This is a genomic window from Streptomyces sp. NPDC048637, from assembly GCF_040650675.1.
Classification (GTDB): domain Bacteria; phylum Actinomycetota; class Actinomycetes; order Streptomycetales; family Streptomycetaceae; genus Streptomyces.
On the sequence record NZ_JBEZHQ010000003.1, the window covers coordinates 1 to 230686 of the forward strand.

Here is a 230686-nt window from a genome sequence, read left to right on the forward strand (position 1 = left end):
GCAACCGCCATCTGGCACAACTGGACCACCGGAGCCCCAGCCAAACGATCCCTGACCGCCTACGACCACTGAGAACATCGGACTCATTCATCTAGGAGCTAGCCTCTTCATGGGCTGCTATCGTCGGCCACCCGCACTGCCTGCCTCGCAGGACGAGGAACCGTCGGACCCGCTCGCGGCGCAGCTCCGCGCCCGGCTACGCATGCTCCGTGACCCGTCCACGGTGAAGATCATGCTGTCGGGGACCAGCCTGATCTCGGTGCAGTGCGGCGTGGGCATCTTGACGGTGCTCCACCTCCACCAGGCGTCATCAGTCGGCACCGGGCAGGCGGCCCTGATTCTGGTGGCATCCCAGGGTGCGGGAGTTGCGGGCCGGATATGCCTGGCGGCCTGGAGCGACCGGAGCATTTCCGGGCGCTATGTCATCGTGCTGGTCTGCATGGTCGCTGTAATCGCCGGGCTGGCCGTGCTGATGACACCGGCCGGGCGAGCACCGGTCGTCGCTTCCGGCGTCTTCATCTGGCTCGGCTTCTTCGGATTCGGCTGGTACGGCGCATGGGTCGCCTACGTCACCGAAGCGGCCCCACCGGGCAAGACGGGCTTCGCCTTGGGTCTGGCCATGTCCGTCAACCAGATCGCCATCGTCACGGTGCCGCCCGTGCTCGGCCTGCTGGTCGACCTCACCAGCAGCTTCACCCCGGCCTGGGCACTGCTGTCCCTGCTGACCGTCGTCGCCTTGGCGGTCACGGCCGAGGCCGAACGCCGCACCCGCTGATGCGCCTCCACGGGCGCGAGCCTGGCCGTGCGACAGCCGGACAAGGCCGGTATCCGGGCAGGCTCGCGCGAGCTGGCGACCATCCCGGGCCCCAAGCGGCGGTGGGGACGAACATGGCGCCGCTTGTGCGGCCTTGCTGGGGCTTCTTCAACTCGCCTGCAGTATTACGTACCAAATGAGATGACCTATTAGCTGTCTGATCTGGTAGCTCCGTGACGGTCCGCCTCGGCTTGGTGCCTCTCTTGTGGTGAGCGGGCCGACTGTATGCCTCTCCGGTGGCGAGGGCGCGGCCCACGTCATGCCGGGTGGCCGGGCGGCGGTTCTTCGAACCCGGCGGCCGGCCAGGTCCGGGACGAGACGGTTTCGGTGCACTGGCCGGAGATCCGGTCTTCGCGCGCAGGTTCCTGAACCCCCTGCGGACCCGGGCGGGCGTGAGCTTGTTCGGCGGAGCCGGTTTCTCCCAGGGCCGCCGGAGATCGGTGGCCAGCGGACGGGCGAGCCGAAGCTGGGCATAGGCGGCGATCACCAGCCACGTCCAACGGTCGGCCGCCTCCGAGCTGGGAAGCCGGGGCTTGGTCCACCCGAGCGTCTGCTTGAACAGGCGGAAAGTGTGCTCCAGGTCGAAGCGGCGGAGGAAGGACTGCCAGCAGCGGTCGGCGTCGGCGTCGGCGTCGGTGGCGGCGGTGCCCGACCACCACAGCCAGACCGGCTTGTTCACCCCGCCGCTGGGCAGCCTGTCCACGGTCAAGCGGATGACGGTGCCTTCGATGATGGGCAGCGGTCCGTCGTAGTCGATCCAGGCCGCCCGCCGGGTCAGCCTCGGGTTCAGTCGGTCCCATGCCTGCGCAGTCGCCTTCCCATAGAGGCGGGTGTCGGTGACCGTCACGGCCTGCTCGGTGCCCCAGGTGGAGGGGTCGCCGAAGACGAACTCGCCTCCGTGCTTGGGTGGTCAGCCGCCCTTGGGGTCGTAGACCCGCGGCGGTGTCGGCCGGCGCATGACGCGGTCGGAGCGGAGTCGGCCGAGGATTTCGACGGGCAGGTCGTTCAACAGGTGGGCGATGCGGGGTGCGTCGTATCCGGCGTCCAGCACGACCAGGACTTCGGGGTCGCCCGGCTTCCACTGGCCAGCGGCGACGAGCCGCTCGACCAGCTCGCGGATCTGGACCCTGGTCACCGCGGCGACATCGGCGCCGGGCTCCAGGCGGACCGCGTCCAGCACCGCTGTCCACGACGTCCGGCCGGTCTCCAGCGCGGCCACGATCGAGTACGGCCAGCCCAGGACCATCTGGTGCTTGCCCTCACCTCGGCCGAAGGTGTGGCAAAAGGAACGGTCAGCGCAGGTGTTGGCGTCCGGCCGCAGCCATGGTGAGACGTCCGCGGCCAGCACGATCCGACCGTCCGCCGCCCTCGGCAAAGGCATCCCTGCCAGGGCCCGACGCAGCCGGGCGATATCGATCCGCCCTTGGGTGAGGCCACCGTAGAGAGCCCCGTGGCCGCGACGGTGTTCCGGCGCGAGCGCCAGGTCAACCACCGTCTGCACCGGCCCGTCCGTGCACAGCAAACGCATCGCATAACTCGAACAGCACGTCACTCCGCGCGGTCAGACACGCGTACAACTCCGTCCGGAAGCATGACACTTCCTTGAACGCATCTCGCAGGACGCCCTGATACCCCAAACTCACGACCACGGCCTTCGTACTGGTTCCTCTGCCTCTGTGACGGAGCACAGGATCAGACGAAGGCCGCCCTCACGTCCGCTGAACTGCGAAAACGCTGATCAAGTTCGAGTCGCGTTCGACACCGGACCTTAAATGCCAAGTTTAGGCCGTGTCCTATGTGGGGCTCGTGCGCTGGTCTGTTCATGGGGCGGGGTACGTGGAGTTGGATTGTTCCGGAGGGGCTGTGGGAGATCGCGGAGCCGCTGATCCCGCCGTCGAGTGTGCGGCCGCAGGGCGGTGGGACGCAGGACACGCCGGTGAGACGCTGTTCGCGGCCATCATCTACGTCCTGGTCAGCGGGTGCGCCTGGCGGGCTCTGCCGCCGTGCTTCGGATATCGAAGTCGACGGCTCACCGCAGATTCCTGATCTGGTCAAGGGCCGGCGTCTGGGGCCGACTGCACGAAGAGATCCTGCACCGTCTGGACGACGCCGGCTTGCTCGATCTCTCCCGTGCCGTCCTCGATTCCGCCCACGTACGCGCGAAAAAAGGGGCGGACTCACAGGCCCGAGCCCTGTGGACCGGAGCAAGCCGGGTTCCAAGATGCACGTCGTGTCGGACGCGAACGGACTGCCCCTACTCGTCGGCATCTCGGCAGCCAACACCCACGACAGCCTCGCACTGAAGCCCATGATCCAGGGCCACCGAACGAGACACGACCCTCACCGCGGCCGGAACTTCAAGCCTCGGCGTCTGCATGCCGACAAAGCCTACGACTTGCCACATCTGCGGAAATGGCTATGGGGCAAGCACATCGGCGTGCGCATCGCCCGCAAAGGCGTCGAGTCCAGCGAACGACTCGGCCGCCGCAGATGGGTCATCGAGCGGACCATGTCCTGGTTGACCGGCTACCACAGACTCAACCACCGCTACGAAGGCTATCCCCGCAACTACCTGGCCTTTCTCGGCCTCGCCGCCGCTATCTGCTGCTACAAGCGATACGTCCGCCTCACCACATAGGACACGGTCTTAAGGCCTTCCGCTCCGAAGCGGCGTCCTATGTGGTGATCGTCCGGGTGGGCTCTGTCACAGCAGGTGCTGCGACCGAAGGTCCGCCACGTACTTGGTGATCAGGTCCTGCGACAGATGGGGGATGTCGTTCTCCTTGTTGAGGGCGGCGACCCGCACTGCCGCGCGGAACTGGTCCGCCGGCAGGGAGGAGCCGGGCAGGGGCTCCTCCGGCCTTGCGAAGGCGTGCAGCAGGGGGAGCAGCGAATGCTGCCTCTGGCGGTCGGGCAGGCCGCGCATGGCAGTCTCGAAGCGGTCGAGCCACTCGTCGTAATCGTGGATGCGCGTCAGCGGGTGTCCGGTTGCCATCAGCCAGTCGACGAACGTGTCGAGTGAGATTCCGTCCTCGTGCGGGTTCACGACGTTGAAGGTCCGGTACCCCTCCCGTGCGTGGTCGCCCAGTGAGGCGATGGCCCGCGCTGTGAAGTCCACGGGGAGTGCGTCGTAGTGCCCGCTGCCGTCGCTGGTGCCCTGGGCGTAGAAGCTGCCTGGGGCGATTCCTGTCGCCAAGAGGCTCAGCAAGAGGCGTGTGAAGATGTCCGGGATGTTCAGCTGACCCCGGTAGCGTGGGTGCGCGAGGATCAGGTTCGAGCGGAACACGGCGACCGGCAGGCCGAACGTGTCGTGCGCCTCGCGCAGCAGCACCTCGCCCGCCCACTTGCTGGCCCCATAACCGTTCGCGTAACCGCTGTCGAGGTCGCGCGTTCCGCAGGCCGTGCGGATGTCCGCCGTCTCGTCGGCCGCGGCCTCGGACCCGAAGACGACGGCGACCGTCGACAGGTAGGTGAACTGCTTGATCCGGGAGGTGATCGCGAGCCTGATCAGTTCGGCCGTACCCAGCACGTTGGGGCCGAACAATTGGTCGTACGGCAGGACATGGTTGACGAGTGCCGCCGGGTGAACGATCAGGTCCACGGTGTCGGCCAGCCGCTGCCAGGTCTCCTTGTCGAGGCCGAGGTCGGTCTCCCCGACGTCGCCGGCGACCACCTCCAGGTGCTCGGCGGCCAGGTCGTGGTAGTGCTGGAGGAGTTCGGGGTCGCCGCTGTCGAAGGCCGCGTCGAGCCGTGCCCGGGCCAGCTCGCCGGTGCTGCCGCGGACGACGCACACCAGCGTGCCACCGCGCTCTGCGACGCGCTCCAGCCATTCGAGGCACAGGAAGCGGCCCAGGTAGCCGTTGGCGCCGGTCAGCAGGACCGTCCGTGCCTCGGGCAGTGGACCGGCCGGCCTGCCGGCCTTCGCCATGGTCTCCGTGTCGAGGAACGCGTCCAGCGTCAGGTCGCCCGCCACGAGCCGCGTCGCGCCCGAGCCGTGGACGCTGTCCGCGGTCGGGCGCTCGTGCCCCGACGCAAGGGCCTTCTCGATGTGATCAGCCACCTGCTGGAGTGTGTTGACGGGGTTGATGACGACGTTGACAGGGACGTCGACGGAGAAGATCTCCTTCAGCAGCTGGCAGAACGACAGCGCGGAGAGGCTGTCACCGCCGAGTTCGAGGAAGCGTGTGCCGGGCTTCATGTCGCCCTGTGGGTGTCCGAGAAGCGCTCGGGCGGCCCGGAACACGGTTTCCCGTACGGGCCGGGACGGGCCGGCCTGGCGCAGTGCCTGGAGTTCGTCGGTCTCGCGCTCGGCCAGCTCGGTGTACAGCGCTTCGAGGCGCTCGTCGTAGCGCTTCGTCAACGCGGGGCGCAGGAGCTTGCGGACTCCGGAGAGCAACCCGTTCTGCTGGCTGAACGGCTCGGTCTCGATGAGGAAGTCCCGTGGGGTCTCGTACGAGTTGAGGCCGGCCTCGGTGGCGAGGCGTTGCAGGGACTCGCGCAGGATCGTCCTGAGGCGCTGGGTGTCGTGGCCGACGAGGTCGAGCGCGTCTTGTGTGGGCACGATGACCGCGAGCAGGTAGGCACGAGCACTGTTGCCGTACACGAAGATTTGCCGGACGACCGGACTGCTGGTGAAGAGGGCTTCCAGACGGGACGTGGCCACGAACTCGCCCTGTGACAGCTTGAGGACGTGGGAACGGCGGTCGACGTACACCAACTCGTCGGGACCGATGCGGGCCATGATGTCGCCCGTGCGGTAGAAGCCATCCTCGTCGAAGACCTGGGCGGTGGCATCCGGTCGCTGGAAGTAGCCGGAAACGAGCCGGTCGGACTTGATCAGCAGTTCGCCCCTGGGGTGCGGCGAGTCGGTGCGGAAGTATCCCAGCTCGGGCACATCCGCCAGCTTGTGATCGGTCACCGGCGGGCGCAGCACCCGGCCGTCGAGCGAGACCACTCCGGCTTCCGTCGACCCGTAACCGTCGAGCATCCTGACGTGCAAGCAGCTCTCGACGAACGCCGTCACCTCTGCGCTCAGCGGAGCCGAGGCGCTGACGGCCCACAGGAGGCGGCCGCCCAGGGTCTTCTCCCGCAGCTCCTCCTTCACGCGGTCCGCCTGCTCGGCCGCATCGCCTCCCGGGCCCACCTCGTCTCGGCGGGTCAACTCACTCTGGTAGCGCTGGAAGAGCATGTCGCAGATACGGGGCACCATGATGAACTCGGTGGGGCGGACCAGGGAGAGGTCCTCGAAGAGGGTCGACAGGTCGCTCGACGCCACGAAGTAGGCGATGCCCCCCTTGGCGAGCGTGCCGAACAGCACACCCCGTCCGATCATGTGGCTCAGGGGCATGTAGTTGAGCACGATGGACGGCCGCATCTCCTGGTCAGGCACGAAGTCAACCCAGAACTGCCTGACAAGACGCTCGGTGTACATGGCACCCTTGGGCGTGCCCGTACTCCCCGAGGTGTAGATCAGCGCGCTGAGCGCGTCGGCTGTCGATCCCTCGGGGCTCCGGGTAGCCGGTGGCAGGGTCCTTCCTCGCTCGATGACGGACGCCAGCGTGTCCAGGGTGACGCCTCGGCCCTGCGCCGCGAGTTGGCCGCGCGCCCAGTCCAGCCTCTCCTGGTGAGCGGTGATCTCGGGATGGTGGCCGAAAACGACGATCCTGCCCAGCGACGGGGCGTCCGCCGCGACCTGGAGCGCGACGTCGAGGTGTGCCACGTCCACCGCGAGCAGACGCGGTCCGGTCTGCGCGACGATGGGGGCCAGGTGCCCCGCCGAGGCGCCGGCCTGGAGAGGAACGCACACCGCACCAGAGCGGACGCACGCCAGATCCACCACGGTGTACTCGGCGCTTGTGGGACCGAGAACCGCGACGAAGTCACCCGGGCCCACGGCGTGGTCGGGGTGGTACCGCCACTCGGAGGCCACCGCACCGACCCGTCCCCACAGTTCGCCGTAGGTGATCGTGTCGAACCGCTTCAGGAGGCGCAACGTGGTGCGGCCCGTATCCGGGTCGGTGACCGGCTCCGTGGCACGCTCGCCCAGGGCGGGTCGGCCCGCGTACCCCTCCATCACCGTGGCCACGAGGTCGGCGAGTGGTAGGCCCGGCCGCCGGATCGCCTCGGTGACGGCGTCCAGGGGCGCGGCGCCGCGGAACTGCGGATCTGTCGCGTACAGGTGAGCGCTGCGCTGAGCGGTACGCGCGCTGAACTCGTCAGTTTGGGGCTTCGAGTCGGACATGAGTGGTCTCCTCTGTGGCCTTAAAGGCCCGTCCGTCGGGAGGGATCTTCACTTTTCGGGCAAGGGAAGGCAGGGGGCGGCAGGGTGCCGTGGTGCTGGAACGGACCTGGGCCGGGCACGTGGCTCCGGCTCGGGCGAACGAGGTGGGGGAACGACGCGTCGAGGTCGTGCACTTGGTGGTTCGCTCTGCGCCGTATCCAGTACCTGCCATGGCAAAGCTGAGGGCAATCAGGGCAATGAGCGGAAGTGTCCAGCTGCTCGTGATGTCGTGCAGGATGCCGAGGAGGAGGGGTCCGGCCGCCGCTACGAGGTAGCCGATGGACTGCGCCATGCCTGCCGGCGCGGCAGCTTCGCCGGAGCTACCGGCACGTTCGCTCTGAAAGGTCAGCGCGAGGACGAGGCACTCGCCACCGCCCAGACCGAGCAGGGTGCACGCCAGAACGGACAGCGCGGGGCGGACATCAGCGCGGCGAAGCCACCGGCCACAACGACCGAGGTCCCGGCCGCAGTCCATCGTTGGTCGTGACGGCCCCGGGTGAGCAGGGGCAGGAGACTGCTGGCTGCCAGGGCGATCAGCCGGTAGAAGAAAGGCATCCATCCGGCCGTGGTGCTGGTCGTGCATCGGCGAATCAGAATGCTGGGTGGCCACGCGACGGCGGTGTGTAAGCCCAGGGAATGCAGGTCCCTGAATATGCTGACCTGCCATGCCAGTCGCGACAGAGAGGTCCGGGCCGCCAGAGGCGGCGTCGCGGCGAGCGTCAGCAGGGGGAGGGTGCTCAGCAGCCCGCCCCAGCTCGATGTCAGGCCGCTGCCGTGCTCGATCGCCGGCAGCAGCGTACCGACACCGCTGAGACCGGTTCGCAGGTTCGCCGCTACGAGGCAGATCGCGAAGGCGAGCCCGGTCGGCACGGCAGGCCGGGTGTTGTCGGCAGCCGACGACCCGGAGGTGGAGGGCTGACGGGATATCGAAGATAACTCCGAACTCACTGCCCCTCCGCCACTCGTGGTGCCTCGGCCTCGTGGTCACGGGTGAGCTGGACGATCGCAGCCGCCGCGCCACGGGCGCCGCTCTCGTCCCGGTCCTCGATCGCGTTGACGAGTCGCCTGTGCAGGCCGGCATGCTCCTCGGCGCCTGCGGCGTCCCAGGGCAGGCCGCCCAGGGCGGAGGTGAGAGCTGTACCGAGGTAGTCGTACACCTCGATCAGGAGGTCGTTTCCGCTCGCCCGGACGACGGCCCGGTGGAACAATGCGTCGACACTGCTGGCCGCGGACATGTCCTCACCGGCGCAGGCCGCGTCGGCGTCGGCCAACAGCTCTCTCAGCTGGTGTAGTTGGGCCTCGCTGCGACGCAGGGCGGCGGCCCCTGAGGCGTACTCCTCAAGGAGGGTGCGCAGTTCGAGAACGTTGTCCCGCTGTGCGGAACTCGCTCGCCGCACCATGACCGACTGGAGCTCACTCGACGCGCGGACGTAGGTGCCGTCCCCGATCCGGGCTTCCAGCAGGCCCAGGTGCACGAGCGCGCCGAGCGCCTCCCGTAGCGTGCTGCGTCCGACCCCGAGCTCCTCGATGAGGGCCTGCTCCGGCGGGATTCGCGTTCCCACCGGCCATCCACCTGCCTCAATGTGCGAGCGGAGACTGTCCACGAGCTGCGCGGACAGGCTTGCCGTCCTCCGCGGTGTGCTGATGCGCTTCATGAAGACAGCGTATACAAACATCAGACATTTGAACATCGCCTGGAAGGAGACCTGGGTGACCCCCATAGCGCCTCCATGCCCAACTGCCACTGCTCGGCCAGCACGGCGCACGCCGCCCCAGCTTCTCCCGTCCCGTGCATCCCTCGTGTCACGGAGGGAGAGCCAGACGTTGTGCAGGAAGACCAGCTCCGGAGCCCGGCGCAGGTCCCGGTTCGTCAGCTCCAGGGTCTGCCGCAGTCGGGCGGCAACGAGCGAGGCGGGCCGGGCGACGGCTCATGACCACAGCCGTACTTGCGCGGCACCGAGTTCGGCCAAGTACGTCGAATGGTGGCTCAGGGCGCAGACCGAACTCTGGTCGCACTTCAAGAACCTGACGCTCGCCCCACCGGGGGACGGCTGCCACGTGCTCGGCTGGACGAGCGCCTCATGTCGACCTTCCGGCCGCTCCAGACGCGCACGTGCACGCGAGGCTGCTGCTCGCCGCCGTCCCACTGGGTCGGGTTTGCGGACTCGGCAAGTTCTTTTGCCTCATTGGCCAGGGCGAGTGAACGTGCCTGATATGAAGACAAACCAGTCCGTGGAAGTGATCGTCATCGGCGGTGGTGCCGCCGGTCTGTCCGGGGCATTGACCCTGGCCCGAGCGCGCCGCTCCGTGATGGTGATCGACTCGGGGGAGCCGCGCAACGCGCCTGCTTCCGGTGTGCATGGATTCCTCGCACACGACGGCATGCCGCCTCGCGATCTCGTCGCTCGTGGGCAGGAGGAGGTGGCCCGCTACGGCGGCAGCGTGGTGCCCGGTCGTGTGGTCTCGGCCGAGCACGTCGACGGTCTGTTCGTGGTCACGACGGAGGCCGGCGAACGCTACAGTGCCCGGCGGCTGCTGGTGGCCACGGGGCTGATCGACGAGCTGCCTGAGGTGCCCGGTCTCGCCGAGAGGTGGGGACGCGATGTTCTGCACTGCCCCTACTGCCACGGGTGGGAGATCCGCGACCAGCCTCTGGGGGTGCTGGGGACGGGGCCAGTGTCGGTGCACCAAGCACTGCTCTTCCGGCAGTGGACCTCGCGCATCACCCTGTTCCCCGCCGACCGCGTCGAGGTCACCGATGATCAGCGCGAACAACTGACTGCGCGCGGCATCGACGTCGTGGAGGGCGCGGTGGCGGCTATCGAGGTGGACAAGGACCGGCTGACCGGGATTCGGCTGGCTTCCGGCCGGGTGGTCGAGGTCATGGCGGTGGTGTTGAGTCCACGGATGCGTGCTGGCAAGGTGCTGTTGAGCCTTGGCCTCGACCCGGTCGAGCACCCGATGGGAGTCGGCGAGCACATCGAGGCCGATGCGACCGGCCGCACTGCGGTGCCGGGCGTGTGGGTGGCCGGCAATGCCACCGACCTGGCCGCTCAGGTCGTCGGTGCGGCGGCGGCCGGCAACGTGAGTGCTGCCGCGATCAACGCCGATCTGGTGGCGGAGGACACCAGCATCGCCGTTGCCGCGCTGCGGCGCGCGGAAGAAGGCCGGGGGCGGGCGGAGAGCCAAGGGCTGTGAACGCCTGTCCGGTCGGCCCGGAACACGAAAGGAGAGGGGCACCTCGCATTCCAGCGGCCTTGCCCGACGCGCAAGTCTCCATCCTCCAGGACACCCTCCGGCTCCTGTACGCGGAGGCATGAACGCGTCGGACAAACCTCGCTCCCCGGATGCGGGCACGAATGATCAACCTGTGTCCCGCGGCGGCGCTCGGCGCTCTCACTATGTGCTGCCAGTCGGGAGGTGGGAGGAACGGGAGGGGCATCATTCAGACCGGTGGGGTGAGAAACTCCTCCCAGCTCAGGAGGCCGGCATCCACCTGCGAGCGAGGGTAGCCGCTGGGCCCGACGGAATCGGCGTCCAGTGCCGTCTCCAGGGCCACCGTCGCGGCGAAGGCCACTTCCGGCTGGTGGGGCCGGTCCCGCAGCCGGACCAGGACGCAGCCGTAGACGGGCAGGCCAGTAGTCCCCGTGAAGACACGCATCGTCGGGTAGGCGGCCGGGCGGGGTGGGAAGGGCACCGTGCCCGCGCGGATCTCCCAGTAGGTCTCCGCGCTGATGGGAGCCTTTGTGGCGAGGGTGTAGTTCTGCTGTCTGAAGCCCGCGATGAGTTCGGCGCCGGCCGTGGGGGCATTGAGGTACTGGGCATCGGCGACGGGTAGCTTGAAGAGGAAGCGCGCGGTGCTGTCATTGAAGACGCGCAGCTCGGTGGGGAGGATCGTGATGCGGTAGACGCGGGGCGCTGCACGATTCGGGTCATGGGAGTTGTCCAGGAGGCGGGCCTGGACATTCTGGACCTTTGCGTCGTCGCCCAGCGGCTGGCCTGCCGTGGTGAAAGCGTCGGCCAGCGTGTGGAGATCCCCGGAATCCAGGGGCGCCCGGGCGGCCGGGGGGAGTGCGAAGAGCGGGACGCCACGGCTCGTCGCGACGGCCGCGTCCACGAGCAGGGCCGCGCGCAGCGTCGTGTCGCTGAAGTCGGTCCCGTGCAGCAGGGCTCCGGCGAGGGAGAAGGGACGTTGGCCGTCTCCGGGGGTGGCGTGGCAGCCGGGCAGTTGGGACTGGATCAGGACGCAGTTGCTGAGGTCCGTACCGGAGAGGTACGACTGGGTCAGTCGGATGCCCTGGAGATAGCCGCCCGCGAGCACGGCGCCGTCGAAGTCGACGTGGTCGACGCCGGCGCCGGCCCCGAACCACTGGATGCCCTGCAGATCGGCACCCGCCAGGTTGGCGGCGGTCGCCTGGGTGCCCTCGCACACCGCGCCGCGCAGAACGGCGGGCCGTACCCGGTCGGTGAGGACGTCGATGCCCGGGCCGCCGTCGTGGACTTGCAGGGTGTAGCGCGCGATGCGCCAGCGGGTGCCCTTGAGCACAGAGACGACTTCGTCTTCTGGCGAGATGGTGGCTCCGTGCTTGGCGAAGGCGGCGACCACGTCGTCCGGGGCGTATTTTGCGGCATCGAGCTCTTGCGCCGTGACGGAGTCCAGGGTGAACAGGAACGCCTTGGCGCCGAGCTGGGCGTTGGAGAGGTCCGCACCTGACAGGTCGGCGTGGGCGAGGTTCGCTCCCGGGCCTGCGATGTTGCGCAGTGTCGCCTTGCTCAGATCGGCGCCGACCGCGATGGCCTCGCTCAGGTCGGCCTTGTCGAGGGCCGAGCCGACGAGCTTTGCGTCCGAGAGGAGCGTTCCTGAGAGGTGGGCGCCGGTCAGGTCGCAGGAGGACAGGGTCGCCGCGCGGAGGTCGGCACCGGAGAGGTTGGCGCCGGTGCAGTCGAGGAGGTGCCGGCCGCCCGGAGCGGTACCGGGGTGCGATCCGGCGGCGGTGCCGAGCGTTGCGCCTCGGGCGTGGCTCTGCGCGAGCACGACGCGGGCCGCGCTCCCCAGCCTGCCCCAGGAGACCGCTTCGAGCCTGGCGCCGGTCAGGTCGGCGTCGTCCAGCACGGTGCCGTCGCAATGGGTGCCGGTCAAGGTGGTGCCGGCGAGTGTGGCGTGGCTCAGGGTGGCGGACGAGAGGTTCGCTCCGGTCAGATCGCTGGAGGTGAGATCCGCCTTGCCGAGGTCGACGCCGGAGAGGTCGGCACCGGCCAGGATCAGCCGCCGCAGATCGGCCTCGGTGGCCGACTTGGTGCGTTGGATGTCCTCCAGACCGGGGGTGACGATCTGCGGCGTGAAGATGCCCGGGGCGTCGTCCGTCATGGTGAGGAGCGGGGCCAGCTTGTCCAGGCTGTAGGTGATCGCTTTGGCTCCGCCGGGCGCCCGGACCTTCCATGTCGTGCCCAGGGACGGCCCGGACAGTTCGAAGGCGGCCGCGTTGGTGGCGTTCTGGGTGAGCATCAGCCAACCGGTGATTGTGTCCAGCCGGATCCACAGCATGCTCGCGAGCTGGATCCGTGTCCCGCCGTCGTCGCCCTGATAGAGCGTCACCCGCTCGTCGGGTGTGACGTCCGTCGCCGCCATACCGGGCACCTGGATCTTCTTCCCGCCGCCGCCCTGGACCTCGAAGGTGGTCAGATAGGCGGTGGGAGACCCTCCGGTGGAGGCGAAGAGCAGCTTGCCGGCGAACCGTCCGGGTCCTGTCATGATCCCCCCTACGCGTTCTTGTACTTCACGTCGGCCAGGACGGACACGTAGTGCTCCTGGATACTCAGCACGGCCTGGTCGAACAGGAACGTGAAGTCCTGCACGATCGGCAGCGCGACGCCCCGGCTGCCGAGATCTTCGAGGACCTTGTCGTAGTGGGGCTCGCCGACGATGGGCCACACGGTGGTGCCGAACGTCGTCGGGTCGATGTGCGGGACGTCGGAGGACTTGAGCGTGGCTTGGAAGGTCACCTTGTGAAAGGTGTACTGCATCGTTTGGGCGTTGCCGGAGGCACCGAGCTTGAGGTCGCGGAGGATGTCGGTGCGGAGCAGGTCGAAGACGATCTTCGGCTGTTCGTTGTCGTCCTCGATGGTGAGGGTGAATTCGAGGTTCTGGGTGATGACCATGCCCATGACCGTGGTGGCCTTCTTGACGGCCGCGTAGTACTGGTCGGCAATTTTGAGGTCACTCAGGTCCGCCGTGAGGTCGTTCTCCGTGGTGTAGGCGTTGCCGTCCAGGTGCTTGACCAGCTTGTTGTACACGTCGGACGGTAGTTGCTGCTGAAGGATCTTCTCGGTTTCCGCGGTGAACTCGTAGACCTGGGCGAATGCGTAGGTCTGGGGAATGTCCTGGTGAGGCAGCGCCAGGGGGGTGACCTGAGCGGTCATGGTGCAGCCTTTGTACGGCTTGAGCGCCGGCACCAGGGTGAGGTAGGTGTCCACCTTCAGACTGTCCGGGTCCGGCATGTCCTTCGGCGTGAGCGTGAAGTCGAGCTTGCCCGCTTTCCAGTAGGCCCAGTGCAGGGCGCTCACCGTGTAGTCGGAGACGTAGACCTCCAGGTGGTGGTCGTCCGCGGGCGGCGTCGGAACCGGAAGGGCCGTGGGCTGCGGGCCCGGGTAGGGGGTGCCCTTGTAGGTCACTTCGCCGGTGACGCCGATGGTGAGGCCGTTGTCGCCGGGGAAGGTGAGTTTGGAGTCACCGACGGCGAAGTTGAATGTGATGTCGTCGGTGAGTTTGCCACTGGCGGGGATGGACGCGAGCATCGGGTTGATCGCAGCTTGAACCGGCTTCGCGAACTGGACGGTGCCGATGGCGGCCACGGCGTCCGTGTTCAGGTGCTCGCCTCCCCAGAAACCCTTCTTGTGCTCGATGATGCTGTTGCCCGGAGGGTTGGTCTTGGTGTCGGAGGGCGTCGCGGTCGAGCTCTGGTACGTGATGTCGTAGGTGTTGTGGCCGGAGTTGTAGGAGAAGGCCACGGTCACGGCGGTGTCGAGCTTGCCGATGCTGGGGCTGTAGCCGAAGGAATCGGGTCCCTTGGGCTCGGCGGGATCGCAGCCGAACCGGGTGCATGCCCTGCGGTTCCACGTCTCCGTCCAGGTGTACGGAACCGTGAAGTTCTCCGCGTCGTAGGTGAGCGTGAACGTTCCGTTCGTCTGCTGCTTCACGCCCTGGTACGCCGGCTCGAAGCCCTGGAGCTTGCCCTCGGTGAGCTTGACGTCAAGATTCTTGCAAGTGACCCAGGTGCTGCCGGTGTTCTCGATTTCGAAGTCCGAGATGTTCGGGACGTCGTGGTCGGGGAACGTCATCCCCTTGAGCTCGTTCGCCAGCACGTCCTTGACGTAGTGCTCGGTGAAGAAGCCGATGCCCGTCGGGCCGATGGCAACGGTGAGTGTTTGCATGTGAGGGCCTCCGTGTGTCGTCAGGCGGGAATGGCGTAGACCTGAAGGCCGTCGCCGCTGCGGTAGAGGTGGTAGAAGGTGCCGCCGTCCTGGACCTGCCATGCGCCGCCGGGGACGGTCACGGTGACGGCCGCGGCGTTGGTGAGCGTGATGCCGTGGGCGGCGAAGTCCGCCCTGACCGGGGAGATGTTCCGGTCGTCGTAGTTCGGCTGCGCGGTGAGCGGGAGCGTGAAGAGTGGTGGTGTGGGCGTCCAGTGGGCGAAGGTCGGGCCGTGGCGGGTCTCGGTCAGCGGCGCGTAGCCCAGGGCGTAGAGGTTGCGCCAGACGTCCACCGCGATCTTCGCGGCGACGATGTTCTGCGGGGTCTTGGAGACGGTGGTGTCGGGGGTGCGCACGATGAACCGTCCGTCGGGGCCGTAGATGTCCAGCAGATAGTCCGCTGCCTTGGATCCGGCACCCGAGTAGGACAGCACGTAGGTGTAGCCCTGTGACTCGACGGCCATGTCGAGATAGGTGACGGAGTTGTCGGCGTTCGCGCCGTCACCTCGCAGTGGGAAGGACGAGGTGCACGTGTAGACCTCCGACCGGGTCGCGTCGTCCGTGGCCGGGACGAGCTTCCAGGCGCCTTGGCGGTCGTCGTCCAGGACGAGCCACTGCGCGCCCGCCCGTTGGGCATGGATGACGGTGCTGGTCAGGCGGTGATGGACGGCGAGCCCCTGCTGACCGTTCAGCACCTGCCACGCCATGCCACGGGGGTCCGAGATGATCCACGAGCGGCCCGTCTCGACCACCGCGATCTGCGCGCTCTGCGCGGGGTCGTCCATGTGGTCCGGGGCGTAGGCCAATGCGATGCCGTTCGCAGCGAGCACGTCGATCAGCGGGTCGTTCGCCGGCTGGAACCGGGCCGAGTCCAGTTGTGCGGTGAAGCGGGCGTCGAGGGGGAACAACAGGGTGGCGTTCGCCTCCTGCAGTGCTCCGTGCAGCGCCTCGGGGATGGTGCCGGCGTCCAGGGCGGCGGCGAGCTGTGCGGTGGGGACCTGGCAGACGGCGGGGCCGGTGGTGAAGGACGGCACCGGGTTGCCCTTGGTGTCGAACGCCTGGATCCGGTTGTTGAGCGACTCCAGCACCAGGATGCGGCCGTCCGGGGCGACGGCAAGTGCCTTCGGGCCCTTGAGCAGCCCCTCGCGGATGCCCTGGCCGGAGACGAGCAGCGCTTCCGGGGCCTCGTCGTCGGTGAAGGGTTCCGCCGGCAGGGACAGCAGCATCAGCTTGTGGTGCTGCCAGGAGCAGGCGATCACGGCGTTGCTCGGATGGACAGCCAGCGCGTCGACATTCTCCAGCGGGAACCGGCCCCAGCTCGGAAGGGCCTTGTGGTCGAATCCGAAGTCCCGTGCCCCGTCGTCGAGCCGCACCTGACGCAGGTGCATGCCGCCATCGCGCGGGTCCAGGACGAAGTTCGTCTCGTCGATGGCATCGGCGTTGGGGGACGGCGCGTACGCGATGGCGGGGCGGGTGGTGAAGCCGACCGTGGTGGTCTTCCGCCGGGAGTCAGGGTCGGCCAGCACGGAGATGTTCTGCACCGCCCAGAGCTGGTCGTCGGAGACCGGAGCGTCGGCACGGTCCGGGTGGAGCTCCTGCCCCGAGGCGCGCCAGGCGTATCCGACCTGGAAGGCGCTGTTGTTGAGCGTCACGGCGGCGATGTCGCACAGACCGGATGTGACCTGGCAGTCGAGGTCGGCCTTGGTGGCTCTCGGGGGTGTGCCGTCGGCCCGCCAGACCGGCTTGCCGTCGGTCAGCGCGAGCTGTTCCTTGTAGACGTACTGGGTGTCGGGCGCGAGCGGCACCAGGTTCTCCGTGATCTGGTGATCGCCCAGGTCGAGCACCGCTTCCCCGGTGGGCTTCGAGGGTGTCCAGTCGCTCTGCCAGGACCCGGCCAGCCAGCCGTTGGCGCTGTAGACGCCCGCGACGATCCGCAGGTCGCCGCCGGCCGGCACGTCCGTGAACCGGAGCTTCAACGGATCGTTGCTGGTCACATGCGGCAGCTCGCCGGTGAGCTGCCGGCTGGCGCCGCCCCGGTACTGCAGCGTCACCAGGTACCGCGCTGCCACCGCCGGCCACACAGCAGTCTCGGGGTGTCCGGCCTCGCCGTGCCGCGGGTCGGGGTGCAGGGCGAGGGCGACGTCCAGCGACCGGCTGGCCTTGACGGTGACGCAGGCGGGGGAGGACAGCACCTCGCCTGTCGTGATCGCGATCTGCTCGAAGTCCATGCCGGCGGCCACCAGCTTCAGCGCCCAGCCCACCGGACCGAAGGCGTTCGACAGCGCTCCCTCGCCGACCTGCTCGACCAACCACTCGCCCAGCTTCTCCAGGCCCTTCTGCACCACGATGCCGAGGACGAAGTTGGCCGCCGAGGTGAGGAACTTGGAGGACCGGGTGAGCGCGGTGCCCACCGCGATCGTTCCCCCGGCGAGCGGAATGCCGACGCCCAGGACCGCAGCGACCAGGTCGCGATCGTTGATGATCCGGTTGAAGAGCTTGGTGCTGGTGAGCGCCTTTCCGGCGGCCAGGCAGACCAGGGGCACGCCGTACTCCCACAGTGCCGTGAGCAGCGCTCCCTCGGTGCTGACGGCCGCGTTCCAGTCCGAGGTGCCCAGGCTGCCGAAGTACAGCTTCAGCGAGGCGGCCTTCCCCAGCGCGAACGACACCTGCTTCGGCTCCGCGGGAACGGGGATGCCGAGGATCGTGTCCACCGCCGACACCGAGCCCCACTTGGTGACGGGGCCGAGCGACGTCCCCGACTCGTCGAAGAGTTCGTAGCCCAGGTAGAGGGTGCGGAGGTAGGAGTTGGAGGCGTCGATGCTGAAGGTGCCATCGTCGTCCACGCTCGGGGCTCCCACGTTCACGCCGTGATGGGAGGTGGGCTCATCCACGGTCCAGCGGTAGGAGGGAGTCCGGGGGGCGGACGCGCCGAGCGTCGCCTGCCCGTCGGTGACCAGCACGGACGTGCCGGGGCGGCTGCGCCAGGTCTTGCCCCGCAGCCACTCGTCATCGCAGGACGTGCGCCGCGCTCCCGCGATCACGGGACGGCTCTTGTCGAGGACGCGGTCGTGCAAGTCGAAGGTGTACAGCTGGTCGCCGGCCTGGATGCCGTCGACCGAGTACCCGGCGGTCAGCGGGGTGCCATCGGCGCTCTGGCAGGGAACCCGGCGTGACCAGTCCTGGCCCAGACTGCTGATGGTGCCCGCGAGTTCGGCCACGGCGTTGTACTGGTCGGGGTCCATCTCCTCGTCCGGGGCGATGTGGTCATCCCGGAGGACCTGCGCCGTGTGCGGCTCGGTGGTCGCCAATTCGGGATGATGCGCGATGAGCCCGACAGCTGTGTCATGGTTCGATATCAACGTCTCGGCATGGAGGCGCAGTTCGAGCGCCGCATCTCCTGTGCATGGGCCGACGCCGAGCCTGGCCAGCTTGCCGCTGCGCGTGATCTCCCGGCCTTCGCGGTCCCTGCGGGCGAGCAGGGTGGCACGCAGCCGCTGCGGCGCGAGGTACAGCGCCATCATGGCCACCTCGGGCAGATGCACGCCCTCCGGCGCGGGCCGCACAACGCGGATCCACCGCACCGCACCGGTGTCGAGGTCCGCGTCGTCGACCTCGGCGAAGTGCGTGAACTCCGCGGCCGACGCCCCCGGTAACTCCCGCGCGGCCGTGTGCAGTGCCGCGAGCACGGAGTGCTCCCGCCTTGCCGCGGCCAGGGTCTCGACGGTGTGCGGACGTAACGCGTAAGCGGATCCGTGCACGTCCACCTGCAGGCCGTCGGTGGCGCTGGCATGGCGAAGATCGAAGTGGAGAACAGTCAACGGGGCTCCTGGCCTTGTGAAGGTGCGCGGGCGTGGCGGTGGGAGAGAGGATGACGGCGCGGCCGTCCGTGTCCGGACCTGCGGCGACACAGAGCCCGAAGGTTACGAAGGCTGGGGCCAAGGCGCAGCTTCTTGATCCGGCCACGGGGCGGTAACCCGCCACAGCGGCCGGCACGGTGAGCCCACCGTCGGCCATGCGCGTCGTCCGAACGAAATGCCGTCCGTTCGTCTCGCACCTGCTTTCGGCACCGATGGGCGGTGGGGAACAGGCGGACGGATGGTGAAGCTGTCCGGGTCGGAAGAAGTCGACCGGACCGGCCGAATCGCCATCGACCGCGATATCGCGATGGTGCGGGCGGTCGCGTGATGGCGCGTTTCGGCGGCGGGGAGTTCCTGCCGTGAGTGGAGCTGCTGTAGAAGGTGAGGTAAGCAGCCCGGTCCGTTGCGATCATGCGGCAGGTGTTGGGCAGATGGATGCGGCGTAGCTCGAAGTTGCTTTGTGTGCGGAACACATGGGCTACTACGAGGCCAAGAAGGACTGACGCTCAGCGCCCGGCGGGGGACTGGTCGCCAGCAAGCGCGTCATGGGCGGCTTCGGGGATGACGCAGTTGCAGGTGAAGCAGACCGGTGCCGGCGCCTCCTTGCTCGCTACGCGCAGGCTGTCGACTCGTGGTTCTGACACCTCGGGCACTCTCGCCGGAGCCCTTGCTCCCGGCGTTTCAGGATGAACCGCATGACCTCCGCGCGGCGGAAGACCTTCTCGTAGAAGAAGCAGCGATGGTTCGGTTGTAAGGCGGCGAGGACCAGCGCGTTCTGGCCGCACGACGGGCAGTCGATGGTGCGGGGCTCGTGGCCCTTGAGGTCACCGCGTAGGTGTCGCATGCGTTGTTTCACGAACGCATCGATGGAACGCACACCCTTGACTACCAGGTTCAGCTCATAGGACAGCCTCTCGTCTGGCGGCAGCCATGTTCGCGTACATCTTCCCGGCCGGGTGTGCCGGATCCGAGAATGGCAGGTCCGCGCACTGGCAGCTTCAGTCGCTGCTGTGTTCCTTAGCACCGCTTGATCTGCACTGGCACAGGCCAGACAGTCGCACTGTTCCCCATGCCATCGCTACGGCGGCCGATGACGACGACGTCAGACAACAAGCGCGGCGGGCGGTAGCGAGTGACTCACTGTGAGCTGCTGACGAACTGCGGATCGGTTGAAGGTTGTTGGCGTTCAGACGCTGTGCCTGTGCCGCTTGTAGGTACGCACGCAAGGTCAGTCACTGCGCTGCCCGCTGACCCAGGCGCGCCAGTAACATCGGGGTTGCATTGACGGAGTTTCGCGGATACGAACGTGGATAACGACAACCGTCCGTCAGGTGCGCTCGTCGTTCCTCGGGTAGGTCAGAGGTGGCTACGACGGCAGGGACCATCTCCGGCCGCACCCTGCGACGCACCAGGGCGATGACGATGCGGCGGCGGGAGCTCATGCGCACGGCGCCTAGCGTCTGAGGTCCTCGCCGGTCCAGGCCACGGCATGGCCTCTGCGCCGCCCAGATCTGATCATTGCAGGGCCCTGCCGCGCGATGCCACCCGGCGACGCCGATCAGCGGGGCCGTCCGCAGCTTCGACGGCCGAGAAGCCACGTCTTCCCTCTCCGGCGCCCAGCGCCGTCCACCTGGGGCACGCGTGTTCGCTTACCCTGGCTGTGTCGGGTGACCCTGGCGAGGGGCCGTAGCTGGAAGCCCCAGATGCAGCAGTGCTCTGCGTCGGGCCAGGGAACCGGCGCCGCCCGGCACGAATGCAGGGACGGAACCGGCAGAAGCAGATGCGGGTGAGGTATGGACAACAGGCTCGTGCCCGTCGTGTGCCCGCTTCGGCGAGAACCGCGAAAGCGGGTGGCAGGGCAAACCGGCCATGGCGAGGGGCTGGCGCCGAAGGCGAGGCATCGTGGATAAGGTCGCGCTCACGGCCGCAGGTCTCTACGTGATCGTTCTGCTGCGAGCCGGAGGGACATTCGCCGTCGGGTGGCTCGCCGGTGCCGGTGTCAGGCGCAGCAGGTTCGCTGAGCGGATCTCCCCGGCCAAGTTCGAGCGCGCCGAACGGGCGATCCAGCGGTGGGGCGCGCCGGTGGTGGCACTCTCCTTCCTGACCGTCGGTTTCCAGACTGCTGCCAACTTCCTCGCGGGGAGTATGCGCATGCCCCTGCTGCGTTACCTCCCCGCACTGTTCGTGGGGGGAGCGGGCTGGGCGTTGGTCTACGCGACCGCAGGGATCGGCGCACTGGAAATGCTGGCAAGGCTGTTCGCCGAGCAGACGGCGCTCGGTGTGGCCGCGGTCGCCGCCCTCCTCCTCGCGGTGTGCGGCGTGGTTGTGTACCGGCGCAGACAGGCTGCGTTAGTCATGCGCGACACCGCGGCCGACGAGTCCTGAAGGGCCGTGCCGCGCCCTGCAGCGCTGTGACGTGTCAGTCGGAACCGGGGTGCCGCACCCCCACCGCGAAGGCGGGCGAACGGGCTCGGCACCCCTCTGCCGGGGCCGTGGTGCGGCTGGTGGCGGTACGGGCGGTGGCCGGGATCGGCGCCGAGCCGGCGGTGCACGACCGTGTGCGGCAGGTGACGTTCCAGGACGACACGGGGGAGTGGAACACCGATCCCCGCTACCCGGACGGGCTCTACCTCAACATCCACCACCGCTCGCGAGCTGGGCGGGACTGGACCCTGGACATCTGGTTCGTCGACGAGCCCGACCGGCAGCCCGACCTCGCCCACGCCCGTACGCTGCCGCCCCGGCTGACGGACGCGCACCGCGCGGCGATCCTGCGGATCAAGCAGGTACTGGCCTCGCGGACCGGCGCCCGGGTGCCCCGTTACGAGGTCTGCCGCGCGGTGCTGGACGGCGAGGTCACCACCGCCGAGGCCTTCGATGAGTGGTACGCCGGGACACAGGGCGGGCGGCCCGGCCAGGAGTGACCCACGGCGGGCAGGGCGCGGCGCCGCCGAAGGGGCGGTGGCGTGGCGCCGCCCCTTCGGCACGGATGCCGGAGGCGAGCGAGAAGGGCCCGGCCGGGGTGAGGGTGACGGCGGGCACGGTCAGCCTCCGTGCGCGGTGAGGGTGTAGCCCTCGGGGCCCTCGAAGGAGAACATCGGCCCGAAGGGGCTGTCCGCGATCGGAGTGAGGATCTTGATCCCGGCAGCGGTGAGCTGGTCGTGGAGCTGATGGGCGTCGGAGGTGTGGAACCAGAGCACCGCGCCGAGTCCGGGCCGTGCGGTGTCGGCGAGGTCGACGCCCGGCAGGAGTTCGCGGACGGCGAAGGGGGTCGGCTTGGTGTCGAAGACGACCGCGTGGGGTGGCGAGAACGCGGCCCGGCGCAGACCGAGGTGCTGCTCGCAGAAGTCCGCTGCCGCGTTCAGGTCGCGCACTTGGAGGGCGACGAAGTCGGGGCCGTCGATGGTGGCAGTCATGGGTCTCCTCGAACTCAATGTCAGGACTTTGACATAGGTGAGGCTAAGGCGGCCGCGTCGCGTATGTCAAAATGCTGACATGCTGGAGAACGCGTCGGCCGAACCGTCCCACCCCGCGAAAGACGTCACTCAACACGTGGGATACCTCCTCAAACGCACCCAGGCCGCCCTCCGTGGGGCCATGGACAAGGTCCTGCGCGAGCACGGGCTGACCGTGCCGCAGTACGCCACCCTCGAACTCCTGGCCCTGCATCCCGGCATGTCCAACGCCGACCTCGCCCGCGCGACCTTCGTCACCCGGCAATCCGGGAACGTCGTTCTGCGGGGCCTGCAGGAAACGGGACTGATCGCCCGCCCCGCCACCGCCGACCACGGCCGCGCCCGGCCCGCCCGCCTCACCGAGGAGGGCAACGCGCGCCTGGCCGCCGTCCAGGCCGCCGTCTACGCCATCGAACAGCGCATGGTCGAAGCGATCCCGGCGCAGCGCCTGGCAGTGCTCCTCGCCGACCTCGACCGCATGGCAGTAGCGCTGGAGGAGTGACCCCACTGCAGGCGCTGCCGGAGCGGGTGCCGGGCGAAGAATCCGGCGACGGAGCCGGCCGTCACGGTGGCGATGTCGGCGGCGACCGCAGGTGGCTGAGGCCGCGCCGTCCACGTTTCGTTCGCGCTGATCCGCCAGGTTTCGTGGGCCGGCCGTGGCGGGGCCGAGCGAAGTGGTCGATACGGATGGGCGGGGGGCGAATGCCGTCCGGCGAGGGGCAGGCAAGGGCAACCGGCGGCGCACAGGGTCGACCGCGACCACGGCCAGGTGTCCGACGTTTCTCGCTGCTTGCGGGTGAACCACGAGGCCACGCCGTCGTGCCGACCGAAATTGGACGATCGCGCCCGTTATTGTCCTTTCTTGTGCCTTTGAGTTGTGCGTTTGTGAACCTCAAGCCCGGCGTCGGAAAGACGACGAGTGCTGTGTGGCTGGCCCATGCGCTTCATGAGTTGGGACTGTCGCCCCTGCTGGTCGACGGTGATCCAGCCGCTTCCGCGCTGCGCTGGAGCGAGCTGGCCGGTGGGTTTCCGTTTCCGGTGATCGCCCTGCCGGTGGGGGACGTCCACCGTCGCGTGAACGACTTCCTCGGCAATCGGCAGGCCGTCGTGCTCGATGCGCCCCAGCTGGAGGACCATCCCCGGATTGCCCGCAGCATCATGAGGTACGCCGGTGAGTGGATCGTGCCCGTGACTCCCGCCCCCATCGAACTGGACCGGATGGCACCCATCCGCGGCGAGATGGCGGACGTGCAGTCCCTGCGTGCTGAGCCGGCCCGCACGGCGGTCCTGCTCAATCGCACCAACCGTCCCGACGCCACGCGCACCGGGCCCGATGCCGATGCTCGCGAGGCACTCACCGAGCGGGGTTTCGAGGTGCTGGGCACCCAGATCGCGCGGCTCGACCTGTACGCCCAATCCTTCGGGAATTCGGTCCAGGCCAAGGGTTCGGCGTATATGGACTTCGCGGAGGAACTGATCGAGCGTCAGGAAGAGACATGAGCCAACGCAGGGAAAACTACCGCGCCGCATTGCGGCGCGAGCAGGACGAGGTCTCCGGGCCCCGATCCACCAAGGTCACCACGCTGCAGAGCAGGTACATCCGGGTGACCGTCGAGGTGGATCCCGACCTGCAAGGCGATCTGACGCGATGGGTGGGCCGGCCGGTCTCCTCGGTAGTGCTCGTCGGCACGACCGTCCTGCGTACTCTGGTCGACACCGTCGGCAGGGTGTCCCGGCCCGGAGGCTAGGGCCTGTCCGGCGGATCATGGCCGGGGCCGCGGCGTCTGACACGGCACCTCGCCGCGTTGCCGAAACATCCGAATAGCTCCGCTATTAGGACGCTCCGGCGCCTTGCGATGCACCGCGCCAGACGCCGCGGCCTTTCCGACCCTGATCCGCCGGACAGGCCCTAGGCTGCTTCGCCCCGCCCTTGCATGCGTTGATGACCAGGTGCCGAGCGCTCCCCGGGGCCGTCAGGCGATGGACCTGCGCCGACGCCTTACGGCGCGACGGGCATACGTGGGTGCGCGTGCACAGCGCATCCGGCCGACCGCTGAAGCTGCGGCACGGCATCGACGTCGGAGTGGAAGTCCTGCTCGGCGACTTGGGTCCGGCTCATCCCGAGGACCGTGACCGGACCGTGCCCGGACCGGACCGGACCGGAGCGGGCTGAGGTCGGCCACCGCCTCACCCGCGCCGCCGGCATCGAACCCCCCTCTCGGCGACGAGCGCGGCTGCGTCTGGGGCGCCGGCCAGGCCCGGCCTCTTTCTGAGGCCCTGGCCCTGCCACGGGTCCTGGCACCATGAATTCCAGCCCCGCCACGGGGCCTGGCACCACAAATTCCAGCCCCCCACGGGTCCGGTGAACGGGCCTGTCCGGGCGTCCGCTACGGGCGCGGGGTGCGCGTCTCGATCCGGTGGTCGAAGGCTGCGCCGCCGACGCCGACCGTGGTGACCCCGCCGTCGACGGTGAGGACGGCCCCGTTGACGTAGGACGCGGCGGGCGACAGCAGCCAGTCGATCGCTTCGGCGACCTCTTCCGGATCACCCGGCCGCCGGGCGGGAGTCAGCCGGTTCGCCTCCTCGTACGCCTCTTCGGCACCGCCTGCCAGCCCCGCCTCGGCCGCGAACCTCTCCATCCGCTGGTCGGCCATCTCCGTACGTACCCAGCCCGGGCACACCGCGTTGGCGCGCAGCCCCTGCGGGCCGTAGTCGACGGCGAGGGAGCGGCAGAGGTGGAGCAAACCCGCCTTGGACGTTGCATAGGCGGCGTTGCCGACGCTGTTGCGGAGCGCGGCGACCGAGGCGACCGTGACCACCGCGCCGCGGGCCGTCAGCAGATGCGGCAGTGCGGCACGCAGCAGCAGGAACGGGCCGGTGAGGTTGGTCCGTATCAGCTCTTCCCAGTCCTCGACCTTGGTGTCGCCGACTGCGCCGCCCCGCCCGATTCCGGCGTTGAGCACCACACCGTCGAGTCTCCCGTAGGTCGTCACCGTCGTCTCGACGAGCTCGCGCACGGCCTCGGGGTCGGCGGCGTCGGAAGGGTGGGCCAGCGCTCCGGTCTCCTCGGCCACCCGGCGCAGTGGTTCGGGCCGCCGCCCGGAGATCACGACCTGGTGTCCGGCGGTGCGCAGCAGCCGGGCGGTGGCGGCCCCGATCCCCGTTCCCCCGCCCGTCACCAGGACAACACGCTGTTCCGACATGGTCGTTCGCCTCCGAAGGTGGTCAGCTTCAGTTTCCCCGTACTGCGAGCATACGAAGCGCCGGCACCGCCGGGCCGACCGGGCACAGCCGCCGTCGGGACCACGGCTGGGTGCGGAGTGAGAAACGACCGCGGCCCCCGAGGACAGACGAGCGTGGCTGTCGGTGGCGCTGTGGTCCCGGGAGTACCAGCGCCGGGGAAAGCCCGACGCCCCTGCAGGGCGGTTGTTCGCGTTGGACGGCCGGCACATCGTTGACAGCGACAGCTTCTACTGCGCGATCGGTGAGGCCATCAACGGGCCTGGCGGGTACTTCGGCTGGAACTTTGACGCTCTGGACGACTGTCTGCGAGGCGGCTGGGGCGCCACCCCTCCGTTCACCTTGCACTGGGATTCCTCGGCCGAGGCCAGAGCACGGTTGGTAGCGCGCGTGCCGACCGGCGTTGGCGACGTCGCGCTGTTCGACCTGCTCAAGGAGCTCTTCGAGGAACGGGGTGTCAGCGTCATGCTCCGGTGAGAGCTGGTCGCTTCCGAACATGAGGTTGGGGAGGACCATCGCGACTCCGGTGAACCGCGGCGTGCGGGGATGCCGAAGGCGACAGGTGGTCGCTGGGCTCGGCGTTGGGTCTCATCGCGCTTGACGCGGAGGAAGGTGAGGGTGAGGTCGATGCCCTCGATCAATGTGCGGGACTTTCTGCTGTGCAAGCAAGGAGGGCCCTGACAGCGCTGAAGACAGCTCGTTTTCAGGGGCTCTGTCCGGCCTTCGGCGATCGGGTGGGCGGCTTGCGCTTCAATCCGTGGCATCGGGGCGGAGGACCAGGGCGAGGAGACCGGGAAAGCGGACGTCAAACTCCGCGCGACGCAGCCGGTTGAGCCGCTTGGGGCCCTGATCCCGTTGTTCAACGAGGCCTGCGTCGCGCAGGACGGAGAAATGGTGACTCTTGGCGGCTCTGCCGACCGGAACGTCGAAGTTGCTGCAGCTGAGCGTCCAGTCGGGGTGGCCCGCCAGGTGGCGGATCAACTGGATCCGCACGGGGTCCGCGAGCGCGGACAGCGCGGTCAGAAGAGGTACGTCGTCTGGATGTGTGTGCACAGGAGCCGGACGGTAGCTTCTGCCGGCGGCCTGATCTGACATCCCGTTTCCCCTCCGGAGTGAACGCAACCACTTGCTGAGTGTTCGATGGCCATCTTGCACTGCCAGTGTCCGATTTTGATTGAACACTCCTGGGGGGAATTCGCGTATGCCCGCGGTCGGAGAAGGAGTCGAGGGACTGCGGGCGGGCAGCTGGCCCGGGCGGCGGGCGCCGGCGCGGTGTACGGGGTGGTCTCCACCGGCGCCAAGGCGTTCGCCCGGACCGCGCCCCACACGCCCCACACGCTGCGCGCACTGACCAAACGCGCCCTGCGCACGGTCTCCGAGGGAAGGGTGTCCCTCCCCGTCACCGCCGAATTCCCGCTATCGGAAACTGCCGGCGCGCACCCACTCATGGGCGGACGCACAGCGACCGGCAAGCTGTTGCTGCGCGTCGCCGGTTGGACACCGCCGCCCGGCCAGGCATCACGGGACGACCGGACGGGCCGCCCATGTGCGCCCCAGGCCCGAGGCGTCCCCCCACACACACCCACGGAGAAAGATGCAGCAGAGCGGCACGGCCCAACAACTCTCCACTGTCGCGGGGAAGGTGCCTGCACCGTTCCTTGTGTTGGCCGGTGTATGTGGAATCCAGTTCGGTGCGGCGTTGGCCCCCAGCGCATACCCTCAGGCAGGCGCTGCCGGTGTGGTGTTTCTGAGGCTGTTGATCGCCGGAGTACTCCTTTGCCTGTTATGGCGCCCGCGACGCAAGAACCTCAGTGAGGTGAAAGGGGCCTGGGGGACGGTACTCGCCGCCGGGGCCCTATTGGCAGGGCACCACATCACGTTCTTCGAAGCCGTCAATCACGTCCCTCTCGGAATCGTCGCCACCATCGAATTCCTCGGACCCTTCACCATCGCCCTAGCTGGCTCGCGCCGAGTGCTCGACCTGCTCCCCGCGTGTCTTGCGGCAGGCGGTGTGCTTCTGCTGAGCGGCGGAGGCGGCGTCTCCCTCTCCGTTGCTGGTCTCGCGCTCGCCGCCGTAGCAGCAAGCTGCTGGGCCGGATACATCCTCGTTGCCGCCCGTATGGCCACCCATCTCAGTGGCGGCCAGGGATTGGCCGTGGCCATCACTTGGGCGGCGCTGCTCAGCGCCCCGTACGGCATCGCACATGCCGGGAGCGCCCTGCTCGATGTGCACATCCTTGGCGTGGCGACAGTGGTGGCCGTTTGCTCAAGCGTGCTGCCGTACTCACTCAATCTCGAAGCGCTACGCCGGATTCCGCCACGTGTCTTCAGCGTACTGACAAGCCTGGAACCAGCCGCAGGTGCCGTGTTCGGCCTCATCATCCTCGGCCAGCACCTCAACTGGCCCCAGTGGCTCGGCATCGCCACTGTCGCCTGCGCCTCGATCGCTGCCACATACCTGAGCCCAAAAAAGCGCAAGGCCTCACGCACCCGCGAAATGAGCGTTTCCGCACCCGAGGAGAGTGCCGATCGGAACAAGGCCCACATCCCGCAGGCCTCTCAGTAACCTTCGGAGACGGCGGGCGTGACCGCGTACGTACCGCGGCCACCGCCGCTGTCCTCACCGCTGCGGCAGCAGCGCCGCCGCACCCACCGCTGTGGCCACCAGCAGACAGGTGGCCAGCAGCAGGCTTTCCTGCATCCCCGGCGCGAAGTCCGCTCCGAGGAGCGCCCCGAAGACGGCGATGCTGAGCGCTCCGCCCATCTGACGGCTGGTGTTGAGCAGCGCTGCTGCCGTGCCGGCCCGCTCGGCGGCGACGCTGTCGAGCATCAGGGAGGTCAGCGCCGGCATGGCGAGGGAGCCACCGATGCCCAGCGGGATCATCAGCAGGGCGGTTGTCCACGAGGGCGTGCTGGTGTCGACGGCGAGCAGATCGCCGCAGCCCAGCGCGACGGTCAGCAGTCCCGAGACGACCACCGTCCGCGGTCCGTAGCGGGAAACCGCCCGCGGTGAGAGGTAGTTGCCGATGGCGGTGACCACCGCCATCGGCACGAACATCAGCCCGGCCGAGAGCGCTGACTGCCCCCGCTGCTCCTGGAAGAAGAGACTCAGTACGAACACCCCGCCGTAGAAGGCGGCGTTGAGGGCGAAGCCCGCGATGACCGGCACGGTGACGCCGCGCTGCCGGAACAGCTTCAGCGGCAGCATCGGTGTGCGCCGCCGTGCCTCAATGGCCACGAAGCCGGCCCCGGACAACACCGCGACCCCCGCTGCAGCGAGCACGGTGCCGGTGAGCCCGCCGTGCCCGCCCTCGATCGTGACGACGGCCAGTGCGGCCAGCGCCAGTACCGCCGTCAGCTGCCCCGGCAGGTCGAACGCAACACGGCGGCGCGGGGAGCGCGCCGCCCGCAGCAGGAACAGGAAAGCGGCAAGCCCGGCAGGCGTGTTGAGGAAGAACACCGCGCGCCAGCTCCACTCGGTGGTGAGCAGCCCGCCCAGGACGGGCCCCGCAGCGATGGCCACCGCGCCGCCGACCGTCCACAGAGCGACGGCACGCGCCCTCGGGCCCGGTTCGGCGAACGCCTGCCGGATCAGCGCCAGCGAGGAGGGCACCATCACTGCTGCCGCGCTCCCCTGCACCACGCGCGCCGCCGTCAGCACCCCGAGCGTCGGCGCTGCCCCGCAGGCCATCGAGGCGAGGATGAAGACGCCAAGCCCCCAGCCGTACGCGCGCCGCGCGCCCACCGCGTCCGAGAGCGCACCGGCGGAGAGCATCAGCGCCGCGAGCATCAGCGTGTAGCTGTCAACGACCCACTGGAGCCCGGACATTGATCCGCCGAGTGCTTCCCGCACGGCGGGCAGCGCGATGTTGACGCCGGAGACATCGAGCGTCATCACGAAGAAGCCAAGGACGGCGGCGACCAGAGCTGCGACGGCAGAGCCTGGCCGCCCCGGCCCGCCCCGGGTACCTGCCCGCACCTCAACTCCTGCGCCTGCCCCGGACTGCGTCGCGCTCATCGTGCGCTGCTCCTCACTGTGCCGTGCCTGTCGGATACGGAGAACAGCGTGCTCGGCGCGTGCGGACCCCGGCAGGCCGAGCTGTACGGGGGAGCGCGGTGCCTGGCCCTGGTACGGCCCCCCTGCAGGCGCAACCCTTTGCGACAATGGCCGGATGAGCGAAGGTACGGAACTGGGCCGCTTCCTCCGCGCCCGCCGCGGGCAGATCCGCCCTCAGGAGGTGGGCCTGCCCGCCGGCACCGGCATCCGCCGCACTCCAGGGCTGCGCCGCGAGGAGGTGGCGACGCTGGCCGGGGTCAGCATCGACTACTACACACGGCTGGAGCGCGGCCGCGAGACCCGGCCCTCGCCCGCCGTCGTCGCCGCGCTCGGCGAGGCGCTCCAGCTCACCACTGATGCGATGCACCGGCTGCACGAGCTGGTGGCGCTCGCCGCAGGCCAGGCGCCGACGCCGTCCCAGGGCCCGGCGCGTGCGGTGCGGGAGCCGCTCCGCACCCTGCTGGAGACGCTGCGCCCCTCACCGGCGTACGTCGTGAGCCGCACCAATGACCTGCTGGCCGCCAACCGGCCCGGCCTGCGCCTCTTTCCTGGCATCACAGAATGGCCGCGGGAGCGCCGCAACGTCACCCGCTACATGTTCCTGCACCCCATGGGCCGCAGGCTGTACCGCGACTGGGAGAAGATGGCAGCGCACAGCACGGCCCATCTGCGTGCGATCGCGGGCGCAGACCCGGACGTGCCGGAGCTGGCCCAGCTCGTCGGCGAACTTGTGCTGAAGAGCCCGGAGTTCGCCCGGCTGTGGGAGCGGTACGACGTAGAGGCACGCGGCGGCGGCCAGAAGCACTTCCAACACCCGGAGGTCGGCTCGATGTGCCTCACCTTCGAGGTAATGGCGATCTTCCGCACGGACGGCCAGCGCCTCGTCATCTATCAGGCGCCGCCCGGCACCCCGGACCACGACGCGATGCTGCTGCTGGACATGGCCAACCCCGAGGAGGCAGCACTCCCCGAGGGGGTCGATCGGTAGCCGGCCGGGCGCGCAGGCCCGTTTCCGAAGCCTGGCGGGTAGTCGCCCAGCGTGCCGGGCACGGCTGCGGCGTCGGTCGTGTCCTTGACCTCTCTCGCACAGAGTGGTGCACCGTGTGCGCAGCGTGACAGGCGTGGATGAGGCGCCGTGACATATCCCTGCGTGCCACAGATGTACCGGAATGGTAGTCAAGAGTTTCGAAGATGTTACGGACCAGACATCGACAACGTGCCTACTATGGCCAACTTGTTCAGACGCGTAATTCGCACAAGTTCTCACCCCCCACGCGAAGCCCCGTGTGTCCCCTGTGCCCCCTTGTGTACCCCTCTGGAGAGACCGTGACCGAGATCCTGCCGAGAGCTGCCGTCCTTACCGGCGGCCTCGTCGCCGCCACCCTCGTCCTCAGCGCCTGTGGCGCGGGCCCCGACGCGTCGACCAACGCCGACGGAGAGAGCGCGGCCACCGCGATCACGGCCAAGGATTTCGGGGGCATGGACGCGCTCGTCAAGGCAGCCAAAGAGGAAGGCACGCTGAACGCCATCGCGCTCCCCCGCGACTGGGCCAATTACGGCGCGCTGATCGACGGCTTCGAGAAGAAGTACGGCATCAAGGTCAAGGTGGAGAACCCGGACGGCGCCAGCCAGGACGAGATCAACGCCGTCACCTCCCACAAGGGCCAGGACCGGGCGCCCGACGTCCTCGACCTCGGCAGCTCCTTCGCGTACAGCGCCGCCCAGAAGAATCTGCTCGCGCAGTACATGGTCGCCGATTTCATCGACATCCCCGACGGCCAGAAGGACACGCTGAGCCGCTGGTACAACGGCTACGGCGGCTATATCTCGATCGGCTGCGACGCCAATCGCGTGAAGACCTGCCCGACCACCATCAAGGAGCTGCTCAAGCCGGATTACAAGGGGAAGGTCGCGCTCAACGGCAACCCCACCAAGTCGGGTTCGGCCTTCGGCAGTGTGTACGCGGCCGCCCTCGCCAACGGCGGCTCCTTCGACTACATCCAGCCCGGCCTCGACTTCTTCGCCAGGCTCAAAAAGAACGGCAACTACACGCCCGTTCAGTCCACCTCGGCCACCATCACGAAGGGCCAGACGCCGATCGTCCTCGACTGGGACTACCTCAACGCCAGGTACACCGACGAGTTCAAGAGCAAGGGACTCGACTGGCAGGTCGCGGTCCCAGAGGACGGCAAGTTCTCGCAGTACTACTCGCAGGCCATCAACGAGGACGCCCCGCACCCGGCGGCTGCCCGTCTGTGGCAGGAGTACCTCTACAGCGCCGAGGGCCAGAACCTCTGGCTCAAGGGCTACGCCCGCCCGGCTCTGATGGCGGCCATGGAGAAGGACGGCACGCTCGACAAGGCCGCGGCGGCCAAGCTGCCGAAGGTCTCCGGCACGCCGCGATTCCCGACCGAGTCGCAGCTGGGCCATGCCAAGGATGACATTGCCCAGGGCTGGGGCAAGTCCGTCTCCAGGTAACCGCGACTCTCACCAGGGCCGACGCGGTGCCTGCCGCTTCTTCGGAGCGGTGGCGCCGCGCGGCCGGCTGGTGTTCGCGCATCCCGGCGGCGTCCCGATGGCCTTCGACTCGTCGGCCCCCCCGGCAACGCCGGTGTCCTGACCACCCATCTGCCGAGGTGTCACCTCACTTCGCGAGGAGCGACTCTCATCAGGAGATTGGCGGGGTGGTTGGTAGATGTCATGACTCCCCGTACCTGCGCCCCCGGGAGCGGCTCCAGACGCCACCGGCGCGCCAGGGCAGCGACCACCGTGGTCATTTCCGCGCGCGCGAACGATTCACCGATACACCTGTGCCGTCCGGCGCCGAAGGGAAGGAACGCGCCGCGGGGAGCGGCCTTCTGGCCGGGCAGCCAGCGGTCGGGATGGAACTTCAGAGGGTCGTGGAAGTGGTGCGGGTTCCGGTGCAGGACGAGGGCGCTGAACATGAACTCGGCACCTGGGGGAAACCGGTAGCCCGCGAGTTCGACCTCCGTGGTCGCTCGTCGCATCGTGACGCCTCCGGGGTTGCGCACGCGCAGCGCCTCGTCCACCACCCGCCGCGTGTACGGGAGATGGTCGAGGTGTCCGAACGAAGGTGCCTCTCCGCTCCTCGTCCGCAGCTCCTCGTGGAGTTTCCGGTCGACGGCGGGGTGCCGGCCCAGCTCGTGGAAGAGCCAAGCCAGCCCGCCTGCCACTGTCTCCGTGCCGGCGACCAGCAGCGTGATGAGTTCGTCGTAGACCTGTTGGTCGGTCATGGCGCTGCCGCTGTCGGCGTCCTGAGCCTGCAGGAGCATCGACAGCAGGTCCGGCCGCTCGGCGGGGAGGCCGGTGCGCCGGGTGCGGATGAGGTGGTCGATGGCCCGGCGCAGCCGGTCGTGTGCGGCCGTAAGGCGGCGGTTGCCAGGCGTGGGGAGCTTCTGCCAAAGGCCGGTCGGATCGATGGCACGGTGGTACACGCCGCGGAGCACGACGGGCACGTCGTGGCGGATGTCCGCGGCAGTGTGCTCGTCGAGTGCGGTCGAGAAGAGCGTGGAGGTGACGATGGCGAGGGAGAGGCCAACCATCTCCTCGGTGACGTCGATGACCTGTCCGGCCTGCCAGGAGGCGACTCGCTCGTCGGCCAGCCGCGCCATGGCCCGCGCGTAGTGATCGATCTGCCGGTGATGGAAGGCCGGCTGCATCAGGCGCCGCTGGCGGAGGTGGAAGGGCCCTTCGGAGGTGGCGAGGCCCTCGCCGAGGTAGTCGCGGAGCTTCTCGAAGGAGCGGCCCTTCGCGAAGTGGTCGGCGTCGGAGACCATCACCCGGTCGACGACCTCCGGTCCGGCGAGCACGTAGGTCGGTGTGGGTCCCAGGTAGATGGCAACGATCTGGTCGTACGCGGTGAGGGAATCGAGGAACTCCAGGGGGCGCCGCCACATTTCGAGTGCGTGGCCGATCAGCGGAAGGCGACCGGGAGCGGTGGGAGGAGCTGTGCGGCGAGCGGCGGTGGCCATATGTGCCTTCCTTTGGCCGCGGGCCCGTGCCTGCCCGGCGACCGAGTAGTACCCCTCGGGACGTGATGGACGGTGATGCGGGTGCAGGCGTTCGGGACACACCGGGAACCACCCGTCGGCGACGTCCCCGCGGGGCGAGCAGTGCGCACATCACTGACGGTAGCGTGATGGGAACTCAGTGCAATACCGGGATCTCGGTCAGTCGAGGGTGCCGGGGGGCTGGAATGAGCCGCCCAGGTGCACACCGAGGCGTGCATCATGCGGGGCCTGGAGACGCGCGCGCCCTTCACCTCCAGCGCCGTCCCCGAAGCCTCGTACAACTCCAGCTGGACTGACTGGACTGACCTGCCAAGCGACGACAGCACCACCGCTGCCCTGCCCGAACTCGCCTGATGGCCGGCGACCTGGGCGCGGTTGCACCCACCGGTCGATCCGGCGAAGGCACCACCACACCTGTTGCGCTCGAATCGTCGGCAGCACTGGCGCTGAGCTGTATCAAGTCGCCCCACCCAGCCTCGCATCCTTATCCCCAGAGAAGACGCTCTGCTCGGAATGCCGTGCTCGGGTAGCGGCGGCGCGGGAGAAGTCCCGTGTCTGAATCGCCCGTATCCGCGGGCCTGTGGCATGTCTCGGATGGGTGAATCCGGGGACCTGGCCGCTCCCCGGTTCCGGTAGGACCGTTGGGCTGGGCGGATAGCCGGATGATCGCTCTTCGGGCGTCCCTTGCTCATTCCTGTCCACGTGCTTGAGGAGACGTCCCCTTGGCTACCGCTGATCTTCCTGGTCCTGATTCGCTGCTGCGCCGCACGCTGGGGGACTGGCGGATCGGGCTGGTGGCGTGGCGGCTGCTGGTTCTGCAGACCGCGGATCCGGCGGTCGCCGCCGGGATGGCCACCTTCTCCACCTACCGCGCGCACCCGTGGCGGCGTATCGAGCACACGATGGACAGCGGGAAGCGGCTGTTCTTCTCCGACCGCGAAGGGCTACGCCGTGAGGTTGCCCGTCTGGAGCGCACGCACCGCCGTCTGGCCGGGACCGACGAGCAGGGCAGGCCGTTCACAGCGCTGGACCCGGCGGTGCGGGTGTGGGTTCTGGTCACCTTGTACGAGTGCATGACGGCGATGCGCGAACTGTCCGGACGCCCGCTGGCGCCGCCTGAACTGGACCAGATGTACGGAGAATTCCGTGCGGTGTGTACCGAGTTCGGCCTCTCCGACGACCTGTTCCCGGCCACGGCCGCGGACGTGCCCGCATATATGGACCGCACGATCCGCGAGCGCCTCGAATACAGCGAACCCGTGCGCTACCTGCTCTTCGACATTCTCCGTGAAGCACCTGCACCCCGCCGCCTCGGCCACCTGAAGCCGGCCTGGCCGCTTGTGCGCACGGTGGCTGCCCATGTGATCGGTGCGCTGACCATCGCGGACCTGCCGGAAGCCTTCCGCGAGCGCTTCCACTTGCCCCGCACCCGCCGCGCGGCCCTGCTGTCCTTCCTCCTGCACCGTGGCATGCGCGTGCTGATGAATGCGCTTCCCGAGCACCGCCGCTACCGCACCCCACTGGGCGGCAACTCCTCGACTGCGCAGCCTCCCACCGCCTCCACCGACCGTCCTTCCCCGCCGGAGGCAAGACCTGTCCGGGTTCCCGCACCACGCCGCCGCAAGGGTGCCGATTCCCGCCCGGCGCGTCTGCGGACGTTCTTCCGCCAGGTCCTCGACCAGACCGGCGACGGCCGCATCAGCTCGGCCGATCTGCAAGCCATGGCGCACAACGTGTGCTGGCCGCTCGAACTCACCCCTGAGCGCGAAGCCCGCGTCTATGCCGCCTTCGAGACCTGGTGGCAGCACCTGCGGACCGGCATGGATGCTGACGACGACGGACAGGTGACCTGCGAGGAGTTCGTCACCGCCATGCTCACCGGGATCGACGCCGGGCCGGGCTATCTCGAGCAGGGGTTGCATGTCGCGGTGCGGGCGGTCTTCCACGCTGCGGACTCCGACGGCAGCGGAGACCTGTGCGCCGATGAGTACCGCACGATCTTCGGCGGCTCCCGGGTCCACCCCGCCGAACTCAACCACGGCTTCCGCCAGCTCGACCACGATGGAGACGGCCGCATCACCGAAGACGAATTCGTCCAGGCCTTCACCGACTACTTCACCGCCCGCACCGACAACACGGCCGGCAGCCAACTCCTCGGACGCCCATAGCGGCCGGAGAGCTGTTGGAAGACGGCCCCTGGGAGGGCTGCCGCCGTCGGGCCGCGACGGCGGCAGCCCTCCCCGCAGGTCTCAGCCCTCGCGGGGGTAGAAACCGCCCCCGGCGACGCCGTCGGACGTGCAGTCCGTGCCGCGGTAGCGGTCGAGGAAGGTGCCGGTGAGGTCGGTGAACGCGTCGTACGGGTGGTCCAGGGGCAGGTCTTTGCTCACCCTGAACCGCAGCTGTACGTGGACGGACTGGCGGGGCTTCAGCGTCTTCGGGCCGGGGACGGTGCCGCGGGCGTTTCCATCGGCCTGGCGCAGCGTCTTCCAGGCGCGCTGCGAGGTGTCCCAGTACTGCAGATCGCCGTACGGGCTCAGGTCGCGCTCGCCCTCGTTGTAGACATAACTGCCCAGCGCGGCGCTGAGTTCGAACGACTTCAGCTCCTTCGCCGAGGCGTTGGTGAGCGTGGCGGTGTAGGTCGTCCAGTGAGTGCCGAGAGTGATCGAATCGGGTATGCCGAACGAGCGGCCCACTAAGGCGTTGTTGTCGTACTGCCCGTTGCTGACGTCGTAGCACGTCGGGATTTTCGCGGCAGGGGCCGCCTGAGCGGCGGGCGCGGCGGCCACCACCACGGGGAGCAGGGCGGCCGTCGCGGCCGAGACCGACAGGGCGCGGCGCAGTTTCATGAAGACCTCTTTCCTGGTTGGTCGGACCCTTGGAACCTTTGCTTCCAGAGCCATGGAGTTCTGGGGCTGTGGATCCTTGGATTGTCAGGTTCTTCGAGATGCGGTGGGGCTTACGCGGTGACGTCCGTGGAGCCCGGACCGGCCACGCCCTTCCGGCGGCGCACGCCGATGACGGCACCCGCGCCGACCACCACCGCGGCTCCGCCGGCGAGAGCGATCGCCGGGAGCGCGGACGAGGAGCCCGTCGCGGCGAGGTGGGCGCCGCCCTGCGGACTGAGGCCACCGGTGGAATCGGAACCCCCCGTACGGCCGCCGGACGCGGCGCTCTGGCTGGGCTCGGCCGAGCCACCCGGCTTGCCCGGCTCACTCGGCTCGGTGGTCGGGGGCTGTGTCGGCTTCGCGCCCGCGGGGAGGATGGTGAAGTCGGCCCATGCTTCCTTGGCCGAATCACAGGAACCGTCGCGGTTGCGGTAGTCGCCGGCGGCGAGCGCGTACCCGGCGCCGGGCTTGGCGGCCTTGACCACGCGGGTGCGCAGTTGCAGCGTGATGCTGCTGCGCGGGCCGACGGCAAAGAAGCCGAACAGGTCGTCGGGCTCCGCGTCATGGAAGGTCTTCCACCGCCCCGTCTTGGCGTCGCGGTACTCGGTCTCCAGCTCCCAGTACGGCCGGTCGACATCTTCGGCGGAGGACACGAGCAGGAAGGGCTGGACCTCCGCCAGCGGCTTGTTGGTGGTGTTGGCGAGCGTCATGGAGAACGGGGTCCAGGCGCCGCCCGCAGCCAGCTGGCGCGGCAGCCCGTGGACGGCCACGTGCAACTGGTCGGACTCGAACGCGCAGGGCTGGCCCGCACCATCGGAATCACCGGCGTCCTTGCCTCCACCGGTGGCATCACCCGCGCCGGTGGTCCCCTCAGTGGTGCTCTCAGTGGTCCCTCCGGCGGTCCCGGCGGCTTTCGGCGGCTTCCCTGCGGCGGGACGGGCGGCCCCGTCGCGGCCCTGGGATGCCGGGCCACCGGCAGCGGCTTTGCCCGGGCGCCGCGGCTCGTCCGGGTTACCCGTTCCGCTGCCGCTGGTTGCGGAATCCGCTGGCCGGTCCGCAGGTGTCGCGGCATCGGGGGAGCCGGGGGAGACGGGCGTGCGGGGACCGGCCTCGGACACCGGTTCCGTTGCTGACGCGGCGGCGGGCATGGCCAGTACGGCGGCAGGCGCTATCACGGCAGCCGCTGCGGCGGCCGTCAGGGCGCGGCGAATCTTCATTTGGCAGACCTCTCGGATCATCTCAAGTGCCGCCTGGGCAGCACAGGTTGACGTTCGTCAGTTCAGGCCATCCAAGTCGCATGGTGTGCGTGAGTGCGCATGCCGACATGCGTACAGGCGCACACCTGCGCCTCGTCCACGAGCAGTCGCACTGCGAAAAGGTTGCCCGCCATGCTGCCGCCACCGGCCGAAAAGGGGGCGGCACCGGCGCTCGTCGAACACTGCTTCCACCAGCTCAAGAGCGTCCGCGGCATCGCCACCCGATCCGGGAAGAGCGCCACCCCCTACGACGCAGCGGTCACACTCGCCTCACTCCTGCTCCGGGCACGATCTGTTGGAAGACGGACCCGAGAATGCTTCCGTGTCTGTGGCGGTGGGGCTGCCCCGCCGGAGGTGGCTGCACCGCCACAGCCGGTCGGGTCTTACTTGTGGGCGCTGATCACACCGCCGGCGCTGAGCACGATGTACACACCGTTGGCGTCGACCCCGACGTCGTGCCCCTTCGTCTCCAGCGTGGCGGCCACGCCCTCGAAGCCGATGATCTGCGCGCGGTACCGCAGCTCGCCGACCTTTGTCACCTTGGCCGTCCAGCCGCCCGCGAGCTTGAAAGTGCCCGGTCCCTGGTGCTCGCCGCCCATCCAGGAGTGGACCTCGCCGCCCATCGTGAGCACGACGTACATGCCGTTGGCGTCGAGCCCGGCGTCGGCGTCCTGACCCGTCGTCTCCATCGTGGCCACGACCGAACCGTCGCTGACGATCTCGGCGCGGTAGCGCTGGGAGCCGAGGTCGTAGATCTTGGCCGTGCTGCCGTCCACCAGGGTCTGGGTACGGGCCGGGGAGCCCGTCTTGGCCCTGGCGAACTGCGCGCCGCCCGACTGCTTGCCCGCAGCGCCCGACTTGGTGCCGGTCTTGGCATCGGGGCTTGCCTTGCCATCAGAGCTCTGAATTCCGGACCAGCCCGAGGCGCTGGACTTGGCGGCGGCAGAGCTCGCGCTCGCGGGGCCCGCGGACTTCGCGTCAGCGGCGTCCGAGCCGGAGCAGGCGGTCAGAGTGAGGCCGGCGGTCGCGGCCAGGGCCGCGGCCGCCATGCGCAGGGTGTGGCGACGGGCGGTGCGAGCAGTGGAGCTGGAGCTCATTTCAGGTCCCCCGGGGGGCAGTCGGTGCCATTGATTCTCGGTACGTCACCCACTCTGGTCTGGGCCACTAGCGAGAAGCTGCCGTTCCGCTAACACCCGGCTAACACGGGTGTGGTGTGCGTAGGGGAAGAAGGCACGCGACGCATCGGACACGTCCTAGGCCACCGCCTCCCGCCCGACCGAGCCAAGCACCCCCTGGGCAGCCTCTATATCACCGAAGGTTTCCGAACCTCATGGCTCGAACTTCCCCACAGCCGAGCGCGATTCACGTCGCGTCAGATGAGGTCGGGGCTACGGCCGCGTACCGGGCTGACCGATTCGAGGGCGCTGCCCAGGCGCAGGATGGTGGCTTCGTCGTACCAACGGGAGACGAGTTGCACGCCGACCGGCAGACCGCCGCCCGTCGTCCCGAACGGCAGGGCCAGCGCGGGCAGTCCGGTGAGGTTGAAAGGAACGGTCGCCCGCATGATGCCGCGTGCCGGGACGGTGACACCGCCGGCCTCGAACTTGCTCAGGGCGTGTGGTGGGGCGGGGATGGGGAACACCGGTCGGCCGGTAGAAGTCGCCGCCCATTTGCCTGCACCGACACATCGGACCGTGTCCTTCGCACTGTCCACCAGTCAGTTGAGACGGCCTCTTAGCCCAGTGGATCCCGCGAGCCGCGACGAGTCCTACGGCGTCCGGCGGCCATACTGTCGAACCCGTCACCGAGGAGGACTTCTGATGCGGAGCGTGACCTATTCGATGGGCGTCTCACTTGACGGCTACATCGTCGGGCCGGACGGCAACTTCGACTGGACGACGCCCGACGAGGAGGTCTTTCGCTTCGTCACCGACGAGATTCGAGGAGTCGGAGCCCACCTGTTGGGACGACGGCTGTACGAGACGATGCTGTACTGGGAGACCGCCGACCAGGACCCCTCGCTCGACGACTCGATGCTTGAGTGGGCCGCGCTCTGGAAGCCGCTCCCGAAGGTGGTGTTCTCCACCACACTGTCGGCGGTGCAGGGCAATGCCCGCCTGGCCTCCGGCGGCCTGCCGGAGGAGATCGAGCGATGGCGAGCCGAGCCGGGGGAGGGCGACATCGCGATCGGCGGCGCGACTCTCGCCGCCGAGGCGGCCGCGTCGGGTCTGATCGACGAGTACCGGGCCAGGGTCTACCCGGTGCTGGTCGGCGGTGGCATCCCCTTCTTTCCCCAGCGCGAGCGCCGGGTGGATCTCGAACTCGTCGAGACCCGCACCTTCAGCTCAGGAGTCGTCTACCTCCGCTACCGCGTGGCGCGCTAGTACTTCAGTCAGAAATCGGTGCCTGAGCTGGTTGGTTTCGTTGTTCGGGGCAGGGTGGGGGTGAGTGATGCCGGTCTGTGGGCGGCTGAGTGGGAGTCGGTGTTCGCGTGGGTGGCGGGCCGGTTCTCGCGGGTGGATCTGCGGTGGCGGATGCGGGAGTACGTGGGTGGTCTGCTGGGCCGGTGGAGCGGAAGAACGGCCGGCAGTTCGCCGAGTATGCAGATCACCGTGGTCCCAGGTTCCCGACACCTGTTGAACGGGGCTTCCTGGGATGTCGACGGAGACCGTGACGACGTGCAGCAGTACGTCGCTGAGCGACTCGGATGTCCGGACGGCGTGCGGATCGTGGACGACACCGGCTTTGCACGAGGTGGCCGTCGGCGGTGGAACTACCTGGCACAGGTCGTCACCACCGTCCAAAGGCGTCCAGCCGATCCAGGACGCCGGCTTGAGGCCATGTCAGGGCCTCAAGTCCAGGGGAGTCCACGCAGTCGGTGAGACACGTGTGAGAGTGCGCTAGGCGCAGACGAATTCCACCCCCCGGGGTGTCCGCCCGCGGCCCGCAGCCCCACGCCAACCAAGTGACAGCAACTTCAGGCGAGAAAAGCCACATTGGGACTCAGCGCCATGCGTAGGTGAACCGCACCGGGTTGCTGGTGCCCGTGCGGGTGGTGACGGTGACGGGTACCGTTCCCGTTCCGGAGGGGACGACAGCGAGGATGGCGTTGTCGGACAGGACGGTGAAGTCTTCCGCCGGGTGGCCACCGAAAGCGACACGCGTTGCACGGTTGACCTTGCAGCCGAAGATGACGACGGTGTCGCCGGGGCGGGCGCTCTGCGGCGTCACTGCTACGAGTTTGGGTGGGAGTGAGGCGCTGTAGGTGAAGGACACACTGTTGCTGGTACCGCCGGGTGTGGTGACTGTCACGGGCACCGTTCCGGTTCCGGGCGGAGTGATGATCCCGATGATGGTGTCGGAGGCAACCGTGAAACCGGCCGCCGCGGTACCACCGAAATTGACCGCCGTCGCGCCGGTGAAACCGGAGCCCACAGCGATGATGTTGCTGCCACCGGCCGGATCCCCCGCCTGCGGCGCAAGCGCCTTGATGACCGGTGCCGAGACATAGGTGAAGCGCACGGGGTTGCTGGTGCCGGCGGAGGTGGTCACGGTGACGGGTACCGTTCCCGTTCCGGAGGGGACGACAGCGAGGATGACGTTGTCGGACAGGACGGTGAAGTCTTCCGCCGGGTGGCCACCGAAAGCGACACGCGTTGCACGGTTGACCTTGCAGCCGAAGATGACGACGGTGCGGCCGGGGCGGGCGCTCTGCGGCGTCACTGCCACGAGTTTGGGTGGGAGTGAGGCGCTGTAGGTGAACGACTCACTGTTGCTGGTACCGCCGGGTGTGGTGACTGTCACCGGCACCGTTCCGGTCCCGGGCGGAGTGATGATCCCGATGATGGTGTCGGAGGCAACCGTGAAACCGGCCGCCGCGGTACCACCGAAATTGACCGCCGTCGCGCCGGTGAAACCGGAGCCCACAGCGATGATGTCGCTGCCCCCGGCCGGATCCCCCGCCTGCGGCGCAAGCGCCTCGATGACCGGTGATCCCGCTGATCCGGCGTAGGAGTACGTGAGGCTGTTGCTGGCGCCGTCGGCGGTGACCACGGTCACCGGAACGCTTCCGCTCCCGGGCGGCGCAGTTGCCGTGATCGTGGTGTCGGAGCTGACGGTGAATCCTGCGGCCGAGGCAGCGCCGAAGGTGACATCGCTGGTAGCGGCGAGCCCGCAGCCACTGATGGCGACGGTATTGCCGCCCGCGGCTGGTCCCGTACTCGGGTGGAGAGCGGTGATGAGGGCAGACATGCCACAGCCTTCTTTCCTTCGTAGGCGATGAGTTCGCATGCAGGACAGCCGGCCTGCGCAAAGAAGCCAGCCGTCTCGGTACCGCGAGGCAACGGCCCATCAGATGGAGATGGGATGCGATCGATTGCGAAGCGGCCTCAATCGATTGAACTGAATCTGTCCGCGCGAAGGGAAGGGGTGAATATGGACTAAGCGAAGCACACGTGGTGAATATGCTTATCTTATGAAGAACAGGAATCTGCCTGCTTGACCGGCGGCCGGCCCGAGTCATCCGAAGTCGTGGGCGACGGTCTCTCGTGCTTCCAGGTGATGACCCGTTGGGGGCGGACGCGGATGATGTCCCTGCTGAAGTAGCCGGGCGCCACGGGTGGCACGTCGACCAGCAGCACCTCGGCCCGGACCCTGACCTCGACGCCGCGCCGCCATCCGCCCGCGATCGGGTAGTCGTCCAGGGCCAGGTCATCCACCAGCACGGAGACATCGGGGCGAGCCTGCACGTTGCAGTATTTTCGCCCCCTGGGCACGCAGGGGCGTCATCGCCGTTCGGCACAAGGCCGTCTGGCTGCCCGGCAGTTGCTCGTCCGTTCTCGATCTCGGAGTGCGCACCCGAAAAGTTGTGACAGGTGGCGACGACTACCGCTTCAGCTCTGGCGACAAGCGCCGCAAGATGAGCGTCGGCTGGCACTGGATCCTGGCCAGCGCCGTCTCCCTCCCCGAGGGCTGCGTGGAGGGATGCTGTGCTCGGGTTGGAATTATGTGTAGATGTATGCGCCGGGGAGGGTGATGGCGCCTGCGGCGGTGGTGATGGTGACGTCGGCGGGGCCGGTGGCTGAGACGGCGGGCACGACGACGGACAGGAGGACGTTGGATCCGATGCTGAACTGGGCAACGGTGCCCCTGATGGTGACCATGGCTGTGGTCGCGAGGTTCTGGCCGCTGATGGTGATGACGTTCCCGCCGAAGATGGAGCCGGTGCTGGGCTTCAGGGCACCGGGAATCGGTGGCTCGATGTACCTGTAGGAGAGCGTTCCGGTGGTGATGCCGCCGGCGGTGGTGACGGTCAGGGGGACGGATCCGGCGGTCATGGCGGGTGGGACGGGCACATCGAGCTGGCTGTCCGAGACGACGATGGGGAGGGCCGGCACAGAGCCGAACAGCACCCGGGAGGCCGTGGCGAGTTGGTCGCCCCTGATGGTGATCACGTTCCTGCCGGCTGTGGGACCGGCGGTGGGGGCGATGGAGTTGGCGTCGCCACGGGGGTAGTAGACGAACGGTTTGGGGTTGCTGGTGCCGCCCGGAGTGGTGACGGTGACTTGGGCGACACCTACTCCGGGTGGGGTGACCACGACGATCTGGTTGGCAGTGTTGGCCACGATGACGGCGGGGGTGGTCCCGAACCTGACCGCGGTGGCTCCTGACAGGCTGGTGCCCGTGAGTGTCACGAGGGTGCCGCCGGCCTGGGGCCCGAGGGTGGGTGACATGGCGTTGAGGGTCTGGATGACGCTGACGGTGTTGGAACCCCTGTTGGCCACGTAGACGGACAGGCCGTTGGGGGTGATGGCAACTCCGGTGGGCTGGCGGCCGACGGCGATGGTGTCGGTGACGGCGTTGGTGCTGGTGTCGATGACACTGACGTTGTCGGACCCGTTGTTGGCCACATAGACCTGCTGGCCGTCGGGGGTGGCTGCCAGGCCCCATGGAGTGCTGCCGACCGGCACGGTGGCGATGACGGCGCGGCTGTCGGTGTTGATGATGCTGACAGTGTTCGCGGCGCTGTTGGCGACGTAGAGGCGGGTGTTGTTCGGAGAGGGAGCCACCCCGAGCGGGGCGGACAGGCCGGTGATGGTGGCCACCACCGACGCGGTGCCTGTATTGATCACGCTGACGGTGTTGTCGCCCTTGTTGGCTACATACACGTCCAGCCCGGTGGGAGCCACAGCGACGCCCGTCGGCTGGTCTCCGACGGGGATGGTCGCGATGACACTGTCGTTGAGCGTATTGATCACGCTCAGGGTGTCCGAGCCCTGGTTGGCGACGTAGAGGCGCAGCCCGCTGGGGTCGACCTTGATTCCGGAGGGGGTGTTTCCCACGGGGACCGTACCGACGACCGTGTAGAGGTCCCGCTGCACGACGGTGACGGCGTTGGTGGCGGTGTCGGCCACTTAGAGGTGTGCGTTGTCCGGGGCGACTGTCACCTCGGCGGGACCGGGCAGCGGTGCCAGGGCGGTGGAGACCGTGAGAGTTCCGCCGTCCACGACACTGATGGATCCCGAGCCGTTGTTGGCCACGTAGGCGTTCAGTCCGACAGGACTCACCGCCAGGCCGATTGGACTGGTGCCCACCGGGAGGGTCAGCACCACCTTGGGAGCGGCCAAGTCCACCGAAGATTCGCCCAGGCTCGGACGTGGGGAGGGGGAGGCTTTCGATGTGCTCATCATGCACCTGCCATGTGTGGGTCCGAGGTGGCCAAGAGGAAGCCACCCGCGCTGGAAAGGACGACAGGGCTCAGCAGGATCTGCAATATCCCCATCAAAATAATTCCACCATTGGGGACAATCCATTAACAGGTGGCATCGAAGTGAATGAATAGGGTTGCTTCAATACGTCCGTCTCCCGGCAGTGCGGAAAACGCGCCGGAGCCGCTGCCCGCGCTCTCTCTCCCGCGACCTGGTTCCTCGGCCCCAGCCGCCCGGTCGCCGCGCGATGTGCCGGAGGTCAGTGGGCCGCGTCCGGGAGCGGGCAGAGGTCCGCGGTACAAACGCCAAGGTGGTGTGCAGGCACCCCTCGACGCGGACGGAGAACGCCATGCTCCGTCAGTCCGTCTTCAAGCAGCACGCGCCAGGCGCGGAGAAGGCCCACCCAGATCGGACGGGGGCTCAATTCATCGCCTCTAGGATGCTGGTTCAACGTTCCGAGACGAGTGAGAGGCCCACCTGTGATGCCACCGGAATGCGCAGTCTGCATCATATCGGCTGGCAGGAAGCGCACCCCATCCGACGAGTGCACCATCGTGTACTTCGGCCCCACCGTCGACTACCCCGACGACTGGACCGGGCACCCCGAGAACGCCGAATGGTTCTGTACTGAACACCTACCCCTGGCCGAGGGCCTCACCGACCTCCCAGCCCTCGAAGCAATCGACCAGATCCGTATTCAGCTGGCCCAGATCAAGGCATAGAACCAGCGCCGCAGAGCCGCCAATCCGCCGGCATCGCTCACGTCAAGCGCCGGCGCCTCCGCCACTCGCAGACGCCCGCCCCACTCGCCGAACAGACCGGGAAGCGCCGCATGGACCTGGTCGACGCCCCGGCCTCCGGCGGGAACAGCAGGTGACCGCGAGCCGGCTGAGCATCGCTCTCAAGTCCCGCTGTGCGGGCCGAAGGGCGGCGGCGTCTGGTCGTCCCCGGCCGGGTCGATGTCGCCGTTCTTCCACGCGGGGTCGTAGGCGCAGGGCACGCTGGCGCTACCGCTGAAGTACTTCCGGTCCGGGTACCAGGTGAAGGACATTCGCTCGGCCCCCTCGTCCCGCTGCACGAACAGGTCCCAGTCCTTGCCTTTCCCGCCTTCACGGTAGGACGTGACCTCCCAGCCCTTGTCCTGCAGGTGCTGGTGCAGTCGCCGGAAGCCGGATACGGCCTGGCTCGCGGGGACATGGTCCAGCGCCCAGCGGTGGCTCATCCGGTAGGCGCCGTCGACGGTCTCGTCCGCCAGTCCCAGCAGCCCCCCGTCGTAGCAGAAGGAAGAGCTGAATGTGTTCTCCGTGCTGACGCCGATGTCCTCGACACCTGGTTTCACCGTGCGCTTGAACCCCACGACGTCATACGCCCACTGGGAACGCTGGAAGGCGCGGCCCGCCATGTCCTCGGGTGCGACGCGGGGAAAGTCCGTCGACCCCCATGAGCCGCATACGAGCGGGACGATCAGAACGAGGGCGACGAGAGCAGCGCAGCCGCATCCGAGGGTCTTGAGGACGGATGAAGAGGCCCCGGAGTCGTTGGGGATGGCGGTGGTGCTGATGGGTGCGGTCTCCTCGGTCATGGAGGGACGGTATGTGGCGGGGGAGCGCGGCGGATGGGCGCGGCTACCAGGCAAGGAGTGAGTACGCGTACTCACTTGATCTGCGCTCGTCACCCGAAGGATGAGCAGTGCCGAAGCAGGGCCTCAAGCGAGTTGCGGAAGGCAAAGGCCATTACGCAGACGACGGTGGACCGGATGGGGCCGCTCGGCCATCAGGGACCGCTCACGCCCGTCTGCGAGCTCGACGCCAAGCCCGCCGGGCACATCGGCTTCCTCATCGTGTGATCCGGTACCAAAGGCGCCGCCGCGCCCGGCGGCACATCCCGCGCTCTGGTGAAGAAATCCGTCGCCGCCGAGAACTTCGCGGCGAACGTCACGTTCCGCGAGCTCAAGGCCGGGGGTCTGCCCGCCACCGAGGCCGGCCTCGGCGAGCAAGAACGCACCGACACAGATCGAGACGGTGCTGCCCGCAGCGGCGTGTGGGCGGATCGCCGCAATTTCAGGGGTGAGGGGTGCGAGCTTCGCGTCCACGTCCAGGCCCGGCAGAAGCTCGAACCCCGGCACGAAAAGGACATCCACCTCGCGCAGCGGAGAGACATCCAACGCCGCACCACCCGATGCGGCAACACGCTGACGAGGCGAATCGATGAGACACCTGGTCTCCGGAGCTGTCCGGTGCGACAACGTGTATGGCCATCGTCAAGAGGTCGGGTATGCCGAAGGCTTCGGACGCGAAGCAGCCCGGACTCGGGGTGTGCCGGGGGGCCAGCAGCCCGGTGTCCCGATGTTCATGCCGACGGGGCCTGCACGGGTGATGTTCAGCGCCACCAGCCGAGGAAAATGCCACCGGAATTCGATGAGTACAGGGAACGGGGTGGCCGAGTCGGCGACACCACGTTGTGTCTGACCCAAGTGCATCACTAAGGGCCTGCCGTAAGTGATCTCCACACTTGTTGCGATCAGAAGCCTCCCGCACACGGGTGGCCAAGCCCTGATGGCAGGATGGTCGTCCGGCGATTCTGAGGGGCCATGTCCGTGCATACGCTTGCCGACTACCTCGAACTGGCGCGTGTCGAGAACGACAGCTCCGTCCTGCATCGACTCGCGCGATGCCCGTACCCCTTCGTCTGGCATGCACTGGCTGCCAATCCCCATACGGCGCCCGCCACTTTGCTGGAACTGAGCACGGCCCAAGACAGCGCCTGGAACGACAACAGGCTCCTTCGTCTGCTGGCGGAACATCCCCGCGCGGACTACTCAGTGTTGCGAGCCGTCCGTGATGCCGCGGCGGCGAAGCTCGCCGAGGGGGAACGACCTTATGCCGCCGTGCTCGCACTGGCAGGACGGCGGGAACTTGCGACGGAAGTGGTGCGACAACTCGGCGCTCTCCGTGGAGCTTCTGCTCGTCTGCGCAGCCAGCTCGACCGGCAGCTCGCTCTTCGCGCCTGACTCACTGCCCACCTCGGTTGGTTCCGGATGGAACGATCTTGGTGGGCAGTGAGGAGCAAGGCAATGGGGAGGGCGGCGATGAACAGGTCGGGTGCGGACTCCGACAGGACCGTCCAGTCGGGTGCCAGTCGGAGGCCGCGTGGGTCGAGGAGGTGCGGTCCCTGAGGTCCTTGTGCGTGCGGTCGGCTTCGCTCATGGACTTCGAGGTGCGCCGGGGCAGGGACTCGACACCCAACGGCCAAGACTGCGGCCGGAGGGTTCGTCGTGCGTGCGCCCTGACGGTGTGTGCGCCCTGACGCGAGGGAGCGTCTACGCGTGGTGCGTGCCACCCTCGGGGTTTGTGCCGGTGAATTCCAGGTCCACCTCGCTGGTGGCGGTCTCGATCTGTACATGGAATGTGAGCACGGCGTCACGCACCAGGGAGATCCACACGGTGTGCTCGTTCCAGTCGTCATCGAGCAGCAGCAACTCCTCCGCGGTGATGTAGAAGTCCGCCTTCTGCATGAAGCCCTCAATGGTGATCTGCACGTCCACGGTCAGGTCACCGACCGTTGTGCCGTGTTCGTACGCTTCGTGTGCGTTCCAATGCAGGCTTGCGAGATCCGGTGTGACGTCCTGCACCGTCATGGTTTCCACATCCGTTGGTACACCGATGCCGCTCAGGCCCAAGCCCCGGGTCTGGCGCTCATAGTCGTCGAGAGGTCCGACAACCTCCTGTCCGACCAGGTTCTCGCAGGCGGATACCACGGCGTCGCGCACGGCCATGTCGAGAGAGACCGGCAGTTCGTAGTCCTGATCGTCGAAGGGGTTGTCGTCCGGACCGTCGAAAGGATGGTGGTCCGGGTCGTCGAAAGGATGGCGGTCCGGGTCGTCGAAGGGATAGTGGTCCAGTTCACCGAAGGCGTTGCGGTCCAGTTCGCTGGACGGATTGCCGCCGGGGCGTACGTACGCCTCCGGCTCGTCGTCCGGTACGTACGCCTCCGGCTCGTATTCCTCCGGCTCGTCGGGCAGGCTCCACCCCTCGGGGAACAGGGCTTCGGGCGCGATCGCCGGCTCGACGGGTCCGGAGTCCGTCTGGCGTGCGGGGAGCCGCAGGACGACCACGCAGGATTCGGCGGCGTTTGGGCCCGGGCGATCGGTGCCGGCCACCGAGACACAGCGCGACAACGGAGGGAGCGTGAACTGATCCTCCGTGAGGTCGAGTTCGAGGAGGAAAGAGACGGGGGAGAGTGCGCGGCTTTGCGGCTTGGTGTCGTGCTGGAGCATGCCGGCCTGCCTTGGCCACATCGCGTGGGTAGGCCTCGGCCCGCCACGGTTGACGGCCACCTCAAGTGGTGCACCGCTCCAGCCCGGAGCGGATCCGCAGTAGAAATCGGGGCCGCGATCGACCTGTGAGGCCTTGAGGCTCAGCCCGTCCGCTTCGAGGAACGTCCGCAGGTCGGTTGCCAGTTCGCGCTCAAGGGCTTCGTAGGTGTCGGGCGCATCGCTCCGCAAGTAGTGCGGCCGGCCGGCCGCTGTCCAGGCCGGGGCAGGGATACGCGCGGCCAGGAAGCGTACGAATGCCAAGATCAGGCGTTCGTTCTCGGCGCGTATACGGCCCTCGTACACGTGGGGCGGCAGATGATGCCGAACGCGCCGGCGCACCATCTCGTAGACCGTCCCGGCGGAGGAGCGGCGGCGTTCCCCATCGGGACGGCTGGGGTCGAAGCCGATGACAGGTGTCGCCATCGGGCGCGGGCGCTTCGTCGCCCACGACACCAACGCAATGATGCGACCGGAGGAGTCCAGGACCGGAGAGCCGGACGAGGGCGATGGTATCGGTGGGCCGGATTGCCGCATCATGTTCTTCATCAAGGGGAAGCGGTAGCGCGACGTCATTCCTGAGAACGGGCCTGCGACCCGCAAAACATCGGTCTGCCCCGAGGCAGGTGGGAAGCCCAGTACTTCGATTTCGGCGCCTGGCTCCGGGGGACGGTCCGCGAAGACCGGAGCCTGGGCATTGCTCATGGCCGGCTCCGGGGCGTCCAAGACGCCCAACAGTGCGAGATCGCGCGAGTGGTCGGACCAGACCACGTGGGCCGTGCAACGGCGGTCCGTGGAAGGGAAACTCACCGTGATCTCCGCTCCCTCGTCCACGGATGCTTCGCAGATCGGCCGGGCGGTGGTCAGCACATGGCCGTCGCCTGTCAGCACGCCCGTACCCGTGTGTGCCCCGTTGTGGATCCGCACGACGGCCCCTGCGGCTGGTGAGGTGTCAGGCCGCAGGGTGGCGACCTCGGCCGCACCGCTCAGGAAACGGGTGATCGCCCCATCGGGCGCCTGCTGCAGGGCCGTGGCAATCCGCGGATCGGACAGGGCCGCGGTGCGCAGCGCCTCCTGTTCGTCCTCCCTGAAGACATCGGGTACGTGAAGGGCGTGCCCCGAAGGGTGCCTGTGGTACTGCTCCGGCCACTGGCTGACCAGGAACACCACGGGCGACCGGGCCGGGTCACGCACGACGGCCGCGAAGTCGTCGGCCCACCCTTCGTACGAGTCGCGGGGCTCCAGCGAGACCACCGTGCGCGGCCCCACTCGGCGCAGACCGTCCCGGGTCTCGGCCGCGTCGCGCGGGCTCCACAGGCGCCAGCCCGGCGGCAGCCGGCGCACCGCCTCCCATGCCGCACGCGACTTGCCGGCACAGCTGTGGCCCACCAGAGCGACGATCAGGCTCTCGCCGGCGGCCGCCCGCGCCAGCAGTGCGCCCAGTGCTCGGTCGTGCTCCCGTTCCACGTAGGTGGGCAGTACCGGCAGCCCGGGAGTTTCGTCGGGCAGTGCCGGATGCACGCCGAACGCCAGCGGGTCGGTGACCTCATCCAGTGGCACCCCGATCCCCGTGTCTGCTCCCGGCGTGGTGCGCCGCGCGAACGGGATCGCGCTCGGCTCGACCGTCCGGTCCTGTGGCACGTCCGCGCCGACGCGCGTCGCCGGGAAGTCTCCGCTCGGCCCGCTCTGCCGGTCGACGTACGCCGCCACCTGACGCCGGACGAGTTCTTGGACGGTCGTGATGTCCCGCCGCAGCTGGGAGCCGAGGAGCGCCGTGCGTACGCCGGGCAGGAAGTCGAAGGTGAAGCGGTCCGCATCGAAGTCACCGAGGCCGTCCTGCCACGGCTTGAACAGCCCGCCCAGGGCGACCTCCGCGAGGTGGCCGTGCTCCGAACGCGGGAGCATCGCCCGGCGTACGAGCGTCATGACAGGCAGCGTCAACGGCACCGCGGAGAGATAGCCCGCGAGTTCCTGGGCCGTCGGCGAGGCACTCGCCTGGAAGCGGCGCACGGCCCGGTCCGGAGTGCTCTCCCGGAGGTCGGGCGTGGGAGTGGTCGCGGGACGCGGCGGCAGTTCCTGCTCCGTCCGGTCGATGAGCAGGCAGGACATGCGCTGCCACCGGCCGCCTCCGGCCACCAGCGAGGCCAGGGCCGAGAACGCCGCCGGTGATGCCTCCAGGACGGGAAGCGCGAGGGTGTCCGTCAGCTTCCTGCGGCCGCGGTGCTTGGTACGCGCCAGACGCCACGTCGCGTTGGGCGCGGCGGGCCTGGCCGCGCGTACCAGCAGGCCGGACGACTGAGCGGCGCCGCGGTTCCACAGGCGGCGGGGGAGGACGTTCAGTACGGCCGTGGGGCCGTGGGCCGACCACTGGCGAAGCATCGCTGCGACGCCGGTGCCGCCCCAGCCGTCCGCGACGGTGTCCGTGAGGACGATGACCAGGCGGCGCCCTGATGGGTCGGAGATCTCCTGGGGGCGGCGCGGCGCTCCGTCCGCCGACCGCGACACGGTGGGCGTGCCGCCCGCCTCCGTGCCGCTGAGGAGCCAGACCCGCACATCGCGGAAGATGCCGGTCTGGGTGACGGCGCGGCACAGCTCGGTCACCAGGTCGTGCCACAGCAGCATCGAGTGGTGGGTGTCCACCACGAGGGCCAGGTCCAGCCACCGTCCGCGCAGGGGCTTGAGAACCGGGACCACCATGCGCTGTTCGATGCTGCTCCGGACGCTCAGTTCCTCGTCGAGTTCGGTCCGGCCACCCTGCGCGGAGCGTCGGCCGAGCGGGCGCAGTGCCCGCATCACGCCCAGTGGGTCGTCGAGCGCCCGGGCGCGCCGGACCAGAACGGCCTCGCCGCGCCGTGCGGGCCCGTCGTCGGGCTCCGACGGGCCCGGGGCGGTGGCGTGGTACAGCTCCTCCGGCTCGCCGGCGTGTGTACCGGCCGGGCGGGACGGTCCGGTGCCGGGCGCGGGAACCTGTTCCGTGGCTGCCACCGGCGGTCCGTCGTCGACGACGGCGGGTCGATTGCCGCTGTCGTCGATGCGCGCCGCGAGCCACAGGATCTCGGCCAGTTCCTCGGAGCCCGCGTCGGCGCCCGAGTCCGCCAGGGCGCGCAGCAGATGCTCGATCATGCCGTGGCCCTATGCGGACGGCGTGCTGGTGAGCCGCTGCAGGACGGACTCCAGGAACTGCTCCCGCTCCTGCGGATCCGGCCAGGCTCCGCCGAGGCGCAGCTGTACGGCGTTGAGCAACTGATCGGTGGCGAGGTCGCCGTCCAGCCTGCGCTCGATGAAGGCTTCGACGAGATCGCGGTAGCGGTCATCAGCGCTCGCGTCCAGGCCGAGCCGCTGTCGCACGATCTGGGCCAGCCTTTCCTTCCCCGGCGGCTCCATGTGCAGCCGGATGCAACGCCGCAGAAAGGGCGGTGGGAAGTCGCGTTCCCCGTTGCTCGTCAGGACGACCACAGGGAACGACCGGCACTGCACACGGCCCCGCTCCACCCACACCTGCGGCTCCGGGTCGTCGTGCGTGCCGATGCGGACGGCGGGCTCCTGTCCGGCGATCCGGGCCAGCTCCGGAATCTCGAAGGAGCCCTCCTCGAAGACGGTGAGCAGGTCGCCGGGCAGATCGATGTCACTCTTGTCGATCTCGTCGATGAGCAGGACGCGCGGCCGTTCCTGAGGCAGGAGGGCGGTGCCCAGCGGCCCGAGGCGCAGGTACGGGGCGATGGACCGGCTCACGGGGGCCGCAGTCGGCGTGGCGGCGTGCAGGTGCGCGAGGTTGGCGTCGTGCAGCCGGCCGATCGCGTCGTACTGATAGAGACCGTCGCGCAGGGTGCTCCTGCTGGTGATCGGCCAGTGCAGTACGGGGCCCAGCTCCAGATCGGCGGCGACGCTGTACGCGAGCGTCGACTTCCCGACTCCGGGTTTGCCGGTGACGAGCAGCGGACGCCGCAGGTACAGGGCGGTGTTGACGGCGTCCTTCTCCTCGGTGTCCGGTACGTAGCCGGAGCCGCGCCGCCGTGTCTCCTGCCATGCCGGGTCCGAGCTGCCCGGAGGGGCGTACTCCGGGTCCTGGGTGCCGGTGAACTCCCGCCATGGCGGCTGTTGTGCGGACAGCCGCTCGCACCGCTGTGCGGCCGCGCCGGGCGCCTGGTAGATCCACCAGCCCTTGGCGCCGGGCCCCGTTGGCCCGGCCTCGGTGGCCTCCGGCGGAGGGGCAGGGTTCGGGCTCATGACAGCGACCGCCTTTCGGGTACGCGCTCGGGGTCGTCCCACAACAGCACGAGGGACTGCGGGGACGTGCGGACTTCCTGCCGTTCCGGTCCGGGGATACGCAGTCTTTTCAGGACGGCCGGCAGCCGGCGTACGTCTATGCCGACGTGGCGGCCGTCCACCCGTCCCGCCGCGAGCACCGCCGACAGCCCGGCATCGTCGGTGGCGCCGCCGCGGGGCCAGACCGCGATGGGCACGCCGGCGTCGAGCAGCGCATCCAGGGTTTCCACCAGGAGCCGGTCGGAAACCTCGGCCAGTACACAGACCGGCGGACCGGGTTCCTGCAGGGAGACGGCGAGTTCCGCGAACACATCGTCATCGCACAGCTCTCGTACCGCCCGCGGGTGCTCCCCGCCGTGCTGCTTGAGCCACTGCCACTTCCGGCGCCATTGGTCACGAGTGATACCGGTGCGTTCGTCGGGGCAGCGCACCAGCACTTCGTACTGGCAGCCGAGTTCGATGGTCTTGCCGCGCCGGCCGATCGGCAGGCGCCAGCACTCGAAGGCCTCGGTCAGCAGATCCTGCGGAACGTGGAACTCGATCCGCCCGGGCAGGTCCGCGGACCGGGCGAGCAGCTGTTCCCCCAGGCGCGTCCGGATCTCTGCCATACGCAGCGGGTGTTCCGACTCCCACACCGCCTCGAACGCGGCCCGCCGGTACAGCCACATGCGAACCCAGAGAACGCCGTCGGCTTCTGAGTCCTCCGCGAGCCGCACGTGCAGTGAGGTGCCCTCGGGCGCGGGGGCCGGGGGAGCGGGCACGGGCGCGGCGTCCAATCGGCTGCGGGTGGCGTCCACCCAGGTGCGGGCCTCCTCGGCCCACTGGGCGTCATCGGAGCGTTCCGCGAGATGGCGTACGAAGGGCAGCGTCAGCGGCAGATCCGGCCGTCCGCCGTGTCTGTTGTCCAAGTCGCGGGCGATCTCGGTCAGTTCGCCCGCGGGCAGGCTGCGGTGGGCCGGGGGAGCACAGCCGGTCACCTCGAACGCCCAGAGATAGGCGTCGTAGGTGAACGGGGGGATGTCCCGTCCCCGTAACAGAGTGCCCAGGTCGGTCCAGGCACGCTGATCCAGGCCGGGGGCCCGGGGGCCGTGGTCCCCTGGGTCCTTCCAGCGGTCGCCGAAGATCGCGGAGCCGCTCCAGTCGCGATCGATGATGAACTGGGGCTCCTGCCATGCCAGCCCCTGCTGCCGCAGCAGTTGGAGGTCGGTCTGGACGGAACGGGCGATACCGGCCAGGTTCGCCACAGCCGCTTCGAGCGTCTCCTCCTGCAGATGCTGCAACAGCGTCTCGGTGAACCGCCCGGCGCCCCGGTCGGCCAGATTCTGCGCGGCCTCGCCCGCGTGGGAGGCGTAGAGCCGGAACTGCCGCCGCTTCGGATCGGTCCGTCCAGGGCCGTACTCCGACGGTCCGAAGGCGAGCTTGGCGGCCCCGGCGGCATCCACCCGGCAGGCGTCACCGATCGCTATCTGACGGTGGAAACGACCGTTCGGCAGCCGGTTGCTCTTCCACCAGCGCAGCGCCGCCTCCAGGTTGAGATGCGAGGTGAAGTTCTGCGTGGCGTCGGCGTAGGGGAGCAGCAACTGGTGGGACGCGTCGAGATAGCCGTGTCCCGCCCAGTAGAGCCACAGCAGATCGCCGTCGCAGGAAGGCAGTTCCTTGAACAGGGCCCGTTCGACGTTCTCCTGAGTCGGACGCTGGTGCTTCCTGCGGGCCCGGTCCCCACCGGGCCTGCCCAACGGCGACAGCAGAAGTCTCACATTGCCGGCGGGGACCCCTGCGGGACCGGTGAGCCACCCGGCGAACCGCTCCGCGTCCCGGGCGGCGCCGGCCAGGTCCCATCGGTGGCTGACGTCGTATGTCTCGATGCCCACGACAAGGGCGAACACGCGGCTCGGGTCGATCGCGGCGCCGGTGCCGCACCGGTACGTCGAGAAGCGGCCGGGGTGCTGCCCGGCCGGGTCGTCCACCGTGGTCATGCCGGGGCCTCGATCTCCTCCGCGATCCGGTCGTACACCGCGCCGAGCTTCCAGTACGCGCCATGGCTCATCGGGAACGGCTGACGGCTGGACACCTCGTGGTCGACGACGCGCGGGTCATCGGGGAAGACGGGCTCGGCGCGGAACGCCAGCAGATCATGACGGTCGAAGATGTTGAGCCAGCGCGGGAACCCGCCGGGCAAGGCGTCCGCCGTCGGGGGAAGCCCGGTGAGCGCCCCGAGTTCGTGGAGGAACGGGGCCTGGGAACCGACGGTCACCAGCAGCAGCGGCTGCGGCAGTTCGATGCCCTCGGCGGCAGCCAGGGCGCACAGGTCCACCAGGGCGATGCCGCCCAGGCTGTGCCCGATCAGCACCGTGGGCCCGTTCGCGCTGCCGGGGCGGCTTCCCGCGGTGATCAGCTGGGTCACGAAGTCACGCAGGAGGCCGCCGCGTGCCTGATAGCGCAGAATGTCGCCGAGCTCGGGGGCGGTTCCGCGGGTCAGCGGACCGCGTACGACGCGGAGCACGGGCTGTGTGGTCATCCGCAGGGCGAGCGATGCGAGTACCGCAGCGGCCCGGCCGCCCGGGAAGCGGGCCGAGCCGCCCAGCCGGTCGCCGACGAGCTCGACCAGCCGGTCGCGCTCGTCACCGGTGCACAGCGCGTCCTCCCCGGCGGTGGCCAGTGCAGCGGCAACGACCGCACGGCTTGCGGCGGTTGCGACCTCACGGCCCGCAGGAACGTCGGCAGCCGCCGCGCAGGCTTCCGTGAACTCGGTGGACCCGGCGACGTCCTTGAGCGCGGGGGAGTAATGCGGGGCAAGTCCGGTGTCCTGGAGCAGAGCATGCAGTTCGTCGGAGCGGGCGGGTTCGTCCTGGAGGGCGGCGAGCTGGTCGGCCACCTCTTCACCGGCAGCCCGTACACCGGGCAGGCCGAGCCCGCCATCGGCCTCGGACGGGTGTGCGAGGACCCGCAGTTCGCACAGTGGATCGGTCGTCAGCAGCATCCACTCGGCCGCCTCCTGCTCCAGGGGCCCGGCCGTCCCGGCGGTGAAACCGTCGTCGGCCGCGGCGCGCGTCCCGAAGAGGGGCGGAATGGATCTGCCCTCGGCACTGAGCGTTGCCCCATATGTGTCGCCCCAATAACAGGGGACGAACTCGGCCTTGGGGAAGCGTTCACCCAGCGCCTTGGTGAGCAGCCCGTACTGCTGGTCGTACTTCTTGCGACGCACGCCGGTCCCATGGACATAGATGAACCGCATGCAGAACAGCTCCCACCCCGTTGACACTGCGAGGAAGGATATCGCCTGACACACCGTCGACCACAGGTGGACCTGTGTGCGAGTGGCGCGCTTGCAGGGCCGTGCCTCTCGTCGGCCGAACACTGTGGGCGGGGCCCGTGACGGGCCGGGACGGTGGTGTCGCCTCGGCCCGGAGCCGGCAGCCCCGGGGCCGAGGCTGCCGGTCAGATGGCCGGTCAGGTAGCCGGTCGGGCCGGAGGCCGGTGCGCCGAAGGCGCGGTCGTCGGGCCCGGCTTGGCGGCGCAGGCGCCGTTGGCACAGGCGGTGAGCCAGGAGTCGAAGTCGGCGTCGTAGCGTGTGCCGATATCGGTGTTGTAGACGGCGTAGCCGCCGGCGTAGTCGCCGGTCCGGAAGTGCTGGAGCATGGTGGCGATGTCCTCGGGGTGCTTCTCGAACATGTAGCGGACCGCGAGGTAGCCCCAGGGATAGGTGCGGGTCACATCGCTGTTGTCGTAGGTGCTCTGGAACAGCGTGCTCAGCTTGTAGGTGTGCTTGCCGGCCTCGGTGACCGCCTCGTCGTCGGTGATCTTGCGGTAGCTGTACGAGACGTACTCGCCGAGGCCCTCGATCCACCAGACGTCCGGGACCGACGTCTGCTGGCCGAAGTCGCCCTTCATGTCGTCACGGGCGTCGAGGTAGTGCGTGTACTCGTGGTTGAGGTTCCAGATCCGGGCCGGGAAGCCGTTGTCGTCGCTCCTCTGGTACATGAGGGACATGGGCTGGTTGTCGGGTTTGGTCGGGTCGCCGATCATGGTGATGCCGCCGTTGTTGGTGTCGACGCCGTAGATGGCCCCGGCGTAGGTCTGGTAGTCGTTGCGACTGCCGAACACGACGAGCTGGATGGTCGATTCGTACTGGTTGGGGATCGGGCCGTCGTTCTTCACCAGGTCGCGGACGTACGGGCCCTGGCCCAGGACGCTGGCGCAGGTGGTGTTGAGCTCCTCGGGCGTCAGCGACTGTGCCTTGACGGTGTGCGTCGCATCGCAGCTGTGGGTGATCGGCAGTGCCGCCTTGATCAGCTGGTCCGACAGGTCGCAGACACCGAAGTACGAGCAGTTGGCCTGGTCGTAGGCGTCGGCCTGGGAAGCGACGGTGACCCACAGGGGCGCGGTCGGACCGGCGATCTTCGAGGCGTCCAGCAGGCCCTTCATGAGCGGCCGGACCTTGTCCCGGAGGGCCGGGTGCTCGACGTACCGTGCGACGTTCATCCCGGCGTTGGAGTCCAGGTAGGAATTGTCGGTGCCGAGCATGTCCAGGTGGTCGAGCGCGAAGGTGTTGAGGGTGTCGATGATGCTCGGATCGGCCGTGACCGCCGTGACGTAGGCGGGGTTCCAGTTCCCGCGCCAGAGAGGGGTGTAGACGTTGTTGACGGCGGCCAGCATGCTGGGGATGTCGTCGTAGGAGCTGTTGTAGCCGCTGAGCACCTGCTTGTAGGTGTTCAGATAGCGGGCCTGCTCGTTGGCGCTGTCCGTGAGGATCATGACCTCGCTCAGGACGTCGCCGTTGCCCGAAGTGACCTCCTTGGAGTGCGCGTTGGCGAAGAACGCGTCCAGGCTGCCCTGGCTGGCCGCTGCCAGGGTCGGGCCGTAGTCGCCGACATCATCCGGATGGTTCGACTGCACGTAATAGCCGGCGCGCAGGAACAGCACGGTCTGCAGCACATTGTCCGCGTTGTCACCGGGATACGCCGTCGCCCCGCTCTGGAAGGCGTTGGCCATGGTGACCATCTGGTCCTCGCGGAAGACGTCGCGCGCGTCTGTGCCGGTGATGCTGAACAGGGTGTTGACACAGTCCGTGGTCGAGGCCTTGACGAACGTGACCAGCTCGGCCCCGGTCCGGCTGCCGAAGTCCGACGGGTTGCAGGAGGCCGCGGCGCCGTGCTCCGCGCCGTCCTTCCGGTGCGCAGTCGAAGAAGTGGGGGGATTCTTCGCGCTGAGCGGGGGGAGCTGGGCGGCGCCGAGCGGTCGGCCCTGCAGTGCGGGCCTTTCGTTCGCGCCGGCTGTCGGGCCGGTCGGCGGTATGGAGTGGGGGGTGGTCCGGGACGCGGTGAGGGCCCGGTCGGCTGCCGGCGAGCGTGGCGCCGCCAGGGCCGGCGCGGTCAGCAGACCGGCCGTGGCGACGCAGGCGGCGAGTCCGCCGGCCAGACATCTGGGCAGGGGGAGGCGGTAGCGCATCCATGCTCCTTCGTGGACAGATGCGCCTCGGGATCGAGCTGAGGCGTGAGTGGCACCATCTCAGCGCACACTGACGGGCGACAATAATGTGTGACATAGCACCTGGGCCGAGTACGCCATAACATCCGGGCCTGAAGGTCTTGGCGGTGAGGCGGTGAGGCAGTGAGGCAGCGAGGCGGTGCGCGGGGCGAACGGCGGTTCCGTGCGGTCCGGTTGACCAAAGGCATGGGTGGGGCCGCCGGATAACGCGCCACGGCCCGGTCGCGCTCCAGGTTCCGCGTGCTACGGCCCGGTCGCGCTCCAGGTTCCGCGTGCTACGGCCTGGTCACGCTCCAGGTTCGGGAGGCCCAGGTCCGGAAGTGCGGAGACTGCGCGATGAGAGACCGGTATGCCGCGGCGGCGGAGCCGAAGAGCGCTTCCGCTATGTCGTCGGCAACGCTCTCGCGTCGCCAGGCCAGCACATAGCGGCACCACAACGGGGTGCCGACCAGTGGCTTGACGAGGACGTCGGGAATCGGCCGGAGCGTCGCCTGCACGATGGAGACGCCGATGCCTTCAGCGATCATGTTCTGTAACTGCTGCTGGTCGCCCAGGAATTCGTGGACCGCCGCCGGGGTGAAGCCGGCTGCCCGGCACGCCGCGTAGAACACTCCCGGCCAGCCGGCCCCGTCGTCCGGGGTCAGAAACCACGCGTCGTCGGCCAGGTCGGCGAGCGCCACCTCAGGGCAGTGCCGGAGCCGGTGCCCGGCCGGCAGGGCGACGAAGGACGGCTCGGTGACGATCCCGCGGTGCGCCACGGCGGCCGAATGCCGCAGTTCACGTCCGGGGTAGTCCGCGGCGATCGCGGCGTCCACCTCACCGTGCTCCAGGAGTTCGACGCTCTCCGAGGACGGATACACACTGCTCACCGTGAGCGCGAGATCGGGCAGCCGGCTCCGGAGCCGGATGAGCATTCCGGCCAGGACCGGCGAATTGGTCGCGGCCAGGCGGAGCGAGCGGCAGGTTCGTGCATCGTCCGCGGCCGGCCGGCGCCCGATCGCCGCCGCACGGGCCAGGACGTCACGGGCCTGCGCCAGGACCTCCGTGCCGTACCGCGTCAGCTCCACCCCCGAGGTGTTCCGCTCGAACAGCGGACTGCCGAAGTGCTGCTCAATCCGCCGGAGTTGGGTGCTCATTGCCGGCTGTGAGTACCCCAGGTCCGAGGCGGCCCGGCCCACGCTCCCGGCATCGGCGATCGCACACAGCACTCTCAGGTGCCGAAGCTCCAACTCCATGCCCGCAGTCCTCCCGTCCGCGCTGCTCCGGTCCGAACCGTCCGGTGCCACCGCGGGGCGGTGCCGGGCACGCGGCCCTCGTCCGGTGGTTCGGCGTCGAAGCCCACCTCATCGTTCTCTGCCCGCTCGCGCCAGGGCCGGGTGCGCTTCGCAGACCTCCGATGTTCCGCAGACGTTCGAGGTTCCGGACTCAGCAGGACGGCCCCCGCCGCGATGGTGGTCGATATGGCGGAATCGGGTGTCGGCGCGGGCCGCGCAAAAGGGGGCGGCCCGCGCCTGCGAGCCGCCCCCCTTGGTGGGAGCCGTCAGTCCGCGGTGAGCGCCCGGGGGGCCTCGACCAGGCTCTTTTCACCATCCGGGCCGGTCACCACGAGCCGCGGCAGCCAGGGCCCCTGGTGGTCGTAGGTATGGGTGACGGCCGCCTCGTCGGTCTCCTGCTGCGTACCGTCGCCGAAGTACCAGTGGTAGCGGTACCCGGCGGCCGGTGGCTTTCCGTCCACCGTCACCGACAGGGGCACCGCACTGCCGACATGCGCGTTCGCCGGGACCTTCAGCTGCGCCCGGGGTCCCTGCCGGGGGAGGTGGAACCACTTCCGCAGGCTCGGGTTGAGGAGAAAGGCTTCGGCGTACTGCTGGGCGCCCTCGATGTCGGGGTGCCCGACGGCCGCGCTCAGACACTGCGCCGGAGTCGAGCTGAGCTCCGGGCAGGCCCGTGTGCGCAGCGGGAACGCCGGGTCGGTCACCGGAGTGCCCCAGACCTTGGAGTCCCGGGTGAGGAGGGCATTGTCGACGGTGAACAGTCCGTCCGCCGCGGCCGCGTACGGACCGTCCGAGGACGCCTTGTTGGCGGCGGCCGCCGCCTGGTGGTAGGCGGCATTGGCCAGCTGTGTGTACTGCTCGTAGCGCTCGGCCACGCTGCCGAGGGCGCCCTTGCAGGAGGTCAGCCGCGCACCGGCGACGCCCGGGGTCGAACAGTTCCGCACCGGGATCGGAGAACTGCTGCGGCTCAGCGCGTAGTAGAAGTCGGCCACGATCACCTTCGGCCGTCCCGGCAGGGAGTGCGCCTTCTCGATCGCCGCCTGCATCCCGCGTCCGCCGTATCCGACCTTCGCGCCGCTGAAGTAGGGCACGTCCTTGGCCGGGTTCTCCGGTGCCGCGCCGACGCCGGAGCACTCGCGCTGCACGGCCTCGGGCAGGTTCTTCGAGCCGGGGGTGATGCCGACGCCGATACCGAAGAACGGATCGAGGTCGTTGATGCATCCGTTGACCACGACCAGATCGAGACCGTAGCCGCCCGCCCGCGCCTGTGCTCCGGCCTTTTCCAACTGGCAGAAGACATCCGGCATTTGCTGGGTGACCTCGCCGAACTCCATCTCCCCGTCGCCGTCCGGATCCTGCTTCTCCGTGGTGTGCAGACAGGCCGCGTCATCATTGCCCGCGGGCAGCCCGGGTGCGTCGAGCACCGCGCCGGAGATCGAGTAGTCCATGAGCTGATGGCCCCGGCCGGTCTCCCGGCCGAGCAACTGCCCGGTCTGATAAGGGAACTTCTGGTCGTGGTCCAGGCCCTGCCCCCAGACCACCGAGTCACCGACGGACGCCACCCGCACCGGGTCGCACCCCCGGCGTACCGTGTCCCGCCACACCTTGCCGTAGCGGCCGGGCGCACGGTCCCCGGGCGAGGCGGCGGTGCGGGCGTCGATCTGCAGGGCGGTCTCGGTTGCCGGCACCTTGTCGAAGGGGATGCGGAACTCCGCCGTGCCGACCGGGGAGTTCATGGCGACGCGCCCGCCGGCCAGCTGCTCCGCACCGGCGCGGACGCGCCACTCCACGGTGGCTCCGGCCTTCGCCGCGGCCGGGTCGTAGACCTGCACCCGGCCGTGCACATCGCCGCTGCACACCGGATTCGGCGTCAGGTCCACGTCGAGGACGAGGGGGAACGCCGACCCCGGCAACGCGCCGGTCCGTGCCGCGGCGGGGGACCCGCCGAGGAGGAGCTGACCGAGGAGTACGGCGGCCGCGCCGGCCGCCGCGAAACGCCGCGCCGCCACCGGGCGGCGGGCCACCCCCGGCCCGCTCGGACCGGAACCCGCACCGGTGTCCGCCCGCCTTCGCCCGGCCCGCCGCGACCACGCCAATCTCACGCCAACACCCCTGTTTTCGCTGTTGTTTCGGTCTGTGCGGAGTCAGCTGAATTCCGCATCGGTAGGGATGATGGCAGCCGGGAGGGCGGTATGGACCGCGGGCGGGGTCCCATACCGAGTGAAACTGATCACTTACCTGTAGTTACGGGCCGTGGGTGCAGGTCGGCAGGCCGCCGGGCGAGCAGCCGGCCCGCCCGGACGGGTCCGGGGAGTCAGCCCGCCGCGGTGTCCTGCGCGCGGGACAGGGCGACTTCGAGTACGACCAGCAGCGCATCCCGGACCGAACCCGTGTTGCGTGCGTCGAAGACGACCAGCGGTACGTGGTCGGAGACGTCCAGGGCCCAGCGCACCTCGTCGAGGTTGTGGTGCACTTCGCCGTCGAAGGCGTTGACGGCGACGGCGAACGGGATGCCCTTGTGCTCGAAGTAGTCCACTGCCGCGTAACAGTCGTCCAGACGGCGGGTGTCCACGATCACCAGGCCGCCGAGCGCGCCCTCGACCACGTCGTCCCACATGAACCCGAACCGGTCCTGGCCCGGTGTGCCGAAGAGGTAGAGCTTCAGCGTCGGGTCGATGGTGATGCAGCCGAAGTCCATGGCGACCGTGGTGGTGGTCTTGCCGGGGGTGTGCGTGAGGTCGTCCACGCCTGCCGCGACCTCGGTGATGGCGGCCTCCGTGGTCAGCGGCCGGATCTCGGAGATCGCGCCGACGGCCGTGGTCTTGCCGACGCCGAAGCCGCCGGCGATGACCAACTTGACCGGTACCGGCGGCTGTTCAACCACTGTCACGGAGTGTCCCCCGTGAGTCGGGGACGGCACGGAGACCATCGATAACCCTTCGCAGTACGGAAATGTCCTGGGTTGTGCCGGCGTTCGGGACGTGGACCGCCAGATGTCCGGCGGCGCGCAGGTCTTCCGCCAGCACCCGGACCACGTTGAGGTGGAGGTGCAGCCGCGCGGCCAGTTCCGCCACCGACTGTGGCCGTCGGCAGGCGGCCACGATGTCGTGTTGTTCGAAGGAGAGCGAGCCCAGGACGGAGAGCCCGGACGAGGTCGTCACGACCTGGGCCTCGACCGGCAGCGGTGGGCCGGTGCCGCCCCCCGCCACCCGGCCGGCGGTCAGCAGGAAGGGCCGGATCGCCGGAGCGCGGCCGGCCGGCTCCGACGGACCCAGGTCGCTGCCCTCCCCCAAGCTCTCGGCTCCTCCCCCACTCTCGGCTTCGCTTGAGCGGGGGGACCCCCATGAGCAGGGGGGACCTCCACCCTCGTCCGGTCCTGGTTCACCGGCGGCCATCTTGATCCTCTTCTCAGCGCCTGTATCCCTGCCTCTGTGGTGTGGGGCGGGTCAGCGGGCCGGTGCGGCTCCGGCGTTCTTCTTGAGCTCCAGCACCAGCTGGGGGGTGAGCGCGCTCCCGGCCCGGTTGGCGAAGAGGGTCATCTCGTAGGCGATGTTGCCGAGCTTGGCCTCCTTCGAGGTCACCACGCCGAGGACGGCGCCGCAGCCGATGGCCGAAACCAGTACATGGCCGCCCTCCAAGTCAATGATGACCTTGTTGAGGCCGCCGAGGCCGTAGTTGCCGGACGCACCGGCGGCCAGACTTGTGACGCCCGAGACGATCGCTGCGAGCCGCTCGGAGTCGGCCTGCTCGCGCAGTTGGGAAACGGCGATCAGCAGACCGTCGGAGGACACCGCGATCGCGTCGACGACGCCGGCGGTCTGGGTGGCGAACCGGTCGAGCAGCCAGGTGAAGTCGGCCGCGGCGGCGGTCAGATCCATGGGTTCTGCCCGCTCGGAACTGCTCTTACCTGTCGGCGTCGTCACTGCCCGACTCCTTCCGGGGTTGCTGGTGTGACGAGGGCGCTGAGTCCCTCGGGGCAGGAGCACTCTCTTGCTCCGCCCTGTGTACGGCGGCTTCGAAATCGTCGAGTTCCGCACGGACCGCGTCGGCGTCGACGGGCCGGCGCACGGCCTGGTCCCCTCGGTCGGCCGCGGGGGTGGTCCTGTTGAGCGTCGCGCCTCTTACCCGCCGTCGCAGCGGGCGGGCGGAGGAGTCCGCCGGCGGCGGCTCGGACGCGGCGGCGGTCTGCTCCGCGTCCGTACGCTGCGGGAGGCGCCGGGGGAGTGCGCCCGCCCGCGAGGGGGCGGCGGCGGGCCGCCGTTCGGGCGTGGTGGCGGGGGTCCGCACCGGCAGGGGCGTGGCGGAGACCGGCTCGGGCGCGGGCACGGTGGGCTCGTGCTCGGGCGCTGCCGGGCGCTCCGGCGCGGGCCCGTCCCCGGGCACGTCCGCTGCCGGGGACGGTGTGGCGGCCGGCTGCACGGCCAGCAGCAGCGTGGCGGGGAGCCAGACGGTGCCGGTCACCCCGCCGCCCGGCGTACGGCTCAGGGTGACCCGGATGCCCGAGCGCCGGGCGAGGTTTCCCACCACGAACAGGCCGAGGACCTTGGTCGGTACGAGGTCGAGCCGCTCCCGGCGGACCAGCCGGGAGTTCTCCTCGTCGAGGCGTTCCGCGCTCATACCGAGGCCGTGGTCGATGATCTCGATCAGGGCACCGCCGTCCGAGGTGATGTCGGTGCCGGGCCGGACGACCACCTCGACGGGGGTGTCGGACGGGGAGAACGAGACTGCGTTCTCCAGCAGTTCGGCGAGCATCAGCGTCAGATCGTCGACGATGTCGGGCCCGACGGTGACCTCCGTCTCGGACCGCAGGGACACCCGCTGGTAGCCCTCGATCTGGCCGAGCCCGGCCCGTATGACGTTGACCAGGGCGGTCGGCCGGGCCTCCACCTCGGGGTCCCGGATTCCGGCGAGCAGCATCAGGCTGTCGGCGTTGCGCTGGAGGCGTACGGCGATGTGGTCGATGCGGTACATCCGCTCCAGGACGTCGGGGTCGGTCTCCTCGCGTTCCACGGCGTCGATCAGCATGAGCTGGCGTGAGGTGAGGTTGCTGACCCGGCGTCCGACGTTGCCGAACATCTCGGCGACGTTGCGGCGGCTGAGCACCTGCCGTTCCAGCAGGGCCGCGGCGGTGACCTGCACCTGGTTGAACGCCTCGGCCAGGTGGCCGATCTCGTCGTGGACCGGGACGGGGATCGGCCGCGGCTGCAGCGGGGTGCTGTCCGGCGACGCGTCGTCCTCGACCTTGGTGAGTTCCTCGCCGGCCACGTCGACCACCTGCTGGGCAGCGTCGGTCAGAGCTGTCAGGGGACGTACGACCGAGCGCCGGACCAGGACGGAGAAGGTCAGCCAGGAGGCGAAGCCGAGCAGGGCGAGGCCGAGCATCGCCAGCGCATTGCGCAGGGCGCTCGTGGAGAGACTGTCGGCCCGGACGGCGATCTGATCGATCAGCGACCGGGTGATGTCGAGGCGGGCCTCGGCCTGCCGGGTCCCGGCGGCGATCGCCTTGCGCAGCTGATCCGGGGTCTGGCCCTGGAGGGAGCCCGGATCGATCTGGAGCTCTGCGAACTGGGACTGGACGCCGTTCTCCTCGGCATCTCGCTCGATCCCGCGCAGGCGCAGGACCTGTTCCGGGTCGGCGATCCTGCCGAAGCGTTCCGCCTGTTCGTCGTAGAGCTCGTGGGCACCGACCGCACGGGTGTACTCGGTGAGTGCGTTGGCATCCCGGGTCTGGGCGGAGAACAACCCGCTCTCGAACGCCGCGTGGGCGGCATCGGCGCGCAGGACGGTGTCGAGAAGAGTGATGACCGAGGACGACGAGGTGCCGATGAAGCGGTCGAGGCCGATGCCGTCGATCAGGTAGCCGACCGCGGCGGCGTACGCGGGGTCGATGCCGGAGGCCGGAACCGAGCCCCGCTCGACCTTGTCGCGCAGCACCGCAAGGCCCCGGATGTACTCGAGGGCCCGCGCCTCCTCCTTCGGCAGGTCCGGCCCGAACGCGGAATGCACCGCGGTGACCTGCTCATCGGTGGCCTGCTGCATCCGGCGGTAGTCGGCGGTGGACGGCAGGGCGGCGCCGGGCCGGGCCGACTCCTGCTCCACGGACAGCAGCAGCGCCTGCCGTTGTTCGGCCTGGACGTCGTTGATCAGCCGCGTGACCTGCTCGCTGTCGCGCACCAGCGCCGCGGTCCGGTCGGCGTCCAGGGCCTTGGCCATCTGCGTGTTGACGCCGATGGCCAGCAGCACGCCGACGACCGCGACCGGCGCGATCACCAGAACGTTGAGTTTCCGCCGGAACGGCCATCGGTCCAGGAGGGCCTCCGCCTGCTGACGGAACCGTGGCCTCAGCGATGAACGCCGGGACCGGTCCCCTTCGTGTGGCGGGTCCACTGTGTCCGCAGACACCCAGGCCTCCTTACGACGTGCTCCTGAGCGGTGACCGAGGTGTTGTTGTTGCCGACCGCCGACGACGGGGCGGAACGTGATGCTTGCGAAATTCGCCCCGAATGCGAGCGAAAGGATTGCGCCACATGTCCAACCGGCCGTGAACATTACCGCCTGCGCACGCGCATGCAACACATGACCATCAATGGCCAAGCGCTATTCAACTCTTTGTCATGTTTGGCCCGTTACTCCTGTTGTGGAGTGCCCTACCGGCCGAGGGTCCGGTGCCCGTAGGGGCAGGCCTGGACCGGCCGGTTCCGTACCGGGCCCGGGTTGCCGGTGGTAGGCGCCGTATCTTCCCGAAGGTGGCTGCACCGCCGGGGACCGCCACCCGTAATCTGTCTCCCCCCACCCCCACCCGTATGCTCATCCTGCCCTGCGAGGAAACCGTGCACCCCACCCGCAAGGCGGTCGTGACAGCGGCCGCACTCCTGGTCATGGCCACCGCCGCCGGCTGCGAACCCGGCGCCGGCGCCACCGCATCCCACCGGAGCTCCGCCAAGCCCGGATGCCCCACCGTCCTGTCCAGGGCCAAGCAGGCCGTCAAGAAGGCCGAGGCGGTCAACGCCCCCTGGAGGGGGCCCACCACCGGACCCAAGGCCGTCCACGGCAAGAGCGTCGTCTACATCGCCCAGACTCTGAGCAACCCCGGTGTCGCCGGTGTCGCCCAAGGTGTCCAGGAAGCCGCCAAGATCGTCGGATGGCAGGCCCGCACCCTCAACGGCCAGGGCACGCCCGACGGTCTCCGGGCCGCCTTCAAGCAGGCTCTCCGCCTCAAGCCGGACGGCATCGTCATCAGCGGTTTCGATCCCGGTACGGCCGCGGCGGAGGTCAAAAAGGCCAACGCGAAAGGGATTCCGCTGATCGGCTGGCACGCTGCCCCGGCTCCCGGCCCGAGCAAGGATCCGCAACTCTTCAGCAACATCACCTCCCGGGTCGAGGACGTCGCGAAGATCAGCGCCGACTGGATCATCGCCCGGTCCAACGGACGCGCGGGCGTTGTCCTGTTCACCGATGGCTCGGTACCCTTCGCGAAGCGCAAGTCCGATCTGATCAAGAAGGAACTCGCCACCTGCTCCAGCACCAAGCTGCTGAGCTACACCAACATGCCCATTCCCCAGGTCAACAGCCGATCCATCGGGGAAGTCCGCTCCCTGCTGTCCCGTTTCGGCCGTAAGTGGACCTATTCCGCCGCCATCAACGACCTGTACTTCCAGCACGCCGCGCCCGCCCTGCGCGCCGCGGGCAAGGACGGTGCCGGCGCCCCGTTCAACATAGGTGCCGGTGACGGCGACCCGTCGGCCTTCCAGCGCGTCAACGGCAAGGAGTTCCAGGCCGCCACCGTGCCCGAGCCCCTCTCCGAACAGGGCTGGCAGATCATCGACGAGTTCAACCGCTCCTTCACCGGCGCCCCGGAGAGCGGATACGTCGCCCCCGTCCACATCGCCACCGTCGCCAACAGCGGCGGCGCACTGTCCTGGGACTCCGAGGGCTATCGCCAGGCATACCGCAAGATCTGGGGCAATTGACGTCCCTCGGCCGGCGCGGCCTCTCGGCCAGCACTCATGTCCCGTCGGCGGACGGTCACTTGAGGACTGGTCACTTGGGGACGGTCGAGGCCACGTCGTCGAGGGTGGCGTCGGTGACCAGTCCAGTGTCCTCCAGTACCTCCATGTGGTCCTGGACGGTGTTATTGGTCTGGGTGGCCAGTCGCCGGATCAGCGAGTTCTTGGTGGTGGCGCGCACCTCACCGATGGTGATGAAAATCTTGCCGTGGGAGGCGCGGAGCAGGTCCACGAAGAGCTGGTCGAATTCCCGGCCCCGGGCGTTCTCCAACTGGTCCACCCAGCCCTGCTGTTCGGCGGTGGCCTGGTCGGGGATGGGCACGTTCAGCGCCTCGGAGTCCTCACGGGCCAGCTGGTCGAGTTTGCTGTGCCCTTCGAGCAGATGCATACCGGCGCGCTTGATGGCTTCGCCCGACGCGTGCGTCTGGGCGAGCCGGCCCGCCGGCATCTCCCACAGCCCTGCTTGCCGGACCTTGGTGAGGAAGGTCTTGTCCAGGGCGCTGACTGCACCCGTATTACCTCCCTGAGGGCCGGCCGCGGCTGCTCTGGCGGCAGGGAGGTGAGCGGAGTGGGACTCGTCGGCGGAGCTGTTCCGTTGTGCGAGCCACACGGATACGGTCGCGATGACCGCCATGAGAGCGACCGCACCGGCTATCAGACGGCCACGGCTCGAAGTGGACTGCGGTTTCCGTGCGTGAGACTTCATCATGCCTCCTGGAATGCGCGCGAGGGTCGCCGGAGCGCTGTCGCCCATGGGGCTGCTGGGCACGGCCACGCTAACCTTTGCACTGAGCAAAGAAGTCGATTCAGCGGCGATGCACAAATCCCAAGGGCGGATGACGGCGATGGGCTACGATGCCGCGCTTTACCTGCATGGAGGAGGCGCGGGCGTCCCGGTGGGCACGTCGGGACATCAGGGCGGTAGAAATAGGGGATGGCGGAGGGTGGAGCCCCGACGAGGGCCACGGACGATGTGGATGCGGTGACCCGAGCGGTGCTCACTGCGTCGCGGCTGCTCGTTGCGGTGTCAGCGCGGTCACTCGGCGAGGTCGAGGAGCGGGTGACACTGCCTCAGCTGCGGATGCTGGTGGTGCTCTCCACACGAGGCGCCACCAAACTCGTTGCGCTCGCCGAACTGCTTCAGGTCGCTCCGTCGACCGCGATGCGCATGGTGGACCGACTCATCACAGCGGGCCTGGCGCACCGTCAGGCCAACCCCGACAACCGGCGCGAGACCTTGCTCCAGCTCACCGACGAGGGGCGGCGGACGGTCGAGGAGGTCACCGCCCGCCGCCGCGCGGAGATCAGCGCCATTGTCGAACGCCTCGCCCCCGAGCAGCGGGCCTCGCTCATCGAGGCACTCACCGCCTTCAACGACGCCGGTGGCGAGCCGCCCGTGGACGCGCCGGAGACGCACCCACTGGGGTGAGCAGACCTCACTGCGGCCGTCGATCCTGAGCCGGTCCTGAGCCGGTCCTGAGCCGGTCCGAGTCGATCCTGAGGGGGTCCTGCTCCTGCCCGCAGCTTCGGCCGTGCGCCGACCGACCAGCCGTGGCAACAGGTGCCATGGGCCCGCGTGTTCACGCCCGGCCGCGTGTGACGGGCGGTTGCCGTGTGGGCAAAGCGCCGTCCGGGTTCTGTCGTCCCGGCCCCGCGTGCCGCTGGCGGAAGAGCATCACCCGGCCGTTTTCGATGGTCGACGCCCGCACCCCGGACGCCTACTCTTCACAGGATGCGCATGACCAAGTACACGCATTCCTGTGTCCGGTTGGAGCGTCCGGGGGGTGGGACGCTGGTCATCGACCCCGGTATCTGGAGCGAGGCGCGGGCGCTGCACGGTGCCGACGCGATCCTGGTGACGCACGAGCATGCCGACCACGTCGATGTGCTGCGGCTCAAGGGACTCGGCGCGCCGGTCTATGCGCCCAAGGGTGCGGACTTCGGCGGTCTCCTGGACGTCATCGAGGTGGAGCCGGGCGAGGAGTTCCGTGCGGCGGGCTTCCATGTCACGGCGCACGGCGGGCGGCACGCGCGTATCTACGGCGATCTGCCGGACTGCGCCAACCTCGGCTATCTGATCGACGAGCGGCTCTACCACCCCGGCGACTCGCTCCATGTGCCCGGCAGGCCGGTGGAGACGCTGTTCGTGCCCGTGCAGGCCTCGTGGCTGCGCATGTCCGAGGCCATCGACTTCGTCCGGGCGGTCAAGCCGGAGCGCGCCTACGGCATCCATGACGCGCAGATCAACGAGCGGGGCCTGCACAGCGTCAACGGCTGGCTCGGCGAGGAAGCGGGCGGGTGCTACAGCTGGGTGCCGCCGGGTGGCCTGTCGCCGTGCTCGGAGCGGTGATCACCCGCTCGGAGCGGTGACCGCCCGCTCGGAGCGGTGACCGCCGTGCCTCGGCCGGCGCCACCCGCCTCGTCTCATACCGGCCCACCACGTCATCCCCATCCCACCCCCTGAGCGGGACAACGCCCGGACCCGGGCTGCCGGATGACGGCGCCCGGGGCCCGGAGCCCGGGGCCGGAGCGCCCAGAGCACCTCAGTTCACATCCACGTGGTCGAAGAGCGTGAGCATCTTCGTGAGCACCCGCACGCACGCACTGACGTCGGCGTCGGTCAGATCCCCCTCGACCTGACGGAGCAGCGCATGCTCGCGTGCGAGTACAGCGGTGATGGCGGCCCTGCCCTCATCGGTCAGCCGGATCAGGGACGACCGCTGATGGGCCGGGTTCGGACGGCCGCCTCGCCTACCGCGACATCGGTTCCGGCCGGCCGCTGGTACTGCTGCACGGCGGCTTCCTGGACAGCGGTATGTGGGACGACCAGTTACCGGCCCTGACACAGAACTTCCGGGTGATCGCCCCGGATGCCCGCGGCCACGGCGCCTCCTCGAACGCGACCCGCGCCTTCCGGCACACCGACGATCTCGCCGCGCTGCTGCGCCACTTGGACGTCGGCCCCGCGGTCCTCGTCGGACTGTCGATGGGCGCGGGCATCGCGGTGGACACCGCGCTGGAGCACCCCGGGCTGGTGCGCGCGCTGGTCGTCAGCGGCGCCGGGACCAGTGAGCCGGAGTTCCATGACCCCTGGGTCAAGGACATCGAGGCCGAGCAGGCCCGCGCTGTGGCGGCCGGTGACGTCGCGAGCTGGATCGAGACCTTCATGCTGTACGCGGCCGGCCCGCACCGCACACTCGACGAGGTCGACCCGGACGTCGTACGACGACTGCGGAAGATGTGCGAGCGGACGCTCGCCAAGCACACCAGCACCGAACCCGACCGGCAGATCCCCGTGGCCGACACCTGGGCGCGGGCGGCGACGATCCCCGTTCCGGTGCTGGCCCTCAGCGGCGCCATCGACGCCCACGACATGATCGGCATGGGGGAGCGCCTGGTGCACAGCGTCACCCGCGGCCGCGCCGAAACCGTCGATGGCACCGCGCACTACCCCAACATGGAACACCCGGAAGCCTTCAACGCGATCCTGGGGGAGTTTCTGCACACCGTGTGCGCGCAGGAGCGCTGACGAGGCGCCAGGAACGCCTGCCGCAGCGTCTGCGGGGCCCGGCACGGCTGATATGCCGGGCCGGGCCCCGCACGGCTGATATGCCGGGCCCCGCAGCGGGCAGGGATGCGGTCATGACCGTCCTCGTCGGAACCTCCGGCTGGCAGTACAAGGACTGGCGCGATGTCCTCTACCCGCAGGACCGGCCGCAGCGACGGTGGCTGGAGGAGTACGCGCGGCACTTCGCCACCGTCGAGAGCAACGCCGCCTTCTACCGGCTGCCCGAGGAGAAGACCTTCGCGGACTGGCGGGACCGGACCCCCGACGGGTTCGTGATGGCCGTGAAGGCAAGCCGCTATCTGACCCACATCAAGCGGCTGCGCGATCCCGGGGAGCCGGTCGGGCGGCTGATGTCGCGGGCCGCCGCCCTCGGCCCCCGGCTCGGGCCCGTCCTGCTCCAACTGCCGCCCACGCTGCGCAGGGACGCCGGGCTGCTGGACGACTGCCTCGGCTGCTTTCCCGCCGGTACCCGGGTGGCCGTCGAGCCCCGCCACCCGTCGTGGTGGACCGCGGAAATCCGTACGGTGCTGGAGCGGCGGGGTGCGGCGCTGTGCTGGGCGGACCGGGGTTCCCGGCCTGTGACGCCCCTGTGGCGGACCGCCGACTGGGGGTATCTGCGCTTCCACGAGGGCCGCGCGGAACCCTGGCCGCGCTACGGCAGGCAGGCGCTCACCACCTGGGCGCGACGGATCGCCGACACCTGGCCGGACCGGGCCGACGTCTACACGTACTTCAACAACGATCCGGGCGGGGCGGCCGTCCGCGACGCCACCCACTTCGCCCGGGCCGCCGCGGCCGCCGGGCGCTCCGTGAGCCGTGTGCCGTCCGGGCGTGGCTCCGCCCGGTGACCGTGGGGCCGGGATATATCTGCGCTCGTACCGACGGGCCGGGGGAACGACGGGCCGGGGGAACGACGGGCCGGGCGAACGACGTGACGACGTGACGAGGTGACGAGGTGAGGCACGGGGTGATCCGCAGACGGGTGGTGGTCTCCGGAGAGGTGCACGGCGTGTTCTTCCGCGACACCTGCCGGCGCACGGCCGACGGGCTCGGAGTGGCCGGCTGGGTGCGGAACGTTCCGGACGGCACGGTGGAGGCCGTGTTCGAGGGGGAGCCCGAGCGCGTGCAGCAGCTGGTGGACTGGGCGCACCAGGGGCCGCCCCTGGCCACCGTCGACGCCGTGTCCGTGCGGGAGGAAGAGCCGGAAGGGCTGACGGGCTTCGAGATCCGGTCGGCATCCGGAGGATTCTGACCGGGCCACGGGTCGCGGCCCTGCTCCTGCTGCGTCACGGGCTTGCACCCGGGGCGCCCCGGGCACGATGAGCGAGCGCGTCAGCTCATGAGGAAGGCCGCGTCCCAGCCGTTCACCTCGTCGAGGGCGACTCCCCGGCGGGCGTCGGCGTAGTCGGCCAGTACGAGGGCGATTCCGGCGGCGCCGTCCAGCAGACCCGGGTGGTGCACCCGGTGCGGTGCGGGCCCCGAGAGGGGGGTCGGCGGCAGAACCTGGCGGTAGCCAAAGGGAGTTCGGAGGTCGCACTCCGCCACGAGCTCCCGGGCGAGAGCGTCCGCCGCCGCCCACCACTCGGTACGCCCGGTGGCGACGGCCATGCGGCTGACAGTGTGCAGGATGCCCGCACGGCCATGGCAGAAGCCCGGGTCGGCGGACACGGCCGCATCGAACGGTCGGCGCACCAGGCCGTTGACCGCGTCCTCGGCCACGGCCGTCAGCCGGGGGTCGCCGAGTGCCTGCCCGGCCAGATACAGGGTCCAGGCGATCCCGGATGTCCCGTAACACCATCCCGGCCTGCTCCTCGCCCCCGCCTCCTGGGGTGCCTGGGCCGACAGCGGGGGCTGCGACGACCGCCGGGCTTCCTCCGGGCAGGCGATACGGCCGGGCCACCGCATGCCCAGGTCGTCCGTATACCCCACGCTCAGCACCCAGTCGGCCATCCGGCGAAGGGCGTCGCGCAGGCCCGTCACCCGGTGTCCGGAGCGGTGGGCCAGCGACATCAGGGCGAGGGGGCCGCACACCCCGTGGGCGGCACCCACGTTGAAGTCGCCGTGCGGGAACTCCGCGCGGTCCCGCGGGACGAGGTACCGGTCGGGGGCGCACCACCACCCCGGCACCTGGCTTCCGTCTCCTGCCGGGGACTTCAGGGGATGCGTCATCCCGACCAGAAAGTCCAGGACGTCGCGGAGCGCCTGCGCGCACCGTTCGTCGCCGTGGTCGGCCGCCAGCAGGAGGGCACGGCCCTCGCCCGCCAGGCCCGAGATCGCGTCGTAATCGCCGACCGCCAGCCCCGGACCGTGCTCCTGCCGCCGCGCCACCAGCCGGGCGACATGGGCCCGGACGTATCCGGCGTGCACCTCGGCGCAGCGCGCCAGCAGCCGGGCATATCCGCCGTGCGCACGGGCGTGCAGCCGTGCGGGCAGCAGGAGATCACCGACCGCGGCCGGGCCGGCGTCGGTGGCCGCCGCGACGGCCGCCGCGAGGTGGGCGTGCCCGACCGCCGCATGCCGTGCCTCGTTCCGGGCGCACCTGGTGTGCAGCAGCGCGATACCGGGGTGCCCCAGCAGCAGTGACGCGGGCTGCCAGGCGGGCTGCAGCAGTTCCGGTGGCAGCACGGCGAACGCCTCGTGGGCGGTGCCGGCCACCTGCTCCGGTGAACTCAGCAGACCGGCGACGCGGTGTGCGAGGTCCGATGCCGCGTCGCACAGCGCGAGGGGTGCGGTCATCTGTGGTGCCTCTTCCGGCCGAGCCAGAGCGCCAGCGCCTCACGGGCCGTCACATGCGCCGTCAGTTCCTGTTCGGGCTGCGGGCCGAGCAGCCGGTTGCAGTGCATATGGGTCAGGCTCAGGGCGATCCGTGCCGTCCGGTCATGGTCCGTCGCACCGGCGGACAGCACCTCGCGCAGGCCGGCCAGCGCCGGGCCACGGGTGCTCCATCCCACGCCCCAGCCGTCCGCCGCGGCCGGTGGCCGGGGACGGGCGTGCGCGTCCAGCAGCGCGGCGACCTCCTGCTTCCGGGCCCGCGGAACCTCGCCCCGGCGCTCCAGCACCTTCGGGCTGCTGAGCCAGTTGAGTGCCTCCTCCGGGGAGCCGAGGCGGGTGACGATGTCGAGGATGCCCAGCGCGGCCGGCAGGGACGGATCGCCCAGCTGGTCGGGGGCCATGGCCAGCAGTGTGACGACGGACTCGCTGTCGGCGTGGAAGACGCGCTCGGCGGGCCCGATGGCGGCCGGTCCGCCGTACCGCTCGACCTCGGGCTCGTAGCTGTCCAGGACCACCTTCCCGAGGAGCCCCGCCTCCGCACGCGCCCGCGCCCAGGAGTGCAGCTCGGGCAGCAGCACCGGCCACAGGGATTCCGGCTTGCCGTGGAACCGCAGCCGGATGTGCGGTACCGGATCCTCGTAACGGAGGAAGAACCAGAGGTCGGCGCCCGCCCTGCCCAGCAGCTCGGGGCCGGTCAGTGCACCGAGGTGACGGGCCAGCACCTCCGGCTGGCGGGCGTGGGGCACATAGATCTTCGCGTAGAGCCACTCGCCGCCGGGCAGGTGGGTGCGCGCGCTGCGGCCGCTGTCCGGGCCACCCGTCGGGAGCGGGGCCGGCGCCGCCACGGGCAGGGCCTGCCGGGTGCTGTGCTTGGTGTTCCGGACGGTGGGCCGGGCGAAGACGGGGAAGACGAACTCGGCGGCATGGGCGCCCTCGGGACCGTGGAACCACTGCCGTTCCGCTCGTCCTCCGAACTGCTCCACCAGCGTCAGACCGGCCGCCCGCCGCACCTCGTCGCGGAGGACCAGGAGATGCAGCGGGTCGTCGAGATCGACCGCGACGCGGTGGTCGGCCCTGGTGAGCAGCACCCGCCGGGGGACGTCCCAGCGCCGCCGCCACTGCCCGACCTGCGCACCCCACTCCTCGTCCCCCTGGTCGGCCGCGGCGCGCAGCGCCCGGTCCGGCAGCCACCGCGCCGGGGAGAGCACGGTCCGGCCGTGGCGCACCCGCGGCAGCGCGGGAGCCGAGGCCCAGCTTCCCCAGCTCCAGGGTGCGCAGAAGGACCGGCCTTCCTGCCCGAGCTCCAGCAGGAAGCGCGCCACATACGGAAGATGGCCGTTGCCCGGGTGGAGCATCGAGTACGAGAGCGGCCGCACCCTGCGGCCGGTCGGTCCGTCGACGAGCCGGAGGCACTCCGCGTCCGCCGACACCGCCAGGTTCTCCAGAAGCAGATCGTGCGCCGTCTCCGCCGCGGCGGGGCCGACACCCAGGGGGATGCGATGGGAGAGCCACTGCGGAACGGCGGACACATTGCCGGCTCGCGCCACCCTGGGCCGGTAGGCGACACAGGCAGGGATCTCGTCGTCCGGTGCGCTCTGCTCCGCGTGCCGCGCCAGGTCCCCGATCCGCGCGCCCGACCGGCCGAATACCGGCGCGAACCGGCTGAACATCGCCCCGGCCAGCGGCGACACCGCCTGAGGCGCGAGGACCAGATGGAAATCCCCGTCGCACAGAGCCTCCCAGCCCGGTGCCACCAGCTCGGCCCCCACCTCCATGCTCAGGGGGGCCGGCCCGCGCTCCGCCGGTTCCAGGGCGCGTACGGTCTCCTCGTCGAGCACCACTTCCCGTGCGCCACGGCGGGCCGCGTCCATCAGCAGCTCGCCGAGCACCCGGTCGCGCGCCCCGGACTCGGGGGCGGGCACGGCACCGGGCTGCCGGTAGGCGCGGGGCAGCCCCAACCCCCGGGCGTCGTCGAGCAGTTCCAGGACCGGGACGGGCCGGTCGGTGCCGTAGCGTTCAAGGAAGGCCAGGTGGTAGTCGCGCAGGTGCGGAGTGCCGCGGTGGACGGGGGACGTCCGCCACAGCACCGTCGCGGCATGCGCCGCCTCCCGGGCCACGTCATCCGGCAGTGTCAGCCGCACGTCCAGGGACAGGTCCGTCTGAAGGACGTCGGCAGCCGGCTGCACCGCCCGCATCCGTGCGGAGACCGCGGTCAGCCGGGTCCGCCGGTCGCCCGGCGGTGCGGCATCCAGGGCTCTCAACTCGGCGTGGATCGCGCACAGTTCATGGGCCGCCGGATGGTCGATCCCGTGCAGCCGGTCGCGTGCGTGGTCGAGGGGGGCGGTGCAGTCGGGCGGCGGCGTCAGGTCGGTCAGCAGGAAGTGGCCGCGGACGAGCTGCACGATGCTGCCCTCGACCGCGCCTTCGGGTGCCTGCGGGAACTGTCGTTTCCCCTCCGCCACCAGCCGGGGAAAGGGCACGGGGCGCGCCGCGGCCGTCAGGAGGTGCCGGACCACCCGGGTGTGGCGCACCGATCCCGCCAACTGCCGTTCTCCGGTGCGGTCATGGTGGTCGACCAGCACCAGCCGGCCGTCCCGTACGGTGTGCAGGTTGTTGGCCGTGAGCCGCGAACGTTCCAGTACGGCGGGGACCTCGCGCAGTGTTTCCAGCACGCCGTCCAGCCAGGCCGCGTCCGGCCGGGTCACGCTGCGGCTGCCACCGACCGGTTCCCAGGCGGGCGCGGGCCCGAACCCGGCGAGACCGACCCCCGCGAACAGGCCGAACGGGGTGGGGCGGTGGGCCATCCGTGAGTGGTACTTCGTCAGCGACATCGCGATACGGCGAAGCGACTTGAGTCGGAGCCGTTCCCCGGCGACGGCCCGGTCCACCTCCGCCGCCAGGCTCGCGCTGGCCAGGCTCACCGCCTCCATGAGCCGTGGGTCGGCGGCGAGTTCCGCAATCTGCCGGCGCAGCCGGTCTTCTTCGGGCGGGGCCCCGCCGGGTTGCCGGGGCTGCCGGGCGGGGCTGTCGTCCGAGGGCAGCGGGAGGGCCGCGGCCCGTACCAGAGCCACTTTCCCGCACTCGAATGCCACCTGCCCCGTACCGACCACGCTGGCTCCCCGCCTCGTTCCCCTGACACCGCTTCGTCCGACGACGGTGCGGGGTGGTGCGGACGTCGGCCCGCACCACCCCGCACCCGTGTGTCAGCAGTGCCAGGAGGTGGGCGGGCAGACCTGCGTCATGAGCTTCGCGTCCTGCGCCTTCACGGCGGTCGCGGCCGACTCCATGATTTCCATGTCCAGGTCGAGGTCGAATTCGTCCACGTTGATGGTGACGTTCTCCATGGTCCCCTCCAAAGAAAGTTAATTTAATTCCGGAGTATTTCCGGTCGTTGCGGAGATATTGCGCAACCGCCGAAATATTTCATCCGAGGCCGCGTGCCGCGTCAAGCGCATTGGGTTCTTGATCCCGGAGCAACACCCCTGATCCGGCCCCGTGTTCAGCCGTCCCATGCGTCAGTGGAACGCCCCCGCGGGGCGGTGGGCCGACTCAGAGGAAGTCGAGTTCGGAGGTGAGCCGGACCCCCGTGTGGCGCAGCACCTCCTGGCGTACGAGTTCGATCGCCCGGGTGAAGCCGGCGGCGGTCGCCCCCTCCTCGGCGACCAGTGTGTAGTGCAGGGAGGAAATGCGAACTCCCGTGACGATCGGGGTGCGCAGTGCGAAACCGGCCTGCCGGATGAGCCAGCTTGCACTCACCCGGGTCGAGCCGTCGGGGAAGTGGTTCACCGGCGCGTTGCGCGCCCGCAGACTGTCGGCCTGTGCGGGGGAGATCTCGGGGCTGAGGAACACACTGCCGACCGATCTGTCGTCGGTGCCGCTGCAGCCCAGCACCATGCCCTTGCTCCGTCGGACAGCGAGCACCGCCTGGGCCACCTCGTCCAGCGGAACGCTGCTCCCGACCGGGACATCGAGTGCGGCGGCGACCGTCCGGTAGGTGACCGGCGCGCTCAGCTCGGACCGGCGCAGCGCGAAGACCAGGGTCAGCAGGGTCCACCGGCGGGAGCGTTTGAAGACGCTGGTGCGGTGGCCCAGCCCGCAGGCCGCGGTGTCCAGGGTGACCATGCGGCGCAACTCCCAGTCCCACGCCGTCACTTCCACCAGGCAGTCGGCGGTCTCCTGACCGTAGGCGCCGACGTTCTGAATCGGTGTGGCGCCGGTGGTCCCGGGGATGCCCACGAGCATCTCCATTCCCGTGAGGCCCTCGGCGATGGTGGTGTCGACCAGGTCGCCGAGGAGGTGACCGGCCTGGACCTCGACCAGCACCCGTCCATCGGGGGTGCTCCCGGTCATGCGGACGCCCTTGGTGCTCATCCGCAGCACGGCGCCCTCGCATCCGGCGTCGCTGACCACCACATTGCTTCCTTCGCCGAGGCAGACCGGCTCGCCGGGGGAGGCGTCGGCCAGCGCGACGAACTCGGGGAAGTCCGCGGGGTCGAACAGCTCGAAGAGGACCGCCGCCGGTCCTCCGATGCCCAGCGTCGTCATCGGGGCAAGCGGTGCCTCATGGGTGACTCGCATATGTTCCTGCTTCTCCTGGATGCCGTTCCGTGTCGAGGGGTCGTGTCAGGGAAGATCACGCGGTGGTGAGGTCACCCCTCAGTGTGCGCCGAGCGGGACGCGCTCCCGCGCCACCGCACGAGGAGACACGAGGAGAGGGGCGGCGATGATCCGCTGACGGCCGCGGAACGGCACGGCCGGCGACGGGACTTCGCGATCACGCCTCAGCCCGCCGTCCGCGCCCGCCCGTTGCCAGCAGATCGTCGGCCCGTTGCGCGATGTCACGCGCCACCGCGCTGTCGTACCGGACGAACCGCCGCCGCAGCGCCATCAGCCGCGCGTGGGCGCGCTGCGAACTGACGTTCTCGGCCAGGGCCAGTGCGTCGGTGGCGGCCTCCGCCGCGCCGTCGAGCTCACAGCGCGCCAGTCGCGCCTCGGCCAGCGAGGCGCTGTGCAGCAGCAGGTTGCGCGGCTGGCTGCCCTGGAGCAGCTCGATCCCGCGCGTGAGGTGCCACTCCGCCCGCTTGGGGCGCCCCAACTCCAGCCAGGCCCGTCCGGCATCGGCCACCATGACCGCGGGGGTGAGCCAGTACGCCCAGGGCGGCTCGGCCGAGGGCCGGCCCGCCCGGCTGAGCTCGGCAGCATCGTCCAGGGCCCGTTGACAGGCCGCCTCGTCGCCGAGACTGGCATGCGCCCTGGCCTCGCGGGTGGCCAGCAGCGCCTGGCCGATGCCCATGTCCTCGTGCTCCGCCCCCTTGCGGGCGATACGGATCAGGCGCAGTGCCTCCTCCGCCCGGCCGGCCCAGCCGGCCCGGTAGCTCATACAGGAGATGATGTACGCGGCGAGCGGCCGGTCGCCGGCGGCCCGTGCGGCGCCCAGGGCGGCCAGGAAACGGGAGTTGCTCAGTTCGTCCATCCCCTGATCAGCCGTCAGCCAGGCGGTGAGCTGGCCGAGTTCGGCGATGATGCGGTGCAGTCGCCGTCCGGTCGAGGCATCGTAGGAGTACTTGGCGGCCAGCTTTTCCGCCCACCCAAGGTCCTGGAGCGCCCAGTCCAGTACGAGCCCGCTGCTGCCGCTGTCGTCCAGCTGGCGCAACTGCTGGATTCTGACGGTCAGCACCTCGATCGCGACCCCGGGGATCTCCTCGCCGCGCGACCGCGAGGGCGGAGGCAGTGCTTCGTCGGCCACCAGCCAGTCCACCGACGCGGTGAGCGGATCGAGGGCGGCCGGCCGCTGGACGGGCGTCGCGAGGCGCCGCTGAGCGGGGATCCGCCGGTATGGTGCCGCGGTGGACGGGAAGTGCGCGGGCCACAACGCCTCGACCGCGATCGGCTCGCCGAGGTGGTCGGACAGGATCCTCGCGATGATGTACGGCAGTTGGCGCCGGGGACACGCGCCCTTCAGCCAGTTGTACGGGGCCTTGCTGCTGATGGTGCCGTTGCCGCAGCGTCTGTTGATCTCACGGGCCAGCCGCTCCGGCGGCCAGGACAGTCGCGCCAGGCAGGTCGCTAAAACAGACGTTTCGTTCATCGGCGGAGCACCTCGGCCGCGGCGGCGCTCGATGCGGAAGGGGCGGTTTCCGGGGTGGTATCCGGGGCGGGACCGGTCAGCTCCGGCGACTGCCGGGGGCACTCCCGAGTCAGCTCGGACCGGAGCGGAATCGGGCCGACGGTGTGCATAGCCGCTTCCACGCCCCCCTGCCGAGAACTGCCCAGCCACAGTAGGGATTCCCTGGAGCGGGACGGCGAATCTGTGATGACTGACACAGCTATTGCACATCGTTTGCAACTACCCTGGTCGAGTATGAGGTGACGCACCCGAGGCCTCAGACCTTGTGCAGCTGCCGGGCCGAGCCCTGGTCCCGCACCGCTGCCGGGCGCAGCGCCCGCCAGTAGAGCGCGACCCCCACCGCCAGCACGGCGACCGCGAACAGGAAGGGCGTGTCGAACGACCCGGTCACCTGCGCCAGCCAGCCGGTGAGCAGCACACCGCCCGCGGTGGCCGCCGTGTTGAGAAAGTTCATCAGCCCGCTGACCGCCCCCACCGCTCCCGGCGGGGCGAGCAGTCCGGGCAGCCCCCAGGCGACCGGCGCGGCGATGGCCAGCCCCGACAGGGAGACCGACATCCAGCAGACCGCGATGGCGGGGGATCCGGCGCTCCCCGCGGCGCCGATCGTGCCGCCCAGCGCCAGTCCGCAGGTCAGCACGGTTCTGCGGACCACCCACGGGTCGCGGCCCCGGCGGATCAGCCGGTCCACCAGCCAGCCCCCCACGGCGAGTTCGGCGACCGTCGCCATCGCCCACGGAACCATCGAGTAGAAGCCGGACTGCAACAGCCGTACGTGGAACTGCCGTTGAAGGAACTCGGGCATCCAGGTCAGCACGATGTTGATGGTGTAGCCGTAACAGGCGAAGCCGCAGGCCACGATCCAGACTCTGCCCGAGCGCAGCGCCGAGCGGAACTGCCGCAGCCCGCCCCGGTCGGAGTCCCGCGCCCCGCCCCGGAGAATGAACTCCCGCTCCGCCGGGCGCAGCGAGCGGTACTCGGACGGGTCCCGGTAGCCCCACCACCACACGACGGTGAACAGCAGGCTGACCGCGGCGCTGAACAGGAACCCGGCCCGCCAGCCCCACTCGCTCATCACGAACGCCAGCACCGGGAACGCCACCATGTTGGCCAGCTTGGTGGCGCCGTCGAACAGCGCCGTCGCCATACCGCGCTCACTGACGGGGAACCACGCCGCGGTCGCCTTGGAGGCACCGACCATCGAGGGACCCTCGGCCACCCCGAGGAGCAGCCGGGCCAGGATGATGGGGCCGACCCCGCCGGCCACCGCGGTCAGCAGGCCCGCAACGGCCCACAGCGCGGAGGCGATCCGGGTGAGCCGCGATACGCCCAGGATGTCCACGAGCATGCCGGCGGGTAACTGCACCAGGCAGTACGACCAGGTGAAGGCCGAGAGCACCACACCGAGTTGCTGAAGGTCGAGCCCGAATTCGTCGGCGATCGAGGAGCTCGCCACCGATATCGCCGTACGGTCGAGGAAGTTGACGACGATACCGCCGGCGAGCAGTCCGCCGATCGCCCATCGGGTGCGTCCACGGGGTTCCACGAGGGTGCGCCAGCCTTTCCAGGTGAGGCCTTGCTTGCGCTCCTGTCCGCCCGTCGGCGGGCAACGCGTGAGGGTGCCGCCGTGCGGAGAGGAGCGTGTCGAAGCCGATAACGGGCGGACGCTACTCCTGTCGCCGAGGGGGCAGCCGTCGGGCGTGTCGAGAAATGGCGGTGGCGCGCCAGGAACGCGCCACCGCACGGCCCCGCCCCTGTGTGCGGGCCCGTGGACCGGTACCCCGAACAATGGCTGAAATTCAGGAAGGAGTGCGTCCGCGCGGCCGGCGGGTGCCGTTACGACACGATGTCCCGCAACGGCTTGCCCGCCATATGGTCGATGACGTTCTGCACGGCCGCCAGGGCGATCCGGACCAGCGTCTCGCGGGTGACGCCCGCGACGTGCGGGGAGAGGACCACATTCGGGGCCTTGAGCAGACGCAGCGCCGCCGTGGGCGGTTCGGGGTCGAAGACATCCACGCCGGCCCCGGCAAGGGTGCCCGCCTCCAGGGCGTCCGCGAGGGCGTCCTGGTCGATGAGGGCGCCGCGTGCGGTGTTGATGACGAACGCGGTGGGTTTGAGGAGGGCGAGGCGCTCCGCGTCGAGGAGGTGGCGGGTGCGGTCGGTGAGCGGGGCGTGCAGGGTGATGTAGTCGGAGGTGCGGAGCAGGTCGTCGAGGCTCATTTGGCGGGCGCCGCCGAGACGGGCCTCGGTCTCCGGTCCGGCGGACTTCGGTCCCGTGTAGACGATGGTCATGTCGAACGCGACGGCGCGACGGGCCACTTCCTCGCCGATATGGCCGAGGCCGATGATGCCGAGGGTCTTGCCGGACAGCTCGGTCAGGGACTGCTGCAGGCGCGGCAGTGCCCAGTCGGCCTCGACGAGGGCCGTGTGGGCCGGGACCAGCTGCTTGGCGAGGGCGAGCATCAGGGCGAAGGTCTGTTCCGCCACATTCTGCTTCTCCGCGCCGCTGGAGCCGATGTTGCAGACCGGGATGCCCCGCTCGCGGGCCGCGTCCAGGTCGACATAGTCGAAGCCGTGGCTGGCGCACTGGACCAGCTCCAGCTGCGGTGCGGCGGCGAGATGGTCCGCGGTGACCGGGCTCAGACCGGTGATCAGGAGGTGGGCGTCGCGCAGCGCCGCCGGGTCCTCGTCCGCCGACTCGACGACGGTGACCCGGGCCTGGCCGGGGAAGAGACCGGACAGCGCGGCTCCGGCGGTACGGCCGCCGACATGCGGCGAGACGATGGCGAGCACGTTCTTCACGGAGTGCGGCTCCGGGAGCGGGTCCGAGTGCGGCGCGGTGGTCATACGAACTCCTCGATGAGGTCGTCGGCGGTCAGGGTGGTGGGGCGGGAGTGCCCGGACAGCGCGAGAGTGAGGTCGAACTCGGCCAGCAGACAGCGCAGAACATGCTCGACGCCTGCCTGGCCGTCGAGGCCGAGACCGTACGCGTAGGGCCGCCCCACCAGCACTGACCGCGCGCCCAGGGCGAGCGCCTTGAAGATGTCGTCACCGGTGCGGATACCGCTGTCGAAGAGGACGGTGAGCCGGCCGGCGGCCGCCTCGACGACACGCGGCAGCGCATCGGCGGCGGCGACGGAGCCCGCCACCTGGCGGCCGCCGTGGTTGGAGACGACCACACCGTCCACGCCGGCCTCGGCGGCCCGCAGTGCGTCATCCGGGTGCAGAATGCCCTTGAGCACGATCGGGCCGTCCCAGTTCTCCCGCAGGAACGCCAGGTCCGGCCAGGTTTTGGCGGGGTCGGCGAACATCCCCACGAAGTGCCGGACCGCCGCGTTCGGGTCCTCGTGGACCGGCTTGGCGAGCCCTGCCTGGAACGCGGGATCGCTGAAGTAGTTGGCGGTGCCCACCCCGTGCAGGAACGGGAGATAAGCCTGGTCGAGGTCGCGCGGCCGCCAGGCGAGGAGCGGGGTGTCGAGCGTGACGAACAGTGCGGTGTAGCCGGCCGCCTTCGCCCGGTTCAGGAAGCTCCTGGTGACCTCGCGGTCCTTCGCCCAGTACAGCTGGAACCACCGCTCCCCGTCACCCATCGCCTCGGCGACCTGCTCCATGGGGGTGCTGGAGGCGGAGGACAGGATGTACGGCAGGCCCTGGTCCGCGGCTGCCCGCGCGGCGGCGGACTCCGCGTCCGGGTGCATGATCGACAGCACTCCGACGGGCGCGAGCGCGAGCGGCGCTGGCAGTGTGCGGCCGCACACCTCCACGGACAGGTCGCGTTCCTGCACATCGCGGAGCATCCGCGGAACGATCCGCCGGCGGTCCAGTGCCGCCCGGTTGGCGTCGGCGGTGCTGCCGGTGCCCGCGCTGCCCGCCACATAGCCGACCGGTCCGGGGCCGAGACGCTGCTCGGCGAGCCGCTCCAGCCGGGTCAGATCCGTCGGCAGCCGCGGTACGGCGCCCGTCATGCCGTGGAGATAGATCTCGTACTGGAAGTCCGCCCAGTGCTTCGCCATCCGTACGTCCCGCCTCTCGTCGCTGAGACTGCGTGCTCACCCGAGATCCTGGCGACAGTGACAAGACCCGTCCACCGCGCTGCGCACAACACGCGGGTGGAATCATCACCCTGTGACAGAGGAACGGGAGCGCATCCGGCAGCAGCTGATCGCTGACCCACGGGTCGTCGCGACGATCGTCGCCGCCGTACGCGAGCAGGTACCGGCCTACGCCGTGCTCGACGACAGCCGGCTCCACGAGGTACGTGCCATCGCCGCCTGGGCACTGGACCGGCTGCTCCATCTCTGGGCCACCGACGGCGCACTCACCCCGGCCGATCTCCGGCGGTTCCGCGGGATCGCGGCGGCACGGGCCGCGGACGGCCGCCCGATGCCGGCGGTCCTGCGGGCCTACCGGGTCGCGGCGACGGTCCTGACGGACGAGATCGCGGCCGCCACGCCCCCGCCGACGGCACCGGACGCCTTCGCGCTCACGCGCATGGCGCTGACCACCCTCGACACCCTCTCCGAGGAGATGGCCACGGCGTACACCGCCACCAGCGAGGACCTCGCCGGGGACCGCGACCGCGCACTGCGGCTGCTCCTCGACGACCTGATCACCGGCCGGCACGCCTCCATCGGGGCACTGACCGACCGGGCAGCCCGGCTGGGCGTCCAACTCACCGACCATTACTGCCTGTTGGTGGCGGAGCCCATCGATGAGGCCGGACCCGCCGTGACCCAGGAAGCCGCCCTCGGGCTCCTCGCCGCGCTCAACGGTCCCGGCGGTGCGGGCACCTTCCCGGCGACGGTCCGCGGCTCGCGCCTCGTCCTGCTGCTGCCCGCCGCAGCCGGCGGGCGGGCGCCGGAGGTCCTGCACGAGCGGGGCCTGCGCGGCTGTGCGATCTCGGGGGAGAGCCTGGACCGGATCGCCGTCGCCTATCGTCTCGCGGCCGACGCCCTGGACACGGCGCCCGCACACGCCCACCACCCCGCGCGGGTCCTGACGGACGGGGACGCCCAGGTGCTGGCGCTCCTCGGCGGCCGCCCCGCCGCCACTCCCGAACACCTCAGCCGCCTGATCCTCGGCCCCCTCGTCCAGCCCGGCCGCCACCACCTCATGGCGGCGCTCACCACCTACCTCGACATGGGCTCCGCGAACGCCGCCGCGCGCAAGCTCGGCCTCCACCCGCAGTCGCTGCGCTACCGTCTGCGCCGTATCAGCGACCTCACCCATCGCGACCCACGCGACCCCTGGCAGCGCCTCACCCTGGACATCGCCCGGACGATCGCCCACTGAGCGGCCCGGCAGCTCCTCGCCCGGCCACCGGGCTGCTCATGGTCACCCGGCCAGGGCGTAGCGAGGCACCTCCCGCTCATCCCCGGGCACCCAACTGCCGTGCAGACCGAGCGGCACACGCACGGGCAGATGAATACGGGCGATCGGCTCACCGCTGAAGTCGCAGGCCGACAACAGCACCAGATCGGTGGCGCCGCGATCCGGATCGAACACGTAGGCCATCACATATCCGTCGTCCTCGGCGGTGGGCGACCCGGCGGAGACGAACACGCCCTCGCTGACGGCCCCGAACCGCCCGAACTCATGCGCCTCGGACGTGCCGCGCAGCAGATCGTGTTTGAGCAGCGCGTTACTGAACCCCTCGTCCGGCCGGGTGTCGCCAGGCCCGGCGGGTGGCGCGTAGAGCTCGACCGCGGCGGTGTACCCGTACCGGTAAGGACGCCCGGTGTAGTGGGAGTTGAGCCGTGGGAACTCCTGGACGCGGTCGTCGAGCCGGTCCTCGCGCAGCTTTCCGGCCGTCAGGTCGACCGTCCAGCGGTCCAGTGTGGGGCGGCTGGTGCCGACGTCCCTGATGTCGAAACCCTCCGGGTGCCGGACGACGTCGATGATGAGTTCACTGCCGTCTTCGTAGGCGTTGAGCGTGTGCCCCACCAGGCTCGGCGCGACCTCGAACCAGCGCACCGCACCCCCGGCACGGGGCATCACGCCCACTCGCGCCGGGCGGTTGCCGTCCCAGACGAACGGGATCCCGGTGGGCAGATGAGCGGCGCTGAACACCACGGGCGAGTCGAAGAGGAGCACATGGCGGTCGGTCAGGGCGAAATCGTGCATATAGGGGTTGCCCGGTACCTCGATGGTCGTGGCCCGCAGGACCACTCCGGTCTCGTCCATCACGATGTGCTGGACCTGGTCGGAGCCGTAGCGGAACGCCAGCGAATGCAGCTCACGGGCGCGGGGGTCGAAGAGGGAGTGGGCGTTGGCGCTGTAGCCCTGCGGTGTCGCCCCGAGCGCGCAGGGGCCGATCGTGTCCAGGTCGTAGGTGAGTTGGTACGGGCGTATCCCGCCCTCGATGAGTGCGAAGGTGCGGCCCGCGAGACCGACGACCTGCACGTTGGGGGAGATGTCCATCAGTTCGTCGACGGGCGTGCCGCGCCGTGGTTCGCCGAGCCGGTCGGCGATCGCGGTGGAGCGGACCCAGCGGTTGCGGTACCACTCGGCGCGGCCGTCGCGGATTCGGACGCCGTGGACCATGCCCGCACCGAGGGTCCAGAGATGGGTGGCGGCGTCCTCGATGCCCAGTGGGTTGGGCCCGTTGCGCAGGTAGCGGCCATTGAGATGGGCGGGTAACCGGCCGGTGACGGGCAGGTCGTAGGCGGTGATCTCCTCGGTGACCGGAGCGAACGACCCCGAGAGATAGCGGTTGCCGGTCATGAAGTCTGGCCCTCTTCGGTGGGGGAAGCGGAGTCGGTGGTGGCGGTGGCGGGCCGGGCGCTGAAGGCCTGCGCCACCGCCGTCATCAGCGTTTCGTAGCGGTGCGCGGCGGTGTCCGGGGGGAAGTGTCCGGCGATCTCCAGGCTCACAGCCCCGTGTGACGCGGCCCAGAGGATCTTCGCGATCTCCTGGGCATCGCCCGGCCGGAAGGCCCCGGAGTCGATGCAGGCGGTCACGGCAGCGGTCGAGGCCTCAAATGCGGTCTCGGCGACGGCCAGTGCCCCGGCACTCGGCCGGAAGCCGGGGACGGCCTGCTCGAACATCACGCGGTAGTAGGCGGGTTCGGCCAGTGCGTGATCCCGGTAGGCCGTCCCGAGGTTGCTCAGTCGCGTCAACGGGTCGGCCGCGGCAGGAACGCGCTCCTGCGCCCGGCGCAGCCGGGCGAACCCTTCCCGGTACAGGGCGTCGGCGAGCCCTTCCTTGCCTCCGAACATGGTGTAGAGAACCTTGGTCGACGAGCCGACCTCGGTGGCGATCCGTCGCATGGTCAGCGCGGCGGGACCCTCCGCGACCAGCAGGCTGATGGCGCGGTCGAGGATCGCGGTGCGCACGGCTTCCTGGCCGGCGCGCTGGGCATCCTGATAGAGCGTGCTCATGGGTAACAATGTATCCGCTCGGGAATCGCTGTTACCCAAGCGGGTGGCTGTTACCGCTGCGTGCCAATGCTGCGCCGTTCCTGCTCGCCGTTCCTGTGCCGGCGCTGGTGTTGCCGCTCACACCCGGGGGAGTCGTCCGGAGTCGTCGATCCCGCCCCCGGATCCCGCTGTATCAGCCGTCCTTGTTGGCCTTGAGCTTCTGCCACACCGTGCTCAGCGCTTCGAGGTCCTCCTGGTCGAGGAGGTCGGTGAACACCGGGGCCAGGCAGGCGCGTCGGGTGGCGTCGGCCTCTTCGAAGAGCCGGTGGCCTTCCGGTGTGAGGGACACCTCGACGGAGCGGGCATCGCGGGCCGAGGGGGTGCGGGTGACCAGTCCGCGGCTCTGGAGGGCGTCCACGACGCGGGAGACCTGGCTGCGGCTGAGCATGGTGCTGTTGCCGAGTACCGAGGCCGGGACCGGATCCGGGCTGGCGGCGAGCCAGAGCATGACCTCGAACCAGGAGACCGGCAGGTCGTGGGCCTTGCTCAGGGCGCGGTCCACGCGTTCGGTGAGGACGGTTCCGGCCCAGACCAGCCCGTAGAAGGCGTGATCGGCCACGGGCATCTCGGCCTGGGTGAGCTTCCTTTTCGCCATGCAGCAAGGCTACCGGTTGCGTGTGTGCACACATAATGCTTATGGTGTGTGTACACGCACTTAAGTCAGCCGCTTCGTCGGTCCGAAAGGTTCACCATGTCTTCCTCCTCGTCCAAGGTTGTTCTGATCACCGGCACGTCCTCCGGTATCGGCCTCGCCGCTGCGGTCGCCGCGGCCCGGGCCGGCTGGCGGGTGGTGGCGACGCTGCGCGACACCGGCCGCTCCGGTGCGCTGCGCAAGGCGGCCGAGGAAGCGGGGGTGGAGCTCGACGTCCGGCAGCTGGACGTCACCGATGAGGGCTCCGTCGCCGCCGCGGTCGACGGGGTGATCGCCGATCACGGCCGCCTCGACGCCGTGATCAACAACGCGGGTGCCGGACACCTCGGCACCCTTGAGAACGAGAGCGTGGCCGCGGTGCGTGCGGTGATGGAGGTGAACTTCTTCGGTGTGCTCCATGTCTCGAAGGCGGCACTGCCGCATCTGCGGGCCACCGGCGGCCGTCTGATCACCGTCACCAGCGTCGGCGGGATCATCGGTCAGCCCTTCAACGAGGCGTACTGCGCGGCCAAGTTCGCCGTCGAGGGGTACATGGAGAGCCTGGCGCCGGTGGCGGCCGGCCTCGGTGTGACCGTGTCCGTGGTCGAACCCGGCGCTGTGGCGACCGAGTTCGTCAACAACATCGGGGTCGATCTGGCGGCCGAGGTGGCCGCCGCGGGCCCGTACGCGGACGCGCTGCAGGCGTACCTGGACCGCACCGTCGCCCAGTTCCTCGGCAGCGCGCAGACTCCCGCCGAGGCCGCCGGGGCCGTGCTGGAGGCGCTCACCGCGGACCGGCCCGCGTTCCGCCTCCAGACGTCCGACTGGGCATGCGAGTTCACCGGCACCAAGCTCACCGACCTCGACGGCTCGGCGGTGCTCGGTCTCACGGGCGGCTGGGTCGGCTGACCCGGCGGGCGGGAACCCGCGGCGCGCCCCGGGTGCCGGACGGCTGGCTGTGCGGTATCCGCCGCGGTGGGCGCTTGCGCCTCGTTCGGCGAGAGGGATCGGAGGGAATCGGCGGCAGAAAATCAAGCCGAAGAGATTCCCAGGGGGAAATCTCCCGGGAGTGATTCCCGGGGAATTTCCATTGGTGTCGCTGTAATTGACCGCGGCGTGCGGCCGGGAAATGGTCAGTTCGGCGGCAGTTCGCCATCGGGGCGACGGCGGTCGGCGCATCGACTGTCCTGACCGGGGTGTCCGGGGCTCGTCGGCTCACCGGCCACTCCGGAAAGCTGCGCGCAGCACCTATTTTCCCTCTCTCCCTCGTGGTGGTCCGGTACGTGAGAGGGAAGGCGCCTGCTGTGCCGCTCGCGAGCGTGTGGTCCGGCGTGGTCGGGCAACTCCGTTCAGATATGCCCTGGTTGACGGGTCGTTCGACAGGGAAGGGGTGGGTGTTACCCCGCGTTACACTTCGGGATTCGAGTCCGGGCGCCCGGCCGGGAAAGGGAACGTTCCGGAGCGATACGGAACTAATTGAACTTTTCGGTACTGTCCGGAACGCCCGTCGACTGACGGCGGTTCAGGGAGTCAACTCACAACTCACTTTCATATCGTTGTGGCTTTGATTCTTGACGGTAGGGCCGCAGGTGGCGTTCACTTCAGCCGTTCTGGGCCGGTCAGGCGGCCCCTTTGGAGGTACCGGAAATGAATGCAATAATGCGGCGTGCCCTCACCGGCGCAATGGCGCTTTCGCTCACCGCACCCTTGGCGGCCTGCGGAAGCGATCAAAAGGATGCCGGTGCCGGCCAGGACTCCATAGGCCTGCTCCTCCCGGAGACCAAAGCGGCCCGTTATGAGAAGTTCGACCGCCGTATCATTTCTTCGCGTATTGCATCGCTCTGCCTCGAATGCAAGGTTGACTACCACAATGCCGAGCAGCAGGTCGGCACCCAGAAGAGACAGTTCGACGCGCTGGTGAAGAAGGGCGTCAAGGTCATTATTCTGGACCCTGTCGATGCCGCGGCGGCCAAGAGCTGGGTGGATTCGGCCGCAAAGAAGGACGTCAAGGTCATCGCGTACGACCGGCTCGCCGAGGGCGATGTCGCGGCCTATGTCTCCTACGACAACGAGAAGATCGGCCGGCTCCAGGGGCAGGGCATTCTCGCCGCTCTCGGTTCCCAGGCGGCCGCCTCCGACGTCGTCATGATGAACGGCTCACCGACCGACCCGAATGCACCGGCCTACAAGAAGGGCGCCCATGACGTCCTCGACGGCAAGGTGCGGAAGATCGTCTACGAGAAGGACATCCCCGACTGGTCCGCGGCGATGGCCAAGAAGGAGATGACCGACGTCATCAACGCCCAGGGGGCGGAGGGCTTCGACGCGGTCTACTCGGCCAATGACGGTATGGCGGGCGGCATCGCCGCGGCACTCAAGTCCGCCGGTATCAAGAATGTGCCGGTCGGCGGCCAGGACGCGGAACTCCCTGCGCTGCAGCGGCTGGTGGCCGGAACCCAGTACTTCACCATTTACAAGGAAGTCAGGCCGGAGGCCGAAACCGCCGCCGAAATCGCCTTCCGTCTGCTGCGCGGCAAGAGCATCAAGTCCCTGACGACGACCACCGCCGACAGCAAGAGCAAGTCCGGTATCCCCGCTCAGCTGTTCAAGGCGCAGATCGTCACCAAGAAGAACATGAAGAACACCGTGGTGCGTGACGGCGCCGTCCGGACCGACCTGCTCTGCGAGGACCTCGCCGACGCCTGCAAGTCCGTCGGCCTGGAGTGACCATCCCTCAGTGAGCTCTGCGGAGCAGAAGTACCTGTCGGTGGCCGGTGAGCGTGACCGGCCACCGACCGGCACGGCGGTCGTCCCCCTGGCCACCCCGGCCAGGCATCTTCTCAACCGCCGCGGTTCCTCATCGTCGGAGCCAGTCGTACGCGGCGCGTGCCGTGAACTCCCCCTGGCCGCCCTTGAACAGCAGCCCCGCGCCGGCGAACGCCGGGTCATCGGCGGTGCCGGCCACATACGGGACGGCGATGCACCGCATCCCCGCCCGGTGAGCCGCGAGCGCACCGGGCGCCGCGTCCTCCAGCACCACACAGTCCGTGGGATCGACACCCAGCCGGCGCGCGGCCTCCAGGAAGACATCCGGCTCCGGCTTGCCGTGCGCCACCTCCTCGGCCGACACGACCGTGGTCAGCAGCGCATCGAGCCCCGTACCGGCCAGCACCGCCTCGATCGCGGCCGGCGACGAGCCGGACGCCACCGCCATCGGATGCCCGGCCGCCGACAGCCGCTCCACGAAGACGCGCATCTCGGGGAAGACCTCGGTGTGCGCCCGCGCCAGCTCCAGATAGGTGCGGTTCTTGCCGGCCAGCAGCTCCTCGACCGGGGCGTCGAGCCCGAACTCCCGGCGGAGCGTCTCCAGCGTTTCGCGGGTGCCGATGCCGATGAAGCGGGTGTGATGCTCCCAGCTGAAGTCGCGCACGCCGTAGTCGGCCAGCAGCCGGCGGCCCGCCTCGTAGTAGTTCGGCTCGCTGTCCACCAGGGTGCCGTCGAGATCGAAGATCACCGGAGCGGGCGGGGCGGACGTGACCGGGGAGGCGGCGGAGGTGCTCATGCCCACCAGGATGCCAAGCGGCGGCTCATTGCGGCCCGGCGGTGCCGCCCACCGCCTCGACCAGCGGCAGCATCCGGTGCGGCACCCGCTCCCGCAGCGCCATCTCCGTACGGGTGCGGACCACGCCCGGCAGGCTGATCAGCTGCTGGATCACATCCTCCAGATGTGCCGCGTCGCGTGCCACCACCCGGGTCAGCAGATCCCCGCCGCCGGTCGTCGAGAACGCCTCGATGATCTGCGGCACCTCCGCCAGCGCGTCGGCCACCTCCTCCAGATGCCCCTGTGTGACCTCGATGTGCACGAAGGCGAGGATGGGGTGGCCGAGCGCGGCGGGGGACAGCCGGGGGCTGTAGGCGGTGATCACACCGTCCCGTTCCAGGTGGTCGAGACGTGCCTGGACGGTGCCCCGGGCGACGCCGAGGAGCCGGGCGTACTCCCGGACGCTGGTGCGCGGCTGCTCCAGCAGCAGCCGCAGGATCTTGGCGTCCAGGGCGTCCACGGCCATGTCAATGATCTCCTCACGAGTGGCTGAAAACGAGCTGTCACCCTCGGTCACGCTCCTGCCCATTGGCCTCCTTCTGGAGGCAGGGGAGGCCCTGGAACTGTACCAATGGCACAGCGTTCACGACCTCTGTTGAGCAACCTGCCGCAGGGATGCTGTGATGGCCCCGTCGATGGCGCTGCGGATCCCGCGGCGCCTTTTTCATGCGGGCATGTCGAAGGGGCGGAAGCTGTGCTGAAGAGGGTGTTCGTGGCTCCGGATCCGGGTCTGCTGCGGTTGCGCAGCGCCACCCGGGCGGTCCTCGGCATCGGCCTGGCGGTCACGGTGTGCGCGCTTACCGGCCATTCGCTCGTCGCGGCCATCACCGGCGGGCTGGCCGCGCTGCTCGCCCTCTTCACGGTCACCGACACAACGGTCCGCGGCCAGATGGTCACCACCGCGCTGCTGCCGGCGGTCGGCTTCCCGGTGCTCGCCGTCGCGGCGCTGCTGCACGATCATCCGGTGGGCCGGGACGCGGTCTTCGTCGCCGTCGTGGGCGCGGGGGTCTACGCCCGCCGCTGGGGGCCGCGCGGTCACGCCCTGGGCGTGTTCGCGTTCATGACCTTCTTCGCGACGCAGTTCCTGCACACCGTGCCGGACCAGCTGCCCGAGCTGTACACCGCGGTCACCCTCGCGCTGCTCGCCGCCGCCACCGTCCGCTTCGCCGTGTGGTGCTACGAGCTCCGGCTGCCCGCGGCGGCCGTGCCCGCCCCGTCGGGAGCCAGGGGGCTGGCCCGGGCGACCACCCGCCAGGCGATCCAGGCGACCGCCGGCAGCGCCTTCGCCCTCCTCGTGGGCCAGCTGCTCTCCGAGCAGCGGTGGTACTGGGCGGTGGGCGCCACGTGGTGGATCTTCGTGAACACCACGTCGCGCGGCGAGACCCTGGTCCGGGGCTTCCGCCGGGGCCTCGGCACGGTGCTCGGCATCGCCCTCGGGCTGGTCGTCGCCGTCCCGCTGCACGGAGCGCTCGTCCCCTCGGTCGCCCTTGTCGCGGTCAGTGTGTTCGGGATCTTCTACACGGCCGCGGTCTCGTACACCTGGATGATGCTCGCGGTGACGCTGATGGCCGGGCTGCTGTACGGGCTGTTGGGTGTGCTGGACCCCGCGCTGCTCGCACTGCGTCTCGCCGAGACCGGCGTGGGGGCACTCGGTGCGGCCCTGGCGGTGCTCCTCGTGCTGCCCGTCACCACCCACGCCACCACCGACGCCTGGATCCAGCGCGCCCTGCGCTGCGTCCACCGCTGCACCGCCGAGGCCGCCGCCCGCCTCGCCGGCTCCACGACCGCCGACCCCGCCCCGCACGTCGCCGAACTCGCACCCCTGCTGAGCCGGGTACGGCTCTCGCTCGCCCCGCTGGTGCACCCCCTCAGCCCGCTGCGCGCCCGTAAGGCACGGGCCCGTCAGGTGCTCACGCTGCTCGACGACTGCGCCCGTGAGGTCCGCGGACTGGCCTCCATCGCCGCCGACCCGGAGGCCTCCCACGACGCCCGGCTCACCGCCGCCTGCCAGCGCGTGGAGGCCGCCGTCGAGGCCCTCACCACACCGCGCGGCGCACGCCACACGGCGGCCACCGCCGTCGCGGTGTCGCAGCCTCCCGCGGCGGAACCCGCGCTCGTCCATCTGCACGGCCTGGAGCGGGCGCTGGCCGAACTCTCCGCGCCCCTGCGAAGCTCCCCGCGCTCCCCGCTGGTCGACGCCTGACCCACGGCGCAGCGCGCAGCCGGCCCGCCCACGCGCCCTTCGCGGAGTCTTCAGCGCCCGCCGGAGCACGTACGGCCACGGCCCCGAAGGCGGGAACCGGCCATCGCCCGGGACGCCCCGCCCATGACTGTTAGCGTCGCCGCAGCACCTCAACGGGCAGGCGGACGAAGGGCGGACCAGTGGGGACGAGCGTCAACGGCCGGCGGGCGTACATCGGATCGTTCACCACGGCCGGCGGCCTCGGCATCACCACCGCGGCCGTCGACCCGGAGTCCGGCGCCCTCACCCCGCTGCACTCCACCGGCGTCGTCCCCAACCCCTCCTACCTGGCGCCGAGCCCCGACGGCCGGTACCTCTACGCGGTCAGCGAGATCCCCGACGGCGCCGCGGCCGCCTTCGCCCTCACCGCCCGGGGACCCGAACTGCTCGCTCCCGCCGTCCCCGTGGACGGCGCCGATCCCACCCACCTCACCCTGGCCGACGGCCGGCTCGTCACCGCCAACTACAGCTCCGGCAGCGTCAGTACGCTCCCCGTACGGGACGACGGCACGCTCACCGGCCCCGCCACCGTGCTCGCCCACCACGGCAGCGGCCCGCGGACCGACCGCCAGGAGGGCCCGCACGCCCATGCCGTGGTGCCCGACCCCAGCGGCCGCTGGCTGCTCAGCGCCGACCTGGGCACCGACTCGGTGCGCAGCTGCGCCCTCGGCGCCGGCGATGGGCCGCTGACCGTACACACCGAGGCGGGCCTGCGGCCCGGCAGCGGCCCGCGGCATCTCGCCTTCCATCCGCGCGGCGACCGTGCCTATGTCATCAATGAACTCGATCCGACGGTGACGTTCTGCCGCTGGGACGCCGACCGGGGTGTGCTCACGCCGCTGGGGGAGACCGGCCTCCTCCCGGACGGCGCCGCCACGGAGGGCACCTTCCCCTCCGAACTGGTCATCTCCCGGGACGGCCGGTTCGCCTGGGCCGCCAACCGGGGCCATGACAGCCTCTCGGTCCTCTCCCTCGGTACGTCCGGCGACACCGCGACGCTCGTCACCACCGTCCCCTGCGGCGGCCAGTGGCCCCGCGACCTGGCGCTGCACCCCGACGGACGGCACCTCTACGCCGCCAACGAGCGTTCCGGCGACGTCACCTGGTTCACCGTCGACCCGGCGACCGGCATCCCGGCCCGGGGCGGATCCGTTGCGGCACCGGCCGCCTCCTGCGTGGTCTTCGTCTGACCTGCCCGGGGCCGCCTCACCCCTGCGGGAAGTTCCCGCCGAAGTACACCTGGGTCTCGGTGACCCGGCCGTCCCGCACCGTCATCACCTCGACATTGCGATGCTGCTCGCCCGTTTTCAGCTCGTACGCGTACCGGACGAAGACCTGCTCGCCATCGAGGGCCACGGCATCGAGAATCTCCTGCCGCCGGAGCCGGTCCACCGTGGGGAAGCAGATTTCGAGGAACGCGGCCTTGCCGATGTGATCGTCCTGCGGGCTGGTGAAGACGAAATCCTCGGCGAGCAACCGGTCCATGGCCGCGCGGTCCTGAGCGAGATAGGCCGCGAAGGCGGCGCGGACGACATCGATGTGTGACATGAACTTCCCTCCTGGGCGGCCCGCTCGCCCACGAGAGACGAGCGGTCGGCGCATGGTCTTTACAGGACGTTAGACCTGGCCGGATTCCCGGACTCATCGGTCGGCGCGTCAGGGGGACGGCAGGCGCCTTGTGTGCGCCTCTCGCGGCCGTACGGCCATTCGCCCGCCCGCACCACCCGTCGCCCTGCCGGGCCGCCTGACGGGCATCTGCGCCGCTGAGGAGGAATCGGACGCATCGCCTCCGCCCGGACACGGCGAAGGGCCGCCCCGCGCGCTGCGCGACGACGGCCCTTCGGAGAACGGCGTCCGGTCCCGGAGTGACTAGCGGACCGGAACCCCCTGCGTCTGCGTCGGAAGGGTGATGCCCACCGCCGCCGCGTAGTTCGAGAGCACCAGCCGGCCCACCGTGCCGTAGGCACCCAGCGCCTCGGCCGAGGCACAGCCCGCCTCCGCCGCGGCCGCCCCCAGGAGGCCGTCGGTGATCTCCGGGCCGATCAGGTACGGGGCCAGCGCCAGCTGCTGCGAACCCGATTCCCGCAGCTGCTCGGCCGTACGGGAGATGGCGCCCTCCTGGTCCAGGGCGGCGGCCAGCACCGGCACCGCGAGCCGCGCGGAGAGCAGCATGCCGGTGATCCCGGCGGCCTGGACGGCCTCCTCGCCGCCCACGGTGGCCAGGATGATGCCGTCGGCCGCCGTGGCGACCGTGAACAGCCGGGCACGGTCGGCCCGTGCCAGACCGGCCTCGGAGAGCCGGACGTGCAGCGCCTCGGCGAGCAGCGGGTGCGGGCCGAGGACATCGGTCAGCTCGGCGCCGGAGCCGCTGTTCATCATCGCCTGGCGTATCCGGCGCAGCAGGGCGCTGTCCGGTCCGGCCAGCAGCGGCACCACCACCGCGGCGGGGCCGGGGTCGGGCTGTCCGTCGGCGCCCACCCGGTCCTTGTGCTCGGCGGCGGCACGCGCCAGCACGGCCTCCAGGGACGGGAACTCGTCGTCGCCACCGTCGACATAGCCGATCCGGGCGTCGAGGCCGGGGAGTTCGGAGCGGGCGATGCTGGAGACCTCCTCCGCCAGGCTGCGCGAGGCGGCGGAGGGGGTGCCGGGCACGGCCAGTACCAGGGCGGGCGCGCCTTCGGGCGCGGCGAGCGGTTCCGGCTTGCGGTGGCGGCCGGACTGCCTGCGCGGCATGCGTACCGGCAGACCGGGTGCGGCTCCCGGGCTCGGGGAGGCGGCGTCAAAATCGGGCGAGCCAGGTGCGGGCCCAGTGGGGGAACTCATGGCGTCGCATGCTAACGCCTCGGACCACCCCCGCGCGGAGGGAGGGTTCGGTGGAGCGGTATCCGTCCCGATTTATCCCGCGCGTCACCCCGGCGCAGGCCGTGTGATCTGCAACAACTTCCGATCGGTGGGCAGTGCCAGACGGTCGCCGGCCAGTGCCGCGGCGATGGCCAGCGACCCGTCGAGCGGGCTCCCGGCGGCGGCTGTCGTACGGGCGTCCGGCAGCCGCTCGGCGAGTGCCGTACGCAGCGGGGCCAGCAGGGGCTCACCCATACCGAACAGCCCGCCGGTGCAGGCCACCGTGGTGCCGGCGCCCGGCGGGCAGGCCGCGGCCGCGGCGTCGGCGATATGGCCCGCCGCGGCACGCAGGACGCCGAGGGCCACCGTGTCGTCCTCGGTGGCGCAGCGGGCGACCTCCGGGGCGAACGAGGCCAGTACGGCGGGCCGGTCGGGGCGTGGATAGAGCGCGCCGGGCAGCCCGGTGACCGGCCCGAACACCGCTTCCGCGCGCGCCAGCAGGGCGGCCGAGCCGCCCGGCCGTCCGTCGTACGCCCGCAGCGCGGCCTCCAGCCCGGCCCGGCCGATCCAGGCGCCACCGCCGCAGTCGCCCAGCAGATGGCCCCAGCCGTCCGCGCGGCGCCAACCGCCCGCCGGGGTCAGGTCCGTGCCCAGGGCGATCATGCCGGTGCCCGCGGCGATCACCGCACCGGGCCGCTGGCCCAGGGCCCCGGCGTACGCGGTGACGGCGTCCGCGGCGAGCGCGAGCTGCCGCAGCCCGAACGCGGTCGCCAGCGCAGCCGGCAGCCGGGCACGGAGCTCCTCGCCCAGCGTGGCCATACCGGCCGCCCCCACGCACACCGCGACGAACCCCTCGGCCCCTGTTTCCCGCGCCAACTCCGCTGCGGCGGGCAGTAGTTGGGACAGCAGATGCTCCGCGTCGATGCCCGTGGGGCCGGTGCGTACCGGCCCGTCCGAGGTGCGCACGGCCAGCGGCCGGGCCTCGGCGTCATCGGCGCGTGCGACGGCGATCCGCAGGCCCGAGCCGCCCGAGTCGACGCCGAGGACATGGCCCGCCCCGAGGGCGTCCGGGCCGCGGCCGGCCGGCTCACCCAAAGCCGCGGGCGTCCTGCTTGAGGGCGGTGTCGACGGTCAGGGCCGTGGCGACGACCAGGCTCAGCAGCGGGTCGGGCAGCTGCTGGTGGATCTGCAGGACGTAGTTGTCCGCGCTCGTGAACATCGTCTTGGCGAGGCCTTCCCAGGTCTTGGTGATCCGGGCGATCTCGGTGTCGGCGTGGTCGACGATGGCGAAGTTCCAGGCGCGCCAGTTCTCGGCCTTGATGGCGCCGATCTGCTGGCCGTTGACCATCATCGCGAAGTTGATCTTCCCGATGGCGTTCTGCTGCACGATCTCGCCGACCGGCGAACCGTCCGGACGCTGCACGACCACCTTGGACTTGATGATCTTCGCGGGCCGGGTCAGCACCAGCTGCGGCTGGCCGAACGCGTCCCGGATCTCCAGCTTGTGGGTCATGTACTGATCGAGGCTGGAGACGACCCGGAGCACCTTCTTGGCCGTGCTCTGGCCGACCTGGACGACCGCGCCCAGGGTGTTGCCGTGCTGGTCGAAGACGCTGTACTCGTTGGTGACCTCGATGAGCTTGGCCTTCTGGCTGACCACCAGCACCGGTTCGGTGAACAGGGTGCCGGCGCCCGGACCGCCGGGCGCCACTCCGGCCTGCTGCGGCACGGCGCCCGGGTGCGCACCCGGCTGCCCCGCCATCGGCTGCTGTCCGTACGGCTGCTGCATCGGCTGGCCGGTCGCCTGCATGGGCTGGCCGGGCGCCTGCTGGGGGTAGCCGTAGCCCTGACCGTGCTGCGGTGCGCCGCCCTGCTGCGGGCCCGGATACGGGGCCTGGCCCGGTGCCTGCGCGGGCTGCTGCGGAGCGAACTGCTGCTGCGGGGGCTGCTGCGGAGCGAACTGCTGTGGCATCTGCTGCTGCGGGGGCTGCTGGGTGGCCTGCTGCGCGGGCGCCTGCTGCAGGCCCGGCTGCCCTGTCCGGCCCTGGTCCGGCGCCGCGGCCTGTTGTCCCGGGTGGGTGTGCTCCGTCCACTGGGACCCGTCCCACCAGCGAAGTTGGTGGGGGGTGCCCTGCGGGTCGGCGTACCAACCCGCAGGGATGTTCGCATTCGTCATGCCAGGCACACTATCGCCCGGTGTCAGGGCAGCCTCCAGTCGACGGGCTGTGCGCCCTGGCGCACCAGGAGGTCGTTCACCCGGCTGAAGGGCCGCGAGCCGAAGAAGCCCCGGTCGGCGGACATGGGGGAGGGGTGGGCGGACTCGACGGCCGGCAGATCGCCGAGCAGCGGCCGCAGATTGCGCGCATCGCGCCCCCACAGCACCGACACCAGTGGGCGTCCGCGCGCCACCAGTGCCCGGATGGCCTGCTCGGTGACCTCCTCCCAGCCCTTCCCGCGGTGCGCGGCGGGCTTGCGGGGAGCCGTCGTCAGCGCCCGGTTCAGCAGGAGTACGCCCTGTCGGGTCCACGGCGTCAGATCGCCGTTCGAGGGGCGGGGGAGCCCGAGGTCGGAGTGCAGCTCGCGGAAGATGTTCTCCAGGCTGCCGGGCAGCGGGCGTACGTCCGGCGCCACGGAGAAGCTGAGCCCGACCGCATGCCCCGGGGTGGGGTAGGGGTCCTGTCCGACGATGAGGACCCGCACCTCGTCGAAGGGCTGCTGGAAGGCGCGCAGCACATTGGTGCCGGCCGGGAGATAGGTGCGTCCCGCGGCGATCTCCGCCCGCAGGAAGTCACCCATCGCGGTGATCCGTCCGGCAACGGGCTCAAGTGCCTTGGCCCAGCCCGATTCGACAATGTCTTGGAGAGGTTGTGCAGCCACGGGATCACCCTACTGGCCGCGGCCCCCTCCCCTTCAACCCATGGCCCGGGCAACCGGCCGCCCGGAGCGGCGGGACGCCCCAACTGTCCTGCCCCACCGCTCCGTTCCCCGGCGCGCCGGCCGTTTCCTCGCCCTCCGCCTGGCTCCCCCTCAGGCAACGGCGGCCGCCCGTACGCACAGCACATCCGGCAGATGGGAGGCGAGCTGCTGCCAGCTGTCGCCGTCGTCCCCGCTGGCGTACACCTCGCCGTTGCGATTGCCGAAATACACCCCGGCGGGGTCGCTGTCGTCGACGGACAGCGCGTCCCTGAGCACCGTGCCGTAATGGTCCTCGTCCGGCAGTCCCGCGCTCAGCGGCTCCCAGAACCGGCCGGCGTCGCCGGTGCGGTAGACCCGGCAGCGGTGCTCGGCCGGCACCCGGTCGATATCGGCGGTGATCGGGAAGAGGTAGGCGACGTCCCCCGTGCGCGGATGTGCGGCGACCGCGAAGCCGAAGTCCGAGGGGAGGCCGCTGCCGATGTCCGTCCACTTCGCGCCTGCGTCGTCGCTGCGGTAGACGCCCCAGTGGTTCTGCAGATACAGCCGGTCGCGGTTGACCGGGTCCTGCGCGATCTTGTGGACGCACTGGCCGAACTCCGGATGCTGATCCGGCAGGAAGACCGCCTTCACGCCCTTGTTCGACGGTGCCCAGCTGGCGCCTCCGTCGAGGGTGCGGAAGACCCCGGCCGCCGAGACGGCGACGGTGACCGCGTCGGCGTCCCGCGGGTCGGTGATCACCGTGTGGACGGCCAGCCCACCGCCGCCGGGCACCCATTCCTCCCGGCTCGGGTGGTCCCACAGCGCCCGTACGAGCTCGAAGGTCTCGCCACCGTCCTCGGAACGGAACAGACCACCGGGCTCGGTGCCCGCATAGACCACATCGGGGGCCGCGGGCCCGGCCGGATGCAGCTGCCACACCCGCTCCAGGGAAGTCCCGGTGTCCTGCGGGTACTTGACCGCGGGGCGGGAGGGCTCGTGCCAGGTCTCGCCCAGGTCGTCGGAGTGGAACACCGACGGGCCCCAGTGGGCGCTGTCGGCACCGGCCAGCAGCCGGGGCGTCGCGCGGCGGGTGTCGATCCCGAGGGAGTACACCGCCTGCGCGGGGAAATGCGGACCGCTCAATTCCCAGTCACCATGCCGCCGACGGCCGATGAAGAGCCCTTTGCGCGTGCCCACCGCGAGTAGTACGTCAGTCATGCCGGAACACCTCCGGGACGCCGTTGTCTCAGATAGTGGCAAGTCTGCACCCGACCACTGACAATGGCGTCCCGGTGTATATCCGCGCAGGTCGGACGGTGCGGCATCCGCTCCCGTCGGGATGGCGCACGCCCTTCCGGCGGCCTCAGACGGCCGAGCGGTACGGCTGCGGCGCCGTGACCTCCGCACCCAGTTCCCGCGCCGCGTGCTGCGCGAAGCTGGGGGAGCGCAGGAGCTCACGGCCGAGCAGTACGGCGTCGGCCTGACCGTCCGCGATGATCTTCTCGGCCTGCCGCGCCTCGGTGATCAGACCGACCGCGCCCACCGCCAGGCCGCTCTCCTTCTTGACCCGCTCCGCGAACGGCACCTGGTAGCCGGGCCCTGCGGTGATCTTCGCGTCGGGTGCGTTGCCGCCCGTGGAGGTGTCCAGCAGATCGATGCCGTGCTCCCGCAGATCGTGGGCGAAGCGGACGGTGTCGTCGGCGGTCCAGCCCTCGCGCGCGTCGCTCTCGTCCTCGGTGAGCCAGTCGGTCGCCGAGATCCGGAAGAAGACCGGCAGTTCGTGGGGCCAGACCGCCCGTACGGCGTCCACGACCTCCAGCGCGAACCGCGTCCGGTTCTCGTACGAGCCGCCGTACTCGTCGGTGCGCCGGTTGGTGAAGGGGGAGAGGAACTCATTGATCAGGTAGCCGTGCGCACCATGGATCTCGGCCACCTGGAAGCCGGCCGCCAGCGCCCGCCGCGCCGCCGCGCCGAACTGCGCGACGCGCTCACGGATCTGCGCCACGGACAGCTCCGCCGGGGTCGCGAACCCGTCGTCGAACGGCACCGGGCTCGGCCCGACCGGCTCCCATCCAAGCCGCTGACCAGGGAGGATCGGGGCGCCGCGGTTCACCCAGGGGCGCTCGGTGGAACCCTTCCGGCCGGCATGGGCGAGCTGGATGCCCGGGACGGTGCCCTGGGCCTTGAGGAAGTCGGTGATGCGCCGGAACGCCTCGGTCTGGGTGTCGTTCCACAGCCCGAGGTCGTACGGGCTGATGCGCCCCTCGGGGCTCACCGCGGTCGCCTCCGCGAGGATGAGGCCGGTTCCGCCCGCCGCTCGCGCGGCCAGGTGCTGGAAGTGCCAGTCGCCGGGCACCCCTTCTGCCGGGCCCTCGGGGGCCGCGGAGTACTGGCACATCGGCGCCATCCAGAGGCGGTTCGGGACGGTCAGCGAGCGAAGGGTGATGGGCTCGAACAGTGCGCTCACAGCAGGCTCCTGTACCTGAGGATGAACGGGTACCGGCCGGAACCCGCAGTCATACGATAGGCGTCGTACTACGGCGGATGTCAAACTACGACGCTTCTCGTACAATGAGCGGGCGGGCCGGCGCGCCAGGCCATACCGCGACCCGCAGAAGGAATCAGGAGCCGCCATGCCGACCGATACGACCTCCCCGCGTACCCCGTCGGGTGCCCGCTCGCTGGAGCACCCGGCCCGTGAGGACATCCGGCTCGCCGACGTGTTGCATGCGCTCTCCGACCCGATGCGACTGCGGATCGTCTGCGTCCTGGCGGCCGCCGAGGGCGAGCTGAACTGCGCGGACGTCGAACTCCCGGTCAGCAAGTCGACCTGCACCCACCACTTCAGGGTGCTGCGCGAGCACGGCGTGATCCAGCAGCTCTACCGGGGCACGGCCAAGATGAACCGACTGCGCCGGGCCGACCTGGAAGAGCTCTTCCCCGGCCTGATCGACGGCGTCCTCCGGGGGGCGGGCCTGCAGGCCCGCCGCCTCGGGGAGGAGTGAAAGGGCCGGCCTGGGGGCGGCGCCTTCAACGGCGCACGCCCGCGCCCGCGCGCGTGGCCGGCCGATCGGCCTGGCCACGTCCCCGGGCGACCGGCCCACCCGCGCCCCAGCTGACCGGCTTACCCGCGCCCCCAGCTGACCGGCCCACCCGCGCACCCAACTAACCGGCCCGCCTTCGTCCCCGGCTGACCGGCGCGCGGTTCAGCTGGTCCGTCGCGCCGAGTGCGCCGCGTCCAACAGTCCCGTCCAGTCCGGCAGCTTGACGGTGCCACGCCCCAGTCCGCGGCCCCACTCCGCCTCGGCGGCCTCGATGGCCAGCCATCCCGGCCACGGGACCGGCCGCTGCCCCGCCCGGGTCAGCGCCTCCACCGGGTCCCCGGCCGTACCGCGCTCCGCCAGGGCGGGGGCGTCTGCCAGCAGCGACAACGCGGTCTCCTTTGCGCACGGCCGGTTCGTGCCGATCACCCCCGTGGGGCCCCGCTTGATCCAGCCCGCCACGTACACACCCGGGAGCGGCGTCCCGTCTCGCAGCACCCGCCCCGCCAGGTGCGGCACCGTCCCCGTCGTCTCGTCGAACGGCAGACCGGGCTGCGGCGTCCCCCGGTAGCCGACCGAACGCAGCACCAACTGCGTCTCGATGTCCTCGAATTCACCGGTCCCGGAGACCCCGCCGCGCCCGTCGGGCGCCGTCCGCTCGAACCGGACCGCGCGCACACCGTTGGCGTCCCCCAGCATTGCGACAGGCCGCAGGAAGAACCGCAGATGAATGCGCCGCCGACGGCGCCCGGGGGACGACGCGGGTCCCGCGTCCGGGCTCTCCGGGCCGGCCACCGGCCGCTCCGCCCAGCCGCGCAGCACCTCGACGTTCCGCCGCACCGCCGCGGGCAGCTCGCCCGGGTCCCGGTACGCCGGATCCTGTGCCAGCTCTTCGGGCCGTACCAGCACGTCCGTATCCGGCAGCGAGCCCAGCTCCCGTAGCTCCTTGGTGGTGAACTTGGCCTGGGAGGGGCCGCGTCTGCCGACCATCCAGACGTCCTCGACGCGGCTGTCCGCGAGCGCGCCGAGCGGCCCCTGCGGCATATCGGTCGCGGCGAGTTCGGCGGCGCCACGGGACAGCATCCGCGCCACGTCCACCGCCACATTCCCCACCCCGATCACGAGGGCGGACCTGGCCGCGAGGGTGAAACGGAGCGCGGCCGCATCCGGATGTGCGCTGTACCAGGCGACGAACTCGGTCGCCGGATGGCTGCCGGGCAGCTCCTCGCCGGGGATGCCCAGATGCCGGTCGGTGGCGGCGCCCACACAGAACACCACCGCATCGAAGATCTCCCGCAACTCCTCGACGCCCAGCCCCGGCGCCCCCACCTCGACGTTCCCCAGGAAGTGGGTCCTGGGATGCTCCAGTACCGCGCGCAGATTGTTCTGCAGCGACTTGATCTTCTCGTGGTCCGGTGCGACGCCGTAGCGCACCAGTCCGTACGGGCAGGGCAGGCGGTCCAGGACGTACACCTCGATGTCCGGTACGGCCTGCTGCTCGATCAGGGACTGGGCGGTGTAGACGCCGCTGGGTCCGGAACCGATCACTGCGACACGAAGCACGAGTGGCCCCTTCCGCGGAATACCCCCAGGATCGCACCGGCGGGCCCGCGACGGGAGATGCGCTATCGGGGTTGCTCCCCGTGGGATGAGCGTGCCGCGCTACTGGGCCGGGTGAGCTGGGGGCTAGGTTTTCAATGTGTCGGAAAGTGACTTTTATACCGTTAATCACCGATATGAAGCCCAGGGCGCGCCCTTGGAGTGGCCCACGTGGGAGCTGCAGGCGCACGGCTCCGCCGCGCCCGCCCTCGACCCCGCCACCCCGGACGAACCGGCCGGCTCCCACGGTCCCGGATGCCCGCTGCCCCGGCTCGACCCGCTGGGGCCCTGGTGCAGCGCCCGGCTGACCTTTGCCGACGGCGCCCGGGTCGATGTCCTCGTGACGGTCTCCGACGACCACATCACCGTCGAGGACGTACGGGCCGATCCGCCGCTGACGCTCGACGGCCTCGCCGATCTCGCCCGCTGGATCGAGGGCCCCCTGGACGATGCCTTCCGGTCGGCCACCGGTCGGCCGCGGAAGGCCCGGCCCACACCCCGGCAGCCCGGTCCGGCGGACGCTGCCCCGGAACGGGCCGGGGGACCGCAGGCCGGGGCGCGGCCGGCTCCGGTACGCGGCACGGCACCCGATCCGGTGCGCGGTGCGGCATCCGATCCGGTGCGGGGCCCGCGGTCGGAGTCGCCGAACGGGCCTGCCCGGCACACCCGGCCCGAGGCCGGACCGGTTCCGGGGCGCGAGCCGGCATCGGAACCGACGGCCGCCGGAGCGGGGGCAGCGGCAGCGGCGGCGGCAGCGACGTCGGAGCGCGCGACGCATCCGACGGGGGAGGGCGCGACGCATCCGACGGGGGAGGGCGCGACGCATCCGACGGGGGAGGGCGGCGCGACGCATCCGACGGGGGAGGGCGGCGCGAGGCATCCGACAGGCGCGGCGGCGGAGGCGGTGCCGGGAGCGGGGCCGACGGGCGCGACGGGCCTCGCCCATGGCGAGGGCGTACTGCACCGGACGACAACGGGGGCCGGTATCGGCCACCCCGCCGACCCACCTGCCGCCGCGCCCGCCGACTCTCCTGCTGAGCCGACCTGTGAGCCGACCTGCCCGGAGGCCTCCGGGCAGGCCTCCGAGCTGACCTCTGGGCGCACCGTCCCCGCCGCGCCGTCCCCACCCGCCGCGTCGTCGCCGCCCTCCGACGCGCCGCCGCCCTCCGACGCCGCGGCGCCGTCAGCCCCGCCCGCCGCCGCCGGACGGGCCGAGCGCGCCCGCTCCGCCGTCCTCGCCCGGACGCGGGTCGGTGAGCGCCGCAAGATCGCCGCGGACGCGTACCGCCAGGCGCAGCGGGAAGGGCGCGATCCGGTACTGGCCGTCATGCTCGCCACCGGCCGTAACCGCCGAAGATCACTGCGGCTGATCGCCGGGGCCCGCGACGAGGGCCTCCTGACACCGCGGCACAACAAGCGTTAGGGCCTGTCTCCCCGCTCTCCGTGGGCCGGCCTGTGGTACCGGGTGCCGGACCGCGGGCCCACGGGGGCCGGGGAGGCAGGCCCTGGTGGCGCGCCCTCAGGGCGCCGGCTTCGCTGGCTTCGCCGGTATCCGCCGTATCCGCCGCATCCGCCGCATCCGCCGCATCCGCCGCATCCGCCGCATCCGCCGCATCCGCCCGAACTCGGCGCTCCGCTGCGCGAGTTCGGGCGCTCGACGTCCGGACCCGGCCCGGCTACCGCTCTACCGCTGACCGCCCCGCAGCGGTCCTGATGTCCGCGTCCCGCCGGGCACCCCTTCGCCCGGCGGGACCCTCAACTCCCCTTCGAGTCCAGTCCGTACCGCTGGAGCAGTTCGGCGCGCAGCCGCGCCTGCGGCAGGGCCGCTCCCGGCAGCAGCATTGCCACCACCGACCCCATCAACAGCGCCCGTAGCAGTGGATAGTCGGCATCGGGATCGGGCGATCCGTACGCCACGATCGTCTCCCGCAGCAACTGGGCCAGCCGTTGCTGTTCGGGGCACTGGATGAACCCCTCAGCTGTCAGAATCCCTGCCATATGCGTCCGCATCAGCAACGGGTGATCATGCGCCAGCCCCAGGATCGCGTCGATGGCCCGCGTCATCAGCTCCCGCCCCGCGTCCGGTCCGCTCGGCCGTGGCGCACGCTCCAGCGCCGCCTGCAGCGTGCGATGCATCAGCCGGTGCACGGCCGACTGGAGCAACTGCCGCTTCCCGGGGAAGTAGTACGAGACGAGCCCCCGCGCGACCCCGGCCCGACGGGCGATACCCGCGAGTGTCGTCGCCTCATAGCCGTGCTCGCCCACCAGCTCGACCGTCGCCTGCAGCAGCCGCTCGCGGGAGCGCCGCCGCAATTCTTCATTGACCGATGCGCTGCGGGGGGACATCCTGTAACTCCTGCGTTGACTGGCTGGGGGCCAACACACTCAGTATGACTCCGGATCGCCGCCCCTGGAACGGATCCGGTCAAGCTGCCCGATTCGGGCGACGCGGGGGATCGCCCGAATCGGGTGACGATGAGGCCGGGGGTGGCCTCTTGGCCTGTGTCTTCCCAGGTCAAGAGGCCACCCCCGACTCACGTCGGGATGCGGGCTCGATCATCCATCCCCGGTCACTTCTGACGGCGTACTTCTGGTACTCCTCCTGACCCTTTGCCGGGCATTCCTGACGGTGTATCAGGATGGCCGGCCAGGAGAATCCGGCAGATCGATCCGCCGGCGGTGGTGACGGCCTGTCGGCCGGTCTGGGCGATGACGATGCACTGTCCGTGGCGCGCACGGCCCGCCGGCCCGCGATACCGGATCAGGATGCCGACCAGGGGCCGCCGCCGAGCAACTGGCCTGCCCGGTCAGCGCCATCGCCAACAGCCTCGTCTTCGAGGCCGACGCACACCACTGCTCGTCGTGGCCATGTTCCGCACCACCTTCGAAGAGCTGGTCGCCCTCACGGTGCCCGGGGGGAGGCGCCCGCCACCGTCCCGGAGCGGGAGGGCTATCGGGCAGCAGCCGCAGGTGATCAGGCATGCGGGCGGCCGGCCGGCGCTGGGTGAGCCGCGGGGCGTGGCGTTCGGGGGACGGCCGGGTGTCGCAGAGGGGGCCCGGGGGGCGCGGCTCGTACGTTCGGGCGGCATGACGTACGTATCGGCTGATCGCGCTTCCGGCCCCACCCGCCGCACCACGTTGACCGGGCTCGTCGGTGGGGCCGGGGCCCTCCTGGCCGCCGGGTGCAGCGCATCGCCCGCGACGCCGCCCACTGCGCGTCGCACGGCCCGGGCCTACGCCTCGGCGAGCGACCCCACGCCCGGCGTGATGACGCTCTTCAAGGACCCCGGCTTCAACTTCAACGGGCTCTTCGCGCTCGGCGGATCCGGTTACGGCGCCGCTGAGGTGGGCGAGGTCCTCACCGCCGTGAACACGATCAACAGGGCGGGCCTCTCCGCGCAGACGTACACCGAGACCTTCAAGAAACTCGGCGACCAGTTGAGAAACCCGCCCGGCAGCGGCAAGCCCGGGACGGAGACCACACGCTTCCGTGCACTGCGGGCCGCGCAGTACTACGCACAGGCACTGTTCTTCGTCCTCGGCTCCGACACCCCCGGCAGCGAGGAGGAGCTGTACAAGGCGGGTCGCAGCTCCTGGGACGCGTTCTGCGAGCGCTGCGACCCGGTTCCGGTGACGGCGCGCATCCCGTACGGGAAGACCCCGCTGCCCGTGTGGTTCTTCCGGCCGGACGCCTCCGGTGAGCGGCGCCCCACCGTGATCCTCACGAACGGCAGCGACGGGCAGAACGTCGACATGTGGACCTACGGCGTCCAGGCTGCTCTGCAGCGCGGCTGGAACGCCCTGGTCTACGACGGGCCGGGCCAGGGCCAGTTGCTCTTCGTCGACCAAGTGATCTTCACGCCACGCTGGGAGACGGTCGTCACCCCGCTCGTCGACTGGCTGTCCGCCCGCCGGGACGTCGACACCGGCAAGATCGCCCTGACCGGACTGAGCATGGCCGGGGATCTGGCCCCCCGGGCGGCCGCCTTCGAGCACCGGATCGCCGCTCTGGTCGCGATGCCCGGTGTGCTCTCGCCCTGGCTGGGATTCCCTCCGGAGATCCGGGAGATCCTCACCCCGGACAAGGAGAAGACCAACACCCTCTGGAACAAGGAGGTCGTCCCGGAGCTGTCGCCGTCCGCCGCCGCGACAATGAAGAAGCGCATCGAGCCCTTCTCGGTGCCGGCGATGCTCGCGGCCCGCGAGGGCAAGATGTTCACCGACTTCTACACCCCCGCCACCCTCATCAAGTCACTGGACATCACGGACGTCGTGGGCCGCATCAAGATGCCGACGCTGGTGCTCGACTACGACTTCGAGCAGTTCTATCCGGGACAGCCGCGCCAGCTGTTCGACAAACTGACGGCTCCCAAGGACTACGTGAAACTGACCGCGGCCACCGGTGCGCAGCTGCACTGCTCCCCGATGGCCCCTCAGCAGCACTGCGAGGTCGTCTTCGACTGGCTGCAGGAGAAGCTGTCCGGCAACTGACCTCCGCTGCGGCGTCCTCGGCCGACCCCCGACCCGGCCATCGGTCCGGTCCGGGCGGCACCCTGGCCGATGGGCGGCTCCCCTTCAGTGGGTGGGGCCGCTCCAGTAGGCGTCGTTCCACTGCATTGCGTCGGGGCTGAACTCGACCTCGATCCGGTCGGCGGCATCGGGCGGCAGCGAGAAGGCGTACTTCCCGACGGCTTCCTTGCCGGGGAGGACGTAGCCGGTGACGACCTTCTGCCGCCCGCTTCCGTCGATCACCAGCTCCGTCGACGCTCCGTCGGCGTCGCTGACTTCGGGCAGCCCAGTGTCCACCTTGACCCGCTCGGTGCCGGTGTTGACCACCTTGACCGTTACCTGGATGGCCTTGTTGCCCTTGGCGTGACCAAGGACGTAGTCGTCCGGGGTGAACGGTTCCGGCTTGGTGACCGTGACCTTCAGCCCGTTCTCGAACGTGTATGACTCGCCGAATGACAGGTGCCGGGCCTTTTCCGACGCCGACGCGGAGGCCTTCACCTCCTTGACCTTGGCACGCGCGCCGTCGGCGACCTTCTTCACCGCGGTGACGGTGAGGATTCCGCCGCCGAGCGCGGTCAGCAGGCCGACCCCACCCAGGACCACACCGGCCAGTGCCATGCCCTTGTTCGTCGCCCGGCCCGTGCGGGCCTGGCTCAGGCCGACGGAGCCGAAGATCACGGCCAGCAGGGCCGGCAGCCAGGACAGCCAGAACAAGATGATGAGCAGGCCGAGGACGACGCCGACGATGCCGAGTACCAGGGCCGTGATGCCCATGCCGTTGCGGGACTGCGGCGCCGGTATGGGGGCCATCGGGTACGGCGCCCAGCGGGCAGCGGGCGGTCCGGGCGGCGGCGGGCTCCACGGGTTGTGGTCGTCCGGTGTCCGGTCACCGGACTTCTGGCCGTCGGGCGGAGTGGGCACGGTCATGCACAGTCCTCGAAGTAGATGAACTGACGAGATTAGCAGTCGCTTTGCTCATTCATCACGGGATTTCGGACACGTCCGGACAGACCCGGAACCTGGAGCCGTTGATGCGCCGGCACCGAGCGCAGGACGGCATGGTCGAGGCGGCTTTCCCGGGAACAGCGGGCTGCTGGGTTGGCCGGCAGGCGATCAGCCGCCTGAAGCGCGACCATGGGACCGGAGACCGATACCCGGCCATCGGAGCGGGTGCTGTCCCGGAACGCAGAGCCGCTCCCGGCGCTGCGAGTGGCGTTCCGGTCCGGTGGCCCGGGAGCCCCGCCGGAGGGAGGCGCGTGCGCGAGTTCCTGGTCGAGAGCACCACCGGCCTCCCCGAGGGCGCCGGCCCGGCCGAAGCCGGCTGGTGCCGTGCCGCTCGGCGTCGGACGGGGTGCCGCCGCTCAGCGGCCCATCGCCGCTGATGCCCCTGACAGGGAGCCCTCCATGACCACACCGCGGGACCTGTTGATCGTTGCCATGGATAGCGAGTCCAGTCGCCCTCTGGAGCGGGGCGACCTGTCACTCGCGCTCGCCGGAGCCGAACTGATCGACCTTCTCGGCGCTCAGGCCGTCCGACTGGACGGCGATCAGATCGTCCCGGGTTACCGGCCGGCGATCCCGGACCGCCTGTTGGACCAAGCCGCGGCGTCGCTCGTCCAGCAGATGCCGTACGAATCGGTCGACGACTGGCTGTGGCGCAGAGGTCACGGCCTGGCGGCGGCCTATCTGGCCGCTCTTGAGGACGACGGGGAGCTCACGCGGCAACACCACCGCTGGCGGCCCTTCGGGGCCGGGCGGACGGTGCTGGCGGATTCGCCCGCCCGCCGGCAGGCCGAGGACCGCTGGACCTCGCAGGAGACCGTCCTCACCGCCCTCGCGTCCGCCGCCGGGATCGACGGCTCACAAACCGGGGACGAGCCGGACGTGGCCGACGACGCGGTGTCCACCGTGCTCGCCGCCGTCCACGACGCCGTCACGGAGCTGGAAGCCGAACGGCAGCGCCGCACCATCGAGAAAGCGGCCTTCGACAACATCTGGCGGGGCAACGGCGACTGATCGTCCCGGTCGCCCCGCCCGATGTGCCGCGCTCAGGCGCTGTCGGCGGTCCGCCGGTCGCGGCGCTGCTTGAGATGACCCGCGCCGGCCAGCACCGCCACCACGGCGGCCGTGCCCATGAGTTGATGACGGCCGTCCGCGCCGGCGGCCATGACGGCGAAGATGCCGAGGATGGCGGCGAACGTGAGCCAGGTCAGATAGGGGAAGCCCCACATCCGCACCGAGAGCAGTTCGGGTGCCTCGCGCTCCAGCCGGCGGCGCATCTTCAGCTGGGTGAGGCAGACGATGGACCAGACGACCAGTACCGCGCAGCCGGCGATGTTCAGCAGCCAGGCGAACACGGTGGTCGGCCAGACGATGCCGGCGATCACGGCCGCGAAGCCGAACACACAGGACGCCAGCACCGCCGCCGCCGGCACGCCCCTGGTGACCTTGCCCAGGAAGCGCGGGCCCTGGCCCCGGGTGACGAGGGAGTACGCCATGCGCGACGAGCCGTAGATGTTGGCGTTCATCGCGGAGAGCAGGGCCACCAGCACCACGATCTGCATGATCGTGCCGGCTGCCGGGATGCCGAGCTGGTCGAGCACGGTGACGTACGGACCGTCCGTGGCGACCTTCGGGTTGTTCCACGGCACCAGAGTGACGACCACGGCCATGGAGCCGATGTAGAAGAGGGCGATGCGCCAGACGGCGGTGCGGACGGCACGGGCCACGTTCCGGCTCGGATGGTCGGACTCCGCAGCCGCAATGGTGACGGTCTCCAGACCGGCGAACCCGGAAATCGTGGTCAGCAGCCCCGCGGCGAGTCCGGCGACGCCGGTCGGGAAGAAGCCGCCGTGGCCGGTGAGATGGCTCGTGCCGGGCGCGCTGCCGAACACCCCGAGAATGCCGAGCACGCCCAGCACCAGGAACGCGACGATCGCGGCGACCTTGACCGCGGAGAACCAGAACTCGAACTCGCCGAAGTTCTTGACCGCGGTCAGATTGCTGGCGCAGAAGAACACCATGAAGATCGCCACCCAGCCGTAGGCGGGGATGAACGACACCCAGGAGTGCATGATCGTGCCCGCCGCGGTCGCCTCGGCGGCCACGCCGGCGCAGAGCATCAGCCAGTACATCCAGCCCGAGGTGGTACCAGCCCAGGAGCCGATTTCCTCCTCGGCATGCACCGAGAACGAGCCGGTGGACGGCCGGGCCGCGGACATCTCGCCGAGCATCCGCATGATCAGCATGACCAGCGCGCCGGTACCCATGAAGAGGAGGACGATGGCCGGTCCGGCCGCGGCGATGCCCACTCCGGAGCCTACGAAGAGCCCCGCGCCGATGACCCCGCCGAGCGCGATCATCGACAGATGGCGCTGCTTGAGGCCGTGCGACAACACGGGCTCGGAGTTCTTCCCGGCCTCCGGGGAGTCCTGGGGTGACCGGGTGATTGTCCGACTCATGGTCGTGCCTGTTCATTGCTTGAGACGTTGGTGAGCCTGAAGAGTGTGCGGGGACGCCTTGCGCGCACGCGTGAATGCCCGCCATTCGGACTGTTCACTTACAAGTGGTGAAGTGTTTGACACGCAGTGACACGACGACCTGCCACAGGCGGTAGTCAGCGCACCCGGCGGTCCTCCAGCGGGGCGGCCCTCAGCACGTCATCGGCGGTCTGCGGCAGATGCGGGGTGTGGTTGACCAGCCGGGCCGAGTTGGCGACGACGGCGATGCTGCTGGTGTTGTGCAGCAGGGCGGCGAGGACCGGGTTGATGGAGCCGCCGGCGCCGGCGACCAGGCCCAGGAGATTGACGCCGATGGCGAGGCCGTAGTTCTGGCGGACGAGGCGCAGGGTGTGGCGGCTGAGTTCGACGACGGCGGGGACCTGCCGCAGGTCGTCGCCGGGCAGCGCGATATCGGCGGTCTCCAGGGCCACATGGGAGGAGTGCGCGCCCATGGAGATGCCTACGTCGGCGAGTGCCAGGGCGGGGGCGTCGTTGGTGCCGTCGCCGACCATGGCGACCGTGTGGCCCTCGGCCTGCAGGTCGCGGATCAGCTGGAGTTTGCCCTCGGGCAGTGCGTGCGCGTGCACTTCGGTGATGCCGAGGGTGTCGGCGACGGCCTGCGCGGTCTCGGGGGCGTCACCGGTGAGCAGTATCAGACGGGAGACCCCGAGGTCGGTCAGCTGCTGGATGACGCTGCCGGCTCCGGAACGTACGGCGTCGGAGACGCCCAGCAGGCCGATCAGTTCGTCGTCGTGGGCGATGCAGATGACGGTCTCGCCGCCGGTGCGCAGCCGCTCGGTCCAGGCCTGGGCTTCCGCCGTCAGCTCGACGCCGTGTTGGCGCAGCAGGGCGGGGCTGCCCACCAGCAGCCGGGTGCCGTCGAGTTCGGCGCGCATGCCCATGCCCAGGACGACCTCGCAGGCCTGGTGGATGGGTGCGTGCAGATGCTGTTCCTCGGTATGGGCGACGATGGCCTGGGCGAGCGGGTGCCGGGCGTGCAGTTCGCCGGAGGCGGCCAGGCTGAGGACCTGGTTGGCGGTGAAGTGGGCGCTGAGGGTCACCACGCTGGTCACCAGCGGCCGCCCGAAGGTGAGGGTGCCGGTCTTGTCGAAGACGACGGCGCTGACCCGGCCGATGCCCTCCAGGTGGGTACCGCCCTTGATGAGGGTGCCGCGGCGGGCGCCGTTGCCGATGGCGGCGCTGATGGCGGTGGGCGTGGCCAGTCCGGCCGCGCACGGGCAGGCGATCAGCAGCATCGTCATGGCGCGGCGGGCGTCGCGGGTGACGGCGTAGGTCAGGGCGGCCAGCCCGAAGGAGACGGGCACGAAGCGCTGGGTGAAGCGGGTGGCGACGGTCTGGATCGGTGCCCGGTCGGACTGCGCCTCCTCGACCCGGCTGATGATCCGGCCGACGGTGGTGTCCGCACCGACGGAGGTGGCACGGACGGTCAGCGAGCCGGACGTGACGATGGTTCCGGCGTAGACCCCGGCCCCGGCGTGGGCGTAGACGGGCAGCGCCTCGCCGGTGATGGCGGCCTGGTCGACCAGGGCCTCACCGGTGACGACCTGCCCGTCGACCGGGATGCGGTGGTGTTCGTACACGGCGACCACATCGCCCGGTGCGACCTCTTCGAGCGCCACCTCGGTCTCGACGCGCCCCGCGCCGTCCGCGCCGTCGTCCCGTACGAGCCAGACGCGTTCCTCACCGATGGTGAGCAGCTCCTCGATGGCGCGCCGGGTGCGACGGAGGGTCAGGGTCTGCAGGAATTCACCGATGTTGAGGAGCCAGAGGACGGTGAGGGCGACGACGTTCTCGCGCAGGACGAGCGAGATGACGGTCGCCGCCGTGACCAGGGTGTCGGTCCCGGGATGGCTTCGGCCGCGCAGCGAGCGCAGAGCGCCCCGGAAGAAGGGCAGACCGGTGAAGAGAGTGATCGCGCCGAGGAGGCCGGACGAGCCGGCGGTGATGCGGGGGCGGCGCAGCAGCCGACGCAGGGCCACGAGGACGAGGACGGCGCCGCCGACGACCAGCCGGGCCAGTTCGCCGGTGGAGGAGTCGGGTACGGAGCGGGTGGGCTTGGCGGGGGCGGCGGCGGGCGGGGCCTCGTCGAGCGCGGCGACGAGGCGGTCGACGTCCAGGAGATCCGGCGCCATCCAGATCACCACGCTGCCGGTGCGCGGGAAGATCCGCAGCGCCCGGAAGCCCCGGATGCCCGTCAGCCGCTCATCGACCAGTCCGGCGCTGCCGGGGCGCGCCCGCACCCAGGGAACGGTCAGCCGGGCCCGGCCCGCGGCCACGGAGCGTACGACCACCTCGGACATGGTCAGTGCTCATGCCCGTGGTCGTGCTCGCCGCTCTCGGTGGCCACCGCCGAGGGCGGCGGGACCTCTTCACCCAGTGACGTACGGGCCTCGGCGAGGACATCACCGGCCTTCAGCCGGGCTTCCTCCGCGGCCGAGGCCAGCCAGCGGCCGGCGACGATTCCGCCGGCCAGGCCTCCCACAACTGCCTTGCGGGCGGCGGGCTTTGCCTGCGGGAGCCGCTTGGCGGCGCCTCTGACGATCAGGGCCCCCACCACTCCGGAGACCGCATGGTGAGCCAGCCATCCGGCTGCGCCACCGGCAAGTGCGACGGGGTGCATAAGGACTCCTTCCGTCTGTACCGGCTCCTTCAAGTGTGCGTCTGGACGGGGGCCCGGGGCGAGTCGAGTTCGGTGTGCCGCACCCGATGGGTACGCCGTGCCTCCACCAGCCGGCACCCGAGGTAGATCACGAACGCGAGGGTCGTGACATACGGGCTGATGGGGACGGTGCTGCCGACCGCGAGCAGGATGCCGCCCTCCATCGCGCACAGCGCGAAGACGACACTCAGCACCGGCAGCAGCACCGGGGACACCGTGACACGCGCGGCGGCGGCCGCCGGGGTGACCAGGAGCGCGAGCACCAGCAACGCTCCGACGATCTGCACGCACAGGGCCACCGCGAGGCCGAGGACCAGCATGAACGCCACGGACAGCGCCCGCACCGGCACGCCCCGCGCCTCGGCCACCTCGGGGTCGGCGCCGGCGAACGTCAGCGGCTTCCAGACGAGCGCGAGAGCGAGGAGCACCACCGCCGACGTACCGAGGAGCCAGGCCATCTGCGGAGTGCCGACGGCGACGATCTGGCCGGTCAGGATGCCGAACTTGTTCGCCGCCCGGCCCTTGTAGAGGGACAGGAACAGCACGCCGAGACCGAGGCCGAACGGCATGATGATGCCGATCACCGAGTTGCGGTCGCGGGCGCGGACCCCCAGGACGCCGATGGCCGTGGCCGCGATCAGGGATCCGGCGATGGACCCGGCGACGATGTTCACCCCGAGCAACAGCGCGGCCGAGGCCCCGGCGAACGAGAGTTCACTGATGCCGTGCACCGCGAACGGCAGATCCCGCATGATCACGAACACCCCGGTCAGCCCGCCGACCAGGCCGAGCAGCACCCCGGCGTACAGCGAGTTCTGGACCAGCCCGAGCAGCTCGCCGTAGTTGTCGAAGTTGAAGATCTGATGCCAGATGCCGGTGTCCTCCCCGCCGTCGGCGAGCAGCCCGAGCCCGAGTCCGCTCACTGGCTCTCTCCCTCGTCCGCCCCGTCGGCGTGGGTGTGGCCGGTGCCGGCATCGGGCGCCCCGACCACCACGATCCGGCCTCGGACCCGGACGACGTCGACCTGTGTGCCGTACAGCTCCGACAGGGTCGCGGAGGTCATCACCTCGTCCGGCGGCCCGATCCGGTAGCCGCCCCGGGCCAGATACAGCACCCGGTCCACCAGGCCCAGGACGGGGTTGATCTCATGCGTCACGAAGACGACGGCGGTACCGGCGGCGCGACGCCGCTCCGCCACCAGACCGGTGAGGGTGCGCTGGTGCTGCAGATCGAGGGAGAGCAGAGGCTCGTCGCAGAGCAGGATCCGCGGGTCGGTGGCGAGCGCCTGCGCGATGCGGACGCGCTGCTGCTCGCCGCCGGAGAGCCGTCCGACCGGAACGTCCGCGTACGGTGTCGCACCGACCGACTCCAGCAGGTCGTCCACCCGGTGGCGGATCGCGCGGCGGGCGAGCGGCAGCCCCCAGCGGTGCCCGTCCAGACCGAGGCGCACCAGGTCGCGGGCGCGCAGCAGCGCGTGGGTGGGCTGGCACGTCTGCTGCGGGACATAGCCGATCTGCCGGCTGCCGCTGCGCGGAGGCCGCCCGAAGACGGTGAGCGAGCCGCCGGACAGCTGCTGCCGCCCCAGGAGCACCCGCAGCAGACTGGTCTTGCCCGATCCGTTCGGGCCCAGCACGGCGAGGAATTCGCCGGGCCGGACATCGAGGTGCAGGCCACGCCACAGCACCCGGTCGCCGTAGGCCAGCGCCGCGTCCCGCAGGCTGATCACCGGCGCACCGGGACCGGCACCGGTCCCGGTGGCCCGGTCCGCCGGGAAGAGCGGGGAGACGGCCTCCGTGCGTTCCATCACCTGTCCAATGCGCTCTTGACCGCAGCGATGTTGGCGGTCATCCAGCCGATGTAGTCCTCGCCCCGCGGAAGGGTCTCGGTCACCGGAACCACCGGAATCCCGTGGTCCTCGGCCGCCGCCTTGACCTTTTCCGTCGGAGGGCCGGAGGTCTGCGTGTTGTGGACCAGCGCCTTGACCCGCTCGCCGGTGAGCAGCGCGAGCGTCCGCTGCAGGCTGCGCGCGGAGACGTCGTCGCCCTCCTCGACGGCCTGGCTGAAGTCCGCGGGCGTCTCGTTCCGCAGTCCCATGGCCTCGGTCATGTACAGCGGAACGGGCTCGGTCACCGCCACGGCGGCGCCCCCGTGCTCCGCCTTGATCTGCCGTTCCTTCTTCTCCAGCAGCGCCAACTCGCCCTTGAACGCCTTTGCGTGGTCCCGGAAGGCGCCGGCATGCGCGGGGGCGGCCCTGGCCAGGGCCGCCGCGATCCGGTCGGCCAGCTTCCCCATCGCCGGGAGGTCGTACCAGACGTGCTCGTTGCGTTCCGCGCTCGTCCCCGAACCCTTCCCCGAGACCTTCACGGCGTTGATGACCGCAGGTGAGGAGTTCTGTGCACCGTGCAGCATCGTGTCGATGAAGTCGTCGTAGCCGCCGCCGTTCTCGACGACGACCTTCGCCTTGGACAGCTCCAGCCGGTTCTGTGTGCTGGCCTCGTACGAGTGGGGGTCCTGCGCCGGGTCACCGATGAGCGAGACGACCTTGACCTTGTCGCCCCCGATCTGCTCGACGATGTCCCCGTACACGGTGGTCGAGGCGACCACCGGAACAGCGGGAGCGGACGTGGCGCTCCGGACGCCGTCGCGCGAACCCGATCCCCAGGAGCCCGCAAAAGCGCAGGTCAGTGCCAGAGCAACGCCCGTCACCAGCAACGGGCCGTGTGCCGTGGACAGGTGCATCGCGGCCTCCCGGTCGACGGAGAGCCGAAACGGTTATCACTTCATTATCGGCCGGTCGGCTCCGGTCATCCACCGGAGGCGAACCCTGACCTCAGCCGACCGGCACCGTCCTGGCGTACTCCCGCTCCATGGAGCCCGCCCAGGTGCGGCGCGGCGGGCGGCCGACGAACTTGCCGAAGACCAGCGCCGCCGCGGTGGCCGCGAGGACCCCCGGCACCATCTCGTAGATACCGGACTGCAGCGGACCGAGGAGCGGATCGATGTGCTTCCACAGGACGACGGTGGCCGCGCCCGTCACGATGCCGGCCATCGCCCCCGCTCGCGTCATGCGGGGCCAGTAGAGCGACAGCAGAATCACCGGGCCGAAGGCCGCGCCGAAGCCCGCCCAGGCGTACGCGACGATGTCCAGCACGGCGCCGCCGCTGAGTGCGATGACATAGGCCACCAGGGCGACCGCTACCACCGTCGCGCGGGCCGCCAGCACCATGGTCGCGTCCGAGGCCTGCCGCTTGACGAACGCCCGGTAGAAGTCCTCGGTGAGGGCCATCGCCGAGACCAGCAGCTGGCTGTCCGCGGTGGACTTGATTGCGGCCAGCACGCCGACCAGCAGAATGCCGGCGACCCAGGGATTGACCAACTGGGCGCAGAGCGCGATGAAGACGGTCTCCGGGTTGTCCAGCGTCTGGTCGAGCGCGGCGATCCCCACCAGCCCCACGAGCGAGGCGCCCGCCAGGCAGACGACCACCCAGCTCACGCCGATCCGGCGGGCCCGGGGAATCTCGCGGGTGCTGCGGATACTCATGAAGCGGACCAGGATGTGGGGCTGGCCGAAGTAGCCCAGTCCCCAGGCGAGCAGGGAGATCACTGCCACCGCGCCGAGCGGCCCACCGGACGTCCACCGGCTGCCGTCGAAGCCGGCCTCCGCCCCCATGTCCAGCAGGGCCGGGCTCTTGCGCGTGAGTACGCCGTGCAGCGCGCCGAACCCGCCGAGCATCCCGATGCCGATCGCCGGGAGCGCCACGGCCGCGCAGAACATCACCGTGGCCTGGATCGAGTGCGTCACACTCACCGCGCGGAAGCCGCCCAGGACGGTGTAGACGACGATCACCACGGCGAAGGTGGTGAGCGCGAACTCGAAGCCGCCTCCGAAGATCCCCTCGAACAGCACGCCCCCGGCCAGGAGTCCGCTCGCCACGTAGACGGTGAAGAACACGACGGTGACGGTCGCCGAGACCAGGCGCAGCATTCTGCTGCCGTCCTCGAACCGCTCCTCCAGATACGCCGAGAGCGTCTTGGCGTCGCCGGCCAGCTCGGTGTACGTACGCAGCCGCGGCGCGACCAGAAGCCAGTTGAGATAGGTGCCGATGGCCAGGCCGACGGCGATCCATGAGGCGCCGATCCCGGCCGCGTACACCGCGCCGGGCAGTCCCAGGAACAGCCAGCCGGACATGTCACTGGCGCCCGCGGACAGCGCCGCCAGCGGTGCGCGCAGCCGGCGTCCGCCCAGTGCGAAGTCGGAGAACGTCACGGTGTCCTGATACGTCCAGATACCCACGGCCACCATGGCGAGCAGAAATATCCCGAATGTGATCATGACGGGTACGATCAGGGGTGTCACCACTGCTCCCTAGCTTCTGGCACTGCCATCGACGGCGCGGGCGCCCGGGGGAGATCTCTTGAGGAGCTCCCGGGGCGAGAAGGTTCCGGCGCGAGCAGACGATACGGATCTGCCACCGGGAGCGGCACCCTTTTGACCGATGTCCTTGGCGGCCGCAAGCCCCCGCAGCCCCCGGCCCCCGCAGGCCCGGGACGGGACCGGTCCAGGACCTTATCGTGGTGCCCGGGCCCCGGCTGTGGTCAACACCCCACAATCACACGGGACTTGGAGATTCCGGGCGGCGGGCTGGCGGGATTCCGTTCACCAGGGGCCGGTTGCGGCGGTCGTCAGGCGGTCCGGCGGCGGAGCTTCACGGTGTTGTCGGTGCGGGGGTCCGGCGTCCCGTCGTGGCCGGTCCGGAAGCTCGGGTGTTCCTCGCAGCGCAGCAGGTCCCACTGTCCGTCCGGGAGGCCGAGTGCCTCGACGACTTCGTCCGGAGTGGGGAGCCGTACGTCGGAGTCGGGTTCCCAGGCGTGGATTCCCGCATGTCCGACGATGAGCAGCACCCCGCCGGGAGCGACCGCACCGGCGGCCTTCCGCAGGATGTCCTCGCGCGGCATATCGCTGTGGGAATGCAGGAATTGGGCCGTGACGAGATCGAAGGTACCGGCGGGGAACGTCGCCCCGAGGTCGTGTTGCTGCCAGGTGATGCGGTCGGCGACCGCTGCCGCTGCCGCGTGCTCGGCCGCCCGGTCGAGGGCGACACGGGAGATGTCGACAGCGGTGACATCCCACCCTTGCCCGGCGAGCCAGATGGCGTCCGCTCCTTCCCCGCACCCCAGCTCCAGGGCCCTGCCCGGGGCGAGGTCGCCGGCCTCCCGGACCAGGGCGGCGTTGGGGCGGCCGCTCCACATCCGGTCGCTCTGCGCGTAGCGGGCGTCCCAGAATTCCTCGTCCGGGACGGTGACGTCATGGGCCATGAGTGTCCTCCTCGGTCCGTGCTCAAGGGCCAGGTGCGGTACCGCCGCTTCCGTGCGTACCGCCCTTGCCGGGATGTTCCGACGGGCACGCCGAATTGACAACGTTCCTTGCTGTACCGGCAAAAGCGGGGCGGGTGCCGGGCCGGCCGCCCGCAGCCGCCGCGGCCCGCTTCGGGAGGCAGCGTCACCCGTACGGCCATAGCGTGAAGAGAGGGCCGAAGACTTCCCCTCGATGGAGCACTGGGGTGATGCGCAATGACCGAGTTCGCAGAGCGCGGGTCGCGGAAAACCGGGGACCTGGGGCGGACGACCATTGCCGACGGTGTGGTCGCGAAGATCGCCTTTCTGACCGCCGGCGATGTGGAAGGCGTTCATGCCCTGGGCAGCGGGCTCTCGCGGTCGGTGGGAGCCCTGCGCAAACGCGTACCCGGGGGAGGAACGACCACCACGCACGGCGTCAAGGTCGAAGTCGGCGAGAAACAGGCGGCGTTGGACCTGGACATCGTCGTCCAGTACGGCGAGGTCATCCCCGACGTGGGGAAGGCGGTGCGGGAGAACGTGATTTCCGCGGTGGAGCGGATGACCGGCCTCGAAGTCGTGGAGGTCAATATCGCGGTCAGCGATGTGCGGCTCCCCGACGAGGAGGAAGAACCGGAGCGGGTGGTGTAACGGCACGGCGGGCACCGTTCGGTGGTGTAACGGCACGGCGGGCACTGTTCGTGCGGCGGGTCAGTGCGCGGGCGCCGTGCCGTCCGCGCCGGGGGGACGAGCGCTGTCGGCTTGCCGGGAGCGGCAGCGCCGTGGCGCGCAGACCCGGTGCTGTGGAACGGTCCGCCGGTCCGGCTCTCACGCCTCCGGCTTTCACGCCCGTTCCGGCCTGCCGTTCGGCACCCGGGCCACTTCGGGGGTTTCGGTGTCCAGCGGCACCGACCAGGAGCGGACCAGGCCCAGCTGGACGGCCTGGCGCGGCAGCACCGCGTCCAGGAGCCAGTCGGTGGCCACCCGGATACGGTTGCCCGGCATCGCCATCAGGTGGTAACCGCGGGTGACCACACTGGCGAGCGGGCCGGACAGCGGAACGTGCAGCGGGTTCGCCGCGGCCTGGATTCCGCCCAGATCCACCATGAAGCCCAGGTCATGGTGTTCGTAGGCGCGCGGGCTGCCCTGCCCGCAGGACGCCGCCACATTGTGCGCCGCGACCTTGCCCTGCCGCTGGGCGTGCTGGGCGGTCATCGGTGTCGTCTCGCCGGGGCGGGTCAGATCAGGAACGGCCGCGGCGTCACCACAGGCGAACACCTCCGGCCGGCCGGGCACTCCCAGGAACTCGTCGACGCACAGCCGCCCCTTGTCGGTGGGCAGCCCCAGTGCGGAGACCAGCGGATCGGGCCGTACGCCCACACACCAGATCAGGGAGCGGCTGCTGACGAACTCGCCGTCGTCGAGCAGCACCCCGTCCATGGTCGCTTCCTTGACGGAGGTACGGGTACGGACCTCGACGCCGCGGGCACGCAGTACCCGGTCGGCGGTGCGCGACAGCCGCTCGTCGAGCTCGGGCAGCAGCCGGTCGGCGAGGTCCAGCAGCAGCCAGCGGGGGCGTGGACCGTCCTGCAACCGGGGGTTCTGCCGGACCAGGGAGTCGGTGAACTGCACGCCGTGAGCGGTGACTTCGGTACCGGTGTAGCCGGCGCCCACGACGACAAAGGTGGTCCTGGCGGCGCGTTCGGCCGGGTCCTCGGCCGCAGCGGCCAGTTCGATCTGACGGGTGATGTGGTCGCGGAGGTACAGCGCTTCGGGTATACCGCGGAAGCCGTGGGCATGCTCGGCGACGCCCGGGACGGGCAGCAGTTTGCTGACGCTGCCGACGGTCAGTACCAGCCGGTCGTAGGACAGCGAGCCGTCCCGGTCCTCGGGGTCGGTGTAGTCCACCCGGCGGGCATCGAAGTCCACGTCATGGACCTCGCCGAGGACGAGCCGGACGCCCGGCAGCGTCCCGGTGAGCGATACCGAGATCCGGCGGGGTTCCAGAATTCCGGCCGCCACTTCCGGCAGCAGCGGCACATACAGAAAGTAGTCGTGGGGGTTGATGAGCACGATCTCGGCGGCCCCTTTGGCCTGCCGGGAGAGCGTGCGGGCACATTCGTAACCGGCGAAGCCGGCTCCGACGATCACGATCCGAGGACGACGGCGGTTCACATGGACTCCTGCCTGTCGAGTCGAGGAGAGTGCTCAAGCGCCGGGCCGCACGGCCGTCACGGTCGGGTGCGGGCCGACGGCCGGCGCGGGCACACCGTGGTGTTCTGCCGGCTAACCGGTGTACGGCCGGGTACACATGCCTCTCCTCTCATTCTGCGGGTGCCGGCCCCTTGGCGGCACGCTGGGGGAGGACTGTGCAGGCCGGGTCCCGCGCGGACGCGAGGCCGGCAGGCGCCCGGTGGCCACACCGCACCTGCGTCGCCGGCCGCCCCGCGCGACAGTGCGAGATGCGGCCATCGGCACGAAGGGCAGGCGGGCCGCATGGGCGCCAAGGACGGACTGACGGACCCGGGCGAGCGGTGACGACAGGGTCTAGACCTCCCGGTCTCCGTCCCCCGCGTTGTCCCGGGCGATATGCACCGCCGCCTCCTCCGCCGACGCGGCGCCGCCGTCGATCCCGACGTCCCGGGCGGCGATGTCATTGCTGCCACCGCGCCAGAACCCCTCGTCGGAGCCCACGAGCCGGCCGGCCCGCTCTTCGCCGCATTCGAGGTCGGTCGGTTCCCCCACCCCGCCCGGCAGATCGCCGATCCCGTCGCCGTCGGGTGCGCAGACGTCCGGCACCTCCACCGATAGCCGGTGTTCGAGCGATTCGCGGTCGTGCAGCTCCCGTGCGGTGGTTCCCTCGTGGTTCACCACGAAGGGCCTCTCGGGCGGCGAATAGCCCGTGTCCAGCGTCTCGTCGAGATCCGGCTCGTCCAGGGCGTCCTCCATGTCGAGGTCGTTGGGGTTGTCCTGGGGATCGGATCTGGGCGGCTGGTAGACCTCGTCGCCCATCGAGTCGTCGGACATGACCGCCCTCCCTCTTCCCGTCCATTTGCCCGGCCGCGGGGTGCGGCAGGTGCGTCTACAGCCAATTGTCCGCCACCTGGTGGCTCCCGGCAGCGCCAGGACGGGCGGACCGGCCCCGGCCTCAGGCGCGCCGGTGTTCCGTCGCGATCCCGACGGCCTCGGCGATGCTCTGCACATTGCCGAACCGCTCGTGTGCGGGCAGCCGCTCGGCCATGGTGACCAGCCGGTCCGGTGCGTTGTTGCGCCGAAGGGTCTCGATGATCGCCATTTTGTCGGCCGGGTACAGGCTCCGACCGAGGTGCTGGGCGAGTTCGGAGCGCAGCCCGACATCCTGCTCGGTCATTCCGCTCGGTGTGCCGCCCCGGAAGTCGCTCTCGGGGGACCACGCCGCCACCGGCTGGTCCTCGCCCGCCGGCTGGAGTTCATGCTCCTCATCCGTCCGCAGGGAGCGCTCCGCGGTCAATTGCCCCCGTAGTTGCTTCTTCATCATGTCGTCCCGGGCGGGGCCGGTCTTGTCCGTTCCGTGTTCCATGACCATGGCTGCCTCCGGCTCCACGAGTCATAAGACCCGTCGCGTTACTCCCAGTTTCCCTGGTCCCCCAGCCCTAACAACCCGGCGGCACTGTTTCAACCATGTTCAACCATGCACACGGAAATCGCGCGGACAGCCACGGAACGTAATGGCAGACGCATTTGTCCTTGATGCATACGCCTTTCGGGAACGGGAATTCGTAAGGCAGCCCACCGCACACCGATGACAGCCGACCGCACAACGGGAGAATCCACGGAATCCGAGGAAGCCAAGGAGGCAGCGCCATGCGACTCTCGCTCCTGCAACCGGTCATCGACCGGCCAGGCCCCTGGGCATCCGTCTACGCCGATATCTCGCACAGCACCGAGGACGCCGCAAAACAGCAAGAGTTGACGGCGAGCGCCACCACGGCGCAGTTGTTCGCGCTCGGCGCGGACGAGGCCACCTGCGGTGCGGTGCACGAAGCACTGCTCACGCGGCACGAAGGCGATCCCGGGGAGCACTCCGGGCGGGTGCTGTTCGCCGCCCACGGGGTGATCGTGCTCGACACCCCGCTCCCCGGGCCCCCGGCCACCCCGTTCGCGGCCTGGGGGCCGGTGCCCAGAGTGACGCCCTTCCTGGCCGCGGTCGGCGACGACCCGGTCTGCCTCGTGGTCCGTCTGGACCGGGCGGGCGCGGACTTCGCCGTACTCGGCGAACGGGGCACCGTGGACGCCGGTCAGGTCAGCGGCGCCGACTGGCCCCTCCACCGCACCGCCTCGGGCGACTGGTCCGAAGGGCACTTCCGCGCCAAGGTGGAGAACACCTGGGAACACAACGCGGGTGAGATCGCCGACGCGGCGCGCAAGGCGTTCGAGGAGTGTGGCGCCGAGGCCATCGTCCTGATCGGCGACGCCCGCGAACGCCACCTGGTGCACGACAAGCTGCCCGAACCGCTGCGCGCCCTCACCTACGAGAGCGAACACGGCGGGCGGGCACCCGGCGCCGAGAGTACGCTGGTGAACCGGGACATCGCCCAGGTCAGGGCAGTTCAGGAACGTGAGCACATCGCGCAGGTGGCGGACCGCTTCCGCACCGGTGCGGGGCCGGGAGGCAAGAGCGCCCCGCACGCCGCGGCCGGCATCCCCGCCCTGGTCGAAGCAGCCCGGGAACACCGGATCGACACCTTGCTGGTCAGCCCGCACGGCTCGGACATCGCCCGGCAGGTCTGGGTGGGTTCCAAAGCCGATCAACTCGGCGTACGGGGAACGGAGTTGCCGCACCTCGGCGAGACCCGTCCGGCAGCCGCCCGGGCGGACGACGCACTGGTGCGGTCGGCGGCCGCGAGCGGCGCCGACATCGTGGTGGTCCGTGACCCCGAGCGAGCACCGTCCGGCGGGCTCGGCGCCATCCTGCGCTGGACGGACGAAGCGGCACCCGGGTGACCTGCCGCCCCGGCAGGCGCTCCCGGCCCATCGACCCGGCCGAACGGCGACCCATGAGGTGTGGTGCCGGACGGCCATGACGGAGGTTCAGTCATGTTGCAGGCGATCGCAGATGTTCTCAGGTCGATCGGCGGTGCCATCGCCACCGTCGTCACCCTGCCGTTCCGGGCCGTGGCCCGGCTCTTCGGCGGGGCCTCGGACACGGCGCGCGGACACCACTGACGCGGGCGCGGACACCCTTGCCGGCGGACACCGCAACGGACCGCCCGCCGGCCGGGAAAACCGGTCGGCGGGCGGTCCGTTGCGTACGGCGGTGCCTCAGCTCTGCGCTTCGGCCGCCACCGGCTTCGGGATCAGGAAGGACGTCGCAATGGCCGCGGCCAGGATGACCACGCCCGCGATCATGCCGGCGGTGTAGCCGCCCGACGACGACGGATCCGCCGGTGACGCGGCGGTCTTGACCGCGTACAGGAGCGCAAAGCTGAGTCCCGCGCCGAGGTTGAAGGCGCCCGCGTTCAGACCGGGCAGGAAGCCCGGGTTCTCGCTGGGGGACAGGACGATACCCAGCCCGTTGAGGACGATGTTCGCCACGCCCGCGTAGGCGATGCCCACCAGGATGGACGTCACCAGCAGCAGGATCTGCGACTGGCTGTGCATCGTGAGCAGCATCAGGGCGACCGTCGCCACCGAACCGACCAGGCCGAACCGCAGGATGCGGCCGTAGCCGAAGGTCGCGGCGAGGCGGCCGGCCAGCGGGCCCATGGCCAGTCCGGCGAGCGCGTACGGCGACAGCGTCCACCACGCGGACTGCTCGGCGCTCATCCCGAGACCGGCCTGTGCGTCCTGGGCGAAGGCCGGGATCAGCCCGTTCATGACGGCGAACACACCGGTCATGGTGAGCACGGTGGTCAGCAGGGTCGCCCAGGTCGCACGCTGCTTGAGGTGCCGGGTGGCGACCAGCGGGTGCGCGCTGCGGTTCTCGGTCCGCCAGAACAGGGCGAAGGCGGCCGCAGCCGTCACGAGCAGGACGGCGATCAGCGGCCAGTCGGCGGCGGCCAGTTTGCCCGCCTCGTTGAGTGCGGTCAGCAGCGAGCCGACCGAGATCACGAGCAGTGCCACTCCGGGCCAGTCCATCCGGGTCGCGGCGGGCGCCTTCGACTCGGGGGTCAGGGTGGCGACCAGGACGGTGGCCAGGGCGGCGACGACCGCCATCGCCCAGAACACCGACTGGAAGCCGTGGCGGTCGGCCAGGTAGCCGCCCGCGAGGGAGTCGACACCGGCGATACCGCCGTTGACGGCGGTGATCACGCCGAGCAGGGTGCCGTACCGCTTCGGCTCCCGCACCTCCACCCGCAGCATGATCAGACACAGCGGGACGACCGGACCGCAGACACCCTGGATGATGCGGCCGGCGAACAGCATCGGCACGCTGGTCGCCAGCGCGGCGACGACGCAGCCGACGACCATCAGGCCGAGCATCCCGGCCAGCACCCGGCGGCGCCCGATGACATCGCCCAGCCGCGGGAGAAAGAGCGAGAACAGCGCCGCCGAGGTGAAGAACGCGGTCTGCGTGAGGCCGATCTCCGCGGAGCTGGCCCCGAGGGTGTCCTCGATGTTCTTCAGCGCGGGGCTGAGCATGCTGGCGTTGAGCTGGAAGGCGAAACAGGCGGCGAGCAGCGCGGCCACCAGCACGCCTATGCGGACTCCGGACCCGCCGCCGGTCCCCTCGACGGGGCGCCGGCCGGTGGAGGTGCTCACCTCGGTGGAAACGTTCATGCCTCGACGTCGCCGATCCGCTCGAGCGCGTCCACGACGAGATTCCAGAACCGCTCGTGGTCGAGCGTGACCGCGACCTGGGTGGTGCAGTCGTCCGGGGCGGGCGCCCGGAAGTCCGTGACGGTCATCCCGGCCGTCAGCGCGCCGCGCAGCTCGATGTCGACCGGGGCCTTGCGTACGGTCATCACGTCCGGGTCGATCACGTAGGCGACCGCGCACGGGTCGTGCACCGGAGGGTGCTCGAAGCCCTGGTTCTCGCGGTAGGCCTCGCGGAAGAAGTCCAGCAGCTCACCGACGAACCGGGCGGGGCGGGTGCCGACCGCGGTGATCTTCGCATCGACCTCGGGGGTCGCCAGCGCCTGGTGCGTCAGATCGAGGCCGACCATGGTGACCGGCCAGCGCTCGTTGAAGACGATGTGCGCGGCCTCGGGGTCGATGATGATGTTGAACTCGGCGACCGCGCTCCAGTTGCCCTCGTGGTAGCCGCCGCCCATCAGGACGACCTCACGGACCCGCTCGGCGATCCGCGGCTCCTTGCGCACGGCCAGCGCGATGTTCGTCAGGCCCGCGGTCGGGACGATGGTGATCTCACCGGGCTCGTGGGACATCACCGTGTCGATGATCAGGTCCACCGCGTGCCGGCGGTCCAGCTCGATGGCCGGCTCGGGCAGCTCGGGGCCGTCGAGACCGGTCTCGCCGTGGATGTCCGGCGCCGTCTCGATGGCCCGGACCAGCGGACGCGGGCAGCCGGCGGCAAAGGGCACGCCCGTGATCCCGGCGATCCGCGCCACGGACAGGGCGTTGCGGGTCACCTTCTCCAGCGTCTGGTTCCCGACCACGGTCGTCACGGCGACCAGCTCGACGTCGGGATTGCCATGTGCCAGGAGCATGGCGATCGCATCGTCATGCCCCGGGTCGCAGTCGAGGATGATCTTTCTGGCCAACGGAAGAGCCCCTTTGCTCTGCTGCTCGGAAATGTGGTCCCGAAGGTGGTGGGTGCGGGCCGGTATGGGCTCCGGCGCACCGCGCGCCCGGCGGTCGCCCATGGCGAGCCCGGGCGGGAAGTCAGCGACGAGCGAGCAGCATGGGAAAACGTTCTCCGGAAACTTGACCCATGGACCTGCCGGTTGTCAACGGTTCAATCTCTGCCCTACCGGGTGCTTTCGGGACGAAGTACGGCCGGTGTGACGGGGAGATCCACCTCTCACGGGACAACGTTTGCCAGGCATGCAAGGGGGCGTATGCTCCCTCCGGTTCGGGCGGACCGAGCGGAGGGAGCCGGGAGACGGTGGCCGAAGTCACGTTGAAGGATGTCGCGCTGGCGTCGGGCTGCTCCATTGCCACGGTCTCCCGCGTGCTGGCCGGTACCCGTCCGGTCGGCGTCGAGACCGCCCGTACCGTACGCGAGGCGGCCGAGCGGCTGGGCTACCGGCCCAACCAGGTGGCCCGTGCCCTGCGCAGCCGCTCCACCGGCACCGTCGGACTCGTCCTGCCGCAGATCACCAACCCGTTCTTCCCCTCCCTCGTCCGGGAGCTGGAGCATGCGCTGCACGCCGCGGGGCGGGCCGTGCTGCTCGCCGACTGCGACGACGACCCGGTGACCGAGGCGGCCCGGATCGGCGCGTTCCTGGGGCGACAGGTCGACGCGCTGCTGCTGATACCCGTCGATGAGCGGCGCAGCCGGGAGGCGGTGGCAAGTGCGGCCGCCCAGGTGCCGCTGGTGCTGCTCGACCGCGGCTGCGGCCCCGGCGTCGCGGACTCCGTAGCCGTCGACAACGCGGCCGGTATGGCCCTGGTACTCGATCATCTGGCCGCCACCGGTCGCCGCCGTCCCTGCTTCGTGGGTGCCGCCGGGACCGCGTCGGCGGCGGTGGAGCGGCGCGCGGCATACGAGACGGGAGCCGCGGCGCTGGATCCCGCGGCCCCGGGGCGCATCGAACTCGGCGACTTCTCGGTGGAGTGGGGACGCGCCGCCGTCGACCGCGTCTGGCCGTCCCGGCCGGACGCCATGATCTGCGCCAATGACCTCATTGCGGCCGGTGCGCTGCAACGTCTGCGGCAGCTCGGTGCGGACGTACCGGGCGAGGTCGCCGTCACCGGCTTCGACGACATTCCGCTCGCCGGTCTCGCCGACCCGGCGCTGACCACCGTCCGCCAGCCGGTCGGCGAACTGGCCGCCGAGGCCGCCCGCCTGCTGAGCCACCGGCCGCTCGCCGGACAGCCCGGACCGCGGCGCACGGTCCGCCTCGCACCACACCTGGTCGTACGGGCCTCCAGCGCACCCGCCGGCGCCCCCTCGGCTCACTGACCGGGGCGCATGGGAGGCAGGCAGTCAGCTGTCGCTGGATGGCCGGTCGCTGGATGCCTGACACGACGTCAAGAATGGCGCAGTCAAGGCAGGTTGGGGTCTAAAGGGGCCGGGCGTGCACGGCTTCCGCGACGCTCGCGTCCGGCTCGGCAATGCCCTGCCGCGCCCCTTGACCGTACGCGGTCAGCGAGTAAAGTCTAGACCAATCGGTGTACACCCTCGCGTCACCCACCCCACACTCAACGAGGCTTCCTCCGGGCGGACGTGCGGCGCCGCGGCGGCGTCGAGTCCCCCGTTCTCGCGTGGCGGCCTCCCTCGCGAAAGGGTTGACATGCACAGGAAAGGAAGGCTGGCCCTTGCCCTCGGTGCGGGAATCGCCCCGCTGCTCGTCGTCACCCTGCCGGTCAGCCCGGCGAGTGCGCACGGCTATGTGTCCTCGCCGCCCAGCAGACAGGCGCAGTGCGCCGCGGGCACCGTCGAGTGCGGTCCCATCAAGTGGGAGCCGCAGAGCGTCGAGGGCCCCAAGGGGCTGACCAGCTGTAGTGGGGGAAACAGTCAGTTCGCCGAACTCGACGACGACAGCAAGGGCTGGAAGGCCACCCCGATCGGCAGCTCCCAGACCTTCAACTGGCGGCTGACCGCCCGTCATTCGACCAGCACCTGGCAGTACTTCGCCGGCGGGAAGAAGGTCGCCGAATTCAACGACGGAGGTGCACAGCCGCCGGCGACGGTCTCGCACACCGTCAACTTCGGTGGCATCACCGGCAAGCAGAAGATCCTCGCGGTCTGGAACATCGCCGACACCGCGAATGCCTTCTATGCCTGCATCGACGTCACGATCGGCGGCTGACCTTCCGTCCCTTCCCGACCCTCCCTCGTCCCCTCTTTCCCTCCCGTCCCCGCCGCCTCGTCTCCCTGCGCCGGTCACCGCCGTGAGCGGCGGCAAGCAGGGCGGCGAGCCCGGCGGCGCACCCGTTACGATCGGCCCATTCATGGCCGTTGTGCGTGGCCGCTGCCGGGAGGAAGAGATGGGCCTGTTCCGCCGAGGACCGAAGCGGGATTCCCGCGACCTGGCACGTGACGGGGAGTTCAGCTTCTTCTCCGAGCGTGAGGGCGGTGTCTTCAGATCACAGGTCCGGCAGGCCTTCGCGGAGCAGGGGCTCGAAGTCACCGCGTACGCGGGCGTGGTCACCGACTCCGCGGGCCGGCAGTTCGGCCTCGGCAACCTCGCGGCGGTGTGCCACCGCGACCGGCGCGGTGAGCGCAGCTGGCCCGCGCTGATCCGGGACCACGTCGGCAAGGTGCTCCGTACGATGGACGGCCCGCAGCCGCTGGAGATCCTCAGCGAGGACGAGATCCGGGCCTGTCTGTACCCCCGTGTGGTCGCCCAGGAGACGCTGCCCGCCTCGGACTCCTTCCGCTACGGGCGCGCCCCGGCGCCGGGGCTGCGGGAAGTGCTCGCCCTTGATCTGCCCGAGGCGGTGCAGATGCTCAGCGAGGACTCCCTGACCGATTTCGGGGACGTGGCCGAGCTGCGGATCCGGGCGATGAACAATCTGCGTGCGCTGCCGGTCGAAGGACATGAAACGGTGCGGCGCGGCGACGGTTCGGCGTTCGAGGTGCTGCTCGGCGACTCGTTCTTCACCGCGAGCCGGGTCCTGGTGCTGGACGAACTGGTGCAGCGGATCATGGGCACCGAGCTCACACCGGACGGTGCGCTGGTCGCCCTGCCCTTCCGGCACCAGCTGGCGTTCCACCGTATCCACGACGCTCAGGTCATCCCGGCGCTGCAGGCCATGGCACAGTTCGCGGCGGCCGGCCACGAGGACGCGGCGGGCGCCATCAGCCCCAGGGTGTTCTGGTGGCGCCGGGGCGTGATGACCCCGCTGAGCGAGCCGGACGGTGACGGGCTGCGGGTGGTGGCGGATGCGGACTTCCAGGAGCTGCTGGAACGGCTGGTGCAGGGCGAGGCCTGAACGGTGAGGCGGACCGGACCACGCCCGGCCGCACAAGATTTCTTGCGAAATCTCCACCGTGAGGGAACCTGAACCGCCGCTCACCCGTTTCTAAGAGTGAGGCCCCACGCTCTCCCCCGTGCGTGGGGCCTCACTCTGTTCCTTCCCGGCGCGCTCCCGGCACCTCCCGGCCGCTCAGCCGCCCGCTCGCACCGCTTCAGCCGCCGAGCCCCGCGCGTTCCTCCTCGGTGAACAGCCGCGAGCGGATCAGGAAGCGCACCCCCTCCGGCGCCTCCAGCGAGAAGCCACTGCCCCGCCCCGGTACGACGTCCACCGTCAGATGCGTGTGCTGCCAGCGCTCGAACTGGTCCGCCGACATCCAGAAGCCCACCTGCTCCTGCACGCCCGCCACGTCCAGCCGGGCCAGCAGCACATCCGACGATCCCGTACGGAAATCCCCTGCCGGGTAGCACATGGGGGCGCTGCCGTCGCAGCAGCCGCCGGACTGGTGGAACATCAGCGGGCCGTGCTGCTCCCGCAGCAGACGCAGCAGTTCGGTCGCCGCCGCGGTGAGCGCGATACGCGCAGCGCCCGCCGGGGCCGCGGCGTCCCTGGCGGCCGTCTCCCACCCGTCGCCGCCGCCCATCAGAAGCCGCCCGGCTTCTTCGTGGAGCGGCTGACCGGCAGGTTCGTGGTCCCCGGTGGGTACATGTGTCGGTCCTCTCCTGACCATTCCGCTGCTGACCAGCGGAAACAGAGGTAGTTCGGCAGGGCGGGCAGGCCGCCCGGAACCCGCCGGGATCCTGCCCACCGAGCCGCCTGGGGGCGGCGGTCCAGTGAACTCCCTGCAAGGTTGCGGCATGGTTGCATGCGGCACCGGGGGGGCGACGGCAGGCGCCGGTCCGCGCGCCGGTCGTCAGGCGCGGGCCGTGGGCGGAATCTGGGCGACCGGTTCAGGCAACCGTGATGGTCGTCGGCTCGTCTCGCAGGCCAGACGAGAACGATGAGAGTTGAGCAACTGGTGACGTTCGCACATTCCCGCGATGCGTGCGGTGACGACTGGCCGTTGGTGGGGCGCGAACGCGAACTCGCTGCCATGGACGCCGTGGCAGCCGACGTGTTGTCCGGCGGTCCTCGGGTCGTACAGCTCGAAGGGTCGGCCGGCATCGGTAAATCGTCCCTGCTGAGCACCTGGTGGGAGCGTAACGAGCAGTTCCGTGTGCTGCGGGCCCGCTGCCACCCCCTTGAGCGCGAATTCGCCTTCGGTGCCGTCCGGCAGCTGTTCAAGCCGCTGCTGGCGGCAGCCTCCGAAACCGACCGGGCACGCCTTCTGGAAGGGTCCGCGGCGGCCACGCTGCGGGCCCTGGACGATGCCGCTGTCACGGATCCGCCCCCGGAGTCCGCCAATGTGACCGCCGCAACGCTGCGGGAACTCGACGCACTGGTCTCCCGGCTGTCCCGCCGGCGGCCCCTGCTCCTGGCGGTGGACGCCCTGCAGTGGATCGATCAGCCGTCACTGCGCTGGCTGGTCCATTTCGTCGGGCGGGCGGACAGCCACCCCGTGCTGATCGCCGTGACCACCCGGAGCGCCGAGGTCAGAAGACTCGATCCGCTGTTCGCCGAGCTCGTCCGGCCCGCGAACTGCCACACCCTCGTCATGGAGCCGCTGGACGTGGACGGCGTGCGACAGCTGGTGCGGACGGTATGGGGCGCGCAGGAGCCCGACCCGGCCTTCTGCGCCGCCTGTCACGCCGCGACCGGCGGGCACCCGCTGTTCGTCCGCGCCCTGCTCCACCAGGCACAGCGCAGCGGCGTGCAGCCGACGACGGAGTTCCGGGACCGGATCCCCACGGTCCTGCTGTCCACGCTCGGCGGGGAGATCTCGCACCGGCTGTGCCAGGCGTCCGACGAGGTCGTGGCGCTGGCGCGGGCGCTGGCCTTCCTGGGCGACCGCAAGCCGCCGGAGCTGCTCGCCGCGTACTGCGGGACCGGGCGGGCCGTGGTGCAGTCGGCGGCCGAGGAGCTGCGGTCGCTCGGCCTGCTGCGGGCCGACGGTGAGCCGCACTTCACCCATCCCGTCGTCCGCGACACCGTGCTGGCCACGCTGTCTCCCGAGGAGCTCGGCGTCGGCCATGCGCGGGCGGCCCAGGTGTCCTGTCTGAGCGGACGCCCTGATGAGGAGGTCGCGGCCCATCTGCTGGCGGCCGGCCCGGTCCACGGGTCGTGGGTCCTGCCGGCGCTGCGCAGGGCAGCCACGGAGGCACTGCGCCGCGGCGCACCGGAAACGGCCGTGACCTATCTGCGTGCCGCCCTGAACCAGCCGCTGGACGAGGCCGAGCGTGCCCGCGTGCTCCTGGAAGTGGGCACCGCGGCCAGCTATTACGACGCCGCGCTGGCCATCTCCTGCGTCACCGGCGCGCTCGAAGGGCTGACCGACGAGGCGGCCCGCAGTGACGCCCTGGGGGTGCTCGCCTACTCGCTGCTCCTCTCCCGCGGCTCCCGTACGGACCTGTCGAATGTGGACCGGAAGATCGCGGCGCTGTGCGACCGGCGCACGGCGGACTCCGGGGCCGCCGATCGCGAACTGACGCTGCGGATGAGTGCGCTGCGCTCGTGGATGGAGTTCGAGCGGCCGTCCGTCAGACGCCCGGCCCCGCTGCTGCCCCCCGGCACGGACAACGACCTGGCCGACTGCACCGCGGGGGAACGCCAACTGCTAGCGATCCGCGCCTTCCGCGCCCTGCAGGCAGCCCTGCCCGCCCCGTACGTCGTCGGTCTCATCGAGCGGGCGTCCGTCAATCTGCCGGCGTTCTCCCATGACCTGTTCCCGCTGCACTACTTCGTCGCCCAGACGCTGCTCTACCTCGACGAGCTCGATACGGCCGATCGGCTCAACCGCCATCTGGCACAGGAGATCTCGGGCCGGGGCATGGAACTGCTGGTCTCCTCGCTGACCGTCTACCGGGCTGTGCTGGCGCTGCGCCGCGGGGATGTCACCGAAGCCCTCGGCACAGCTCAGGACGCCGTGGACCAGGCTCCCCCTACCGGGAGCCTGCCGTACGCCTTGACCCTGGACACGATCAGGATCGACGCCCTTCTCGCACAGGGCCGGGTCGAGGCCGCCGAGAAGGTCGCGGGCGCCCATTCCGTGGCGGGGCAGCCCGAAGTGGCGTGGGAACGGCCCCGGTTCCTCATGAGCCTGGCCGGACTGCGGATCGCTCAGGGCGATCTGCGTACGGGGCTTTCCCTGCTCCGCGAGTGCGGTCACCACTGGGAGGCGGCGGGGACGGTCAGCCCGGCGATGTCTCCGTGGCGCTCCCGCGCCGTGGCGGTCCATCTCGCCCTGGGGGAGACCGACTCGGCCCATGCACTGGTCGAGCAGGAGCTGGACCTCGCCCGCCGCTGCCAGATCCCACGGGCCCTCGGGGCGGCGCTGCGGGCGGCGGGAACGGCGGCGAACGGACCCCAGGGGCTCGACCTGCTGGCCGAAGCCGTGACCGTCCTCGGCCCCACCCCCGCACGCCTCGAACTCGCCCGCACCTTGCACGACTTCGGGGTGGCCTTAATGCGCCGCGATGACAAGCGTGGCGCCCGCAGGGCACTGCGCCAAGGCCTGGACCTTGCCGTCAGGTGTGGTGCCACGATGCTTGCCACGCGGATGGGCGAGCAATTGCACCTCGCGGGCGGGCGCGTCGCCAGATCCGGGGGGCGGGGAATCCGGGTGCTCACCGCAGGGGAGGAGCGCGTCTGCACACTGGCAGTCCGGGGATTCAGCAACAAGCAGATCGCCGAACTTCTCGTCGTTTCGCTGCGGACGGTGGAAACCCACCTCACCGGCGCCTACCGCAAGCTCGGCATCACCGGGCGCCCGCACCTGGCGGCCGCGATGGCCCATGCGGACCGGTCCCACCCGGGGAGTGACCCGACAGCCTCCTGAGGGCGGGCCGGCAGACGCCCCTGCCCAACAGGCGCGGTCCTACCGCTGCTACCGCTGCTACCGCCGGTCCTACCGCCCGGTCCTGGAGCCCGCACCGCGACCGACTGGGGAAAGCCCCTCATCCTCCGATGAGGGGCTTTCGGTATGTCCACGGGCCGCCACCGGTCCTGTGGTCCGCGGGGACAGTGAGCTGTGGGCCCTCGTGGTCCGAAGCCGTGGTTCCTGTTTTCTTCCGGCATTCCTCGTGGTTGTCCCGAGGGGCGGCCTCCGGGTACCGAAGTCTTAGCCGGAATCAATTGATTCGCCGTCCCTCTCATGACTTACTCATGTCTTACGGCGTCGAATTCTTCGGACGCCGCCAGACAGTGCCAGAGGGAGTAGTAACCGTGCAGGTCAATCATCGGGCCGTATTCGGTCTGCTTGCGGTGGGTGCCGCGTGTTTCTCCACCGTACTCTCCGCTCCCGCCGCTTATGCGGGATCCGACAACTACATCCAGATCACCAACAGCGGCGCCTTCCTCGCCAACACCTGCTACAAGTGGCGTGACGCCGAGGGTAAGAACTACTGCCACAAGGTCCGGCCGGTAGGCGATACCTGGAGGGCGTATTTCCCCGCGGAAGCGACCGGCGCCAAGATCGACCTCAGTACCAGCATCGTGGACTACGCCACGGTGGACACCACCTCGGTGAGCGACACCAACAGAAACTACTGCTACACGCTGACCGGCGCCGTCGACCGGCCGAAGATCGAGGAAACGGGCTGCTGAACGCAGACAAAATGGGGAGCGTCGCCACAGCACTCTCCGCCGAATCGGTTTCCGCCAGTAACAGAATGAGGAAAACGTTGATTTCCACCACTGCATCCCGAGTGGGTCTCGCACTCGGTGCCGCCGGCATCGCGCTTGCCCTGGCTGCGCCCAACGCACTGGCCGCGCAGGGCTCCGGCCTGACCGATGTCAATGGCCACACCGACAAGTGGCTGGAGGGCGGGAGCCCCTCCGTCACTTACGACAACGGTTACAAGGTGGACTCCGCGGAAGAAGTCAAGCGCGCACTGGCACAGTGCGGTGGCAGTCAGGTGTCGTGCACATCGACGACCACGGAATCCAAGCAGGTAACAAAGTGGTTCGACGTGGACAACGCCGGTATGGGCGTCGGTCCTATTCAGAACTGCACTCCAGGGGCCGCGGAGATAAACCAGACGCTCAGCGGAACGAAGACCTTCAGCTGGGGATGGAACGTCGGCGCCAATGTCGATGTCACCCTGGTCAAGGACGTGCTGAAGGTGGGCGCCTCCGCGCAGTACAGCGAAACCAACACCGAGTCGAAGAGCGGTGACATCAGGATCACCATCAAGCCGGAGACTAAGGGGATGCTGAAGATGGGCCATGACATGGAACAGGCTGTCGCCGATGTGACCATCCAGGGGGGTGAGTTCGGCGGCGCGAAGATCACCGGTCTGCGCACCGAATTGCCTCTCAACACGTCAGCGCGGGCGGACACCGACGTGGTCGCGTGCGGCGCCACCCTGATGAACGGGCGCTGAGCCGCCGGTCCTCTTCGCACAATATCCAAGAAGGGTAATTCTGTGCGCAATGCAAAGAAGTCGGTGGCCTACGGTGCCGCCGCCCTGGGGCTCGCACTGGCCGGCGGAGCGATGACTGCACCGTCCGCCGCGGCTGCCGGCTCGGGCAAGTACATCAGCTTCACCAACAACGGCTGGTTCATCGCCGAAACCTGCTACCACTGGACGTCCTCGACGACCCCGGACTCCTGTGACAAGGGGAAGGCCATCGGCACGGACTGGCGGGTGGAAATCCCCGATGACGCCAAGGGCGTCAAGGTCGAGGTGACGGTGGACGGGCAAATAGCGGGTGCCAATGTGTCGCCGCAGATCACCGACTTGAGCCGCAACTACTGCTACGAGCTGAGCGGTTACACCTGGGGCCCGAAGCGAACCGACAAGGCCTGCTAGGGCATGTCCGGACCATCGACACAAGAGGTGAACTCCAGCATGCGAAGCACGAAGCGTTCCCTGGCCTACGGTGTTACCGCCCTGGGCCTCGCCCTGAGCGGCGCGGTACTGACGGCGCCCTCCGCCGCTGCCTCCTCGGACAACTACCTCCAGTTCGACCACAATGCGGCGACTCTCATCGACACCTGCTACGAGTGGCAAGGCCCGGAGGGAATAGAGAAGAAGAACTACTGCCACAACTACCGGCCGGTGGGCGACAGCTGGAAGGCGTATTTCCCCCCGGAGGCAACCGGGGTCACGGTCAAGGTGCACTGGACGGGCGGCTCCACACCGCTGTACATCAAAGAGGCCGACAAGAACCACTGTTACAAGATCGACGGCATCCTGCCGAGCATCCACGTCCTCGATCTGAAGTGCTGAGCAACTGACCCTGCGGGGCCCGTTGGCGTCTTCCGCCAACGGGCCCCGCGCCATGCCGCCAAATCCCCGCACCATGTCGGAAGACGTGGTGGCCGTAGCGCGTCAGGTGGTGGCCACCAGTAGGTCCTCTCCGCTTGACGGGCGGAGGCCGTCGGTCCGATCGGCGAAATAGCGTTCGGCAAGCACGCTTCCCGACACGTGCCGGGCGTCCCTGAAGCCGGCGTCGCGGGCCAGTGCCAGCATCTCCTGCGGGGAGTAGAAGCTGATGAACGGCGTTCCGGCTGCCTGCGCCCGTGGTTTGGTCGCCTCAAGTGCGGGGCGATCGGCCTCATCGACGAGGTCGGTCGGCAGCATGAACGTCATGGCGAGCGTCGAGCCGGGGGCGAGTCCGGCGAGCCGGCGCAGGGTCGCCGCGTTGGCGTCTTCGGTGAGGTACATGGTGACGCCGGTGCAGACGACGACCGCCGGCCGGCCGGGATCGAAGCCGGCGTCGGACAGCTGCTCCCACCAGTCCCCGCCCGCCTCGAAGTCGACCGGCACCAGTCGCAGCCAGTCGGGGATCCCATGACCGAGATCGATCAGGCGTTGGCGCTTCCAGGCCTGGGTGTCCGGCTGGTCGATCTCGAACACCCGTAGACGGGCGGCGATCTCCGGCCTGCGCTGGGCAAAGGTGTCCAGCCCGGCCCCCAGGACGACGTACTGGGTGATGCCGTGGCCGACCTGCTCCGCAACCAGGTCCTCGATGAAACGGGCGCGGGCCACAATGGCCGCCCGGAACCCGCTGGTGCTGCGCGGGTCCATGTCCGGGCGGCGCTGCCATCCCTCATCAGGGGCCGCCAGCTGCAGCCCGGTCTCGTCCTCGAACACATGGGGCGGCGGATCGACCTGCACATGCATCGCCCGCCAGAGGGCGACCCGCACCGCGGTGCTGTCCGGCACCTCGTTCTGCTCGTCTGCCACGGTCTCCCTCTCCTCGCTCAGTTTTTGGCCGGCGCCTGGAGGCTCCACAGGCGTCCGTCGGGGTCACGGACCGTCATCTCCGTGGTCCCGTAATGGGTGTCCTCGAACGGCGTGACCACCTCGACGGCAGGATCGGGACGGAACGCCTCCGCGTCGGGCACCTTCAGCACGATCTGCGTCCGGGGCTCCCGGTCCTCGGGGACCTCGGCGATGAACACGTAGGGGCCGTCGCCCTTGCGGAGTTGGCCGGAGTTGTGGTCGGTCGAGAACTCCAGCGCGAAGCCCAGGGCCTGGAAGAACTTCGCCGCCTTGCCCCAGTTGTGGGTCTCCAGGAACACGGCCTCGATGCCTTCGGTCGCCATGTCAGGTCTCCTTCTCAGACGATTGCTGCCGCTGCCCATGGGTGTCGTCGAGGTAGGCACGCAGGGCGGCTGCGACCAGCGCCGAGAGGGACGAGCCCGACTCGATGGCGTGATATTTGACCTGCTTGATCAGCCCGACCGGCAAGTACACGTTGAACTGCTTCACCTCTTCGTCACTCACGGAGAGGATGCTAGCACCCTAGCAATCTAGATTGCTAGCATTGCCCGAAAGGGTGTTGCCGGGGAGCGCGCGCTGGTGAGCCGTGTCTCACCCGGGCGAGGCCCCTTGTCTATGCAACAAGTTGCATAGAAGGATCGGGGTATGGCGCTCGAACACGCGATCCTTGTCTCTCTGCTGGAGAAGCCGGGCTCCGGCTATGAGCTGGCCCGGCGGTTCGAGCGGTCCATCGGATACTTCTGGACCGCCACCCACCAGCAGATCTATCGCGTCCTCAAGCGCATGGAGAGCGACGCCTGGATCGACGTCCGTGAGGTGCCGCAGCAGGCCAGGCCGGACAAGAAGGAGTACTCCGTCGCCGCTCTCGGCCGCGCCGCGCTCTCCGAGTGGCTGCATGAGCCGATCGAGCCCGAGAGCGTCCGGCACGACCTCGCCGTCAAGATCCGCGGTGCGGCCTTCGACGATCCCGCCGCACTGATCCGTGAGGTCGATCGGCACCATCAGATCCACACCGACCGCCTCGCGCACTATCTGGCGGGGGAGCGGCGTGACTTCACCGGCCCCGAGGCCCCCGCACCGCCCGACGCCGGTCAGGAACTCCAGCACGTCGTGCTGCGCGGCGGCATCGCCTACGAACGCATGACGCTCGCCTGGCTCGACGACGTACTCGCCACCCTCCACCGACTCCGCCCGCAGTGCTGAAGGGGCGCCGGATGGGCAACTCACCCTCCCCGCACCCGCGTTCGGGACAGCGCCCGGAGCGCCCCGCCCAGACCACCACCCTGCAGACCGCAGACCGCAGACCGCAGACCGCAGACCGCAGACCGCAGACCGCAATCCGCAATCCGCAATCCGCAATCCGCAACCCCTGAGCCGGAAAGGCGACCATCCATGGCCGACCCGCTGCTGTTCAACCCCCGCACCTACGACCCGGCGCACTTCGACCCCGAGACCCGCCGGCTGCTGCGCGCCACCGTCGACTGGTTCGAGGAGCGCGGCAAGCGCCAGCTGATCGAGGACTACCGCTCCCGCGTCTGGCTGTCGGACTTCCTGGAGTTCTCCACCAAGGAAGGGCTGTTCGCGACCTTCCTCACCCCGGCCTCCGCCGCCGCCGACGGACAGCAGGACAAGCGCTGGGACACCGCCCGGATAGCGGCCCTCAACGAGATCTTCGGCTTCTACGGGCTCGACTACTGGTACGCCTGGCAGGTCACCATTCTCGGCCTCGGGCCGGTCTGGCAGAGCGACAACGCCGCCGTCCGCAGCCGCGCGGCCGAACTCCTCTCCCAGGGTGAGGTGTTCGCCTTTGGCCTCTCCGAGAAGTCCCACGGCGCCGACATCTACTCCACCGACATGCTCCTGGAGCCCGACGGTGACGGCGGCTTCCGCGCCAGCGGCTCCAAGTACTACATCGGCAACGGCAACGCCGCCGGACTCGTCTCCGTCTTCGGCCGCCGCACCGACATCGAGGGCCCCGACGGCTATGTCTTCTTCGCCGCCGACAGCCGCCACCCGGCGTACCACCTGGTGAAGAACGTCGTCGACTCCTCGAAGTACGTCAGCGAGTTCCGCCTCGAGGACTACCCGGTCGCCGCCGGCGACATCCTGCACACCGGCCGCGCCGCCTTCGATGCCGCCCTCAACACCGTCAACGTCGGCAAGTTCAACCTCTGCACCGGCGCGATCGGCATCTGCGAGCACGCGATGTACGAGGCCGTCACCCATGCGCAGAACCGCATCCTCTACGGCCGTCCCGTCACCGCCTTCCCCCACGTCCGCCGCGAGCTGACCGACGCCTACGTCCGCCTCGTCGGGATGAAGCTGTTCAGCGACCGCGCCGTCGACTACTTCCGCTCCGCGGGCCCCGACGACCGCCGCTACCTCCTCTTCAACCCGATGACGAAGATGAAGGTGACCACCGAGGGCGAGAAGGTCATCGACCTGATGTGGGACGTGATCGCCGCCAAGGGCTTCGAGAAGGACACCTACTTCGCCCAGGCCGCCACCGAGATCCGGGGCCTGCCGAAGCTGGAGGGCACGGTCCACGTCAACCTCGCCCTGATCCTCAAGTTCATGGGCAACCACCTCCTGAACCCGGCCGAGTACGAGGCGGTGCCGACGCGCCTCGACGCGGCCGACGACGCGTTCCTTTTCCAGCAGGGGCCGGCCCGCGGCCTCGGCGCCGTACGCTTCCACGACTGGCGCACCGCCTACGACGCCTTCGCCGGGGTGCCGAACGTCGCCCGCTTCCGCGAACAGGCCGACGCCCTCTGCGAGTTCGTCACCACCGCCGCCCCCGACGAGGAGCAGAGCCGTGACCTCGACCTGCTGCTCGCCGTCGGCCAGCTGTTCGCGCTGGTCGTCCACGGCCAGCTGATCCTGGAACAGGCCCGTCTGACCGGCCTCGACGAGGACGTGCTCGACGAACTGTTCGCCGTCCTCGTCCGCGACTTCTCCGCGCACGCCGTCGAGCTGCACGGCAAGGACTCCGCCACCGCGGCACAGCAGAGCTGGGCGCTGGGCGCGGTCCGCCGTCCGGTCGTCGACGACACCCGTTCGACGCGCGTCTGGCAGCGGGTGGAAGCCCTGGCCGGGGCGTACGAGATGGCCCCGTAACGACGCCGCAACCCGGCTGCCCGCACCCCGGGCCGGCAGGCTCAGCCACCTCCGCGCAGGTCGGCTGAGCCTGCCGCGCCAAGGCGCGCTGCCCGCGCACCAGCCATCCCGCCGTGCCGGCGGATCACCCATGACTCCCCGGGCATCGGCAGGCACACATGGTTAGTATCGGCACTCCTGATGGTCGCGCAGCGGGTGCATGTCCGGGAGAGGGGTACGCGAGCGTGCAGCTCGACATCGTCGTCGACGGGGGAGCCGGCGGAGCCGGAACGGATCAGCGGTCACCGTGACGATCCTCCCCGACCCCGTTGCCTCGCAGGCCCTTCTCATCGGGGTCCATGACTACGAGAACCTGGCGGCCTTACCCGCCGTCGAGCGCAATCTGGCCGGACTGACGCGGGCGTTCACCGACCCGGACTTGTGGGGATTACCACCGGCGCACTGTGTCGCACTGCCCCAGCCGCCGAGCGCCCAGGAAGTACTCGACACCCTCAGCAGCGTCGCCCTGCGCGCCACCGACACCTTGGTCGTCTACTACGCCGGGCATGGACTGATCGACCCGTACAGCGATGAGCTGTATCTGGCGCTGCCCGGCTCGGATCAGGAGCGGCTGTACAGCGCGCTGCCCTTCGAGTGGGTGCGCCGGGCGATCCTGGACCCGCGGATCGGCGCCCGGCGCAAGGTGGTGATTCTGGACTGCTGCTACAGCGGGCGGGCTCTGCTGGGCGGCATGAGCGGCACCGCCCAGGTGGCCGACCACGCGCTGATCGAGGGCACGTCCCTGATGGCGGCCTCCGCACAGACCCGTAAGGCGCTGTCCCCGCCCGGCGAGGAATTCACCGCGTTCACCGGCGAATTGATCACCGTGCTGACCGACGGGATCGTCGACGGCCCGCACCTGCTGGACGTGCAGACCCTGTACCGGCACCTCTACACCTCGCTGGCGGCCAAGGCCAGACCGCTGCCCCAGCAGCGCAACCGCAACACCGGCGGGCAGATCGCACTGGCGCGGAACCGCGCCCATCCCGCCCACCGCCCGCAGCCGTCGTCCCAGCCGTCCCAGTCGTCCCCACCGCCTCAGTCATCCCCGCTGTCCCAGCCATCCCCACCGCCTCAGTCATCCCCGCTGTCCCAGCCATCCCAACCGTCCCCGCCACCCCGGACACCGGCCCCCACCCCGGACCGCACCTCTGACGCGCGCGGCGAGGAACATACGCAGACCGCTCCACCCCGACAGCACGAGACGCCCGACGCTGCCCGCACCGATGGACCGCGGCGCCGCGGAAGGCCGGCCTCCGTCCGGACCAGGGCCATCGCGGTGGTGTCGGCGGCGCTCCTGGTCGCGGGAGTGTCCACCACCCTCACTCTGCTGAACGGCTCCCACGGAGAATCCGACGGCGCATCCCCGGGCGGCGTCACCGAAACCAGGTACAACGCCGCTGTCGGCCACGTCCTCAAGCCAGGGGGCAGAAAGGGCGGCACGCTGAAGTTCATCAGCGTCCGCGATGCCGATTCCTGGGACCCGCAGCGCGGCTACTACGGCTTCGTAGGGAACTTTGCCCGCTACTACACACGTCAACTGGTCACATATGACCCGGAGTCGAAGAACGCCGCACTCACACCGGACCTGGCCACCACCAGGGCCAAGATCACCAACCACGGCCGGACCTACACCTACACGCTGCGCAAAGGGGCCACCTGGGAGGACGGGTCGCCCATCACCTCCCAGGACATCAAGTACGGCATCGAGCGGCTCTGGGCGCCGGACGTCCTCTCGGGCGGACCGGACTACCTGAAGCAGGCGCTCGACCCGGAAGGAACCTACCGAGGGCCGTACAAGGACACCTCGGCGACGGGCCTGAAGGCGATCACGACGCCCGATGCCGGGACCATCGTCTTCACGCTGCCGCGGCCCAACGGTGACTTCGAGCAGATGCTGGCCATGATGGCCGGCTCGCCCGTGAAACGGAGCCGGGACACCAAGGCCGAATATGGCCTCAGGCCGTTCTCCAGCGGCCCGTACAAGTTCCAGTCGTACCGCCCGGGCAGGAATCTGGTGCTGGTGCGCAACCCCCGCTGGCGGCCGTCGTCCGACCCGGTCCGCAAGGCCCTTCCGGACCGGATCATGGTCAGCATCACCGACGATCCGACCTCCGTGGACTCCGGTCTGATCAAGGGCGATTACGACCTGGAGCTGACCACCACGGGGCTGGGCCCGCCCGCCCGGGCCAGGGTGCTGTCGGATGACGACCTCACCAAGAATGTGGACTCCCCGCGGTCCGGTTTCGTCCACTACGCGGCATTTCCGCAGACGGTCAAGCCGATGGGTAACGTCCACTGCCGCAAGGCGGTCGTCCACGCAGTCGATCGCCGGAATCTGCAGACCGCGCTCGGCGGCACCGTCGCGGGTGGCGACCTCGCGCCGAATCTGCTCCCGCCGGGCATCAGGGGCGCCGACCCCACGTTCGACCCGTACGGCGTGCTCAAGAACGGCGGCAAGCCGAACCTGACCAAGGCCAGGGCAGAGCTGAAGGCGTGCGGCCGGCCGGACGGTTTCCCGACCAGGATCGCGGTGCGCAACGACCGGCCGGCGGAGGTTGACGCCGCCGCAGCGCTGCAGAGTGCGCTGGGCAGGGTCGGCATCGAGGCGAAGATCGAGAAGTTCGACGGGGCACGGGCGGCCGAGATCGTCCGTGTGCCGTTGGAGGTGAGGAAGAGGGGCTACGGCATCGTCATCACGAGCTGGAGCGCCGACTTCCCGACCGGGCAGGCCTACTGGCGACCGCTCGTCGACAGCCGGCTGCACCGGCCGAGCGGCAATTACAACCTCGCCGGGGTCGACTCCCCGTTCATCGACAAGCTCCTCGACCAGGCCCGCGCCGAAACCGACCCGAACACGGCCGGTAAGGCCTACGAGCGGATCAACCGCAAGGTCGCGGAGGACGCCTCCTACCTGCCGTTCGTTTACGACAGATACGTCAGCTGGCGCAGCCCGCGGTTGACCAGTGTTCACGTTTCCGCCGCCTACGGCGGTTACGACTATGCACGGCTGGGCGTCAGCGGCACCTGACACCGCGGGCTTCGCGGATGAGCTGCCCCATGACCTCCCCGTTCGGGCATTTCGAGCATCTCGGGCTGCGCGGTGGAGCGCAGCGAGCATTATGATCCGGACAGGCCCAGCCCGCACCACGACTGGAAGAGATGTGCTGCTTCTCCGTTCCTCGTTCTTCCCGAGGCCGGTACGGATGATGTCGTTCGCCCTTGCGGCGACGGGCACGGTGGCGCTTTTGGGCGGCTGTACGGGGAGCGGGGAGCCGCTGAGTGCCGGCCACACTTCGGGTGCCTCGGCCCCGGTGCGGCTGTGGCCGGATCGCAAGCCCGCGCCGCAACCCGAGACGGGGACGGGCGAGAACCTGCCCGCTGCCGTTCCCGGGGTGGCCCGTGTGCCGTCCGGGGACATCCGCAAGGCGCCGCTGCTCACCGTCGTCAAGGCGCAGGTGGCCGCGGGATCCTCCCTCGGCGGCGGGCCGCAATTCGACGCCGCCACCGCGAGGAAGATCGACGCCTGCGCCGACAAGCCGGCGCACTGCCCGGTGCGGAAACCGCAGTACCAGGATCTGACCGGTGACGGGAAGGCCGAATTGATCGTGGGCATCGAGGCGCTGGACGAATCCCTGGCGCTGTGGGTCTTCACGCTTCAGCATGGGGTGGTGACCCGGATCATGGACGCTGGTGCGACGCCGCTGTCGGTGGAGATCGCGAACGGTGATCTGATCCTGCGGGAGCCCACGGGCACCCCCGGCTACGCCACCCGCACGGTCTACGCATGGGACGCCCGGACGCAGACCATGGCACTGCGGGCCATGGAGTTCGACGAGGCGGACTCGGCCACCCCCGCCCCGAAGCGAACGCCATGAGCCCCGCCCGGTCTCGTATGCGGCTGCGCCTGCCCGCCTGGACGGCGAGGCTCTATGTGAAGTTCGCCGTCTTCGTCATCGTGATGTGTTGTGTCCTCGCCGCGGTCGTCGGCGTCCTGGTGCACGTCCTGGTCGGCAGGCAGACCGAGGACCAGGCCCGCAGTGCGGCTCTGGCCGAACTGGACACCGTCGCGGCGGCGTATGTCGCCGGGGAGCCCCTCGGCCGCAACGCCGCGGTCAATCCCGCCGACCTCCCCGCCTCGCTCCGCGCCATGGCACGGCAGGGTGAGCGCGGCACCCAGCTCGCCGACCACCGTGGCCGCCCGGCGATGTGGGCCGTCACCCCTGCCGACGGCAAGGCGCTGGCCGTCCACATCGACTACACCCAGCGGGCCGCCGCGCTCCGCGGGCTGGACCGGGCGATCATCGGCTCCTCGGCCTTCGCGATCGGCCTCACCCTCCTCGTCGGGCTGTTCGCCGTCTCCCGTATCACCCGCCGGCTGCAGCGCACCGCCCAGGTGGCCCGCAGGATCAGCACCGGCGATCTCGACGCCCGCGTGGACGATCCCCGGGTCCTGCGCCCCGGCCATGCCCAGGACGAAGCCGCCGCGGTGGCGGCCGCCCTCGACGCGATGGCCGCAGCCCTCCAGGCCAAGCTGAACAGCGAGCAGCGTTTCACCGCCGATGTGGCGCATGAGCTGCGCACCCCGCTGACCGGGCTGCACGTGGCCGCCGAGCTGCTGCCGCCCGGCCGCCCGACCGAGATGGTGCAGGACCGTATCCGGACCATGAGCCGGCTGACCGAGGATCTGCTGGAGATCTCCCGTCTTGACGCGGAGGTGGAGCAGGCCGACATCGATGTGCATCAGCTGGGGCCGCTGGCCGAGCGGGCGGTGCTGGCCACCGGGCTGGCGGCCGAGGTCCGTATCGAGCGGGACGCCCGGGTGGAGACCGACCAGCGCCGGCTCCAGCGGGTGCTGGGGAACCTCGTCTCCAACGCCCACAAGCACGGCCGCCCGCCGGTGGTCCTGACCGTCGACGGCCTGGCCATCACCGTCCGGGATCACGGGGACGGCTACCCCGCCCGGCTCCTCGACCACGGCCCCCAGCGCTTCAGCAGTCACACCGGAAGCGGCAAGAAGACCGGCCATGGCCTCGGGCTGACCATCGCCGTGGGGCAGGCCCGGGTCCTCGGCGCCACGCTGCGATTCTCGAACGCACCGGACGGCGGGGCCGTCGCCGAACTCGTCCTCCCCTCAGCGACCCCGGAGTGGCGGCTCCAGCAGCCGACGGGCGCCGACGACGCCTGAGAGCGCTGTCCGGCGCGGCTCAGGGAGTTCGTGCTGCCGCCGTACCCGGTAGTTCCCGGACCGCAGCCTTCGCCGGACGCATCCGGGCGGTGCCGGCAGGGACGACTCGGGCAGTTCGGGACGGTTGTCCACGGGGGCGGTCAAAGCGCCATTGTTACGTTCTCATGATCTGGCCATGGACGTACCACCAAGTACATTCCCGACATTGACCGCATGACCATGGAGATGTCCACCCCTGCCGCACAACCGGAGCGCCTCCCGGGTCGCCTGGTCGGCCGTGAGGCCGAGACGGCGGAATTCGGCAGGCTGGCCGCAGCCGCCGTGGCGGGAACGGGGCAGGTGGCGTTCCTCGGCGGCGCGGCCGGCCTGGGCAAGACCGCCGTGCTGGAGTACGCGGTACTGACCGCGGAGCGTCTCGGCATGCGGGCGCTGTACGGTGCGGCGCAGGAGGCGGATCAGCAGCGTCCGTTTGCCGCGATCGCGGCCTGCCTGGGAATGGACCCGGCGTCCGGCGAGGCCTCCCGGACCCGTGCCGCGGAGAGCCTGCGTGCTGCGGACCGCTCCGGGCTGCCGGGTGTGCGACGCGGGACGGCCGAGGCGGATTCGGCCACCGTTGAGGCGCTGCTCGGCCGGGTCGGCGCCTTGTGCGCGCAGCGGCCGCTGGCGCTCTTCATCGATGACCTCCAGTGGGCCGACCCGGCCAGCCTGCTGGTGGTGCACCGGCTGATGCGGTCGGCTCACCGGCTGCCGCTCCTGGTGACCGTGGCCTATCGGCCGGTACCAGGAGGGGAGGCCGACCGGTTCTCCCGGAGCCTGGCTCTTGGCAGCCGCACCGTACTGGAGCTGGCACCGCTGACTCCGCCCGCCGTGTCGGCCCTGCTCGCCGGCCTGTGCGGCGCGGAGCCCGGCCCGCGCCTACGGCGTATGGCCCAGGGGGCGGCGGGAAGCCCGTTGTACCTCACGGAGTTGGCCGCCGCCCTGCTGCGCGAGGAGGCGGTCGACATTCGCGGGGGAATCGCGGAGGTCGCCGCCGGCTGCCCCGTGCCGCCGCTGACCGCACTGATCACACACCGGCTGCGCTCGCTGCGTGATGAGGTGCGGCAGGCCGTGCAGGTCGCCGCGGTGCTGGGGGCCGGCTGCACGGTCGCCGATCTCGCGGCGGTTCTCGACCGGCCGACACACGAACTGCTCGGCATCGTCGCGGAGGCCGAGGCGGCCGGAGTGCTGCGGGACGCCGGGGACCGGCTGCTCTTCCGCCACGACCTCGTACGGCACGCCCTGTACGACGCGGTACCGGGCTCGGCCCGCGCCATGCTGCATGTGCGGACGGCTCAGGCGCTGGTGGCCGGGGGAGCGGCGGCGGAGCGGGTTGCCGAGCATCTGCTCGCGGCGGCCCCGATGGCCGGGGAGGCCCTGACCACCTGGCTCGACGGATCGGTGGCGCAACTCACCGCTCGCGCACCCGCCATGGCCCTTCAGCTCATCGACCAGGCACTGGCGCTCGCCGACCCCGACGAGCCCCGCCATGACCGTCTCCAACTGCACCGCGCCCTCGCTCAGCTCTCCTGCGGCCACCTGGCGGAGGCGGAGGAAACCGCCCGGTGCGCACTGGCCAGGACCCGCGCCCCCGAAGGGGAGCACGCCCTGCGCTGGACCATCGCCCATGCCGCCTTCGCCCGCGGCCGGCCCGACCTGGCACTCATCGAGGTCCGTGCCGCCGGTGGCAGCGCGGATCTGCCGGTGGTCGAGGCGACCCGGTTCCGGGCGTTCGGCGCGTTGTGCCTGTTGGCCCTGGGCGAGCTGGGTGAGGCCAGGGCGGTCGCGGCAGCCGGCCGATGCGCAGCCGAAGCGGCGGGTGACGGCCTCGCCCTGGCCATTGCCCTGCACGTTCTGGCGGCTGAGCGTTTCCTCGCGGCGCCGGGCTCCGAGGCGCTGGAACTGGCCCGGCAGGCAACGCGGCTCATTCCGGAAACGGCCCAGTCGGCACAACGGATCTGGTTGCAACTCGCCCTGGCCAACAACTACGCCAGTCTGGACCGCGGCCACGACGCGCAGCGCACCCTTGCAGCCGTCCGCACGGCAACCGAGCGCACCGGAGGCATCTTCCTGCCCTGGTACCACCTCTCCTGCGCCATCCTCGCGTTCAACACCGGCCGCTGGGACGACGCCCTGACCGACATCGAGGCCGGGCTCGGCCTGGGGGAGCAGTTCGCCATGGGCCGGGCCCTGCGGGCGCTGGCCACCCTGATCGCGGTGCACCGCGGCCAAGAGCCAGCCACCGCAGCTCATTTGACCACCAACGCCGCGGCGTCCGACGGCGGAACCCTCGCCTGGCTCTGCGAGTTCCTGCCGCTGTGCGCCGATGCCCTCGTGGACGAGGCCCAGGGCGACGCCGAGCGCGCCTACACCCGCCTCGCGACGGCATTCGACCACGGCATCGGCCACCGTTCGGGCCGGCTGATCCTCTGCTTTCTGACACCCGATCTCGTCCGGCTCGCGCTGGCTCACGACGACGTTGCCAACGCCCGGCGATACGCCCACGCCGCCCGGCAGCGGACCGAGCACAGCGGTGCGCCGTACCACCTCGGTGATGACTTCCGGTGCCAGGGACTCCTGGAACGGGACCCCGACCTGCTCTTGGAAGCAGCCCGTTGCTACCGCGAGGCCCCGAGGCCCCTGAGCGAGGCGCACGCCTACACCGACGCCGCGGAACTGCTCGCCCACTGTGGACAACCGGCCCAGGCCCGCGCCCTCCTCGATCGAGCCCTGGAGATCTTCACCCGGCTGGACGCCCGGTGGGACGCGGCCCGCGCCCACTCCCGCCTCCGTGGCATTGCCGCCGGTCGAGGAGCCCGAAGACCCCGGAGCAGCGCCCGCTACGGCTGGGAAGCACTCACCGAAACCGAACGCCTCGTCGCCGGTCATGTCGCAGACGGCCACTCCAACCCCGAGATCGCCGCCCGTATGAACATCTCTCGACGCACCGTCAGCACGCATGTGTCCAACATCTTCAACAAGCTGGAATTGTCCTCCCGCGTCGCACTCGCAGCCGAGGTCATCCGCAGGCAGGACCCGGAGCAACCGAAACAGCCCTGCTAGGCAGGTGTCTGCGGCCCTGCACGTCAGGCCCCCGCGCGCAACCGGTCCAGCTCGCCGCCGATCGCGTCCCGCAGCACATCATGCTGCGGACCGAGCCTGAACTGTCCGTCGCTCCACCGGTCACGTGGATAGAGCCACACCGGGGCACACACCCGTTCGGCCGGCTCCCACTCGAACCGCGGCCACACATGCGCGTGCAGGAACGGGTCGGTGTTGCCCAGGATCTCCAGATTGACCCGCCGGAAAGCCGGATCCAGCCGTCGGCAGGCCCGCTCCACCGCTTCGCCGAGTTGGTCCAGGTCCGACAGGAACGACAGCCGCTTGCCCTTCGGGAGGTCCGACAGCCGCTGCACATCCGGCTCGTCGGCCAGAAGAACCGAGTAGCCCGGCAGGAACTGAACATCGCCGATCACGGCGAACCCCGACGCCAGCCGCCGCAGCACCGTCGGGTTCTCCCCCCGCAGAGCCGCCCCGATGCGATCCATCCGCCACTCACCCGTCATGGTCAGAACCTACCCGCAGGTCACGTCGGTGTTCCTTCCGCTCGGGCGTCGGATCGGCCGGATCCGATCCGGCCGTACCGGATCGGGCTGCCTCCGCAACCACCCGCCCCCGCTCCCGCCCGCGTTCAGGGAAGGTTCAGTCGTCATGGCGGATGGTGCCGTTCTCGTCCATGGTCGGGTGGATCTTCGTCGGGCCGTAGTCATCCTGGTCCGAGGGACGGGGCGGTTCCGGTCCGTCGGGGCCGGACCTGATCATCCGCTCGATGCGGCAGATCCGGAACAGGGTGTCGCCGACGCGGGCTTCGTCCGCGCGGCCGGCGGCCTTGAACTCCTCGGCGGCCTGCGCGTAGCGGATGCGTTCACGGTCGCTGAACTTGCGGAACAGGGGCCAGAATTCACTCATCCCGTCGAACAGCAGCCGCCGCGCGTCATGGGGCGTCGGCATGAGGGCACCTTGCGGCCGCCACCCGCGGCCGCTGCGTTCCACCACCCCGAAACCGACGGGAAGGAGCAGGACGTCCGGATGCGAGGTGAGCGCCCGCTCGGAGTCCCGGCGTACGTCGGCGGGAAACCGTGAGCCGGAGTAGGCGAACCCCTGGAGTGCCAGCTTCATGGCGCCCGCCATGAGGCCGTTCACCCGGCCGGGGGCAAGAGCGAAGCCCAGGTCCGGCGAGGGTGTTTCCTGCCGGCCGTCCCAGGAGCGGTCGGCCGGTTCCGGGTCGGTCGGCCGCGGCGGCTCAAGGCCGCTCTCGCCGCTGCGTGCGAACTCGTCCCCGCGCACCACCCGGTAGTGCACGCCGAGGACCGTCATCTCATTGACCGGTTCGCGTTCGAGCACCGCCACGGCGGCCAGCAGTTCGCGTCGGACGGCGGGGTCGTCGGTGTCGTCCTTGGCCTTGAACCACAGCAGGGAGTTCAGGCCGTCCCTGGCTTCTTGGGGCATACCACTGGTGGCGGGCGTCAACAGCCGCCAGTCCGGGCCGCTTTCGGGATCCCGTGCGGCGAGCCCGAAGACCGGGCCGCGCAGCATGAGATGCGGATAGCGGTAGGAGGCGTCCACGGCATCGGCCTCGGTCACCCATTCCGTCGGATCGTCGCGGCGGACCAAGCCCTCGTGGAGCCGGTCGATCTCTCGCTTCCAGTTGTCACCCATGCGCCCAGTGTTGGGTCTGAACGGCGGCAACCCGGGCCGAAGGCGGCAAGTGATCAGACCGTGGTGCGGTGAAGGTCGAAAACTGACGGACGTTGCTCATCGAGCAGTCATGCGGGGACTCCGCGACCGGGGAACGGCAGGCCCGGCCGGCATACCGCTGCCGGCCGGGCCTGCCCCTCAGTCCATCGGGACCGTCAGAGCCTTTCGGCCCCTCAGTACAGACCCTGCGTCAGTGCGACCGAGTCCGGTACCGCGACCTCCTCCGGTGCGCTCAGGGGCATGATGCCCAGGATCTGCTGGATGACGTAGTGGGCCGACATCATCGCGCCCTCCTGCCAGCCGGGCAGTGGCGAGATCTGGTCGCCGGTGACGAAGAAGGCGTCGGTGCCCTCCGGCTGGAGGAGTTGCCTGTACGCCTTCTTGTGGCTTGCCACCTGCGGTTTCCACGCTGCCCAGCCGCCCAGCTGGTAGGGCACCTTGTGCCAGGCGATGGAGACGCCCTTCTCGTCGGGGACGAGCTTTCTGTCCTTGAATTCCGGATGCAGCTGGATGGCGCCTTCGCGCGCCAGCCGCAGGCGCTTCTCCGGGGTGAGCTTCCCGAGGGTGTCGGCCGCGCCCTCGAAGTTGTAGGCGCCGGTCAGGGTCCCCTTGTCGGAGAAGTAGTCGTTGGACGGATACCACATCTGGGTGATGTTGTGGCCGGTCCAGCTGATGCCTCCGTAGATCCCCTCGGTGTCGTCCCAGCCGCCGAGGTCGCCCTCCCAGAAACGGCGGTTCGCCTGCCAGCCGACCTTGCAGGTCTTCTCGAACTCCACGAGGCGGATCGCCTGCTCGAAGGGGTCCGAGAAGCGGGTCAGTTTGATCTTGCGGAGCACCGGGGCCGGAATATTGCTGACGCAGTAGCGGGCGTCGGCATGGAACTCGTCGTCCCCCTTGCGGTACGTGACGGTGGCCCCGAGCCCACGCGGATCGATCTCGATCTCCCGGACCTCGGCGCCCAGCACGAACTTCGCACCGGCCCGTTTGGCCTCGCGTGCCAGTGCCTTGACGATGTGGTCCATGCCGCCGACCGGCTGGAACATCGTGGCCTGCCACAGGTAGTCGACCGGCTGGTAGAAACGGGCCTTCCAGAAGCCCGAGTGCACCAGCTCCTCGAAGGACAGCGGCGGAGCCGATACCGGCCACTCCTCGATTTCGGGCCGGTCCAGGTAACCGGAGCGGGTGGAGCCGCGGTACTTGCCGTTCGCGTCGAGGGCGCCGAACACCCGCAGCAGGTCCCGCAGTTCACCGGTGAAGGCGTCCCTGCTGACCAGCGTCTCGGCGAGCTTGGCCGCGAGATGGCCGCGGGTGTCGTTCGCCACCCGCCGGTTGGGCCAGGTCACCTCGGCATGCGGCGGGCGGACCCGGTTTGCCGTGGTCTCCATGACGTACGGCTCCAGCTTCACACCGAAGTCACGGCAGTACTTGAGCACCCGGCGGTGGTGGTACGGGATACGGCCGGGCCCGAGGTTGAGGTACAGGCCGTCGTCGAACGCACAGGTATGTGTCCGGGTGACGGCGCCGTGCTCATCGAGCTCATAGAGCTGGTCCCCGTTGCGCGCGGTGCGGTTGCGCCCGCCGACGCGTTCCTGCGCTTCCAGGACGGTGACCCGGTAGCCGAGCATGCTCAGTTCGTACGCGGCGGTCAGGCCCGCGACACCGGCGCCCAGGATCAGCACCTTCGCGCCCTCGCCCGGGGTGCCGGCGGGCCGTACGGCGCCGGTCCAGCCGGTGGCCTCCGGCCCGGACAGACCGCTCATGGCGTGCCGGAGCGCCTCCGCGGAGTCGTCGAGGGTGGCGCTTGCCGCGGACCGCTGTTCGTTCGGGCTGGTCATCCCACGTTCCCTTCCGACGGTGCGCCGACGGGCGGCGGACAGTTCTCGGCGATCTTGTACTTGAGTGCCTCGGGATAGTCGTGCCGGTCCAGCTGCACCCGCACGATGACCGGGCCCTGGTTGACCGCGTCACTGGGTTCGGCGATCCGCTCCAGCAGGGCGCTGAGTTCGTCGTGCTTACGGACGGCGAAGCCGTTCATCGGGTGCTTGCTGGAGCCGAAGACGTCCGCGAGCTTCTCGTACCGCCAGGGGTGCAGTTCGTTGTAGAAGTCGGCGCCGTTGGAGGACGGAGTGCCGTCCTGGTAGTAGCAGGGGTGGACGAGCATCTGCTCGATGCCGTAGAACGCCTCGTTGTCCAGGACGAACACCACCGGGCGCAGCCCGTGCCGCACATGGGTGGACATCTCCTGGCAGGTCTCCTGGAACGAGCCGTCGCCGACGAAGACCATAGGGCGCTTGCCCGCATGGCTCCGGCCGAGCGCCACCCCGGTGGCCGCGCCGACCGAGTAGCCGATGGACAGCCAGCTGTTCTGCGCCACGTACGAGGCGCGCTCCGCCATCCGCAGGTTCATCGAGCCGATCAGCGCGAACGCGGCGTCGCACACCACGGTGAACGGGTTGCTGCGCTCGCCCGGCGGCTCGCTGGTCTGCGCTTCGAGGAAGGCGTTGACGTGCCGGAAGAAGCTGTCGTACGTCACGTGCTCCGGGTACGGTCCGCCGGTCTGGGAGGCCAGGTAGGCGGCGGTGCTGTCGGAGACGTCGAGGCCGTCCTCGTGCGCGCGGGCGAAGTAGTCCGCGGCGAAGGCACGGTCCCCGAACTCGGCCACCAGGCGTTCCCGCAGCGCGGGGAGGAACCGGGCGAGCTGTACATCGGGGAAGTACGAGGCGCCGACATGCACCCCTTCCTGGGCGGCGACCGCCCAGTCGTCGCCGATCGACTGCACGCCGCCGAGGTTCTTCGAGGTCGCCCACGTGCCCAGCCCGATGCGGCAGCCCGCGTTGTTGAAGACCTCGGCGACCTGCGGATTGCTGGCCTTGCCGTTGTAGACGCCGGAGAAGCCCGGGGTGTACTCGGAGACCACGGACTTGGCGCCGATGGTGGTGCAGAACGGGATACGGGTCTCGCGCACCAGCTTCTCGAACTCGTCCGACAGCCGGAAGCGGTCGATCTCCTCACCGGCCCACAGGATCGGGTTGCGGTAGTGCCGGATCAGCTCCACACACGCCGTGACCGCGCGGTCGAGCATGCGCTGGTTCTTCGCGGTGACGGGGCGCTCGCGCCGCGTCAGCCGGCCCTGCGGTGCGGGGCACCGCGCCTCCCAGACGTCATCCATGACCTCCAGATAGACCGGCCGGCGGTGGGAGAGGCACGCGGTGATCGCGCTGTCGATCTGGGTGGGGGCCAGCCCCGGGTTGGAGATGGCCTGGGCGTCCACGGTCACCTGGCGGTAGACCTCCAGGTTGCTCTCCGGGCGCTGCGACATGTGCGAGGTGAGCAGGCCGATCGCCTGCTGGTTGAGCCACTGCTCGTACGACGGAGCGGCGTTGATCGCGATCAGCGGTACATACTCGGCGAAGGCGCCGCCGATCGCGTTGAGCAGGTTGAACGCGCCCACGCTGTAGGTGACCGCGACCGCGCCGATGCCCTGCTCGCCGAGCGCGATCTCCGCGTCGGCGGACGTCACCCGGGCGTAGGCGTCCGCGGCCTGGCCCGCACCGCCCTCGGTGGGGGTGCCCACCCAGCGCACTCGGGTCTTCTCGTGCAGGGTCGACAGGAACGGGCCCAGGTGGTCGCCCGGAACGCCGAACAGATGGGTGATGCCGAGCTGTTCCAGCCTGAGGGCCAGATACTCGGCCACAGTGCATGTCTGGGAGGTGCTCATGACGTCAGCACTCCCTCGCGCGACCGGTCCGACGAAGCGGTGGCGGACCGGCGCTCGCGGGGCGCCGCGGCCCGTCCGCCGGCGGTGCTCTCGTCCGCCGCGGGAGCCTCGTTGACGGCGATGGCGGCGCGTACGGCCGTCTCCACCGCGCCCTCGATCCAGGCGTGCTTGAGCGACACATGCTCACCGGCGAAGTGGACCGGTCCCTCGGGCCGCACCACATCGAGGTGGAAGCTGGTCATCTGGTGCGGGGTGTAGACGGCGGCCTCACCGCAGGCGTACGGGTCGCGCAGCCAGCTCTGGGTCTGGCCGGCACCGGTGTAGAAGACCTCGATCCGCCGCCCGTGCACCGACTGGAGGTTGAGCAGGGCGTAGCTGTAGCGCTCGGCTTCCTCGAAGGAGTCCCAGCGCGCGGCGTCGTCCGACCAGGAGTAGCCCGCCAGCACCACACCGCCCTGACTGCCGGGGACGGGATGGGAGGGGTAGTACATGAAGCGGTTGGGGTTGTCGGTGGTGGAACCGCCGCCATAGGCGTGCGTGGCCGGCCGTACGCCGCCGCGCAGCGGGGAGTTGCGGTAGTACTCCACCTGCTGGGGGCTGATGCGCTTCTCGTCCACGCTCGGGTGGGCGCCGAGCAGCCCCGTGGGCAGCTCCCGCAGACTCTGCGGAGCGGCCATCGCCGCCTCGGCGTCGTCCTCGCCCCACTGCTGGTAGTAGTCGTACAGACCCGGCGCGATGGCGTCGAGCTCCCGCTTCCAGTCCTCCTCGGTGAACTCCCACCAGCGGCGGGAGAATTCCAGGAGCACCTTGGTCGCCTGGTCGTAGTGCGTCTCGATGACGGCCCGGCGCTTCTTGTACGAGAACGGCGGGGTCACGGCGGTGAACCGCAGACTGGAGAACGGGATGGTGACGATCGCCAGGTCCCCGGTCCAGGTCTCGACCTCGCCGTACGGATCGCCCTCGGGCACGGTCTGGATGGCGACGGCGGGGCCGCCCGGTCCGGCGAGTCCGCCGTGATGGCCGTCGCGGCCCGGGTCGTAGTACTCCAGCCGGACCATCCGCTGGCCCATCACGATCTGGTCCCGCAGATCCTTGGCGAGCGCCTCCGGGAGCTTGCGGCTGCCGCCCTCGATCTCCCAGTAGGTGGCGGTGGGATCGATGTCGCTGCGGCCCAGGAAGCTGTGGAAGAAGGCGAGGTGCAGCCGCGAGGTCATGTTCTCGATCGTGCCGATCGCCTCGATGGCCTCATCGCTGAACCCGGCGTACTCGCGCAGGAAGCGGCCCATGGAAAAGCCGTCGAAGTCGCGGACGACCCCGGCCCAGCCGTCCAGCCACTCCTTGAAGGGCTTGTTGACGCGCTTCCCGTCGCTCTGCAGCACGGAGTAGTAGTCCCGCACCGGTTCCAGGGCCTGGTTGACCATCTCGGACACGGTCAGCCGCGATTCGCAGCCGGTGAGATGGAAGCCCTCGTTGATCTGGGACGGGTCCTTGGCGTAGTGGGCGCGGCGCACCTGGGAGCGGTTGGTGCGGATCCAGGTGTGGTTGCGCTTGTCCGGCTCCCGGAAATCGGGGCTGGGGTCACCGTTCGTCCAGATCTTGCCGTCCTTGAACGACTTGTAGATCACCGGCGGAACGGGGGCGGTCTGATTGCCCGTCGACGGATCGATGTCGACGTTGAAGAACAGCCGCCGCTTCAGGCCGAGTTTGTCGATCAGCGCCAGGGTCAGCGGGTGGAAGCTGGGCAGACGCATCGCCCCGGCTTCCGCGTACTGCGCGGGGTCGGTGAAGGGCGGCGGCTCGCCCTTCTTGGCGTGGAAGGTCTTGATGCGGCCGCCGACCCGGTTGGCGTTGGCCTCCAGAATCGTCACATCGTGCCCGGCGCGGGTCAGCAGATCGCCGGCTACCAGGCCGGCGATGCCCGCTCCGACGATCAGGATGCGCTTGGGGGTGGCGGGACGCTCCAGGCCCTTGTCGATCAGTACGTCGAGGTAGCGCAGCTTGAGGTCCTCGTTGGCCGGCTCGGGGCCGACCAGCAGGAGTTCGCGGGCGAGCTGCTGATAGGTCTTCTCGTTGGCGCGCTCGGCTCCGGCGTGCTCACCGCGGAGGTCAGGACGGATGTCGTTCACGGCAGCTCAGCCCTTCTCGTGCAGGGACTCGTTCGCGGCGAGCCGCCGCAGGGTGCTGATGGACGGGGTGAAGGCGTACACCGCACCCGTGGTCTGCACGAACCGGTTCATCGAGACGGTGCCTTCCTGGCCGTCGGCCAGCACGATGCGGGCGTCCGGGCTGCCGGAACCGCCCTGCCTGATGGTGCCGGTCACCTTGTCGATGCCGTTGGGCGCACCACTGGTTCCGGGCAGGAAGTTGGGGTTGTTCGACCAGGCCCGCTGGAGGAACTCGAACTGCCGCTCCAGCGAGGTGCCGTAGCACACGAACATCAGGCCGCGCTCCGCGTCCCCGTTGCTGCCCGTGTACGCGGGACCGTACGGAATGCCGCGGCGCATGACACGGTGCTTCTGGGTGGGCTCGAAGTGACGGGGATGCGACCTGCGGATGTGCGCGGCGCACGGGGTCTGCTTCCCCTGGCCGTCGTTCTCGTAGGTGAAATCGTTGCGCTCCGGACCGACCCCGGTCACCGGGTTCTCGCCCTGCGCGAGGGGCGTGCCGTCCTTCTTCCGGCCGACCAGACATGCGCCCAGCCGGTCGGCGGAGATGCCGTCCGGACGGAACTTGGCCGCCTCGCGTTCCACGGCTCCATTCCAGCCGGGCACGTCCTGCGCAAGCCGGCGCACCACCTGGAGCGAACCGTTGTCCAGCCACTTGGGAGCCTCGGGCGGTGCTCCGCTCTCGCTCTTGTAGCCGAAGACGAACTCGCCGGGCTCGACCAGGTTGGACCCCGGGCGGTTGTCCCGGAAACCGGCGTTCTCCCGGTCCTCGCGGTGGAAGTCCTTGACTCCCGGCTGGGAGATGCCGTCCTTGTACCCGAAGTGCTCGTGTCCGCGCAGATCTCCGGTCAGGGTGCGGCCGTCGTCCTGGTGGACCAGCGTCACCTCGTGCGCCGAATCCGCGGCGGCGATATTCTTGAGCTTTTCGTTCAGCGCCGCCTCCGTGTCCGCGGCGACGATCAGTACGGCATGTACGTCGGTCCGGTCCGAGCCGAATCGCCAGTGCTCGGGTGCGCTCGTACCGTCGTCGCCGAGGTCCGCCGCCTGTCCGGCCGCGCCCTTCACAAACGATCCGAACGGCGCCAGATCCTGCTTCACCTTGTCGGGTTCCCGGGCGACCTGGAGCAGGCCCTGGAACGTCAAGGACACCCCGACCCAGGTCGCGGCGATGGACGGATCCTGGCCATAGGCCCGGCGGGAAAGGGAGAACTCCTCATTGAAGTCCTCGACCGTGGCGGTCACCGAGACCGTGTTCAGCATGACGGAAAGCCAGCCACGGCCGCCTGCACCGTTGGTGAAGCGCACATAGCGGAACGCCATGTAGTCCTTGTTGAAAGCGGCAAGAATATTGCCCTGGATTTCCCTGGACCTGCGCAGCGGCGGTTCCGGAAGCTGCTCGATTTCCGGAGCACCAGTCGGACGCAACGAAGTAGTGGTCACTTTTCTCCTTCGGGGGAGCTGCGGGTGCTTCGGGGGCAGCGGGGATTTCGCACGCAGGCGAAGCCGGCTCCCGGCACGCAGAGGTGGAGGTCGATACGGAAGGGGCACAAGGGCACACCAAAACCAGCCGGTGTACGGCTTGTGCCGCCAGCCCAGCACCGAACCTGCCGCCTCGCAGAAGCACCGACGCCAACCGGAGCACAAGGTCACCCGTACCGGTGAGCGCAGCTCGCCCACGACGCATGGGACGGCCGGAAGCGACCGGCTCGTCCAGCGGCATTTCTTACCGCTGGACCCTCGGCACGTTCAGAATCAACCCGGGCGGAAAAGCGCCGGGGCAGTCGCGGGGAATTCCACTCCAGCAGCTCATCAGGGGGCTGCCCGCTGCCCGGCCGCCGGTGCTGCGGCGACGGGGTTCGTCTCCACGGCTGAGCGGTACGCCCCTCAGTGCCGCACCCGCGAATCTGAGAACCTACCCGCCGAGAGGCCGTCCTCATCCCCGCAGGCGACACGCACGGAAGCAGCTGTCCGCCGAGGCGGCCGGGGGAGAGCCGGACCGTGCCCGGAGCACAGTCCGCACGAAGCCCGGGAGGCCGTGAGTGCGCCTTCTTCGCGCTCCTGGGACACTCCGTATGCGCCGTTCACCACCACCTCCGGGAAACAGTGCAGAATCCGGCTCGGGCGTTGGTGCGGGCATTCACACCTTCTGTTGAAGGCCCTTACGCGCGCCCTCGGAGCGAAGGGAATTCAGCAGATCCTTCTCTGTGGTCGGGCGCGCTGCGCGCCCACGACGGAAGGACACGGCTATGCGACGCACCATCGTCGGCACCTGCGCTGCTCTCGCGGCCTTGGCCATCGGGCTGGCCGGCCCGGCCACCGCCGCTCCGGTTCCGGTGACTGCACTCAACTGCGACGGCGACACCCATCAGTGCACGGCCAACCTCCGCTTCGGTGACAACAATTGGAAGGCCAGCTGGGGCGCGAACATCTTCCACCAGACACCCCGGTCCGCCTACCGCGCTCCCGTTCCGGTGACCGCTCTCCACTGCGACGGCGACACCGGAAAGTGCATTGCCAACTTGCAGTTCGGCGACGGTTACTGGCGGGCGAGCTGGTCCGCGAACATCTTCCACCAGGCGTTCCGGTCCGCCGACGGCACACGGCTCGCGGCTCCCGTTCCGGCGAACAGCCTGAACTGTGACGGCAACATCGGCCGGTGTTCCGTCAACCTCCAGTTCGGCGACGGAAACTGGAAGGCCAACTGGCCCGCGACCATCTACCACCTGTAACAGACCCTCCCCTCCGCCAGGGGATTCGCAGTAGGAAGGGGCCCGGGGGCGAGGGATATCCGTCCCCGGGCCCGTCGCATGACATCAGCAGGCCGCTTTCGGTACGTAGCGGCCGCAGCCGCATCCCGCACGCCTGCCGCTCGCACCCACGGCGCGGGAAAAGAAGCGGCGGAATACCGGCGTACGCCGGCCCCTCAGGCGAGGGTGACGCTCATCTGCGTATTGTCATTTTGATCGCCGAACGCATCATTGCTGTCACGTACACGCCTTCTTCCGATCCGCCGGGAACCCTACCGTCGCAGGCACCCAACATTCGACGGCGGCACCTTCCGCTCCGCGAATGCCCGTTCACGAATGGACTCGTGAAACGGCGACGGAGCGGCGGCTGCCCAGGGAGAAGTCATGTCCGACGTCATACAGCAGCTAGTAAATCCGCAGGCCCCGGGCTCCTGGCCCGGCGGGGACGGGGGCGGTGGAGACTGGCCCAGATATCCCAGACTGTACGAGGCCATTCCGGCCTCGGGGCCGACCTCCGGAGGAAACACCGTCCTGCTCACCGGGTCGGGCCTGCTGGGCACGAGCCAGGTCACCTTCGGCGGCGTCCCCGCCACCATCGTGGCCCAGGACCCTTCCGGCAACTCGGTCACCGTCATCGCACCGGCGCACGCCGCGGGCACCGTCCAGGTCATCGCCACCACACCGAGGGGCCACAGCAATGCGGTGAGCTACACCTACACCGTCACCCCGCCGAGCGGTCCGACGGTCACCACGCTCGTCCCCACCAGCGGGCCCACCACCGGCGGCACCGCGTTCGCCATCATCGGTACCAACCTCACCGGTGGGACGGTCACCTTCAACGGCGTCCCGGCCCTCGGCGTGTCCATCAACGCCATGGGCACAGTGCTCACCGGCACCACGCCGCCCGGCCCCGCCGGCAACGTCCCGGTCGTGGTCACCACACCGGCCGGGAGCACCACTGTCGCCGGCGGATTCACCTACCTGGCACCTCCGCCGGTGGCCGCGTCGCTGTCGCCGTCGTCGGGCAGTACGGCGGGTGGTACGGCGTTTGTGATCACGGGGAGCAATCTGGGCGGGGCGTTGGTCACGTTCAACGGGGTGGCGGCGACGGGGGTTTCGGTCAACCCCTCGGGTACGGCGCTGGTCGGCTTCACTCCTGCCGGTGCGCTGGGCAATGTCCCGGTCGTGGTCACCACACCGGGGGGCAGCGCCGCCGTCGCCGGCGGGTACACCTACACGGCACCGCCGCCGCCGGTGGCCGCGTCGCTGTCGCCGTCGTCGGGCAGTACGGCGGGTGGTACGGCGTTTGTGATCACGGGGAGCAATCTGGGCGGGGCGTTGGTCACGTTCAACGGGGTGGCGGCGACGGGGGTTTCGGTCAACCCCTCGGGTACGGCGCTGGTCGGCTTCACCCCGCCCGGCCCGCTCGGCAATGTCCCCGTCGTGGTCACCACGCCGTCCGGCAGCACGATTGTCGCCGGCGGATACACCTACGTGTGAGCGGACGCTCCTCCACCGGCGCCCACGGAGCGGCGCCGGCCCGCGGGAGTCCGCTTCCGCGGTGAACCCGGCGAGCAGAGCCACCGCGCCGGTGCCTCGGCAGGGATCGTCCCCTTCCGTTCCTGGCGAGCGCGGCCCAGGCGTGTTGTCCCGGAACGTGGGTGACGGGTGACACGCCCAGGGCGGCAGGCTCCGACGAGGTGAGGGCCTTCTGGCTCGGTGCGGATGGCGACATCCGCACCGATGTCAGGAGGCTCTTACGTGTGTTGACGCTATGTCAGGCGCCGCCGGGCTCTGCGGCTCCGCGCCTCGGGAGCGCCGGGCGGCGACGCCCCGGAAAGAGCGAATACGGGGGCGATCGGCGGGCGGCGCCCCCGCCTCTCCCACCCGCACAAGAGTGTGATCCCGCCACTCTCCCGCCGGGCCATCCGTCAAAGCCGCAGGTCAGAAGCTCAACGTGAGCATGTGACTCAGCAACCCCCGCCGCGTGTTCCCGAGAAGCCACGGCGCCTGTGGCTCAGGAAGTACGCCCGCTTCACAGCCGCCCATGCCATTGAGGGGATGACCGGGGCCGCCATCTCCGCTCTGCTGCTGTACCTGATCCAGCGGTAGACGGGCCCGGCCCTGGAGGCCGCATTCTGCCGCCGGCCCGAGGGGGACGGCGGCAGCGGCGGCTCCGGCGCACCCGTATCGCCGGGCATCCGGTACCCGGCCGGGCCGCCCGGCATTTCGGCGCGGGCCGCGGTTAGTGGCTCCGCCGCCGGGGAGGGTTCCTCCGTACCCAGTCGTCCCGAGGCAGCGTCACGACGGACAGGAGGCCGGATGACCACGGAACCGGTGGGGACAGTTGATCTGGCGGCAATGGGGGAGGACTTCGTCCGCGATCCCTATGAGGTGTACGCGCGGCTGCGCGAGCGGGGCCCGGTGCATCGCGTACGGCTCCCGGACGGCACGGTCGTCTGGCTGGTCGTCGGCTATGACGCGGTACGCGCGACGCTCAGCGATCCCCGGCTGTCGAAGGAGTGGCGGCACGCCTCGTCCGCGCAGCCGATGCAGCCGGTGTCCAGTGGCATATCGATGCTCCGTGCCAATGCGCCGCAGCACACCCGGCTGCGCGGCCTGGTGGCCCGTGCCTTCACCGCGCGCCGGGTGGCGTCCCTCGCACCGCGCGTCCAAGAGTTGACCGATGAGCTCCTGGAGACGATGCTCGCCGCCCCCGATGGCCGCGCCGACCTCGTCGAGACGCTGGCCTTCCCGCTCCCGATCACCGTCATCTGCGAGCTCTTGGGGGTGCCCTTCCTGGAGCGGGGCACCTTCCGTACCTGGACCGACATCCTGATGGTCGGCGCCCCCACACCGCAGACCAGGGAAGCCCTGGCGGCCATGACCGGCTATCTCGACCGGCTGGTGGAGACCAAGCGCGCCCGCCCCGGCGACGACCTGCTGAGCGATCTGATCGCGGTGAGCGACGAGGACGGCGACCGGCTCAGCCATGAGGAACTCCTGGGCATGGCCCAGCTGTTACTGATCGCCGGGTACGAGACCACCGGCAACCTCATCTCCAACGGCGTCCTGGCGCTGCTCACCCACCCGGCCCAACTCGCGGCGCTGCGCGCCGATCTGTCGCTGATCGACGGCGCGGTCGAGGAGATGCTCCGCTACGACGGGCCGCTGGAGACCTCCACCTTCCGTTTCACCATCGCCCCGACCGACATAGCGGGCACGGTCATCCCCGGCGGTGGCGAGGTCGTGCTCCCCGTGATCGCCGACGCGGGACGCGACCCCCTCCGCTTCGACGATCCCGACCGCTTCGACATCACCCGCACCGCCCGCGGCCATGTGGCCTTCGGCCATGGCATCCACTTCTGCCTCGGTGCCCCGCTCGCCCGCCTGGAGGCCCGGATCGCGGTGCGCACGCTCCTGGAGCGCTGCCCGAAGCTGGAGTTGGACGCCCACCCGGCCGACCTGAGCTGGCGGCTCGGCGCCTTGCTCCGCGGCCCGTGGCATCTCCCGGTCCGCTGGTCCTGAGGTCCCTGCCCGGTCCGTCGACGGTGCCGCGCCGCGCCGATCCGACGCGCCGGACGAACGGGGAGCCCTGGCCCGACAGCACGGGCCAGGGCTTCGCTGTACCGGCGGGGAGCCACGGCCGGGACGGCGGGACGGACTCCGCGCATCTCTCGGCCGTACGGGACAAACCCTCCAGCGGATCTTCGTGAGGTACCGGGCGCGCGCCGCTCGGATGCCAAACGGCCTAAGGGCTGTCCCGTAATCCCTGGCGGGCGCACGACGACAGCTACGGCACCTCGCCGCGTTGTCGGAACATCCGAATACGCCCAGTATCCGGACGTCCCTCCGCCTTGCGATGTACCGCATCTGACGCCGTGCGCTGATCCACCAGGGATTACGGGACAGCCCTTAGTCACCCTCCGGGGCGAGTCTGATTGCCGCCATACCGGGGGAAAGGCACAAGATGATCGCGGAGAACGGAAAAGGCGCGCTGCCCGCCGGGCACCCGGCGTTCTCCCCGTTCCGTATCACTGACCCGCGTGCGAGGGAGAAACGTATGACCAAGGCTCAGCCCGCAAGGCCCGGGACCATTGCGGCCGGGCCGGCCGGTGGCCCGGATCCTGTGCGGGAACACCGTCCCGGAGCGACGGCCGACCTCCGGCGTACGGGAATCCATCCCAATTTCTGGTACCCGGTCGCGGTATCCGGAAGCGTGCCGAAGAACAAGACATTCGCCGCGGTATTCGCGGGGGAGCGGATCGTGCTCTATCGCGGCGAGAGCGGCGCGGTCTTCGCCTTGGAGGACCGGTGTGCCCACCGCCAGGTCCCGCTGAGCATGGGCGTCGTCGAAGGCGAGACGCTGCGCTGCTGCTATCACGCCTGGGCCTACCGTGGGAACGGCCGGATCTCGCAGATCCCGTATCTGCCCAAGGGGGTCGACCGGCCGCCGCGCGGTGTGCGCTCCTATCCGGTCCGCGAATCGTACGGCCTGGTGTTCGTCTTCCCGGGTGATCCGGAGAAGGCGGCCACGACCCCGCTGCCCGAACTGCCGCAATATGATTCGGCCAAGCACAAGACCATGGTGTTTTCGCGCACGGTGCGCTGCCACTACTCGTTCATGCACGAAAATCTGCTGGACATGAACCACCAGTTCCTGCACCGCGGCGTCCTCGGCAAGATCCAGCCCAAGCTCCTCGGATACGAAACGGGTCCGGATTTCGTGGAGGCCCGGTATCTGTTCGTTCATGCCGGTGGAAAGAAGGACCGCGGTGCCGGTCTGATGAATGGCGAGGGCTTCGGCGGAGGCGATTCGCCCGACGTCATCACCGTCCGCACCGAGTACCCCTATCAGACCCTCCAAGCGGTTCCCGAGAACGCCGAACTTCCGGCATTCTCCCTCTGGGCGGCCTACGTTCCGGAGGATGCGGAGCAGCGCACCCATCATGCCTATGGCCTGCTCATGATTGCGAAGCCGCCGGTCCCGGGTGCCCTGCATCTCGCCTGGCCGTTCATCCGGCGCTTCACCGAGCGGGTGTTCGCCGAGGACCGGATGGCGGTCGAGGCCGAGCAGCGGGCCTGGGACGAGCAGGGCGAGGACTGGAACCAGGAGGTCTTCCCGCTGATCCTCGATGTCCGTGACGTGTTGCGCACCAACGGCGTCCCCGTCCGTCCCGAATCCGCCCTCTGCGGGGCCGCCGCGTTCTGCGACGGCTCGCCGCGGGCCGGCGCGGCATCGGGCACCAAGGCGAACCAGCCGGGCTGACCGGCCCGGCTCGACGGGGGATTCCGGCTCGCGCGGAAGGCGCCTGGCCCGGCCGCACGCCAGGTCGGACGCCTTCGCGGCGCGGCTCCGCACGGCCCTTCCCGCCCTTCTTGCCTTCTCGGCCAATTTAAATCAGTTGCTTGACTTAGGTCGCTCCACCGGGTTGCCTGAGCACGGGAGACGGCCGGACCGGAGGAGACGGTGATGGAGCGGAGCGACGGGCAGCAGGCGCTGAGCTATCCGATACCCAGTACGGCGGCCCTGGAGCCGCCGGCGGAGTGGGCGCGGCTGCGCCGGGAGTGCCCGGTGGCGAAGGTGACACTGCCCAGCGGTGACAGTGCGTCACTTCTGACGCGGTATGAGGACGTCAAGCAGGTACTGTCCGACCCCCGCTTCACCCGGCTGCTGAACGCCGACGACGCGGCCCGGATCTCGGCCGGCGACTCCGGGGGAGTGTTCAGCGACTCGCTGGCCACGACGCTTCCCCAGTCCGGCGACGAGCATCAGCGATGGCGCCGGGCCGTGGTGAAGTGGTTCACCGCCAGGCGGATGGCCGCCCTCCGGCCCGGAATCGAAGCGATGGCCGAGCGGCTCATCGACGAGATGACCGAGCGCGGACAGCCCGCCGACCTCAAGGCCGCGCTGGCCTTTCCGCTGCCCGTGTGGGTCATCTGCGACCTGCTGGGTGTCCCGGACTCGGACCGGGACAGCTTCGCGTACTGGTCCGACACCATGCTCAACCTGACCCGCTACCCGCAGGACGAAGTCGCGGCGGCGCAGGCCGAGTTCGCCGACTACATGAGCGGCCATGTCACCGCGAAGCGGGCCCGTCCCACCGACGATCTGCTCAGTGCGCTGCTGGACCCGGCGGAGGCCCCGGGCGGCGGGCTGTCGGACCGGGAACTGGTGGCCACCGGTCAGGCGCTGCTGGTCGCCGGGCACGAGACGACGGCCAACATGATCGGCAAGATGGTGGCCATGCTGCTGGCCGACCGGCGCCGCTGGGAGCAGCTGCTCACGGACCGCTCCCTGGTGCGTACGGCGGTGGAGGAGGCGCTCCGGTTCGACGCCAACCCGGGATTCGGTATGCCGCGCTATATCGGCGAGGCCGCCGAAGTGGCGGGAACCATGCTGCCCCGCGGAACCACCGTGGTGTGCAGCATGGCCGCGGCCAACCGGGACGAGCAGGTCTTCGGCGGCGCCGAGGACATGGTGCTCGACCGCAGCCCCAACGCCCATCTGGCCTTCGGTGCCGGGGCCCATTCCTGCCTGGGGCAGGCGCTGGCCCGCACCGAACTGCAGGCCGTTCTTGAGGTGCTGCTGCGACGGCTTCCCGCACTGGAACTCGCCGTCCCGGCGGAAGACCTGTGCCCGCTTGAGGGACTGGTCGTCGGCGGGCTGAGCGAACTCCCGGTGAGGTGGTGATGCGGGCAGGCAGGACGGCGCGGGCCGAGCAGGTCAGCGAGACCAGGGAGCGGATCCTGAACGCCGCGGAGCGGCTGTTCGCCGAGCGCGGTGTCTACGCGGTGTCCAACCGCCAGGTCAGCGAAGCGGCAGAACAGGGCAACAATGCCGCGGTCGGCTACCACTTCGGCACCAAGGCCGACTTGGTGCGGGCGATCACCCGGAAACACACCGAGCAGATCGAGCAGGCGCGCGTGCGGATGCTCGCCGGGGTCGGCGACGCGTCGGACATCGGGGACTGGGTGGCCTGCCTGGTGCGGCCCACCACCGAACATCTGGCCTCGACGGGCAGCCCCACCTGGTTCGCGCGGTTCTGTGCCCAGGTCATGACCGACCCGGCGCTGCAGGACATCGTGGCCGAGGAGGCGCTGGCCTCCCCGGCGCTGCGGCAGACGCTGGAAGGGCTGAACCGGTGCCTGCCCGAGCTGCCGGCCGACGTCCATATCGAGCGGGGGGCGATGGCCCGCCGGCTGATCGTGCACACCTGCGCCGAGCATGAACGCGCCCTCGCCGGGAGCACCTCCACCCCGCGCGCCAGCTGGCATGACGCGGCCACGGGCCTGATCGACGCGATCGTCGGACTGTGGCGCGCACCGGTCACCCCCTGCCGCTGACCGCCTTCCCGCCCCGGGCCTCGGCAACGGGAGCACGGCCCGGCACCCGGCAACGGCGTGCTGCCGCAGCCGTCGTTCCGGCGACGGGTCCGGTGGCGGGTCCGGAGAAGGGTCCGGTGGAGGCCACGGACTGCCCGTGACCTGGTGACTTTCGGTGGTCGCGGCCGTGCAGCGGGTGGTGGCCCGACGGTGGGCGGGGGATCGTGGCAAGGTGGTGGGTGAGGTTGCCTCCCTCGCCCGTCTCTCGATTCCGATGTGGAGGCTCGCATGGACGACAAGGAGTTCTTCCGGGCAGTGGCGGACCGCGCGGGGCTCTCGCGGCAGGAAGCGGCCGATCTCACCCGCGCCACTCTTGAGACGCTCGCACTGCGTCTGAGCGGCGGCGAAGCCCGCGATCTGGCCCTTGAACTTCCCGAACCGCTGCGTGTCTCGCTCCAGCAGGGGCGGGCAGAGATGGTGGTCTTCGGGCCGGCCGAGTCGATCCGCAGAGTGCGTCGGCGCACCGGTCTGTCCGGGCCGGAAGCCGACCGCGGTGTACGGGCGGTCCTCGGCACGCTGCAAGAGGCCATCTCCCGGAAGGAGTTCGCGCACGCCATGTCGCAGCTCGGCAAGGAGTACGCGCACCTGGTGGAGATCACGCCCTGACGGATTCTTTCCGGGGTGCTCATTCGCGGGTGCAGGGGCCCCGGCCGCCGGTCGCCTCGGAGGGCCAACGGGCTGACAACGGGTGGGCCGACTGCTGAGCTCCCCGGAAAGGGCCGGCGGCCCACCGGTTCGGATGCCTCCAACAATCCGGGTGAGGCAGGCCGGGACAAGGGCAGGGGGGAACGGTCACCCGAGTCGGCGCTGCGCTCAAGGGCGTGAACCGGTTTTGCTCGATACGGGGTCAACTCCCTTAAGAGGTAGGGGAGATGGCCGGTGTATGTCCCGCGCCGCCGACGTCGGGTGGGGGTGGGCATGGGGGCCGCCCTCGCGTCAGCCCTGCTCACCCACCGGCGCAGGGCGGCTCGCGCTCGTGCGCGCGCGCCGGAACATGTGAAGCAACTCGGCGATGAGGAACGCGACTACGCCACCCCGCCCCCCGAAGGCGACACCGGATTGACGGCTTGCAGTAGCTAACACGAGGAGTGGAGGGCGCCGGATCCCTGGTCGGGGGCGCCGGGTCCGCCCGGCCGGTCCGCTCGAAGGTGTTCCTCGCGCACACCTTGTGGCCCACGTCACTGTCTGGCTAAGCTCCGGCACGATTCGGGCACATTTCCTCCGCAAGTTGACCTATTGGTGAGGCGATCTTCACGATCTGCCCACATATGTGAGGTGGCTTCGCATGGAACGGTCAGCGGTATCCCCGGCAGGCGGCGCCCCCTACGACTTATCGCGCGCCTCCTCCCGGGACACGGCGGTGGACGGCCCGACGTACGGCCGCATGGACCGCCCGGCACGGCCCTCGCACGGCGGTGCCCGCCGTGGCACCGCGAGACCGGCCCCGGGCCGTGCCTGATGACCGGCTCCGCCCCGGCGGTGGCACCGGCCGCTCCGCTGCCCCACGTCCGGCGCGACATCCGGCTGTTCTGGTGGGCGGGCACCTGTGACGCCCTGGGCAGCCAGACTTCCGGGCTCGTTCTGCCGCTGTTGCTGCTGACGCTCGGCCGGTCCCCCGCCGAGGTCGGTGCCCTCGCCGGACTCTCCGCGGCCGCGACGCTGCTGCTCGGCCCGTTCGCCGCCGTTCCCGCCGACCGCGGGGCGCGCAAGCACCTGATGGTGGGCTCCGCGCTGGTCTCCGCCGCCGCGATGGCCGGCGTCACCGTCGCCGTCGCGGCGGGCCCGGTCCCGATGGCCGTGCTCGTCGCCGCCGTGCTCGTCGAGCGCTGCGCGACCTCCTGCTACGAGGCGGCCGCGCTCGGCACCGTCGCCCTGGTGTGCCCGCCCGCGGAGTACCGGCGCGTCCTGTCCCGATTACAGGCGGGGGAGCGGGGCGCACTGGTGCTCGGGCCCGCACTGGGCGGGCTGCTCTTCCACGCCGAACGCTGGCTGCCCTTCCTGGCGGACGCCCTCTCGTACGCCCTCGCGGCGGGCTGCGTCTGCGCCATGCGCTCCCCGCTCTCCGCGCACCGTGCGCGGCCGACCCCGGCCGGCCCGGCGCGCCGCGGTCGGCGGGCCCTGTCCGCCGGGGCCGGGGCCGGGCTGTCGCTGATCCGCCGCGACCCCTTCCTGCGGCTGGCCCTGCTGTGGATCGCGGCCGTCAACGCCCTGCTCGTCGCGCTGTATTACACGACGGTTTTCGCCCTTCAGGACCACGGCCGGGGCGCGGCACCGCTGGGCCTGGTCCTCGCGCTCGCCGGGGCGGCCGGCCTGGCCGGTGCGCTGGCCGCCCCCCGGATCGCCGGCCGGCGCTCCGCGGGCCGCGTGCTGGTGACGGTCTCCTGGCTGATGGTGCCGCCCGCCGCGGCCCTGGCGGCGGCCCGCGACGCCTGGCACTTCGGCCTGCTGTTCGGCCTGCTGTGTCTGCTGACGCCGGTGGCCACCGTGGCGCTGCAGGCCCGGATCATCCAGGTCGTCCCACCCGGACTCCAGGCCCGCACCGGCACCGTACTGGCCACCGTGTCGGGCGCGGCCGCGGCTGTGGCGCCCGCTCTGGCCGGGGTGTCGGCCGACCGGGCCGGGGCCGCCGCCACCCGCATGGGCTGCGCCGCGCTGCTGGCCGTGCTCGCGCTCTACACGACCTGCACGGCACCGGCCCGCACCCGCCGCGCCGGAACGGAGCCCGCATGAGCACCACCGCGGCACACCCCGCCGCACTGCCGCCCTCCGGCGCCGGCTTCCGGGTCTACCACCCGGCGCTCCCCGAGGTCTGCCCGCGCGACCCCGCGCAGATGGCGCTGGCCGCGGACGCCGACGGCCGCTGCGAGATCTTCACCTGGAACGCCGCCACCGGCACCGCCCGCCAGGTCACCGACAGCCCGCACGGCACCCTGCACTGCGCCCTCGACGCCGATGCCCGGGTGTGGTGGTTCGCGGAGGACGCGAGCGGCCTCGGGCGGTGGTACTTCCAGGACTTCGCGGGCGGAGCGCGGCAGCCGGGCCTGACCGGCCTGCCGCCGGGCCTCCCGCACGGCCTCGCCGTCAGCGACGCCGGGACCGTGGCCATCGGCCTGGGGGACGGCCGGGGGATGACCGTCCACCTCGGGAGACCGGGGGGTCCGGCCCGGCAGGTGCGGAGCGTCGACGGGCCGGCGCTGCTGGCGGGCATCGCTCCCTCGGGCGGGCTGCTGGCACTGTCCGGGGCGGCCGGCTCCGAGCGGGCGGTCACCCTCGTGACCTGCTCCGGGGCGGTGCTCGACCAGCTCTCCGGACGCCACGGCCGGCTGTGGGCGCTCGGCTTCGCGCCGTCCCCGGCAGGTACCGAGCTGCTGCTGGTCCAGGAGCACGACGACCACTACCGGTTCGCGACGTGGCGGCCCGGCGGCGGGCTGCTGCCCCAGGACTGGTGCCGCTTCGACACCGAGATCACCGCACGCTGGTACCCCGCAGGACGCCGGGTCCTCATCCGCCAGGACCGTCACGGCCGTTCCACCCTCGCCGCGGCCGACCTCGACCGGCGCACCCTGACCCCGTTGCCCTCCCCGCCCGGCACCCTGCTCGACGCCGCCCCGCACCAGGGCGACGAGGTGCACTACCTCTGGACCGACACCGCCACCCCGCCCCGGATGTGCTCCACCGCCGGCACCCGGCTCCCGGAACTCGCCACCCTGCCCGCCCCCGCGCCCGGCCGGCACCGCGCACTGTGGACCCCCGGCCCGGACGGCCCCGTGCACACCCTGCTCAGTACCCCGGAGCCGGTGACCGGCCGGCGGCCCCCGCTGGTGTTCCTGGTGCACGGCGGCCCCGCCGACCACGACCGGGACGCCTACGACCCGGAGGTGCACTCCCTGGTCGCCTCCGGGTTCGCGGTCGCCCGGGTCAACTACCGCGGCTCCACCGGCTACGGCCCCCGCTGGCGCGCCGCGTACGGCGGGGGCGTCGGGCTCACCCAGGTCGCCGACCTCGTCGCGGTCCGTGCCGATCTGCTCCGCCGCGGACTCGCCCGAGCGGACGCGATCGGCCTGTGGGGCACCTCCTGGGGCGGCTACCTGGCCCTGCTGGCGCTCGGCACCCGGCCGGACCTCTGGCAGGCGGGCGTCGCCGTCAAACCGGTCGCCGACTGCGCGGCGGCCTACCGCACCGGCACCCCCGCCCTGCGTGCCCTGGACGAGCGGCTGTTCGGCGGCACGCCCGACGCCGTGCCCGAGCGCTACGCCCGGAGCTCACCCCTCCATTACGCCGCCGATGTCCGTGCCCCGCTGCTGGTGATCGCCGCCACCCGCGATGCCAAATGCCCGCCCGGCCAGGTACGGAGCTATCTCGGCGCGCTGCGGCAGGCCGGTGCGGCACACGAGTCGATGTGGCTGGAGACCGGCCACGACGGCTACACCGGCGCCGACCACGTGGCCGTTCTGCACCGTGCCATGGGCTTCCTGGACCAGCATCTGCGCCGCGCCCCCGCGGCCCACCGAACCCCCCGTCCCCCGGTGGACGGGGTCCCCGGAGGCACCGGCCCGTCCGGTACCCCCGGATCGTGAGAACCGTTCCACAACCGGCAGAAGAGGAGCAGCCATGCAGAAGGACATCATCCACAACGACCCGCTCGCGGGTGACGAGGAGAACCGCAGGCCGGGCATCGGCATCACGGTGACCGTGCCGTTCCGCAACGCCGAGGACACCGAGGAGGACTGACCTTCCCCGGCCGGCCCGGTGGCACACCGGGCCGGCCGGACCCGCGCACATCACCGGCCGGCCGCCGGCCACCTCCCACCCCACCCGCCGTACGAGGAGCCGCCATGCGCGTTCTGCTGGTCAACATGCCCTGGTCCCCGATCGACCTGCCGTCCCTCGCACTCGGCATCCTGCGACGAAGCGTCGACGAGCGTACCTCCGGCCGGGCCGATGTCCTGCACGCGAACCTGGAGTTCACCGACTGGATCACCCGGCGGACCGCCTTCACCGCGGACGACTACCAGTTCTACGCGCTCTCCTCGTACTTCATGGGATGCGGCGACTGGGTGTTCTCCTCCGCCCTGTACGACGATCCCGAGTGGCGCGTACCGGAGTTCAGCGTCTCGATGCGCGGCAAGCTGCGTGCCGAACGGCTGCGGATGTCCAAGGAACTGCACCGCGTGGTACCCGAGTTCGTGCAGGAGATCGCCGAGCGGATCGTCGCGGCCGGCCCCGACGTCGTCGGCTTCACCTCCACCTTCCAGCAGAACACCGCCGCGCTCGCCGCCGTCAAGTACGTCAAACGCCTCGCCCCGCACATCAGAACCGTCATGGGCGGGGCCAACTGCGACGCCGAGCAGGGCGCCGCCACCCACCGCAACTTCCCGTTCCTGGACTTCGTGGTCCGCGGCGAAGGAGAGGCCGCCTTCCCCCAGCTGCTCACCGCGCTCGACGAGGGCGGCGACCTGTCCGCCGTCCCCGGGCTGTGCCACCGGGGCGCCGACGGCGAAAGCGTCGCCAACCCGATGAGCACCCGCCCCCTGCCGCCCGCCACCATCCTGCCGCCCGACTACAGCGGCTACTTCGAGCGACTGGCCTCCTCCGTCGCCCGCAACTGGGTGGAGCCCAAGCTCGTCGTCGAGGGAGCCCGCGGCTGCTGGTGGGGGGAGAAGCACCACTGCACCTTCTGTGGTCTCAACGGCTCCTTCATGCAGTTCCGCAGCAAGAGCCCCGAGACCTTCTACGACGAGATCATGGAACTCGCCCGCCGCCACCGGGTGCTGGACATGTACCTCGTCGACAACATCCTCGACATGGGCTACCTCACCACCGTCCTGCCCCGCATCATCGACAGCGGCCACGACCTGCGGATGCACATCGAGATCAAGGCGAACATGCGCCGGCCCCAGCTGCGCACCCTGGCCGAAGCCGGAATGATCTACGTCCAGCCGGGCATCGAGAGCCTCAACAGCCGGGTGCTCGACCTGATGGACAAGGGCGTGAGCGGCTGCCAGAACGTCCGGATGCTCCGGGACGGAGCCGAGACCGGGCTCTCCGTCTCCTGGAACTACCTCCACGGCTTCCCCGGCGAGAGCGCCGCCGACTACGAGCCGGTCATCGCCCAGATACCGGCCCTGGAACACCTCGACCCGCCGGTCGACCTGTCCGCCCGCATCGCCATCGAACGCTTCAGCCCGTACTTCAACCGGCCCGAGCTCGGCTTCACCGGTTTGCGCCCCGAGGAGCACTACCGCTTCACCTACGACCTGCCCGAGTCCGAACTCCTCGACATGGCCTATGTCTTCGAGGCACCCGAACGCGGTATCACCGAGCCCACCGTCACCTCGCTCAACGATGCTCTCGGCGCCTGGAAGAAGCACCACGCCGACAGCAGGCTCACCCACGCGGACCTCGGCGACCGCATCGTGCTCGTCAGCCGCCGGCGCGCCTTCGACTGGGGCGCCATGGAACTGACCGCGCCCACCGAGATCGCGGCCTTCCGGCTGCTCGACCAGCCGCACGCCCCCGCCGCGCTGACCCGCAAGCTCGCCGCCCGTCTTCCGGGGCACCCCGTCGACGAGGCTGCCGTGCATGCGCTCCTCCAGCACTGGGTGACGCTCGGGCTGGTCTTCACCGACGGCGGTCAGTACGTCCATCTGGCACCGGCCGCCGTCAACGAGGACCTGCTGCGGCTCGACTTCATGCGCCACACCCACGCCGCGGCCGCCCCGCAGGAACAGCCGGGCGCCGCCGCCCGGGCCCTCGTCGCCCACGCCTGAACACCGCCCGGCCCGCAGCAGGACATCCATGCCCCGCAGGAGAACGCCATGACCAGCACCGCCGCCCCCGCCCCCCGAGCACTGACCCTCCACGCCTGGCGGGACTACGACGAGGACGCCTGCGCCCTGCCCGGCATGAGCCTGGGCGCCGTCGATCTGACCGCCCCGCCGGACGCTCAGGCCTCCCAGCTGTGGGAACTCGGGGCACGCCGGGTGGAGTTCACCGACGAGATCGATCTGACCGCGGCCGATGACCCCGCCGGCGCCGCCCACGCCGTCCGGCGGCTGTGCCTGATCCGCGATCTGACGGCCCGCGCCGTGCTGGTCCACTGGCAGCTGCGGCTGCCCCCGGAGCCCGACGACGGCTGGCGCGACCTCAGCCACCTCCAGCCGCCCCGGACCCTCACCGGCCCCGCCGATCCCGTGGCCGCGCTCGCCCAGTGGCGCAGCGGGCACTATCTCTGCAAGTGCCTGTGGCGCCAGGGCCCCGGCTTCGTCCAGATCCGCGACCGCCGCTGGGGCGAACTGCGCCGCTTCACCGCCGAGGAGCCCGAATACCAGGAGGCGATCACCCAACTCTCCTACGGGGCGCCGCTCGGGGCCGTGCCGGAGGCCATCGCCGCCGACTTCCTGGAGGAGCGCCTGGTCTCCCGCACCGGGCCCCTGCTGTGGTGGCTCCCGTACCGGGTGAACCGGTGGATCCAGGAGGCGATGGCCGTCTGAGGCTGGCGGGGGAGCGGTGCGAGGGCTCACGATCACTGCCTGCCTGTCCGCCTGCCTGCCCGCCCGCGTTGCGCGCCGTCCTCACACGTCAGGGGGCGGGCCCGCACCACCCGTGCGGGCCCGCCTTCTGGATCAGCTGTTGCAGGTCGTGAAGTCCGGGCTGGTCTGCGCCAGATAAATGCTGGACCGGCCTTGGTCATCGCTCCGCAGCGGCACGGTGACCGTGTCGTTCGCCTTCCACGGGAGGCCGTTCGCGTCGAAGGTCCACTCACCGGTCACCTTCGTCGCCAGCTCCGACAGTGCCACCCATCCGTACTGATGCGACGGCACGGAGATCGTCAGGCTGTTACCGAGATCCGTACGCAGGTCGTAGGTGACCTGACCGGAGAGAGTGAGGCTGACGCTGGTCTGGACCGGGCTCGCCATTCCTGTGCCGAGGGTCGAGGTGAAGGACACACCGAGCTGGCTCGACCAGCCGCTGGAGGTGTTCAGCGAGAACGTCCAAGGCACCGGCGCCTCGGTGCCGTTGTACCAGACGGGAGAGATGCACTGCTTCGGCAGCGGCTCGGCCGGGGCCTGCGACCCCTTCGTCCACGAGCAGGTCGTTGCGTCCTTCTGGCAGCGCTTCGACGCATAGGCCACCGCGGCCTTGACCGCGGCGCCGGTCGCCGACGAGGGAATCTTCCACTGCTGCGCCTTGCTGCCGTTGCAGCCGTAGCTCTGGGTCCATGCGTCGTCGTACTGGGCGCCCAGGACGACGTCGATGCACTTGTTGTCGCCGGCGTTACGGATCATGAAAGTGTCGTGGGCGCCGCTCACCGGCTGGAAGTACCAGCGCAGGCCGGACGCTCCGGAACAGGACCGCTGCTTGAGCGGGTGGCCGGCTTCGATGCACTTGCCCGTGGCGTCGTTGACGAGCGTGAACGACCCGTCGGGCTGTGGGCCGGCGCTCCACTTCTGGTGGTAGCCCGGCGCCGAGTTGGTGACGATGAAGACACCGTCACCGGTGTTGCCGTTCTGCACGTCCAGGTTCCGGCCGCTGTTGACGGACGTGAACGTCAGGCCGCTCAGGCCCGAGCCGTCGTCGGCCTGGGCCGGGACGGCCTGGGCGGCCATGCCGAGGGTGACGGCGAGCGCGGTGATGATGACGGCGAAAGTTCTGCGTAAGCCGCTGCGTCTGGGCGGTTTCATACCAGAACAACCCCCTTATCTGTTCGGAGCGTTGGTGGTGTATTCCACCTCGTTCCGCACGCTATCGCTCCCTGTGGCCCTGCGGCAGTGCTCCGCTGTGAGTGCGCTGGGGAACCGGCGACAGCCGCCTACCGCACCGACTCCGCCGAGCCGTCGGTCTGCGAGGCTGCCCGGCCCCGTCGCCCGTCCTCCGGGATCCGAGCCTGCGCCTTCCCCCGTATCCGCGACACGGCCACCCCGGACAGGCACAGGAGGCCACCGAGGAGCGTCAGCCATCCGGGCACCTCGCCGAGGAACAGCCACGACATGAAGACGACGAGCACCGGTACCGCGTAGGTCGTGGCACCCATCTTCCCGACGGTCGTACGCGACACCGCGTAGGCCCAGGTGGTGAACGCAAGAGCCGTCGGGAAGACGCCCAGGTACACCATCTGCAACGTCGCCGACAGAGGAGCCCGGCTCACCTGCGACACCAACTGCCCGGCGAACGGCAGGCAGGCCACCATTCCGGCGAGCGCACCGAACGTGGTCACCTGCATCGGGGTGGCGTGCTTCAGCGTCGGCTTCTGCAGTACCACGCCCACCGCGTACGTCAGCGCCGCGAGCAGGCACAGCAGTACGCCGAAAAGAGACGACTCTCCGCCGCCGGACATGGACAGTCCGACCACCACGGCCCCGGCGAACGACACCGCCATGCCCGCCATCAGCTTGGGCGGGAAGCCCTCCTTCAGCAGCCAACCGCCCAGGAGCGCCATCAGGATCGGCCCGACATTGACGACCAGGGAAGCCGTGCCGGCATCCACGTGCCGCTCACCCCAGTTCAACGCGACCATGTACGCGCCGAACCACAGGACTCCCGAGGTGATGATGCCGACCCAGGCCTCGCGGGGCGGGAAGCCACCACGGCGGGCCAGCAGAAGGACGCTCAGCACGACAGACGCCACCGTCAGCCGGCCCAGGGCGAGCGCGCCCGGCCCGAAATCCGAAGCGGAGCTGCGGATCGCGATGAACGACGAGGCCCACAGCACCACGGTGACGGAGGCTGCGGCGAGCGCGCGGCCCTCCGCCCTGCTCATGGACCCGGCAGCGCCATCCGCTGTCTTTGTTCCCACCCAACGGCTCACTCTTGCATCCTCCCGGAGCGCTGTGCGTGCGCTCTGCGCGCACATGATCCGCCAGCTTGTAAGAGCCGACGCTTCAGTGACAAGCGAGTAAGCGGGCTCGTGGGGGTGGGGCGGGACGGATGTGCCGACCCGGCCCGTCGTGACACCCACCCTTACCTCCCTGTGCGTCACCGACAAAAATGTGCCGTCTTGTTGCGGCCTTCCCGGTAACAAATCATGGGGTCACTAACAGGCAGTAAGTGGTCGGCGCCGGGGCGGGGCAACACCGGCCGACCGCTGTGACCGGAAGGATCTGTCGTGGCGAAGACGCTCGTGGTTGTCGGTGCCGGCCCGGGGCTGGGGATGGGGGTGGCCCGCGCCTTCGGCCGCCAGGGGTTCCAGGTCGGGTTGGTCGCCCGTACCGAGGGCAAGCTGCAGACCCTGGTGGGTGAGCTGGCCGAACTGGGCGTCACCGCTGCCGCGTTTCCCGCTGATATCCGCGATCGCGACGCGCTCACCACAGCCCTCGCCGCCGTGAGGGACACGCTGGGACCGGTCGACGTCCTCGAATACAGTCCCAGCCCGACCGGGCCGATCACCCACGCCGCACAGACCACGGTCGATTCCGTCACCGCGCAGTTCGAGCTGCAGGTGCTGGGCGCGGTGACCGCCGTGGGCCAGGTGCTGCCGGAGATGCTGGCGCGAGGCGACGGCACGCTGCTGCTGACCACCGGCGTCTCCTCGACCATCCCCGCACCCTTTCTGGCGAACGTGGGTATGGCCATGGCCGGGCTGCGGAACTGGGCGCACACCCTGCACGCTGAACTCAAGCCACAGGGAATCCACGTGGGGACGGTGACCATCGCTTCGGCAATCCTCCCCGGCGACGGCGAGGCCGGCCCTGATGCCATCGGCGCCCGCTACTTCCGCATGTACCAGCAGCGGAACCGCGTCGAAGAGGTCATCGGCGACCTGGACGCTTTCCGATCCCTCGTCGCCGGGACAGGTGCGCGCGACAACCCGGCCACACCGAGCAACACCGCAAGCTAGGCGGCGTCTTCACCGGATCCCGCCCCGTTGTCTCGTCGGGCAGCCCACAGCGGCGTGGACGCCCTGCGTGTCGAGCACGACCGTGCTCGGACCGGGCGGATCGTGCCATCGGCCACGGTGCTCTTGGCAGGTGCGGGGCCTCGTCCCCGATCACCGCCGGGCGAGGGAGGTGGCCCGGGGATGCAGGCACATGGAGTGCCGGCCGAACCCGTCGACCAGGGCGCCGCCGAGGATCGGCCCCAGCGCCGGTGACAGACCGGACATCGAGCCGAACACGCCGATGGCCCTGGCCCTGGCCCGCGCGGCCGGCTCGGGGAATGTGGTGGCGACGATCGCCATCGCCACGGGGTTGAGCATCGTGCCCCCGGCGGCCTGCAGCACACGCGCCGCGATCAGTACTCGCCGGACGCGGACGCGGACCCGGACACTCCCGGACGACTTCCGGCCATTGGGCGGCGGGGCCGTCCTGAACGGTCACGGGTGCGGTAGGAAAGGGGCCGGTTGTTGGAACTTCCCCCAGGGGTAGGGGAGTTCCCGGCACATTGCGGACCCGCACGGGACATGCCCAAGCCGGTGCGGGGGAGCGAAAAACCGCTCCGGGCGGCCGTGAAATGTGGTGACCGGCTGCACTGCCGCAACTCCCGTGAGTACCTCCGACCGAACGGCTCCACTCCGGCGTCAACTCCCCTGAGCGCACCGACCGAACTGCTCCACTCCGGCGTCAACTTCCGTGAGTACACAGGCCGAACTGCTCCACTCCGGCGTCGCCGGGTCGTTCCCGGCATTCACCGGCTCATTCCAGTGTCGGCGGGACGATTCCCGCGTTTCGGAAACGGAGACCACGATGCGAAGACCCATCCGTGCCGCGGTGGCGGTGGTCGCGACCGCGTTCCTCACATCCCTGCTGACGGCGAGCCCGGCGCCGGCCTCACCGGCCCGGTCCGCCGACGGTGCCGGCCGGGCCGCGGACTGCCGGCCGGCTCTCCAGGTCCTGGCCTCGCTGCCCGGCTCAGGAGGCAGCCAGGTCAAGGGCCTCGGGCCGAATGCCCTGGCGGTGGGGGCATCGCGCGGCCTGCCCGTGTACTGGGCCGGTACCCGGGTCCACCGCGTACCGCTGCCCACCGGATTCACCGGCGGTGAGGTCGCGGCCGTCAACGCGAAAGGGCTGATGGTCGGGTCTCTGCACGGCGCGGGTCGTACCGCCGCCTTCAGCTTCCGCGTCGGGGCCCGCACGGTGACCCTGCTGCCGGAGGGGGCCCACGCCGCGGACGTCAACGACCGGGGCCTGATCGTCGGCGACGCGGTCAAGGGCGGCGCCCTCATCGGCCTCGAATGGGACGGCGCTCGGATTCTTCGCCGGCTCGTGCCGCCGGCCGGGTACTCGCTCACCTCCGTCACCGCCCTCAACAACGCCGGGCAGATCGCTGGTTCCGGCGAGGCGGTCAAGGGCGATGAGTCGTGGTCGGCGGGGCTCTTCTGGCCCGCCCGGAGCGGCGCCGCAGCCGTACCCCTCCAGCGGTTCTGGCCCGCGGGAGTGCCGTACGACTACTGGTATCCGCGGGACATCGACCGCGCCGGACGCATCGTGGGCACCCACGACTTCACGCGGCTGGATACCCGTACCCCCACCCAGTGGCTGCCGCCGTACACCGTCGAGAGCGAACCGGGACTGCTCGGGGAGCGCACCAGCGGCACCTTCGAGGCCATCAGCCCCACCACCCACGTGAGTGTGGGCACCGCTTTGGACAGCCACGTGGTCGGGCCGTTCCCGCCGGAGACGGCACCCCCGGAACAGGCCCAGATCTGGCCGGGCACCGGCCCCCTGCTGGCGCTGCCCCGGCTCTCCCCGAAGGGCGCCTCCCAGGCGTACGCCGTCAGTGACGACCAGCGCGTCGGCGGCTCGGCGGCCGACGCCGCATCGACTCCCCGTGCCGTCGTCTGGACCTGCGCACTGCGGCAGGCATACCGGCCCTGACACCCCGGCGCCGGTCATGGCCTTCCGGTGCTGTGGGTGACATCTGGCGACTGCCGTGTGCCGCCTGTTCAGCTACGCCGCGATATCGCGTTCTCGCCCGGCCGTCGTTCATCGCTGAGCAGCCGGTTGTGGTGTGAGCAGCGCCGGGCGGTGGTGAGCAGCGCCTGGATCTGCAGGCCGAATTGATCGGCGTCACTGAGCGCCTTGTGAAAGGGCAGCCGTACATCGCGGTGTCCGAGCGCGTACTCCAGGCGGAGGACGATTCCGTGCCGGTCGATGGCCAGGGGCACCACACGTTCCATGAGTTGCAGGAATCGGGGCTCGACCAGCCGCAGCAGGAGCGGAACGTAGTGGCTGTGCTCCTCGATCAGGTGGGTGAGCACGTCGGCTTCACAGGTCGCCAAGGGGTCTGCAGGAGCGGCCATCAAGTCGTCGAGGCCGATGCCGGCCTTGCACGTTGCCGTTTCGAGCACCGCCGTGGCGAATTCCATGCAATCACCAGCGGGCGAGGCCGCCTTGTCTCGTGAGGTCAGCCACCCCATCAGGGTGACGCGTGCGCGTACCCGGTCGCGCACGGGGAGAGGGGCGACATCCGTGAACTCCAGTGTGGTGGGCACCCGCTCGCCCGCCCCGGCCGCGCCGGTGAGCCCGGCATCCACCGGGGACGGGTGCAAGTGGATGCGCTGCGTCGGTCCCGGCCCGTCTCCGCGCGACACCTCTGTGCTGTGGCCGTCGACCACCATCGTCATCGAGTGTGCCGAGGCCAGGATCGTCCGGACTCGTTCGGCGCTGGTCGGCTGCTGGTCCGCACCACCGAAGTTACGCATAGAGGCTCCCGAGGTAAGGTAAGGCTTACCTTACCAGCTCCTGTGGGGGTATGCGCGGTCGCACCCGTGGGGGCGGGACGGACCGGCCGGCGGTGGTCGGGCTGGGGGACCGGCGGTCCCACCGGTCTCACCTCGCGGCCGGCCGGTCGCCTTCCCGCGCGCGAGCGACCGCCGGTTCGCGCGGTGCGGGGGGTGCCACCCGCCACGCCCGGGCAACGGAAAGGCCGGCTCGACGCCGTGGGCGCCGAACCGGCCTTTCCGTTGCATCCCCTCAGGGATGCCGAGCTTTCCGCCCGACGGACCTGGTCAGTCCGTGCCGGACTCCATCGCGGCGCGGTCCAGCATCGTGTCGTCACCGGAGACCTCGCCGCGGGAGGCGATCGCCTCGGCGCCGCCCTCCGGCATCGTGCCGATCAGCCCGGTCGCGGCTGCCTGGGCAGCACCGATGGCGGGAGTGCCGGTGCCGATCAGGCCGAGCCCGGCGTACTGCTCCAACTTCGCGCGCGAGTCGGCGATGTCGAGGTTGCGCATGGTGAGCTGGCCGATCCGGTCCACCGGGCCGAACGCCGAGTCCTCGGTGCGCTCCATGGACAGCTTGTCCGGGTGGTAGCTGAACGCCGGGCCCGTGGTGTCGAGGAGCGAGTAGTCCTCACCGCGCCGCAGCCGCAGGGTCACCTCGCCGGTGACGGCCGCGCCGACCCAGCGCTGCAGCGACTCGCGCACCATCAGCGCCTGCGGGTCCAGCCAGCGGCCCTCGTACATCAGCCGGCCGAGGCGCCGTCCCTCATTGTGATACTGGGCGAGGGTGTCCTCGTTGTGGATCGCGTTGACCAGGCGCTCGTACGCCGCGTGCAGCAGGGCCATACCGGGCGCTTCATAGATGCCGCGGCTCTTCGCCTCGATGATCCGGTTCTCGATCTGGTCCGACATGCCCATGCCGTGCCGGCCGCCGATGGCGTTCGCCTCCATCACCAGGTCGACCGGCGAGGCGAACTCCTTGCCATTGATCGTCACCGGGCGGCCCTGGTCGAAGCCGATCGTCACGTCCTCGGCGACGATCTCGACCGAGGGGTCCCAGAACCGCACCCCCATGATCGGCTCCACCGTCTCCACGCCGGTGTCCAGGTGCTCCAGAGTCTTGGCCTCGTGGGTGGCGCCCCAGATGTTGGCGTCGGTGGAGTACGCCTTCTCCGTGCTGTCGCGGTAGGGCAGGCCGTGGGCGAGCAGCCACTCCGACATTTCCTTGCGGCCGCCGAGCTCGGTCACGAACTCCGCGTCCAGCCAAGGCTTGTAGATCCGCAGGTGCGGGTTGGCGAGCAGGCCGTACCGGTAGAACCGCTCGATGTCGTTGCCCTTGAAGGTCGAGCCGTCGCCCCAGATCTGTACGTCGTCCTCGAGCATCGCCCGGACCAGGAGGGTGCCCGTGACGGCGCGGCCGAGCGGCGTGGTGTTGAAGTAGGCACGCCCGCCCGAGCGGATGTGGAACGCCCCGCAGGTGAGGGCGGCCAGGCCCTCCTCGACCAGCGCCGCGCGGCAGTCGACCAGGCGCGCGATCTCGGCACCGTAGGTCTTCGCACGGCCGGGCACCGAGGCGATGTCGGGCTCGTCGTACTGGCCGATGTCGGCGGTGTAGGTGCACGGAATGGCGCCCTTGTCGCGCATCCACGCGACCGCGACCGAGGTATCGAGGCCGCCCGAGAAGGCGATACCTACGCGCTCGCCGGCGGGAAGGGAGGTGAGGACCTTAGACATAGGAAGAGTATGCATTGTCGCGCATGATCATGCAATACCGGCTCGCCGCGCAAGTGCCCGGCCGCGGAGAATCCGCTCATCGGGCTCCGGGGCACATCCCGGCGGAACGGCCGGGGGCGCGGGACCGGTCGACTCCTCCCAGGCCAGGAGCCGCACTCCCGGTTCGGTGCATGGTTCCAGTGCCCGGCCGTTCGGGTGTGTGCCGGCTCCCCGCGGTGAGCGCGGGGAGCCACCATTTCCGGGGTGCGCTGGGCGCGCCTGACGAGAGCCGGGCGAGCAGGGTGACCAGGGCCGTCCTGCCCGCGCCGTTCTCGGACTGTGCCGTGAACTGGCCGTTGCGCAGCGGCCGCAGATTCAGCCCGGGGTGGGGCGGCGGGATCAGCAGGTCAGCAGGTCAGCAGGTCGGAGGCCGGCACGGGCGCCGCCCTCCGTCGCTGCTCGGTCTGCTGGGGCGGAGCGCTGCTGCCGCGCTCATTGGGGCGGCACCGAGCCGACGAGGCCGCCGTCGACGACCAGGTCCTGGCCGGTGATGTACGCGGCGTCGTCGGAAGCGAGGAAGGCGACCGCCGCGGCGATCTCGTCCGGGTGACCGAGTGACCCCAGCGCCACCTCGGCGGAGTTGCGGGCCTCGGCGCCCGGGTCGGTGTTGGCCTCGCGCCACATCGCCGTGTCGATGTAGCCGGGGCTGACGGAGTTGACGCGGATTCCGCGAGTGGCCAGGTCGGAGCCCATGGTGCGGGCGAGGTTGTGGACGGCCGCCTTGCTGGCGGAGTAGACCGAGGCGACGGGCAGCCCGCGGTACAGGGTCCAGGAGGCGTTGAGGACGACGGCACCACCGCGTGGCATCAGCCGCAACGCCTTCTGCACGGTGAAGAAGACACCCTTGAAGTTGACGTTCACCGTGCGGTCGAAGTCGTCCTCGGTGATCTCCGCGGTCGGCTTGAAGACGCCGATCCCGGCGTTGGCGAAGACCGCGTCGAGCGTGCCACGCCAGGTCTCGATACGGCGCATCAGCGCATCGAGATCAGCCAGTGAGGCGGCATCGGCCCGCACGGCCAGAACGCGGTCGTCCACCGCGTCGAGCTGGGCGACCGCCGCGTCGAGGCGCGCTTGGTCGCGACCGGTGATGACGACGTACGCCCCCTCGTCCAGGAGCCGCCGTGCCGTGGCGAGTCCCATGCCGCTGGTACCGCCGGTGATCAGGGCTGTCTTGTTCGTGAATCGCTGCATGCCAACGATCCTGAGGCCGCGCGGCCGGGTCCGGCAGTGTCGCCTGAACCTGGGTCTGTCACCACCACCCTCCACGGGGCCAGGCGGCCCTGCGGCCGGGCGAAGGGCCTACGAGGCGGGGGCCGCGGCCCGTTCGCCCGCATCCAGCAGACCGACCATGCGGGCCTCGGTCGGTGTCCCCTCCGTCGGGGTGTACAGCAGCAGCCGGGCGCCGGGCAGATCGGAGACGGGCAGCATTGTGTAGTGGAACGTCAGCTCGCCCCCGGCGGGGTGCACCAGCGACTTGATGCCCTCGGTCGCGGCGCCCACCGGGTGTTCGGCCCAGACGGTGGCGAAGGCGGGACTGGCGGCGCACATGTCCTCTGCGAGCCGGCCGAACTCCGGATCGTCCGGATAGCGCGCCGCATCCGCGCGGAACTGGCCGACGATCTGCCGCGCCGCGTCCTCCCAACCACACAGCACGGACCGGAAGTGCGCACTGGTGAAGAAGCTGACCAGGCAGCTGTGGTCAAGTTCCCCATAACCAAAGACCAGTTGGGCAGCCCGATTGACGGTGACCAGTTTCCAGTGCCGGTCGATGACGTACGCGGGCCGCGGCAGCCAGCCGTCGATGACCCGGCGGATCCCGGCCGGTACCGCGCGGTCCGCGGGCGTGGCCCGCGGCGGGTTCAGCCCGGCCAGCAGGTACAGATGCTCACGCTCGGCGGCGTCCAGCCACAGCACGCGAGAGACCGCGTCCAGCACCTCGGCCGACACATTGATGTCGCGCCCCTGCTCCAGCCACGTGTACCAGGAGACCCCCACCCCGGCGAGCACCGCGACCTCCTCACGCCGCAGCCCCGGGGTACGGCGCCCGCTCCCCGCCGCCATGCCCACGTCCGCGGGCGTCAGCCGCGCCCGCCGTGAGCGCAGAAACGCCCGTATCTCCGCACTACGCCGCTGCCGCGCCGCGGCGGAAAGCTTTGAGACCTCCATACGGACATGCTAGAACGCGCATCCGACGCGCATCCGACGCGCATCCGACGCGTATCCGACCCGGGTTCGCGCCGCACGCCGCTCACCCGGAGCTGGTGGAGGAGCGGCCCTTCCCCATTCGATGAGCACACGGGCCTGCCGGCCTCTGCGCGACGAGCCGTCAAGCAACCGACGACCTGATACGACCTCGCCCACCACCAGCGGTGGGACCGCACGGCGGCACAGAAGGCGCTTCAAGTCACCCCGCAGCGCTGGGGCGTCGAGCGGACTTTCGGCTGACTCGTGCACCACCACCGCCGGAACACCACACTGGGTCAAGAGGCCCGAGGTTGCAGTGGCGAAGCAACCTCGGTCGGATGCGTTCCCTCTTACCTCACGCAATCGCTTCCACCCGGAACCCTTCTTATGGGAGGCGCTGTTGCAGCGCCTGTGCGTCGCCTGCCGCTGGGTGCGAGGACGACGCTCTGCCGCGGCTCGGCCCGCGCAGAGACAACCGCCCCCACAGAAAGTGCTGGACCGGAATGGCTTGCACCGCGCCGAAAACTTCTTCCGCTCCTCCGGGACAGTCACGGCCGAGGCTTTACGTCCTGGACGGGCTGCGCTTCGCGGCTGCGCTCCTGGTGGTGGCGTACCACTACATCACGCTGCGGGACGGCTGGGGAGAAGACCCAAAAGCGATCTCGTCATCCGTGTACCGTCTTTCGGAGTACGGATGGCTCGGCGTGGAAATTTTCTTCCTGATCAGCGGATTCGTCATCTGCATGAGCGGCTGGGGGCGTTCTCTCGGTGACTTTGTGGCGTCGCGGGTTTCACGACTCTACCCGGCCTACTGGGCTGCGGTTCTCCTGACCGCGGCGGTCTTGACCGCCTTTCCGGATGTCCGCAGTGCCGGCGGCTGGCAAAATATCCTCACGAATCTCACCATGCTCCAGGAAGGAGTGGGGGTCCCTGATCTCGACGATGTGTACTGGACACTTTTCGTCGAGTTGAAATTCTACCTGCTGTTCGCAATCGTCATCTTCCGCGGTGTCACTTACCGAAGGTGCGTGCTCTTCTGCGGACTGTGGACAGTGGCCGGAATCTTTTCGCAGGGTTCTCACAATGAACTTCTCGCGTCCTGGGCGGTCTCTCAGTACTCCCCGTACTTCATCGCCGGAATCGCTTTCTATCTCATGCACCGCTTCGGGCCCAACGCCTTGCTGTGGTGCATCGTGGCCGTGTCCTTCTTGCTGGCCCAGCACTACGTCCACGGCCGCTTGGTGACCAATCTCGGTGCGAAAGCCGACCTGGTGGAGGAATGGCCGGCGCGTCTGGTGATCCTCGTTACCTTCGCACTGATGGGCGCTCTCGCTCTGGGGGTTTTCGACCGGCTGCAATGGAGATGGCTGGCGGCTGCCGGAAATCTCACCTACCCGCTCTACCTGATACACATGTATGTGGGGTTCACGCTTATCGCCCTGCTGCGTCACCATGTTCCGGCTGAGCTGCTCTTCCCAGCTGTCACTGCATTCATGCTGGCGATATCCTGGGTCATCCATCGGTACGTGGAACGCCCCATTGGCAGAAAACTGCGGCAGGCGATGATCAGAAGCATGAAGGAGATGCGAGCCAACTCAACAGACCAACACGACCGCCCGCACACCCCAGATCCCACCGAAGTGGGAATCCGTTCCCATGCCGAGCGAACCGGTCGCCCGAAAGTTCATATTCCATAGCGGCGACCGGGGATTCACCAGCGCACTCGCGCGCGCACCTGCCACCCACGGGGGCGGGGCCACGGACCGGTGCCAGGTGATGTACCCGGGCCAGCGGCAGATTGCCCAGCACCAGTTCCGTACCAGGAGTCAGGTGATGAGGGCGGCGGCGAGTGCCGGACCGAATGCTCCGCCGAGTTGGTAGCACAGGGTGAAGAGCGCGACGGCGTCCGACCGGTAGCGGTCAGGCGCGGCTCTGGCGACCCGCACGGCGTGCCACGCCATGCCGCCGGTCGACGCGAAGACCGCGAATCCGGTCGCCGCCGCGAACGCCGCCGGACAGGAAGCGGTCAGCGGCAGTAACACGGCTGCTGCGCCGGCCGCCGTGAACGCCGTGTGCACGGCGGCCGGGGCGAGCCGGGAAGTCCAGGTCGCGAACAGCAGCGAAGCCGCCGAACCCGTCGCCAGGGCCAGCAGAATCGCGCCCCCGATCACCTCCGCGGTCCAGTACTCCGCCAAGCGGTGGGGGACGGTGTACAGCACGGTGAAATACGTCGTGGACAGGGCGCAGGCGAGGGCTGACGACCTGCGGAACGCCCTTGTGCGCAGCACCGGTTGGGGGACGAAACCGTCTCGGTGCCGACGGACATGCGCACCCAGCAGCAGGAGCGTCACCGCCGCGCACAACAGCGCAGGGACCGGCGCCGCGGCGATGAGGACGAGTGCCGTCACCATCGCGGCCACCAGAGCGACCCCGACGCCGTCAGCGCCCCTCGCGTCCTTGGATGCGCGCTGGGCGGGAACATCGCGTACCACCGCAATGACCGCAGGCAGCGCCAGTAGGGACAGACTCAGCGCGACGCGCCAGGACAGTGCGGCGAGTGCCGAGCCGGCCAGCGGGCCGAACGCGCCGATGAAGCCGATGGCCGCGGTGACGAGACCGGTGCGGCGCGGTGTATGCGCCAGAGTGATGGCAACCGTCACCAGGCCGCTGCCCCCTGCGGCCTGGCAGGCGCGCCCGCAGAGCAGCACGGACAGGCCGGGTGCGAGGACGACCAGCAGGGTGCCGAGCAGGACAAGGGCGGCATTGACCAGGACCGCCACGCGCATGGTGCGGGTGCGCAGCAGCGCGGCGGTGAGCGGGGTGCCGATGACTGCTCCCCATCCGAAGGCGGTGGCCGCCCAAGTGGCGTGGGCCGTGGAGACGTTCAGGCTGCGGGCCAGCTCCGGGACGACGGTGGTGGTGGTGTTCGCGCTGAGGGACGTAGGGGTGGCAAGCAGGACAAGCCAGAGGGCCGGTATGCGCCGGCCGCTTGAGTCACGTTCGATCACGCAATGAAAGTACACCGCCCAGTGCAATATGTAGACCGTCTGGTGTAACTTGGCTCAACAGCACAGCTACGCACTGGAGGAAACATGAAGGAACTGACCGACCTGACGGAGCTGAAGGACCTGACGGAGCTGAACGTCCTGGCACTCTCGGGGAGCCTGCGGCGGAACTCCTACAACACCGCGCTGCTCCACGCCGCCCGCAAGCTCACCCCCGTCGGCCTCGCCATCGAACTCGACCACGAACTCGGCGGACTTCCCCTGTACAACCAGGACCTCGACGGCGACACACCGCCCGAATCCGTCACGGCCCTCAGGCGCAGGGTCGCCGACGCCGACGCACTCCTCATCGCCACGCCCGAGCACAACGCATCGGTCCCCGCTGCCCTGAAGAGCGCCGTCGACTGGATCAGCACCGCACCCCAGCAGCCCCTGCGCGGCAAGCCCGTGGCCGTCGTCGGTGCCTCGCCCGGGCAGTTCGGTACGGTGCGCGCTCAGCTCGCCCTGCGCCAGATACTCGCGTCGGTCGGAGCGGACGCCGTCTCCAAGCCGGACGTGACCGTGTTCCACTGCGACACGCGGTTCTCCGACGACGGCGTCCTCACCGACACGTACACCATCGATCTGCTGCGCGGCCTGCTGGACGCGCTCCTGATCAAGGCCCGTGCCGCTCAGTAGACTGCAGCAACCAGTTCACCAGTCGGGGAGGGCCTTGATGGCCGCACGCGAGCGCGAGCCTTACGGCGGCAGGCCGGACAAGCGGCAGGCGATCGTCCTGGCCGCCCGGAAGGTCTTCGGCCGCGAGGGCTACAGCCGCGCCGGCGTCGACACGATCGCTGCCGAAGCCGGCGTCTCCAAACGGACGATCTACAACCACTTCGGCGACAAGGAGCAACTGTTCCAGTCGGTCGCACTGGAGGGTGCGCGTGAGGTCACGGCGGCCATCAAGCAGATCATGGATCGCCACCTGCGCAAGGTCGTCGACGTCGAGCAGGACCTGATCGACTTCACCCTCGACCGGATCGCTGCCGTCACCGCCTTCCCCGACCACTTCGCGCTGGTACGGACGATCGAGGCGGAGGCGAGCCGGATTCCGCCGCAGATCCTCAAGGCGTGGGTGGAGGAGGGTCCCCAGAGCGGCCATCAACGGCTGGCCCCGTATCTGCGGCGCATCGGCGAGCAGGGCCTGCTGGAGATGGATGACGCCGATCGGGCGGCATCCCATCTCACGCTGCTGACCATCACCGATGTGAACCAGCGGACCTTCTACGGGCTCCTGCCGCTCCCGCAGCCCGACCTCACCGAGATCGCCACCAGCGGAGTGCGAGCGTTCATGCGGCTCTACGGGCCCGCCGAAAACTGAGCTCCACGGCAGGCCCGGCGCCATCTGCTGGAGGGAGACGTCACGCCCGAGAACCGTCCGGAGGGTCCTGTCTCTGCTCCCCGGGAAGACGCGGGACGGCGGCGAGGAGGCTCTCGGAGTACTGATCGATGATGCGCTCCACCGCGAACGTCGTCCGGCAGGAGCGTGCTTGGTCGAGGGTGAGCCAGACGGGCGCCTCACCCTCCTCGTTCACGGTCACCTCCCTCGGGTCTCCTGTTTCCCGGTGTTCATCGACCTCCAGCAGATAGGCGTGCCAACGATGCGCGTCGGAGCCCCTTCTGCACACGTCTCCCTTGAAATACTCGTCCGCAACGAGCCGGAGGTCCCCGTTCGCGCCGCGGATTCCCACTTCCTCCCAAAGCTCCCGCGCGGCCGCGCACTTGGGATCCTCCCCGCGTTCGACGTGGCCTGCGGGGACGGTCAGACAGTAGGGGAAGGCGGTTCGCTGGAAGAAGAGAAACCTCGCCCGCCGGTCGCGTACGAAGACACCGGCACTCTCGTGCCAGTACTCGCCCTCTGTATCGGTCCACCAGGAGATGCGGGGGTCGACGATGATGGCCCTTTCCGCCTCGCGGCCGCACGAACCGCAGGTGCACCTTTTCCTTCCGTCCACGACGACCCATCGGACCGTCTCGGCGTGGCAGTACAGGCAGTACTCGCCATAGGTGTCGGTGTCGCCCCGCAACCGAAGGAAGTCGATTCTCATCCTGCCCTTTCCGAGGTGAAGGACTGCCGTCAGCTGCTGGAGCAGTCAGCTGGAACAGCAGCAGGGAACGCCACACTTCCGTGGCTCGGTCAGGGTCTCGTGCGGTCGGGCTTGCTGAAGTCCGCCGCTTTCCCTGAGGGGTCCGATCCTTCCCTCATGTCCCTACCTTCCGGTGCCTCGGGCGACTGGGACACGCCGGCTGCCGAACCGGTCGCGGACGTGGGCGCGGTCGTCAGCAGCAGGACCGTGCCCAGTCCGCCGAAGAGCAGGGTCGCGGCAGCGATGGCGCCCCATCCCGCGGCAGCGATGACCAGTCCGAAGACCGGTGGTCCCATCAGAATCCCCACGCTGCCGAGCTGGTTGAGGATGCCATTGGCGACATCGACGTGCTCAGGACGGCTCACCGAGGTGGGGACGGCGGCGAAGACAGCGGAGATGAGCAGTCCGTCGCCGACAAGCACAAGTGTGGCCGCTCCGACGCTGACCGCGAGTGGGCATTCTGCCGAGAAGGCGGGGAGGCAGGCCACCGGCATCAACACGCCCAGCGGGACCAGTGAGGAGAGGGCCAGCCCGCGCCGCAGCAGCCAGCCGGCGGCGAGCCCTCCGACCGCGCTCCCCAGGCAGACAACTGCCACCGCGGTACCGGCCACTGCCGGCGTGGCCTGCCGGTGCTCGGTGAGGAAGGGCGGAAGCACCATCACCACGGCGACGCCGACCAGCGACAGGCTCCCGTACGCCACGCCGAGCCTCAGCGCCCCGTTCCAGGTGCCGGCTTCGCGGTGAGTGCACGGGACCGCCGTCCTCGGCAGCCGAGGCAGGACGGTCGTAAGTACTCCAGCCATGATCAGCGGACCAATCGCTGTAAGGGCCAGCCATTGGTTCCACGTCCACCAGGACGCCAGTGCCCCGCCCGTGGCCGCGGCGATGGCGAGCCCCGTCGGGACGCACGTGCCCCACAAGGCAAGCGCTGCCGATCGGACGCCGCCCTGAGTCAGGTGGGTGAGAACGACCGGACCCGCCACGAACACCAGCAGGTAGCCGACTCCTTCAGCGATCCGTGACCCCAGCAGCAGTCCCCAGGATCCGGCGGTCGCGCTGCTGACGGCTGCCACCGACATCACCAACAGGCCCCATGACAGGGCCCGTTGGGCGCCAAAGCGGCGGACCCACCAGCCCGCCGGAATGCCGAGAACGGCGCTCACCGCCGTGATGCTCGATGTGGCCCATGCGAGCGCACCGCCTGACAGGCCCAGTGACGAACGCAGGGCGGAACCCGCCGGTGAGACGGCACCCAGGCCGACTGCCGCCAGCACGCCGGCGAGCCATGTCGCCAGAGCGTACTTCCAGGGCGACGTCGAAGCGCGGCGCTGGCTGCCTCTCTTGCTGTCGTGCACGGGTTCTCCTTGTGCCGGCCGGCGCGTTGTCCCGCGCGCGGCCGTCGAGGGACGGGATGGCCGGGGGGTCGCGTGGCGGGAGGGTTGATCACTGAGCACCTCCCGCCACGCGAGTCCGGATCAGTCGTCCAGGCCGAACTTGGCCATCAACTCCTGATTTCCTGCCACATACGAGGTGTCGGTGATCACGGTCTGGTCGGAAGGACCACGGCTGCACATGCAGAGGTGGCGGCTACGGGAGGTGACCCGTACGGCTTTTGCGCCGCCGGAGGACATGATCTCTTCGGCGATGTCCTTGACGAGGTACTCCTGGATCTGGAAGCGCCGGCTGAACGCTTGCACCAGACGAGGGAATTTCCCGAGTCCGAGGATGCGGTCACCGGGCACGTAGGAGATGTTGACCTTCCCGAAGAACGGCAGGAAGTGGTGGGCGCAGATCGAGAAGAAGTTGTTCTCCTGGACACGCACCACGCCGGCGTGCTCGCCGTTCACCAGACAGGTGGTCTTGAGGATCGTCGAGGTGTCGATCTCATAGCCACTCAGCAGCTCGCGATAAGCCCGGACGATGCGGTCCTCGCACTCCGGGCCGCTGTACCACCCGAGTGCCCTCGTGTCGGTGGTTACATTAGTTTTGAGCCATTCTTCAATGGTCACCTGCGGCCTCCATTCCTGCTCGCACCAAGGGATCTGAACCCCGGTGGAGGCCTTTCACTATCCACCTGCTCGCGTTCGTTGAGAACATACCTCCATTGGCCCACACCCGATCAGAGCAATGCGCAGGTGATACGCCAATAGCTAAGTATGCAAATCCGCACGGAGAATTAACGTTTCCTCAACGCTTGAAACGAGTCGGCAGCGGGAACGGGGGCGCGCAAATGGCAAGGAAAAAGGGCCTTTTGGGCGCCGGAGCACACCCGCTCGCCCAGCCCTTCGTCCCGTGCGGGAACCATGCGCCCCACCGGGTCCGGCACCCGGTGGGCGTAGCCGACGGTCACGACGAATTCTCAGAAATTCAAAACGGCGCGGATTTTATGCACTTGGCGCCCTGCTGGGGTATGGCGCACCAATACCGCCCCTGCCCTGCTCCTGCGGACGAGTTCTGAGGCCCCACCTTCTGTCTGCGCGGCATCCGTCACCCCGTCATCCCGTCATCCCGTCACCCGACGCCTCGGGCACGGGTAGCGGGCAGGGGGCACGCCGTCCTGCCGGCGGATCGGCCCTGCGGCCTTTGCGGCGCCGGCATCTCCTTCGGTACATCTCCACCTGCCTGACCGCAGCACCCATGGCAACGGCCATGGCCTGATCTACGAAGGGCTCCTCGGCGGTCCTGTCGCCGTGGTGCCGGAAGTTCCCGTAGGTCAGCGAGGCGCCGCCACATCATCTGGCGGAACAGGCACGCCGTCGACCGCCGAAGAACACCTGCGCAAGATCGTCGACAGGACGAACGCCCTGATGGGCGCTACCGGGCTTCACCGCTGGGAAGGAAAACACGAATGTCGTCGATTCCGTCAAGAGCCCGCCCATCCACATCGGATGGGTCCAGCCTTGCCCGCGTCGCCAGAGCCTCGGCCAGCGCGACTGCTTGGTCACTGACGCATCCGAAACGCCGAGCGACGTGGCCCAGGCACAGGCCGGTCAGTCCGAGCAAAGAGCTTCCCGCCGAGGCCCGCGCGCCCACCTCCAAGCAGCAGTGCTCGATGAACTCCCAGTCGTCGTCGTTCAGCGCGATGCCGACCAGTGCGTTCGCCGCAGCGGGCTCCTGCGACCGATCACCGAGTGCGCGGCCCAAGACCTCGACAACGATGGCATGGGGCATCGGCGGGGGATTCTCGAACCGGTGGTGGGAGTGCTGCACATCGTGAGACTACGCACTCCACAGGTGCAGGCACAGGCATAGGCATAGGCACAGGCCCGGCACAGGCACTGGCTCGGGCGCAGCGCAGCCACACGCACCACAATCCTCCTGAAGGGGGCGAACGTTGTCTGATGCAGCACTGGGCTCTGGCTGCTTGGAGCGGTCGGGGGAGGAAGGCCCGGCCGGGCCCCCGCAGCGGGTGTTCCATGCCGGTTCCGGCACGAGCCAGGGGAGTAGTCGTCCGCCTGTCGACGAGGGCATTGAGGAAGTCCGCCAGGAACGTTGCTTTCCCGCTCATGTCCGCGGTGCAGGAACTCCCGGTGTGAGTCTGCGCTTTGCGTAGGCCGTCCTGGATGCCATCCTCCCGCCCAGGCGGCGCAGGGGCGGTGAATCGATGCACATGGGTGTGCGGAAAGTGGCCTCAATCAAACTGGTCCGCGATCCGGATCTCAGGGTCCGTCAGCACGCCTGGGGTAGGGTCGCCTGTCGAGATCATTAAGGACCATCGGGGGACCAACTGCATGTCGAAATCAGCAGAGTTGAGATCGGCCTTCTGGCGACGTGCCGCACGGAGGAAGAAGTGGGGGCTGCTGGCTCTGATCGTGGCTGCGGGGTTATGGGTCTGGCTCGCCTACCTGCTGATAGTGCCGTATTCAGTCGACGGCGGCTGTCCATGCGCAGCGCTGCTCTTCCGCGAAGTGGTTCCGTCCGCGCAATGTCTGCAAACCCGCATGTGGTGGCAGTTGCTGGGCCTTTTCGGGGCAGCGTTGCCCCTGTCCGTCATGGGGGCCGGCCTGTACGTCGCCGGATCGGTGAGCCAGTCGCTTTGCTACCACCTCCAGGAAGTGCAGTACTTCGAAGCCCGAGAGGCGGGCACGGGTTCCAACTGAGGGAGGCGGGGCGTGCACGCATGGCGGGGCAGGGGAGCCACCGATGCCCCCGCAGTGTCGGCCTACGGCCCGTCCTCGTCGGAGCTGTCCGGCTCGGACTTGAGCTGCGGTCGCGCTGAGTACCGCCGTCGTCCGCCGCGACCGGGCGGGCGCCCGAGACCGTGTCGGACGGACCGTCCCCCGCGGAACGCGTGTGAGGGCCTGGAAGTCGTCAGTTCCAGGCCCTTTGAAAGATGTCACCGTCGGAGCGGGGCGATCTGGATTTCCGGTTCTCCCGAAGCAGGCTGGTCGTCAGAGCAATTGTCCGGACCTGTGGATCGATCTTGGTCAGGCGGCGGTCGCGATGGGCGGGCGTGACTGATTTTTGATCTTCTTCTCGTTCGAGGTCCGCGCAAAGCGTCGCCCGAATGAGGAGCCGTGGCTGCCCGTGAAGACGTTGGCCCGACATGGTGCCTTCCCTTCACTCACCCGTACGGTCAGTCGGCCGATCAGACAGTTCGTCGGCCGGCTGCCGGTCAGTCAGCGGGCAGGCCGAACCAGCGGAGGAGTACGGGTCGTGCGTCGTCGGGGGCGTCCTCGGGCCCACGGGCATAGCGCGCGAGCAGGGCCAGAGGTCGATGCCTGCGGCCAGGCGGCTTCCGAGCACTTCGCGGGGCAGACCAGGCTCAGGCCGCCATGAAGCGGCCCAGCTCGCGTGACTTGTGCTGAAGGGCGGCTGCCCAAGTCACCTCAGAGGAAACTGGGGCCGCCGACACCTGAACATCCTTGAGGCCGCCGTCCTCGGCGAAGCCTGCTGGCTGCCAGTTCACCTCGATGCCTGCCCTCTCCGCCAGGACCAGCATCGTGGCGACGAAGCCCTCGGACAGGGCAGCCATGACTGCGTGACTCGTTCTCCGGTGCCACGCGAGAAGGGCCTCGACGAACTCTTTGAACACGATGGGGTCAATCTGGCACTCGTCAGCCTGCATGGGGCCGATGCCGGACGGCAGCCCCAGTTCGGCTTGGTAGATGCTCACCTGGCTCATGAACAGCCGGGAGGCCCCGTTGGAAGGGTTCCACAGGGTCTGGTCGCCTATGTCGTAGTACTGGCTCAATGCAGTCCCTCCCTGCCGGTCATACCGGCCAGCGTCGCGAGCACCTGACATTACGGTCAGTCAGCCCTCCACGGAAGGTGATCCAGAACCCGTTCTCGTGAACATCGAGCACGGCGCACTTCGGGCGCCTCCCGAAGCTGGCTCCGGCTCCCTGCCGCCGGCGGGCGCAGGGAGCAGTCATCGATGTACTTCGCGCGACGGGAGCCGCGCGAAGTACGCCTCGCGGGCCTCCTCGCTCAGCTCACCGTCGAGGCTGAGGGCCTGCCTCAGCGTGCGACCGTCTGCTTGGGCGGCATGACCGACCAGCCTTACCACCGCGCCCAGTTGTCGTTCGGCCTCGTACCGCACCATTGCGGTCATCCGGGTCAGTCCACTGGGGTCATCCGGGTCAGTCCACGACGATGCCCGGATAGCAGTGCTCGTGGTGCCAGCCCGGGGCCACCGGGTAACCGCAGTAGCAGAATTCGGGCCGCGCCGACTCGCCCCTGGCACGCCGGGTCAGGGCGGCGATCAGGGGCTGGCGGTCCAGCCAGGACGCAGCGTCGTCGCGGTCGGCCAGGCCGAGGGCCTCCGGCGTCACATCGAGCCCGTCGGCGAGCAACTCGATGATCCGGTCGGCCTGTTTATGGATGAAGCGCAGGACGTTGCGGCAATAGGACGGGGGCATCTCGTCCAGACGGTGGCGGCGGTCCTGAATGTCCTGCCAGACCTCGTCCTGGTTCAGGAGGTTCACCCAGTGCTCTTCCGAGGTCCAGCGTGTCGTCGGCGCGACGGGGCCGCTGCTGCCCGCAGACCGCACCAACTCCTGCGTCTCCACGGCCTCTTCGAGGGCCCGGTGGTACTCCGCGTGGTCCTCGGCCGCCAGGCGCCGGTAGATCGCTACGGACATGTCGGCGTCCCGGCGGGCGGCGGCGAGGCTACCCTCGGCGCCGAGCCGGGCCTCGGCCGACTGGCGGAGGACCTTCGCGTGGCTGCTCTCGTACCGGACCGGGTCGGCCGCCGCGAGCCGTGCGGTGACCCCAGCCGCCTCGTCGGCCAGGGCGAAGGCCTCCCGCCACCGTTGCAGCCTTCCCAGATAGGTGACGAGCCGCGACGCGACGTCGGCCAGAACGGGCTCCTGCACGGCGGGCGCCACCGCGGCCAGCCGTCGGGCGGTCGCGACGGCCTCCTCCAGCGCGGTGACTGCCTCCTCCCTGCGCCGCGACGCCCACAGCAGGACGGACAGATTGCCCAGGCACTGCGCCAGCTCGGACTCATCGAGCACGAACGCGCGGGCGAGTAGCGACCCGGCGGGCGGGCCGGGCCGCCAGGCCACGCCGGGCGAATTCGATGGCCCGCGCCTGCGCGGCCACGGCGTCCGAGAGGCGGCGCAGCTGCCAGGAGAAGATGCCGAGGTTGTTCAGGGCGAGCGCCAGGCCGGTCTCGTACTGGCCCGGTTGGGTCGCCGTCAGACGCCAGAAGATCCCGACCGCCTGCTCCGTGGGGGCCATGGCCCGGTCCGGGTATCCGGCCGCAGCCAGCCCCTGGCCCACCTGAGCGAGGGCCAGGGCGAGGCCGGGTTCGTGGGCCGCCGGGTCCGCCTCGGCCAGGTCCTGGAAGAGCGCGGCCGCCTCCTCGGCCGCGTGCAGGGCGCGGTCGGGGGCGTCGGCGTCGAAGGCGTGCTGGGCCAGGTGCAGCAGCGCGGTCGCCAGGGTCGCGGTGGGGGATATGGACGGCGATGTGGACGGTGATAGGGACGGCGATGTGGACGAGCATGCAGTAGGGGAAGAGGACGGGGAGTGAGAAGCAGCCGGGTGTGTACCGGCAGCCGCCGCCTTGCGGAAGCTGCGCACCGCCTCCTCGTCCGCGGCCAGCGCCTCTTGTGCCCGCCCTGCCCGGCCGAGACGGAAGCCGAGGCCCTGGTGCAGGCGGCCGCGCTCGGTGGGGTCGGCGGTGCCGGGGAGGCGTTCGGCGACCAGTCGGGCCGTGAACGTCGCGATGCCCGCGTCCAGGTCGAGCTGCCCGAACTCCGGGAAGCAGGCCTCCACGGAGACGAGTACGGAGGCCGGAAGGGTGGTCTCGGCGAGCGCCGTGAGGGCCGCGCTGCCCGCGGCGACCGCCACCGACGGGTCCTGCCGAAGGATCTTCTCCAGGTGCCCGGCGATGTGCGGCCAGCGCCCCGGTGCCGCCGCAGCGGCCAGGAACGTCAGGCCGCGCGTGACCGAGGGCGGAACCGCACCGTCCGGGTCGCGGGCGCTGAGCGTGCGCGCTGTCGGTGCGGCCCAGGGGGCGGCTGGGTAGCCGGTCACGCGGTGCCCGTCGAGGCTGAGGGCGAGGAAGTCCTCGGCGAGCCGGTCCGGGTAGAGCGGCTCGAGGACGGCGCCCGGCTCCGCCGCCGGGTAGCACGTGCCGTGGTCGGTGAGCAGCCGCAGCGGCCGCTCCAGGCCGGTCCTCGCGAGCAGGGCGCCGCCGTCCTCCGGTGACACGGCCCCGGTGAGGGCGGCCGTGAACACAACGCGGTTCATGTCGCTCGGCGCGGTGCTGAAGTCCAGTCCCTCCAGGCGGTTCTCCCACAGCCGGGTCCAGTGTCGTCGCTCCCGGTTCAGGAGGTACGCGGAGAGGCCGGCCAGGTCGTTCGGGGCCTGTTCGCCGCGTACGTGGGCGTCGACGGCAACCAGGGCGGCCATGTGCACGGCGAGGACGAGCCCGAACTCCGGGCGCTCCAGACCCTTCGGTGGTGCGATCACGGCCGGGTCGGCCACACCGTACCGGGCGGCGAAGCAGTCCCGGGCCGCGGCGAACATGGCCGACCTGGCCCGCGGGTCGCCGCCGGGGGCGCCCAGCGGGCTCAGCTCCTGGTTCCGGGTGTCGGCCATGACGTCTTCCAGGGCGGAGCGCACAGCAGGCCAGGCGGTGGACGAGCGGGCGAGCAGCAGCAGCCGGGTCGGCACAGAGCCGGTGAGCAGCCGGTTGCTGAACAGCCAGGTGAGGTGCGAGACAGGCCAGCGGTCCGCGTAGTCGACCACGAGGAGCATGCCACAGGCCCCGTCGGGCCGCAGGTCCGCGCCGCTCTCCTGGCCCGCGTCCAGGACGGCGCCTGGCCCGTGCGTGGCCGTGACGACCTTCCAGCCCGCGGCGGCGCTCTCGGCGGCGAACTCGTCGGCGAGGCGGCTCTTTCCGTGCCCGCCGGGGCCGTGCAGCCAGGTCGCCGAGAGCCGCGGCCCGGGGGCGTCCCGCCAGGCGGCGAGCTCGGCGCGCTCCCGCTCCCGGCCGGTGAAGTCGACCAGCCGGTAACGGGCGTTGAGCATCCGGCTGGGCTGGTGCAGCAGCCAGGTGTCGTCCGGCGCGGGGGCCGCACTCTGGTGCTCGCCGAGCAGATAGACGGGCCCACGATCCGGGAAGACGTGCAGGTCGGCGCCCACGACTCCGTATCCGAAGCCGCTCTCCACACGGATCGACTGGTGGACGGCCGCCTCTGCGGCGGGGCCGGGCGGCGGTGCGCCACCGCCGCCGGTGGCGACCCGACGGCCCTGCCGGGTGCCCTCGTCAGCCCCTGTCACCGAGCGGCCCCGGCGGTACCTTCACCCCCGGCCTCCCTTTCCCTTTGCGGCGGTTCGGCGGTACGAACCGGCGCTGACTCGGTGCTGTGGTGGTGGTTGACGATGTTTCCGCCCTGCACCAGGAACGCCTTCGCGTTGTCCCGTACGACGACGTCCTGCACCCACTTCGGTTCGCTCTTCCCGGCGGGCCGGACCTCCTCGATCAGGGCCCGCAGCTCCTCGGCTGCAGCCGGGTCGCGTTGCAGCAGCGAGCGCAGTTCGAGCTGCCACAGCGGAAGGAGAGTCTGCCGCACCTGGTCGCTGTCCTCGGCCTCCGCCACGAGGTGGGCGTTGCTGTCGAGTTGGCCCTCGATCGCCTGCTGCCGTTCCTCGCCGTCACGGCGCCGGAACAGCTCCGCCACGCGGGTGCGGGCGAGCATCCAGGAGTCGGTGGCCATGGCTCCGACCACTGCCGTACCGCCGGCCATCACCAGTTCGTCGAGCACAATTCCTCCCTCTGCGGGCACCGTTGACGTCGCGCAGTCCGTGCGCCGCTCCCCGCTCCGACGACCGTAGAATATCCAGCCGGAATCCGGGGGTTGTACTGGCCGTTCTCACAGCGTGTGAGCGATGACTCGCTCCACGGTGGCCGCTGTGTCAGAGTTAATTCATGCGCATGGCTGGTGGGGGAAAGCAGGACGGAGCGGCCGCGTCGGGGGAATCCGTACCGGACCTGGTCCGCACGCGTTGGGGGGTCCGCCTGACCGACCCGCTGCCGGCCCGATTCGAGGAGCCGGGCTGGAGTTACGAGGAGAAGGTCCCGCGCCGCTGCCCCGCCTGCGGTGGCGAACTGCACTCTCTGCGCAGGCCGTACGAGTCTCAGGGGCGCGTCTACCGCTACGTCGCCGTCGTCTGCCCGCGTTGCCCCGCTGCCTACGCCCTCGCGGATCTCGGCGTGAAGACGTACGACAAACTCATGGGTCACAGCGGCTGGGCAAAGGCCCACGCGCCCGCTCCCGCCGCTGAGCCGAATCCCGGCCCCGATGCCGACGATGCCTGGGGCGCGCTGCTGGGCCCGTGCCCCACGGGTGACGCGCCGGGCGGCCTGACCATCACACCGATCTATGCCACCCCCGGCGCGACACTCCGGCCCACGCCCGGCCCCGTGCGCATCATTGCCTCCAACGTGGGCTTGCCCGGGCCCAGTTGGCCCGCCGACCTGCCGCTGCCGACCGATCCTGAACGGCGGCTCCTGTACTGGTGCAAGGTGACCGATCCGCACTGGCGGCCACCCTTCGCGGCCATCGACGCGGCCGAGGACATCCGCGTCATCATGCCGGACGGCCCGGAATTCGACGCCCTGCGCGCGTACCTGACCGACGAGGACATTCCGTACCGCTGTGCACGGCACTGGCAGGAGTCAGAAGTTGTCGGCACTGTCGGCGACTTGGGAGACCGAACCGACCTCGTCGCGTGCCCCATCCGCTCCGGACCGCTGCCTGCCGCCCCGGTCGCGGGTCCCGGCGCCCATGCCGCCCGTGACGCGTTCGCGCTGCAGTGGGACGCCCTGGAGGAGCTGCCCGAGGACGCCGAGGACGCCTACGTCCCGGTGGCCGACCTGGTGCCGCCGGGCTGGTCGCGGTTCCTGAAGTACCCGACGTTCAATCCGGCGCAGGCCGACGCCGTCCCGGCGATCCTTGAGGACGACGGGAACGTCCTGGTGGTCGCCCCGACCGGCGCGGGCAAGACCCCGATCGGCATGGTCGCCGCCCTCAAAGCCAACGCGCAGGGCCGCAAGGCCGCCTGGCTCGTGCCGCAGCGCTCCCTGACCGACGAACTCGACCATGAACTCGACCTGTGGCGCAGCAATGGACTGAGCGTGGTGCGCCTCACCGGCGAGTACGCCGTCGACGCCGAGCTGATCCGCAAGGCCGACATCTGGGTCGCCACCACCGAGAAGTTCGAGGCCATCTGCCGCACTGGCTCGCTGCGCGACGCCCTCGCCGACGTCGGCTGCCTCGTCGTCGACGAGGTCCACCTGCTCGGCGACCCTGGCCGCGGTCCCGTCCTGGAGGCCCTGCTTGCTCGCGTCGGCGAGGACACCGGGCAGGTCCGCGTCGTCGGCCTGTCCGCGACGGTCGCCAACGCCGACGAGGTCGCCGACTGGCTGGGCGCCCGCCTTGTGCGCACCACGTGGCGGCCCACCCGGCTGATCTGGCAGATACCCGTCCCTGCCGCCTCCACCAACAGCGACCGGGGCGCCCGCGCTGCGGCCCGCACCCGCGCCGCCGTCCGCCAGGTCCGCACCATCGCCGACGAGGGCGGCAGCGCCCTGGTGTTCTGCGGCAGCAAGCGCGGTGTGCGGATGACCGCGTTAGCCCTCGCCGAGGAACGCGGGGCCCGCACCAAGGGCGTCGACAAGGACGACCCGGAGGCCGTCGAGCGGCTCTGCTCGCTGACGGGCGTGCGCCTCCACTACCGGGACTGGCCCCACAAGCGCGAGGCCGAACGGGCGTTCCGGAACCGCGAGGCAAACGCCCTGGTGGCGACGTCCACCGTGGCGGCCGGGGTCAACCTGCCCGCCCGCGCCGTCGTCGTACGTGACACCGAGATCGGCATGGACCGAGTCGAAGTCTCCATGGTCCAGCAGATGTTCGGCCGCGCCGGCCGCGTCGGCGCCGGGGAGCGCGAGGGCTGGGCCTTCCTCCTCACCGACGGCACCGACCGGCCCGAGTGGCAGGCCCGTCTGGCCGCCGGCTACACCGTGCGCTCCCGCATCCGCGAACGCCTGCCCGACCACCTGCTGGCCGAGGCGGTGCAGGGCCGCGTGCGCACGCTCCGCGAGGCCGAGGACTGGTGGACCCACACCCTCTCCTACCACCAGGGCAACGAGAGCTTCGACCCGCTGTACGACGCCGTCGACTTCCTCACCGAGGCCCGCTACCTGCGCCGCAGCCCCGGCCCTGAGCACGACGACACCCTCGTGGCCACCGAGCTCGGCACCCTCACCAGCCGTTTCATGCTCGCCACAGATCTCGCCGACGGCCTGTCCGACGCGCTGCGCGCCGTCCCCGTGCCCCAGGACCCGGACGCGGCCGAGCAGCTGCTCACCGCGCTGCTCGCCGCGCACCTGCCGAACCTGGCACAGGCGCAGTTCACCGACCGGGCCCGCGCGGTGCTGCTGCGGATCCTGCGCCACGGCGGGCACTTGGACCCCCCGGACCCGGAGGCGGGCGGCGCCCCGGCACGGCCGGGCGACGAACCAGTGGTCGCGGGGGACCTGGCGCGGGCAGTGCTGCTCCTGGTCGCGCACAGCCCCAAGGTGTTCCGCAGCCGCTCCTCGTATGTCCTCGGCATTCCCGCCGAGAGCCTCACCGGCATCTACGAGGAGTCCCAGCGCTACCTGGCCTGGATCGGCGCGCAGGGACCGCTCGGCACCGTGCACCCCTGGGCCGTCGTCGTCGCCGCCGACCTGGCCGCCCGGATCCGCTGGCGGGAACTCGGCCCGCGCCGCGGCGCCGGTCGCCTGTTGTGGATCTGCGAGCAGATGGCCACCGCGCCGCTCGCCGCCCGGCTCGTGCCGCAGATGTGGCGTGCCGCCCGCAAGCGAGGCATCGGCGCCCCCGACTGGCCGGGCACCACGCCACCCAACGGCTGCGCCCTGCCCGCCCAGCGCTACCGGCAACTCCTCGCGGAGCGCACGACGGGCGCGCTCCTCACCCCGGGCCCGGACGGTGTCCTGGCCCGGGGCTGCCCGCATGGCGCGACCCTACGGCTGTGGGACGGCACGTCGGTGGAGTTTCATCCGGTCGAGCGCGCCCCGGTCGAACTCCCTTACCCGCGCCCGGCACCGGACGACCCGGCGGGCGGCCACCGTGGCGCGGCCGTCTTCACCCGGAGCGACCGCCTGGCAACGGGCTGGTTGGCCGCGTACAACGGCTTGGTCTGAGAGCCGTCCCGGCCGGGGCAGCCCTTCGCGATGGGTGGGTTGGTGCGGCCGGGCGGCCGGGCGGCCGGGCGGCCGGCGAGGTGGAGAGCGTCGAGCGTCACCGACAGCGCCGTGTGGACTCCGACCCCTTCGCGCAGCATGGGAGGGCGACGGAGGGCCGATCCCCCTGCAGGTGCGGCCAGGCGACGAGGGTGACCTCCCACCTGACCAGGCCGAGACGGATGGGTGGGAGGAGCGGGCTCCGTTTCCCCGCATCGCGGATACGCCCGGGGCCGCCGCCTTGAGGCTCTAGAAGAACCCGAGCTTCTTAGCCGAGTAGTTCACCAGCAAGTTCTTCGTCTGCTGGTGGTACAGCGACATCGCATCGCTGACCTGCGCACCTAGCAGCCATGGGCAGCACGTCGGAGTCGTTGGCCCGGGGGTGGTCCAGCCGACCTTCTTCTCGGCGGCGGCCCGATCCTTGCTCTTCCGGTTCAGCTGACTCCTGTAGGAACTTGCGCTCATGGGCTTCCCCTGCCCTTTTGCTGGGTGAGCGCGGACAAACACTGCCGTGGACACCGCGAGTGCGGGGAGATGCGCTCCCGGCTCGGGGAGGAGCGCCCTGCGTGAGGGCGCCCGAGGCCGTCATAGCCCTCGACGACGACCAGCAGGACCCATGCCAGGGGTATGACCAGCGATCGCTCCCCGAGCAGGGGGCGGGAGAGGAGCGTCAGCCCTGCTGCCGTCCAGCCACCGGGTCAGCCTGACGTCGGCGGCTTCTGCGCGTCGAAAGCGAAGAGAGTGTTCTTGGCCGCGGCCACGATCACCGCACGCCCTGCAAGAGTCACCCGCGGGCTTGCACCCTGCTCGCCCGTCAAACCATCGACCTGCGGATCTGTTGTCCACAGGATTTTGCCATCGTCCGGCGACAGCGCGACCACCCGGCCGGTGGCCGAGCTGAAATACAGTGCGCCGGCTGCCGCACCAGGACCCGACGCGCCCTCTACGCCAGTCTGCCGCGACCACTTCTTCCGGCCGGTCGCGGGGTCGAGTGCTGTGACGAGACCGGTCTGCCCGCTCATGTAGACGGTGCTGTCCGCCATGCCGGGCGTCCCCGCGTATGTCTTGGCCAGTCGGGAGTACGTGACCTTCCGCGAGGCCGGGTCGACCCGCGTCACCCCGTTGTAGCCGGCCAGCTCCGTTCCCTTCCTGTGTACTTGCACGAGTACGAGCCTGCTGTTGGCGACGCCTATCGGCATGGCGGGGCCGTTGACCGCGATGGGCCCGCCCAGTGTCCCCGAGGCGCGGTCGACCGGGTACAGGGTGGGGTGGCGCACTGCCAAGGCATCCACCTCCGCATCCTTCGCGCACATCGCGACGAGCTGTGGGCCTACCGGTACGGGAGCGCACTGCGTACCCGCTGGGAATGGCGACGTCCATGTGACCTGACCGCTGTGCGCGTTGCGGGCCTCGAAGCGGGAGTTGGAAGCGTCGACCGTCACGACGTCGGAACCGACCACAATGGCGTCCTGAGTCCGACCCGTGACGGCCGTCGACTGGGCGCCGGACGGCACGGACCACAGCTCCCGTCCGGTGTTCGCGTCGAGGGCCACCACCTCGCTCGGAGGGTCCTGCGGGGCGTCCTGGGCGGCGAAGCGGTAACCGAGCACCGTGTCGTCGGTGGCGCCCACCAGGTGCATGCCGTTGACGGGGACGCCGGGGCTCTTTGCCGTCCACACCCGCGAGCCGTCCCTGGCCCTGATACGGGCCGCGACGACACTGCCGCCCCCGCAGAACAGCGCGTCGCCGTGCGCGATGCAACGCAGCTCGTCGGGGATGTCCTCGCGACCGCCCGGCACGGTCTCGTGCCACGGCTTGAAGCCGTCCGGAAGTGCGGCACCCTCCACCGCAAGGCTGTTGCCCTTTTCGCCGCCGCTGTTCCCCCCAAAGCCGCCCGCCGTCAGTGCGGCGACTCCTCCACCGATTGCTGCCACCGTGACCGCGACCGCGGCCGCGAACACGGGACGCCAGCGGCGACGCAGTCGGCGGCCGATGGGGGTATCGGTGCTCCCCGTAACGTGAGCGGCCGGGGTGATGGTCGGGGGCGCCGGCGCAGGGGTGGCCGGCGTCGCGAAGTGATGCTCGGTAACCATGTCGCGGGTGCGGCCCGTGCCAACTCCCCTCGCGTCGATCTGGCCGAGGTCGGCCGGCAGGTCCCGTAGCAGCACGAGGAGTTCGTCCGCCGAGGGCCGCCCGTTGGGCTCCTTGGCCAGGCACGACTGGACGACCGTGCGCAAGGCCACCGGCACATCCTCCAGCGACGGCTCACTGTGCACCACCTGATACGCAGCTATGTATGGGCTCTCCGCGTCGAAGGGCCCGTGGCCCGTCGCTGAGTAGGCCAGCAGCGTCCCCAGCGAGAAGACATCAGACCGTGGCCCTACATCGCGCGGCGCCTGCAACTGCTCCGGCGACATGAAGGGCGGCGTACCGATGACCCGCCCTGTAATCGTCAGCGTCTGCTGGTCCACGGCGCGCGAAATACCGAAGTCGATGACGCGTGGGCCCTCGGGCGAGAGTACGACGTTCGAGGGCTTCAGGTCACGGTGGATGACCCCCACCCGGTGGATGTCCCGCAGCGCCTCCGCCAGCCCGATGGCGAGCCTCCTCAGCTCCGCTCCGCTCAGCGGGCCCTTCGTGCCGATGCGCCGGCCGAGCGTGTGCCCCTGGATATAGGTCGTCGCCATCCACGGCTGCTCGGCCTCAGGGGCAGCGTCGACCACGGCAGCGGTGAACGCGCCACTCACCTGCCTCGCCGCCGCCACCTCCTGCCGAAAGCGGATGCGGAACTCGTCGTCCGCCGCGAACTGCGGGTGGATCAGTTTGATCGCGACAGGACGCCCCGAACTCGTACGGGCCAGAAAGACCGTGCCCATGCCACCCGAGCCGAGTCGCGCCTCAAGCGGATAACCGCCGATCTCGGCTGGATCACCTGCGCGCAGCGACACTCTTCCCGACCTCCCGTCCCTCGTGCACCTCTGCCACCACGGGCCTGCGTACCTGCCCTGCACACAAATTAGCCGCAGGGCAGTACAGCAGAGCGCAGCGGGTGACGAACAGGACCTCAGGGCTGCTGCTCCCGTGCCGCACGCGACGAAGACTCGCCAAGAGGAGGGCGGATTCCAGAGCTTGTTGCCACACCGTGGTCGGTTGGCCATCACGTTCTTAGCTTGTCGTTTAACCTCGTCTCCGTTGGGGGTGGGGATGGAGCAGGCGGTTTTCGAATCCGTCAGGTACTCCACTGTGTGCCAGGACTGCGGTGCGGAGCTGGAGTGCTGGGGAGTTCAGGCCCTGGTGGACGGCCGGTTGCGATGGGACGTTGAGTCAACCTGTTCCGCCTGTGGATTTGCGGTAGCCGCGTGCGGTGGCGACGTGCCGGCCGAATGGCGGGATCAGATGCTCTCCAAGCATGGACCCGCGAGGCTGCAGGTGAGCAGTCCGCCGGTGAACAGCGTCGCCATCATGCGCGTGCTGCGGGCTGAGCTCGGCATTGACCTGATAAACGCCAAGGCTGTGCTGCGCCGTGTGTTGGACGGTGACTACTCAGGAACGCTTCCCGAGATGGAACACCTGGCCCGCACGCTTCGGAAGTCCGGCATCGCTGCTGCAGCTACTCGGCCTTAGCTGTCTGATCTGGTAGCTCCGTGACGGTCCGCCTCGGCTTGGTGCCTCTCTTGTGGTGAGCGGGCCGACTGTATGCCTCTCCGGTGGCGAGGACGCGGCCCACGTCATGCCGGGTGGCCGGGCGGCGGTTCTTCGAACCCGGCGGCCGGCCAGGTCCGGGACGAGACGGTTTCGGTGCACTGGCCGGAGATCCGGTCTTCGCGCACAGGTTCCTGAACCCCCTGCGGACCCGGGCGGGCGTGAGCTTGTTCGGCGGAGCCGGTTTCTCCCAGGGCCGCCGGAGATCGGTGGCCAGCGGACGGGCGAGCCGAAGCTGGGCATAGGCGGCGATCGACCGTCGGCTCCACCTCCCCGATCGGACCTGGTGCCAGGATGCCGAACGGCGCCGACAGGCCGGTTTTCCCGAGGAAGCCGTGTTCGCGACCAAGCCACGCCTGGCGCTTCAGATGCTCACTCCGGCGGCCCTGGACGCCGGAGTGAGCGCGTCGCACTGCAGGAAAGGAGTGGACGGACGACGGCGGGGTCTACGAGGTGCACTCGCTCAAGCGCCGCGCCGAGACTGCCACGCGGCCTGTTCCCATCCCGCCCCAGCTCGTACGCATGCTCCGTGCGCACATCGAACGCTTTGGTGTGGCGTCGGACGGGCGGATGTTCCGGAACCAGGCGGGCAATTATGTGGACTTCGCGGCGTACGGCATTACGTGGAAGCGGGCAAGGGAGTTCGTTCTGACCCGCACGGAGCGCGCCTCCGGCCTCGCCAAGAGGCCCTACGACCCCCGGCACGCCGGGATCTCCTTCTGGCCGTACTCCGGCGTGGACCCGGCCGAATGCGCTCGCCGCGCGGGCCAGCGCATCGAGGTCCTCTTCCGTCACTACGCCAAGCTCCTGGACGGCGTGCGGGAACAGACGAACCGCCTCATCGAGCAGTCCATGCAGGAGTGGGACCGCATCAGCCAGGGCGCGGTGCCTGAGGGCTGAGCCGGGGCTTTGATCCGTGACTGGTCCGGAAGCGCTGGTCAGGAACGGGATAGCCGAGGGAGAAACTGGAAGTTACCACGTAAACCGGGCCCGACTGTTAGCGGGCCGCGGGAGAGGCGCCTGACGGGCGAAAACCCAGTTCAGGCGCCTCTTCTTGAGGCTCTAGAAGAACCCCAGCTTCTTAGCCGAGTAGCTCACCAGCAAATTCTTCGTCTGCTGATAGTGATCCAGCATCATCTTGTGGGTCTCCCTGCCGATTCCGGACTGCTTGTAGCCGCCGAAGGCCGCATGGGCCGGATAGGCGTGGTAGCAGTTGGTCCATACCCGTCCGGCCTGGATGGCGCGGCCCGCGCGGTAGGCGGTGGAGCCGTCCCGGGTCCAGACGCCCGCGCCCAGACCGTAGAGGGTGTCATTGGCGATGCCGATGGCATCGTCGAAGTCGCTGAAGGGTGCCACGGCCACCACGGGGCCGAAGATCTCCTCCTGGAAGACCCGCATGTCGTTGTTGCCCTCGAAGATGGTGGGCCGGACGTAGTAGCCGCCCTCCAACTCGCCGCCGAGTTCGGCACGGGACCCGCCGGTCAGGATGCGGGCGCCTTCCTTCTGGCCGATGTCCAGGTAGGAGAGGATCTTCTCCAGCTGGTCGTTGGAGGCCTGAGCGCCGATCATGGTGTCGGTGTCCAGCGGGTGTCCCTGGACGATCTTCTCCGTGCGGGCCACACCGGCTTCCAGGAAGTCCTGGTAGTGGCCGCGTTGGATCAGCGCCCTGGACGGGCAGGTGCACACCTCGCCCTGGTTGAGGGCGAACATGGTGAAGCCTTCGAGCGCCTTGTCGTGAAAGTCGTCCACCGCGGAGGAGACGTCGTCGAAGAAGATGTTGGGGCTCTTGCCGCCCAGTTCGAGCGTCACCGGCCGCAGGTGCTCGGACGCGTACTGCATGATCAGGCGGCCGGTGGTCGTCTCACCGGTGAAGGCGACCTTGGCGACCCGGGGGCTGGAGGCCAGCGGCTTGCCCGCCTCGGCGCCGAAGCCGTTGACGATGTTGACGACGCCGGGCGGCAGCAGATCCGCGATCAGACTCATCCAGAAGTGCACCGAGGCGGGGGTCTGTTCGGCCGGCTTGAGGACCACTGCGTTGCCGGCGGCCAGGGCGGGGGCGAGCTTCCAGGTCGCCATGAGGATGGGGAAGTTCCAGGGGATGATCTGCGCGACGACGCCGAGCGGCTCGTGGAAGTGGTACGCGACGGTGTCCTCGTCGATCTCCGACAGCGAGCCCTCCTGGGCGCGGATGGCGCCCGCGAAGTAGCGGAAGTGGTCGATGGCGAGCGGGATGTCGGCCGCCAGCGACTCCCGTACGGGCTTGCCGTTCTCCCAGCTCTCCGCGACCGCCAGGGCCTCCAGATTCTGCTCCATCCGGTCGGCGATCCTGTTGAGCACGCCGGCGCGGTCGGCGGCGGCCGTACGGGCCCAGCCGGGGGCGGCCGCGTGTGCCGCGTCCAGGGCGCGCTCGACGTCCTCGGCGGTGCCGCGGGCGACCTCGGTGAACGGCGCTCCGTTGACCGGGGTCGGGTTCTCGAAGTACCGGCCCAGCGCGGGCGCCACATACTCGCCGCCGATCCAGTGGTCGTAGCGGGGCAGATAGCTCATCACGGCATCGGCGGAACCCGGGCTGGCGTAACGGGCCATGGTGCGGCCTCCCAATCGCTCTCGGCGCGGTGCCCGCCACTCCCGTGTGACGGGCGTTGAGCGCAGGCTAGAGCCGGGGAGGTTGCGCGAACGTTGCGGCGCGCGCGGCGGCCGGCGCGCCCACCGCGCCAAGGCGGCCGCTGGTCAGGCCGTACGCCGCGCGCAGCCGGTGCGCGGTGGCCATCGGTGCGCTGCGGGCCGGGGAACGCTCCGGCAGGGCGTCCACCAGGGCTTCCCAGATCTCCAGGTCGTCCTCGGCCCAGGAGGTGCGCGACCACTCGCGCAGCAGGCCGGGATCGCGGGCGCCGAGCAGGGCGGACCGCATCCGGTCCGCCAGTGCGCCGCGCAGCCGCTGCACACCGGGCGCCTCCGACAACGGCAGCAGTGGACCGCGATAGCCGTTCAGCGCGGCGCGCAGCTCGCCGGCCGCCAAGGCCTCCTCGACCGCGCCCAGATCGGTCTCGACGGACCTGCTCAGCCGGTACGGCCGGGAATGCAGCAGCGCACCGACCAGCTGCCGCAGCCGGGACAGCTCGGCCCGCAGCGTCACCGGGCGCATCTCGCGCTCGCCGTACAGCAGCACCGAGAGCTGATCGCCCGTCAGCCCCTCGGGATGCCGGGCCAGCAGCATCATGATCTCGCTGTGCCGGCGGCCGAGCCGCAGCCGCTCCCCGTCCATGACCAGCAGCGCCTCGTCCCGGCCGAGCGCCGACACGCAGACCCCCAACTCCGGTACGCCCGCGGCGAGATGGGCCTCCGCGGCACGGGCGGTGGCCTGCACCAGAGCCAGGCTGTGCGGAGTCGCCACATGGTCCCCGCCGGTGAGGTCCACCGCGCCCAGCAGGCGGCCGGTCCGTGGATCGTGCAGCGGGGCGGCGGCACAGCTCCAGCGCTGCACCTGCCGGTTGTAGTGCTCGGTGGCGAAGATCTGTACGGCATGGTCGGCGGCGAGGGCGGTGCCCGGGGCATTGGTGCCGGCGTGCCGTTCGTCCCAGCGGGCGCCGACGACGAAGTTCATCCGCTCAGCACTGCGCCGCACTCCGCGGTGCCCCTCCACCCACAGCAGCCTGCCCTGCGGATCGCAGACGGCCAGCAGATGCGCCCCGTCCTGCGCGAAGCTGCCCAGCAGCTCCCGGAAGACCGGCATGGCGCGGGCCAGCGGATGCCCGTCCCGGTAGGCGCTGAGCGTGGCCTCGTCCAGCTCGATGGGCGCGGCGCCGTCCGCCGCTGCGTGCGCGTCGGCGGAGCGGCGCCAGGAGTCGGCGACGACCTGACGGACCGGCGGCGTGACGGTCCCGTCGGCCAGGAACGCCGCATGCGCCCTTCGCACCGTGCGGGTGCGCTCCACCGGATCGGCTCCGGTCTCCATCGCCAGCCAAGGGTTGACCACGTGCCACCTCTCCGGTGCGGCTCCTGCTCCCGTACGGCCGATGGTGCTCGTACCGGGCGCGGCCGTAAACCCCGCGGGGCGCACCGGGGCGCCGTGGAGGAGCGCGCGCCGAGAGGTCCGGCGCCGCCCCGGCCGCTCGTGCGGGACGGCTTCAGGCGGTCCGCAGGACGGGGAACGGGCGGGCGGCCGCTGCCTCCCGCCCGCCTGGCTCCGAGCTCGCTGCCGCTACTTGATCGCCTTGATCAGTTCACCGTTGGTGGTGTCGCCGCTCAGCTCCCAGAAGAACGTGCCGCCCAGCCCCTGTGCGTCCTTGAAGGCCATCTTCGTGCCGATGGTCTCCGGGGTGTCGTAGCTCCACCACTGGTCGCCGCACTTGGCGTAGGCGGTGCCGCCCACCTTGCCGGTGGCCGGGCAGCGGCCCTTGAGGACCTTGTAGTCGTCGATTCCGGCCTCGTACTTGCCCGGTGCCGCGCCGGTCGCCGTACCGCCCGGTGCGTCCTGGGTAACGCCCGACCAGCCGCGGCCGTAGAAGCCGAGGCCCAGCAGCAGCTTGTTCGCCGGCACGCCCAGGCCCTTGAGCTTGGCGATGGTGTCGGTGCTGTTGAAGCCGGCCTTCGGAATGCCGCTGTACGACGTCAGCGGGGAGTGCGGAGCCGTCGGGCCCTTCGCGTCCCAGGCGCCGAAGTAGTCGTAGCTCATCGGGTCGTACCAGTCGACGTACTGGGCCGCGCCCGCGTAGTCGGCAGCGTCGATCTTGCCGCCGGCCGAGGCGTCCGCGGTGATCGCCGCGGTCACCAGATTGCTCTGGCCGAACTTCGACCGCAGCGCCTTGATCACGTCGGTGAAGGCGTCCCTGCCGCTGGTGTCGCAGGTCAGACCGCAGGCGTTGGGGTACTCCCAGTCGATGTCGATACCGTCGAAGACATCCGCCCAGCGCTTGTCCTCGACCAGGTCGTAGCAGGACTGCGCGAAGGCGGCCGGGTTCTTGGCGGCCTCGCCGAAGCCGCCCGACCAGGTCCAGCCGCCGAACGACCAGATCACCTTGAGGTTCGGGTGCAGCTTCTTGAGCTTTCTGAGCTGGTTGAAGTTGCCGCGCAGCGCGCCGTTGTCCCAGGTGTCCGCCGTGCCGTCGACGCTCTGGTCGGCGGTGTACGCCTTGTCGTAGTCGGCGTAGGAGTCGCCGATGGCGCACTTGCCGCCCTGGACGTTGCCGAAGGCGTAGTTGATGTGCGTCAGCTTGGCCGCCGAGCCCGACGTCTCGATGTTCTTGACGTGGTAATTGCGGTCGTAGACGCCCCAGTTGGTGAAGTATCCGACGACCTTGCCGCCCGCGGCGGTGGCCGCCGGGGCCGCGTCGCGCGGTGCGGTGGGGGCGTTCGCGGGGCGGGCGGAGGCCGGTCCGGCGAGCAGGGTGCCGGCCAGTGCCGCCGTACACAGCGCGGTGACGGCGGCGAGCACTCTGCGCGGTGAGCGCATCCGGTGCGGTCTGAGCATGTCGTCTCCTCGGAGGGGGTGGGGGTGTCCGCGCACTCCCGAACGGCCCGTCCTCCAGGCGGACGACGGGCGCTGCGGACACCCCCTGGGGGGAGCCTGACCTGCGTTCCGAATTGGCATGAACGCGTTGAACGTTGGAGGAGAAGGTAGAAGGACTAGACCAGTGAGTCAATGGTTCGGACCAATTTCCCGGCCGGGCCGGGTACCGGGGCCGGATCCCCGCAGTCCGTGATGATCAACCCGTGACGCGGAGCCGCCGATCGGGCATACTCCTAGCGCCACAGTCGCAGGTCATCGCCATCCGAGACCCGGAACGCGATCATCGGCCTGGCACTACGGAAACCGGCGCCGCCGCCCACCCCGCGCGTGTCGCCGCAGCGCCCGACAGGGAGGAGAGCGCCGCCATGACCGAGTACGGCCCCCGGCCGGTGGACCGCAGGCTGCCCACCGAAGAAGCCCGTGACCTGCTGATGCTCGTACGCGAGCTCGCCGAGCGCGAGATCCGGCCGACGGCCGCCGAGGAGGAGGACGCCGGCCACTTCCCGCGCGCGACCTTCACCCTGCTGTCGGAAGCCGGACTGCTGTCGCTGCCCTACGACGAGGAGTTCGGCGGTGGCGGCCAGCCGTACGAGGTGTACCTCCAGGTCCTGGAGGAGCTCGCCGCCGCCCGCCTCACCGTCGGCCTCGGCGTCAGCGTGCACACCCTCGCCTGCCATGCGCTCGCCGGCTACGGCAGCAAGGAGCAGCGCGCCGAACACCTCCCGGACATGCTCGGCGGCGGGCTCCTCGGTGCGTACTGCCTCTCCGAGCCCTCCTCGGGCTCCGACGCCGCCTCCCTGACCACCCGGGCCACCCGGGAGGGCGACACCTGGACACTGGAGGGCACCAAGGCCTGGACCACCCATGGCGGCGCGGCCGATTTTTACACCGTGCTGGCCCGCACCGGCGGCAGCGGCGCCCATGGCATCACCGCCTTCCTGGTGCCCGGCGACGCCGAGGGTCTGAGTGCCGCAGCGCCCGAGCGCAAGATGGGCATGAAGGGCTCCCCGACCGCCCAGCTGCACTTCGACGCCGTCCGGGTCCCCGACTCCCGCCGTATCGGGGAGGAGGGTCAGGGCTTCGCCATCGCCCTGTCCGCCCTGGACTCCGGGCGCCTGGGCATCGCGGCCTGTGCCATCGGCGTCGCCCAGGCGGCGCTGGACGAGGCACTCGCCTACACCGCCGAACGACAGCAATTCGGCCGCCCCATCGTCGACTTCCAGGGCCTGCGCTTCATGCTCGCCGACATGGCGACCCAGATCGAGGCGGGCCGCGCCCTCTATCTCACCGCCGCCCGGCTGCGCGACGCCGGTCTGCCGTTCTCCAAGGAAGCGGCGATGGCCAAGCTGTTCTGCACCGACACCGCGATGCGGGTGACCACGGACGCCGTCCAGCTCCTCGGCGGCTACGGCTACACCCTCGACTTCCCGGCCGAGCGCTTCATGCGGGAGGCCAAGGTCCTGCAGATCGTCGAGGGCACCAACCAGATCCAGCGGATGGTCATCGCCCGCCATCTCGCGGGCCCCGAGAAGCGCTGAGCGGGGCGGGGTGGGCGCGGACGTCCCCGCCCACCCCGCGGCTTCCCGCCCGACCGGGTCCTGGTGTCAGCCCACCAGCCCCTTGAGTCCCGTCGCCGTCCCGATCGCGACCACCAGCGCGCCGGGCGTACGGGCCGCCGCCCGCGCCACGGCGGAGGCGACGGCGGACGACGGCTCCAGGAGCAGGCCCTCCGCGGCCAGCCTCCGGTGTTCGGCCATGATCGCCTCGTCGTCCACCGCGACCGCCGTGCCTCCGCTGCGCCACAGCGCGTCGAGCCCCTGCCAGCAGGGCCGCTCCTCGCCGAGGGAGAAGGCCACCGTCGGCCCGGCCGCCACCCGCGTACGCTCCTGGTCCGCGCGGTCCGGGTGGCGCAGTGCGGCGGTGAACGGCGCCGCGGCGGCCGGTTCCGCGGCCACCAGCCGGGGCTCCCGGTCGATCAGCCCGGCGGTCGCCAACTCCCGGAAGCCGCGGCCGATTCCGGCCAGCAGATCCGCCCGGCTGGTGGGCACCACCACCGTGTCGAGCCGCCGCCCGGAGAAGTCCCGCGCCAGCTCGTAGGCGACCGACTTGTACCCCTCGTTGGCATACGGATTCCCGCCCGGCGAGGGGGCGGAGTAGCTGGTCAGCGGGTACCGGCCGGGCTGTCCGACGGCCCGTGCCATCGCCGCGTTCCGTTCGGCGGTGGTACCCGGGTGGACCACCCGCTCGGCGCCCAGCGCATCGATCTGGGCCCGCAGCCCCGCCGGCACCGCCTCGTTGGTGAACACCACACAGCGCAGCCCGGCGCGCGCCGCGTATGCCGCGGCCGCCGCCCCCGCGTTGCCGGAGGACGCGGCGACCACGGTGTCCGCGCCGGCCGCCACCGCAGCGGCCACCCCGACGGCCATCGCCCGGTCCTTGTGCGAACCGGTCGGGTTCCCGCCCTCGTATTTCAGCCATACCTCACCGGCAGGCCCGCCCCCTCGGGTTCGGTCCGGGGCGTTCCGCAGCCGGACGACCGGGGTGTTGCCCTCGCCCAGCGTGACCGGCGGGCCGGGCACCGGCAGGGCCGTCGGCAGGCCCCACGGACCGCCGGGATACCCGCTGAGGTCCACGCCGTCCAGATCCGCGAGCGGCGGCATCGTATTGACGCCGATGCCCTCCGCGGCGCAGGTCCGGCAGCCGTCGAAACCCTCCGCGGTGCGGGCGCAGCGCAGACAGTGCAGGGATGGTGAGGTCACCGTGGCTCCAGGAATAGGTTGCGCGTCGACCAGGCGACGGTAACAGCCGAACTGCTACTAGGACCCCTACTCGCCTTTCCGGGTCTGGCCGTCCGTGCAGAGCTGACGTACCGTCAACTCCCGCCCGGGGGCGTCGTACCCGGGCGCGACGCCCTGCCGGCCGCGCGCCAGGAGGAGACCGTGCCCGACCGCCCGATCGCGCTCGACGAATACCCGATCCACCAGGTCCCGCTGTCCCTGCGGCATGTCGCCACCGGCGACCGCAACGCCTACGACCGGTGCATCTTCCATGTCATGGACCACTCCGGCCGCGCCCTGCTGATCGCCGGCCTCGGTGTCTACCCCAACACCGGCGTCATCGACGCCTATGCCACCCTCCGCCTCGGCGACCGGCTGTATGCCGTACGGGCCTCCGACGCACTCACCGACGACCGCCTCGCGCTCACCGTCGGCCCGCTCACCATCACCGTCGAGGAGCCGCTCGCCCGTCTGCGGCTGACCTGCGCCGCGGACCCCGGTGACCCGGACGGCCTGGCCTACGACCTGACCTGGAACGCGGCGTTTCCTGCGACCTGGGAGCCGCACCACACCCAGTACCGCGGTGACCGGCTGATGCTGGAGGGCCGGCGGTTCGTCCAGGCGGGCACCTGCACCGGCAGCATCCGCGTCGCCGGCCAGCAGCTCGCCGTCACGGCGGGGGAGTGGACCGGCACCCGCGACCGCAGCTGGGGCGTCCGCCCGATTGCCGGCGAGGACGGCGGACGGGCCGCGGAGGAACTGCGGCCCGAGGGCTTCCACTGGGTGTGGTGCCCGGTGCGCTTCGACGACCGGTTTGTGATGGTCATCGTCCAGGAGGATGCCGACGGCCATCGCACCCTGAACGAGGCCCTCATGGTCGACGACGACGCCCGCGAGGTCCAACTCGGCTGGCCGCACACGGACATCGGCTACCGCCCCGGCACCCGGCACCCCGAACGCGCCGTCATCCACCTCACCGGCCCCGGCCGCACCCCCCTGGAACTCACCGCAGAGATCCTCACCTCCTCACCCCTCGCCCTCGGCGCCGGCTACCCTCCCGCGAGCTCTCAGCTCCGTTCGAGCAGGGGGGACCCCCATGCCGAAGACTGGCAGCACGGCACCTGGCGGGGCCGCGACTGGACCGACCGCCGCAGTTACGACCTCACCGACCCGGCGGCACACCCGCACGCCGCCTACGGAGTCACCGACCACGCCGCCCGTTTCACCCTCGACGGCCGGACCGGCTACGGCATCTTCGAGCACGGCAGCTTCGGCCGTCACGACCCCAGCGGCTTCACCGGCCATGACTCCGTCGCGCGGGAGGCCGGGCGATGACGGCGCAGCCGCCCGCCGCCGACCCCGGTGGCAGCCGCCCCGGGGGAGCGCCCGCGGGACGGCGCCCCCGCACCACCACCCGCGACCCCGAAACCCTCACCCGCCGGCTCACCGCCTGGCTCGGCACCCGGCTGCCCGGCGCCCGCGCCGTCGCCGCGACCGTCCCGGACTCCAACGGCATGTCCAGCGAGACACTGCTCTTCGACATCGACCACCCCGGACCGCCGTCCCCCGAGCTCCCCTCCTTGCGCGAGCCGGGCGGAGCCCCCGTCTCCTGCGCGCTGCGCCTCGCCGCCGACCCCGCCGCGTTCGCCGTCTTCCCGCGGTACGACATGGCCCGGCAGTACCGCACCATGCGCCTGGTCGCCGCCCATACCGACCTCCCGGTGCCCCGCACCCTCTGGCTTGAGGAGGACCCGGCACACCTCGGCGCGCCGTTCTTCGTCATGGCCCACGCCGACGGCCGCGTCCCACCGGACGTCATGCCCTATACGTACGAGGGGAATTGGCTGTACGAGGCCACCGATGCCCAGCGCGACCACCTGGAGGCCGCCAGCGTCTCGGTCCTCGCCCGGCTGCACGACCAAGTCCCGCCCGCCGCAGCCGACTTCCTCGCCACCCCTGGTACCGGTAGCGCGCTGCACCGCCATGTCGAGGCCCAACGTGCCTACTACGCGTGGGTCATTGACGGCCGCCCGCGCTCCCTGCTCATCGAGCGTGGCTTCGCCCGGCTGGCCGACCGTTGGCCGTCGGACCCCGGCGAGACCGTTCTGACCTGGGGCGACGCCCGGATCGGCAATATCGTCTACGACGGGTTCGAACCGGCCGCCGTCCTCGACTGGGAGATGGCCGCCCTGGGCCCCCGCGAGCTCGACCTGGGCTGGATGGTCTATCTCCACCGCTTCTTCCAGGACCTCACCGAGGCCGGCGGCAAACCGGGACTGCCCGGCTTCCTGAGCCGCGACCGCGTCGAGAGCCGCTATGCCGCGCTCACCGGGCATCCGCCCCGCGACATGGACTTCCACACCCTCTACGCGGCCCTGCGGCACGCCCTCGTCATGCTGCGAGTGGCCTACCGCCAGGTCCACTTCGGCGAGATACCGGTCCCGGCCGACGCCGATGCGCTGATCCTCCACCGGGAGACGCTGGAGGCGATGATCGAGGGCCGCTACTGGTGAGCGCGGCCCCTCCGTAAGGGCTCTTGGGTCCGTAAGGGCGCTCAGGCGCGCGGACGCATCCGCGGCACCCGGGCCGGACCGGTGCCGGGTCCGCCGAGGTGCGAGAACGGCTGGCGGCGCCAGTCCAGGCTCTCCGGAAGCGTCAGCAGCATCGCCGCGTCCTGCTCCTGGGCGTCCAGCGTGTCCTCGGTCTCCGGAGCCTCGGACACCGCCCGGCCGGAGCCCTGGCACACCGTCAGCCCGAACGGGTTCCACGGTGAGGCGCACAGGGCGTGCTCCGGGAGCGTGTCCTCGTCCGCCAGCAGCGCGATCGGCTGCAGGCAGTCGGGGCACGTCACCCGGTAGATCTCATAGGTATCGAAAGAGTCGTACGCACCGTCGTCGCCGGAGATGCCGGAACTGTCGCCCTCCTGGGCGTCGATGTTCGTGCCAGCGGAGTCCTGCTTAAGGTGTCGCATGATGTCCATCCCCCTCGGGTGGGCCAGTCGTACCGCTGACTTCCTGTGACGGGCGGTCCCGGCCACCAGCAGCAATTCCCTTCATGCCGCACGCATAATCGCCGGCACCCCACCGACACCGGATCACACGTGTGGCATTGGTCACATGGCCCGGCGCAAGGGGGTCCACGATCCGGCGCGCGGTGCGCATACGCGCCCGCGCGCAGTAGGTTGAGTGGGTGGAGGAGTTGGACCGACAAATCGTGGATCTGCTCGTCAAGGACGGGCGGATGAGCTACACCGACCTGGGCAAGGCCACCGGCCTGTCCACCTCGGCGGTGCACCAACGGGTGCGCCGTCTGGAGCAGCGCGGTGTCATCCGGGGCTATGCCGCCATCGTGGACCCTGAAGCAGTGGGCCTGCCGCTCACCGCCTTCATCTCGGTCAAACCCTTCGACCCCAGCGCGCCGGACGACATCGCCGACCGCCTGGCCGAGGTCCCCGAGCTGGAGGCCTGCCACAGCGTCGCGGGCGACGAGAACTACATCCTCAAGGTCCGGGTCGCCACCCCCTTGGAGCTGGAGCATCTGCTCACCCGCATACGGACCCTCGCCGGCGTCTCGACCCGCACCACGGTCGTGCTGTCCACCCCCTACGAGGCCCGTCCGCCACGCATCTGACCGGTGATCGCCCCCCGCGCGCGGCCCGTCCGCACACAGGGGTCAAACTGTCCGGTATGAGCGAGCGCATCCCCGATCCGGTCCGACCGCACCCCTCCGGCCCGGCCCGCCCCCGTACGGTCCTGCTGCGCGGCGGTGAGGTGCACAGCCCCGCGGATCCCTTCGCCACCGCCATGGTCGTCGAGGGCGACCGCATTGCCTGGGTCGGTGAGGAAGGCGCGGCCGACTCCTTCGCCGACGGCGTGGACGAGATCGTCCCGCTCGACGGTGCGCTCGTCACCCCGGCGTTCACGGACGCACATGTGCACACCACCGCGACCGGGCTCGCGCTCACCGGACTCGATCTGTCCGGTGCCGGCACCCTGTCCGATGCGCTGGCCCGCATCCGCGGCTACGCCGGCGCGCGGGAGGCGGACCGGATTCTGCTCGGACACGGCTGGGACGCCAGCGCCTGGCCGGAGGGCCGCCCACCGTCCCGCGCGGAACTGGACGCGGCCACCGGCGGCCGCCCGCTCTACCTCACCCGGGTGGATGTGCACTCCGCGGTCGTGACGACGGCGCTGCTGGATCTGGTCCCCGGCGTGCGCGAGCTGGCCGGATTCCGGGCCGATGCGCCGCTGACCGGTGACGCCCACCACGCGGTCCGCCAAGCCGCGTACGCCACCGTCACGCCCGCCCAGCGCGCCGAGGCCCAGGCCGCCGCGCTCGCCCGCGCCGCCTCGCTCGGCATCGGCAGCGTCCATGAGTGCGCGGGCCCGGACATCTCCGGTGCGGACGACTTCACGGCGCTGCTCGCCCTGGCCCGGGAGGGGAACGGCCCGCGCGTCGTCGGCTACTGGGCCGAGCTGGTCGCGTCCGCAAAGGACGCGGAGCGGATCCGTGAACTCGGGGCCATCGGCGCCGCGGGCGATCTCTTCGCCGACGGCTCGCTCGGATCGCATACCGCCCATCTGCACGCCCCGTACGCGGACTCCCCCAGCTGCGCCGGGGGGACCGCCGGCCACACCGGCACCGCGCAGCTCGACGCCGAGGCCGTCGCCGCCCATGTCGCCGCCTGCACCGAGGCCGGACTCCAGGCCGGCTTCCACGCCATCGGTGACGCGGCCCTGACCGGCGTCGTCGACGGGGTACGGGCCGCCGCCGAGCGCCTCGGCCTGGCGCGGATCCGGGCCGCCCGGCACCGCGTCGAGCATGCCGAAATGCTCACCGACCGCACCATCGCCGGCTTCGCCGACCTCGCCCTGACCGCGTCCGTCCAGCCCGCCTTCGACGCGGCGTGGGGCGGCGCCGAGGGTATGTACGCCGCCCGTCTCGGCGTCGACCGGGCCCGTACCCTCAACCCGTACGCCGCGCTGCTCAAGGCGGGGGTCCCGCTCGCCCTCGGATCCGACAGCCCGGTCACCCCGCTCGACCCCTGGGGCACCGTGCGGGCCGCCGTCTTCCACCGCACCCGCGCCCACGGCATCTCCGCCCGCGCCGCGTTCACCGCCCACACCCGCGGCGGCTGGCGCGCGATCGGCCGGGACGACGCGGGCGTTCTGGTGCCCGGCGCCCCCGCCGATTACGCGGTCTGGCGCACCGGCGAGCTGCTGGTCCAGGCGCCCGACGAGCGGGTGGAGCGCTGGTCCACCGACCCTCGCTCCGGCACCCCCGGCCTGCCCGATCTCACCCCCGGCAACGACCTCCCGGTGTGCCTGCGCACGGTCGTCGGCGGGCGAACGGTCTTCGGGCCGCCGAACGAGTGACATCACGTGGGCACGTGCCACCGCGGACCGTGCTTGCTGCTCCTTGGCCCACCGGTGGGCGCTCGCGGCTGACCTGGGGCGACGCGAAAACGACGCAGGCGGAGCACCTGTTGACAGCAGGCGGGCGACGGCCGGTAGGTTCGGCCGAGTCCACCACAGGACGTCCGACCGGTAGATCTCCGCGCAGTCGTCGAACGCAGCTGGGCCATGGGGCGGTGCGCCACTGGGGCACCGCCACTGGGAGCCAGGTCCAGGACCCGCGACACGGGGCGACGGAAGGTTTCGGCCGGTCGGCGGGTGCGACCCGGGTGGGGCCCGGACGCTCAGTAGACAACGGCTCTCGGTCGACCCGCAGCCAGCGGGTCCCAGGTCGGCCCGAAGGGCGCCGGGCCCCTATCCGCACCGCACCGCATCCCGCCCGGATCCTCCCGGCGATGCCCCTTCACCTTTTGTGCACCCCGCATCCGCAATCCCGGCCTCCCGATGTACGGTCAGCTCACCACCGCACGACCTGCAGGAAGGCTCGCGACCGTGCCATCGGGTTCCGACACCACCGAAGAAGCCGTCAGCGGCACCACGCCCGACGGCCCGGTGCCACCCGCCGGGACGGGCTCCGCCGCCGTGCCCGCCCGCCCCGGACGGGCACGGCGTCTTGCCGCCCTGGCCCGCCGTGAGGCGGCGCGCAGCGGCCTCGCGGTCGTCGCCGGCCTCGCGCTCGGACTCGCCTTCCCGCCGTACGACCTGTGGCCGCTGTCCCTGGTGTCCATCGCCGCGCTGTCGCTGCTGACCCGTGGCCGGACCGCCCGCCAGGGAGCCTGGACGGGCTTCGTGTTCGGGCTGCCGTTCTTCCTGATCCTGCTGAAGTGGCTGCACGTCGTCGGCTGGGACGCGGTGGTGGGCCTCTCGATCGCCGAGGCGTTCTTCCTGGCGCTGCTGGGCGCGGGGCTCGCCGTCACCTCCCGGCTGCCGGCCTGGCCGGTGTGGACCGCCTGTCTGTGGGTCGCCCAGGAATGGGCCCGCGACCGGCTGCCGCTCGGCGGTTTCCCGTGGGGCCGGCTGGCATTCGCGAACACGGGGTCGCCGTTCACCCCGCTCGCCGCGCTCGGTGGCGCCCCGCTGGTGACCTTCGCCGTCGCGCTGGCCGGGGCACTGCTCGCGGCCTGCGCCGCCACCCTCTGGGGGCTGCGCGAGAACGGGTCGCTGCGACGGGCCGTCCCGGCGATGGAGGCGTTCGGGCTCGCCGCCGCGGTCACCCTGGCCGGTGTGCTGGTGCCCGTTCCCACGAAGGCCGACGACTCCGTTGACATCGCTGTCGTCCAGGGCAACGTCCAGTCACCCGGTATGGACTTCCTGGGCCGCCCCATGATGATCACCGACAACCACGCCACCGCCACCGAGAAGCTCGCCGCCGACGTCAAGGCCGGCCGGGTCAGGAAGCCGGACCTGGTCATCTGGCCGGAGAACTCCTCCGACCTCGATCCGTACAAGTACCCGCAGGCGTACGACCGGATCGACGAGGCCGTGAAGGCCATCAACGTGCCCGTCCTCGTAGGCGCCCTGGTCGACCACCCCACCAAGAAGGGCTATGTCTTCAACGAGGGCATCGTCTGGGATCCGAAGAAGGGGCCGGGCGCCTCCTACACCAAGCAGCACCCGGTGCCGTTCGGCGAGTATGTGCCGTTCAAGGAGCAGCTCAGCAAGATCATCACGCGGTTCCAGCGGGTGACCCGCAACTTCTACCCCGGTGACCACACCGGCGTGCTCAAGGTCGGCCCCGCCCGGCTCGGCGACGTCATCTGCTTCGAGGTCGCCTACGACGAGATCGTCCACGACACCGTCAACGCCGGTGCCCGCGCCCTGGTCATCCAGACCAACAACGCCACCTACGGCCGCACCGGCCAGCCCGAGCAGCAGCTGGCGATGTCCAAGCTGCGCGCCGTTGAACACGGCCGCGCCGTGGTCACCGCGGCCACCAGCGGGATCAGCGCGGTGGTCGCCCCGGACGGCACGGTCACCCACCGGATCCCCGAGTTCACGCAGGGCGTGGTCTCCGCGCGGATTCCGCTGCGGGACGAAACGACGCTCGCCGACCGCGTCGGTGCTGCTCCTGAGTGGGCGCTCGCTATCGTGGGCCTTCTGTCCTGCGCCGCCGCGGCAGCCACCGGCCGGCGTGGGCGTACGAAGGACGAGAAGGGGCAGCAGTGACAGACGGTCAGCGGCGGTACGGTCCGCTCGGCACCACGTTGGTGATCATTCCGACGTTCAACGAGGCTGAGAACATCAAGCCGATCGTCTCGCGGGTGCGGTCCGCCGTCCCCGAGGCGCATGTCCTGGTCGCGGACGACAACAGTCCGGACGGCACCGGCAAACTGGCCGATGAGCTGGCCGCCGACGACGAGCAGGTCCATGTCCTGCACCGCAAGGGCAAGGAAGGCCTCGGCGCCGCCTACCTCGCCGGCTTCCGGTGGGGCATCGACAACGGCTACGGCGTGCTGGTCGAGATGGACGCCGACGGCTCGCACCAGCCCGAGGAGCTGCCCCGGCTGCTCACCGCCCTCAAGGGCGCCGATCTCGTCCTCGGATCGCGCTGGGTGCCCGGCGGCCGTACCGTCAACTGGCCCAAGTACCGCCAGCTCATCTCGCGCGGCGGCAGCACGTACTCCCGGCTGGCGCTGGATCTGCCGCTGCGCGACATCACCGGCGGCTACCGGGCCTTTCGCGCGGAGGCCCTCAAGGGGCTGGGCCTGGACGATGTCGCCTCCCAGGGCTACTGCTTCCAGGTCGACCTCGCCCGCCGCGCCGTGCAGGCCGGCTATCACGTCGTCGAGGTCCCGATCACCTTCGTCGAGCGCGAGTACGGCGACAGCAAGATGAGCCGTGACATCGTCGTGGAGGCGCTGTGGCGCGTCACGGCCTGGGGCGTCGGCTCGCGCGTGGACAAGATCCGCGGCCGCTGACGCCGGACCGGGCCGCCCGGCCGCCGGGAGTTGATCCGTCCTGCGACCCTTGGGAAATGCGGCCGGACGGGCCAGGGCACACTTGAGGCATGACGTTCGGAGCCACGCCATCGCCCAGTCCCCGCCCGCCCCAGCGCTCGCGCGCCCGTAGGTTCATCCCCTTGGGCATCGCCGCCTGGATGGTGCTGGAGATCTGGCTGCTGACCGTCGTCGCCGGCGCCACCAGCGGTCTGACGGTCCTGCTTCTGCTGCTCGCCGGAGTGATCGTCGGCGGTTATGTGACCAAGCGGGCCGGCCGTCGCGCCTGGCGGAACCTCACCGAGAGCCTTCAGACCGCCGGCGACCCGGCGGCGCCCGGCAACTCACCGTCCGGCAACGGCAGATCCGGCAACGGCAGCTCCGGAAACGGCACGTCGGGCAGCGGTAATACGCTCCCGATGGTCGGCGGACTGCTGCTGATGCTGCCGGGGCTGGTGTCCGACGCACTGGGGCTGCTCTGCCTCTTCCCGCCGACCGGAAAGCTGTTCCAGCGCCGCGCCGAGAAGCTGCTGTCTCGGCAGGCGGGCTACACCCCGGGGTCGTTCGGTGACGCGTTCCAGCAGGCCCGGATGCACCGGCCGGACGGCAAGGTCGTCCAGGGCGAGGTCATCCGCGATGACGAGCCCCCGTCCCCGCGCCGTCAGGATCCGCCGCTGACCGGCTGACCGGCTGACCGGCTGAGCGCGCCGGGGGAGCGGCCGCGGATGCGACAAGGGCTGGGGCCACTGCGTAATGCAGTGGCCCCAGCCCTTGCGTGCTGCTTGTCGCAGGCCCGTTGTCAGGCGGACTTGCGGTTGCTGTCGCGCGGATGCACGGCAATGTTCATGGTGCCGGAGCGCAGGACGGCCAGCCGTTCGGCCAGCACCTCCTCGAGCTCCTCGCGGGTGCGCCGCTCCATGAGCATGTCCCAGTGCGTACGCGCGGGCTTACCCTTCTTCTCCTCGGGGCCGTCGCCATCCACCAGAAGAGAGGGTGCACCGCATACCTTGCACTCCCACTCCGGCGGAATCTCGGCCTCAACCGAGAACGGCATCTCGAATCGATGTCCGTTCTCGCATGCGTACTCCACCGCCTGGCGCGGGGCCAGGTCGATGCCGCGGTCGGTCTCGTAGCTGGTCACCACGAGTCGCGTGCCGCGGAGAGCTCGCTCACTCATGAATCGTGCCTCCCGGGCTTGTCGCCCACAGGACAGGTGTCGCTGTCGTCGTCATCCGGTCAACGTCCGGTCGGCGGTGAAGATTCCCGAATTCGGGACATGAGCCCACCCGTCGCCCACCACCGCCCTTGACGGAGGCGCTGTGCGCCGCTGCCTTCCTTCGTGCCGCCCCTTGTTGTACCCACCGGCGCCCGGTTTGTCACATCTGGCAGCAGATGTCACCCAGCGCCTTCCATGCCTTAGCGCGCAGTAACGGTCCGCCTGGTGAGCCAAAGGCGTACACTACCGCCCCGCACGCCCGGAGACTAAATCCGGTCAGGCACAGGATTTCCGGCCGCCGCGATCGCCCGCCCCACCGGGACCCTCGCCAGCAGGACAAAACCGATCGCGAAGAACGCCACCAGGGACACGATCGCGTCCCGGTAGCTCCCGGTGAGCTGATAGGCCACCCCGAACACCAGCGGTCCCAGCCAGCTCACTCCCCGGTCGCTCATCTCGTACGCGGCGAAATACTCCGCCTCCTTGCCGTGCGGCACCAGCTGCGAGAACAGCGAACGCGACAGCGCCTGGCTGCCGCCCAGGACCAGGCCGATGCCGACGGCGAGCGCGAAGAACCACAGTGGCGCCCTCGCGGGCAGGAAGTAGGCGGCCGCGAGGGTCAGCACCCAGACCACCAGCGAGCCCAGGATCGTCCGCTGTGCGCCGTACCGCCCGGCGAGGCGGCCCATCAGCAGGGCACCCACCGCGGCCAGCACCTGCACCAGCAGCACCGCGACGATCAGCGTCGTCTGGTCCAGCTTCAGCTCCTCGGCGCCGTACACGGACGCCTGGGTGATCACCGTCTGCACCCCGTCGTTGTAGACGAGATAGGCCAGGAGGAAGGAGAGGGTGAGGGGGTGGCGGCGCATCCCGCGCAGCGTCTCCCGCAGCTGCCGCCAGCCCTGGCCGGGCGAGGCGCCGCGGCCCTCGCCGGGCGTGTCGGGGGCGGCCGTTCGCCGGTCGCGCAGCCGGCGCAGCGGAATCAGCGAGAACGTGCCCCACCACAGCCCCGCCGATGCCAGACAGATGCGTACCGCGGTGCCCTCGGACATGCCGAAGGAGTCGTGTGCGCCGTAGAGCACGAGGTTGGCGACCAGGACCAGTGCCCCGGCCGCGTAGCCGAAGGCCCAGCCCCTGGAGGAGACCGCGTCCCGTTCGCCGGGCCGGGCGATCTGCGGCAGGAAGGAGTTGTAGAGCATCATCGCCACCACGAACGACACATTCGCGATGATCAGCAGCACCCCGCCCAGCAGATACCGCTCGCCGCCCAGGAAGAACATCCCCGTGGTCGCCGCCGCGCCCGCGTAGGCGCAGCAGCCCAGCAGCGGCTTCTTCCGGCCGGTCCGGTCGGCCAGCGCCCCGGCGAGCGGCATCGCCAGTACGGCCAGCAGCAGCGACGCGGACACCGTGTACGCATAGAAGGAGCCCGCGCGCACCGGAATGCCCAGCGGGTGCACAAAGCCGTCCGCGTCCGCCGCGGCCTTCGCCACCGACGTCAGATACGGCCCCAGGAACACCGTCAGGACGGTGGTCGAGTAGACGCTGTTGGCCCAGTCGTACCAGTACCAGCCGCGCTGTTCGCGACGCCGGTCGGCCGTCTCGTCCACGGCCCCGGCCGGTGCGCCCGGCACGCTCGCCCCCGTCATCCTGCCCCCGTTCACAGCGGCGGACAGCCGACGGCCCCCGGGCGGCTCAGACCCAGCACCCCCGCTCGGTCAGCACCGTCCGCAGCGTCTCGATGTGATCGGTCATGATGCCATCCACGCCGAGATCCAACAGGGCGGTCATCCGCTCCGCGTCATTGACCGTCCAGACATGGACCTGCATGCCCAGCGCATGCGCGGCGCGCAGGAACAGCGGATCGACGACCGGGAGGCCGGACTGCCGCTCGGGGACCTGGACGCATACCGCGCTGCGCCGCACCGCCGCACCCAGCAGCCGGTCGAGCGGCAGCACGCCGCGGCCGTACGAGCGCAGCCGCAGCCCGGCCACACCACGGGTGCCGAGGGAGCTCGCCATCCGCCGGCCGGCCAGTCGCTGGGCCCGCGCCACCCGGGCCTCCGAGAACGAGCCGACGCACACCCGGTCCCAGGCGCGCGTGCGGCGCAGCAGATCCAGCAGCGGTGGCAGCGCGGCGTCGGTCTTGAGGTCGACGTTCCAGCGCGCCTCGGGGAACTCCGCCAGCAGCTCCTCGAACAGCGGCAGCGGCTCCCGGCCGCCGACCCGGGCCTGGCGTACCGCCCGCCAGGGGAGCCGCCCGATCGCGCCGCGGGTGTCGGTGACGCGGTCGAGCGTCGCGTCGTGGAAGGCGACGAGCTTGCCGTCCGATGTGGCGTGCACATCGGTCTCCAGGTAGCGGTAGCCGAGGCCGACCGCGCGGCGGAAGGCGGCAGCGGTGTTCTCCAGGCCCTCCGCGTCCCCGCCCCGGTGGGCGAAGGGGAGTGGCGCGGGGTGGTCGAGATAGGCGTGGCGGATGCGTATCGCTGAGGTCACTCCGGCAGTATCGCGCGCTCAGGTGAAGCCTCTCCGCGGGCCACCACCGGGGACGGCTTCGCGGGTGCGCCCTTGACCGCGAAGCGGCGGAGGAAGAACTGCGCCAGTGGGCCGATGGCCAGCGCATAGACCACCGTGCCGACGCCGACGGACCCGCCGAGCAGAAAGCCCGCCGCGAGTACCGTCACCTCGATGCAGGTCCGCACCAGCCGCACCGGGCGGCCGGTCCGCCGGTGCAGCCCGGTCATCAGCCCGTCGCGCGGCCCCGGGCCGAAATCGGCGGAGATGTACAGACCGGTCGCGGCGCCGTTCAGGAGGACGGCGCCCGCGAGCAGCGGGATACGGGCGCCCAGCGAGTCCAGCTCCGGTACCCAGGCCAGCGTCGCGTCCATCACCAGCCCGAGGATCACCACATTGGACACCGTGCCCAGGCCGGGGCGCTGGCGCAGCGGGATCCACAGCAGCAGGATCAGCGCGCCGGACACGATGGTGACCGTGCCGATCGACAGCCCCGTATGGCGGGATATGCCCTGGTTCAGCACGCTCCATGGCTCCAGCCCCAGCTCGGCCCGCAGCATCAGGCCCATGCTGACGCCGTACAACGTCAGCCCCGTGTAGAGCTGAACCAGCCGGCGCACCGGCAGGCCCCTCCCCGGGCCGGACTCACTGATCATGGACACGACTTTTCCCCCTCCTGGCAGGATTGGACCGACGCATGACACCATGTGGCGTGTCCGGGCTCGGGAAGTAGAGCCAATTCGGGGAAGGTGGACTGATCTTCATGGCTCAGTGGACTTCAGCGGTGGGTGCACCCCAACTCGCCCGGCTGCTCCGGTCGCAGGACCCGCGCGACGCCCAACTCGCGGTCGGCGGCCGCCGGGTGCCCGCCTATCGCACCCTCGCCGACGGTGTGCGCCTGCTCGTACTGGAAGGCCGGATACCCGTCGCCGCCCGCCTGCCGGCCGAGCGCGAACTCGCCGCGGCCTTCGGCGTCAGCCGCACCACCGTCGCCGCCGCCTACGAAGCGCTGCGCGCCGAAGGGTTCCTGGAGTCCCGGCGCGGCTCGGGCAGTTGGACCGCTGTCCCGGCCGGCAATCCGCTTCCCACCCGCGGTCTGGAACCGCTGCCCCCGGAAGCCGCCGGCTCCATGATCGACCTCGGCTGCGCCGCCCTCCCGGCCCCCGAACCCTGGCTCACCCGCGCCGTCCAGGGCGCCATGGCCGACCTCCCGCTCTACTCCCACACCCACGGCGACTACCCGGCCGGTCTGCCCGTCCTGCGTCAGGCCCTCGCGGACCGCTACACCGCCCGCGGTATCCCCACCATGCCGGAGCAGATCATGGTGACCACCGGCGCGATGGGTGCCGTCGCCGCGATCTGCCGGCTCTGTACCGGCCCCGGCGAGCGCGTGGCCGTCGATTCGCCCTCCTACGCCAACATCCTCCAGCTGATGCGGGACGCCGGTGCCCGGCTCGTCCCGGTCGCCCTCGGGGACAAGCTGGCCGGCTGGGACATCCCCGCCTGGCGCCAGGTGATGCGCGACGCCGCCCCCCGCATGGCCTATGTCGTCGCCGATTTCCATAACCCCACCGGCACGCTCGCCACCGAGGACCAGCGCCGCCGACTCGTCGATGCCGCCCGGTCGGCCGGCACCCTGCTCGTCGTCGACGAGACCATGACCGAGCTCCGGCTGGACGAGGACGCCGACGAACCACCCCGCCCGGTCTGCGCGTTCGACCCGGCCGGCAGTGCGGTGATCACCGTTGGTTCGGCGAGCAAGGCGTTCTGGGCCGGGATGCGGATCGGCTGGGTGCGCGCCGCCCCCGACATCATCCGCAGCCTGGTCGCCGCCCGCGCCTACTCCGACCTGGGCTCACCCGTCCTCGAACAGCTCGCCATCGCCTCGCTCCTGGAGAGCGGCGGCTGGGAGAAGGCCATCGGCATCCGCCGCGAGCAGGCCCGCGAGAACCGCGACGCGATCGTCGGGGCACTGCACCGGCACCTCCCCGACTGGGAGTTCAGCGTGCCCCGCGGCGGCCTCACCCTCTGGGCGCGTACGGGCGGACTCTCCGGCTCCCGGATCGCCGAGGCGGGGGAGCGGCTCGGGGTGCGGGTGCCCTCCGGCCCGCGATTCGGCGTCGACGGCGCCTTCGAGGGCTTCGTGCGGCTGCCGTTCACGGTCAACGGGGCCGTCGCCGACGAGGCCGCGGTCCGCCTGGCCGGCGCCGCGCGACTGGTCGCGACGGGCGCGCCGGTGGAGGCGGAGCTGCGGCACACGTTCGTGGCCTGACGGCTGCCAGGAGGCGTTGCCCGGGGCCGGGTGGAGTGGATCTCAGGGGCCGGCCGGCGCCACCGGGCGGACGACCTCACCCCTCCGCTCGGACGGCCTCCACCGCCCCCTTGGCGACACGCGGTTCGCCGCCCTTGTCGGTCCGCACCCGCGCGCTCGCGCCCACCGGCTCGGCGGCGGACCCGGTCTCCTCGGCATCCGGCGCCGCGTCGGCCGTCGCGGGCTCGTCGTCCGGCTCCGCCCCGGCGCCGCGCCCGGATTTGCCGATTTCCACCGGCCGGCCGCCGGTCACCGGCTCGGCGGGCCCCGCCCCGTCGGCCGGGACCGTACGCTCCGGCAGCAGTGCCGTGACGGCCTGCCGGTGCGTCTGGCCGGTGGCGTCGTCCAGCGGATCGGGCGTGGCCGGCACCTGGAGCCGCAGCACGGGTGCGCTCCCCAGCCGCGCATAGCCGCGCCCCGGCGGTACCTGCGCCGGCGGTGTGGTGTGCGGCGGCGCCCCGAGCACCGCCCGTACCTCTTCCGCCGTGGCGGGGCCGAGCACCACCCGCGCCTTGGTGTGCGCCCGTACCGGATCGCCCAGCAGCTCGGCGGTCTCGAACTGGTCGGCCACGACCACCGTGACCTGGGCGGCCCGGCCGTGCCGCAGCGGCACCTGCAGCCACTGCTGCGGATCGTCCCGGCCCTCCGCGACCGCGATATGGGACAGCGCCGTCGGACGGTCCGCGAGGATCCACAGCGGCCTGCGGGTGTCGTCCGGCGCCGGCCCGCCGGCCTGCCGCGCCCGGTTGCCCGCGATCAGCCGCCGCTCGGTCTCGTGCGATGCCCACTCCAGCGTCGCCAGCGCCCCCGCCAGCCCGCTCTCCACCCCCAGGACGCCGCGGCATCCGGACAGGCACCCGTACTCACCGGTGCCGCTGCCGTCGATGACCAGCACATCGCCGTGCTGTAGCGCCTGGAGTGCGATCGAGCGCAGCAGCGTCGTGGCGCCGGTCCCCGGCTGCCCCAGGACGAGCAGATGCGGTTCGGTGGAGCGCTGCCCGGTACGCCAGACCACCGGCGGGGCGTCCCGGGTCTCCTCCCCGCCGGTGACCGGCAGGGTCCGCTGCACGGCGTCCGGGTCGGTGAACCCGAGCACCGTCTCGCCGGGCGAGGTGACGAAGCGCTGTGCGGCGATATCGGTGGGCAGCGCGTCCAGCACGGTCAGGGTGAGCTGGTTGGCCAGCTCGTCCCAGGTGAAGT

General features: G+C 70.3%; 188 protein-coding genes and 8 pseudogenes (1 of these 196 cut by a window edge). 85 read left to right on the forward strand and 111 right to left on the reverse strand.

Going from position 1 to position 230686, the window contains the following annotated elements; all coding sequences use genetic code 11:
- The first annotated feature begins 109 nt into the window (after positions 1 to 109).
- Positions 110 to 775, forward strand: coding sequence for an MFS transporter (locus AB0C46_RS05225; RefSeq protein ID WP_362825819.1), 666 nt, complete (start codon positions 110 to 112; stop codon positions 773 to 775).
- A 286-nt stretch (positions 776 to 1061) separates the two neighbouring features.
- On the opposite strand, the pseudogene AB0C46_RS05230 reads toward AB0C46_RS05225, so the two are convergent.
- Positions 1062 to 2457, reverse strand: a pseudogene (locus AB0C46_RS05230) (NF041680 family putative transposase); the annotation flags it as partial.
- Positions 2458 to 2636: 179 nt separating this feature from the next.
- Between AB0C46_RS05230 and AB0C46_RS05235 the strand changes: the two are divergent.
- Positions 2637 to 3452, forward strand: a pseudogene (locus tag AB0C46_RS05235) (IS5 family transposase).
- A 66-nt stretch (positions 3453 to 3518) separates the two neighbouring features.
- On the opposite strand, the gene car reads toward AB0C46_RS05235, so the two are convergent.
- The 3 genes from car to AB0C46_RS05250 all read right to left on the reverse strand — a co-directional run bounded on the left by car (position 3519) and on the right by AB0C46_RS05250 (position 8785).
- Positions 3519 to 7055, reverse strand: coding sequence for a carboxylic acid reductase (gene car, locus AB0C46_RS05240; protein WP_362825821.1), 3537 nt, complete (start codon positions 7053 to 7055; stop codon positions 3519 to 3521).
- Positions 7056 to 7439: 384 nt separating this feature from the next.
- A complete protein-coding gene (locus AB0C46_RS05245) occupies positions 7440 to 8042 on the reverse strand; it encodes a hypothetical protein (protein WP_362825822.1) in 603 nt (200 codons plus the stop codon).
- Positions 8039 to 8785 (reverse strand): FCD domain-containing protein, encoded by a 747-nt coding sequence (locus tag AB0C46_RS05250; protein WP_362826419.1) that lies wholly within the window; start codon positions 8783 to 8785, stop codon positions 8039 to 8041. The genes AB0C46_RS05245 and AB0C46_RS05250 overlap by 4 nt, the downstream gene beginning before the upstream one ends.
- Positions 8786 to 9332: 547 nt before the next feature.
- Between AB0C46_RS05250 and AB0C46_RS05255 the strand changes: the two genes are divergently transcribed.
- Complete coding sequence (locus AB0C46_RS05255; RefSeq protein ID WP_362825824.1) at positions 9333 to 10292, forward strand: NAD(P)/FAD-dependent oxidoreductase; 960 nt, start codon at positions 9333 to 9335, stop codon at positions 10290 to 10292.
- A 247-nt stretch (positions 10293 to 10539) separates the two neighbouring features.
- Here AB0C46_RS05255 and AB0C46_RS05260 read toward each other — a convergent pair whose 3' ends face one another.
- The 4 genes from AB0C46_RS05260 to AB0C46_RS05275 form a co-directional block, all read right to left on the reverse strand.
- Complete coding sequence (locus AB0C46_RS05260) at positions 10540 to 12846, reverse strand: pentapeptide repeat-containing protein (RefSeq protein ID WP_362825825.1); 2307 nt, start codon at positions 12844 to 12846, stop codon at positions 10540 to 10542.
- Positions 12847 to 12854: 8 nt separating this feature from the next.
- Positions 12855 to 14525 carry a hypothetical protein gene (locus tag AB0C46_RS05265; RefSeq protein WP_362825827.1) on the reverse strand — a complete coding sequence of 557 codons (1671 nt, stop codon included), beginning with the start codon at positions 14523 to 14525 and terminating at the stop codon, positions 12855 to 12857.
- A 20-nt stretch (positions 14526 to 14545) separates the two neighbouring features.
- The gene (locus tag AB0C46_RS05270; protein WP_362825829.1) at positions 14546 to 18382 is read right to left on the reverse strand and encodes a hypothetical protein; all 3837 of its coding nucleotides are present in this window, start codon (positions 18380 to 18382) and stop codon (positions 14546 to 14548) included.
- Between the two features lie 545 nt (positions 18383 to 18927).
- Positions 18928 to 19065: a hypothetical protein gene (locus AB0C46_RS05275; RefSeq protein ID WP_362825830.1), complete on the reverse strand. Its 138-nt coding sequence runs from the start codon at positions 19063 to 19065 to the stop codon at positions 18928 to 18930.
- Positions 19066 to 20323: 1258 nt separating this feature from the next.
- On the opposite strand from AB0C46_RS05275, the gene AB0C46_RS05280 reads away from it, so the two are divergent.
- Together AB0C46_RS05280 and AB0C46_RS05285 are read left to right on the forward strand one after the other, a co-directional pair.
- Positions 20324 to 20806 carry a VTT domain-containing protein gene (locus AB0C46_RS05280; protein ID WP_362825832.1) on the forward strand — a complete coding sequence of 161 codons (483 nt, stop codon included), beginning with the start codon at positions 20324 to 20326 and terminating at the stop codon, positions 20804 to 20806.
- A gap of 107 nt (positions 20807 to 20913) precedes the next feature.
- Positions 20914 to 21345: a hypothetical protein gene (locus tag AB0C46_RS05285; protein WP_362825834.1), complete on the forward strand. Its 432-nt coding sequence runs from the start codon at positions 20914 to 20916 to the stop codon at positions 21343 to 21345.
- Positions 21346 to 21465: 120 nt separating this feature from the next.
- Here AB0C46_RS05285 and AB0C46_RS05290 read toward each other — a convergent pair whose 3' ends face one another.
- The gene (locus tag AB0C46_RS05290; RefSeq protein WP_362825835.1) at positions 21466 to 21837 is read right to left on the reverse strand and encodes a VOC family protein; all 372 of its coding nucleotides are present in this window, start codon (positions 21835 to 21837) and stop codon (positions 21466 to 21468) included.
- Between the two features lie 79 nt (positions 21838 to 21916).
- Here AB0C46_RS05290 and AB0C46_RS05295 point away from each other — a divergent pair, with 79 nt between their 5' ends.
- The 4 genes from AB0C46_RS05295 to AB0C46_RS05310 all read left to right on the forward strand — a co-directional run bounded on the left by AB0C46_RS05295 (position 21917) and on the right by AB0C46_RS05310 (position 24049).
- Entirely contained in the window at positions 21917 to 22378 is a 462-nt protein-coding gene (locus AB0C46_RS05295) for a MarR family transcriptional regulator (protein WP_362825837.1), read from the forward strand.
- A gap of 383 nt (positions 22379 to 22761) precedes the next feature.
- Positions 22762 to 23376, forward strand: coding sequence for a ParA family protein (locus tag AB0C46_RS05300; RefSeq protein ID WP_362825838.1), 615 nt, complete (start codon positions 22762 to 22764; stop codon positions 23374 to 23376).
- Positions 23373 to 23624 (forward strand): hypothetical protein, encoded by a 252-nt coding sequence (locus AB0C46_RS05305; RefSeq protein ID WP_362825839.1) that lies wholly within the window; start codon positions 23373 to 23375, stop codon positions 23622 to 23624. Before AB0C46_RS05300 ends, AB0C46_RS05305 begins: the two co-directional genes overlap by 4 nt.
- A 281-nt stretch (positions 23625 to 23905) precedes the next feature.
- The gene (locus AB0C46_RS05310) at positions 23906 to 24049 is read left to right on the forward strand and encodes a hypothetical protein (protein ID WP_362825841.1); all 144 of its coding nucleotides are present in this window, start codon (positions 23906 to 23908) and stop codon (positions 24047 to 24049) included.
- A gap of 214 nt (positions 24050 to 24263) precedes the next feature.
- On the opposite strand, the gene AB0C46_RS05315 is transcribed toward AB0C46_RS05310, so the two are convergent.
- Complete coding sequence (locus AB0C46_RS05315; RefSeq protein WP_362825843.1) at positions 24264 to 25079, reverse strand: SDR family oxidoreductase; 816 nt, start codon at positions 25077 to 25079, stop codon at positions 24264 to 24266.
- 163 nt (positions 25080 to 25242) lie between these two features.
- Between AB0C46_RS05315 and AB0C46_RS05320 the strand changes: the two genes are divergently transcribed.
- Positions 25243 to 25593: a barstar family protein gene (locus AB0C46_RS05320; protein WP_362825844.1), complete on the forward strand. Its 351-nt coding sequence runs from the start codon at positions 25243 to 25245 to the stop codon at positions 25591 to 25593.
- A 273-nt stretch (positions 25594 to 25866) separates the two neighbouring features.
- Here AB0C46_RS05320 and AB0C46_RS05325 read toward each other — a convergent pair whose 3' ends face one another.
- On the reverse strand, positions 25867 to 26211 hold the full coding sequence (locus AB0C46_RS05325; protein ID WP_362825846.1) for a helix-turn-helix transcriptional regulator: 345 nt from the start codon (positions 26209 to 26211) through the stop codon (positions 25867 to 25869).
- 243 nt (positions 26212 to 26454) lie between these two features.
- On the opposite strand from AB0C46_RS05325, the pseudogene AB0C46_RS05330 reads away from it, so the two are divergent.
- Both AB0C46_RS05330 and AB0C46_RS05335 read left to right on the forward strand, forming a co-directional pair.
- Positions 26455 to 26607 (forward strand): annotated as a pseudogene (locus tag AB0C46_RS05330) (quinone oxidoreductase); the annotation flags it as partial.
- A gap of 103 nt (positions 26608 to 26710) precedes the next feature.
- Entirely contained in the window at positions 26711 to 27682 is a 972-nt protein-coding gene (locus AB0C46_RS05335) for an EamA family transporter (protein WP_362825848.1), read from the forward strand.
- Positions 27683 to 27736: 54 nt separating this feature from the next.
- Here the strand turns inward: AB0C46_RS05335 and AB0C46_RS05340 are convergent, their stop codons facing one another.
- The gene (locus AB0C46_RS05340; RefSeq protein ID WP_362825850.1) at positions 27737 to 29134 is read right to left on the reverse strand and encodes an MFS transporter; all 1398 of its coding nucleotides are present in this window, start codon (positions 29132 to 29134) and stop codon (positions 27737 to 27739) included.
- Positions 29135 to 29288: 154 nt separating this feature from the next.
- Here AB0C46_RS05340 and AB0C46_RS05345 point away from each other — a divergent pair, with 154 nt between their 5' ends.
- Together AB0C46_RS05345 and AB0C46_RS05350 are read left to right on the forward strand one after the other, a co-directional pair.
- Positions 29289 to 30161, forward strand: a complete 873-nt coding sequence (locus tag AB0C46_RS05345; protein ID WP_362825851.1) for a helix-turn-helix transcriptional regulator — start codon at positions 29289 to 29291, stop codon at positions 30159 to 30161.
- Between the two features lie 338 nt (positions 30162 to 30499).
- On the forward strand, positions 30500 to 31651 hold the full coding sequence (locus AB0C46_RS05350) for an extracellular solute-binding protein (protein WP_362825853.1): 1152 nt from the start codon (positions 30500 to 30502) through the stop codon (positions 31649 to 31651).
- Positions 31652 to 31812: 161 nt separating this feature from the next.
- On the opposite strand, the gene AB0C46_RS05355 is transcribed toward AB0C46_RS05350, so the two are convergent.
- Positions 31813 to 33165: a cytochrome P450 gene (locus AB0C46_RS05355; RefSeq protein ID WP_362825855.1), complete on the reverse strand. Its 1353-nt coding sequence runs from the start codon at positions 33163 to 33165 to the stop codon at positions 31813 to 31815.
- 237 nt (positions 33166 to 33402) lie between these two features.
- On the opposite strand from AB0C46_RS05355, the gene AB0C46_RS05360 reads away from it, so the two are divergent.
- Positions 33403 to 33558 carry a hypothetical protein gene (locus AB0C46_RS05360; RefSeq protein ID WP_362825857.1) on the forward strand — a complete coding sequence of 52 codons (156 nt, stop codon included), beginning with the start codon at positions 33403 to 33405 and terminating at the stop codon, positions 33556 to 33558.
- 368 nt (positions 33559 to 33926) lie between these two features.
- Positions 33927 to 35372, forward strand: a complete 1446-nt coding sequence (locus AB0C46_RS05365) for an oxygenase MpaB family protein (protein WP_362825859.1) — start codon at positions 33927 to 33929, stop codon at positions 35370 to 35372.
- Positions 35373 to 35453: 81 nt separating this feature from the next.
- Here AB0C46_RS05365 and AB0C46_RS05370 read toward each other — a convergent pair whose 3' ends face one another.
- The 4 genes from AB0C46_RS05370 to AB0C46_RS05385 form a co-directional block, all read right to left on the reverse strand.
- Complete coding sequence (locus AB0C46_RS05370; RefSeq protein WP_362825861.1) at positions 35454 to 36050, reverse strand: hypothetical protein; 597 nt, start codon at positions 36048 to 36050, stop codon at positions 35454 to 35456.
- A gap of 110 nt (positions 36051 to 36160) precedes the next feature.
- The gene (locus AB0C46_RS05375) at positions 36161 to 36859 is read right to left on the reverse strand and encodes an LPXTG cell wall anchor domain-containing protein (protein WP_362825862.1); all 699 of its coding nucleotides are present in this window, start codon (positions 36857 to 36859) and stop codon (positions 36161 to 36163) included.
- A gap of 869 nt (positions 36860 to 37728) precedes the next feature.
- A complete protein-coding gene (locus AB0C46_RS05380) occupies positions 37729 to 38442 on the reverse strand; it encodes a hypothetical protein (RefSeq protein WP_362825864.1) in 714 nt (237 codons plus the stop codon).
- Between the two features lie 275 nt (positions 38443 to 38717).
- Positions 38718 to 38987: an amidase family protein gene (locus AB0C46_RS05385; RefSeq protein WP_362825865.1), complete on the reverse strand. Its 270-nt coding sequence runs from the start codon at positions 38985 to 38987 to the stop codon at positions 38718 to 38720.
- A gap of 178 nt (positions 38988 to 39165) precedes the next feature.
- Here AB0C46_RS05385 and AB0C46_RS05390 point away from each other — a divergent pair, with 178 nt between their 5' ends.
- The gene (locus tag AB0C46_RS05390; protein ID WP_362825866.1) at positions 39166 to 39729 is read left to right on the forward strand and encodes a dihydrofolate reductase family protein; all 564 of its coding nucleotides are present in this window, start codon (positions 39166 to 39168) and stop codon (positions 39727 to 39729) included.
- 619 nt (positions 39730 to 40348) lie between these two features.
- On the opposite strand, the gene AB0C46_RS05395 is transcribed toward AB0C46_RS05390, so the two are convergent.
- The 4 genes from AB0C46_RS05395 to AB0C46_RS05410 form a co-directional block, all read right to left on the reverse strand.
- A complete protein-coding gene (locus AB0C46_RS05395) occupies positions 40349 to 41596 on the reverse strand; it encodes an IPT/TIG domain-containing protein (RefSeq protein ID WP_362825867.1) in 1248 nt (415 codons plus the stop codon).
- Between the two features lie 221 nt (positions 41597 to 41817).
- Positions 41818 to 42069 (reverse strand): hypothetical protein, encoded by a 252-nt coding sequence (locus AB0C46_RS05400; protein WP_362825868.1) that lies wholly within the window; start codon positions 42067 to 42069, stop codon positions 41818 to 41820.
- Between the two features lie 279 nt (positions 42070 to 42348).
- The gene (locus AB0C46_RS05405; protein ID WP_362825870.1) at positions 42349 to 43758 is read right to left on the reverse strand and encodes an IPT/TIG domain-containing protein; all 1410 of its coding nucleotides are present in this window, start codon (positions 43756 to 43758) and stop codon (positions 42349 to 42351) included.
- A complete protein-coding gene (locus tag AB0C46_RS05410; RefSeq protein WP_362825871.1) occupies positions 43759 to 43971 on the reverse strand; it encodes a hypothetical protein in 213 nt (70 codons plus the stop codon).
- Positions 43972 to 44606: 635 nt separating this feature from the next.
- Between AB0C46_RS05410 and AB0C46_RS05415 the strand changes: the two genes are divergently transcribed.
- The gene (locus AB0C46_RS05415) at positions 44607 to 44774 is read left to right on the forward strand and encodes a hypothetical protein (RefSeq protein WP_362825872.1); all 168 of its coding nucleotides are present in this window, start codon (positions 44607 to 44609) and stop codon (positions 44772 to 44774) included.
- 179 nt (positions 44775 to 44953) lie between these two features.
- Here the strand turns inward: AB0C46_RS05415 and AB0C46_RS05420 are convergent, their stop codons facing one another.
- The gene (locus AB0C46_RS05420; RefSeq protein ID WP_362825874.1) at positions 44954 to 45634 is read right to left on the reverse strand and encodes a hypothetical protein; all 681 of its coding nucleotides are present in this window, start codon (positions 45632 to 45634) and stop codon (positions 44954 to 44956) included.
- 174 nt (positions 45635 to 45808) lie between these two features.
- Here AB0C46_RS05420 and AB0C46_RS05425 point away from each other — a divergent pair, with 174 nt between their 5' ends.
- On the forward strand, positions 45809 to 45898 hold the full coding sequence (locus AB0C46_RS05425; RefSeq protein ID WP_362826420.1) for a lipoprotein: 90 nt from the start codon (positions 45809 to 45811) through the stop codon (positions 45896 to 45898).
- A gap of 744 nt (positions 45899 to 46642) precedes the next feature.
- Positions 46643 to 47062 (forward strand): hypothetical protein, encoded by a 420-nt coding sequence (locus AB0C46_RS05430; RefSeq protein WP_362825876.1) that lies wholly within the window; start codon positions 46643 to 46645, stop codon positions 47060 to 47062.
- Between the two features lie 309 nt (positions 47063 to 47371).
- Here the strand turns inward: AB0C46_RS05430 and AB0C46_RS05435 are convergent, their stop codons facing one another.
- The 11 genes from AB0C46_RS05435 to AB0C46_RS05485 form a co-directional block, all read right to left on the reverse strand.
- Entirely contained in the window at positions 47372 to 51487 is a 4116-nt protein-coding gene (locus AB0C46_RS05435) for an SAV_2336 N-terminal domain-related protein (RefSeq protein ID WP_362825878.1), read from the reverse strand.
- A 9-nt stretch (positions 51488 to 51496) separates the two neighbouring features.
- Positions 51497 to 52591: a MoxR family ATPase gene (locus AB0C46_RS05440; protein WP_362825880.1), complete on the reverse strand. Its 1095-nt coding sequence runs from the start codon at positions 52589 to 52591 to the stop codon at positions 51497 to 51499.
- Positions 52588 to 54606 (reverse strand): hypothetical protein, encoded by a 2019-nt coding sequence (locus AB0C46_RS05445; RefSeq protein WP_362825881.1) that lies wholly within the window; start codon positions 54604 to 54606, stop codon positions 52588 to 52590. Before AB0C46_RS05445 ends, AB0C46_RS05440 begins: the two co-directional genes overlap by 4 nt.
- Positions 54603 to 55892, reverse strand: coding sequence for a hypothetical protein (locus AB0C46_RS05450; RefSeq protein ID WP_362825882.1), 1290 nt, complete (start codon positions 55890 to 55892; stop codon positions 54603 to 54605). The genes AB0C46_RS05445 and AB0C46_RS05450 overlap by 4 nt, the downstream gene beginning before the upstream one ends.
- 188 nt (positions 55893 to 56080) lie before the next feature.
- The gene (locus AB0C46_RS05455; protein ID WP_362825883.1) at positions 56081 to 58078 is read right to left on the reverse strand and encodes a collagenase; all 1998 of its coding nucleotides are present in this window, start codon (positions 58076 to 58078) and stop codon (positions 56081 to 56083) included.
- Positions 58079 to 58392: 314 nt separating this feature from the next.
- Entirely contained in the window at positions 58393 to 59352 is a 960-nt protein-coding gene (locus AB0C46_RS05460; RefSeq protein ID WP_362825885.1) for a LysR substrate-binding domain-containing protein, read from the reverse strand.
- A 305-nt stretch (positions 59353 to 59657) separates the two neighbouring features.
- On the reverse strand, positions 59658 to 61493 hold the full coding sequence (locus AB0C46_RS05465) for a PKD domain-containing protein (protein WP_362825886.1): 1836 nt from the start codon (positions 61491 to 61493) through the stop codon (positions 59658 to 59660).
- 212 nt (positions 61494 to 61705) lie between these two features.
- Positions 61706 to 62320, reverse strand: coding sequence for an ATP/GTP-binding protein (locus AB0C46_RS05470; RefSeq protein ID WP_362825888.1), 615 nt, complete (start codon positions 62318 to 62320; stop codon positions 61706 to 61708).
- Positions 62268 to 62684: a DUF742 domain-containing protein gene (locus tag AB0C46_RS05475; RefSeq protein ID WP_362825889.1), complete on the reverse strand. Its 417-nt coding sequence runs from the start codon at positions 62682 to 62684 to the stop codon at positions 62268 to 62270. The genes AB0C46_RS05470 and AB0C46_RS05475 overlap by 53 nt, the downstream gene beginning before the upstream one ends.
- A 153-nt stretch (positions 62685 to 62837) precedes the next feature.
- Entirely contained in the window at positions 62838 to 63314 is a 477-nt protein-coding gene (locus tag AB0C46_RS05480) for a roadblock/LC7 domain-containing protein (protein WP_026169458.1), read from the reverse strand.
- A complete protein-coding gene (locus AB0C46_RS05485) occupies positions 63295 to 65793 on the reverse strand; it encodes an ATP-binding protein (RefSeq protein WP_362825890.1) in 2499 nt (832 codons plus the stop codon). The genes AB0C46_RS05480 and AB0C46_RS05485 overlap by 20 nt, the downstream gene beginning before the upstream one ends.
- 428 nt (positions 65794 to 66221) lie before the next feature.
- Between AB0C46_RS05485 and AB0C46_RS05490 the strand changes: the two genes are divergently transcribed.
- On the forward strand, positions 66222 to 67361 hold the full coding sequence (locus AB0C46_RS05490) for a substrate-binding domain-containing protein (RefSeq protein WP_362826421.1): 1140 nt from the start codon (positions 66222 to 66224) through the stop codon (positions 67359 to 67361).
- A gap of 70 nt (positions 67362 to 67431) precedes the next feature.
- Here the strand turns inward: AB0C46_RS05490 and AB0C46_RS05495 are convergent, their stop codons facing one another.
- Complete coding sequence (locus AB0C46_RS05495) at positions 67432 to 68031, reverse strand: DUF4142 domain-containing protein (protein ID WP_362825891.1); 600 nt, start codon at positions 68029 to 68031, stop codon at positions 67432 to 67434.
- 300 nt (positions 68032 to 68331) lie between these two features.
- On the opposite strand from AB0C46_RS05495, the gene AB0C46_RS05500 reads away from it, so the two are divergent.
- Positions 68332 to 68826, forward strand: coding sequence for a MarR family transcriptional regulator (locus AB0C46_RS05500; RefSeq protein ID WP_362825893.1), 495 nt, complete (start codon positions 68332 to 68334; stop codon positions 68824 to 68826).
- Positions 68827 to 69129: 303 nt separating this feature from the next.
- A complete protein-coding gene (locus tag AB0C46_RS05505; protein ID WP_362825895.1) occupies positions 69130 to 69747 on the forward strand; it encodes an MBL fold metallo-hydrolase in 618 nt (205 codons plus the stop codon).
- A 193-nt stretch (positions 69748 to 69940) separates the two neighbouring features.
- Here the strand turns inward: AB0C46_RS05505 and AB0C46_RS05510 are convergent.
- Positions 69941 to 70135 (reverse strand): annotated as a pseudogene (locus AB0C46_RS05510) (MarR family transcriptional regulator); the annotation flags it as partial.
- 77 nt (positions 70136 to 70212) lie between these two features.
- Between AB0C46_RS05510 and AB0C46_RS05515 the strand changes: the two are divergent.
- The 3 genes from AB0C46_RS05515 to AB0C46_RS05525 all read left to right on the forward strand — a co-directional run bounded on the left by AB0C46_RS05515 (position 70213) and on the right by AB0C46_RS05525 (position 72217).
- Positions 70213 to 70926, forward strand: coding sequence for an alpha/beta fold hydrolase (locus tag AB0C46_RS05515; protein ID WP_362825896.1), 714 nt, complete (start codon positions 70213 to 70215; stop codon positions 70924 to 70926).
- A gap of 113 nt (positions 70927 to 71039) precedes the next feature.
- Positions 71040 to 71813 (forward strand): DUF72 domain-containing protein, encoded by a 774-nt coding sequence (locus AB0C46_RS05520; protein WP_362825898.1) that lies wholly within the window; start codon positions 71040 to 71042, stop codon positions 71811 to 71813.
- A 119-nt stretch (positions 71814 to 71932) separates the two neighbouring features.
- Positions 71933 to 72217 (forward strand): acylphosphatase, encoded by a 285-nt coding sequence (locus tag AB0C46_RS05525; protein WP_362825899.1) that lies wholly within the window; start codon positions 71933 to 71935, stop codon positions 72215 to 72217.
- 80 nt (positions 72218 to 72297) lie between these two features.
- On the opposite strand, the gene AB0C46_RS05530 is transcribed toward AB0C46_RS05525, so the two are convergent.
- From AB0C46_RS05530 to AB0C46_RS05565, 8 genes are all read right to left on the reverse strand, one after another.
- Positions 72298 to 73701 carry a lanthionine synthetase C family protein gene (locus AB0C46_RS05530; RefSeq protein ID WP_362825900.1) on the reverse strand — a complete coding sequence of 468 codons (1404 nt, stop codon included), beginning with the start codon at positions 73699 to 73701 and terminating at the stop codon, positions 72298 to 72300.
- The gene (locus AB0C46_RS05535; RefSeq protein ID WP_362825902.1) at positions 73698 to 76808 is read right to left on the reverse strand and encodes a lantibiotic dehydratase; all 3111 of its coding nucleotides are present in this window, start codon (positions 76806 to 76808) and stop codon (positions 73698 to 73700) included. The genes AB0C46_RS05530 and AB0C46_RS05535 overlap by 4 nt, the downstream gene beginning before the upstream one ends.
- Before the next feature lie 132 nt (positions 76809 to 76940).
- On the reverse strand, positions 76941 to 77081 hold the full coding sequence (locus AB0C46_RS05540; RefSeq protein WP_362825903.1) for a hypothetical protein: 141 nt from the start codon (positions 77079 to 77081) through the stop codon (positions 76941 to 76943).
- A gap of 205 nt (positions 77082 to 77286) precedes the next feature.
- Entirely contained in the window at positions 77287 to 78336 is a 1050-nt protein-coding gene (locus AB0C46_RS05545) for a UDP-N-acetylmuramate dehydrogenase (protein WP_362826423.1), read from the reverse strand.
- 175 nt (positions 78337 to 78511) lie between these two features.
- Positions 78512 to 79825, reverse strand: a complete 1314-nt coding sequence (locus AB0C46_RS05550) for a hypothetical protein (protein ID WP_362825905.1) — start codon at positions 79823 to 79825, stop codon at positions 78512 to 78514.
- A gap of 295 nt (positions 79826 to 80120) precedes the next feature.
- On the reverse strand, positions 80121 to 81407 hold the full coding sequence (locus AB0C46_RS05555) for an MFS transporter (RefSeq protein ID WP_362825906.1): 1287 nt from the start codon (positions 81405 to 81407) through the stop codon (positions 80121 to 80123).
- A gap of 290 nt (positions 81408 to 81697) precedes the next feature.
- Complete coding sequence (locus AB0C46_RS05560) at positions 81698 to 82711, reverse strand: NAD(P)-dependent oxidoreductase (RefSeq protein WP_362825907.1); 1014 nt, start codon at positions 82709 to 82711, stop codon at positions 81698 to 81700.
- Positions 82708 to 83877 carry a lactate 2-monooxygenase gene (locus tag AB0C46_RS05565; protein ID WP_362825909.1) on the reverse strand — a complete coding sequence of 390 codons (1170 nt, stop codon included), beginning with the start codon at positions 83875 to 83877 and terminating at the stop codon, positions 82708 to 82710. The genes AB0C46_RS05560 and AB0C46_RS05565 overlap by 4 nt, the downstream gene beginning before the upstream one ends.
- Positions 83878 to 83989: 112 nt before the next feature.
- On the opposite strand from AB0C46_RS05565, the gene AB0C46_RS05570 reads away from it, so the two are divergent.
- The gene (locus tag AB0C46_RS05570) at positions 83990 to 85156 is read left to right on the forward strand and encodes a helix-turn-helix domain-containing protein (protein WP_362825910.1); all 1167 of its coding nucleotides are present in this window, start codon (positions 83990 to 83992) and stop codon (positions 85154 to 85156) included.
- A gap of 42 nt (positions 85157 to 85198) precedes the next feature.
- Here the strand turns inward: AB0C46_RS05570 and AB0C46_RS05575 are convergent, their stop codons facing one another.
- From AB0C46_RS05575 to AB0C46_RS05585, 3 genes are all read right to left on the reverse strand, one after another.
- Positions 85199 to 86587, reverse strand: a complete 1389-nt coding sequence (locus tag AB0C46_RS05575) for a carotenoid oxygenase family protein (RefSeq protein WP_362825911.1) — start codon at positions 86585 to 86587, stop codon at positions 85199 to 85201.
- Entirely contained in the window at positions 86584 to 87243 is a 660-nt protein-coding gene (locus tag AB0C46_RS05580) for a TetR/AcrR family transcriptional regulator (RefSeq protein WP_362825913.1), read from the reverse strand. Before AB0C46_RS05580 ends, AB0C46_RS05575 begins: the two co-directional genes overlap by 4 nt.
- A gap of 172 nt (positions 87244 to 87415) precedes the next feature.
- A complete protein-coding gene (locus AB0C46_RS05585) occupies positions 87416 to 87877 on the reverse strand; it encodes a MarR family transcriptional regulator (RefSeq protein WP_362825915.1) in 462 nt (153 codons plus the stop codon).
- 96 nt (positions 87878 to 87973) lie between these two features.
- Here AB0C46_RS05585 and AB0C46_RS05590 point away from each other — a divergent pair, with 96 nt between their 5' ends.
- Entirely contained in the window at positions 87974 to 88822 is an 849-nt protein-coding gene (locus AB0C46_RS05590) for an SDR family oxidoreductase (RefSeq protein ID WP_362825917.1), read from the forward strand.
- 738 nt (positions 88823 to 89560) lie between these two features.
- Positions 89561 to 90640 (forward strand): substrate-binding domain-containing protein, encoded by a 1080-nt coding sequence (locus tag AB0C46_RS05595; RefSeq protein WP_362825918.1) that lies wholly within the window; start codon positions 89561 to 89563, stop codon positions 90638 to 90640.
- Between the two features lie 130 nt (positions 90641 to 90770).
- Here AB0C46_RS05595 and AB0C46_RS05600 read toward each other — a convergent pair whose 3' ends face one another.
- On the reverse strand, positions 90771 to 91475 hold the full coding sequence (locus AB0C46_RS05600) for an HAD family phosphatase (RefSeq protein ID WP_362825919.1): 705 nt from the start codon (positions 91473 to 91475) through the stop codon (positions 90771 to 90773).
- Positions 91476 to 91500: 25 nt separating this feature from the next.
- Positions 91501 to 91980 (reverse strand): Lrp/AsnC family transcriptional regulator, encoded by a 480-nt coding sequence (locus tag AB0C46_RS05605; RefSeq protein ID WP_362825920.1) that lies wholly within the window; start codon positions 91978 to 91980, stop codon positions 91501 to 91503.
- Positions 91981 to 92208: 228 nt separating this feature from the next.
- Between AB0C46_RS05605 and AB0C46_RS05610 the strand changes: the two genes are divergently transcribed.
- Positions 92209 to 93717 carry an FUSC family protein gene (locus tag AB0C46_RS05610; protein WP_362825922.1) on the forward strand — a complete coding sequence of 503 codons (1509 nt, stop codon included), beginning with the start codon at positions 92209 to 92211 and terminating at the stop codon, positions 93715 to 93717.
- A 179-nt stretch (positions 93718 to 93896) separates the two neighbouring features.
- Positions 93897 to 94946: a lactonase family protein gene (locus AB0C46_RS05615; protein WP_362825924.1), complete on the forward strand. Its 1050-nt coding sequence runs from the start codon at positions 93897 to 93899 to the stop codon at positions 94944 to 94946.
- Positions 94947 to 94962: 16 nt separating this feature from the next.
- Here the strand turns inward: AB0C46_RS05615 and AB0C46_RS05620 are convergent, their stop codons facing one another.
- The 7 genes from AB0C46_RS05620 to AB0C46_RS05650 all read right to left on the reverse strand — a co-directional run bounded on the left by AB0C46_RS05620 (position 94963) and on the right by AB0C46_RS05650 (position 101959).
- Entirely contained in the window at positions 94963 to 95304 is a 342-nt protein-coding gene (locus AB0C46_RS05620; protein ID WP_362825925.1) for a nuclear transport factor 2 family protein, read from the reverse strand.
- Between the two features lie 321 nt (positions 95305 to 95625).
- Positions 95626 to 96489, reverse strand: coding sequence for a hypothetical protein (locus AB0C46_RS05625; protein ID WP_362826424.1), 864 nt, complete (start codon positions 96487 to 96489; stop codon positions 95626 to 95628).
- A gap of 174 nt (positions 96490 to 96663) precedes the next feature.
- Complete coding sequence (locus tag AB0C46_RS05630; RefSeq protein WP_362825927.1) at positions 96664 to 97692, reverse strand: BadF/BadG/BcrA/BcrD ATPase family protein; 1029 nt, start codon at positions 97690 to 97692, stop codon at positions 96664 to 96666.
- Entirely contained in the window at positions 97685 to 98773 is a 1089-nt protein-coding gene (locus AB0C46_RS05635; RefSeq protein ID WP_362825929.1) for a phospholipid scramblase-related protein, read from the reverse strand. Before AB0C46_RS05635 ends, AB0C46_RS05630 begins: the two co-directional genes overlap by 8 nt.
- A gap of 23 nt (positions 98774 to 98796) precedes the next feature.
- Positions 98797 to 99474 carry a uracil-DNA glycosylase gene (locus AB0C46_RS05640; RefSeq protein ID WP_362825931.1) on the reverse strand — a complete coding sequence of 226 codons (678 nt, stop codon included), beginning with the start codon at positions 99472 to 99474 and terminating at the stop codon, positions 98797 to 98799.
- A 150-nt stretch (positions 99475 to 99624) separates the two neighbouring features.
- Positions 99625 to 100710 carry an exo-alpha-sialidase gene (locus tag AB0C46_RS05645; protein ID WP_362825932.1) on the reverse strand — a complete coding sequence of 362 codons (1086 nt, stop codon included), beginning with the start codon at positions 100708 to 100710 and terminating at the stop codon, positions 99625 to 99627.
- Between the two features lie 145 nt (positions 100711 to 100855).
- Positions 100856 to 101959, reverse strand: a complete 1104-nt coding sequence (locus tag AB0C46_RS05650; protein ID WP_362825933.1) for an NADH:flavin oxidoreductase/NADH oxidase — start codon at positions 101957 to 101959, stop codon at positions 100856 to 100858.
- 166 nt (positions 101960 to 102125) lie between these two features.
- Between AB0C46_RS05650 and AB0C46_RS05655 the strand changes: the two genes are divergently transcribed.
- Positions 102126 to 102497 (forward strand): transcriptional regulator, encoded by a 372-nt coding sequence (locus AB0C46_RS05655; protein ID WP_362825935.1) that lies wholly within the window; start codon positions 102126 to 102128, stop codon positions 102495 to 102497.
- A gap of 201 nt (positions 102498 to 102698) precedes the next feature.
- On the opposite strand, the gene AB0C46_RS05660 is transcribed toward AB0C46_RS05655, so the two are convergent.
- Positions 102699 to 104096 (reverse strand): FAD-dependent oxidoreductase, encoded by a 1398-nt coding sequence (locus tag AB0C46_RS05660; protein WP_362825936.1) that lies wholly within the window; start codon positions 104094 to 104096, stop codon positions 102699 to 102701.
- A 136-nt stretch (positions 104097 to 104232) separates the two neighbouring features.
- Here AB0C46_RS05660 and AB0C46_RS05665 point away from each other — a divergent pair.
- The 3 genes and pseudogenes from AB0C46_RS05665 to AB0C46_RS05675 all read left to right on the forward strand — a co-directional run.
- Positions 104233 to 104673 (forward strand): annotated as a pseudogene (locus AB0C46_RS05665) (DUF6214 family protein); the annotation flags it as partial.
- A gap of 363 nt (positions 104674 to 105036) precedes the next feature.
- Entirely contained in the window at positions 105037 to 105555 is a 519-nt protein-coding gene (locus AB0C46_RS05670) for a DUF6214 family protein (protein ID WP_362826426.1), read from the forward strand.
- A gap of 85 nt (positions 105556 to 105640) precedes the next feature.
- Positions 105641 to 105826, forward strand: a complete 186-nt coding sequence (locus AB0C46_RS05675; RefSeq protein WP_362825937.1) for a hypothetical protein — start codon at positions 105641 to 105643, stop codon at positions 105824 to 105826.
- Here the strand turns inward: AB0C46_RS05675 and AB0C46_RS05680 are convergent.
- A pseudogene (locus AB0C46_RS05680) lies at positions 105817 to 106478 on the reverse strand (helix-turn-helix domain-containing protein). The gene AB0C46_RS05675 and the pseudogene AB0C46_RS05680 overlap by 10 nt on opposite strands.
- Before the next feature lie 741 nt (positions 106479 to 107219).
- Between AB0C46_RS05680 and AB0C46_RS05685 the strand changes: the two are divergent.
- Positions 107220 to 108623 carry an alpha/beta hydrolase gene (locus tag AB0C46_RS05685; RefSeq protein WP_362825939.1) on the forward strand — a complete coding sequence of 468 codons (1404 nt, stop codon included), beginning with the start codon at positions 107220 to 107222 and terminating at the stop codon, positions 108621 to 108623.
- Positions 108624 to 108707: 84 nt separating this feature from the next.
- Here the strand turns inward: AB0C46_RS05685 and AB0C46_RS05690 are convergent, their stop codons facing one another.
- Positions 108708 to 109568 (reverse strand): DUF4190 domain-containing protein, encoded by an 861-nt coding sequence (locus AB0C46_RS05690; RefSeq protein WP_362825941.1) that lies wholly within the window; start codon positions 109566 to 109568, stop codon positions 108708 to 108710.
- 477 nt (positions 109569 to 110045) lie between these two features.
- On the opposite strand from AB0C46_RS05690, the gene AB0C46_RS05695 reads away from it, so the two are divergent.
- Positions 110046 to 110657 (forward strand): GPP34 family phosphoprotein, encoded by a 612-nt coding sequence (locus tag AB0C46_RS05695; RefSeq protein WP_362825943.1) that lies wholly within the window; start codon positions 110046 to 110048, stop codon positions 110655 to 110657.
- A 32-nt stretch (positions 110658 to 110689) separates the two neighbouring features.
- Here AB0C46_RS05695 and AB0C46_RS05700 read toward each other — a convergent pair whose 3' ends face one another.
- The 8 genes from AB0C46_RS05700 to AB0C46_RS05735 form a co-directional block, all read right to left on the reverse strand.
- Positions 110690 to 112102 (reverse strand): amino acid permease, encoded by a 1413-nt coding sequence (locus AB0C46_RS05700; RefSeq protein ID WP_362825945.1) that lies wholly within the window; start codon positions 112100 to 112102, stop codon positions 110690 to 110692.
- A 155-nt stretch (positions 112103 to 112257) separates the two neighbouring features.
- On the reverse strand, positions 112258 to 114462 hold the full coding sequence (locus AB0C46_RS05705) for a cation-translocating P-type ATPase (protein WP_362825946.1): 2205 nt from the start codon (positions 114460 to 114462) through the stop codon (positions 112258 to 112260).
- 2 nt (positions 114463 to 114464) lie between these two features.
- Entirely contained in the window at positions 114465 to 114782 is a 318-nt protein-coding gene (locus AB0C46_RS05710) for a DUF1490 family protein (RefSeq protein ID WP_362825947.1), read from the reverse strand.
- A 29-nt stretch (positions 114783 to 114811) separates the two neighbouring features.
- Complete coding sequence (locus AB0C46_RS05715; protein WP_362825949.1) at positions 114812 to 115744, reverse strand: metal ABC transporter permease; 933 nt, start codon at positions 115742 to 115744, stop codon at positions 114812 to 114814.
- Positions 115741 to 116625 carry an ATP-binding cassette domain-containing protein gene (locus AB0C46_RS05720; RefSeq protein WP_362825951.1) on the reverse strand — a complete coding sequence of 295 codons (885 nt, stop codon included), beginning with the start codon at positions 116623 to 116625 and terminating at the stop codon, positions 115741 to 115743. Before AB0C46_RS05720 ends, AB0C46_RS05715 begins: the two co-directional genes overlap by 4 nt.
- Positions 116625 to 117560 (reverse strand): zinc ABC transporter substrate-binding protein, encoded by a 936-nt coding sequence (locus AB0C46_RS05725; protein WP_362825952.1) that lies wholly within the window; start codon positions 117558 to 117560, stop codon positions 116625 to 116627. The genes AB0C46_RS05720 and AB0C46_RS05725 overlap by 1 nt, the downstream gene beginning before the upstream one ends.
- A gap of 91 nt (positions 117561 to 117651) precedes the next feature.
- A complete protein-coding gene (gene putP / locus AB0C46_RS05730; protein WP_362825954.1) occupies positions 117652 to 119154 on the reverse strand; it encodes a sodium/proline symporter PutP in 1503 nt (500 codons plus the stop codon).
- Between the two features lie 350 nt (positions 119155 to 119504).
- Positions 119505 to 120137 carry a class I SAM-dependent methyltransferase gene (locus AB0C46_RS05735; RefSeq protein ID WP_362825956.1) on the reverse strand — a complete coding sequence of 211 codons (633 nt, stop codon included), beginning with the start codon at positions 120135 to 120137 and terminating at the stop codon, positions 119505 to 119507.
- Positions 120138 to 120392: 255 nt separating this feature from the next.
- Between AB0C46_RS05735 and AB0C46_RS05740 the strand changes: the two genes are divergently transcribed.
- A complete protein-coding gene (locus AB0C46_RS05740) occupies positions 120393 to 120806 on the forward strand; it encodes an Asp23/Gls24 family envelope stress response protein (RefSeq protein ID WP_362825957.1) in 414 nt (137 codons plus the stop codon).
- Between the two features lie 192 nt (positions 120807 to 120998).
- On the opposite strand, the gene AB0C46_RS05745 is transcribed toward AB0C46_RS05740, so the two are convergent.
- From AB0C46_RS05745 to AB0C46_RS05755, 3 genes are all read right to left on the reverse strand, one after another.
- Positions 120999 to 122306 (reverse strand): NAD(P)/FAD-dependent oxidoreductase, encoded by a 1308-nt coding sequence (locus AB0C46_RS05745; RefSeq protein ID WP_362826427.1) that lies wholly within the window; start codon positions 122304 to 122306, stop codon positions 120999 to 121001.
- 396 nt (positions 122307 to 122702) lie between these two features.
- Positions 122703 to 123182: a DUF5709 domain-containing protein gene (locus tag AB0C46_RS05750; RefSeq protein WP_362825959.1), complete on the reverse strand. Its 480-nt coding sequence runs from the start codon at positions 123180 to 123182 to the stop codon at positions 122703 to 122705.
- Positions 123183 to 123303: 121 nt separating this feature from the next.
- Positions 123304 to 123720, reverse strand: coding sequence for a DUF2795 domain-containing protein (locus tag AB0C46_RS05755; RefSeq protein ID WP_362825961.1), 417 nt, complete (start codon positions 123718 to 123720; stop codon positions 123304 to 123306).
- Between the two features lie 278 nt (positions 123721 to 123998).
- On the opposite strand from AB0C46_RS05755, the gene AB0C46_RS05760 reads away from it, so the two are divergent.
- The gene (locus AB0C46_RS05760; protein WP_362825962.1) at positions 123999 to 125138 is read left to right on the forward strand and encodes a Vms1/Ankzf1 family peptidyl-tRNA hydrolase; all 1140 of its coding nucleotides are present in this window, start codon (positions 123999 to 124001) and stop codon (positions 125136 to 125138) included.
- Positions 125139 to 125231: 93 nt separating this feature from the next.
- Entirely contained in the window at positions 125232 to 125360 is a 129-nt protein-coding gene (locus tag AB0C46_RS05765; RefSeq protein ID WP_362825964.1) for an LPFR motif small protein, read from the forward strand.
- Between the two features lie 96 nt (positions 125361 to 125456).
- Here the strand turns inward: AB0C46_RS05765 and AB0C46_RS05770 are convergent, their stop codons facing one another.
- Both AB0C46_RS05770 and AB0C46_RS05775 read right to left on the reverse strand, forming a co-directional pair.
- Positions 125457 to 126914, reverse strand: coding sequence for an MFS transporter (locus tag AB0C46_RS05770; RefSeq protein ID WP_362825965.1), 1458 nt, complete (start codon positions 126912 to 126914; stop codon positions 125457 to 125459).
- Complete coding sequence (locus AB0C46_RS05775; RefSeq protein ID WP_362825966.1) at positions 126911 to 127858, reverse strand: nucleoside hydrolase; 948 nt, start codon at positions 127856 to 127858, stop codon at positions 126911 to 126913. The genes AB0C46_RS05770 and AB0C46_RS05775 overlap by 4 nt, the downstream gene beginning before the upstream one ends.
- A 344-nt stretch (positions 127859 to 128202) precedes the next feature.
- On the opposite strand from AB0C46_RS05775, the gene AB0C46_RS05780 reads away from it, so the two are divergent.
- From AB0C46_RS05780 to AB0C46_RS05790, 3 genes are all read left to right on the forward strand, one after another.
- Entirely contained in the window at positions 128203 to 129222 is a 1020-nt protein-coding gene (locus AB0C46_RS05780) for a LacI family DNA-binding transcriptional regulator (protein WP_362825968.1), read from the forward strand.
- Between the two features lie 331 nt (positions 129223 to 129553).
- Positions 129554 to 130072: a lytic polysaccharide monooxygenase auxiliary activity family 9 protein gene (locus AB0C46_RS05785; protein ID WP_362825970.1), complete on the forward strand. Its 519-nt coding sequence runs from the start codon at positions 129554 to 129556 to the stop codon at positions 130070 to 130072.
- A gap of 178 nt (positions 130073 to 130250) precedes the next feature.
- Positions 130251 to 131198: a hypothetical protein gene (locus tag AB0C46_RS05790; protein WP_362826429.1), complete on the forward strand. Its 948-nt coding sequence runs from the start codon at positions 130251 to 130253 to the stop codon at positions 131196 to 131198.
- Between the two features lie 196 nt (positions 131199 to 131394).
- Here AB0C46_RS05790 and AB0C46_RS05795 read toward each other — a convergent pair whose 3' ends face one another.
- The gene (locus tag AB0C46_RS05795; protein ID WP_362825972.1) at positions 131395 to 131823 is read right to left on the reverse strand and encodes a DUF779 domain-containing protein; all 429 of its coding nucleotides are present in this window, start codon (positions 131821 to 131823) and stop codon (positions 131395 to 131397) included.
- Between the two features lie 375 nt (positions 131824 to 132198).
- On the opposite strand from AB0C46_RS05795, the gene AB0C46_RS05800 reads away from it, so the two are divergent.
- From AB0C46_RS05800 to AB0C46_RS05820, 5 genes are all read left to right on the forward strand, one after another.
- Positions 132199 to 135114 (forward strand): AAA family ATPase, encoded by a 2916-nt coding sequence (locus AB0C46_RS05800; RefSeq protein ID WP_362825973.1) that lies wholly within the window; start codon positions 132199 to 132201, stop codon positions 135112 to 135114.
- Between the two features lie 386 nt (positions 135115 to 135500).
- Positions 135501 to 135881, forward strand: a complete 381-nt coding sequence (locus AB0C46_RS05805) for a hypothetical protein (protein ID WP_362825975.1) — start codon at positions 135501 to 135503, stop codon at positions 135879 to 135881.
- Between the two features lie 77 nt (positions 135882 to 135958).
- On the forward strand, positions 135959 to 136660 hold the full coding sequence (locus AB0C46_RS05810; protein WP_362825976.1) for a hypothetical protein: 702 nt from the start codon (positions 135959 to 135961) through the stop codon (positions 136658 to 136660).
- 42 nt (positions 136661 to 136702) lie between these two features.
- Positions 136703 to 137089: a hypothetical protein gene (locus AB0C46_RS05815; RefSeq protein ID WP_362825978.1), complete on the forward strand. Its 387-nt coding sequence runs from the start codon at positions 136703 to 136705 to the stop codon at positions 137087 to 137089.
- 39 nt (positions 137090 to 137128) lie between these two features.
- Positions 137129 to 137509, forward strand: a complete 381-nt coding sequence (locus AB0C46_RS05820) for a hypothetical protein (protein WP_362825980.1) — start codon at positions 137129 to 137131, stop codon at positions 137507 to 137509.
- 102 nt (positions 137510 to 137611) lie between these two features.
- On the opposite strand, the gene AB0C46_RS05825 is transcribed toward AB0C46_RS05820, so the two are convergent.
- The 3 genes from AB0C46_RS05825 to AB0C46_RS05835 are packed head-to-tail and all read right to left on the reverse strand — an operon-like array spanning position 137612 to position 139012.
- On the reverse strand, positions 137612 to 138469 hold the full coding sequence (locus AB0C46_RS05825) for a class I SAM-dependent methyltransferase (RefSeq protein ID WP_362825982.1): 858 nt from the start codon (positions 138467 to 138469) through the stop codon (positions 137612 to 137614).
- Positions 138470 to 138486: 17 nt separating this feature from the next.
- Positions 138487 to 138831 (reverse strand): VOC family protein, encoded by a 345-nt coding sequence (locus AB0C46_RS05830; protein WP_362825984.1) that lies wholly within the window; start codon positions 138829 to 138831, stop codon positions 138487 to 138489.
- Position 138832: 1 nt separating this feature from the next.
- On the reverse strand, positions 138833 to 139012 hold the full coding sequence (locus tag AB0C46_RS05835; RefSeq protein WP_362825986.1) for a CopG family transcriptional regulator: 180 nt from the start codon (positions 139010 to 139012) through the stop codon (positions 138833 to 138835).
- A gap of 141 nt (positions 139013 to 139153) precedes the next feature.
- Between AB0C46_RS05835 and AB0C46_RS05840 the strand changes: the two genes are divergently transcribed.
- From AB0C46_RS05840 to AB0C46_RS05865, 6 genes are all read left to right on the forward strand, one after another.
- Complete coding sequence (locus AB0C46_RS05840; RefSeq protein WP_362825987.1) at positions 139154 to 139711, forward strand: PadR family transcriptional regulator; 558 nt, start codon at positions 139154 to 139156, stop codon at positions 139709 to 139711.
- Between the two features lie 189 nt (positions 139712 to 139900).
- Complete coding sequence (locus tag AB0C46_RS05845) at positions 139901 to 141625, forward strand: acyl-CoA dehydrogenase family protein (protein ID WP_362825989.1); 1725 nt, start codon at positions 139901 to 139903, stop codon at positions 141623 to 141625.
- 286 nt (positions 141626 to 141911) lie between these two features.
- Positions 141912 to 144695 (forward strand): ABC transporter substrate-binding protein, encoded by a 2784-nt coding sequence (locus tag AB0C46_RS05850; protein ID WP_362825991.1) that lies wholly within the window; start codon positions 141912 to 141914, stop codon positions 144693 to 144695.
- Positions 144696 to 144828: 133 nt separating this feature from the next.
- Positions 144829 to 145542, forward strand: a complete 714-nt coding sequence (locus tag AB0C46_RS05855; protein WP_362825993.1) for a hypothetical protein — start codon at positions 144829 to 144831, stop codon at positions 145540 to 145542.
- Positions 145539 to 146852, forward strand: a complete 1314-nt coding sequence (locus tag AB0C46_RS05860) for a HAMP domain-containing sensor histidine kinase (protein WP_362825995.1) — start codon at positions 145539 to 145541, stop codon at positions 146850 to 146852. Before AB0C46_RS05855 ends, AB0C46_RS05860 begins: the two co-directional genes overlap by 4 nt.
- A 213-nt stretch (positions 146853 to 147065) precedes the next feature.
- Complete coding sequence (locus tag AB0C46_RS05865; protein WP_362825996.1) at positions 147066 to 149951, forward strand: AAA family ATPase; 2886 nt, start codon at positions 147066 to 147068, stop codon at positions 149949 to 149951.
- A 23-nt stretch (positions 149952 to 149974) separates the two neighbouring features.
- Here AB0C46_RS05865 and AB0C46_RS05870 read toward each other — a convergent pair whose 3' ends face one another.
- From AB0C46_RS05870 to AB0C46_RS05895, 6 genes are all read right to left on the reverse strand, one after another.
- The gene (locus AB0C46_RS05870; protein ID WP_362825998.1) at positions 149975 to 150454 is read right to left on the reverse strand and encodes a diadenosine tetraphosphate hydrolase; all 480 of its coding nucleotides are present in this window, start codon (positions 150452 to 150454) and stop codon (positions 149975 to 149977) included.
- A 136-nt stretch (positions 150455 to 150590) separates the two neighbouring features.
- Positions 150591 to 151607: a DUF5954 family protein gene (locus AB0C46_RS05875; RefSeq protein WP_362826000.1), complete on the reverse strand. Its 1017-nt coding sequence runs from the start codon at positions 151605 to 151607 to the stop codon at positions 150591 to 150593.
- 212 nt (positions 151608 to 151819) lie between these two features.
- Entirely contained in the window at positions 151820 to 153481 is a 1662-nt protein-coding gene (locus AB0C46_RS05880) for an FAD-dependent oxidoreductase (protein ID WP_362826001.1), read from the reverse strand.
- Positions 153478 to 155364 (reverse strand): thiamine pyrophosphate-binding protein, encoded by a 1887-nt coding sequence (locus AB0C46_RS05885; RefSeq protein WP_362826003.1) that lies wholly within the window; start codon positions 155362 to 155364, stop codon positions 153478 to 153480. Before AB0C46_RS05885 ends, AB0C46_RS05880 begins: the two co-directional genes overlap by 4 nt.
- Positions 155361 to 157490 carry an FAD-dependent oxidoreductase gene (locus AB0C46_RS05890; RefSeq protein ID WP_362826005.1) on the reverse strand — a complete coding sequence of 710 codons (2130 nt, stop codon included), beginning with the start codon at positions 157488 to 157490 and terminating at the stop codon, positions 155361 to 155363. The genes AB0C46_RS05885 and AB0C46_RS05890 overlap by 4 nt, the downstream gene beginning before the upstream one ends.
- A gap of 6 nt (positions 157491 to 157496) precedes the next feature.
- Positions 157497 to 158969 carry a Dyp-type peroxidase gene (locus AB0C46_RS05895; protein ID WP_362826006.1) on the reverse strand — a complete coding sequence of 491 codons (1473 nt, stop codon included), beginning with the start codon at positions 158967 to 158969 and terminating at the stop codon, positions 157497 to 157499.
- A gap of 806 nt (positions 158970 to 159775) precedes the next feature.
- Between AB0C46_RS05895 and AB0C46_RS05900 the strand changes: the two genes are divergently transcribed.
- The 12 genes from AB0C46_RS05900 (at position 159776) to AB0C46_RS05955 (ending at position 175155) form a co-directional block, all read left to right on the forward strand.
- Entirely contained in the window at positions 159776 to 160258 is a 483-nt protein-coding gene (locus AB0C46_RS05900; protein ID WP_362826008.1) for a hypothetical protein, read from the forward strand.
- 402 nt (positions 160259 to 160660) lie between these two features.
- Positions 160661 to 161776, forward strand: a complete 1116-nt coding sequence (locus AB0C46_RS05905) for an IPT/TIG domain-containing protein (protein WP_362826010.1) — start codon at positions 160661 to 160663, stop codon at positions 161774 to 161776.
- Positions 161777 to 162241: 465 nt separating this feature from the next.
- Complete coding sequence (locus tag AB0C46_RS05910) at positions 162242 to 162388, forward strand: hypothetical protein (RefSeq protein ID WP_362826012.1); 147 nt, start codon at positions 162242 to 162244, stop codon at positions 162386 to 162388.
- 210 nt (positions 162389 to 162598) lie between these two features.
- Positions 162599 to 163804, forward strand: coding sequence for a cytochrome P450 (locus AB0C46_RS05915; protein WP_362826014.1), 1206 nt, complete (start codon positions 162599 to 162601; stop codon positions 163802 to 163804).
- A 535-nt stretch (positions 163805 to 164339) separates the two neighbouring features.
- On the forward strand, positions 164340 to 165545 hold the full coding sequence (locus AB0C46_RS05920) for an aromatic ring-hydroxylating dioxygenase subunit alpha (RefSeq protein WP_362826015.1): 1206 nt from the start codon (positions 164340 to 164342) through the stop codon (positions 165543 to 165545).
- Between the two features lie 204 nt (positions 165546 to 165749).
- Complete coding sequence (locus AB0C46_RS05925) at positions 165750 to 166970, forward strand: cytochrome P450 (protein ID WP_362826017.1); 1221 nt, start codon at positions 165750 to 165752, stop codon at positions 166968 to 166970.
- Complete coding sequence (locus AB0C46_RS05930; protein ID WP_362826018.1) at positions 166970 to 167623, forward strand: TetR family transcriptional regulator; 654 nt, start codon at positions 166970 to 166972, stop codon at positions 167621 to 167623. The genes AB0C46_RS05925 and AB0C46_RS05930 overlap by 1 nt, the downstream gene beginning before the upstream one ends.
- A 267-nt stretch (positions 167624 to 167890) precedes the next feature.
- Entirely contained in the window at positions 167891 to 168268 is a 378-nt protein-coding gene (locus AB0C46_RS05935) for a DUF2267 domain-containing protein (RefSeq protein ID WP_362826020.1), read from the forward strand.
- 852 nt (positions 168269 to 169120) lie between these two features.
- On the forward strand, positions 169121 to 170392 hold the full coding sequence (locus AB0C46_RS05940; RefSeq protein WP_362826021.1) for an MFS transporter: 1272 nt from the start codon (positions 169121 to 169123) through the stop codon (positions 170390 to 170392).
- A complete protein-coding gene (locus AB0C46_RS05945; RefSeq protein WP_362826022.1) occupies positions 170389 to 172239 on the forward strand; it encodes an alpha/beta fold hydrolase in 1851 nt (616 codons plus the stop codon). The genes AB0C46_RS05940 and AB0C46_RS05945 overlap by 4 nt, the downstream gene beginning before the upstream one ends.
- A gap of 258 nt (positions 172240 to 172497) precedes the next feature.
- Positions 172498 to 174432, forward strand: coding sequence for a RiPP maturation radical SAM C-methyltransferase (locus tag AB0C46_RS05950; RefSeq protein ID WP_362826023.1), 1935 nt, complete (start codon positions 172498 to 172500; stop codon positions 174430 to 174432).
- Between the two features lie 48 nt (positions 174433 to 174480).
- Positions 174481 to 175155, forward strand: coding sequence for a DUF5825 family protein (locus tag AB0C46_RS05955; RefSeq protein ID WP_362826025.1), 675 nt, complete (start codon positions 174481 to 174483; stop codon positions 175153 to 175155).
- A 132-nt stretch (positions 175156 to 175287) separates the two neighbouring features.
- Here AB0C46_RS05955 and AB0C46_RS05960 read toward each other — a convergent pair whose 3' ends face one another.
- The gene (locus tag AB0C46_RS05960; protein ID WP_362826027.1) at positions 175288 to 176346 is read right to left on the reverse strand and encodes an RICIN domain-containing protein; all 1059 of its coding nucleotides are present in this window, start codon (positions 176344 to 176346) and stop codon (positions 175288 to 175290) included.
- A 128-nt stretch (positions 176347 to 176474) separates the two neighbouring features.
- Positions 176475 to 177422: a DMT family transporter gene (locus AB0C46_RS05965; RefSeq protein ID WP_362826029.1), complete on the reverse strand. Its 948-nt coding sequence runs from the start codon at positions 177420 to 177422 to the stop codon at positions 176475 to 176477.
- Positions 177423 to 177767: 345 nt separating this feature from the next.
- Between AB0C46_RS05965 and AB0C46_RS05970 the strand changes: the two genes are divergently transcribed.
- Positions 177768 to 178499, forward strand: coding sequence for an SDR family NAD(P)-dependent oxidoreductase (locus AB0C46_RS05970; protein ID WP_362826031.1), 732 nt, complete (start codon positions 177768 to 177770; stop codon positions 178497 to 178499).
- A 150-nt stretch (positions 178500 to 178649) separates the two neighbouring features.
- Here the strand turns inward: AB0C46_RS05970 and AB0C46_RS05975 are convergent, their stop codons facing one another.
- Positions 178650 to 178895, reverse strand: coding sequence for an MFS transporter (locus AB0C46_RS05975; RefSeq protein ID WP_362826430.1), 246 nt, complete (start codon positions 178893 to 178895; stop codon positions 178650 to 178652).
- A 448-nt stretch (positions 178896 to 179343) separates the two neighbouring features.
- On the opposite strand from AB0C46_RS05975, the gene AB0C46_RS05980 reads away from it, so the two are divergent.
- A complete protein-coding gene (locus AB0C46_RS05980) occupies positions 179344 to 180474 on the forward strand; it encodes a hypothetical protein (RefSeq protein WP_362826032.1) in 1131 nt (376 codons plus the stop codon).
- A gap of 68 nt (positions 180475 to 180542) precedes the next feature.
- Here the strand turns inward: AB0C46_RS05980 and AB0C46_RS05985 are convergent, their stop codons facing one another.
- From AB0C46_RS05985 to AB0C46_RS06000, 4 genes are all read right to left on the reverse strand, one after another.
- Entirely contained in the window at positions 180543 to 181301 is a 759-nt protein-coding gene (locus AB0C46_RS05985) for a DUF2470 domain-containing protein (RefSeq protein WP_362826034.1), read from the reverse strand.
- A gap of 306 nt (positions 181302 to 181607) precedes the next feature.
- The gene (argG, locus tag AB0C46_RS05990) at positions 181608 to 183053 is read right to left on the reverse strand and encodes an argininosuccinate synthase (RefSeq protein ID WP_362826035.1); all 1446 of its coding nucleotides are present in this window, start codon (positions 183051 to 183053) and stop codon (positions 181608 to 181610) included.
- Positions 183054 to 183524: 471 nt separating this feature from the next.
- Positions 183525 to 184283, reverse strand: coding sequence for a glucose 1-dehydrogenase (locus AB0C46_RS05995; RefSeq protein WP_362826037.1), 759 nt, complete (start codon positions 184281 to 184283; stop codon positions 183525 to 183527).
- Between the two features lie 108 nt (positions 184284 to 184391).
- Positions 184392 to 185258, reverse strand: a complete 867-nt coding sequence (locus AB0C46_RS06000; protein WP_362826038.1) for a helix-turn-helix transcriptional regulator — start codon at positions 185256 to 185258, stop codon at positions 184392 to 184394.
- Positions 185259 to 185779: 521 nt separating this feature from the next.
- On the opposite strand from AB0C46_RS06000, the gene AB0C46_RS06005 reads away from it, so the two are divergent.
- Positions 185780 to 186973, forward strand: coding sequence for an acyltransferase (locus AB0C46_RS06005; protein ID WP_362826040.1), 1194 nt, complete (start codon positions 185780 to 185782; stop codon positions 186971 to 186973).
- 129 nt (positions 186974 to 187102) lie between these two features.
- Here AB0C46_RS06005 and AB0C46_RS06010 read toward each other — a convergent pair whose 3' ends face one another.
- A complete protein-coding gene (locus tag AB0C46_RS06010) occupies positions 187103 to 188284 on the reverse strand; it encodes an MFS transporter (RefSeq protein WP_362826042.1) in 1182 nt (393 codons plus the stop codon).
- An 84-nt stretch (positions 188285 to 188368) separates the two neighbouring features.
- Between AB0C46_RS06010 and AB0C46_RS06015 the strand changes: the two genes are divergently transcribed.
- Together AB0C46_RS06015 and AB0C46_RS06020 are read left to right on the forward strand one after the other, a co-directional pair.
- Positions 188369 to 188959 carry an NADPH-dependent FMN reductase gene (locus tag AB0C46_RS06015; RefSeq protein WP_362826043.1) on the forward strand — a complete coding sequence of 197 codons (591 nt, stop codon included), beginning with the start codon at positions 188369 to 188371 and terminating at the stop codon, positions 188957 to 188959.
- A gap of 37 nt (positions 188960 to 188996) precedes the next feature.
- Positions 188997 to 189644, forward strand: coding sequence for a TetR/AcrR family transcriptional regulator (locus tag AB0C46_RS06020; protein ID WP_362826044.1), 648 nt, complete (start codon positions 188997 to 188999; stop codon positions 189642 to 189644).
- A 40-nt stretch (positions 189645 to 189684) separates the two neighbouring features.
- Here AB0C46_RS06020 and AB0C46_RS06025 read toward each other — a convergent pair whose 3' ends face one another.
- The 4 genes from AB0C46_RS06025 to AB0C46_RS06040 form a co-directional block, all read right to left on the reverse strand.
- On the reverse strand, positions 189685 to 190371 hold the full coding sequence (locus tag AB0C46_RS06025; RefSeq protein WP_362826046.1) for an NUDIX hydrolase: 687 nt from the start codon (positions 190369 to 190371) through the stop codon (positions 189685 to 189687).
- 89 nt (positions 190372 to 190460) lie between these two features.
- The gene (locus AB0C46_RS06030) at positions 190461 to 191765 is read right to left on the reverse strand and encodes an MFS transporter (RefSeq protein WP_362826048.1); all 1305 of its coding nucleotides are present in this window, start codon (positions 191763 to 191765) and stop codon (positions 190461 to 190463) included.
- 120 nt (positions 191766 to 191885) lie between these two features.
- Positions 191886 to 192419 carry a GTP cyclohydrolase I gene (locus AB0C46_RS06035; protein ID WP_362826049.1) on the reverse strand — a complete coding sequence of 178 codons (534 nt, stop codon included), beginning with the start codon at positions 192417 to 192419 and terminating at the stop codon, positions 191886 to 191888.
- A gap of 805 nt (positions 192420 to 193224) precedes the next feature.
- Positions 193225 to 193620, reverse strand: coding sequence for a hypothetical protein (locus AB0C46_RS06040; RefSeq protein WP_362826051.1), 396 nt, complete (start codon positions 193618 to 193620; stop codon positions 193225 to 193227).
- Positions 193621 to 194141: 521 nt separating this feature from the next.
- Between AB0C46_RS06040 and AB0C46_RS06045 the strand changes: the two genes are divergently transcribed.
- Positions 194142 to 194510: a hypothetical protein gene (locus tag AB0C46_RS06045; RefSeq protein ID WP_362826053.1), complete on the forward strand. Its 369-nt coding sequence runs from the start codon at positions 194142 to 194144 to the stop codon at positions 194508 to 194510.
- A 665-nt stretch (positions 194511 to 195175) separates the two neighbouring features.
- On the opposite strand, the gene AB0C46_RS06050 is transcribed toward AB0C46_RS06045, so the two are convergent.
- The 5 genes from AB0C46_RS06050 to AB0C46_RS06070 form a co-directional block, all read right to left on the reverse strand.
- Complete coding sequence (locus AB0C46_RS06050; RefSeq protein WP_362826054.1) at positions 195176 to 195604, reverse strand: DUF6086 family protein; 429 nt, start codon at positions 195602 to 195604, stop codon at positions 195176 to 195178.
- A gap of 177 nt (positions 195605 to 195781) precedes the next feature.
- Entirely contained in the window at positions 195782 to 195964 is a 183-nt protein-coding gene (locus AB0C46_RS06055) for a hypothetical protein (protein WP_362826055.1), read from the reverse strand.
- A gap of 28 nt (positions 195965 to 195992) precedes the next feature.
- Positions 195993 to 196919, reverse strand: coding sequence for a tetratricopeptide repeat protein (locus AB0C46_RS06060; RefSeq protein ID WP_362826056.1), 927 nt, complete (start codon positions 196917 to 196919; stop codon positions 195993 to 195995).
- Positions 196858 to 199143 carry an ATP-binding protein gene (locus AB0C46_RS06065; protein WP_362826058.1) on the reverse strand — a complete coding sequence of 762 codons (2286 nt, stop codon included), beginning with the start codon at positions 199141 to 199143 and terminating at the stop codon, positions 196858 to 196860. Before AB0C46_RS06065 ends, AB0C46_RS06060 begins: the two co-directional genes overlap by 62 nt.
- The gene (locus AB0C46_RS06070; protein ID WP_362826059.1) at positions 199140 to 199628 is read right to left on the reverse strand and encodes a hypothetical protein; all 489 of its coding nucleotides are present in this window, start codon (positions 199626 to 199628) and stop codon (positions 199140 to 199142) included. The genes AB0C46_RS06065 and AB0C46_RS06070 overlap by 4 nt, the downstream gene beginning before the upstream one ends.
- A 164-nt stretch (positions 199629 to 199792) precedes the next feature.
- On the opposite strand from AB0C46_RS06070, the gene AB0C46_RS06075 reads away from it, so the two are divergent.
- Positions 199793 to 203071: a DEAD/DEAH box helicase gene (locus tag AB0C46_RS06075; protein ID WP_362826060.1), complete on the forward strand. Its 3279-nt coding sequence runs from the start codon at positions 199793 to 199795 to the stop codon at positions 203069 to 203071.
- Positions 203072 to 203359: 288 nt separating this feature from the next.
- Here the strand turns inward: AB0C46_RS06075 and AB0C46_RS06080 are convergent, their stop codons facing one another.
- Positions 203360 to 203575, reverse strand: a complete 216-nt coding sequence (locus tag AB0C46_RS06080; protein WP_362826062.1) for a hypothetical protein — start codon at positions 203573 to 203575, stop codon at positions 203360 to 203362.
- 233 nt (positions 203576 to 203808) lie between these two features.
- Positions 203809 to 206058, reverse strand: a complete 2250-nt coding sequence (locus AB0C46_RS06085) for a serine/threonine-protein kinase (RefSeq protein WP_362826063.1) — start codon at positions 206056 to 206058, stop codon at positions 203809 to 203811.
- 496 nt (positions 206059 to 206554) lie between these two features.
- On the opposite strand from AB0C46_RS06085, the gene AB0C46_RS06090 reads away from it, so the two are divergent.
- Positions 206555 to 206734 (forward strand): hypothetical protein, encoded by a 180-nt coding sequence (locus AB0C46_RS06090; RefSeq protein ID WP_362826065.1) that lies wholly within the window; start codon positions 206555 to 206557, stop codon positions 206732 to 206734.
- Here the strand turns inward: AB0C46_RS06090 and AB0C46_RS06095 are convergent.
- A pseudogene (locus tag AB0C46_RS06095) lies at positions 206721 to 207089 on the reverse strand (transposase); the annotation flags it as partial. The gene AB0C46_RS06090 and the pseudogene AB0C46_RS06095 overlap by 14 nt on opposite strands.
- Here AB0C46_RS06095 and AB0C46_RS06100 point away from each other — a divergent pair.
- Both AB0C46_RS06100 and AB0C46_RS06105 read left to right on the forward strand, forming a co-directional pair.
- A pseudogene (locus tag AB0C46_RS06100) lies at positions 207073 to 207228 on the forward strand (transposase); the annotation flags it as partial. The pseudogenes AB0C46_RS06095 and AB0C46_RS06100 sit on opposite strands and share 17 nt — an antisense overlap.
- 106 nt (positions 207229 to 207334) lie before the next feature.
- A complete protein-coding gene (locus AB0C46_RS06105; RefSeq protein WP_362826066.1) occupies positions 207335 to 207712 on the forward strand; it encodes a hypothetical protein in 378 nt (125 codons plus the stop codon).
- 162 nt (positions 207713 to 207874) lie between these two features.
- Here the strand turns inward: AB0C46_RS06105 and adh are convergent, their stop codons facing one another.
- From adh to AB0C46_RS06120, 3 genes are all read right to left on the reverse strand, one after another.
- Positions 207875 to 209398: an aldehyde dehydrogenase gene (adh, locus tag AB0C46_RS06110; RefSeq protein WP_362826068.1), complete on the reverse strand. Its 1524-nt coding sequence runs from the start codon at positions 209396 to 209398 to the stop codon at positions 207875 to 207877.
- Positions 209399 to 209465: 67 nt separating this feature from the next.
- Positions 209466 to 210788, reverse strand: a complete 1323-nt coding sequence (locus tag AB0C46_RS06115) for a GAF domain-containing protein (RefSeq protein ID WP_362826069.1) — start codon at positions 210786 to 210788, stop codon at positions 209466 to 209468.
- 225 nt (positions 210789 to 211013) lie between these two features.
- A complete protein-coding gene (locus tag AB0C46_RS06120) occupies positions 211014 to 212282 on the reverse strand; it encodes a glycoside hydrolase family 18 protein (protein WP_362826071.1) in 1269 nt (422 codons plus the stop codon).
- Between the two features lie 404 nt (positions 212283 to 212686).
- Between AB0C46_RS06120 and AB0C46_RS06125 the strand changes: the two genes are divergently transcribed.
- Positions 212687 to 213859, forward strand: a complete 1173-nt coding sequence (locus AB0C46_RS06125; protein ID WP_362826072.1) for an acyl-CoA dehydrogenase family protein — start codon at positions 212687 to 212689, stop codon at positions 213857 to 213859.
- 66 nt (positions 213860 to 213925) lie between these two features.
- Here the strand turns inward: AB0C46_RS06125 and AB0C46_RS06130 are convergent, their stop codons facing one another.
- Complete coding sequence (locus tag AB0C46_RS06130) at positions 213926 to 215080, reverse strand: pyridoxal-phosphate dependent enzyme (RefSeq protein ID WP_362826073.1); 1155 nt, start codon at positions 215078 to 215080, stop codon at positions 213926 to 213928.
- A 180-nt stretch (positions 215081 to 215260) separates the two neighbouring features.
- Between AB0C46_RS06130 and AB0C46_RS06135 the strand changes: the two genes are divergently transcribed.
- Positions 215261 to 216433 (forward strand): hypothetical protein, encoded by a 1173-nt coding sequence (locus AB0C46_RS06135; RefSeq protein ID WP_362826075.1) that lies wholly within the window; start codon positions 215261 to 215263, stop codon positions 216431 to 216433.
- Positions 216430 to 217611 (forward strand): phosphotransferase family protein, encoded by a 1182-nt coding sequence (locus AB0C46_RS06140; RefSeq protein ID WP_362826076.1) that lies wholly within the window; start codon positions 216430 to 216432, stop codon positions 217609 to 217611. The genes AB0C46_RS06135 and AB0C46_RS06140 overlap by 4 nt, the downstream gene beginning before the upstream one ends.
- Before the next feature lie 41 nt (positions 217612 to 217652).
- Here AB0C46_RS06140 and AB0C46_RS06145 read toward each other — a convergent pair whose 3' ends face one another.
- Positions 217653 to 218078: a hypothetical protein gene (locus AB0C46_RS06145; protein WP_362826078.1), complete on the reverse strand. Its 426-nt coding sequence runs from the start codon at positions 218076 to 218078 to the stop codon at positions 217653 to 217655.
- 209 nt (positions 218079 to 218287) lie between these two features.
- On the opposite strand from AB0C46_RS06145, the gene AB0C46_RS06150 reads away from it, so the two are divergent.
- The 5 genes from AB0C46_RS06150 (at position 218288) to fxsA (ending at position 224134) form a co-directional block, all read left to right on the forward strand.
- Positions 218288 to 218728, forward strand: a complete 441-nt coding sequence (locus tag AB0C46_RS06150) for an Lrp/AsnC family transcriptional regulator (protein WP_026170119.1) — start codon at positions 218288 to 218290, stop codon at positions 218726 to 218728.
- 56 nt (positions 218729 to 218784) lie between these two features.
- Entirely contained in the window at positions 218785 to 220473 is a 1689-nt protein-coding gene (locus AB0C46_RS06155; protein ID WP_362826079.1) for an amidohydrolase, read from the forward strand.
- A gap of 531 nt (positions 220474 to 221004) precedes the next feature.
- Positions 221005 to 222678: an apolipoprotein N-acyltransferase gene (gene lnt, locus AB0C46_RS06160; protein ID WP_362826080.1), complete on the forward strand. Its 1674-nt coding sequence runs from the start codon at positions 221005 to 221007 to the stop codon at positions 222676 to 222678.
- Positions 222675 to 223430 (forward strand): polyprenol monophosphomannose synthase, encoded by a 756-nt coding sequence (locus AB0C46_RS06165; protein ID WP_362826081.1) that lies wholly within the window; start codon positions 222675 to 222677, stop codon positions 223428 to 223430. Before lnt ends, AB0C46_RS06165 begins: the two co-directional genes overlap by 4 nt.
- 89 nt (positions 223431 to 223519) lie before the next feature.
- On the forward strand, positions 223520 to 224134 hold the full coding sequence (fxsA, locus tag AB0C46_RS06170) for an FxsA family membrane protein (protein WP_362826082.1): 615 nt from the start codon (positions 223520 to 223522) through the stop codon (positions 224132 to 224134).
- A 113-nt stretch (positions 224135 to 224247) separates the two neighbouring features.
- Here the strand turns inward: fxsA and AB0C46_RS06175 are convergent, their stop codons facing one another.
- The 4 genes from AB0C46_RS06175 to AB0C46_RS06190 all read right to left on the reverse strand — a co-directional run bounded on the left by AB0C46_RS06175 (position 224248) and on the right by AB0C46_RS06190 (position 227831).
- Positions 224248 to 224625, reverse strand: a complete 378-nt coding sequence (locus AB0C46_RS06175) for an RNA polymerase-binding protein RbpA (protein WP_030080286.1) — start codon at positions 224623 to 224625, stop codon at positions 224248 to 224250.
- Positions 224626 to 224930: 305 nt separating this feature from the next.
- On the reverse strand, positions 224931 to 226310 hold the full coding sequence (locus tag AB0C46_RS06180; protein ID WP_362826083.1) for an MFS transporter: 1380 nt from the start codon (positions 226308 to 226310) through the stop codon (positions 224931 to 224933).
- A gap of 46 nt (positions 226311 to 226356) precedes the next feature.
- Positions 226357 to 227157 carry a glycerophosphodiester phosphodiesterase gene (locus AB0C46_RS06185; protein WP_362826084.1) on the reverse strand — a complete coding sequence of 267 codons (801 nt, stop codon included), beginning with the start codon at positions 227155 to 227157 and terminating at the stop codon, positions 226357 to 226359.
- On the reverse strand, positions 227154 to 227831 hold the full coding sequence (locus tag AB0C46_RS06190; protein ID WP_362826431.1) for a hypothetical protein: 678 nt from the start codon (positions 227829 to 227831) through the stop codon (positions 227154 to 227156). Before AB0C46_RS06190 ends, AB0C46_RS06185 begins: the two co-directional genes overlap by 4 nt.
- Positions 227832 to 227938: 107 nt before the next feature.
- Between AB0C46_RS06190 and AB0C46_RS06195 the strand changes: the two genes are divergently transcribed.
- The gene (locus tag AB0C46_RS06195) at positions 227939 to 229447 is read left to right on the forward strand and encodes a PLP-dependent aminotransferase family protein (protein WP_362826085.1); all 1509 of its coding nucleotides are present in this window, start codon (positions 227939 to 227941) and stop codon (positions 229445 to 229447) included.
- Positions 229448 to 229523: 76 nt separating this feature from the next.
- On the opposite strand, the gene AB0C46_RS06200 is transcribed toward AB0C46_RS06195, so the two are convergent.
- Positions 229524 to 230686, reverse strand: partial view of a hypothetical protein gene (locus tag AB0C46_RS06200; protein WP_362826087.1) — the 3' portion only. 613 nt of this gene lie beyond the right edge of the window; 1163 of the gene's 1776 nt are visible here — the last part of the coding sequence; the start codon falls outside the window, past its right edge — the gene reads right to left on this strand; its stop codon occupies positions 229524 to 229526.

Coding starts and splice junctions, on each gene's coding strand:
- AB0C46_RS05960 (WP_362826027.1), bottom strand. CDS start 176,346: ATGAAACCGCCCAGACGCAGCGGCTTACGCAGAACTTTCGCCGTCATC.
- AB0C46_RS05440 (WP_362825880.1), bottom strand. CDS start 52,591: ATGAGCCCGAACCCTGCCCCTCCGCCGGAGGCCACCGAGGCCGGGCCA.
- AB0C46_RS05885 (WP_362826003.1), bottom strand. CDS start 155,364: ATGAGCACCTCCCAGACATGCACTGTGGCCGAGTATCTGGCCCTCAGG.
- AB0C46_RS05865 (WP_362825996.1), top strand. CDS start 147,066: ATGACCATGGAGATGTCCACCCCTGCCGCACAACCGGAGCGCCTCCCG.
- AB0C46_RS05735 (WP_362825956.1), bottom strand. CDS start 120,137: ATGGCCCATGACGTCACCGTCCCGGACGAGGAATTCTGGGACGCCCGC.
- AB0C46_RS05445 (WP_362825881.1), bottom strand. CDS start 54,606: ATGACCACGGTGGACGACCCGGCCGGGCAGCACCCCGGCCGCTTCTCG.
- AB0C46_RS05575 (WP_362825911.1), bottom strand. CDS start 86,587: ATGACCGGCAACCGCTATCTCTCGGGGTCGTTCGCTCCGGTCACCGAG.
- AB0C46_RS06005 (WP_362826040.1), top strand. CDS start 185,780: ATGGCTTGCACCGCGCCGAAAACTTCTTCCGCTCCTCCGGGACAGTCA.
- AB0C46_RS05250 (WP_362826419.1), bottom strand. CDS start 8,785: ATGTTCAAATGTCTGATGTTTGTATACGCTGTCTTCATGAAGCGCATC.
- AB0C46_RS05945 (WP_362826022.1), top strand. CDS start 170,389: ATGAGCACCACCGCGGCACACCCCGCCGCACTGCCGCCCTCCGGCGCC.
- AB0C46_RS05625 (WP_362826424.1), bottom strand. CDS start 96,489: ATGCCGCGCAGGCAGTCCGGCCGCCACCGCAAGCCGGAACCGCTCGCC.
- AB0C46_RS05380 (WP_362825864.1), bottom strand. CDS start 38,442: ATGAGCTCCAGCTCCACTGCTCGCACCGCCCGTCGCCACACCCTGCGC.
- putP (WP_362825954.1), bottom strand. CDS start 119,154: ATGATCACATTCGGGATATTTCTGCTCGCCATGGTGGCCGTGGGTATC.
- AB0C46_RS05820 (WP_362825980.1), top strand. CDS start 137,129: ATGCGAAGCACGAAGCGTTCCCTGGCCTACGGTGTTACCGCCCTGGGC.
- AB0C46_RS05705 (WP_362825946.1), bottom strand. CDS start 114,462: ATGTCCGAGGTGGTCGTACGCTCCGTGGCCGCGGGCCGGGCCCGGCTG.
- AB0C46_RS06020 (WP_362826044.1), top strand. CDS start 188,997: ATGGCCGCACGCGAGCGCGAGCCTTACGGCGGCAGGCCGGACAAGCGG.
- AB0C46_RS05725 (WP_362825952.1), bottom strand. CDS start 117,560: ATGCACCTGTCCACGGCACACGGCCCGTTGCTGGTGACGGGCGTTGCT.
- AB0C46_RS05435 (WP_362825878.1), bottom strand. CDS start 51,487: ATGATCGAGCATCTGCTGCGCGCCCTGGCGGACTCGGGCGCCGACGCG.
- AB0C46_RS05540 (WP_362825903.1), bottom strand. CDS start 77,081: ATGGAGAACGTCACCATCAACGTGGACGAATTCGACCTCGACCTGGAC.
- AB0C46_RS06075 (WP_362826060.1), top strand. CDS start 199,793: ATGCGCATGGCTGGTGGGGGAAAGCAGGACGGAGCGGCCGCGTCGGGG.
- AB0C46_RS05935 (WP_362826020.1), top strand. CDS start 167,891: ATGGACGACAAGGAGTTCTTCCGGGCAGTGGCGGACCGCGCGGGGCTC.
- AB0C46_RS05930 (WP_362826018.1), top strand. CDS start 166,970: ATGCGGGCAGGCAGGACGGCGCGGGCCGAGCAGGTCAGCGAGACCAGG.
- AB0C46_RS05460 (WP_362825885.1), bottom strand. CDS start 59,352: ATGGAGTTGGAGCTTCGGCACCTGAGAGTGCTGTGTGCGATCGCCGAT.
- AB0C46_RS05900 (WP_362826008.1), top strand. CDS start 159,776: ATGCGACGCACCATCGTCGGCACCTGCGCTGCTCTCGCGGCCTTGGCC.
- AB0C46_RS05645 (WP_362825932.1), bottom strand. CDS start 100,710: ATGACTGACGTACTACTCGCGGTGGGCACGCGCAAAGGGCTCTTCATC.
- AB0C46_RS05585 (WP_362825915.1), bottom strand. CDS start 87,877: ATGGCGAAAAGGAAGCTCACCCAGGCCGAGATGCCCGTGGCCGATCAC.
- AB0C46_RS05430 (WP_362825876.1), top strand. CDS start 46,643: ATGTCCGTGCATACGCTTGCCGACTACCTCGAACTGGCGCGTGTCGAG.
- AB0C46_RS05470 (WP_362825888.1), bottom strand. CDS start 62,320: ATGGTCTCCGTGCCGTCCCCGACTCACGGGGGACACTCCGTGACAGTG.
- AB0C46_RS05345 (WP_362825851.1), top strand. CDS start 29,289: ATGAGCGAAGGTACGGAACTGGGCCGCTTCCTCCGCGCCCGCCGCGGG.
- AB0C46_RS05550 (WP_362825905.1), bottom strand. CDS start 79,825: ATGAACGAAACGTCTGTTTTAGCGACCTGCCTGGCGCGACTGTCCTGG.
- AB0C46_RS05755 (WP_362825961.1), bottom strand. CDS start 123,720: ATGGTCATGGAACACGGAACGGACAAGACCGGCCCCGCCCGGGACGAC.
- AB0C46_RS05605 (WP_362825920.1), bottom strand. CDS start 91,980: ATGGCCGTGGACGCCCTGGACGCCAAGATCCTGCGGCTGCTGCTGGAG.
- AB0C46_RS05515 (WP_362825896.1), top strand. CDS start 70,213: ATGTGGGACGACCAGTTACCGGCCCTGACACAGAACTTCCGGGTGATC.
- AB0C46_RS05340 (WP_362825850.1), bottom strand. CDS start 29,134: ATGAGCGCGACGCAGTCCGGGGCAGGCGCAGGAGTTGAGGTGCGGGCA.
- AB0C46_RS06055 (WP_362826055.1), bottom strand. CDS start 195,964: ATGACCGCAATGGTGCGGTACGAGGCCGAACGACAACTGGGCGCGGTG.
- AB0C46_RS05720 (WP_362825951.1), bottom strand. CDS start 116,625: ATGGAACGCACGGAGGCCGTCTCCCCGCTCTTCCCGGCGGACCGGGCC.
- AB0C46_RS05880 (WP_362826001.1), bottom strand. CDS start 153,481: ATGACCAGCCCGAACGAACAGCGGTCCGCGGCAAGCGCCACCCTCGAC.
- AB0C46_RS05265 (WP_362825827.1), bottom strand. CDS start 14,525: ATGCAAACACTCACCGTTGCCATCGGCCCGACGGGCATCGGCTTCTTC.
- AB0C46_RS05925 (WP_362826017.1), top strand. CDS start 165,750: ATGGAGCGGAGCGACGGGCAGCAGGCGCTGAGCTATCCGATACCCAGT.
- AB0C46_RS06145 (WP_362826078.1), bottom strand. CDS start 218,078: ATGGACATCATGCGACACCTTAAGCAGGACTCCGCTGGCACGAACATC.
- AB0C46_RS05305 (WP_362825839.1), top strand. CDS start 23,373: ATGAGCCAACGCAGGGAAAACTACCGCGCCGCATTGCGGCGCGAGCAG.
- AB0C46_RS06045 (WP_362826053.1), top strand. CDS start 194,142: ATGTCGAAATCAGCAGAGTTGAGATCGGCCTTCTGGCGACGTGCCGCA.
- AB0C46_RS06140 (WP_362826076.1), top strand. CDS start 216,430: ATGACGGCGCAGCCGCCCGCCGCCGACCCCGGTGGCAGCCGCCCCGGG.
- AB0C46_RS05370 (WP_362825861.1), bottom strand. CDS start 36,050: ATGAAACTGCGCCGCGCCCTGTCGGTCTCGGCCGCGACGGCCGCCCTG.
- AB0C46_RS05845 (WP_362825989.1), top strand. CDS start 139,901: ATGGCCGACCCGCTGCTGTTCAACCCCCGCACCTACGACCCGGCGCAC.
- AB0C46_RS05590 (WP_362825917.1), top strand. CDS start 87,974: ATGTCTTCCTCCTCGTCCAAGGTTGTTCTGATCACCGGCACGTCCTCC.
- AB0C46_RS05740 (WP_362825957.1), top strand. CDS start 120,393: ATGACCGAGTTCGCAGAGCGCGGGTCGCGGAAAACCGGGGACCTGGGG.
- AB0C46_RS05905 (WP_362826010.1), top strand. CDS start 160,661: ATGTCCGACGTCATACAGCAGCTAGTAAATCCGCAGGCCCCGGGCTCC.
- AB0C46_RS05260 (WP_362825825.1), bottom strand. CDS start 12,846: ATGACAGGACCCGGACGGTTCGCCGGCAAGCTGCTCTTCGCCTCCACC.
- AB0C46_RS05500 (WP_362825893.1), top strand. CDS start 68,332: ATGGCGGAGGGTGGAGCCCCGACGAGGGCCACGGACGATGTGGATGCG.
- AB0C46_RS05520 (WP_362825898.1), top strand. CDS start 71,040: ATGACCGTCCTCGTCGGAACCTCCGGCTGGCAGTACAAGGACTGGCGC.
- AB0C46_RS05785 (WP_362825970.1), top strand. CDS start 129,554: ATGCACAGGAAAGGAAGGCTGGCCCTTGCCCTCGGTGCGGGAATCGCC.
- AB0C46_RS05790 (WP_362826429.1), top strand. CDS start 130,251: ATGGGCCTGTTCCGCCGAGGACCGAAGCGGGATTCCCGCGACCTGGCA.
- AB0C46_RS05425 (WP_362826420.1), top strand. CDS start 45,809: ATGGGGCCGCTCGGCCATCAGGGACCGCTCACGCCCGTCTGCGAGCTC.
- AB0C46_RS05655 (WP_362825935.1), top strand. CDS start 102,126: ATGCCGACCGATACGACCTCCCCGCGTACCCCGTCGGGTGCCCGCTCG.
- AB0C46_RS06120 (WP_362826071.1), bottom strand. CDS start 212,282: ATGCTCAGACCGCACCGGATGCGCTCACCGCGCAGAGTGCTCGCCGCC.
- AB0C46_RS05955 (WP_362826025.1), top strand. CDS start 174,481: ATGACCAGCACCGCCGCCCCCGCCCCCCGAGCACTGACCCTCCACGCC.
- AB0C46_RS06175 (WP_030080286.1), bottom strand. CDS start 224,625: ATGAGTGAGCGAGCTCTCCGCGGCACGCGACTCGTGGTGACCAGCTAC.
- AB0C46_RS05315 (WP_362825843.1), bottom strand. CDS start 25,079: ATGTCGGAACAGCGTGTTGTCCTGGTGACGGGCGGGGGAACGGGGATC.
- adh (WP_362826068.1), bottom strand. CDS start 209,398: ATGGCCCGTTACGCCAGCCCGGGTTCCGCCGATGCCGTGATGAGCTAT.
- AB0C46_RS05760 (WP_362825962.1), top strand. CDS start 123,999: ATGCGACTCTCGCTCCTGCAACCGGTCATCGACCGGCCAGGCCCCTGG.
- AB0C46_RS05700 (WP_362825945.1), bottom strand. CDS start 112,102: ATGAGTCGGACAATCACCCGGTCACCCCAGGACTCCCCGGAGGCCGGG.
- AB0C46_RS05770 (WP_362825965.1), bottom strand. CDS start 126,914: ATGAACGTTTCCACCGAGGTGAGCACCTCCACCGGCCGGCGCCCCGTC.
- AB0C46_RS05830 (WP_362825984.1), bottom strand. CDS start 138,831: ATGGCGACCGAAGGCATCGAGGCCGTGTTCCTGGAGACCCACAACTGG.
- AB0C46_RS05870 (WP_362825998.1), bottom strand. CDS start 150,454: ATGACGGGTGAGTGGCGGATGGATCGCATCGGGGCGGCTCTGCGGGGG.
- AB0C46_RS05395 (WP_362825867.1), bottom strand. CDS start 41,596: ATGTCTGCCCTCATCACCGCTCTCCACCCGAGTACGGGACCAGCCGCG.
- AB0C46_RS05980 (WP_362826032.1), top strand. CDS start 179,344: ATGCGAAGACCCATCCGTGCCGCGGTGGCGGTGGTCGCGACCGCGTTC.
- AB0C46_RS05875 (WP_362826000.1), bottom strand. CDS start 151,607: ATGGGTGACAACTGGAAGCGAGAGATCGACCGGCTCCACGAGGGCTTG.
- AB0C46_RS05335 (WP_362825848.1), top strand. CDS start 26,711: ATGCAGCAGAGCGGCACGGCCCAACAACTCTCCACTGTCGCGGGGAAG.
- AB0C46_RS05600 (WP_362825919.1), bottom strand. CDS start 91,475: ATGAGCACCTCCGCCGCCTCCCCGGTCACGTCCGCCCCGCCCGCTCCG.
- AB0C46_RS05580 (WP_362825913.1), bottom strand. CDS start 87,243: ATGAGCACGCTCTATCAGGATGCCCAGCGCGCCGGCCAGGAAGCCGTG.
- AB0C46_RS05860 (WP_362825995.1), top strand. CDS start 145,539: ATGAGCCCCGCCCGGTCTCGTATGCGGCTGCGCCTGCCCGCCTGGACG.
- AB0C46_RS05695 (WP_362825943.1), top strand. CDS start 110,046: ATGACCACACCGCGGGACCTGTTGATCGTTGCCATGGATAGCGAGTCC.
- AB0C46_RS06125 (WP_362826072.1), top strand. CDS start 212,687: ATGACCGAGTACGGCCCCCGGCCGGTGGACCGCAGGCTGCCCACCGAA.
- AB0C46_RS05995 (WP_362826037.1), bottom strand. CDS start 184,283: ATGCAGCGATTCACGAACAAGACAGCCCTGATCACCGGCGGTACCAGC.
- AB0C46_RS05840 (WP_362825987.1), top strand. CDS start 139,154: ATGGCGCTCGAACACGCGATCCTTGTCTCTCTGCTGGAGAAGCCGGGC.
- AB0C46_RS05495 (WP_362825891.1), bottom strand. CDS start 68,031: ATGGCGGTCATCGCGACCGTATCCGTGTGGCTCGCACAACGGAACAGC.
- AB0C46_RS05225 (WP_362825819.1), top strand. CDS start 110: ATGGGCTGCTATCGTCGGCCACCCGCACTGCCTGCCTCGCAGGACGAG.
- AB0C46_RS05565 (WP_362825909.1), bottom strand. CDS start 83,877: ATGGCGAAGCACTGGGCGGACTTCCAGTACGAGATCTATCTCCACGGC.
- AB0C46_RS05390 (WP_362825866.1), top strand. CDS start 39,166: ATGCGGAGCGTGACCTATTCGATGGGCGTCTCACTTGACGGCTACATC.
- AB0C46_RS06000 (WP_362826038.1), bottom strand. CDS start 185,258: ATGGAGGTCTCAAAGCTTTCCGCCGCGGCGCGGCAGCGGCGTAGTGCG.
- AB0C46_RS05915 (WP_362826014.1), top strand. CDS start 162,599: ATGACCACGGAACCGGTGGGGACAGTTGATCTGGCGGCAATGGGGGAG.
- AB0C46_RS05765 (WP_362825964.1), top strand. CDS start 125,232: ATGTTGCAGGCGATCGCAGATGTTCTCAGGTCGATCGGCGGTGCCATC.
- AB0C46_RS05750 (WP_362825959.1), bottom strand. CDS start 123,182: ATGTCCGACGACTCGATGGGCGACGAGGTCTACCAGCCGCCCAGATCC.
- AB0C46_RS05455 (WP_362825883.1), bottom strand. CDS start 58,078: ATGCGCTACCGCCTCCCCCTGCCCAGATGTCTGGCCGGCGGACTCGCC.
- AB0C46_RS05530 (WP_362825900.1), bottom strand. CDS start 73,701: ATGACCGCACCCCTCGCGCTGTGCGACGCGGCATCGGACCTCGCACAC.
- AB0C46_RS05950 (WP_362826023.1), top strand. CDS start 172,498: ATGCGCGTTCTGCTGGTCAACATGCCCTGGTCCCCGATCGACCTGCCG.
- AB0C46_RS05940 (WP_362826021.1), top strand. CDS start 169,121: ATGACCGGCTCCGCCCCGGCGGTGGCACCGGCCGCTCCGCTGCCCCAC.
- AB0C46_RS05985 (WP_362826034.1), bottom strand. CDS start 181,301: ATGCGTAACTTCGGTGGTGCGGACCAGCAGCCGACCAGCGCCGAACGA.
- AB0C46_RS06180 (WP_362826083.1), bottom strand. CDS start 226,310: ATGACGGGGGCGAGCGTGCCGGGCGCACCGGCCGGGGCCGTGGACGAG.
- AB0C46_RS05295 (WP_362825837.1), top strand. CDS start 21,917: ATGCTGGAGAACGCGTCGGCCGAACCGTCCCACCCCGCGAAAGACGTC.
- car (WP_362825821.1), bottom strand. CDS start 7,055: ATGTCCGACTCGAAGCCCCAAACTGACGAGTTCAGCGCGCGTACCGCT.
- AB0C46_RS05420 (WP_362825874.1), bottom strand. CDS start 45,634: ATGACCGAGGAGACCGCACCCATCAGCACCACCGCCATCCCCAACGAC.
- argG (WP_362826035.1), bottom strand. CDS start 183,053: ATGTCTAAGGTCCTCACCTCCCTTCCCGCCGGCGAGCGCGTAGGTATC.
- AB0C46_RS05685 (WP_362825939.1), top strand. CDS start 107,220: ATGACGTACGTATCGGCTGATCGCGCTTCCGGCCCCACCCGCCGCACC.
- AB0C46_RS06080 (WP_362826062.1), bottom strand. CDS start 203,575: ATGAGCGCAAGTTCCTACAGGAGTCAGCTGAACCGGAAGAGCAAGGAT.
- AB0C46_RS06025 (WP_362826046.1), bottom strand. CDS start 190,371: ATGAGAATCGACTTCCTTCGGTTGCGGGGCGACACCGACACCTATGGC.
- AB0C46_RS05795 (WP_362825972.1), bottom strand. CDS start 131,823: ATGGGCGGCGGCGACGGGTGGGAGACGGCCGCCAGGGACGCCGCGGCC.
- AB0C46_RS06015 (WP_362826043.1), top strand. CDS start 188,369: ATGAAGGAACTGACCGACCTGACGGAGCTGAAGGACCTGACGGAGCTG.
- AB0C46_RS05505 (WP_362825895.1), top strand. CDS start 69,130: ATGCGCATGACCAAGTACACGCATTCCTGTGTCCGGTTGGAGCGTCCG.
- AB0C46_RS05325 (WP_362825846.1), bottom strand. CDS start 26,211: ATGTCAGATCAGGCCGCCGGCAGAAGCTACCGTCCGGCTCCTGTGCAC.
- AB0C46_RS05355 (WP_362825855.1), bottom strand. CDS start 33,165: ATGGCCACCGCCGCTCGCCGCACAGCTCCTCCCACCGCTCCCGGTCGC.
- AB0C46_RS06105 (WP_362826066.1), top strand. CDS start 207,335: ATGCTCCGTGCGCACATCGAACGCTTTGGTGTGGCGTCGGACGGGCGG.
- AB0C46_RS05620 (WP_362825925.1), bottom strand. CDS start 95,304: ATGTCACACATCGATGTCGTCCGCGCCGCCTTCGCGGCCTATCTCGCT.
- AB0C46_RS05560 (WP_362825907.1), bottom strand. CDS start 82,711: ATGACCACCGCGCCGCACTCGGACCCGCTCCCGGAGCCGCACTCCGTG.
- AB0C46_RS05595 (WP_362825918.1), top strand. CDS start 89,561: ATGAATGCAATAATGCGGCGTGCCCTCACCGGCGCAATGGCGCTTTCG.
- AB0C46_RS05635 (WP_362825929.1), bottom strand. CDS start 98,773: ATGACGAATGCGAACATCCCTGCGGGTTGGTACGCCGACCCGCAGGGC.
- AB0C46_RS05920 (WP_362826015.1), top strand. CDS start 164,340: ATGACCAAGGCTCAGCCCGCAAGGCCCGGGACCATTGCGGCCGGGCCG.
- fxsA (WP_362826082.1), top strand. CDS start 223,520: ATGACGTTCGGAGCCACGCCATCGCCCAGTCCCCGCCCGCCCCAGCGC.
- AB0C46_RS06195 (WP_362826085.1), top strand. CDS start 227,939: ATGGCTCAGTGGACTTCAGCGGTGGGTGCACCCCAACTCGCCCGGCTG.
- AB0C46_RS05690 (WP_362825941.1), bottom strand. CDS start 109,568: ATGACCGTGCCCACTCCGCCCGACGGCCAGAAGTCCGGTGACCGGACA.
- AB0C46_RS05710 (WP_362825947.1), bottom strand. CDS start 114,782: ATGCACCCCGTCGCACTTGCCGGTGGCGCAGCCGGATGGCTGGCTCAC.
- AB0C46_RS06155 (WP_362826079.1), top strand. CDS start 218,785: ATGAGCGAGCGCATCCCCGATCCGGTCCGACCGCACCCCTCCGGCCCG.
- AB0C46_RS05290 (WP_362825835.1), bottom strand. CDS start 21,837: ATGACTGCCACCATCGACGGCCCCGACTTCGTCGCCCTCCAAGTGCGC.
- AB0C46_RS05965 (WP_362826029.1), bottom strand. CDS start 177,422: ATGAGCAGGGCGGAGGGCCGCGCGCTCGCCGCAGCCTCCGTCACCGTG.
- AB0C46_RS06190 (WP_362826431.1), bottom strand. CDS start 227,831: ATGATCAGTGAGTCCGGCCCGGGGAGGGGCCTGCCGGTGCGCCGGCTG.